Source organism: Bradyrhizobium sp. 23AC (assembly GCF_054863025.1).
Genome location: NZ_JAVAYN010000007.1, coordinates 221564 through 437453, shown reverse-complemented (window position 1 = coordinate 437453; position 215890 = coordinate 221564). Strand labels below are relative to the sequence as shown.

Below are 215890 nucleotides of genomic sequence, written 5' to 3'. Positions count from 1 at the left end.
CAGAAGGAATGGTCGGCTCCCGGGAGATCACGGCATAAGCCGTCCAGCCACTGCGCAGGGAAGGCCGAGTGATCGGCCACACCTGTATGCTGCTGTGCGGTTCTTCTGCGTGTGCCTATTGCGCAGCAGACCGCGGGTGCGAGCCAGCACCCGGCCTTCCCTGCGCCCTCTTGGCTTAAGAGGGTAGCGAGACGAAGCAAAGCTCGGGCGATTCAAGCCGCGAGGCTGCGAAGGCGTGTCTGTGAGCTGAGCTGCGTGCCACAAACTCGATATCGTAGGGTGGGCAAAGCGCAGCGTGCCCACGCCTTGTCGCTCATAGATGGAGATCGTGGGCACGGCGCTATGCGCCTTTGCCCACCCTACGGCACTGCAGCTGGGATACGCATTGGAGCATCGCGATGGTGCCTCCTGCTCCGTCGTTGCGAGGACCGCTTGCGACGGAGCAATCCAGAATCCCTCCGCGGAAAGACTCTGGATTGCTTCGCTTCGCTCGCAATGACGGTGTGGAGAGAGCGGGCGTCATAACTCCGCTGGTGCCCCGGACGCAGCGCAGCGCTCCTGCAGCGGCGCGCTGCAGAGCCGGGGCCCATCCATCCGCATCGCGCCCTGTCGCTTTCTGGGTCCCGGCTCTGCGCCGCAACGCCAAGAGGCGTTGCGGCTTGTCCGGGACACGAGGGAGGAATCGTTGATGAGCGGCGCACCCCGACTCACCCGCGCGCGGTCACCGCCTCGCGGAGCAAATTCGGAAGTGTTGTTGCCGATATAAAATCTGAAGTTGTGGATCATCCTCCCTGCGAGGGTATCGCAGTAGTCCACCCCGTGTCTTCCCGGTAACGATTGTGCTGTCTACGCAACACCCGGTTCCGATTTAACCGTCATCACTGGTGGTTCGCATCACCGCCGCTTTTTGGCCACACCCGAGCATGAATAAAATCGCTCTAATGTTTTAGGGGCAGCGGCGGTCTTCGAAGGCGACGAGAAATCCCAAGGTCGATTCAAATCTTGGCTCTGATTTTTCGGGTCTGAAAGGGTTGACCGAGGAAACTGGTTTGCGATGAACGCGAAGACCGACATCAAGCAGAGGCTGCCGAGCCGTCACGTGACGGAAGGCCCTGCGCGCGCGCCGCATCGGTCCTATTTCTATGCCATGGGTCTGACCACCGCGCAGATCCACCAGCCTTTCGTCGGCGTCGCATCCTGCTGGAATGAGGCCGCTCCCTGCAACATCGCCCTGATGCGCCAGGCGCAGGCGGTGAAGAAGGGCGTGGCGTCGGCTGGCGGCACCCCGCGCGAGTTCTGCACCATCACCGTGACCGACGGCATCGCCATGGGCCATGACGGCATGCGCTCCTCGCTGCCGTCGCGCGAATGCATCGCCGACTCCGTCGAGCTGACCGTCCGCGGCCATGCCTATGATGCCCTGGTCGGGCTTGCCGGCTGCGACAAGTCGCTGCCGGGCATGATGATGGCGATGGTCCGTCTCAACGTGCCCTCGATCTTCATCTATGGCGGCTCGATCCTGCCCGGCACTTTCCGCGGGCAGCAGGTCACCGTGCAGGACATGTTCGAGGCCGTCGGCAAGCACTCGGTCGGCGCCATGTCGGACGAGGATCTCGACGAGATCGAACGCGTGGCGTGCCCCTCGGCGGGCGCCTGCGGCGCGCAGTTCACCGCCAACACCATGGCGACCGTGTCCGAGGCGATCGGCCTCGCACTGCCTTACTCGGCCGGTGCTCCGGCACCCTATGAAATCCGCGACGCTTTCTGCATGACCGCGGGCGAGAAGGTGATGGACCTGATCGCCGAAAACATCCGGCCGCGCGACATCGTCACCCGCAAGGCGCTGGAGAATGCCGCCGCCGTGGTCGCCGCCTCCGGCGGCTCGACCAATGCTGCGCTGCACCTGCCGGCGATCGCGCATGAATGCGGCATCAAGTTCGACCTGTTCGACGTTGCCGAAATCTTCAAAAAGACACCATATGTCGCGGATTTGAAGCCGGGCGGCCGTTATGTCGCCAAAGACATGTTTGAAGTAGGTGGCATACCGCTTCTGATGAAGACGCTGCTCGACAACGGCTTCCTGCACGGTGATTGCCTTACCGTCACGGGCCGCACGATCGCCGAAAACCTCAAGAGCGTGAAGTGGAATCCGCACCAGGACGTGGTGCATCCGGCAGACAAGCCCATCACCGTCACTGGCGGTGTGGTCGGTCTGAAGGGGAATTTGGCGCCAGAAGGTGCGATCGTGAAAGTCGCGGGAATGTCCAACCTCAGGTTTACCGGTCCGGCCAGGTGCTTCGACCGCGAGGAGGATGCTTTCGAGGCGGTCCAGAAGCGCACCTACCGCGAAGGCGAAGTCATCGTGATCCGCTACGAGGGGCCGAAGGGCGGCCCCGGCATGCGGGAAATGCTCCAGACCACCGCGGCGCTGACCGGCCAGGGCATGGGCGGCAAGATCGCACTCATCACCGACGGCCGCTTCTCCGGCGCCACCCGCGGCTTCTGCATCGGCCATGTCGGGCCGGAAGCGGCCATTGGCGGCCCGATCGGGCTGCTCGAGGACGGCGACATCATCGAGATCGACGCGGTCAATGGGACCCTTAACGTAAAATTGAGCGACGCCGAGCTGGCCCAGCGCAAGACCAAATGGACCGCTCGCGCGACTAACCACACGTCGGGTGCGCTCTGGAAATATGCTCAACAGGTTGGACCAGCGGTCGGGGGGGCTGTGACCCATCCGGGCGGCGCGCACGAGAAACAGTGCTATGCGGACATCTAGGCGTGCCATAGTTGCGTTTGTGTTGGGGGTCGGTGCGCTGGCCGCGCCGGCGCTTGCCTTCGACGGGGCTCCGGTCAACCCGAAGGACGCGACCATCCCGGTCGTGACCACCTTGCCGGGGACCGCGGCGACCGCTCGCGGTAAAGTCGCGCCGGCGACTGTGCCTCAGGAGACCTCGCTCAGTGCGCTGCAATATGCCGCCGAGGGTGGCCACCCCATCGCACAGTGGAAGCTCGGCCGCATGTACGCCAATGGCGACGGCGTCGCCCAGGACGATCTGCGCGCCTTCGAATATTTCAGCCGGATCGCCAATGCGCATGCCGAGGACAGCCCGTCGGCACCGCAGGCGCAGATCGTGGCCAACGCCTTCGTCGCGCTCGGCCGCTACTATCTGAGCGGCATCCCGAACTCGAAGGTCAAGTCGGACCCGGAGCGGGCGCGGGAGATGTTCTCCTATGCTGCCTCCTATTTCGGCAATGCCGACGCGCAATACGATCTCGCCCGGCTCTATCTGAAGACGCCGGATGCCTCGCGCGAGGATTTCCGCTACGGCGCGCGCTGGCTCGGCCTTGCAGCGCAGAAGGGCCAGCACGAGGCACAGGCGCTGCTCGGCCAGATGCTGTTCAACGGCGACCGTCTGCCGCGACAGGCCGCGCGCGGCCTGATGTGGCTGACGCTGGCGCGTGACAGCGCCGGCGCAGATGAGACCTGGATCAAGGAAAGCTATAGCCGCGCCTTCGCCAAGGCCTCCGACGACGACCGCGCCATGTGCCTGCAAATGCTGGAACAGTGGGTGCAGGGCGGCCGCCGGGAGTAGCTCGGCAGCCTCGGTGCCGTAGGGCGGGTTCGCGACGACATTCTCGCTGATTCAACGCGGAACGTCGGAAGCGTAACCCATCACCTCCGGGCTCCGGCCTACGCCGCGTCCAGATCCAGATCCGCCCACACCGGCACGTGGTCCGAGGGCTTCTCCCAGCCACGCACATAGCTGTCGATCCCGACATTGGCGAGCCGGTCGCTGGCCTGCGGCGACAGCAGCAGATGGTCGATCCGCAGGCCCTGGTTCTTCTGCCAGGCCCCGGCCTGGTAATCCCAGAAAGTGTAAAGCCCGGGCTCATCCGTGACCGCTCGCAAGGCATCGGTCAGCCCGAGGCCGAGCAGGGACTGAAAGCTCTCCCGCGTCTCCGGCTTGAACAGGGCGTCCTCGGTCCAGGCAGCCGGATTGTGCACGTCGCGGGCGTGCGGGATGACGTTGAAATCGCCGGCGAGGATCAGCGGCTCCTCGGTCTTGAGGCGCTCCTTCGAATAGTCAAGAAGCCGGGACATCCATTTGAGCTTGTAGGGATATTTCTCCGTCCCGACCGGATTACCATTGGGCAGATAAAGGCAGGCGATGCGCATCACGCCCGACTTCAGCGTCACCACGCCCTCGAGGAAGCGCGCATGGGCGTCCTCGTCGTCGCCGGCGAGTCCCGATTTGGTCTCGTCGAACCGGAGCTTGGAGAGCAGCGCGACGCCGTTGAACGTCTTCTGCCCGTGGGTGACCACGTTGTAGCCGAGCGCCTCGATCTCCAGCCGCGGGAAGGCCTCGTCGACGCATTTGATCTCCTGGAGGCAGACGATGTCCGGCTGGCACTCCCTCAGCCAGGTCAGGAGAAGGTCGATCCGCTGCCGGACCGAGTTCACGTTCCAGGTGGCAACTCTGATGGTCATGTCGGCGGGCTCCGGGCAGGGGCCATGGTTAGAACAAACTGCAAACGCGCCCGTCAAGGACGCCGCAAAATCTCCCACAAAATTAACCCGGCTTAAGCAGGCGGCAGGCCATTGATCGTCAAAAGGTTCCGCGAATGGGATGGCCGGACAAATCGATGAAGCGAACCGAGCCGCGTGACGGCCTGATCGGCGCGTTCCTGTATTGGCTCGGCGGCTTCGAGATCGAGGACGGCCTGACCGCCGATCTCAGCGAGCGCGAGATCCGCCGCATCCGCGCCAAGCAGATCGACGCCGTGACGCGGCTGATTCCCGTGACGATGGCGGTGACGATGCTGAACGTCGCCATCGTGCTGATCCTGTTCTGGGGCAGGGGATGGAACGACTTCCTCGCGATCTGGGGCCTGACGCTCGCCGCCACCGCCTCGCTCGCTGTGCGCGCCTGGCGGCGGTCGCATCAGCACCCGCCGCAGGAGGCCTCGCCCCGCGCCGCGCGGCATTTGCTGCGGCAGGCGGTCTTGCTCGCCGCGATCTGGGGCGCGCTGCCGCTCGCTCTGTTCAGCCGCATCGAGCCGACCAGCCAGCTGATCCTGGCCTGCCTGATGGTCGGCATGATGTCGGGCGGTGCCTTCACGCTGTCGACGTTCCCGCGCGCCGGCCTCGTCTATCTCGCCACCATGACGACCGCCTGCGCCGGGGCGCTATTGCTCTGCGGCGCCGGGCCGTATCTGGTGACGGCGGTGTTCCTGCTGCTGTTCGCATTTTTCATGGCACGCAGCATCGTCTCGCAGGGCAATCTGTTCCTCGGCAATCTCAAGGCCCAGCTCGAACTCGAACGCCAGACCGAGATCATCTCGCTGCTGCTGAAAGACTTTCAGGAGAACGCCAGCGACTGGCTGTGGCAGACCGATGCCGAAGGGCATCTGGTCGATGTGCCCGAGCGCTTCGCGGACGTCGCCCAGTTGCCGCTGCCGCTGTTGAAGGGATCGCATTTCGCCGACGTGCTCGACATGCTGTGCCCGGAGGACAAGAGCGCGGCCTATAACGTCGTCGGCCTGATGGAGCAGAACGAGCCGCTGCACGAGATGAACCTCAAGGTCGTCGCCGGCGGCGAGGCGCGGCTGTGGTCGCTGACGGCCAAGCCGGCCTATGACCGTGAGGGCCAGTTCCTCGGCTATCGCGGCTTCGGGCGCGACGTGACCGAACGCTGGCGCGCGGAAAAGGCCGAGGCCGAGAGCCGCGCCAAGTCGAACTTCCTCGCGGTGATGAGCCACGAGATCCGCACGCCCATGAACGGCGTGCTCGGGCTTGCCAGCATGCTGCTCGAGACCAGGCTCGATCCGGAGCAGCGCGAGGCGGTCACCACGATCCGCGAGTCCGGCGACAATCTCCAGCGTATCCTCAACGACATCCTCGACCTGTCCAAGCTCGAGGCCGGGCGCTTCACCTTCGAGGTGATCGACTTCGCCCCGCAAACGCTGGTGGAGGCGGTCGCGACCGTCGTCCGCGCGAGCGCCAAGGCCAAGGGGCTGTCGGTCAAGCTGGAACTCGACCCGAACCTGCCGCCGACGCTACGCGGCGACGTCGCGCGCATCCGCCAGGTGCTGCTCAACCTCGCGTCCAATGCGGTGAAGTTCACCGATGAGGGCGAGGTGACGATTTCGGCAACCTGCCAGGCGCGCCGCGATTTGCTGGCGACCGTCGAATGGACGGTGACCGACAGCGGCATCGGTATCGCTCCCGAAAAGCTCGGCGAGCTCTTCAGCGACTTCGCGCAGGCGGACGCCTCGATCAGCCGCCGCTTCGGCGGCACTGGCCTCGGCCTTGCGATCTCTCGGCGCATCATCGAGCAGATGGGCGGCACCATCGGCGTCACCTCGACGCCGGGCGAGGGATCGACCTTCCGCTTCACGCTGGTGCTGCCCTGGAGCCAGGCGCAGGTCTCCGAGCAGACGGCCGGCCACGACGAGGCCGACGAGCTCAAGGCCCGTATCGCCGGCCTCGATCGGCCGCTGAAGGTGCTGGTCGCGGAGGACGATGCGGTCAACCGCATGGTCGTGAGCAAGATGTTGGGGGCCTTCGACGTCGAGCTGCGCGTCGTCACCGACGGCGCTGAGGCCGTCGCGGCAGCATCCGAAGGCAATTACGATGTGGTGCTGATGGACGTGCGCATGCCCGACATGGACGGGCTTGCCGCCACCCGCGCGATCCGCGCGCAAGGCGGGCGCTGCGAAGCTTTGCCGATCGTCGCGCTGACCGCCAATGCCTTCCCCGAGGACGTCAGGATCTGCCGCGAGGCGGGCATGTCGGACTTCCTCGCCAAGCCGCTGCGCAAGCCGGCGCTGGTCGCGGCCTTGCTGCGTGCGCTCGACGGCCACGTGATGTCCGAGGACGCGCCGCTGCAGCCGGAGCTGATGCCGGCCGAAATGGACTGGACGGACGAGGAGAAGCAGATAACAGGCGCGTAAGCGGTCGGTCAGACCGAGAAGCTGGTGCCGCAGCCGCAGGACGCTGTGGCGTTCGGATTGTTGACGCGGAACGAGGCGCCGATCAGATCGTCGACAAAATCGACCTGCGATCCCGCCAGGAACGGCTGCGAGGCGGAATCGACCAGCACCACCGCATTGTCCTGCTCGATCACGAGATCGTCGTCGGTCCGCGCACGGTCGATGTCGAACTTGTACTGGAAACCCGAGCAGCCGCCGCCCTCGACCGAGATGCGCAGCATCGCGCCAGAGCCTTCGCCCTTGAGGATCTCCCCAATCCGGCGTGCGGCGCGGTCACTGATGGTCACGTCGGTCGTCATGGCTGGTCTCCGATAGTCCCGCGGTCATACCAGGTTCACTTGCCCAATTCATTTGGTATCCCGCGTCCGGCATAGTTAAGTGCAAGGATACGCAGAATCAAATGGATAGGGACTAAATTCGTCGTGTCCGTCGGAATGGCTGCCCCCCATGCGCCCTATGCCTGTGATCCCGACCGCAGCCGCGGCCGGCTGGTCGCGGAGCCGCCGAGCCGGACCCGCAGCCCGTTCCGGCGGGATTGCGACCGGGTGATCCATTCCACCGCGTTCCGCCGCCTGAAGTACAAGACCCAGGTGTTCGTGTTCCACGAGGGCGACCACTACCGTACCCGGTTGACCCATTCGCTGGAGGTGGCGCAGATCGCCCGAGCGCTGGCCCGGCAGCTCGGGCTGGACGAGGATCTCACCGAAACCCTGGCGCTGGCCCATGATCTCGGTCATCCCCCGTTCGGCCATGCCGGCGAGCGGGCGCTGGACGCCTGCCTGAAGGATTTTGGCGGCTTCGACCACAACGCCCAGACGCTCCGCGTCGTCGCTTCGCTCGAGCATCGCTACCCTGATTTCGACGGGCTCAACCTGACCTGGGAGTCGCTCGAGGGCATCGTCAAGCATAACGGTCCGCTGACCGACCGCAGCGGCGCGCCGGTGGGGCGCTATCGCGAGCACGGCATTCCCGTCGGCATCGCCGACTATATCAAGACCTACGACCTCGAATTTTGGAGCTTCGCCTCGCTGGAGGCGCAGGTCGCCGCCATCGCCGACGACATCGCCTATGACGCCCACGATATCGACGACGGCCTGCGTGCCGGCCTGTTCCATCTCGACGATCTCAAGGTGATGCCGCTCACAGCTGAGATCATCGCCGAGACCTCAGCGCACTATCCCGATCTCGAAGACCTCAGGCGCGGTGCCGAGCTGGTGCGCGAGCTGATCTCGCACCTGATCGGTGCGGTGTTCGCGCAGGCGCAGAAGAACCTCGCGGCGGTGAAGCCCCAATCGGCCCAGGATGTCCGCCAGCAGAGCCGGGCGCTGGTCGCATTTCCGGCCGAGGTCGCCGAGGAGGAGGCCGCCATCAAGACCTTCCTCTATCAGCACATGTACCGTCACAAGCGGGTGATGCGGGTGATGGGGGAGGCGGAACAGATCCTGTTCGACCTGTTCGCGAAATACCTGAAATCCCCGGGCGAGCTGCCGCCGGAATGGCTGCTGGGGGCGGAGGCGGACAATGAGGGTGACCGGGCCCGCCGGATCGGCAATTTCATTGCCGGAATGACCGACCGTTTCGCCCTGACCGAGCACCAGCGGCTTTTTGACTCGACCCCGGATTTGCGTTAGGCGGCGGCCATGCCCGACACATCCTCAGCACTGCATTTGTTCGCCGACGTGCTTGCACGCGTGCACGCCGCCTGCCGTACGCTGGCGGCGGAAGCCAATTGGCCCGAGGGCATCGATTTCTCCCGCGTGGTGGTCGAGCCGCCGCGCGATCCCTCCCATGGCGACATGGCGACCAACGCCGCCATGGTGCTGGCGAAAGAGGCAAAGGCCAAGCCGCGCGACCTCGCCGAGCAGATCGCCGAGCGGCTGCGCGCGGACGCGCTGATCGCCAAGGTCGATGTCGCCGGTCCCGGCTTCATCAATCTGACGCTGCAGCCCGCTGCCTGGGCCGAGGCGCTGCGGACCGTGCTGCGCGAGGGCGCCGATTACGGCCGCGTCCGCGGTGGGTCCAAGGTCAATGTCGAATACGTCTCGGCCAATCCGACCGGGCCGATGCATGTCGGCCATTGCCGCGGCGCCGTGTTTGGTGACGCGCTGGCGAGCCTGCTCCAGTTCGCAGGCCACGACGTCGCGCGCGAATATTACATCAACGACGCCGGCGCCCAGGTCGACGTGCTCGCGCGCTCCGCGTTCCTGCGGTACCGCGAGGCGCTCGGCGAGGACGTCGGTGCGATCCCGGAAGGGCTCTATCCGGGCGACTATCTGAAGCCGGTCGGCGCGGCGCTGGCGAAAGAGCACGGCGACAAGCTCCTCGCGATGAGCGAGGTCGAATGGCTGCCGACGGTGCGCGCCAAGGCGATCGCGATGATGATGGACGAGATCAAGGACGATCTCGCCGCCCTCAACATCCGCCACGATGTATTTTTCTCCGAGCGCTCGCTGATCGAAACCGGCAACAACAAGGTTGCCGAGACCATCGATTTCCTGAAGGCCAAGGGCGACGTCTACGAAGGTCGCCTGCCGCCGCCGAAGGGTGCGCCGGTCGAGGATTGGGAAGACCGCGAGCAGCTGCTGTTCAAGGCGACAGCTTACGGCGACGACGTCGATCGTCCGCTGATCAAGTCGGACAATTCCTACACCTACTTCGCCGCCGACATCGCCTACCACAAGAACAAGTTCGACCGCGGTTTTGCGGAAATGATCGACGTCTGGGGCGCCGACCATGGCGGCTACATCAAGCGCATGCAGGCGGCGGTGAAGGCGACGACGTCAGGCAAGGGCTCGCTCGACGTCAAGATCGTCCAGCTCGTCAAGCTGCTGCGCAACGGCGAGCCGGTGAAAATGTCCAAGCGGAGCGGGGACTTCGTCACCTTGCGTGAGGTGGTGGATGAGGTCGGCCAGGACGCCGTCCGCTTCATGATGCTCTACAGGAAGAACGACGCCGTGCTCGACTTCGACCTCGCCAAGGTCATGGAACAGTCGCGCGACAACCCGGTGTTCTACGTCCAGTACGGTCACGCTCGTGGCCACTCGATCTTCCGCAACGCGAGGGCGGAAGTGTTCCCGGAACTGCCGGGGGATGCCGGCGAGCGGATCGCCTGGCTCGCTGAGTCGGCGGTGGAACGGCTGTCAGACCCCGTCGAGCTCGACCTGCTAAAGCGGCTTGCAATATTTCCGCGCATGCTGGAAGCCGCAGCCGCGGCCCACGAGCCGCACCGAATTGCCTTTTATCTCTATGATTTAGCCAGCGAATTTCATGCACTTTGGACGAAGGGGCGCGACTTGCCCTATTTACGCTTCATTATCAATAATGATGCAGAGCTTACAAAGGCGCGACTGGCCATGGTCCAGGGCGTCGTCTCGGTTCTGGCATCGGGCCTCGCCATCCTCGGCGTCCATGCTCCGAACGAGATGCGGTAGTTTGGGGCGAACTACTTAAGGGGAATATCGGGGGTAACCGGCAGAAGCCGGATCGCTTAGACTTGGTTGAAAGCCTTGTGGGTCGAAAGCCGTGCCTTGGTCGAGGGGCGCGCGGCTTTCCCGAAGGGACGCATCATCACGATGGCCGAACGATATCAGGACAGACCGTTTCCCTCCGATGACTATGGTCGCGGTGGCGCCCAGCATGGCAAGGCGGACAGCGATCCCTTGGCCGAGCTCGCCCGCCTGATCGGACAGACCGATCCGTTCGCAGCTCAGGGGCGGCCCGGCGCACATCCGCCGGCAGCCCCCGCGCCCGCACAGGGCTATCAGGACGACGACTATCGGCAAGAGGATCGGCAAGACGATTATCAACAGGACTATGCCGAGCAGGCCCGGCCGGCGCAGCCCGGGCCGCCCTCGTGGATGCGGCGCGCCAACGTGCAACCGCAGCCGGCGCCAGCTCCCGAGCCCGACTATCCCGTATCCGTAAACCCGGTTCATCCGTTGCACCGCTATTCAGCCCAGCCCGCAGCGTCCGAGCCTGAACTTCATCAGCCGCAGGCTTATCAGGATCACGCCTATCAGGTGCAGTCCCACCAGGGGCAAGCCTACCAGGATCAGGCCTACCAGCAGGATCAGGCTTACCAGCAACAGGCCTATCAGGAGCCACATCAGCAGCCCGATCCGGCGCGTTACGACGATGCGCTCTACGGCCGGCTGGAGGCAGGCGAGCAGGACTATCAGCGCGAGCCGGCCTATCCCGACGATCCCTACGCGTATCAGAGCGACTATCCCGATGCGGAGGTCGATGAGCCCAAGAAGCAGCGCGGCGGCATGATCACGGTCGCGGCGATCCTGGCGCTTGCCGTGGTCGGCACCGGCGCCGCCTTCGCTTACAAGACCTATGTCGGCTCGCCCCGCAGCGGTGAGCCGCCGATCATCAAGGCCGACAACACTCCGACCAAGATCGTGCCGGCGCCGACGGATTCCTCGGCCAAGGTGCCGGATCGCATGGTGAGCGGCGATGGCACCGAGAAGATCGTGCCGCGCGAAGAAGCGCCGGTCGACGTCAACGCCAAGGCGGGCGGTCCCCGCGTGGTGTTCCCGCCGTTGAACCAGAATGCGAACCCGCCGTCGGTGGCGAGCGTGTCGCCGTCTGCGGTGCCGCCGCCGAGCACGGGCGCGAGCAACGGCACCATGCCGAACAATTCGCCGCGCCCGATCAGGACTGTCGCCGTGAAGGGCGATCAGACCGATAGCGCCACGCCGCAATCGGCCGCTGCCGCCAAGCCCTCAGCCGGGCCGAAACCTGTTGCTGCGCCCGTTGCACCGGCGGCGCCGCGCAATCCGCCGACCTCGGCCAATGCCAGCGCCAACCAACCGATGTCGCTGGCACCGCAGTCGGTCCCGGCAGCCGAACCGCCGCAGCGGATGGCTGCGACCACCCCGACGCAGATCGCGCCCGCCAGCAGCGGCGGTGGCGGCTACATCGTGCAGGTCTCCTCGCAGCAGAGCGAGGATAGCGCGGCAGCGTCGTATCGCGTGCTTCAGAGCAAGTATGGCAGCGTGCTCGGCTCCCGTTCGCCGGTGATCAAGCGCGTCGACCTCAGCGACAAGGGCAAGGGCGTCGTCTACCGCGCCTTCGCTGGGCCCTATGGTTCGGCCGAGGAAGCGACGCACGCCTGCAACAGCCTGAAGTCCGCGGGCTTGTCCGCCTGCTTCGTCCAGAGGAATTAACGGCCGTTTCCTTGACCCCCTCGCGGGTCAGGGTTAATCGGCCGTTATGAGCACGCGGGCCTTCATTACCGGTGTATCCGGAACGGAACTGACCGCCGTCGAGCGGGAGTTTATCCGCGACCAGCGCCCATGGGGCTTCATCCTCTTCAAGCGCAATGTCGCAACGCCAGCTCAAGTCGCTGCACTGGTTGCGGAATTGCGGACGGCGGCGGGTACCGCCGACGCGCCTGTCCTGATCGATCAGGAAGGCGGACGGGTGCAGCGGCTGGGTCCGCCGCACTGGCCGGTCTACCCGCCGGGCGCCGTTTTCTCGATCTTGTACGACACTGATTCGGCCCTCGGGCTCACCGCGGCGCGCCTGTCCGCCCGTCTGATCGCAGCCGATCTTGCCGATCTCGGCATCACCGTGGATTGCCTGCCGCTGGCCGACGTGCCGGTCGAGGGCGCCGATGCCGTCATCGGGAACAGGGCTTATGGCACCGAGCCCGGCAAGGTCGCGGCGATTGCCCGCGCTGTCACCGAGGGCCTGGAGCTGGGCGGCGTGTTGCCGGTCCTCAAGCACATCCCCGGACATGGCCGGGCCACTGCCGACACCCATTTCAAGCTGCCGACGGTCGATACGCCCAGGGGCGAGCTGGAACAGACCGACTTCGCCGCGTTCAAGCCGCTGTCGGACCTGCCGATGGCCATGACTGCACATGTTGTGTTTAGCGCGGTCGACCCCGCCCATCCGGCGACGACATCTGCGACAATGATTGCTGACGTGATTCGCGGCGCAATCGGGTTCCAGGGTTTGTTAATGAGTGATGACGTGTCGATGAACGCGCTGTCGGGGAATATCGCCGAGCGGACCCGCGCCATCTTCGCGGCCGGCTGCGACATGGCCCTGCATTGCAACGGCAATATCGAGGAGATGCGCGAGGTCGCCGGCCAGACACCTGAGCTGTCGGGCCGGGCGCTGGAGCGGGCGAACGCCGCGCTCGCCGCGCGCAAGGCGCCGCAACCGCTCGACCGCGTCGCCGCACGCACTGAGCTGGACGCATTGATCGCACGGGCAAACACGGCATCCGCATGACCGCAGAAATTCTATCTTTCGAAACCGGGCGGCCCGCAGAGCTTGCCGAGGGTGAGCCGGCGTTGGTGGTGGACGTCGAGGGCTATGAGGGCCCGCTCGATCTGCTGCTCGCGCTGGCGCGGCAGCAGAAGGTCGACCTCGCCAAGATCTCGATCCTGGCGCTGGCCGACCAGTATCTCCACTTCATCGAAGCCGCGCGAAAGATCCGGCTCGAGCTCGCCGCCGACTATCTCGTCATGGCGGCATGGCTCGCCTTCCTGAAGTCGCGCCTGCTGCTGCCGGAGCCGCCGAGCGCGGAAGGCCCCAGCGCCGAGCAGATGGCGACAGCGCTCGCCAACCGCCTGCGCCGGCTGGAGGCCATCCGCGAAGCCGCCAACCGGCTGATGAACAGGCAGCAATTGCTGCGCGACATCTTCCCGCGCGGCGAGCCCGAGCAGATCGCCGAGATCAAGCATCCGAAATACACGGCGACGCTGTACGATTTGCTCACCGCCTATGCCTCGCAGCGCCAGTCGCGCGTGCTGGCGAGCGTGCATCTGGCCAAGCGCACGGTGTGGTCGCTCGCCGAGGCGCGCGCCACGCTGGAGCGGCTGGTCGGCAGCATCAGCGAGCAGGACGATTGGGGCGTGCTCGACGACTTCCTGGTCCGGCACGTCGCAGATCCGACCCAGCGCGCGACGGTGTTCGCCTCGAGCTTTGCTGCTGCGCTCGAATTGGTGCGCGAAGGTCAGCTGGAGCTGAACCAGAAAGAGGCGTTTGCGCCCATCTATTTCCGGAAGGGGCGCCCCAAACCGGTCCCGGACGCAGCTCCTGCGCCTGATGCGCCGGTCGGTTAAGTGCAAGAAGGAGAAGCTGCCATGGCAAGCCTGGCTGAAGTGCGGGTAGAAGAGGCCGAGCCGATGGAGAACGAATCCCAGGCACGTCCCGAGGAATTGCGGCTGCTGGAAGCGCTGCTGTTTGCTTCGAGTGAACCGCTGGATACCGCGACGCTGGCCAAGCGCATGCCCGAGGGCGTCGACGTCAAGGCCGCGCTTGAGCAATTGCAGGCCGACTACGCCTTGCGCGGGGTGAATCTCGTTCGCGTTGCCAACAAATGGACCTTCCGCACGGCCGGCGATCTCGCCTGGCTGATGACGCGGGAGAGCACCGAGACCCGCCGCCTGTCGCGCGCGGCGATCGAGGTGCTGGCGATCATCGCCTATCACCAGCCCGTGACGCGCGCCGAGATCGAAGAGATCCGTGGCGTCGTCACCTCGAAGGGCACCCTCGACGTGCTGCTGGAGACCGGCTGGATCAAGCCGCGTGGCCGTCGCAAGACGCCCGGCCGTCCGCTGACCTTCGGAACCACCGAGGACTTCCTGTCGCAGTTCACCCTGGAACAGCTCGGCGATCTGCCGGGCCTCGAGGAGCTGAAGGGCACGGGCCTCCTGGATTCGCGCCTGCCGACCGGATTCAGCGTGCCGACGCCGTCGGACGACCCGCAGCTTCGCGAGGACGAGGATCCCTTGGAACCGGGCGAGGACCTTGATCTGGCGCTGGCGCCTGCGGTCGAGCCCGAGAGCCCGGAAGAGACGCCGGAAGGCGGCAATGAGGGTGGTGGCGAAGGCAGCACCGAAGAGTGAGGCCCTTGCGTTTTACCGGTGCCCTGCGACCGGTTAACACTAGCAAGATTACGTAGTGCCAACAGCGAATTGGCGCTGCCTAGGTCCTTGTTTTTGAGACCTGCCAAGCCTAGGTTTCGGTGAAGATCGGCCGGGTCCCCGGCCATGCGCGTTTGGAGGGTTGCAGGATGGGTTCACTCAGCATTTGGCACTGGATCCTGGTGATCGCAGTGGTCCTGCTGCTGTTCGGCCGCGGCAAGATTTCGGATCTGATGGGCGACGTGGCGCAGGGCATCAAGGCGTTCAAGAAGGGCATGCAGGACGACGACAAGCCCGCCGAGAAGCCCGAGCCGGCCAAGTCCATCGAGCACAATAATGCGCCGACCGCGGCGCGGTCCGACGTCGGCAGCAAGGCCGTCTGAGCCGGAAGAAGCACGCGAGACGCGGGTAGCGGCCCGATCCTGCGCGCAAGGGATTGGGCCGGCTGCGGCTTCGCGTGAACGGAAGACCTCATGTTCGACATCGGGTGGAGTGAACTGGTCCTGATCGGGGTCGTGGCCCTGATCGCCATCGGCCCGAAAGAGCTGCCGGGCGTGCTGCGCATGGTCGGCCAGTGGATGGGCAAGGCCCGCAAGATGGCCGCCGAATTCCAGGGCCAGTTCCAGGAGGCGATGCGCGAGGCCGAAATGGCCGACCTCAAGAAGAGCTTCGACGAGGTCAAGGAAGCCGCGACCGGCTTCACTAGCAACAATCCGCTGACCTCGCTCCAGAAGGACGTCAGCGACGCACTGCGCGTCGATGCGCTGGACAAGCCGGCCGAGACGCCCGCGACCGCGGCTATCGAGTCGCCGACGACACCAACGACACCGGAAGCGCCGACGCCCGCGACCTTCATGGAAGCCGAGGCGCATGCGGCTGCGAACGAGCCGCTTGCGATCACCCGTGAGGTCGAGCAGGCGCAGGTTGCGCAGGACACCGCGCCATCCGAAGCGATCAAGGACGCCAAAGCGTCATGACCGACGCCGATATCGAGGCCAGCAAAGCCCCGCTGATGGACCATCTGATCGAGCTGCGTTCGCGGCTGATCAAGGCGCTGCTCGGCTTTGGCATTGCGTTCATCTTCTGCTTCTTCTTCGCCAAGCAGATATTCAACGTGTTGGTATGGCCATATGTCCTGGCCGTCGGCGATCCCGCAAACGCCAAGCTCATTTACACCGCGTTCCTGGAATATTTCCTGACCCAGCTGAAGCTGGCGATGTTTGGCGCGGCCTTCATCTCGTTCCCGATCGTGGCGGGGCAGGTCTACATGTTCGTGGCGCCTGGGCTCTACAAGCACGAGAAGCAGGCCTTCCTGCCGTATCTGGTCGCGACGCCGTTCTTTTTCGTGCTGGGTGCGGCGCTGGTCTATTTCGTTGTGTTCCCGATGCTGGCGCGCTTCTCGCTTGGCATGCAGCAACTCGGCAGCGACGAGACCGCAAAGATCGAGCTGTTGCCGAAGGTCGGCGAATATCTGTCGCTGATGATGTCGCTGATCTTTGCCTTCGGCATTGCCTTCCAGCTTCCGGTGATCCTGACGCTGCTTGGCCGCATCGGCATCATCACCTCGAAGATGTTGCGCGAGAAGCGGCGCTATTTCATCGTCATCGCCTTCGTCATCGCGGCGGTGCTGACGCCGCCCGACGTGATCAGCCAGTGCTCGCTGGCGATTCCGCTGATGGCGCTCTATGAGGGCTCGATCATCGCGGTGGCGATGGTGGAGAAGAAGGCCGCCGCCGCGGCGCAGGCCGCCACCGGCACCGACGTGTCGACGCCGGCCAATCCGGCGGAGTAGGGCGCCGCCCCACGCTCCGGTGTCATTCCCCGCGCATGCGGGGAATCCAGTACGCCGCGGCCCCTCGGAGAATCACCACCCTCTCTGGAATACTGGATCATCCGCCTTCGCGGATGATGACAGCTGTGCTAGGGGACGCGCTGACGTACAACGTTTGCCCTTGTATGTTTACGCGCTGATCCAGGACCACAGCCATGCACGACATCAAATCGATCCGCGACAATCCGCAAGCCTTCGACGCCGGCCTCGCCCGGCGCGGCCTGAAGCCGTTGTCGGCCTCGCTGCTCGCGATCGACGAGACGCGGCGCGCGGCGATCCTGGCCTCCGAGCAGGCGCAGGCTCGGCGCAACGCGGCCTCCAAGGAAATCGGCGACGCCAAGAAGGCCAAGGACGAGGCGCGCGCGGCCAAGCTGATGGCCGAGGTCGCCGAGCTCAAGACCACGATGCCGCAGCTCGAGGCCGCCGCGAAAGCCGCCGATGAGGAGCTGACCAAAGAGCTGGCCGCGATCCCGAACATTCCGTTCGACGAAGTGCCCGATGGTGTCGACGAGCACGGCAACGTGCAGCGCCACGTGTTCGGCGACAAGCGCAACTACGGCTTTGCGCCGAAGCTGCATGACGATCTCGGCACCGCGCTCGGTGACATGGATTTCGAGGCGGCGGCAAGACTCTCCGGCGCCCGCTTCGTCGTGCTGAAGAAGAGACTGGCGCGGCTCGAACGCGCGCTCGGCCAATTCATGCTGAATCTGCACGTCGACGAGCACGGCTATACCGAGATCAATCCGCCGCTGCTGGTGCGCAACGAGATCATGTTCGGCACCGGACAATTGCCGAAGTTCGAGGATGATCAGTTCTGGGCGATCAAGGGCGAGCTCCTTGCCTCGCCCGACCAGGAGCGGCTGAGGACAGAGCGCCTCGGCCTCATTCCGACCGCCGAAGTCTCGCTCACCAACCTCGCGCGCGAATCCATTCTCGACGAGAAGCAATTGCCGATGCGCCTCACCGCGCTGACGCCGTGCTTCCGCGCCGAGGCGGGTGCTGCCGGGCGTGACACGCGCGGCATGATCCGCCAGCACCAGTTCACCAAGGTCGAGCTGGTCTCGATCACGACGCCGGAGGTGAGCAAGGACGAGCTGGAGCGCATGCTGTCCTGCGCCGAGCAGGTGCTGCAGCGGCTCGGGCTGCATTATCGCGTGATGACGCTTTGCGCAGGAGACATGGGTTTCTCGTCGCAAAAAACCTATGACATCGAGGTCTGGATGCCGGGGCAGGGCGAGGGCGGGGCATTCCGCGAGATCTCGAGCTGCTCGGTCTGCGGCGACTTCCAGGCACGACGCATGGATGCGCGCTCGCGCGGTCCCGACGGCAAGCCACGTTTCGTCCACACGCTGAACGGTTCGGGCACCGCGCTCGGCCGCGCGCTGATCGCCGTGATGGAGACCTATCAGCAGGAGGACGGCTCGATCGCAGTCCCCGACGTGCTGCAGCCCTATATGGGCGGCGTGAAGGTGATCGGGCGCGACTAAAGCGTTTTCGGGCGAAGTGGGTACCGGTTCGCGTCAAGAAAGCGCGTCAAGACGAGAATCGCGGTGCCCGTCTGAAATGTTGGAAACGATCGGTTGCGAAGATCGGGCGGCCGGCTATCCTGCCGGCCACCCGACAACGCGAACCCACCGTTCATGGCCTTGCACCGCGACATCTTCTGGGTCGGCCGACAATGGGCGGTGACGGGGGCGGGCATCCAGGCCGTCGATCAGCGCCTGCGCGGCGTGCTCGACATCGAGATCGCCCGGCTCTGGGACGACGATCTCGTGCAGAGCCGGCGGGCCAAGCCCGGTGTGAATGCTGCCGACTTCGACAACGCGCTGACGGTGGCGCGCGAACGCTTTCCGCAGACGCCGGAGCCGGATGCGTTCGTTGCGCAATTGGAGGCGCTCGGCGTGATCGAGGCTGCCGTCGTCAGTCCGGCGGTACCTGCGATGAGTCTGCGTGCGGAGGGGCGGCTGGCGCGCTTCCTTCCGCAATGGCGCATCCGCCGGTAGGACGTGGCCGGGAACCTCCGATCAGCCGGTTTGCCTGATCGGCCGGAGCCGGATAAGACGGCTCAGACCCCGCTTTTTTGGAATCGACCCTTCGCATGCGCATTCTCTGCACCAATGACGACGGCATTCACGCCCCCGGCCTCAAGGTCGTGGAGGAGATCGCGCGCGCATTGTCCGACGACGTCTGGGTGGTGGCGCCCGAGCTCGACCAGTCCGGCGTGTCGCATTCGCTGTCGCTGAACGATCCCTTGCGCCTGCGCGAAGTCGGCCCGCGGCACTTTGCCGTGCGCGGCACGCCGACCGACTGCGTCATCATGGGCGCGCGCCATATCCTTGGGTCCAAGCTGCCCGACGTCGTGCTGTCCGGGGTCAACAAGGGCCGCAACGTCGCCGAGGACGTGGTCTATTCCGGCACCATCGCCGGCGCGCTGGAAGGCACCATCTTGGGGTTGCCGTCATTCGCGCTGTCGCAGGAGTTCAGCGTCGAGACCCGCGAGCGCCCGCCATGGGACACCGCACGCAAATTCGGGCCCGACATCCTGCGCAAGGTGATTGCCGCGGGCATTCCGAAGGACACCGTCATCAACGTCAACTTCCCGTCCTGCGCGCCCGAGGATGTGCTGGGCATCCGCGTCACGCGCCAGGGCAAGCGCAATCTCGGTTTCCTCAGGATCGACGAGCGCCAGGACGGCCGCGGCAATCCCTATTTCTGGATCGGCTTCGAGCGCGCCGCGATGATGGACACGCCGGCGGACGGCACCGATCTGGCGGCGCTTCGCGAGCGCTATGTTTCGGTCACGCCGCTCAGGCTCGATCGCACCAACGAAGCGTTTTCCGAAGAGCTCAGCGCGACGTTGAAGTAACGCTAGCCGCCGCGAAGTGCGGCTTCGATGGTCTTGCCGAGCGCGTCGAGCTGGAACGGCTTTTGAAGCGCGGGCCGGTCGCGGTACTGCTCGGGCAGGCCGGAGGAGCCGTAGCCGGTGGCGAAGATGAACGGGCAGCCTTTCGCCTTGATCACGTCGGCGACCGGCGAGATGACCTTGCCGTTGACGTTGACGTCGAGAATGGCGATGTCGAACTCGGTCGCCTGGGCGAGCCGCATGGCCTCGGTGATGTCGCCGGCCTCAGCTGCGACCTTGTAGCCGAGCTCTTCGAGCATGTCCGCGACCATCATCCTGATCATCACCTCGTCCTCGACGAGGAATACAGAGCGGCCGGAAAGCCCTGTCGCGGTCATAGTTGAGTCCCTTGCCCATTGCCAAAAACGTTCGCAGATAACACGAATTGACGCAATGCGCGTTTCGACGAACGGATACCTGAAAATGGTCATCGCGGCTCGCCCGTGGCAAGCCAATTTGTGGTCAAATGCTCCAGGCGAAGGTTATCATGGGTTCCTGAGCAGGAACACGATTCCTGCGCCCGGGATTAACGTCCACCGGCCCCGGCAAGACAGCACAAGCAGGCAATGACCCCCGATCAGCATCCGCCGGAAAAGATGATGTTTCAGCTCACGCTGAGGCGTCGGGGCATCAGCGATCAGGCGGTGCTGCGAACCATGGAGGAGGTGCCCCGCGAGCTTTTCGTCGACGAGGCCGATCGCGACGGCGCCTATCGTGACAGCGCGCTGCCGATCGCCTGCGGGCAGACCATCAGCCAGCCCTTCGTCGTGGCCTACATGACCGAGCAGCTCCAGCTTCAGAAGCGGCACCGCGTGCTCGAGATCGGGGCAGGTTCCGGCTATCAGGCCGCTGTGCTGTCGCGGCTCGCCGGCCAGGTCCTGACCGTCGAACGCTATCGCAAGCTTGCCGATACGGCACGCGCCCGGCTCGAAAAGCTCGGCTGTCACAATGTCGAGGTGATGCTCGGCGACGGGCTCAATCTGCCACCCAATATCGGCCCGTTCGACCGCATCATCGTCACCGCCGCAGTGGAGCAGCTTCCGGACAATTTGGTCGAGCGGCTCGAGGTCGGCGGCATCCTGATCGCGCCGGTCGGCCCGCATCAGGGCGTGCAGACGCTGATCCGCCTGACCCGCACCGAAGCCGGGATCGAGCGCAAGGAACTCGTCGAGGTCCGCTTCGTGCCGGCACTGCCCGGGGTGGCGCGGGAGCTGTAGATTTCCGGATCGGCTGCGCCGCCAACATCTTATTGGGAGGGTTAAGCCGTTATTTACTCGGCGCGTGTTTACTTAAAACACCAGTTCTGTTGCGTACGAGTGAGTAACCATGTCCGTCGTCGCCGAGTTGCTTTACTCGCGCCGCGTACCGCAGGTCGCGGTGCTGGCGCTGATTTCCTTCAGCTTCGCAGGGTGCAGCGCCGACATGTCGTCGCGGCTGTCCCAGTCGAACTTCTCCAACCCCTTCTCCTCTGAGCAGACCGGTTCGGTGCAGCAGGCCCCGCCGCCGCAGCAGCGCGAGCTGCCGCAATATTCGCGGCCGCAGACACAGCCGGGCTATTATCAGTCGCAGCCCTTGCCGCCGCCGGCGGTGTCCGCACCGCAATCCTATCCCGTCACGGGTGGTGGTGGCGTGTCCGGAGGCGGGCGCGGCGTCAGCTCCTACGCGCCCCCGGCGCAGCCGCATCTTGAGACCACGGCCACCGTGCCGCCGCGCTCCGTTGCCGCGGCTCAGCCGTCCGGAGGCACCAAGATCATCGTCGGCACCAGCGATACGCTCGACGTGCTCGCCAAGCGTTATCGTGTCACGCCGCAGGCGATCCTCGCGGCCAACGGCTACAAGGGGCCGCGTTCGCTCTCGCCTGGCCAGCAGCTGATCATCCCGCATCCGGCCACGGCCGCTGCGCCCGCGCCCGCGTTGGCTCCCGTCGCGGCGGCTCCCGCCATGGCGCCTGCAGCCAAGCCGGTTGCGGCCATTGCTGCGCCGCCGAGCACCCACTTCGTCAACCACGGCGACACGCTCGCCAGCATCGCCCGCAAGAACCATATTTCGTCGGCTGAGCTCGCCCGTGCCAACGGCCTCGATCCGTCGGCCAAGCTCAAGCTCGGCACCAAGTTGACCGTGCCCGGTGCCAGGACCGCTGCCCTCGCGGCGCCGGTTGCGGCGGCTCCCGTCGGGGCTGCTCCGGTTGTCGGGACGCTCCAGCCGGTTGCTGCCGCTCCCGCACCCGCCACCAAGATGGCGGCTGTCGCCGCGCCGGTGCAGAGCGCTCGCCTGGCCCAGGCCACGGCCAATGTCGAAGAGAAGCCCGCTGAAGCTCCGGCGAAAGCTGCGGAGACCACGAGCGCGCTGCCGACCTTCCGCTGGCCGGTGCGCGGCAAGGTGGTCACGAGCTACGGCGCCAAGACCAATGGCAAGTCCAATGACGGCATCAATCTCGCGGTGCCCGAGGGGACGCCGGTCAAGGCGGCCGAAGACGGCGTCGTGGCCTATTCCGGCAACGAGCTGAAGGGTTACGGCAATCTGGTCCTGGTTCGGCACTCCAACGGCTACGTCACCGCATATGCCCATGCGAGTGAGCTGATGGTGAAGCGCGGCGATACCATCAAGCGCGGTCAGGTCATTGCCAAGTCGGGTCAATCCGGGGAGGTGGCGTCGCCGCAGCTCCACTTCGAGATCCGCAAGGGATCGAGCCCGGTTGACCCGCTTCAATTCCTGAACGGGGCGTGAGGCGCCGCCAGCCCCTCATCACACGAACGGTGTCATCGCCCGCGAAAGCGGGCGATCCAGTATTCCAGAGACAGTTGTGGTTGAGCCGATAGGCCGCGGCGTACTGGATTCCCCGCTCCAGTGCGCAATTGCGCACAAGGCGGGGGAATGACAGTTGTGAGTGGGGTGAAAGCCAGCCTTACTTCGCCGTCAGCTTCACGCCCAGCCGGCCCGCCAGCTCCTGCACGAACTGCCAGGCGACGCGGCCCGAGCGGGAGCCGCGGGTGGTCGACCATTCCAGCGCCTCGCGCTCCAGCGCCTCATCGTCGACCTCAATGCCGAAATGGCTGCAATAGCCGCGCACCATCGCGAGGTATTCGTCCTGGCTGCAGCGGTGGAAGCCGAGCCAGAGGCCGAAGCGATCAGACAGTGACACCTTCTCTTCGACGGCTTCGCCGGGATTGATCGCGGTCGAGCGCTCGTTCTCGATCATGTCGCGCGCCAGCAGATGGCGGCGGTTGGAGGTGGCGTAGAGGATGACATTCTCGGGCCGGCCCTCGATGCCGCCTTCGAGCACGGCCTTCAGCGATTTGTAAGACGCGTCATTGCCGTCGAAGGAGAGGTCGTCGATGAACACGATGAAGTGGAAGCTGGCGTCCCGGAGCTTCTCCATCAGCATCGGCAGCGTTTCGATGTCCTCGCGGTGGATCTCGATCAGCTTCACCCTGTCTGCCGGCTTGCGCTCCGCATTGATGCTGGCGTGCGCTGCCTTGACCAGCGACGATTTGCCCATGCCGCGCGCGCCCCAGAGCAGCGCGTTGTTGGCGGGCAGGCCATTGGCGAAGCGCTCGGTGTTCTCCATCAGGATGTCGCGCATCCGATCGACGCCCTTGAGCAGGAACAGCTCGACGCGGCTGACCCGCGGCACTGCGGCGAGGCGACCGTCGGGGTGCCAGACATAGGCATCGGCCTGCTTGAACGATTCGCGTTCGAGGGCCGGCTTGCCCTGGGCGGACAGGTGCGCCGCAATGGTCTCCAGCGCGCGGACCATGCGCTCCTGGGAGAGGTCTGGGGCTGCCTTGACGGCCCCATTGGTCGTCCCCTTGGGGCGTTTTGCCGCGACGGGGGCGGACTTGCGGGCAGGGGTGCGGGGGCCTTTGCCGGCCGGGCTTTTGCTTGGGTTTTTGGGCATGTCCGAAGTTCCTGAGAACGCAGCCTTATCGGGCCTGAGGGCGCGCCGCAAGGTGGGTCAAAAGGGCAGTCTGGCAGCGTTGCAATTGGGGCAATGGCCGCTATAGTCCGCGCGAATTTGACCGAACCGGTCGCCTTTGAGGGCCTGACCGGCTTTCCCCCGTTCTCACGAGGATCGTCCGAATGCTGATTACCCCTGCGTATGCCCAGGCCGCGGGCGCCGGCGACACCAACAGCATGTTGATGTCGCTGCTGCCGTTCGCCCTGATCTTCGTGATCATGTACTTCCTGATTCTGCGTCCGCAGCAGAAGAAGGTCCGTGACCACGCCGACCTCGTGAAGAATATCCGCCGCGGCGACACCGTCGTGACCTCGGGCGGCCTCGTCGGCAAGGTCACCAAGGTCGTCGACGACGACCAGATCGAGTTCGAGATTTCCGACGGCGTGCGCGTGCGGCAGATGCGCCAGATGATCTCGGGCGTGCGCGCCAAGGGCGAGCCGGCGAAGGAATCGAAGGATAGCAAGGAAGCCGCCAAGGACGACGCCGCCTCGAAGTGAGCGCGTCCGCGAGCATCTCAAGTCTCCTGATCTGACAGGTCCAGTCGATGTTGTATTTCACGCGGTGGAAGGCGCTCGGGATCATCCTGACGGCGCTGATCGTGTGCCTCTGCGCGGTCCCGAACTTCTTCCCCGAGTCGCAGGTCAAGACCTGGCCCGCCTGGGCGCAGCGCCGGCTCGTGCTCGGCCTCGACCTCCAGGGCGGCTCCTACCTGCTGCTCGAGGTCGATTCCAACTACGTGAAGAAGGAAAGGCTCGACCAGGTCCGCGACGACGTTCGACGCACGCTGCGCGATGCCAAGATCGGCTTCACCGGCGGCGTGACCGTGCGCAACGACGCGGTCGAGGTTCGCATCACCAAGGAATCCGACGCTCAGGCTGCGCTCGCCAAGCTGCGCGAACTGTCTCAGCCGCTGGGCGGCCTGATGGGATCCAGCGGTCAGCGCGACCTCGAGGTGACCGATGCTGGCGGCGGGGTGATCCGCCTGAGCGTCCCGCAGGCCGCAATGCTCGATCGCCTGCGCAAAACCATCGAGCAGTCGATCCAGATCGTCGAACGCCGCGTCAACGAGCTCGGCACCGTCGAGCCCGTGATCCAGCGCCAGGGCAATGACCGCATCCTGGTGCAGGTCCCCGGCCTTCAGGACCCGACCCGCCTGAAGGAGCTGCTGGGCAAGACTGCGAAGATGGAATTCCGCATGGTCGACACCTCCGTGCCGCCGGATCAGGCGCAAGCGGGCAGGTTGCCGCCGGAATCCGAACTCCTGATGAGCGCATCGCCGCCGCCGACGCCCTATGTGGTCAAGAAGCAGGTGCTGGTCGCCGGTGGCGATCTGACCGACGCTCAGGCGAGCTTCGACCAGCGCACGGGCGAGCCGGTCGTCAGCTTCAAGTTCAACACCTCGGGTGCGCGCAAGTTCTCGCAGGCCACGCAGGAGAATGTGGGGCTGCCGTTCGCGATCGTCCTGGATAACAAGGTGATTTCGGCACCCGTCATCCGCGAGCCCATCACCGGCGGCCAGGGCCAGATCTCCGGCAGCTTCACCGTGCAGTCGGCCAACGATCTGGCGATCCTCTTGCGCGCCGGCGCGCTGCCGGCACCGCTCACGGTGGTCGAGGAGCGCACCGTCGGTCCGGGCCTCGGCCAGGACTCGATCGAGAAGGGCGAACTCGCGGCCTATGTCGGCTCGATCCTCGTCATCATCTTCATGCTGCTGACCTACCGGCTGTTCGGGGTGTTCGCGAACATCGCCGTGGCCATCAACGTCGCCATGATCTTCGGCCTGTTGTCGCTGCTCAACGCCACGCTGACGCTGCCCGGCATCGCCGGCATCGTGCTCACCGTCGGCATCGCCGTGGACTCCAACGTGCTGATTTACGAGCGCATCCGTGAGGAGCTGCGCGGCGGCCGCAACGCGATCTCGGCGATCGATGCCGGCTTCAAGCGGGCGCTCGCGACCATCCTCGATTCCAACATCACAACCTTCATTGCCGCCGCGGTGCTGTTCTACATCGGCACCGGCCCGGTGCGCGGCTTCGCCGTGACGCTCGGCATCGGCATCATCACCACGGTGTTCACCGCCTTCACGCTGACGCGGCTGATCGTCGCCTGGTGGGTGCGGTGGAAGCGGCCGCAGAGCGTGCCGATCTAGGAGCCTGATCGTGACTCACACCGTTCTCATCGGGCTCGGCGTCCTCATTGCCGTCCTCACCGTGGTTGCCGCGCTCGGCCTGCTGCCGTCGCTGCGTATCGTCCCTGACGATACGCATTTCGATTTCACGCGCTTCCGCCGCATCAGCTTCCCGATCTCGGCGGCGCTGTCGATCGTCGCGATCACGCTGTTCTTCACCCATGGCCTGAATTTCGGCATCGACTTCCGCGGCGGCACGCTGCTGGAGGTCAGGGCCAAGTCCGGCGCCGCCGACATTGCCGCGATGCGCACGACGTTGGATGGATTGCGTCTGGGCGAAGTGCAGTTGCAGCAGTTCGGCGATGCCGCGAACGTCCTGATCCGCGTCGCGGAGCAGCCGGGCGGCGATGCCGCGCAGCAGGAGGCGGTGCAGAAGGTTCGTTCCGCGCTCGGCGATTCCGTCGAGTATCGCCGCGTCGAAGTGGTCGGCCCGCGCGTCTCCGGCGAGCTGCTGGCATTCGGCATGCTCGGCCTGATGCTCGCGATCGTCTCGATCCTGATCTATCTCTGGTTCCGGTTCGAATGGCAGTTCGCGCTTGGCGCCATGATCGCCAACGTGCACGACATCGTGCTCACGATCGGCTTCATGTCGATCAGCCAGGTCGATTTCGACCTGACCAGCATCGCCGCGCTTCTGACCATCCTGGGCTATTCGCTCAACGACACCGTCGTCATCTACGACCGAATCCGTGAAATGCTGCGGCGCTACAAGAAGATGCCGATGCCGCAGCTGCTCAACGAGTCCATCAACTCGACGCTGTCGCGCTCGATCATCACCCACTTCACGGTGACGCTGGCGCTGCTGGCGCTGCTCCTGTTCGGCGGTCACGCGATCCACAGCTTCACGGCGGTGATGATGTTCGGCGTTGTGCTGGTCGGCACCTACACCTCGATCTTCATCGCGGCGCCGATCCTGATCTATCTCGGCGTTGGCGAGCATCGCGAGGATGCGCCCGATACCGCTACGCCGGCGAAGAAAAGCAAGGCATGATCCGAACCGCATGCCCTCGCAGGCGTTTGCGAGGGCAGTAAGCCCATTCGGACGAAGCTCATGGCCGGCGATCCCAACGCACCGCATTTCCCGCGCTCGGCGCCGATCGAGGCCTATGGCAAGGGCGGCTTCGCCTTTGCCGGCATGTCGCATCGGGGCTCGCTGCTGTGCCTGCCCGACGCGATCTGGGCCTGGGACGTGACGGATCCCCAGAAGATCGACCGCTATTCGCTGGACCGGGTCTTCACGGCCGCCAACAGCATCGACACGCTCCTGATCGGCACCGGAACCGGGGTCTGGCTGCCGCCGCCGGCGCTGCGGCAGGCGCTCAAGGCGGTGAGGGTGGTGCTGGACACGATGCAGACCGGTCCCGCCGTGCGCACCTACAACATCATGATCGGCGAACGGCGGCGGGTCGCCGCTGCGCTGATCGCGGTGCCATGAACAGCACATGAGCAGCGCCGCGCCGCCGCCCGATTCCGTCACTTTCTGCGCCGATCTCGTGCGCAGCCATGACTTTCCGCGCTATGCTGCGACGCTGTTCGCGCCCGCCGCCGAGCGCCGCGCGCTGCTGGCGCTCTATGCCTTCAATGTCGAGATCGTCCGCGTCCGCGATCAGGTGAGCCAGCCCTTGCCCGGCGAAATCCGCTTTCAATGGTGGACCGATCTGTTTTCCGGCCTGGTCCACGGCAGCGCCGAGGGCAATCCGGTCGCGGCGGAGCTGCTGCGTGCGATCCGCGATTTCGACCTGCCGGTCGAGCCGCTGTCGCTGCTCGTCGACGAGCACCAGTTCGACCTCTACAACGATCCGATGCCGACCATGGCGGCGCTGGAGGGCTATCTGGCCGCGACCTCATCGGCGCTGTTCGTTCTGGCGGCGCAGATTCTGGCGCCGCCCTCGGACGCCACCGAGCATCTCGCCCGTCATGCCGGGTTGGCGCAGGGCATCGTCCAGGTCATTGCAAATCTGCCGCGCGATGCCGCGCACCGGCAACTGTTCCTGCCGCAGCAGCTGCTGGCGAGCCACGATTGCAACATGGAGGATGTGTTCGCCGGCAAGGAGACGCCGAATTTGCGTGCCGTGCTGGAGCAGCTCGCGGGCGAAGCAAGGCAGCATCTGGCTACGGCCCTGTCGTTGCTGGCGGAGGTGCCGGCGGCGGCTCGGGCAGCATTTCTGCCGCTCGGGCAGGTGCGGGCCGATCTCAAGCTGCTGTCGCAACCCGGGCGCAACCCGTTTACGCCGAGGCAATCGTCCCGGCTGCGCACGCTGTGGACGCTGTGGCGGGCTTCGCGGTCGCGTGAGTTTACCAAATAGCGGCTGGCTTATCGCTTGGACCGGCCAAATGGCCTATGCTGTCCTATGGCTGACTTGTCCCCAATCTCGCCCTTCGATCTCAGCGGTCTGCCGGTCGCCCCAAGCGACATTGCTGCCGCCGCCGAGACGATCAGGGGCGCCGTCGTCGAGACGCCCTGCAGCTACAGCCGCACGCTGAGCAGCATCTGCGGCTGCGAGATCTGGCTCAAATTCGAGAACCTCCAGTTCACCTCCTCGTTCAAGGAGCGGGGCGCGCTCAACCGCCTCACCGCGCTGACGCCGGAGGAGCGCGCGCGGGGCGTGATCGCCATGTCGGCCGGAAACCACGCGCAGGGCGTGGCCTATCACGCCAAACGGCTCGGTATTCCCGCCACCATCGTCATGCCGGTCGGTACGCCCATGGTGAAGGTCGAGAACACCAGGCATCACGGCGCTGAAGTGGTCGTCACGGGCGCGACGCTGGAGGAGGCGGCCGCGTTCGCGCGCAGCCACGGCGAAGCCAGAAGCATGATCTTCGTCCACCCCTACGACGATCCGCTGGTGATCGCGGGGCAGGGCACGGTCGGGCTGGAGATGATGAGGGCCGTGCCGGAACTCGACACGCTGGTCGTGCCGATCGGCGGCGGCGGCCTCATCAGCGGAATCGGTATCGCCGCGAAATCGATCAAGCCGTCGCTGCGAATCCTCGGCGTCGAGGCCTGGCTCTATCCCTCGATGTACAACGCCATCCATGACGGCAATCTGCCGGCGCGGGGCGACACGCTGGCCGAAGGCATCGCGGTGAAATCGCCCGGCAAGATCTCCACGGAAATCGTCCGCCGCCTCGTCGACGACATTGCGCTCGTCAACGAAGCCGAGCTCGAGCGCGCGGTCGCGACCCTGATCTCGATCGAGAAGACGGTCGTCGAGGGCGCCGGCGCCGCCGGCCTTGCCGCGCTGATGTCCGATCCGACCCGCTTTGCCGGCCAGAAGGTCGGCCTCGTCCTGAGCGGCGGCAATATCGACACGCGGCTGATCGCATCCGTCCTCACCCGCGAGCTGGCGCGCGAGGGGCGGTTGACCCAGCTCTCGCTCGACATTCCTGACAGACCCGGGCAATTGGCCGCCGTGGCGGCCCTCCTGGCCGAAGCCGGCGCCAACATCATCGAGGTTTCGCACCAGCGGACCTTCTCCGACCTGCCGGCCAAGGCCACGCTCCTGCAACTCGTCATCGAGACCCGCGACAGCGCCCATCTCGACGAGGTGATGGCAAAGCTCAGCGCATCCGGATTGAGCGCGCGCTGCACGTAGGGCACGTTGAGACGCCAGGCCGGGGCTGGGCGCTACTCCGGAAGGCCCGCGACGCGGAGGGCATCTCCGAGCGAGGAAGCGAGCGCTGGCGCGCAGTTGACGCCCTGAAATTGACGGCCATAGCGGAACGTCGGGTGCAGCTCCAGCACCCGCGCGGCCGCCGCCTTCGCCTCCTGCAATCGTCCAAGCTTTGCCAGCGCCGCGGCCAATTGCACATGGGTAATGCTGTGGCGAGGATTGGCCTGAACCGAGCGGTAAGCGGCGCGGCACGCCTCCTCATATCGGCCGCGATGGAAGTGCCCCATCGCCTGCGCGTCGAATGTGGCGAAAGCCCAGGGATCGAACGGACTGAGCCGCAGGCCTCGTTCGCTCCATTCAATAGCCCGGTCGGCCTCTCCGCCCCAGCCGAGCATGACGCTGCCGAGGATGTAGGTCAGTGCCGATGATGGGCTGATAGCGAGCGCGGCCTCGAACGCGATGAAGGCTGCGGAGCGATCGTGCCCGTCCATGCCGATCGAAAAGCCCGCGAGCGTGAGAGCAAGCGCATCATCCTGGCCATGGGCGATGGCCGAGCGCGCATGGCAGATCGAGGCCTCGCGATTGGTCTCCTGCAAACCGGCTCTAAGGAACAGGAAGTGATGGCACATCGCCGCATTGCCGTGCGCGAGTGCGTACGCAGGCTCGAGCGCGATCGCACGTTCGAGCAGCACGAGCGCCTGGGCGACCTGGGCCGGCATGCCGGAATCGACGTCCGGCTGGGCGCGCAGGACGAGATCATAGGCATCCAGGCTGTCCGGCCGCTTGCGGCTGACCCTGTTGATTTCGGCGCGCCGCAGGCTGGGCGCGATCGCACCGACGGTCGACGATGCGATGTCGTCCTGGAGGGCGAAGACGTCTTCGGACCGGCGGTCAAATCGCTCGGCCCAGACGTGCATGCCAGTCGACGCATCGATCAACTGGCCGGTGATGCGGACCAGCGTGCCGGTCTTGCGGACACTGCCTTCCAGCACGTAGCGTACGCCAAGTTCGCGGCCGACCTGCTTCACGTCCACCGCGCGGCCCTTATAGGCGAATGTGGAATTCCGCGCGATCACGAACAGCCAGTTGATGCGCGAGAGGCCGGTGATGATGTCGTCAACCATCCCATCGGCAAAATAGTCCTGCTCCTCGTTGCCGCTCAAGTTCGTGAAAGGCAACACTGCGATCGACGGCCTGTCGGGCAATGACAGCAACGGCGCTTGCGGTGTTGCTCGTGCGGGATCCGGATCGGACTTCGTCACGATGGGGCCGACATAGCGATAGCCGCGGCGCGGCAGCGTTTCGATCCAATGCGCCTCGCCGGAGATGTCCGCCAGCATGCGCCGCACCGCCGCGATCTGGACGGTCAGATTGCTGTCCTCGACGGCCTGGGCGGGCCAGGCCGCCTCGATCAAGGCATCTTTTGAAACAGGCACACCAGCCTGCCGGACGAGGAGTGCCAGGAGCAGCACTGCGCGCTGGCCGAGTGCGGTCGGCTCAGCACCGTGGAACAGGATCCCCTCATCGCCATCGAGCCGAAAGGGACCAAATTCAAGGATCGTGGCCATCGCCGAAGAAGGCCACATTTCGCAGGTTTTTTGCAACGTTTTCCGAACGGCTTCGCGACTTTCCGGCTGGATGGGACCACCATCGCGCGAGCCGTGAGGAACGCTGCAACAGCGATGGAGGTGTACATGACCGCGAAACACGTCATCCGCAGGCCCGGCGAGACCGAGGGGGTCACGCTGCGCGGCCAACCAATGGCCTTCCTGGTGACGGGCGAGGACACTGGGCATACGAGCATGTTCGACTGGATAATTCCGGCAGGATTCGCCACCGGCCGGCGTTCATCGTGTTCAGGAAGAGACCTTCTACGTGCTCGAAGGCGAGTGTGAATGGTTTGTCGGGGATGAGATTGTCCGGGCAACCCCAGGGACCTTCCTCTTCATTCCTCCCGGTGTTCCCCACAACATCACCAACCCGAGCGAGAAGCCCGCGCGCGTGCTCATGACCGTATCCCCGCCGGGACACGAGCATTACTTCGAGGAGCTGGCCGAGCTGACGGCAAGAGGTCCCCCGGATGCGAAAGCCATCAGCGAGCTACGCGCCCGCTTCGATACCGACCAACTCTCGGCGCTGACGACAAGAGCTTGAAGCCCAGACGGCGCGACGGTGGACCGACTTCAAGGTCGGCTCGGCCGCGTCGGCCTTTTTGCTACCATGCCGCCAGATCCGCCAGATGAGCGATCAGCCGATCGATCTCCGCCTCCGTGTTGTAATAATGCGGCGATGCCCGCACGACATGCGGCAAGGAGCGAAGTTCGGCATCGATACGCGTGCTCGAAGGATCTGAAGCGCCGATGGTAATGCCGGCTGCCGCGGCACTGGCGACAACGGCGTCCGCCTCGTGCCCGTCCAGCGTGAAGCTGACGATGGCGCCCGGCGCGCGTCCGAGGTCGCGAATGGTGATGCCGGGAAGGGCGGCGAGGCCGCTGCGAAGACGGCCGGCAAGCATGCGGCAGCGTTGTTCGATCGGAGCGATGCCGATCTCGAGGGCGTAGTCGACGGCGGCGCCGAGGCCCAGCCGGGCCGCGTAATTGTTCTCCCAGGTCTCGAAGCGGCGTGCATCGTCGCGAAGCCGATATTCATCGCGCGAGACCCAGGGCGCGGCGAAGTGATCGATCATCGGCGGCTCGAGGCGTTGCAGCAGCGCGCGGCGAACGTAGAGAAAGCCGGTGCCGCGCGGGCCGCGCAGGAATTTGCGACCCGTGGCCGACAGCATGTCGCAGCCGATGGCTTCGACGTCGACCGTCATCTGGCCGACCGCCTGGCAGGCATCGAGCAGATAGGGAATGCCGCGTGCCCGCGCGATCTTGCCGACAGCTGCCGCCGGATTGACCAGCCCGCCATTGGTCGGGACCCAGGTGATCGCGATCAGCTTTACGCGCTCATCGATCATGCGCTCGAGCGCGTCGACGTCGAGCTCGCCGCTGGCATCGCTCGGCACGACGTCGATGATCGCGCCGGTCCTCTTGGCGACCTGTAAGAACGCGACATAATTGGCCGCGTATTCCGCCTCGGCAGTCAGGATGCGGTCGCCCTTGCGAAACGGAAGCGCGTAGAACGCCATCTGCCAGGCGACCGTCGCGTTCTCCACGAGCGTCGATCTCGTCGGGTGCGGCGTTGAGCAGACGCGCCACCGAGCCGTAGACCGCTTCGAGCCGGTCGGCCTCGCGATCGGCGGCCGCATAGCCTCCGATCTCGCTTTCCAGATCGATATGCTGCTTCATCGCCGCGACAACGGAAGTCGGCATGAGCGCCGCCCCGGCATTGTGGAGATATGTGAGCCGGCTGGCGGCCGGCGTGTCAGACCGTATTTGGTCGATGTCGATCACCAACGCCTCCACTTTCCGCGATCCGTGATGATGAATTAGATGCGCCGAAGGGGCCGAGCAAGACGTCAGGCCAGGGACGTCGGCTGGATCTCAGATGCAGAGGCCGAGCAGCTTGACGTGGCAGTTGCTCGATTTGGGTTTGCTCGCAGGCGCAGCCTCGCGTTTCACGGCAACGAGGGGCTCCTTGTCCTTGTTCTTCTTGCCCTTGCCCTTCGGCTCGTAATCGCCGGCGATCACCATGGCCCAATAGGTGCGCTTGCCGCTGGCATTCCTGGCGCTGGCGATGCCGACGCGGGAGGCGTTGTGCAGCAACAGGTTCTTGCGGTGCCCGGACGAGTCGATCCACTGTCCCAGGGTCTTCTCGAAATTGTCGTAGCCGTAGGCGATGTTCTCGGCGGCGCGGCCCGCGCCGGCGGGCGCGACGCGGCGATTGAAGGGGCCGAGCGCGTCGTGACTGAGGTCGTCCTTCGCCGCCATCGCGCGGGCCTGGTCCATGGCGATGCGGTCGAGGGTGGAATCGCGGAGGACGCGAACTTCACCGTGCTTGAGGCGGAAGCTGGAGATCAGCTCGGCCGGGGTCTCGGCCATTGCGGGCGCGGCCGCCAGCAGCAGAAGGCCGGCAATCAGGCCGCCAACCACGCGATCCATCATCGTCCCCCGAGTGCCCATGACCCCGCCGAGCCTGCCTTGTCCGACTGCTTCTCTATCGCCAATGTGGACGCTTCAAGGCGAGACCGCCCGTCAGCTCGCTGGCAGGTCCGCCTCGAAGTTGAAGCGATCGCGCAGGTTTTTGCGCTGTTCCAGGATGTCCTTGAGGAAAGCGCGATCCTGGTCGTTCTTCATCATCGGCTCGATCAGGTCGAGCTGATTCATGGCAACCAGCTGCAGAATCTCGGTGCGCGGCTTGCCGCTGGCATCGCGCGGCAGCGCGTGCACCACCTGGATGTGCTCCGGCGGTTTCGGCCCCTTGGCGGCCGAAAGCTCGTTCCGCAACTGGCCTTCGAGCGTGGCCTGGTCGGCTTCGACGAAGGCATAGAGCCCGACGCCGGAGCGGCGGTCCGCGAAAGCCACGATGGCGGTGTCGCGCACGGCTGGATTTTTGCGGATCAGCTCGGTCAGCACCGGCGCGTCGTTCACGAGCCTGCGGCCGCCGCCCTCGCGATCGGTGAAATTGAACAGGCCGCGCGTGATCGCGCGATAGACCTTCTTGCCGGTGACAAGCCACAGGCTGGCGGCGAATGACTTCTTCGCAAGGATCTTTCGCTCGCGCGGCGTCAGCGCATCCGGCGCGTAGGAGCGCTTGTGCTTGAGCAGATGCCGGAGGTCTTCATAGGCGAGGACGCGATAGAGCCGGCCGCGCCGGTTGAAGCAGGCGGCGAGCTGGAAGTCGGTGACATAGGCGAGGCCGCCGCGGCCGACCAGCCAGTTCTGTTCCTTGGCAAGATCGTTGTGGCAGATACCGGCGCGGCGCAGTCGGCGCAGGGCCCCCTTGGCCGAACGGAAATAGGCGAGGTCGCCATGCGGCTTTGCCAGATGCAAAGCGACGCCGTCGACGAAGCCGCGCACCAGCGCACGGCGTCCGGCCCACAGCAGCTCCGGACCAACGTTGAGGCCTTTGGCGAGCGCCAGAGCGTGCTTCTCGCGGGCGAACAGATGGCGCGCCAGCAGGAATGACCACCACGGCACCTCGTCGAGCCGGCGCAGCACGGCATCGACCTCGCCGCTCTCGCCGCGGAAGCGCCCGCGCTCGACGGTCGAGAATACGTCGCGCTTGAGCAGCACGCCCTCGGTCCAGCGCGCCGAGAGCGTCGCGGCGTCGTCTTTGGGGAGGCTCATTGCAAACTCACGCGGCTGCGGCAATGCGCAAATGATCGGCGATCCAGCGATCGAGATCGGCGAGTGCCAGTGCACTCATCGCCTGCTTCTTGGCCACCGTCTTTTCGTTGCCGCGCAGGCGCGTGCCGTCGGGCTTCTTTGTCGGCGCGGTCGCAAGCGGTGGGAATAGACCGAAATTGATGTTCATCGGCTGGAACGAGCGTGTGCCGGGCTCGATGGTCTCGATGTGGCCGCCGGTGATGTGGCCGAGCAGCGATCCGAGCGCGGTCGTGCCAGGCGGGCTGACAAGCGTCTCGCCGCGCGCGTCCGCCGCTGCATAGAGACCGGCGATCAGGCCGACGCTGGCCGATTCCACATAGCCCTCGCAACCCGTCATCTGGCCGGCGAAGCGCAGCCTCGGCTGTGCGCGCAGGCGCAGCTGACTGTCGAGCAGTTTTGGCGAGTTGAGGAAGGTGTTGCGATGCAGGCCGCCGAGGCGGGCGAATTCGGCCTTCTCCAGCCCGGGAATGGTGCGGAAGATGCGCTGCTGCTCGCCGTATTTCAGCTTCGTCTGGAAGCCGACGATGTTGTAGAGCGTGCCCAGCTTGTTGTCCTGGCGCAGCTGCACGATCGCGTAGGCTTTCGTCGTGGGATCGTGCGGATTGGTGAGGCCGACCGGCTTCATCGGACCGTGGCGCAAGGTCTCGGGGCCGCGCTCCGCCATCACTTCGATCGGCAGGCAGCCGTCGAAATAGGGCGTGTTGGTCTCCCACTCCTTGAACTCGGTCTTCTCGCCGGCGATGAGCGCGGCGACGAAGTCGTCGTACTGCTCCTTGGTCATCGGGCAGTTGATGTAGTCCGCGCCGGTGCCGCCGGGGCCGACCTTGTCGTAGCGTGACTGAAACCAGGCCACCGACATGTCGATGGATTCGCGGTGCACGATCGGCGCGATCGCGTCGAAGAAGGCGAGCGCGTTCTCGTCGGTCAGCTCGCGGATGGCATCGGCCAGTGGAGCGGAGGTGAGGGGGCCGGTGGCAACGATGACGTTGCTCCAATCGGCCGGGGGCAAGCCTGCAACCTCGCCACGGGCGATCTGGATCAGGGGATGGTCGTTCAGCGCTTTGGTGACGGCCGCGGAGAAGCCGTCGCGGTCGACGGCGAGCGCGCCGCCAGCAGGCACCTGGTTGGCGTCGGCTGCACGCATGACCAGCGAATCGAGCCGGCGCATTTCGGCATGCAGCAGGCCGACGGCGTTGTTGGCGGCGTCGTCCGAGCGGAACGAATTGGAGCAGACGAGCTCTGCGAGCCCGTCGGTGCGGTGCGCTTCGGTCATGCGGGTCGGCCGCATCTCGTGCAGCACCACGGGCACGCCGGCTTTGGCCACCTGCCAGGCGGCTTCGGAGCCGGCAAGGCCGGCGCCGATCACGTGCACGATGTTGGATTGAGGTCCTGTCATGGGGCGGACAGGTAGCGCTTTTCGGCGGGGAGTGGAATCGCCGAGATGGAGTTTTCTGCCGCTAGATACGACAACGCCCGCACGAGGCGGGCGCTATCGGTCCGTTCCGGTGGAAGGGCTGAAACGATATCAGCCCTGATACTGACCGGCGGCAACGCGCGGGATGTCCGAGCGATCGAGGCCGATATCGGCCAGTTCGCGATCGCTGAGCTGGGACAGCTCGGCAACATTGCGCTGATAGTCCCGGAAGGCCTGGATCATGCGGATGAGCGAGAGCAGCATTGGTAGTCTCCTGTAGTTCGATTCAGCCCTTGCCCGGGCTGCATCGTTGAAATGAATATAGGTGAGAGTGGTGCAGTGCGAAAGTTCCGATGTTGCGATGCAGCTAAGCGAGTAACGCATACCGCGAGTAAGGGACGCTTAACCTCTCGCCAGTCCCGCCCAAGGCTTGGGCTGTATGGGCCGAATCTGGCAATAAACTCCCGTGAAATCACGGATTTAAGGGAAGTCGATTGATTTCGATCATAGCCGAAATAGGTTGCTTGCCTGTCGCCGGCAAGTCGGTCGGACAGCTTCTACAGCCAAGTCCGGCATGCGTGATTCGCATGAGGCGAATATCGCAATTTTGAATTCTAATTCACTTTTTGGGAGATCGGCTGCAGGCTTGGGAAGGGTCCGAACGGCTTGGGTGGAGCGGATTTGGGCGCGGGATGCAGCGGAACGGCCAATTCGCACCCACGGTAGCGCAACGCACACACGCCGAGCGTGTGGCGATGATTACCGGGATGTAATGAAAATCAGAAATTTCGCATGCGGCTCTGCGTAGCGCGCAACATCACGCAATTCTCGCGGGGAATTTATTGCGGCAAGTTGCCGCGTCCGGGGGAAAGTCATGTCGCAGAATCCGGCAATGTCGCTGGTCCTGCTTCAAGAACAAGAGAAGGAAGTAACATCATGACGAAGTTACTCGGGGTTATCGCAATTGCCGCCGTCGCGTTCGCCGTCGCGCCGGCCCAGGCCGCCAAGCACGCCGCGGGCGGTTGTAGCTCGGCCAACCTGGAGAAGACGGAGACCGCGATCGAAAACATGGCCGATGGCGACAGCAAGCTCGTGGCGCAGAAGGAGATCGCGGCTGCCCAGGATTCGCTACTCAACGGCAAAATGGGTGCGTGCGGCGCGCATCTGAACAAGGCGATGCACGCCACCATGGGCAAGTAAACGGGTAGGTAGACGCACCAGAGAGGGCCGGTCGCCGGGCGATCGGCCCTACGCGTTTGGGCGACCCACTTAAGGGGCGCGCGCCAGCTGGGTGGCGAAATAGGCGACAGTCTTGGAATAGACCTCGCTCTTGTTCCACTGCTGCAGCACTGCGAAATTCGGACTGCCCGGCTGCCAATCCTTGCCCTTCTGCCAGCCATAGCCGGCAAGATAATTGGCGGTGGAGGCGAGCACGTCGGGCGCGTTGTGCAGGAGGTCGCGCTTGCCGTTGCCGTCGAAATCGACGGCGTATTTCATCCAGGACGACGGCATGAACTGGGTCTGGCCGAGCTCGCCGGCCCAGGCGCCCTTCATCTCGGCTGGCGCGAGATCGCCGCGCTGGACGATGCGCAGCGCGTCGAGCAGCTCGGCGCGGAACTGCTCCGCGCGCCGGCAGTCATAGGCCAGTGTGGCGAGCGACCGGATCGTGCCGAACTTGCCGGTGTTGACGCCGAAATCGGTCTCCAAGCCCCAGATCGCGACCAGGACCTCACCGGGAACGCCATAGGTCTGCTCGATCCGCGACAGCACCGAGCCGTACTGCTTCATCCTGTTGGAGCCGCGCTCCAGGCGCGGCGGCACCATGCGGCCGGAAAATTCCTCGAAGGTCTGGGCGAAGACCTTTTGCGAGCGGTCGCGGTTGAGCACGCTCTGATCGAGCGTCACGCCGGCGAGCCCCGATGCGATGGCCTGTTGTGAGATGCCCTTGGCCGCAGCGTCGGTCTTGAAGTCCGCAAGCCAGGCATCGAAATTGCCCGAGCCGCAGGCAACCGCGGCGAACGCTGGCTGGGCGGACAGGATTGACGCGGAGAGGGCGAAGGCTGCGAGAGCGAGACGAGAAATCGTCGAGGTCATTCGAGATAATGAATTCCGTGAAGCGATCTGACCGGGGCGCGCAATCTCGATCGGAACCGCGGCCAAAGCAAGGCGTGCGACAGGTCGCGATCCTGCCCGAACCAGGGCAGGATCGCATGTCACGATATCGTCAGGCGTCCGTCCTGTTGCGCCAGGGGAAGAGGTTGGCCGGGAAGTCGGCAGCTGGCTTGCGCGGACGATGCGGCGGGGGCGGCACCGGACGTGCACCGGGCTCCGAGACGATCACCTTGCGGTAAAGATGCCAGGTGGCATGGCCGAGCAGGGGGATCACCACGGCGAGGCCGACGAAGGCTGGAATGGTGCCGAGCGCGAGCAGCACCGCCACGATCAGGCCCCAGGCCGCCATCGGCACCGGGTTCCTCGCGACCACGCGCAGCGAGGTGCTCATCGCCTCGAACGCGCCGGCATGGCGATCCAGCATCAAGGGGAACGACACGGCGCTGATGCAGAGCGCGGCGAGCGCGAACAGGAAACCGACGCCGCAGCCGACCACGATCAGCCACCAGCCCTGCTGCGTCGTCAGCACGCGCGTTATGAAGTCCGAGATTCCGGTGACGCCCTCATAGCCGAACGCCGCAACATAGATCGCCTGCGCGGTCGCAACCCAGGTCACGAACAGCGCGAGCAGCAACGTACCGAGGCCGAGCATCGCTCCGAACGAAGGCGAACGCAGCACCTCCATCGCATCCCACGCGCTGGCTTCCTCATAGCGTTCGCGCCGGCTGGAAAGCTCGTAGAGACCGAGCGCTGCGAAGGGGCCGATCAGCGCGAAGCCGGCGGCGAGCGGAAACAGCAGTGGCAGCACCGAATAGCCCATCACCACGCGGGCGAGCACGAGGCCGAGCACCGGGTAGATCACGCAGAGGATGATGGCGTGGCTCGGCACGGCCTTGAAATCTTCCCAGCCGCGCCTGAGCGCATCGTGCAGATCGGACAGCTGGATGGTTCGGATCACCGGTCCAGCCGCATCAGTGGGCTGGGCCATCGTGGGGACATTGCCCTGGTAGAGTGTGGCCATGGTCGCTAGCTCCCTTGCCGAGCGGCCGAATTCGGCGCCGGCAAACGGCGCGAGCGGCCGCCATTCTCTTAAGTCCCGCGATCCCGACCAGAGAATTCCGGATGACATCGCGAGCTGAACTGGAAGCGTACGCCTAATTCCGAGTCCTGTCCCTCACGCTTGGGTGAAATTCGATGCCGCATCGCAACCTCGACGATGTCATTCGGCCGTCATTTCGCCGCAGATAAGCTGATGCTGCGTGGTGGTTCGCAGAACTTCGCGGGCGCCACGCAGTAACTTGGTCTATAAGTGCCACTCAAGGCCCTTCCAACGGATCCTTTTCGGGGAGCAGACATGAGCATTTTCGGGAAAATCATGAGCGCGATCTTCGGCGGCCAGCCGGCTTCTGCCGCGCCCGCCGGTGGCGCAGCGCCGGGCAGTGCGCCCGCAGGGGCCGCGCCGGGAGCGCCGGCTTCCGCACCGATGGCCGCGGTCGATGTGGCGGCGATCGTCGACAAGGCGGTGGCCGCGCACAAGGGCGAGAAGCTGGAATGGCGTACCTCGATCGTCGACCTCATGAAGGCGCTCGACATCGATTCCAGCCTCGCTGCGCGCAAGGATCTCGCCAAGGAGCTCGGCTACAGCGGCGACATGAACGACTCGGCCAGCATGAATGTCTGGCTGCACAAGCAGGTGATGTCCAAGCTCGCCGCCAATGGCGGCAAGCTGCCGCCTGAGATCAAGCACTGACCGCAAGCACTGACCGAATGCCGGTCGTGCCGCAGGGGCCCGCGATCTCGCGGGTCCCTTTGCTTTCAAGCGACCAGATCCGCATCCTCCGGATGCCTGTCGAGATAGTCGACCACGAAGCCGCAGCCGGCGATCACCTTGCGGCCGTCGCGCCGGATCAAATCGAGCGCGCCCTTGATCAGCTCGGAGGCGATGCCGCGGCCGCGTAGCGTGCGGGGCGTCTCGGTGTGGGTGATGATGACCGCCGTCGGGGTCAGCCGGTAATTGGCGAAGGCGACCTCGTTGCCGACATCGAGTTCGAAGCGGCTCCTGTCCTTGTTGTCCCGTACCGATGCCACCATGCAAGATCCTTCCGACGTGCGTCTGACGCGTTGATCTAGGAGCCCGTCCCCGTCCTTGGCAAGGCGCGGCCATGGGAGCTTGCCGCACGGCAGATATCTGCAAACGCGCGTGCCTGTAGCTGCAGTGCAGTATGAGAAACCATCCTTGGTGAACACCGCGCCGGCTCCAATAATTACCGGCGCCGCTCTTGCAAGTTCCACGGCGGCTCCCACGTCCTCTCAAGGACATACGCCCGAATGCGGCCGGCAGGGTCGCTAGACATTCGGAGTGTCATGATTGCCAGCCGCAGACGTATGCCTCTTTGCAGGAGGTTACGATGTCGGACTTTGGTTTCTTGAATACTCATCGAACATGGGAAGACTGGTGCGGGATGCTGCTCGGCGCGCTCATCGTGGCTTCGCCGTGGTTTCCCATCCAGGATCCGGCGATTGCCGGGCACCCGACGGCGATCCTGAATACGGTCGCAATCGGCCTGGTCGTATTTGGCATCAGCCAGCTCGAATATGTCGCCTTGCAGCGCTGGCAAGAGGTGACGACGATCCTCGTCGGACTGTGGCTCATCGCCTCGCCTTACGCCCTCGGCTATTCCGCTGATGGCTTTCTCCGCATCTACCACACGAGCCTCGGCGCGGCGGTGGTGCTGCTGGGCATCCTTCAGCTGTGGCAGGACTGGGATCTGAATGATCAGGACATGCTCAAGCACGGACGATAGGCCGTAGATGTCGGCAGGCCCGCTGGCTTCGGGCGGCGGGCCTGTGCTCTCACCTCGCCACGAGGTCGGAATAGTCCGGATGCTTTTCGATCCATGCCTTCACGAACGGGCATTGCGGGATCAGCTTCAATCCGGCGGCGCGGACCTGGTCGAGAGCGCCTTGCACCAGCTTCGAGCCGACGCCCTTGCCGCCGAGCTCCTTCGGCACCTCGGTGTGCTCGAACGTGATCACGTTGCCATCGAGCTTGTAATGCTCGGTCGCAAGATGGCCTTCCACCGCGAGCTCGTAGCGGCAGTGGTCCTTGTTGTTGATGACGTTGCTCATGTTGTCGACCCTCCAGCTGCCAGCCTCGCGCACCAAGTCATAACGCACGGTCGCGCTGAGCGGTTTCCGATGTTGAGGTCGTTCGATTCAATCGGCCGCTTTGGCGAGCCTGGAATCTTCGGGCTGCTGCGGCGGGCGCAGGCACCCCTGGCAGATGACCAGGGAACGGTTGACCCTCGCATCCTGCTCGGCCTCGCTGCCGTCCTCCGCTTGCAACCACTCCTTCGAATGGGGCTGAAGCCCGGCTTGCGAGCCGTTCCGCTCGGATCGGGCCGCGGTCCGCGCTGGCTGTGCGGCCGCCCGCGGCCGATTGGGGTCCTCGCCCGCGCCATCCCAGGCATAACGTGCAGGCTTGAACGCGGGATCGGAGGCCAGATGCGCCTGTGGCGCCACGGCACATCCGGCGAGCGCCAGCGACAACAGGAGGAAGGCGGGCGCTTTGACCATGATGCTGCACTCTGTACACGAGAACTGAGCGAGGGTGCGCCGATCATGTTTAAAATTCCCTGAACGATTGCGGCCGCGCCGGCGACAAACGCGCATGCGCAATTTGATGCTTCTGCTCGCTCTGTTCGCCTCCGCCGCGCGCGCCGAGGATGCAAAGCCGTTCAATCCCTCCGACTATCCGCCCGGCGTGCAGAAGGCACTGCGCGACGCCAACGAGGAGTGCACCAGCCAGGACGGTGGCGAGGTGATCTTCGCGCCCGATACGGTGCGCAAGATCGACCTGACCGGTGACGGCCGCGACGACTACATCGTCGATTTCCAGGACACCAAATGCGGCGATCGCGAGACGACCTATTGCGGAACTGGCGGCTGCGTCATCAACATCCTGGTGACGCTGCCGGACGGCAACGTTCGCCCGGTATTTGACGGCTATGTCCTCCGCTACAAGATCATGGCCCCGCCGATGAAGCGCGGCGCTGCGCGCACCGTCCGCTTCGATCTTCATGGCAGCTTCCGCGGCGGCTTTGGCCCGCAGAGCTGCGTCAAGCAGAAGGCGATCACGGCGACGCCGTTTGCGTTCAAGCAGCCGTAGGGGAGCCGTGCATCCGGCGGCCTTGCAGGGGCGCGGGCGATGGCGATAAATGGGCTGCAATGAGCCGGCGGCCAGCGCGCCGTCCGCCCTCGAAGAGGAATCCCCATGCAGCCCCTGCGCATGTCGCGCCGCGTCATGAATCTCGCTTACATGCTGACCCAGAATGCCCGGCGGCATGGCGCGCGTCCCGGTTTCGTCTGGGGCGACAAATCCTGGACCTGGCGCGAGATCGATGCGCAGGTCTCGGCGCTGGCCGCAGCGCTCGCCGCGCGTGGCATTGCCAAGGGCGACCGCATCCTCGTCCATTCCAAGAATGGCGACGAAATGTTCTTCTCGATGTTTGCCGCGTTCCGGCTCGGCGCGGTCTGGGTGCCCACCAATTTCCGCCTGATGCCGGATGAGGTCACCTACCTCGCAGAGGCCTCCGGCGCGAAGGCGTTTCTGTGCCATGTCGATTTTCCCGAGCATGCAGCGGCCGTGAAAGGCGGCGCGCTCGAGTTCACCTGGAGCGTCGACGGCAAGGGCGCGTTCGGCGAGCGCTCGGTTGCTGATGCCATTGCCGCTCATGCCGGCGCCAATGTCGCGAATGTCGCCGTCGAACACGACGATCCCTGCTGGTTCTTCTTCACCTCGGGCACCACCGGCCGCTCCAAGGCCGCGGTGCTGACCCACGGCCAGATGGGCTTTGTGATCACCAACCATCTCGCCGATCTGACGCCCGGCGTCACCGAGAACGACGCCTCGCTGGTGGTGGCGCCGCTGTCGCATGGCGCCGGCGTGCATCAGCTGGTGCAGACCGCCCGCGGCGTCTGCACCGTCTTGTTGCCGACCGAGAAATTCGACATCAACGAGGCGTTCCGCCTGATCGAGACTCATCGGGTCGCCAATCTCTTCACGGTGCCGACGATCCTGAAGATGATGGTCGAGAACCCCGCCGTCGATAAATACGATCATTCCTCGCTTCGTCACGTGATCTATGCGGGCGCGCCGATGTATCGCGAGGATCAGAAGACCGCGCTGAAGAAGCTCGGCAAGGTCATCGTGCAGTATTTCGGCCTCGGCGAGGTCACCGGCAACATCACGGTGCTGCCGGCAGCGCTGCACGATCCCGAGGACGGCCCGCACGCGAAGATCGGCACCTGCGGCTTCGAGCGCACCGGCATGCAGGTCTCGATCCAGGACGACGAGGGCCGCGAGCTCGCGGCCAACCAGAGCGGCGAGATCTGCGTGATCGGGCCGGCGGTGCTCGCAGGCTATTACGACAATCCTGATGCCAATGCGAAGGCATTCCGCAACGGCTGGTTTCGCACCGGCGACCTCGGCCACATGGACGAGGAGGGCTTCGTCTACATCACGGGCCGCGCCTCCGACATGTATATCTCCGGCGGCTCCAACATCTATCCGCGCGAGATCGAGGAGAAGATCTTGACCCATCCCGCGGTCGGCGAGGTCGCCGTGCTCGGCGTACCCGATGCGACCTGGGGCGAGGTCGGCGTCGCCGTCTGCGTGGCGCGTGCCGGCGCGAAGGCGGTGAGCGAAGCCGAAATGGCGGCGTTCCTCTCGCCGAAAGTGCCGCGCTACAAGATGCCGAAGCGGTTCTTCTTCTGGGAGGCCTTGCCGAAGTCGGGCTATGGTAAGGTGCCGAAGCGCATGGTGCGTGATGAGCTCGAGGCGCGCGGGCTGCTCGACCTCGACAAGACGAAGGCGGGCTGAGCGCAGGTGATGCGGAGTATCAAGCAGCCGGGCGCGCCCATCGCGGAACGCATTCAATGGGTGGAGGCGAGGGGGCGCGCCTTCTCATTCACGCTTCCGGCAGGTCTGCCGCTGCTGGAAGCCGCGCGGCGCGGCTTTGCGGCCGAAGGTTTTACCAGCGGCGTGCTGAACTTCAGGCAGGGCGCGCTCGGGCCGTTTGCCTATGTCATGCCGGCGCTGTCGAAGACCGTCGAGAACGCGGCGTTCTACAGCGACACGTACCGCCCCGGCGGCGTGACGCGCACGAAGCTCGGCTCCATGACGCTCGGCACGCGCGACGGGGCGCCGTTCTTTCACTGTCACGGGCTGTGGACGGAGGCGGGCGGCAAGGCGAGCGGTGGCCACATGCTGCCGGACGAGACTGTCGTCGCCGAATCGTTCGAGGTCGACGCCTTCGGCCTCGATGGCGCGATGTTCACCGCCGAGCCCGATTCCGAGACCAACTTCAAGCTGTTCGGGCCGGTGGCGGCCGCGAGCACCGGCGCGCGCACCACGAGCCGCGCCTTCGCGCTCCGGCTGCGCCCCAATCAGGATTTTGCCGGCGCGCTCGAAGAGTTCTGCCGCGCGCACGGCATCGCGCGCGCGAAGATCCATGGCGGCGTCGGCTCGACCATCGGCGCCCGCTTCAGCCATGGCGGGGTGACGGAGCCGTTCGCGACTGAGCTTGCGATCACCGCCGGGACGATTGCGCCCGGACCCTCTGGCGCGCTCGAAGCCGCGCTCGACGCCGCGCTGGTCGACTACACCGGCGGCTTGGCGGAGGGGCGCCTGGTCCGCGGCGACAACCCCGTGCTGATGACCATGGAGCTGGTGCTGGAGGCGCTGGACTAGGCTGCGACCGGCCCTGGCGCCGGGAGCCCCTGCCACTTGCGTGGCATCATTGTTCCCGTTACGTTCCGACTTGGAATGCCGGTGGCGGAACGGACGGAGAGACGGCTATGAGCCGGCGAGGTCATCGCACGATCAACCTGCCGGCGCCGTATCTGAAGCGGGTCTGGCTCGACCCGTCGAAAGTTCACGATCGCGAGGCTTATCCGTTTTGCCTGCCCATCTTCCCGGATGATTTCGAGCTCAGTTTCGACGCCGCCATCACGATTATCGTTGGAGAGAACGGCACCGGGAAGTCGACGATCCTCGAGGGCATCGCATCGCTCGCCGGCTACGACGATGCCGGGGGCGGCAAGGGCTATATGCCGGTCGACCATTCCGAGGCGCGCGAGAAGATGGGCGGCCAACTCGGCAAGGCGCTTCGCGCGAGCTGGCTGCCGAAGATCAGCAATGGCTGGTTCTTCCGTGCGGAGAGCTTTTTCTCGGTCGCGCGGTATCTGGACAAGGCCGCGCGTGATGCCGGCCAGGTCGGTCCCGATTTCCTGTCGCACTCCCACGGCGAAGGCTTCCTGCGCTTTTTCGAGGAGCGCTGTCAGCGCCAGGGCATCTTCATCTTCGACGAGCCGGAATCGGCACTTTCGCCGGCGCGCCAGATCGAGTTTTTGAAGCTGCTGCGGCGCATGGAGGATTCCCGGATCTGCCAGGTCATCATGGCGACCCATTCGCCGATGCTGATGGCTTACCCGAATGCGCGGCTGCTGCGGCTCGGGAAATACGGGCTGGAGCCGGTGACGGTCGAGGCGACGGATCACTACCAGCTGATGCGCGAGTTTTGTTCGGATCCGCACGGGTTCGTCGAGGCGACGCTGGGGGAATGATCGAAGACGCGACCTCCGCCCACACTCGTGTCCCGGATAAGCTGCAACGCGCATAGCGCGTCGAAGACGCGCGTGAACGCGCTTATGGCGTTGCGGCGCAGAGCCGGGACCCAGAAGCCGCGCACGTTGCCGCTGCATGGGCCCCGGCTCTGCAGCGCATCGCCGAAGAGGCGCTGCGCTGCGTCCGGGGCACGAGACTGTTGAATGGCGGGCACAGGATCTCATTCTCGCGGCGCATTCCGCCCGAGCTTTGCTCCAGTTATCGCCCTCAAAAGTGCCGAGGGCGCAGGGAAGGCCGGGTGCCCGCTGGCACCCGCGGTCCACTGTGCGAAAGCGTGTGCTTAAAAAGCTGCACAGCGGCATACAGGTGTAGCCAAACATCCGGCCTTCCCTGCGCAGTGGTTTTACGGCTTATGTCGTGCTCTCCCCGGGGAGCGATGCACTATTGCCCCCGTCGCCTTGCGGATGGCTGATGCGCGCGCCCGGTCGGGCCGCCACATCACCGCAACACTTGGCGCACAGACCCCGGGCGCCAGGACCACACGATTTTGCCGTACGCAGGCTGCACCGGTCGTGTGCGCGTTAGTCCTTGCTCACGGTGTGAACCGCCCTGCAAACCGACTTCGCGCCGACGCCGCCTGCGTCCACCACGTCCCATCCCGCGTGTCGTGACGATCGCGATGCGCCCCTCGGCCGGGTTGGGATGATTGTCTATACGATAATCCGAAGTTCTGATAAAGAGAAATATTTCGGTTCGGCGGCGTTGACCCTCCCATGGGTGTTTTGCCCGCCGGGAAGCGCAACAGCTTGTGGGGCGTGCCAAGCTCCGCCGCAACGGCGCCACGAACCGGTCTCCCCTCGGCCCCAAAATGCGCTAGGATGACCGCAGCGCGCATTCCAAGTCGCGCACGATCAACTGGACGTATGAGGAAACGAGATGAGGGTGACGATTGGACGGCGCACGGCCATGGCTGCGGCGCTGGCTGTGGTTGGGGCGGCAGGCTTGACGGCGACCTTGGGACCGGTTTTTTCACCTTCGGCCTGGGCACATGGGCCGACCCGGCAGAAGGTGCGGGAATCCATCGAGATCAACGCGCCGCAGGACAAGGTCTGGGCCGCGATCCGCAGCTTCCAGGACATGAGCTGGCTTCCGCCTGTCACCAAGACCACCGGCGAGAAGGGCAACGAGGTCGGCGCGACGCGCCAGCTGACGCTGACGGGCGGGGCGACGGTCGATGAGGAGCTCTACAAATACGAGCCCGACATGATGAGCTATTCGTACCGGATCACCAAGGTCGACGTGAAGGTGCTGCCCGTGACCAATTATTCCTCGACGTTGACGGTGTCGCCGGCTTCCGACGGCAAGTCCAAGCTGGAATGGACCGGGGCGTTCTACCGCGGCTTTCCCAACAACGATCCGCCGCCGGAGCTGAGCGACGAGGCCGCGGTGAAGGCGGTGAGCGGGCTCTACAAGACCGGCCTCGAAGCCCTGAAGAAGAAGATCGAGAGCGGTAGCTGATCGTGCGGATGCTGGTTCTGGCGGCGTTCGCCGCCAGCCTTTGCCATGCCAGCCTCGGCAGCGCCGCTGCCGAGGAGGCGTTCGTCACCAACCAGCTCAGCGACGATCTGATGGTCGTGGATCTCGCCACTTCGCGCAGCGTCGCGATCATCCCGATCGGCGGCAAGCCGGCCGGCGTTGCCGTCAGCGCCGACGGGCGGTTTGCCTATGTGACGAGCCCCGATGCCAAGGCGGTGACGGTGGTGGACGCGGCCGCGCGGCAGGTGACGGGGCGGATCGAAGTCGGCGGCGGACCGCTCGGCATTGCGGCGGCGCCCGATGGCAAGACCGTCTATGTCGCCGACTGGTATGCGGCGGCGGTACGGGTGATCGATACGGCCTCGCGCAGCGTCGCGGCCAGCATCGCGGTCGGGGCCTCGCCGTCGGGGCTTGCGGTGACGCCCGACGGCAAGCTGCTGCTCTCGGCGGACCGCGACGACGACAGCGTCTCCGTCGTTGACACCGCGACGCGCCAGCGCAAGGCGACGATCAAGGTCGGCACCCGACCATTCGGCGTCACCGTCGATGCCGAGGGCAAGCGCGCCTACACCGCCAACGTCGGCTCCGACGACGTCTCCGTGATCGATATTGCAGAGGGGCGCGAGATCGGCCGTGTGCCGGTCGGCATGCGCCCCTACGCGGTGGCGCTGACGCTAGGCCGCGGCTTCGTCACCGACCAATATGGCGGCACCGTCAGCGTGTTCGATCTGGCGAGTTTGAAGCCGATCAAGCGCATCAATGTCGGCGACTATCCCGAAGGCATCGCGGCGACCGCCGACGGCAAGCGCGTCATCGTGGCGTGCTGGGAGAGCAACACGCTAAGCATCATCGACGCGACTGATCTGAAGGTGATCGGCGAGATCAAGACCGGCGACGGCCCGCGCGCGTTCGGGGCGTTCTTGCGCAGGACGGAGTAGGGTGTGTAGGGCGGATTCGCGAAGCGTAATCCGCCATCTTGCATCGACGATCGATCGGCGGATTACGCTCCGCTAATCCGCCCTACGATGGCGGCACACCTCCTCCGCAATCTCGTCCATCCGCTCAAACACATGATCCGGGCCCAGCGCCCGCAGCGCCGCCGGCGCCGCATAGCCCCAGCACACCGCGCCGCAGGCAATCCCGACGCTGCGTGCCGCCTCGATGTCGCGCACCTCGTCGCCGATCGCGATGACCTGGCCGGGCTCCACGCCGGCGCGCCGGATGACGCGGCGGAATTTCGCGGGCTTGCCGAACAGCGAGGCCGAGCAGTCGAAATGCGAAAACAGCGCGGCGGCCTCGCCAAGCTTCTCGCGCGCATTGGCCTCGCTGTCGGACGTCACCAGCGCGAGCTGCACACCATTGACCGCCAGCGTCCGCAGCATCGCCTCGACGCCCGCAAACAGCGAGATCTCAGCTGCTGCTTCTCCCTTCAGCCGCCGCGCATGCCGAGCGATCGCCGGCAGCTTCCAAAGCGGCACCTCGAGCCGGGAGAGGATCTCCCGCGTCGAGGCATGCCGCAGCCCCTCGACGTCTTCATCCCGCACGCGGCGAAAGCCGAAGCGGTCGGCGATGTCGTTGACGGTGCGCAGGAACCACGGAAAGCTGTCGGCCAGCGTGCCGTCGAGATCGAAGATGGCGAGGGTGTAGGGCATGGAGAGGAGAGGGCTCGGCGACGCTCGCATTTGAGGCATGTTCGAAGAATCGAGCAACATTTCTGACAACGCTGTGGAAAAGTTCCTGCTTTGTTCTTGATTTTCGCGTGAGAGATAGTAAGGAGGAATGATTCACTCGATCCAAAGGCGGTGCCGACGTGTCGAAATTTCGAATGAAATTAAAGCTTCAAGGTTTCGAATTGGAAATTGAAGGTAACCGCGAAGATGCTTCCGTCATCGGCCGAAGCATCGGAGATCAGATTTCGGGAATGCTGTCGCCTAGCTTGAATATTCTAGATGGAGATATCGCGCCAAGTCGGTCCCCCGCATCATCTGCACCGCTGCTTGATGTGTCTCCTAAGCGAAGAACGTCTCGGAAACCAACGAGACCGGCATCAAGCGGCGGAGACGGTAATGGTACAACGTCTGTTGTTGACTTTCGCAACGATCCTTCAAAATTTGCTACGCCAACGCAACAGTGGAGCACGACGGAGAAGGCGATTTGGCTGTTATACGTATTGAAGGAAGTAAGTCAGGTATCTGAACTTAGCGCGGGACAGATCGCTAAGACCTTTAATACACACTTTCGCCAAGCGAAGACGATCAGTCATAGCAACGTATTGCGTGACTTCGGAAAGCTGAAGGTCTCATCACCTTCACTTGTGGGCGAAGATGCAACAAAATCTCCATCAATGTGGTTCTTAACCGATGAAGGCATTCGGAAGGCTCAATCCATAATCGCGGAAGCGCAAGCGCCAAAAGCGGCGTAGACTACGATGGGATTGATCGAGAAAGGGGTGATGTTGGGAGCGCTCAGCCCTCCGCTGGATCATTTGCTGGCTTCACAGTTGCTGGATGAATTTGTCTCGGCCGAGAGGAGGTTTATCCAGCGGGATTGGGAGCCAGCTGAATTGGACGGCGGGCAATTCGCGGAAATTGCAGCGCGAATTATCTATCATCAGGACTCTGGAAACCTCAATCACACTAGGGATTTTGGAGATTGCCTGCGCTACGTGGAGGATGAAAAACTAGCCCACCAGATCGCTCCACGGCACGACGCGCTGCACATCGCGCGCGTTCTGCGAAACATCTACAAATTTCGAAGCCAGCGCGGAGCTGTTCATATATCTCCGTCGTATCGCGCCAACCACATGGATTCGAAGTTTATCGTCGAATCCGTGCGTTGGGTTATGAACGAGATTCTCAGAATTTTTTGGAATGGTGATCGTGAGAGGGTAGCAAAAGCGATCAGGGAGTTACTTCAGTTTGACGTGCCGTGCGTAGGCGTATTTGACGATATCATTTTGGTCCAGAGGACAGATTTGACTGCCGAGGAAGAGATATTAGTTCTTCTCCACTTTGCCGGCGAACAAGGGTTTTCACGGGTTGATCTCGGTCGATTTGCGCAGCGGTCTGCTCCGGCCATCTCCAATTCGATCAAGAAGCTTCTTGCTCCAGACGTTAGGCAGATAGTTCTGCTCGCAAGTGACAGATATAGGCTCACAGACTTAGGCTCGCGACGTGTCAGAGAACAGCTTGCTGGAAAGCTGCTTCTCCAGTGAAACACTCCGCCGCCTCGCCCGTGCTCCTTCGGTTCGGGACTGGGTTGTCCTGCGCGGCCAACTCAGTCAGCACTTTCGGCAGCTTCTTGACTCCGTGGGGCAAGCTGGAACCGCGGAAGGCTGTTGCCAAGCGCCGTCGAGATCCAAGATGATGTTACACCGCTAGGACTTCCACACGGTCTCCTCGGTCCAGCCGAGCGCAGCGAACTCGGCGGCCCGGAGCGGGGCTTCTCCTTCGGCAAAGAACTCGTCGAGCTGAGGCGGGGCGACGGCTGTCTCGGACAGCATGGCGTGTGCCTGTCCGCGATGATGGATCTGATGCTGGAAGAGATGCATCAGGAGCCGGTCGCGGCGCTCGGTCTGCACCTGGGTGTCGCGATTGATCTTCACGATGTCATCGAGTCGTGCGGGCGTCAGCGTATCGCAGATGGCGATCAGCCGCTTGTCCATCGCAGCTTGAGCGGGCTTCAGCGCGGCAAGGGAAGGGTACGGCACCTCGTTTTTCCAGGCCGCCGGTCCGAGCCAGCCACCCTCCAGCGCATCGATATAGAAGAGATCGATGACATAGATGTGGTTCAGAGTGCGCTGCAGGCTCGGAAAGAAGCCGGTGCGGTGGGCTTCGAATTCAGCCTGGGACAGCGCGTCGCAAGCCGAGAGCAACCGATAGTTGGCCCAGGCATTGTTGTGGGCGAAGGCGCGGTAGGTCTGCACAAGGCCAGCGGACATGTCGGCTCTCCCTTGCAGCCGGTCGCCTGTAGCCCGCATCAGCGAAGCGATATGCGGGGCTGGTGATTGCCTCACGAGTGGTTCCGGATGTCGCTTCGCTCATCCGGGCTACGCTGAACCAACGCAGTCCAATGATTTACTCCGCCGCCTCGCTCGTGCTCCGCCGCTTCGGCTTCCGTGCCTTCTTCAGCACCGGCTCCAGGAATTTTCCGGTGTAGCTCCGCGGCGCCTTCGCGATGTCTTCCGGCGGGCCCCAGGCGACGATTTCGCCGCCGCCGTCGCCGCCTTCTGGGCCAAGGTCGATGACCCAGTCTGCCGTCTTGATGACTTCGAGATTGTGCTCGATGACGACGACCGTGTTGCCCTGCGCGACCAGCTCGTGCAGCACCTCCAGCAGCTTCTTGACGTCGTGAAAATGAAGGCCGGTGGTGGGCTCGTCCAGGATGTAGAGCGTGCGGCCGGTGGCGCGCTTGGACAGCTCTTTTGCCAATTTGACGCGTTGCGCTTCACCGCCCGAGAGGGTTGTCGCCTGTTGGCCCACGTGAATGTAATCGAGCCCGACGCGGTGCAAGGTTTGAAAAGTCTCGCGCACGCGCGGCACCGCCTTGAAGAAGTCGGCGGCTTCCTCGACGGTCATATCGAGCACGTCGGCGATGCTCTTGCCCTTGAACAGGACTTCGAGCGTCTCGCGGTTGTAGCGCTTACCCTTGCAGACGTCGCAGGTGACGTAGACGTCGGGGAGGAAGTGCATCTCGATCTTGATGACGCCGTCGCCCTGGCACGCTTCGCAGCGGCCGCCCTTGACGTTGAAGGAGAAGCGGCCGGGCTCGTAGCCACGCGCCTTGGACTCGGGCAGGCCGGCGAACCATTCGCGGATCGGCGTGAAGGCGCCGGTGTAGGTCGCGGGGTTGGAGCGCGGGGTGCGGCCGATCGGCGACTGATCGATGTCGATGATCTTGTCGATGTGCTCGAGGCCCTCGATGCGGTCGTGCGGGGCCGCGCCCTCGCTGGCATTGTTCAGCTTGCGGGCGATGGACTTGTAGAGCGTGTCGATCAACAGCGTCGACTTGCCGCCGCCGGACACGCCGGTGACGGCGGTGAACAGGCCGAGCGGAATTTCGGCGGTGACGTTCTTGAGATTGTTGCCGCGCGCGTTGACCACCTTGATGGTGCGGCGATGGTTCGGCGGGCGCCGCTCCGGCACCTCGACCTCGAGCTCGCCGGTCAGATACTTTCCGGTGAGCGATTTCGGGTTGCGCATGATCTCGGCGGGCGTGCCTTCGGCAATGATGTTGCCGCCATGCATGCCGGCGCCGGGGCCGATGTCGAGGACGTGGTCGGCGAGCAGGATGGCGTCCTCGTCATGCTCGACCACGATCACGGTGTTGCCGAGGTCGCGGAGCCGCTTGAGGGTGTCGAGCAGGCGCGCGTTGTCGCGCTGGTGCAGGCCGATCGAGGGCTCGTCCAGCACGTAGAGCACGCCCGTCAGGCCCGAGCCGATCTGCGAGGCCAGGCGAATGCGCTGGCTCTCGCCGCCGGACAGCGTGCCGGAGGAGCGGGACAGGGTGAGGTAGTTGAGGCCGACGTCGAGCAGGAACGTGAGCCGTTCGCGGATTTCCTTCAGGATGCGGCCGGCGATCTCGTTCTGCTGCGCGTTCAGCGCATCAGGCACGGTCTCGAACCATGCGCCGGCGCCCTTCACGGACAGCTCGGAAATCTCGCCGATATGCTTGCCGCCGATCTTGACGCAGAGCGCCTCGGGCTTGAGCCGAAAGCCCTTGCAGCCCTCGCAGGGCACGTCGTGGAAATACTTCGCCAGCTCCTCGCGCGCCCACTCGCTCTCGGTCTCGCGGTAGCGGCGGTTGATGTTGGTGATGACGCCTTCGAACGGCTTCTTGGTGTCGTAGGAGCGCACCCCGTCCTCGTAGGAGAACTTGATCTCGTCCTCGCCGGAGCCGTGGAGGATGGCGTTCTGCGTCTTCTTGGCCAGGTCCTTCCACTTGGTGGTCAGCGTGAACTTGTAGTGCTTGCCGAGCGCGGTCAGCGTCTGCACGTAATAGGGCGAGGAGGATTTTGCCCAGGGCGCGATCGCGCCCTTGCCGATGGTTAGCTCCTTGTCGGGGATGACGAGGTCCTCGTCGACATGCTGCTCGACGCCGAGGCCGCCGCAGGCCGGACACGCGCCGTAGGGGTTGTTGAACGAGAACAGACGCGGCTCGACCTCGGGAATGGTGAAGCCGGAGACCGGGCAGGCGAACTTTTCCGAGAACAGGATGCGCTCGGGTCCGCTCTTGTCGTGGATCTTGGCGGTCTTCTTCTTCTCTTCGGCGGGCGCTGCCGCCGGCGCGTCGGCGAACTCGACGACGGCGAGGCCCTCGGCGAGCTTCAGCGCGGTCTCAAAGCTCTCGGCGAGGCGCTGGCCGATGTCGGCGCGCACCACGATACGATCGACCACGACGTCGATGTCGTGCGGGAATTTTTTGTCGAGCGTCGGGGCTTCCGCAAGCTCGTGGAAGGTGCCGTCGATCTTGACGCGCTGAAAGCCCTTCTTGAGCCATTCGGCTAGCTCCTTGCGGTACTCGCCCTTGCGGCCGCGCACGACGGGCGCAAGCAGATACAGGCGGGTGCCCTCGGGCAGCGCCAGCACGCGGTCGACCATCTGCGAGACGGTCTGGCTCTCGATCGGCAGGCCCGTGGCCGGCGAATAGGGCACGCCGACGCGGGCCCACAACAGCCGCATGTAGTCGTAGATCTCGGTGACGGTGCCGACGGTGGAGCGCGGGTTCTTCGACGTCGTCTTCTGCTCGATCGAGATCGCCGGCGACAGGCCGTCGATCTGGTCGACATCAGGCTTCTGCATCATCTCGAGGAACTGGCGCGCATAGGCCGACAGCGATTCGACGTAGCGGCGCTGGCCCTCGGCATAGATCGTGTCGAAGGCGAGCGAGGATTTGCCGGAGCCGGAGAGGCCGGTGAACACCACCAGCTTGTCGCGGGGAATCTCGACGTCGATGTTCTTGAGGTTGTGCTCGCGCGCGCCACGGATCGTAATTGCGCGCAGGCTGGAGCCCGCGTTCTGTTGTTGGCGCTTCGCCTTGATCACTTCATCCATCCGAGTTGCCCTCAAGGAATCCCATGGGTGCGCGACCGCGCCAATAAAAAAGGCGCGCTCGCCCGGAACCGGGATCGGCGCCGATGGGGTTGTCAGCGAACGTAGGAAGAACGGAGGCGGATTTCCAGTGGGACTTGCGAATCGTCAACGGAATGTTGGCGCGCTGGCGGCATCTGGCAGCAGGAGCTTTGCGGAACTGCGAGGCAGGGTGCCGCGAAAACAAAAAGGCCGGCGCAAGGCCGGCCTTTCGTGACGATGGGACGTCGGTAGCGATCAGGACTTCAGATCAATACCGGGCGACCACGGGGCCGCCGAAGGTGTAGTTGAGGCGGACGGTGCCCATGTCGACGTCCTGCTTGATCCGGTCGATGCGGTCGTTGACGCCGAGGATCGTGAACGAGTTGTTGCGCTTGCCCATGAACAGATGGTCGTATTCGATCGCCACGGACCAGTTCGGTGCGAAGCCGAATTCGATGCCGGTGCCGACCGCGCCGCCCCAGCGGGTCTCGCTTGCGCTATCGAGGACCACGCCGCCCAGCAGACCGTTATATTTGGCGTGCGTGACGGCCGCGCCGCCCTTCACGTACCAGAGCACGTTGTTCCAGGCATAGCCGACCTGGCCGGTGAACAGGCCAAGCGCGTCGATCTTGGTCTGGTTGACCAACGCCGGCGGGCCAAGCACCAAGCTCGTATTCGAGCCCTTCAGGTTGGCCCAGTCGCCCTGAGCTTCGAGGCCGAACACCCAGTTGGCCGATTGCCAGCGATAACCGACCTGGCCACCGACGACGCCGCCGGTCGCATTGTGACAGCCTTCAGCCGTGTCCGGACCCGCAATACCGAAGATATTGTTGACGTCCCAGCAATTGCGGCTCGAGGCGCCGCCGCCGTTGATACCGATGTAGAAACCGCTCCAATTATACATCGCGATCGGCGCGATTGGAGCCTTGGTGTAGGGGCGGGCCGCCAAATCGGCCGCCGAGGCCGGTGCCAACGCGCTGAGTGCGAACAAGCTGGCCGAAGCCAGCAAAAGCTTCTTCATATCCATTCCCCAGTTCCCGTTCCTCGTTCTGACCTTCCGGAAAAGCGAAAGAGCCAGCGAACCTATGACCCGACTAATGTCATTGCTTTACACCATTGAAGCCAAAGGTTGTGTCACCCGGGCGCCACATCTCTGCGAAAACGCGAGCGAGCCGGTTGGCGCGCGAAAAACAAAAAGGCCGGCGCGAGGCCGGCCTTTCGTGACGATGTGACGTCGGTAGTGATCAGTACTTGGCGACCACCGGGGCGCCGAAGTGATAGTTCACGCCGACCTGCACGGTGTGGAAGTTAAGCGTGCCGGTGGTGACCGGAGCGCCGAGACCAGAGAAGTAGGTCTCGCCGCCGAGGCTGCGATAGAGGTACTCGCCCTTGACCGACCACTGCGGAGCGAAGAACGCTTCGACGCCGGCGCCGACGGTCCAGCCCGAGTGGAACTTGCTGTCGGAGACGGTCACGCCGAGCGCGCTGACGCTGACCTTGTTGTCGATCCAGGCGTAACCACCGGTGCCGTAGAACAGCACGTTGTTGACGGCCCAGCCGATGCGGCCACGGACGGTGCCGAGCGCGTCGGTCTTGGACGACACGGTGATGCCGAGGGCGGTCGCCGAGGCGCTGACGTCAGCCCAGGAACCATCGGCCTCGATGCCGAACACGACGTTGCCGGCCTGCCAGTTGTAGCCGGCGGTGCCGCCGACGAAGCCACCCTTCATCTTCGGGTCGCCGGAAGCGTTTTCCCAGGCGCCGCCACCGACGATACCAAGGTAGAAGCCGGTCCAGTTGTAGACGGCCGCTGCCGGAGCGATCGGAGCCTTGGTGTAGGGGCGGGCTGCGAGGTCGGCCGCCGAAGCGGGCGCAGCGAGAGCGAACAAACAGGCCGAAGCCAACAAAACCTTCTTCATTTTCAGCTAATCCCAGTCCCAGTTTCTGTTGTTGCCTTCCTGACCGGAAGGGCAGCGGACTCAACGGCCCAACTAACGCCGTGCTTACACCACTAAAGCCGCAAGTTGTGTCTCCGAAAAGCCACAGCGGTCGAAAAGGTGATGGTTACTGACTTATTGCCCCCCGTTCATGTCGCGCCAAACGAAAAAGGCCGGCGCGAGGCCGGCCTTAGACTTCAATGATGTCAGAGGGATATCAGTACCGCGCGACGCCGGCCGCACCCCAGTTGAAGTGATAGTTCACACCTGCCTTGACCGTGTGGACGGTATCGGTCCACTCGGACCGGTTGGTCACGACGGGGCTGTACTGAATCGTGCTCTTGCCGAAGTCGATATAGTTGTATTCGACCTTGGCCGACCAGTTCGGAGCGAACATGTATTCCGCGCCGGCGCCGACGGTCCAACCCCAGCGGGTGTTGTTCTGGATGAAGACGTTTCCGGGGATGCCATCGTAGCGATGCTGAATGTCGCCGACTGCAGCGCCGCCGCTGACGAAGAAGAGAGCGGGGCCGGTCGAGTAGCCGAGACGGCCCTTGATGTCGCCGAAGCCGCGGATTCTCGTGAAATAGGTGTCGCCGAGGCCGGCATTGATCTCGGCCGAACGACCGTTGATGTCAGCCCAATGATAGTCGCCCTCGATGCCGAACACCCAGTTGGCCGCCTGCCAGTTGTAGCCGACCACGCCACCGACAAAGCCGCCGGTGGTGTCGTAGTTCTGACTTCCAGCAAAGAGCGCCGTATTCGGACCGCCAAAGAAGGTTTCGTCGCTGCGGCCCCAGGCACCGCCGCCCTGCACACCGACGTAGAAGCCGGTCCAGGTATAGATCGGAGCGGGCGGCGCGATCGGCGCCTTTGTATAGGGACGGGCTGCAAGGTCGGCAGCACCGGCCGGAGCCGAGAGCGTCAGCGCAACCGCGCCGGCGAAGCCAATCAGAATCTTCTTCACTGTGATCTCCCCAGTCGTGTCCGCCTCTCTGAGTTCCCCAAGGCGGACGATCAGGCGCGAGGCCCATTGCATCAATTCCAGGCACGAAGATAGCTCGATTCTGCGGCAGAGTCCGTGCCCGAAGCGCAACAGTTGGGTGTAATCGACCTCTCTCTAACTTAATGAATGTTAAGTGGTTTTTGCCGTTCACGGGAACCCGATTTGGTTCCATCCCAATTGCCATCACAGCGCCATTTAGACGCCATCCCGTCTCCACATTTGGCAGCGATTTCTGCAGGAACAAATCTGGAACAGATCGCCGGTCGGTGCTATATGTGGGGATAACCTTGGGGGTGACGGGCTGAGCAGCCCCTGCAAGCGTATAGGGTCGCCTTTAACAGGGGCGCAGAGGAACGCGGGCAGCGCGCTCGGCCTTAGGAAATTCAGTGGCATTCGGAGTGGAGAGCGGCGATGGCGGGAAGCGTCAACAAGGTCATTCTGGTTGGAAATCTCGGCAAGGATCCTGAAATCCGCCGCACCCAGGACGGGCGGCCGATCGCGAATCTGAGCATCGCCACCTCCGAGACCTGGCGCGACAAGAACAGCGGCGAGCGCAAGGAAAAGACCGAGTGGCACCGCGTCGTGATCTTCAATGAAGGGCTCTGCAAGGTCGCCGAGCAATACCTGAAGAAGGGCGCGAAGGTTTACATCGAGGGCGCGCTCCAGACCCGCAAATGGACCGACCAGAGCGGCGTCGAGAAGTACTCGACCGAGGTCGTGCTCCAGGGCTTCAATTCGACGCTCACGATGCTCGATGGCCGTGGCGGCGGCGGAGGAGGCGGCAGCTTCGGCGACGAGCCGGGCGGCGATTTCGGCTCCTCGGGACCCGTCAGCAGCGCACCGCGCCGTCCCGTGGCCGCCGGCGGCGGTGGCCGCAACAGCGACATGGACGACGATATCCCGTTCTGAGCACGGACCGGACGATCAGGGGGGCGCTGGCCGGCTGAGCGGCGCCTTCCCATTTCGTGTCAGCAAACCTTACTAATCGGCAGGAAGGGCTCGGGATTTCCGGGCCCGCTTCATGTTTGGGTTGAACTCGGATTGCGCCGGGGCAAACACCTCGACTGGGCGCGCTGGCCGCGCGATTGACGAGGTCCCAGAGGCGATTTCGGAAGGCCTGTTCCGGGTCCCCCCGAGACGCTCCCATTAAGGCCGTAAGTTATTGGAAAAATAAGCGGAAAAAGCGCTTCCCTGAAGCCTGCAAGGGTGGTTATCAGGGGCTCGATGCGCTATATGATTCCCAGATAAAACCTCACCGGATTTCCCCTTGGCTGACGACGACGACAAGCCCGGCGACCAGCCGGGGCAACCCTCGGATATTCGCCCCGTCTCCATCTTCGAGGAGATGAAGAAGTCCTATCTCGACTACGCCATGAGCGTGATCGTGGCGCGGGCGCTGCCTGATGCCCGGGACGGTCTGAAGCCTGTGCACCGCCGCATCCTGTTCTCGATGAACGAGCAGGGGCACACGCCCGACAAGAAGTACGTCAAATCCGCCCGCGTGGTCGGTGACGTCATCGGTAAGTATCACCCGCACGGCGACCAGTCGATTTACGACGCCATGGTCCGCATGGCGCAGGACTTCTCGATGCGCGTGCCGCTGATCGACGGCCAGGGCAATTTCGGCTCGGTCGATGGCGATCCCCCGGCCGCCTATCGTTACACCGAAGCGCGCCTGACCAAGGCCGCGCTGGCTCTGCTGGCCGATATCGACAAGGACACCGTCGACTTCCAGCCGAACTACGACAACAACGAGACCGAGCCATCGGTCTTGCCGGCCAAGTTCCCGAACCTTCTCGTCAACGGCGCCGGCGGCATCGCGGTCGGCATGGCGACCAATATCCCGCCGCACAATCTCGGCGAGGTCATCGACGCCTGCGTTGCGCTGATCGACAACCCCGCGCTCACCATCGACGAACTCATCAACATCGTGCCGGGACCGGATTTCCCGACCGGCGGCGTCATTCTCGGGCGGCAGGGCATCCGCGCCGCCTATCACCTCGGCCGCGGCTCGGTCGTCATGCGCGGCAAGGTCGCGATCGAGACCATCCGCAAGGAGCGCGAGGCGATCATCATCACCGAGATTCCCTACCAGGTGAACAAGGCGACGATGGTCGAGCGCATCGCCGAACTGGTCAAGGAAAAGAAGATCGAGGGCATCGGCGACCTGCGCGATGAATCGGACCGCGACGGTTACCGCGTCGTCATCGAATTGAAACGCGACGCCGTGCCGGATGTGGTCCTGAATCAGCTTTACAGGTTCACGCCGCTGCAAACGAGCTTCGGCGTCAACATGGTGGCGCTCGACAGCGGCCGTCCGCGGATCATGCATCTGAAGGACCTGCTCGCGATCTTCGTCGACTTCCGTGAGCGGGTCGTCACGCGTCGCACCAAGTACCTGCTCGCCAAGGCGCGCGACCGCGCCCATATTTTGGTCGGTCTGGCGATCGCGGTGGCCAATATCGACGAGATGATCCGCGTGATCCGGACCTCGCCGGACCCGACCACTGCGCGCGACACGCTGATGTCGCGCGACTGGCCGGCCCGGGATGTCGAGGACATGCTGACCCTGATCGACGATCCCCGTCACCGCATCAGCGCGGACGGCACGATCCGGCTGTCGATGGAGCAGGCGAGGGCCATTCTCGATCTGCGCCTTCAGCGCCTCACCGCACTCGGCCGCGACGAAATCCGCGACGAGCTCGACAAGCTTGCCGGCGAGATCGCCGATTATCTCGACATTCTGCGCTCGCGCGAGCGCGTGCTGGGCATCATCAAGACCGAGCTTGCCGAGGTGAAGGCCGAGTTCGCCACCCCGCGGCGCACCGTCATCATCGAGCAGGAAGGCGAGGTCGAGGACGAGGACCTGATTCAGCGCGAGGACATGGTGGTCACGGTGTCCCATGCCGGCTACGTCAAGCGCGTGCCGCTGTCGGCCTATCGGGCGCAGCGCCGCGGCGGCAAGGGCCGCGCCGGCATGCAGACCCGCGACGAGGATTTCGTCTCGCGCCTGTTCGTGGCCTCCACGCACACGCCGGTCCTGTTCTTCTCCTCGCGCGGCCAGGTCTACAAGGAGAAGGTCTGGCGTCTGCCGATGGCCGCGCCGAACGCGCGCGGCAAGGCGCTGATCAACATCCTGCCGCTGGAGCAGGGCGAGCGCATCACCACCATCATGCCGCTGCCGGAGGACGAATCCACCTGGGGCGAGCTCGACGTGATGTTCGCCACGACAGGCGGCAATGTCCGCCGCAACAAGCTGTCAGACTTCGTCGACGTCCGCCGCTCCGGCATCATCGCCATGAAGCTGGACGACGGCGAGTCGATCGTCGACGTGCAGATCTGCACCGAGCGCGACGACGTGCTGCTGACCGCCGCCGGCGGCCAGTGCATCCGCTTCCCGGTTCCCGATGTGCGCGTGTTCACCGGGCGCACCTCGATGGGCGTGCGCGGAATCGCGCTCGGCGAAGGCGACAAGGTGATCTCGCTGGCGATCCTGCGCCATGTCGAGACCACCTCGGACGAGCGTTCGGCCTACCTGAAGATGCGCCGCGCCGTCGCCGGCGAAGCTGCGGCCGAAGACGCTGCCGTGGACGCCGAGGCCGAGGAGACCTCCGGCAGCTTCCAGCTCGCGCAGGAGCGTTACGCCGAGATGTCGGCGCAGGAGCAGGTCGTACTGACCGTGTCCGTCAACGGCTACGGCAAGCGAACCTTGTCCTACGAGTACCGCACCACCGGCCGCGGCGGCAAAGGCATCGTCGCCATGAGCGTCAACAACCGCAACGGCAATCTGGTCGCGTCCTTCCCGGTGGAGGATGCCGACCAGATCATGCTGGTCACGGACAAGGGCCAGCTAATCCGCTGCCCGGTCGAAGGCATCCGCATCGCCGGCCGCTCGACGCAAGGCGTCATCGTGTTCGATACTGCCGAGGACGAGCATGTCGTCTCGGTCGAGCACATCACGGAAGAGGCCGAGAGCGGGAATGGCGAGAACGGGAACGGGGCGTGATGCCCCGTTCTACACGCCGTTCGCAAGCTCGCTCGTGAGATCGGAAAGCGCCTCTCGCTTGCCGATCTGTGCCATCCAGCACCAGAGCTCCAGCGTGCAGTACAGCCGATAGAGATCGAGCGTCTCCTGCCAGTCGGGGCGCCCCATCTGACCACAGCCGGCGAGCAATCCGTCGCGCTTTGGCGCATCCTTCGGCGTGAAATAGTACAGCGCCTTCGCGATATCCATCAACGGATCGCCCGATGTCGCGTTCTCGAAGTCGACGATGCCCGTCAGGCGTGGTGCGCCCTGCGACGTCACCAGCACATTGCCAGCATGGAAATCGTAGTGGCACAATCGAGGGGTGATTGCTGCCTCGAACAGATGCTGTCGTGCCGTGACGCTGTCGCGAAGACGCGCGGCTAAAGCTGGATCGCCGCCGCGTGTGAGAAACTCCCTGAGCTTTCGGTCGAACTGCGCCGACATGTAGGCCTGGTTGCTCGGATGGGCCGTCCAGACCCCGTTGGGGCCGATATAGCCGAAGCTGTCGAGCATGACGTCGTTGATTCGGCGCAGCGTCGCGCCCATCTCGGCGTAGATCGCAAACAGCTCGGTCTCTGACAGCGTTGCCTCGCGTCGGCCAAGCACGACGCCCTCCAACTTGGTCATGAGCACATAGTTCAGCTCGATTACCGATCGCGTGTCATCGGCGAGCAGGATTTTTGGAATGGCCGGGCCAAGGTTTCGCAGGAGACCCAGCACGTAGACCTCCTTCGCCATCTTCCACTGCAGCGATTCAGGATAGACCTTGAGGATGCACGTTGCTGCATCCACCAGTGCGATCTCGATGACGGTGCTGATCTCCCCGCCATGCAGCTCGGTGACGCCGTTCACCGACGCGTGTGGAAAGATTTGGCGCACGATTGATTGCGCCTGATCGACCGAGATCTTCAGCCGGGGTTTCAGCTGCAACGGCGCATCGGGCATTGGTGCTCGCTTTCAGGTAGGTCGGCGGAGCGGCGGTTAAATCTCAAGCTCCGTGCCGAATTCCACCACTTGCTTGGTCGGCACGCCGAAGAACGCAGCCGAGCGTTCGGCATTGCGCTGGAGGAAGGCGAACACGCCTTCGCGCCAGACCCACATGCCCGGAATGTCCTCGCTGGGAATGATGGTCTCGCGGCCGACATAATAGGTGATGTCGGAGAGGTCGATGCCGGGCAGCTTGCTCTGGCGGCAGACGAGATTCAGGCCTTCATAGATCGTCGGGTTCTGCATGAAGCCGTAATGCAGGATCACGCGGGTGATGCCGGGAATGATCTCGATCACCTCGGCGCGTTCCTCGTCCGCGATGTGCGGAAGCTCCTCGATCAGCACGGTGACCAGCAGCACGCGTTCGTGCAGCACGCGGTTGTGCCTGACGAACTGGGTGAGCGCGAGCGGCACGCCGCGCGGCGCGGAGGCCAGGAATACGGCGGTCCCGGGCAGCCTTGCGCTGCACTTGTTCACGGCGGTCTCGATCAGGTCTTCCTCGGGCTGGCGGAGCCGGCCCCTCGCGGCCTCGACCAGCTTCACGCCGGCGCGCCAGGTCAGCATCAGGAAGGCGACGAGGCCGGCGAGCAGCAGCGGAAACCAGCCGCCCTCGAACAGCTTGATCGAGTTGGCCGAGAAGAAGATCACGTCGATGACGAAGAAGGCGCCGTTCACGGCCACCACCAGCCAGGGCGAATAGCCCCACTGGATCGCGACCAGCGCGGCGAGCAACGTCGTGATCGCCATCAGCAGCGACACCGCGATGCCGTAGGCGCCGGCAAGCGCATCGGACGTGCCGAAGCTCAGGACCGCCCCGAGCGTCGCAGCCGCAAGCAGCCAGTTCACCAGGGGCACGTAGATCTGGCCGATCGCGTCGCTCGTGGTGTGACGGATCAGCATGCGCGGCAGGAAGCCGAGCTGGATCGACTGCTGGGTCAGCGAGAACACGCCGGAGATGATCGCCTGCGAGGCGATCACGGTCGCGACCGTCGAGAATGCGACGAGCAGATAGTGCAGGGCGTCGGGGCAGAGCTGGAAGAAGGGGTTCTCGATCATCGTGGGATCGGTGATCAAGAGCGCGGCCTGGCCGAAATAGTTCAGCACCAGTGCGGGCAGGCAGATGGCGAACCAGGCGAGGCGGATCGGCAGGCGGCCGAAATGTCCCATGTCGGCATACATGGCCTCGCCGCCGGTCACCGCGAGAAAGGCCGCGCCGAGAATTCCGAACGAGATGTGGAAATCCTGGTGGATCAGGAAGTCGAAGGCGTAGAGCGGGCTGAGCGCCACCAGCACCGCCGGCGCCTTGACGATGCCGTGGATGCCGAGCGCCGCGAGCACGACGAACCAGGCCAGCATCACCGGTCCGAAGATGCGGCCGATGAAGCCGGTGCCCTGCTTCTGCATCATGAACAGGCCGATCAGGATGGCGACGGTCACGGGCACCACGACGGGCGCAAGCGAGGGGGCGTCGACCTTGAGGCCCTCGATGGCTGAGAGCACCGAGATGGCCGGCGTGATCGCGCCGTCGCCATAGAGCAGCGCAGCGCCGACAAGCCCGACCACCAGGAGGTGGGCGCGCCATGTGCCTGGCTGGGCGTGGCGGGCATGGAGCAGCGCCAGCAGGGCGACGATGCCGCCTTCGCCGCGATTGTCCGCGCGCAGGATCAACAGCGCATATTTCAGGGAGATGATCAGCAGCAGGGCCCAGAGGATCAGCGAGGCAATCCCCAGGACAGCGTCGTGACTGAGTGTGCCGCCATGGGCAGCCGCCTTGGCGGCTTCCTTCAGGGCATAGAGCGGGCTGGTACCGATATCGCCATAGACCACCCCGAGGGCGCCCATGGTCATGGCAAGCGGTAGCGGATCAGGATGGTGGCCGGAAACGACAGCGGGCGTACTGGACAATGGCAACCCCCCGATGGGATCGCGCCCGACGGGCCATTCCGGCGGGCGCGAGCAACGCAGTCTGCGACGAGACGTCGCAAAACTCCATCGGGATTATGTGACGTGAAGCTGACAGGCCTACGGGGTGCGGTTGGCGGTCACGAGGCGAGCCTCGCGGACATTCGCCTTGGTGCCGGCCTTGCGCAGGCAGGAGGCCTCGAAATTCGGCCAGGCCTGCTGCGAGCAGTCCTTGCCGATGGCGCGGATATCGAGCCGGTCGCTCTTGGCCAGCGGCTGCGGCACACTGGCCTCGACGCTCGGGGCAAAGCCGGGCAGGAGGGTAAGGGCGGCGGCGACACACGCAGACAGAGCGATCGCTGAAAGAGCCTTGATCATTTGACAGTCCCCTGTGATGCGGCCGCCTACGCCCAGTGTGCGGCCCGTCATTCGTTGGCCGGATTAGTAACCATGGCCAGTTTCCGGACGTCTTCGCCGGCACGGGAAATGGTTTCGTGTCCGCGCCGCTTTGTTTCGTGGTCGCTCTCAGGACGAAACAAACCGGCCATCGCCGACACGGCCCCCGGGATATTTCGCCGGAAAATGGCCGGGGAACCGGCCCGGCTTGCCGGGCCGGGCCGGGCGCGGTAGGACGGGGCCATGCCGCGCATTGCCTTCTATCCCGGTTCCTTCGACCCCATCACCAACGGCCATCTGGACGTGGTCCGGCACAGCGTTTCCCTGTGCGACCGGCTCGTGGTCGCGATCGGGGTCCACCCCGGCAAGAAGCCGCTGTTTTCGACGGAGGAGCGGCTGCAGATGCTCCACGACGTCTGCGGGCCGGTGGCGGCCCAGGCCGGCTGCGTGCTCGAAGCCGTGACGTTTGACGATCTGTCGGTGACCGCAGCGCGCAAGCACGGTGCGACGATCATGATTCGGGGCCTGCGTGACGGCAGCGATCTCGACTACGAGATGCAGCTCGCCGGCATGAACGAGGCGATGGCGCCGGAGGTACATACGGTCTTCCTGCCGGCCTCTCCCATGGTTCGCCCGATCACCGCCACTTTGGTGCGCCAGATCGCCGGCATGGGCGGGGACGTCTCGGCCTTCGTCCCGCCGCAGGTTGCGGCCCAGCTCAAGGCAAAATTCGCCGCATAACGGCGGGCTTCCTTTTCTCTCTGATCCGGAGTTGTCATGATCCGAATTTTCGCAGTTCTTGCCGCGCTTCTGTTCGCGGTGCCGGCGGTGGCGCAGCAATTGCCGGCCAACCTCGACAAGGCCAACGCCATCGTCATCGACACCACCAAGGGCCGCATCGTCATCAAGCTGCGCACCGATATCGCGCCCCAGCATGCCGAGCGCATCAAGCAGCTCGCGCGCGAGGGCTATTACAACAACGTGCCGTTCCATCGTGTCATGGACGGCTTCATGGCGCAGACCGGCGACGGCCAGAACTTCAACGGCACCGGCGGCTCGAAATATCCGAACCTGAAGCAGGAGTTCTCCAAGGTGCATTTCGCCCGCGGTATCGTCGGCATGGCCCGGCGCGGCGACAGCGTCGACAGTGCCAACTCGCAGTTCTTCATCATGTTCGCCGACGGCGGCAGCCTCGATAACCAATACACCGTGGTCGGCGAGGTCGTGCAGGGCATGGACGTCGTCGACAAGCTGAAGAAGGCTCCTCCCGGCTCGGCCGGCGGCGCCGTGACTGATCCCGACAAGATGGTGAAAGTGCAGGTCGCCTCCGACATCAAATAGGAGAAGACGATGGCGCGCTGTGGCGACAAGCTCCTGCTGGTTGCTGCGGTGCTGTTGCTCGGCGTGTCCAGTGCGGCCGCCGAGGATAGGCAGGTCAATACCATCCAGGATATCTTCCGGCATCTGCGCACCTGCTGGAAACCGCCGCCGGCCACCAAGGCTCGCCCACTCGACATCACCGTCGTCGTGAGCTTTAACCGGTCCGGCGACATTCTGGGCCATCCGAGGATCTCCTATGAATCCGCGGAGGCCTCCGACAATGACCGGCTGCAATACCGGATCGCGGTGATGGAGGCGTTGCAACGCTGCACGCCGATGCCATTTACCGAGGCAATGGCCGGCGCCGCCGCGGGACGTCCATTCGCGATCCAGTTCCGCAGCCGCAAAACGCCTGACAAGACTTCACCTCCAACTCAAGAGAGACGAGCATGAGCGCCACCGAAAACACCCTGATCCTCGAGACCACCCAGGGCCCGGTCACCATCGAGATGCGGCCCGACCTCGCGCCCGGTCATGTCGCGCGCATCAAGGAACTGGTCCGGGAGGGCTTCTACGACGGCATCGTGTTCCACCGCGTGATCGACGGCTTCATGGCGCAGACCGGCTGCCCGCAGGGCACCGGCACCGGCGGCTCGGGCAAGAAGCTGAAGGCCGAGTTCAACAAGGAGCCGCATGTGCGCGGCACCACCTCGATGGCGCGCGCCGCCAACCCGGATTCCGGTGATAGCCAGTTCTTCATCTGCTTCGACGACGCCCGCTTCCTCGACAACCAGTACACCGTGTGGGGCAAGGTCACCGAGGGCATGGAGAACGTCGACAAGATCAAGCGCGGCGAGCCGGTGCAGAACCCCGACAAGATCGTCAAGGCGCGGATGGCGGCGGACGCGGAGTAAGTCATTCGTCATTCCGGGGCGCGCCTTGGCGCGAACCCGGAATCTCGCCCTACAATCTCGGGATTCCGGATCGCCGCGCTGAAGGCGCGGCGTCCGGAATGACGGTGCTAGTGAGACATGCGCACCGATCTGTTCGATTTCGACCTGCCCGCCGAGCGCATCGCGTTGCGCCCGGCGAGCCCGCGCGACTCCGCGAAGATGCTGGTCGTGGAGAACGGCACGCTGCGCGACCAGACCATCGCCGACCTCGCACAATGGCTGAGGCCGGGCGACCAGCTCGTCGTCAACGACACCAAGGTGATCGCGGCGCAATTGAAGGGCCGCCGCATCGGCCGCGAGACCGAGCCGAAGATCGAGGCGACGCTGATCAAGCGGCTCGACGGCTCGCGCTGGCAGGCGCTGGTGAAGCCCGCGAAGAAGCTTGTCGCTGGCGACCGCATCCGCTTCGGCAATGAAGGCAAGGTCTGCCTGCTCGGCCATCTCGATGCCGAGGTCGAGGTCAAGGGCCTCGAGGGCGAGGTGACGTTGTCGTTCTCGTTCCACGGGCCTGCGCTGGATCAGGCCATCGCCGATCTCGGCAGCCCGCCGCTGCCGCCCTACATCGCCTCCAAGCGCACGCCCGACGACCAGGACCTTGCCGACTACCAGACCATGTTCGCCGTGAACGAAGGCGCAGTCGCAGCGCCGACCGCTGGACTGCATTTCACCCCGGCGCTGGAGCAGGCGCTGCGCGCGCGCGGCGTCGGCATCAACCAGGTCACGCTGCATGTCGGGGCAGGGACGTTCCTGCCGGTGAAGGTCGACGATACCGAAGGCCACAAGATGCATGCCGAGTGGGGCACGATCTCGGCCGAGACGGCGGAGCGGCTCAACAGCGCGCGGAAAAATGGTGGCCGCATCATCGCCGTCGGCACCACGTCATTGCGCTTGCTCGAGAGCGCCGCGAGGGAAGACGGCACCATCCAGCCCTTCGCGGCCGAGACCTCGATCTTCATCACGCCCGGCTATCGCTTTCGCGCGGTCGATATTTTGATGACGAATTTCCATTTGCCGAAGTCGACGCTGTTCATGCTGGTGTCGGCGTTTTCGGGGCTGGAGACGATGAAGCAGGCGTATGCTCATGCGGTTGCACGCGGGTATCGGTTCTATTCGTATGGCGATGCGTGCTTGTTGTTTCGGGCAGAGCCGTAGCCCGGATGAGCGCAGCGATATCCGGGATTCTTTCTTTGCGGCTTCCCGCATGTCGCTGCGCTCGTGCGGGCTACGGCAGCGTCGTAGGGTGGGCAAAGCGAAGCGTGCCCACGTCTTCTTTCTTGAATAACGGGTAAGAGTGGTGGGCACGGCGCTTGCGCGCCTTTGCCCACCCTACGAGACCTTCTACGCCATCACCCGCTGCGGCAACAACTCGGCGATCTGAACCGCATTCAGCGCAGCGCCCTTGAGAAGCTGATCCGCCGCCACGAACATCGAGATCGAATGCCCGGAGGGATCGCTGAGGTCCTTGCGGATGCGGCCGACCAGGACGTCGTCCTGGCCCGAGGCGTCGATCGGCATCGGGAAGTAGTTCTTGACGCGATCGTCGACGACCTTCACGCCGGGCGCCTGCGCCATGATGGCGCGGACCTGGTCCTCGGTGATCTCCTTCTCGCATTCGAAGGTGATGGCCTCGCAATGGGCGCGCAGCACCGGCACGCGCACGCAGGTGACGCCGATCGCGATCTTCTCGTCCTCGAAGATCTTGCGAGTTTCCTTGATGACCTTGGTCTCTTCGTCGTTGTAGCCGGTGTCAGGGTCGACGGCGGTGTTGTGGTTGAAGAGGTTGAAGGCGTAGGGGTGCGGCATCACCTTCGGCGTATAGACCTGCCCGTTGAGATTGGCGCGGGTGGATTCGACGAGCTCCTCCATCGCGGCGGCGCCGGCGCCGCTAGCGGCCTGGTAGGTCGAGATGATGACGCGCTTGATGCGGTTCTTCTGGTGGATCGGCCACAGCGGCACCAGCGCGGTGATCGCGGCGCAGTTCGGGTTGGCGATGATGCCCTTGTGGTCGCGGATCCGGTTCGCGTTGATCTCGGGGATCACCAGCGGCACGTTCGGGTCCATGCGGAAGGCGGAGGAATTGTCGACCACGACAGCGCCGGACTTCACCGCGATCGGCGCATACTTCTTGGAGATGCTGCCGCCGGCGGAGAACAGGGCGATATCGACGCCTTCGAAGGAGCGCTCATTGAGCTCCTCGATCACGACCGGCTGGCCGCGGAACGACACCGTCTTGCCGGCCGAGCGGGCGCTGGCCAGCGCCTTGAGCTTGCCGACGCGAAAGCCGCGCTTGTCCATGGTGGCGATGAATTCGGCGCCCACCGCACCGGTGACGCCGACAATCGCGACGACGGGATCGTTACTCACTTTGTCCTCCATTGCATTTCGGTTGAGCTGAGATTTAGGCAACAAAAAAGCCCCGGACCATCGAGGGCGGGGCTTCGGTAGAGCTGATGCGTTTTAGTCGACGACTACGCGCGCACGCCTCCCCGGGCCCCTGAGGCCGTGGTGGTTTTGGTCGTGCGTTTGGTGGTCGTGAACATGGCGGCGACTTATGCGGGAGAGTTTTGCGCCCGTCAATGGCTTTTCACCGCGGTCGATGCCCGGGGCCGGACTACCGCTATTTCGCCCTGGCGCCCGGCGGCTCGAGGGTGACCTCCTTGAGGTCGTCGCCGCTGACGACGACGATCGAAAAGTTGAGCCGGCCGCGTTCGCGCACCAGCCCGCCGCTGATCGCCTTGCCCGCGGCGGCGCGTTCGGCGACGCGCACGGCATCGGCGAGGCGGTGCCTGATCGCACCGAGCGCTGCGAGGTTGTCGCGGTCCTCGTGGTCGAGCTCAGTGAGGGGGAGGGCGGCTTCGCCGCCGACGAGCTCGCCGGTCGTAGCATTGATGGTGTGGCGCCAGATCCGGTCGTTGTGCAGGGTCTTCACCCGATACACCGGCACGCGGGCGGCCCCGTCGAAACTCACATCCGCCGTGGTGGCGCCGGCGTGCCGGGCTTCGGCGATCGACATGGCCTGACTGATCGAGATCGACGAGCTGCGGAAACGCTCGATCTCACGGCTGACGGCTTGGCGGTCGGCCTCGGCATCACCATCTGTGTCGCTGTGAAGGGCGGTCGGCGTACCCGCGGCCACGATCGCCCGCGCAGGCGCGGCGATGAGCAGCGCAGGCAAGGCGATCACAAGCAATCGCGAGGTCCATCGTTTGGCTGTCGTCATGCTCGAAACCCTCGGCCAGCGAGTGTGCCGGATGATCGTAAAGAATTCGCGGCCGGCCTTGGGCATCGGCCGGCCGCGGAGCGCCGCACCGGGCTGTACCCGGTACGGCGATCTCAGCGGTACGGGCCACTTTTGGGGCTGGTGAAAAAAGCGGTCCGTATCGCTTATAACTAAACCATACCGTATCGTTTTATTTTGGTCAAACGGCGCGGGCGGTTTCCATGGGGAAAGCGCGCAATCTCACGGAATTGTCAGCGCGGGGGGCGTCGCCGCGACGAGCCTTTGGTGGTGCTTTGGACACGGTCGGCAGGTCCTAGCGCACCGGCGAGGAACAGCTTGATGGCCGTGCGCATCCGCTTTTCGGCGACCTTCAATTCGAGCGCCATCCCGAACGTCGCCATGCGGTGGGTGTGACCGACGACGACGTCGAGGAACACTTCCGCCGCGATGTTGGTGTCCTCGACGTCGAGCGCGCCTTGCGCCACCAGACGGTCGAAGAAGCGCGCCGTGGTGGCGACGGCTTTCATCCAGCCTTCCTCCTTGCCGAGCTTGGCGACGTCGGGGAAGTTGATGGCCTGCGACGTCATCATGCGGCTGAAGGCGACGGCGTCGGGTCCGCAGGTGAATGTCAGCATCTCGCGCCCGATCTCGACCAGGCGCTGCTCGACCGAGATGTCGGAGGCGCTGGAGAGCTGCGTCTCGGCGGCGGCCGACAATGGCGCAAGCCAGCGCTCGATCTCGCGCCTCAGCACGGCGGCAAACAGGCCGCGCTTGTCGCCGTAGCGGGAATAGACGGTGGGCTTGCTGACCCGGGCCGCTTCGGCGACCGCGTCGAGCGAGGTGGCGTCGAAGCCGCGGTCCAGGAACAGGCGGGTGGCGACCTCGATCAGCCGCTGGTCGCGCTCGATGGCCGCGGTCTTCGTCGGCCGGCCGCCGCGGGATTTCGGCACCTCGCGCCGCGGCGCTGCTGGTCTCGTCCTGGTCGCAGTCAATCCCATGCCCAATGATTCCTGCGCGTTTCTGAAGGTCGTCATTCGCTCTATATCGCGCAGGAGCGGAGGCGTCATCGCGAATCTGGCCGAATTGGCCGTATCGTCAACGGTTTCGGCAGGGCCTCGTTCCGTCTCCGGAAGCTCACGGCACCGTCGAGCTCCAGGCCTGACCGGCAGCGGCCTTGTCATATCCGTATTGGTAGAGCGCCCGCATATAGGCGGTGTCGAACCCTTCCGACGGCGGCGCCGGATACTCGCGCGCGATGTAGGAGAGGTGGAAGCCGAGGCGGTTGCGCTTGGCGAAATCATAGGTCGAGAAGATGATCGAGCGCGTCTGCGACTGGGTGATCGCCGACAGGCTGCGCGAGGCGACATCGATGGTGCCGTTGGAGACCAGCTCGAAATTGCGTTCGATCTTCTTGTTGACGAGGATGTAGATGTCCATCTTCGCGTTGCCGGGCAGACGGTTGCCCTGGAAAAGCAGGGCCTCCGGCAGCGTCAGCACCGGCGCGGTCACGCCGCCGTCGACATGCATCTCCTGAAACTTGCGGCCCTGGCCCTCGGCGTCGATCATGATCGGCGGAAACACCAGGGGGATGCTGGCGGAGGCCGCCATCACGTCGCGAAACAGCTTGAGTGCCTCGGGTGTGCCGACCGCGGCGATCTTGCCCATGTCCCAGATCGCGGTGCGCTGGGTGTCGAGATCGGTCGTCACCACCAGGAGCTTTCGGCCCTTGGCATTCTCGCGCGCGACTTGCGCCATGATCTCCGGCCCGACATAGCGGGCGACGAGTTCGCGCAGCCTCGTGTTGCCGAACAGGCCGGATCCGAACAGCACGCGCATGATGCTGGGATCGTTCAACAGGGTCTCGGCGATGCCGCTGGTATAGACCTCCTTCAGCGTGTCGTCGTATTGCGAGCCCAGAAACGCAAACGGCGCGATCAGGCCGCCGGTGCTCACGCCCGAGACGACGGAGAAGGTGGGACGGGTTCTGGCCGCGGTCCAGCCGTTGAGCACGCCGACGCCGTAGGCGCCATCGGCGCCGCCGCCGGAGAGCGCCAGATAGGACTTCGTCGCGGTGCTGGTGTCCTTCTCGAAGCTGAATTTCGTGATGGGCTCGTCGGCGTAGCGCCTGAGGCCGTCGATCTCGAGCACGCGCGAGGTGCTGGCTTCTGCGGCCGTATAAGGCGTGCGGGGCAGCGAGGTACAGGCGCCGAGCACCAGGCTGCACGCCAGGAGCAGAAATCCGGCCAGGCGGCCGCCTGTCTGCCTGATCCAGTCATGCGAGCGGCCGGCGACACCAGTCGAATAGGAAGCGAAGGGCATTGTCGGTGGCTGGCGATCACGCATTTACCGCCGCCGGCAAATTTGCCGCGGCATCTCGTCCAGCCCCCAAGATAAAACTACACTGTATCGTTTTGTTTAACAAGAGTGGCGACGCCGATATTCGCGCCCATTTGTGTCCCAGTCCGAGGCAATAGCCGGCTGCGGGGTGCGGCGGGTGGGTTGATCGGTCTTCGCCGACACGCAATAAGCACGGCCATGAATCCGGACCATGATCTTCCCAATCACTTTGAATTGCTCGGCACTGATGGCGCCGCGCGGACCGGGCGCCTGACCACGCCTCATGGCGTGGTGCGCACGCCCGCCTTCATGCCGGTCGGCACCGCCGGTGCCATGAAGGGCATGCACTGGCGCGAGGTGCGCGATGCCGGCGCCGACATCGTGCTCGGCAACACCTATCACCTGATGCTGCGTCCGAGCGCCGAGCGGATCGCAGCCCTTGGCGGCTTGCAGAAGTTCACCGGCTGGAACGGGCCGATGCTGACGGATTCCGGCGGCTTCCAGGTGATGTCGCTGTCGGACCTGCGGAAGGTCACCGAGAACGCCGTCACCTTCCGCTCGCATATCGACGGTGCCAAGGTGGAGCTGTCGCCGGAGCGCTCGATCGAGGTGCAGCGCTTGCTCGGCTCCGACATCGCCATGCAGATGGACGAATGCGTGCGGCTGCCGGCCGAGCGCGCCGACATCGAGCGCGCGATGCAATTGTCGCTGCGCTGGGCCGAGCGAAGCAAGCGCGCCTTCGAGAGCGCCCCCGACGGCTATATGCTGTTCGGCATCGTGCAGGGTGGCGACATCCCGCAGCTTCGCCACGAGAGCGCGCAAGGTCTCGTCGCGACCGGTTTCCACGGCTATGCAATCGGCGGCCTTGCCGTCGGCGAGCCGCAGGCGGTGATGCTGGCGATGATCGACGAGACCGAACCATTGCTGCCGAAACAGCGCCCGCGCTATCTGATGGGCGTCGGCACGCCCGACGACATCCTCGAAGCCGTCAAGCGCGGCATCGACATGTTCGATTGCGTGATGCCGACGCGCAATGGCCGGCACGGCGTCGCCTTCACCCGCTTCGGCCAGGTGAATTTGCGCAATGCGCGCCACGCCGACGATCCGCGTCCGCTGGATGAGGAGAGCTCATGGCCGTCGGCGCGCAACTACGCGCGCGCCTATCTGCACCATCTCGTCAAGGCGGGCGAGACGCTGGGGGCGATGCTGCTGTCCGAAATCAATATCGCTTACTATCAGTTCCTGATGCAGGGCATCAGGGACGCGATCGCGCAGGGAAGGTTCGACGAGTTCTATCAGCGTACGCGCGCGGACTGGGCGAGGGGCGATATCGCCCCGCGCTAGATCAACGGTCCAAGCTCAATTGCACACGATCCGCTGCTTGACGGCGTGCTTGGTGACGAAGCCGTAGCCGCAATTGTCGCAGGTCCAGAGATAGCTGATGACGTGGTCCGAGATGTAGGCGGATGCTTCGGCGGCGACCATGGAATCGGCGCAGACGGGACAGGTCGGCAACTCGCTGCAACGCGGATCACGCCTTAGCGCTACGGTCGACATCACTTCAGCAGCTGCTGACATCATGGTGACCTCTCTGCTTTGAGACCTAAGTCTAACATGCGCAGAATCAGTTGACGAGGTCGCAACACAAATGCGTTGGTTTTCTGCTAATTAAAGCTCACGCGATTTTGCGATGCAGCGTATTTAACATGTGCCGCAATTGTCGCTTGCGTGTCGTCGCAGGCTATCCGTAACTGCGCATGAGCCGCGTAAGAAGCGCAAATGTCGTCACAGGGAGTTCATCATGGACGCATCGTCCACCACGGGTGCAGCGCACCAAGCCGGCCGCGGCCGGATCTATGACTCGATCGTCGACGCATTCGGCAATACACCGACTGTGCGCTTGCGCCGGCTGCCCGGCATGCACGATGTGAATGCCACGATTTTGGCAAAACTTGAATATTTCAATCCGGCCGCAAGCGTGAAGGACCGCATCGGCGCGGCCATGATCATCGCGATGGAGAAGGCGGGCATCGTCAAGTCCGACACCGTGCTGATCGAGCCGACCTCCGGCAATACCGGCATTGCGCTTGCCTTCGTGGCGGCTTCGCGCGGCTACCGCCTCAAGCTGGTGATGCCGGAATCGATGTCGATCGAGCGGCGCAAGATGCTGGCTTTTCTCGGTGCCGAGCTGGTGCTCACGCCGGCGGCGCAGGGCATGAAGGGCGCGATCGCCGCAGCCGAGGAGCTGTTGAAGACGACGCCGAACTCGGTGATGCCGCAGCAGTTCAAGAACCTCGCCAATCCCGAGGTGCACCGCCGCACCACCGCAGAGGAGATATGGAACGACACCGGCGGCAATATCGATTTCTTCGTGGCCGGCGTTGGCACCGGCGGCACGATCACCGGCGTCGGCCAGGTGCTCAAGCCGCGCAAGGCCTCACTTCGCGTGGTCGCGGTCGAGCCGGAGGAAAGCCCGGTGCTGTCGGGCGGACAGCATACGCCGCACAAGATCCAGGGCATCGGCGCCGGCTTCGTCCCTGACATCCTCGACCGCGCCGTGATCGACGAGATCGTGAAGATCAACTCGACGACGGCGATCGAGACCTCGCGCGCGCTGGCGCGGCACGAGGGGATTCCGGGCGGCATCTCCTCGGGCGCGGCGATCGCGGCCGCGCTCCAGATCGGCAAGCGGCCGGAAGCGGCGGGAAAGACCATCCTGGCGATCGTGCCGTCCTTCTCCGAGCGGTATCTTTCGACAGCGCTGTTTGAGGGAATCTAGGACATGGCGGATCAACCCCCGAGGCGGCCGCGCACACTCGGCGATGCCAGGACAGAGGCCGAGGCGGCGTTCAAGAAGGTGACGGCCAAGGTCGCCGCGGCGCCGCCGAAGCCGAACGTAGCACCGGGAATCAAGGAGCAGGTGACGCTGCGCATCGATCAGGACGTGCTGGAGTTCTTCCAGGAGGGCGGCCCCGGCTGGCAGGACCGCATCAACGAGGCGTTGCGCAAGGCCGCGGGGAAGTAGCCAACCTCGTCATTGCGAGCGCAGCGACTTGTCCGCCGAAGCCTTGGCGAAGGCGGAAGCAATCCAGAAATTCCGCGGAGAGATTCTGGATTGCTTCGTCGCAAGAGCTCCTCGCAATGACCGAGCATGCTGCGACACCGTCGCACCAAAGAAAAAGCCCGGCGCGAGCCGGGCTTTTGTGTTTTCAATCTCACCGCATCTCAGCGGCGGAACATGCCGCCCATCATGCCACCGACGACGCCACCCACGAACGCCGCGCCGGCGGCATCGCCGGGATTGCTGCGCTGGGGAGCCGGTGCCGGTGCCGGTGCGCTGCTGCCTGCGGGCGCGGCGGCACGGCGGGCCGCCTTCTGGCTGGTGTCGCTCGCGGTCGGCGGGGCGGCCTGGACCTCCGAGATCAGGGCCTTGTGCTGGTGCTTGTTGAGGTAACCCGAAGAGGGATAGCCGCGCGCGGCCTGCCAGCGCTTGAGCACGGTCCGGGTCTCATCGCTGAACACGCCGGTCTGCTTGGTGTCGAAGCCGAGCCCGGTGAGACGACGTTGCACGTCGCGGCGCTGGGTCTTGTCGAGGCCGATCTGATCCTCCGTGAGCTGGGTGGCCTCGTCGGTGAAGGTCGCGGGATCGACCCCGGCGTTGAGGGTGCGCGTCGCGGTCGAGGGGCCGCTCTTGATGGCCGCGAGGCGTGCCAGCGCCAGCGCCTTGAACTGACCGTTCGGATAAGCGGAGAGATAGGCGTTGAGCTCTTCCGGCTTGTTGGACTCTTTCACCGAGCGCCAATATTCGAGCTCGACGCCATCCGAGCTGCCGCTCGCCGCCGGCACGATGCCGGAAGCGGTCGGCGCCGCGTTGGCGACCTGGGTTGTCGGAGCCTGGTTGAGATAGACCGAGCCGGTCAGGTTGGTGTGGCCCCAGGGCAGCTGACCCTTGCGGGTCTCTTCATTGACCTGGGCGCGCACCGACGTCATCGCCTGCTGGATCTCGATGCCGGGCTTGGTGATATTGTCGATCAGCGCACGGGTGAACGGGCTGTTGTTGCCCTCCTGGCCGTCGAGCGCGGTCTGGCCGGGGCCGGTGGCGAACGCGATGAGAGTGCCTTCGCCGGATTTCATCTCGGCGAGACCGCTCTGCACGTTGACGCTGCGCGTCGCGGAGTTCGACTTGATCTTGGCGGCGAACGGATTGTCGCGGCAGGCGTCGAGGAAGACTAGCTTGACCTTGGCATCGCCCATGGTCTGCTCGAGCGTCAGGTCGATGTTGATGGCGGCGCCCAGCTTGACGTCCATCTCTGACTTGATGTCGGCGTCGACGGGCAGCAGGTAATTGGTGCCGCTGACGGCGATGCCGTGACCGGCATAATAGAACAGCGCGATGTCGGAGCCCTGCGCCTTGCGCCCGAAGTCGAGCAGCTTCTCCGTCATCTGGTCGCGGCTGAGATTGGATCCTTCGATCACCTCGAAGCCGACATTGCGCAGCGTCGACGCCATCGCATTGGCGTCGATCGGCGGGTTCGGCAATTGTGCGACGTTCTTGTAGGAGCCGTTGCCGACGACGAAGGCGACACGACGGTCGGCCTTCGCGGCACTGACCGACAGTGCCACGCACATGAGCGAAGCGAGGAGGGTGAGATAGCGCATTCTGAAATCCCCAGAATCGAATTGCAGGCAGCAACGAATTGGCAACGAACCTACACGAAGTGCCCGACTTCGCGCCACCGAAACGGCGGTCCGTTGCGTGCAACCCGCTGCTGTGTGGCCGAATGTGCACGATGGGAATGCTTCCCAACGTGATCCAAATCACACGGCCGCTTTGTTTTGTCGCGCGAGGCTGCGCGAGGTTCACCGCGCGCGGGCAGGAACCGCTGAGGCCGGCTTCAAATTCAGGAGATTGCCGCACAGGATCAGCACAGCGCCGAGCACGGTCCAGGCGTCGAGCCGCTCGGAATACAGCAGCCAGCCGGCCGTCGCAGTCAGTGGAACCCGGAGGAAGTCCATGGGAACCACGATCGTTGCGTCGGCATGTCGGAGCGCGCTGGCAAGGCAATAGTGCGAGAAAGTGCCGCAGACACCGATGACGAAGAGCCATCCCCAAAGGTAGGCTGACGGCCAGGTCCAGACGGCGAATGTCGGCAGCAGGCCTACGACCATCTGCACGATGATCATCCAGAACAGGATCGACAAGGCGCTCTCGGTCCGGGTCAGCGACTTCGCCAGGATCATCGAGATGCTGAAGCCGATCGCAGCCCCGAGCGCGATCATCTGGCCCGGATTGATCTCGCTGGTGGCGGGCCGCACGATCATGATGACGCCGACGATGCCGAGTACGACGGCGGCGATCTTCCAGACCGTCATGCGTTCAGACAGGAACGTTGCGGCCAGCACCGCGGTCCAGATCGGCATGGTGAACTCGATCGCCACGACCTGGCCGATTCCGATCAGCGTCAGTGCGTAGAACCAGCCGAGCTGCGCGAAATAATGGACCCCATTGCGTGCAAGGTGCTGCGGCAGGCGTCTGGTCGCGACCGCCTTGAAGCCGCCGGCGCGGTAGATGAGCGGCAGGAGCAGCGTGAGACCGATCACCGAACGCACTTCCATGATCTGGAAGACGTTGAGCTCGCGCGTGGTCTCGCGCCCGGCAACCGCCATGACCAGCATCAGCGACAGCCAGCCGGCCATCCACAATGCAGCCATCGTTTTGGACGGTGTCGCGCTCATTGGGCAGGGGTTTGGGGGCAGGGTGCTGGAGGATGGAATGTGAAAGGACGGCCGGTATCGACGACATCGCCGCCGTTTGCAACGGCCAAATCTGCGGATGCAGCGATGCAGCGCGATGTGCTAAGGCATCAGCGAACAACAAGAAAAGGGAGATCTTCGCTCATGCAAATCTTGCAGCCGGCCGACTGGAAGAAGCCGCGCGGTTTTTCTCATGGCGTCGTGACGGAAGGGCCGGGCCGCTGGGTGGTTCTGGCCGGCCAGACCGGCGGCGATGAGGCCGGCAATTACGCGCCCGATATGGCCGCGCAGGTCGCGACCGCGCTGAAGCGGATCATCAAGCTTCTGGCCGAGGCCGGTGCCGGCCCCGAGCACATCGTCCGCCTGACCTGGTACCTGACCAGCCGCAGCGAATATGAAGCAGCCGGTGCCGGCATCGGCGCCGCCTGGAAGGAAACGCTCGGACGCAATTTCCCGCCTTCGACGCTGCTCTATATCGGTGGACTCGTGGACGAGCGGGCCAAGGTCGAGATCGAGGTCACGGCGTTCGTGCCCGGCGCATAAAAAAGTCGACCCGGCGCGCTCGCCGGATCGACTGCCGTGTCACTTTCCGGTCTTACTTCGACAGCGAGATGTTGGCGCCGCGGAATTGGCTGTCCGCGCGGATCGAGACGTTCTGCTTGTTGCCGGACGTCTTCAGCGAGAGGTTGGCATTGAAGCCGGCGGTCGAAGCGACCAGCTCGTAGTTGCCGCCGGCACCGCGGCCCTGGAGCGCGCCGGAGATGTTGCGGCTGGCCTCTGACCAGCTGCCGGCGATCGCGCCGCCTTCAGCTTTGACGTTGGCTCCGAGGTTGAACTTGTAGGCGTCGCTGGCGCAGGTCAGCGACATCTCCATGGTCGGTCCGATCGGGGCGTATTTGGCCCGGCAGCGGATCCGCTCGGTCGAGCCGTCGTCCAGGGTGACGACGCCGCCGCCGCTCCAGGTACCTGCCAGCGCGGCGAAGGGGCCCGCCTGGGCCATGCTTTCGGTGTTGGCGATTGCTGCCGCAAACAAAACGGCGGCCGCGATCAGCAGCCGCCGGTTCCGGGCGCGAGCCTCAATTGGTTTATTGGCGCGATGCTTCCCACCGCCCGCTGCACGGTATGCCTGCAGATGCTCCATTCCACTTCCCCGATCCGGCGTTGCCGCTGAGTTGACCGTTGGCATATGCACCATTGATCGAAACTTTCACAAGTCCCCCGCTGCCGATGGTGCCGGAAACGTTAGCGCCGGGCGCGGTGATCCTGCCGTCGGCAACCGTCAGCATGGAGCTTGCGGTCGGCTCGCAGGTGCCGCTCTTGGTGACGATGACGACCTGCCAGTTGCCGTCATAGGGGCTCTGGGCGAAGGCGGGAGCGGCGAGGGTGCCGGTCAAAACTGAAGCGGCACAGAACGCCGCGATGCGACCAAAACGCATGAATTCCGTCCTTGAATTTGTCTGATATGCTGACGTTTATTCGGACGAAATGTGACGGAAATTTGTTGCAATGCCAAATCGAAAATTGTTCCTGTGGAAACAATGGTTTATTTGCGTTCCCGATTCCGATTTTCTAAGCGGAATCAAGGCCCCTTCACGTTAAGGGTAAACCTCAGGAGAGACTCGGTGCAGAGGTCGCGAACTGCTCGTCCTGAGTCTTGGACGGCAGCGCCTTGTGGACCTTGGCATAATCGATCACGTCGGCCAGCAATTTGAGGCCGAGCGGAGCGAGCGCGCGCTCCCAGAGTTCGCGGGCGGTCTCGCCCTTCTTCACGAAGCACCAGTCCTGGGCGGCGATGGCGCCGGCGTCCATGCGGTCGGCGAGATGATAGATCGTGCCGCCGGCGATCGGATCGCCTTCCTTGATAGTCCATTCCACGGCGGCCTTGCCGCGATGGCGTGGCAGCAGCGAGGGGTGATAGCCGATCCCGCCAAACTTGGCGGCGGCGAGCGCGTCCTTGCCGATCCGGGCGTGGCTGTGCGCCGTGATGATCAGGTCGGTATCGGGGGCAATCTCCGATGCCACCACCAGCTTCGGATTGGCCTGGACCGCGACCTCGATGCCGGCCGCCTTGGCGGTCGCGGCGAGCCGATCCTCGGCATCGGCGACGACGACCCGGACGACCGAGACGCTGTGCTCCCGGAGCATGTTCAGGGTGGTCACGCCGAAATGGCGGGAGCCGACGAGGGTAATGCGCATGGGTGTCCGATCCGGTCTCGCAACTGCGTCATCCCCCGATAACACGTCCGGACGCCGTGTCACCACCCGCGCAGCGTTTGCGCCGGTTATCAACAATCTGCCGACGTGGGGCGCGACGGATTTCGCGATTGCGCAGGCGGCCGTTCCGGTGCTCCATACGTGCATTGCACAGCTCGGAGCGAGTGCATGCGAGGCGCCTGGCTTTTCCTTTTCGCGACACTGATCGTAGCTCATCCGGCTCATGCCGGCGGGCCGTACCCTGCTGTGCCGCCGGAGACCGGGGTCGCGCCGTTCGTGGGGCCGACCTGGGACGCCTATCGTTGCGCCGGAGGGACGGTCACCAACTTCTATCACGGTGCCTATTACGGTGAGGAGCCGCCGGCGCTCTATCGCGGCTATGCGTACCGGCCGTATTATCGCTACGGCGCCTATCGCAGATATCCGCGCACCTATTTCTGCGTCACGGATTAAAGCGCGATGCGATTAGGATGAATCGTCATCGCGCTTTAGGTTGTTGTTTAAGCATGATCTTTTCGGAAAACCGCTGCGCACTTTTCCGGATCATGCTTTAGCGTTGCCGCGCGGCCACGATGGGCCTGCAAGCAGGCGATAAAAATCGGTTCCTGTGTTTGGTTTTTAACAGAGGTATTTCCGGCCGGCTGCTAGATATGCGCCTACCGGGGCTGGCGACATTTCAACCCGCATCCGTTTTCGAACCCGGCTTTGGCCGCTGGCGTAACCGCCAGCGGCCTTTTCGTGCCACGCATCACGAAATCATCGAATGGTAACACGATCTCAACCAGCCTGGCGTATCGACGAATCCGTCGCGGATTTGTATTGCGTACCGCGACACCGAAAATGTCCCGCCGGCCATTGTGCGCCGCGCGGGCCTTTTTCGCCGGGACAGATTTCATGCCGAGCGCAATAGAGCAGATCGTCGACAGCTATGTGCGGCTGAAGAACCGGCGTGGGCTCGACGAGCTGATGATGCACAGGCAGCGGCTTGCGGTCGATCTGAAGAGCAGGTCCGGCTATGATTTCAGCCTGCCGATTGGCCAGATCGACGAGGAGATCGCGATCATCGAGGCAGGACTCAGCCGGCTCAAGGCGGAAAATTCCAAAGCGGTCTAACGGGGGGCGAGGCGGGCTCTCGCGTGGGTTGGGGACGACGCATCGTCGCAGTCCGAGACCGGTTCATGCATGGTTCAGGCCGGCCATGTCTCAATCCCCGGGTCGTTTCGTGGGGCACGAATCCTGCTAGGCTTGTCCCCGTGATTTTGGAGGAGACCTCATGATCGAGCTTGCGCTGGCCGGCCTGCTGGCATTTGTAACCGTGCCTGCGGCATCGCCTGAGCCCATGGTGGAGCAAGTTCAGTTCAGGGCTGCTCCGGGCGGACGATGCCCGGACGGCTATGATTTCAACCACTCGAACGGCCGCTGCTACCCCAACGACTATCATGCGCCGGGTGTCTACACGCGGAATCCCGGGCCGCACGAATACTACGGACGCCAACGCGGCGGCGGCCTCTGTCCGCACGGCTACGACTACAATTACTCGAACGGCAGCTGCTATCCGAACGGGGCGCACGGGCCCGGCGCTTACGGACGTTCCGAAGCCTACGGACGACGCGGCGGGCTCTGTCCCGACGGCTACGATTACAACTATTCGCGCGGACAGTGCTTTCCGAACGGCGCACGCGCGCCCGGCATGTACGGGCGGTAATCGATCGCCGTGCTGAGGCCGGCGCGCTCAGTCGCGCCGGCCGCCGTCGATCACCGTGAACAGCGGCCGAGCCGGGGTCGGCTCGACCAGCAATTCCTCCACCAGCGCGGTGGCTGCATCGACATATTTGCGTGTCGGCTTGTCGAGGGGGCGCTTGGCCTCGTCGTCGAGCGCGATCTTTGCGGCTTCGACCAGCTTGCGCATGCGCGCCGCATGGTCGTCGCCCGCCGTCAGCGTCGCGCGCGCCAGCGAGCGCAGCACGAACAGCTCGCCCTCGAGGCGGAGCAGGCGGTCGTTGAGCTTGGTAAGGACGGCGTTGAGGTCGGCCATGTCTGCTGTTCGGCGCGGAGGATCCGTCCTGATCTAGCCGCGATCGGTGAACGGAGTCCAAACGGTACCGGTGCAATTCGGCCGATCCTCCGGTCCGTCCAGGATGACCGGCGCGGCGCAATCACAGGGCCGAGGACAGCCTACCACTCGACGTCGGCCCAGCGCCTGCCGAACACGGGCGGCCGTGTCTTCACCGCCTGCCAGCCGAAGAAATGATGCTTGCCGGACCAGGCGTGCACCACGCCGCTACAGATGCTGCATTTGAAGCTGCCGGTGTGGGCTTCGCTGTGCTCTTCCCTGGTCGCGGTGTAGTTCATGCCGCAACCCGCACAGCTGAATTCTTCGATCGTCCAGATGCTGTTGGCCATTTGACGGAATGCTTTTTGTTGACCTCGACCCACGGTAGTCACGGGCGTTTGCAGTGGCGTAAACCGGGGCAGGGAAATCCGGTTAACGGGCGTTAGCCACGCCCGGCCGCCATCGCGGGCCATGCGAGATCGGCGCGGCCTCGCAGCCGGATCAGCTGCCGCTTCGCATATCCCGGTCGATGCGCATCTGCACCCGCCTGACCGCGAGCTGCCGCAGCCTGCCTTGCACCCGTCCGGAGCGGACCCTGGCGCCGATCGCATAGGCATATTGCCAATAGCCCGGCGCGGCGTTCGGCCTCAGGGCATAGCGGATGCCGCGGTGCATTCCCGCGCGTGCATCGGATTCTCCAGGAGGGTCTGTCATCGTCTTTCGAATGCGGAATGGCCCGATGTGTTCCTAATCGTGGGCCCCGGCAGTTCCAGTCGCCTTGACGCCGGATGCGTTGCTGGCAATAACGGCTAGACCTCGCAAGCACCGGAAGTTGCGTTCATGCCGCAAGGAAAGCAGTGCCCGTGAAAAGTCTCCGTCAGCTCCTGACGGGAGAGGATGTCATCCAGCTCGTGATCCGGCTCGGCCTGCTCGCCCTGCTGATCATCTGGACCTTCCTGATCATCCGCCCGTTCGTGCCGATCCTGGCCTGGAGCGGCGTGCTCGCGGTCGCGTTCTATCCGGCCTTCAGCTGGGTCGCGAAAATCCTCGGCGGCCGGCCCAAGACCGCAGCAGTGATCCTGACCGTGATCACGCTCGGTATCGTCATTGGCCCGGCCACCTGGCTCGGCATCAGCGCGGTGGACGGCGTGCGTGAGCTGGCGCATCAGCTCGGCACCGGCGATCTGGCGCTTCAGTCCGCGCCCGAGCAGCTCAAATCGTGGCCGCTGGTCGGCCCCTTGCTCTACGAGCTCTGGGACCAGGCCTACACCAACGTCCGCGCGGTGGTACGCGAGGTAGCGCCGTATCTCCAGCCGCTGGCGGGCCCGCTGCTTTCGCTCGCGGGCGATGCCGGCGTCGGCACGCTCCAGTTCCTGGTGTCGGTGTTCGTGGCCGGCTTTTTGTTTCCACATGGGCCGCGGCTGGTCGCGGCCAGCCGCGGTTTCCTGTTTCGCATCGTGCCCGAGCAGACCGAGCATTTCCTGTCGCTCGCGGGCGCGACCATCCGCGCCGTGGCGCAGGGCGTGATCGGCGTCGCGATCGTGCAGGCGCTGCTCGCCGGCATCGGGTTCAAGCTCGCGGCGGTGCCGAGCGCCGGCCTTCTCGCCTTCATCGTGCTGCTGCTCTCGATCGTGCAGATCGGCGCGTTCCTCGTGCTGCTGCCTGTCATCATCTGGATCTGGACCGCCAAGGACGTCACCACGGCGCTGCTGCTCACCGTGTTTCTCGTCGTCGTCGGCTTCCTCGACACCATGTTGAAGCCGCTGGTGATGGGGCGTGGCCTGACCACGCCGACCATCGTGATCTTCGTCGGCGTGATCGGCGGCACGCTGGCCCACGGCATCGTCGGCCTGTTCATCGGGCCGATCATCCTGTCGGTGGCCTGGGAGATGATGATGGCCTGGATCAGGACTGAGGATCGGGCCGGGGCGGCCGAGGGCTGATCTCGCCTCGAACGGCGCGATCTTTCCGCCGTGTCGCGCCAGGACCCGGGGGATCGCGGCCTGTGATCAAAACGTGCCGGGAAACTTGTCTGTTCGACTAGACAAGTTACGATCGGGACGATTCTGGTTTCAATGACGGCAGCAATGGCGAAGTCTTCCAAACTGGTTGCCGCGCGGCGCGGCAAGGTCTTGTTGGTCAGACGCCGGTCGGACGGCCTGTGGATGTTCCCGGGCGGCCGCAAGCGCGCGCGCGAGTCCGACAAGGACTGCCTGCGGCGTGAGATCAGGGAGGAGCTGCCCAAGCTGAAGCTCGGCAGGATCAGCCTCTGGAAGGAAGTGACGGCGAGGAACAAGCGCTCCGGTCGCAAGATGAGCGACGCGATCTTCATTGCCAAGACGGCCAAAGGCAGGCTGGCGATCGGCGACAAGAAGGAGATCGACCGCGCCGCCTGGCAGAAGCCGCGCGGCATCCGTCTGACGCCGACCTCGCGCTATATCCGCGACCGCCTGTTTCCGAGGAAGCAGAGGCGGAAGGTGAGCTAGTCCTCGCGTCCCGCCGATCGTGTTCGTCCGGCGAACCTTCTCGACTGCTGCCCCTGCGGTTCGGGCGCCGCCAGCTTCGCGGCCTCGGCCTCGCGCATCTCCTTGCGGACCTTGCGCGCATCGCGCATCGCGCGCTTGACGAAGGGATGCTGGGAATCCTCGGCGAAGAACAGCACCACTTCGCAGCTCGGACATTGCCTGGAATAGCCGTCCTGCAACCGCCCGGCGCGATCGCGAAACACGTTCTTGCACCGCGTGCACTGAATCTGGACTGAACTCATGCGCGCACAACAATGATTTTGGGAAATGGATCGTCAGATGATCCCAAATGTCTGAAGAAAGCTTGAATGCCTTTGTGGCGAAATGCTCGCAGACCGCGCGGGCAAGCGTCATCTGCCGGCCGCGGCCGGCGGCGGAACAGGCCGGTTGGAAAACGGTCAGCCGCTATTCCTTGGCTGCCATCGTGTCCAGGCACTGGTTGAGAAAAGCGGTGCGATCCCTGGGCAGCACTTTCTCGAGATCCGCCTTCAGCGCGCATTCGCGCTGGCGCAACTGCTCGGCCCGGCGCTTCTCGGCCGCCTCGCGGAATTCGGGAGCAACCTTGTTGGGATCGACCAGCGGCTGTGAGCGGGCGGGAGCCGTCGCAAGCAGTGCAATGGCGGCGATGAAAAAGATTGGTTTCAAATGAGCCTCCGTAAAAGGAGGCATCCTAGCGTGCGACGGGTACGCGCTCAAACCGGGGAATGCGGTACCCCGTTCCGGCGTGATTGGCCGCTGGCGACTTTGGAACGACTTGGCACGACAAACGTCGAATCCTGGCTCCCGGCCCATCCCCAAGCCCCAAAACCCCCAGGCCGGGAGTAAACCTTCCCCACAAAGGTTGGCGACCTCGGTCTCACCGAGGTCGTTTGTTTGGCGTGTGTGAACCAGTTCACAAGCGCGCGGTGAAATCGCTGCTATGAAGACGTTATTGTTTGACCAGTTCATTTTGCTCGAAACGCCCCAGCGTGGCTCCAAGCGCTGGGGTTTTTCGTTTCTCTCCGGGCGCAGAATGTTTACAATCGCGCCAAGCGTCGCATCGACAGACGCAGATCTCGCGCCGCGCTAGTTCCGGCCCGAGCTCGATCAACAGCGAAATTGTCGGGATCGCGGCGCCGCGCCGAACGTTGCCGGCAGGCGTGCGTTCACCGGGCAAATCCCATATGCATGGCGAGAAGTCGCCGAATCGGAATGAGGGCGGCTGGCGTTCAGTTGACGACGGCTTACGACCAGAAACGGATTCAAGTGAGGCTTACCAAAAAGGCGCGGGTGGCCAAGACGCCGCCGAAGAAGGCGTCACCGCACAAGACGTCACCGAACAAGACAACGGCGAACAAGACGTCGCCACGCAAGGCGCTGCCAAACAAGACGTCGTCAAGGAAGAGCAAAGAGGCGCAGCGTACTGCGATCTCGTCCTCGTCGCCGCTCGGTGTGCTGGCACTCCATCTGCTTGCCCAATGGACGCAGTCCGGACGCAGCGGAATCGTTTTTCTCGCCGAGAGCGAGAACAGGGCGGAGCGGCTCGGCAGTGTCATTCACGCGCTCGACCCCTCCTGTGAGGTGCTGGTATTTCCGCGCTTGAACACTCTGCCGTTCGATCAGCTCGAGCCGTCGCACGAGCTCGCAGGGCGCAGAGCCTCCGTCCTGAGGCGCCTTGCGAAATCCAAGAAGCCGCTCTTTCTCGTCTCGACGGCGGAAGCGGTGATGGAGCGATTGCCGCCGCCGGCGAGCCTGTCGCGTCTGAGCGTGACCCTGAAGGTGGGCGGCACGTTCTCCGAACAGGATCTCGAGACGCACCTCGAAGCGCTCGGATACGATCTCGACGACGAGCCGGACTATCCGGGCGGAGCGCTATTCCACGGCCAGACCTTCGAGATATTTCCAGCCGGCGCGCTGGGGCCGTTCCGGATCGAGCATTCGGATCGCGCGATCAGGCGGATCGTGGCGTTCGATCCGAACGAGCACAGGATCATCTTCGAGACCAAGGAGCTTGTCGTCGATCCCATGTCGGAGCGGCTTGGCCTTGCCGGCAAACGCGGCAAGCGCGCGAGCCTGTTCGACTATTGCGGACGCGCCAAATGGATCGCCGATGCGGGCGTGCCGGTGCATGCCGACGGCTGGTTTGACACGATCGAGGAGGCCGCGCCGCGTGCGGAGCGCGAGCGCGAATATCTCGGACGGCGCGACTGGAAGCAGCTCTCTCGGGGCATGAAGGTGTTGCCGCGCGCCTCGTCCTTCCAGACCATCCCGGAGTTTTCGAAGCTGACAGCCTCCCGGAAGGCCCTGCGTGCCTTCGTCGAGGAGACGCGCCGGGCCGGATCGCGACTGATCCTCGCCGCAGCGCATGAGGACGATCTGCGCGTGATGGAGCGGATGAGCGGCCTCAAGGCGCAGCGTTGCGAAGATTGGGACGAGGCGGCGCGGGGGCGGAGCGGCGAGGCAGCGCTGCTGGCCGATCTCGATGCAGGCTTCGTCATGCCGGGGAAGAAGCCTCTCGTCGTCGTGACGGCGTCCGACGTGCTCGGCAGCCGGGCGCATCATCCGCAGCCGATGGCGCGCGCCTGGAGCGCGGCCTTCGACCATGCCGACGTGCCCGAGCAGGGTACGGTGGTCGTTCATCTCCAGCGCGGCCTCGGCGTGCTCGATGGCCTGCAGACCGTGAACACCGGCGGCGGCGCAATGCGGGAGATGATCCGCCTGAAGTTCGCCGGCGACAATGCGGTGCTGGTGCCGCCGCCCGATCTCGCCTTGATGTGGCCCTATGCAGCAGAGCTCGGCAAGCTTTCGCTCGACAAGGCGGACGGCAGCACGTGGTGGGCGCGCCGCGGTGAGGCCGAGCGCGAAATCCAGGTGGCAGGCAAGGCGCTGGCCAAGCACATCAGCCAGCGCCGCAAGCGGCGCGGCGACAAGCTGGTTCCGCCGGGGTCGGCCTACGAGAAGTTCGTCGCGCGTTTCCCTTACTTCACGACGACCGACCAGGCCAAGGCGATCGCCGACGTGCTGGACGATCTCGCGTCCGGCCACCCGATGGACCGGGTGATCTGCGGCGACGTCGGCTTTGGCAAGACCGAGGTGGCGCTGCGTGCGGCGGCCGCCGTCGTGCTGTCGGGCAAGCAGGTGGCGATCGCGGTGCCGACGACGGTGCTGGCACGGCAGCATGTCGCAACGTTCCAGAAGCGCTTTGCGCCATTCGACATCGAGGTGGGAAACCTGTCGCGGGCGACCTCGGGCGCGGAGCTGCGCGAGACCAAGGAGGGACTGCGCAGCGGCCGGATCAAGGTCGTGATCGGCACGCAGGCACTCGGTGGCAAGGACGTCAGGTTTGACGATCTCGGCCTCGTCATCATCGACGAGGAGCAGCATTTTGGCGCGGCCGAGAAGGCCAAGCTCTCCGGCCTCGCCAAGAATGTTCATGTGCTGATGATGAGCGCGACGCCGATCCCGCGCACGCTTGCCGCGGGGCTGGCCGGCTTCCGCGACCTCAGCGTGATCGCATCGCCCCCGGTGCACCGGCTGCCGGTTGCAACCAGGATCGCGCCGCTGTCGGATACGGCGATCGCCTCCGCGCTGCTGCGCGAGCAGCGCCGCCACGGCCAAAGTTTCCTGATCTGTCCGCGCATCCAGGATCTCGATCCGATGCTGGCGCGGGTGCAGGCAGTGGCGCCGGACCTGCGCATCGTCTGCCTGCACGGGAGACTAGCGGCCGACGAGATCGACGACCGCATGATGAGCTTCGTCGAGGGCAGGGCCGACGTCCTGCTCGCGACCAACATCGTCGAGAGCGGCCTCGACATCCCCCGTGCCAACACCATCGTGGTCTGCTGGCCGGAGAAGTTCGGCCTCGCCCAGCTGCATCAGCTGCGCGGACGGGTCGGCCGCGGCGGCATCCGCGCCTTCGCCCATCTCTTGACCGAGACGCAGTCCGGACAATCCGAGAAGCGGCTTGCGGTGCTCGAAGAGTTCAGCCGGCCCGGCGCCGGCTTTGCCATCAGCGAGCGCGACCTCGATCTGCGAGGCGCGGGCGATCTGTTCTCGGAGCAGCAATCCGGCCACGTCCAGGTGTTCGGGCCCGTGCTCTACAGCCATCTCCTGAAGATGGCTTCTGAGAAGCTCGATGAGGGGCAGGCGGTGTGGGTGCCTGACCTGAACCTGCCGGTCGCGGACATGCTGCCCGAGACCTATGTGCAGTCCGAGCCGGTGCGCCTCGAGCTCTATGCGCGCGCGGCAAGATGCACCGATGAGGACGATCTCGAAGACCTCGAGGAGGAAACCTCCCGCCGCTTCGGCCCGCAGCCGAAGGTCGCGCGCGACTTCTTCGCTGCAGCAAGGCTGAGGCTCGAATGCAAGCGCAGAGGTATCATCCGCCTCGACGTCGGCCCTGAGGCTGCGGCCGCGACGTTCCTGCCCGGACGCTTGCGGAAATCGAAGGGAAGGTCGTTGCAACGCGACGGCGATCGCGTGGTCCATCACGCCAAGATGCAGGACGCGCCGTTCGAGCGGGTCGAGGAGTTGTTCGAGCTGCTGGACGAGGGGTGAGGGCTCGCGCGTTCGTCAGCGCGAACAACTGCGAATTCGTAGCGGAGTCCCTGTTCCACCATTATAGTTAATCGGGGCGTGGCGAAGGAGATTGTCCGATGTCACATGCCATTCCTCCGATCATTGTCGCGATTGTCGCAAGCTCATGTCTGTTGGCCCTGGTGCAAGCAGGCGGCGCGAATGCCGGTTCGGCAGGAGCGGGCACGGGAACGGGGCCCGGTAGCGCTGGCGGCTCGGCGCCTTCTGGAATGGGGACGAGTGCGGGCAATGCAGGTCCTTCCGCACCCGCGGGGATGGGGACGAAGGACACCGCCCCCGGCGGAGATCTGGGCACCAACAGCCAACCGACCAATCCGAACGTTCAGCCCGCCACGCCCGCGAGGTCGCGGGCGGCAGCTCAGGCCGCGAGAAATGCCGGGGTTGGTCACGCTCAAAATGGCCTGCCGATCGGCGCGATTGGGAGCGGCACGAGCAATGAGGATCAAAAGGCCACTGGTTCGGCGTCCTCCCAAAACAGACTCCGGCCGGCAACACAGGCTCAGGGAAACACCGGAGTTGGCTCGGATGTTCAGTCAGGGAGAGGCTCGAGCCTTTCAGACCAGCGAGCCGCACGAGCCGGAGACAAGGTGCTGGATGCCAAGGCCCAGGTCGAGCGGCGAACGACTGTGTCGCGCAAACGCGCTACGAGCCCGATAGGACGAGGTTTGTAATCTGCGAGCGGATGGAGGAGCTGTTCGGAGTGCTGGACGAGGGGGAGGGCGCATCAAAATGCGAAAACAACCCCATGCACAGTAGCTAAGTGCTGCTGGCACAAGGTGTTTTGAAACCTGCGGCAAGGCTCGTTTGCTCCGTCGGGCAAAACAGAGGCATTCTGCCAAATTCGGAAAGGCCTTTGGTCAGATGCTGACCTAGGAACGGCTGCCGTAGGGTGGGCAAGGGCGCAGAGCGCCGTGCCCACGTCTTCTTTCATTGCAGCAGAAGTATGGTGGGCACGGCGTAAGAACGCCTTTGCCCACCCTACGGCAGCTGTCAGCGTAGCGCCTCTGGTCTTCGCACGTTCCCCGTAATCGGCCGGGGGCGGCGTGGTCGGCCGCTAACGTGGAATTAATCCAAAATGCTCACAATTTTAGACAGTTGTGTAAGGGTGCTGCGTACAAGGGGTCGTCGCGAGGACGGTCCAGGGGCGGTCTCCTGTTGCTCGCTCACTGGGGTCAATGCAGATGACCGCGACTTTCGAAACGACAAGCTTCGCTGAAGAGCTCGACGCTGCAGCCCTTGCAGCTGCCGCAGCGGAGCAGGAACCCGCGGTCCAGGAAACCCCAGTTCCGATCAAGCAGTCCAGCCGGAAATCGGTCCTGACCCTGTCGGTCTGTGCCTTGGCCATCAACGGCGCAGCGGCGATCTACACGTCGCCGTCCGATTTTCGGTCGCTGAACGTCGGCAGCCTGGTGGAACTGCTTCCGCGCCTGGAAGCATCCGTGCCGAAACCTGATCCGGTCGTCGCGGCCTTGAAGGACATTCAGTCGGCCCAGCAGCAACACACGGCTTCGCTGCAGGAGAACAATCAGGCCTTGCAGCAAAATGCGGCGTTGGCGCAGCAGGATTCAATGGTGCTGCTGTCGCTGCGACAGAGCATCACGGACGAACGGGTCGACGTGAAGAAGATATCGTCGCAGCTGTCCACGCTGATCGCGAAGATCGATACGCTGCAAAATGCGATGACGTCGGACGTCACCTCGTCCATTCGGAGGGCGCATGCGCGCTACGGACTGTCCGCCGCGATGCGCAAGCGGATGGTTCGCGAAGCACAGCCCCTGGGTCCCGTTTCGGTCGGAGGCGCGCCGCTGACTGTGCCGGCTGCGACGGCCGCTCCGGAAAGTTGACGACCGCAACTTCCGGATCGACCGAGGTCGCCCCGGGATTGGCCGTCAGGTCCGACAGTCCGTCATTTCGCGGCGTGGTCGATCTTGTGCTGCAGATGCCCGGTGTCGTGATCGCGACGCAACTGGCTCAGCGACGTCTCGTTCAGCTGAAGCAGGACCTCGCTGAGCTCAGTCGTATCGGGATAGCCGGCCGCAAAACCCCTTCCGTAAATCTTGCGCAACGTGCCGACCAGCGTGTTGCCGTGCTTCTTGCTAATCGCGCCATCCTTGTCGCGGTGGCGGCCATCCAGGCCGTGTTCCTTCATGGTTCGCTCCCTGTGCGGCGTCTTGAGCGCCTCCAGAGAGCCTGCTCCCAAACGAGTTGACTGGCAATGGTATCGCGCGCGGCAGTTGCGAGCTGCCTGCACCACCGCAAAGGCTCGCGCTTCTCTCCAGCTTGTGAAGCCGCGCTCGATTGTAGTGAGCCGATCGGCGCATCAGATAAGAGCGGGCGATTGCTCGATTGGAGTTGATGCGATGCGCGCTGTTCTTGCCATGGGTCTGTTGCTGGCGCTGTGCACCTCCGCAAACGCCGCGCCGGTGCATCACCCCCGCGCACGCCATCCTGCGGTGGACCGGCCCCGCGCGAATGCAATTCCGGCGGCGCGCTTTGCCGTCCCTGGCTGGAGCGACGATGCAACGCTGCGCTGGCTGAACAACGCCTCGTCAAACGTCGGCCGAGGCGGATAGCCGCGGAAACGGGCGCTGATGATGGTTCGAATGGCCCGGAAGGGCGGGGCGGCTAGGCGGCCTGCTCTTCGAAGGAAGTGTAGACCCGGCCGGCGGGATCAACGACCTGAACGTCCCAGCACCCGTCCTCTGTAAGCTCTTTGGCTTTCTTGAGGGCGGCGGCGAGTGACAGCCGCTTGAGACTGACGACGCCCGCCGTGTCGAAACCGTTGATTTCAAACATGCCGTTCCTCCGGTTTTGGTGAATCCTACACGTTTCCGGCGGGTTGTCAGCGAGTTTTTGAGAGTGACTCCCGGAGCGGCTGCAGATGCCAAGCACTAGCAGGGAGCGGCAGTTGAGGCACTGTCGCCGGCAGGCGTGGAGCGCGATCAGCAACTTCGGCCTCAAGTCAGTGGGATGGTGTGTCCACCCGCAGACAGGGACGGCACTGGCAGGCGTGTACTGCGGGAAGCGTGAAGACTGCAGGCAGCGTGGCCAAAAACGTCATCGGCCGTCTGCACTTGGAGCAGATCAGAACGGGCGGGCTGTCTTTCGCTACGCAGATCATCGTCAAAAATGCCTGGAGGGGTAGGGCACAATAGGCAGATGCTGCGTGGAGTTCATCTCGGGGCGACTACTGGGCTCTATCGGAATTTGGCGGTTTCTTTGCGATAAGAGTGCCGTTGGGGATTGCACCGGTCGCGGTGGCGCTGCTTGCAACGAACGATGGGATTCGAAAGTGCTCAACCCATTCTACGTGCTACATGGGCAAGGTCGCGAATGGGGGATTGAGACCACTTTGGCTTTGACGAGATCGCCATCGTGGTCGGACATTCGAGAAGCATGTCTTGCCGCTACGCCAACGAAACTTCGGCCGCACGTTCTCGCCTTCATTAACTTTTGGCTGAAGCAACATATGTTGGTGCCGGAACAGCGCCGGGAGATTTTAGTCCGATTGCATCATTGTCCCGATTGGTCCAGCGACGGGCCAATCCAAGTTTCTTCGAAGCTTGGTTGGGGGCTTGCACGACATGCGAGAACATCATGGTCAAGCGGTTGACGCCGCTGTGCTGCTGCGTGAACGCCAAGAACAGCTCACGTCTCAATTGTTCGAATTGGAAAGTCTTCGCGCCCGCGTGCTTGAGGCGAGGCGGCGCGCACAGATCACCGCCGATCTCGATACGGTGACAGCGCGGGGAACAGCGTTCCGTGATCCACGTCAACAACGGGCCCCAGTCAGCCCTCCGCAATCATCCCGGCCATGACTCCGAACGACGAACCATCGGCCCCGCCGAGACCAAAGCCCGCCCGCGACACGCGGCGCATGGACGAGGCCTTGGCTAACATCGAAGCGTATGCGGACGATCTGCGGGAGCTGATCAGGAAGCTCCGGAGGCGATTGCATTGACGGTCCGTTGCCCCGACGCTGCCGAACTTGGGCCCGGCCGGAGGCTCACAACGCACCTACGTGCTGCAGACCCCGAAAGCTGAAGACAAGTCGAGCAAATCAGTTGGACGATGTCCGCAAAAACTGGCCCGCGGCGGCGCGCCTTTTTAGGGCCGAGACGGGGCAGTCGCGGTCTTCCGCTCAAGCATGGCCATTTCAACTTGGTCAGCCAGGACCGTGAGGTGGCTTGCAAGCCGGTCGAACACTTCGCGCTTGCCTGGATCGGTTGCCAAATCGCGGATCAGGGCGCATTCGGCCGCATCTTTCCGAAGCTTCTCGATCTGAGCCAGATAATCCTTCATTGGGCAATTGCTCCGTTCCCCGCAAATGGAACGTACAGGCAATGTACGAAAGCGAACAGAAGTGATTGCCGCATTTTCCTAGTCTACGGTGGCTTTGGCCTTCCCCAAAAAAGGTCACAAGCACCTCCAGCGGCCCCGGCCTCCCCACCCCAGAAGCCCCCCACGGCCGGGGCCGTCCCCTGGCGATAGCCCGACCGATCGATCGCATCCCGTGAAGTTGATCTTCTCCGCGTTCGCGATATCGGGCGTTGAGCCATTTTGCGGCGCGCGCCGCTGCGACTACGGCGCGGCACTTTCAATAGGAACTGTCCTCTGGCCACCGCATTTCCGACTTGCATAGTTTTCCCGGTTGTCTCGGTCGGTCTTCAAGTGGCCCAGGGGGCGTACAATGGGCACTGGTGATCACACCGCTGTGCTGAAACAGCGTTTCGACGAGCTTGCTTCCGGGCTTTCCGAGTTGGAAAATTTGCGCTCCCGCGTGATCGCGGCCGAGCAAATGCAAAAGATGCGTAGCGCCGACCGCAAACCGGCCGCACCAATCCACCGGACTGTTAAACTCAAATCATCGTCGGCAAAACCCGATCGGCCAAAGAGGCGCCTGGCGCGGCCGCCCAGCGTCGGGCAATGACGTCGACGCCGGGCTTCCGGCAATGCCAATGCCGGCTAGATTTTGGCAACCGTCATCAGCATTCGAGCGTGGCCGAAATATTCAACTAGTGAACTACGCGAAGAAAATAGTAGCCGACGCCGCCGATGACGAGCACCGTGGGGACGGCCCAGAGTATGAATACCGGCATGTCTACCTCCTTCAGTTACCTCCGGTAGCGGGATAACTTGGCAGAGATGGTGCCGTTCCCGCCTTCTAAAGCCGGGCATAATCTTCGCGTTGCACGGCTTGAGCTTCGGGAGATTCAGATTAGCGCGTTGAGCACTTGCGAAACCCATCGCAGGCAAGTCGCTCGGTCACTTCGCGGGCTTTTGAAGATTGCTCCGATATCGCGGATCGCAGCGGTGCTGACCGCAACGAGTGATGGGTTTTGCAAGAGCTCAAACCGACTTACGCGCCGAGTGCTATTCTAGCGGAATGGTGTCGACGCGCAGACAGGGGCGGCACTGGAAAGCATGGACTGCAGGCAGATTGAGGATGGCGGGGAGCGTGGCCAAAAACGTCATCGGCCGTCCGCACTTGGAGCAGATCAGAACGGGCGGGCTGTCTTTCGCTACGCAAACCATCGCCAAAATGCCTGGAGGGGTAGGGCACAATAGGCGGATGCTGCGGGGAGTTCATCTCGGGGCGACTACTGGGGTTTATCGGAATTTGGCACGCTCGTTTGCGGCGACGAGCTACCAGAGCTCTATTGCGCATGAACTAGAGTGCGAACCATGCTCGGCGTCGAAATCGCGACCGGCCGTCACCGAATTGTACATTCCTCAGTCCGGAGACGTCGATTGCGTTTTTCGCCTTAGGCCACGCTACCTTCCGAAGTTCGCGCGACGAGGTCGCAGGGGGAGGTGCTTCTCGAGCTCTGCTCAAGCTCAATTGGCAGGTCAGAAGTCCCCGGTCGGGTGCGCTTCTACAGCGGCAAGTACGGACCAGCGACAGAAAAGGGCGATTTTCAGAACCCGCTGTCGCTAGACGTCAGCGCATGTCGAGATGGAACGACACTCCGCTTAGAGACCGTGTCCTCGGGCTTGTGGGACTGACGCGCCAAAGCGCCTCCGGAAGGGGATGGGGACTTTTCGCGTAGGCCTAGTGCAACACGCGGGCGGCCTCGGCGAGCCGAACCCTTTCTCTCAGCTCCTCGAGCTCCTGAAGCATTTTCAGGAGATCGGGCAGGACGTTTGCCCGCTTCAAAATTCGGGTCGTTTGTCCCATCGCTATACGCCTCCATGGCCTCCTGACGGCGAGCCACATCAAGGCGCACACAGGCAAATTTTCCCCTGCAAGGGAATGAACAATCTTAACCAGATCATGTTGGGATGATCGCGGAGCCTGGACAACGCGAAGCGATCCTTTGCCGGGGATTGCGCGTCATCCGCGATAGGCGGGCCATCGGCCTTGCCGGGCCTGATCGGCTCAGCGGTTGCCAAGCCAGCGGAGACAAAGCGCGGCTCGATATCAGACAGGCGGACATCATCAGGCCAGCGATCGGCGCTACGTGATGGCCGCAGGGCAGTAAACCACGGCGCCCTGCAAGCCCATCTCGCGCATCTTGCCGAACGTGATCTTCACCGGTCGGCCGTCCGCGTGCGTGGGCGTGTGGCGTCGAGCAGAGCCGGGCATGCCGCTATCGAAGCGCGGCGCAAGCCGGAGTCGAGTTATCAATTACTTGGGCTTCGGAACGCGCGAGCGCCCCGTAGGTGTGCAAAGATCACTGTGACGATCTACCGGGGGCTGGTCGCCTTTGGAAAATTTCACCCTGGCCTCCGTGATGATTGCGCCCACGCGATCGAGATAACGCGCAACCAGTTCCGTCGCAGGTATGTCCTTAAACTCCGCAGGAATGTTCTTCATGTTCACGCGCAATCGATTTGCCAACACGGTGCCCACACAGAGCTTTTTCGGTTCGGCTGGTCTTGTTGGCTAAGCTATTGATCCGGCTTTTGGTGAGCGCGCTGGGGCTCGAACCCAGGACCCCGTGATTAAAAGTCACGTGCTCTACCGGCTGAGCTACGCGCTCCCATGGCCGCTGATGGCACGCAGAGATCGCCATCGTGGTCGGACATTCGAGAAGCATGTCTTGCCGCTACGCTTAAGCTGTCGTCGCGGGGAAAAACCGGCTGTTTCCGGATCATGCTTTCGGCCCGCGCTGTGTAGGGGGATGGCGCGCTGAGGTCAATAGCGGGGGTGGTTGCTGAGAGTCTTGGCAGGAGCGGGGATTTGCTTGCTCCCTCCGCTGGTTAGGCGGGGAGTTTCAACCCGATTGGCGGGCCGTCATCCACGCCGAACTGTCAGGGGTCGCCGGACCGGCTCGGCCTGCATGCTTCGCCCGGCGATGCGGAGCATCGTCCGGAGACGCCCGCTTTGGCGGGCTCCTCACCATGAGGGTCTATCACTTCGCCTCCCGCCGCACCTCGTTTGGCACGGGCTGCGGCGTGCCGGGGGCCGGAAGCGCGACCGGGCGCAGGCCGATCAGCTCGGCGGTGCGGATCGCGCTGTCGCGCCAGAACTGGAACGAGTTGATGCGGCTGAGCTCGAGGATGGCGATGGCGACGGCGGCCAGGAACGGCAGGCTCTGCAGCACCAGCACCCCGGCGAAGATGTAGATCTCCGTGATCTGGCGGTAGCTGTTGGAGGCGATCAGCACGCCGGCGCCGATCAGCAGCAGGGCGCCGATCACGGCCTCCCAGAACGCCTGGAACTCGATCGACATCCTGGACAGGCCGCCCTTGGAGGTGCGGGCGAAGGCGATGTGCTCGGTGATGAGACCCTGCGCCACCGCGCGCGACACCGTCCACTGCACGCTCATCGCCGCGATCATGGCGCCCAGCATCTGGCCGGGCTTGATCGCGACGCGGGCGCGATACATCGACAGGAAGTGCGCCAGCGAGACGATGAAGGCGCCGATGATCGGCAGCGTCAGGATCTTGTCGGGGATGGCGATGTCGGCGAAGGCGACGATCGGCACCCAGACGAGGTTGAGCAGCGCCACGACCACGCCGAGGCTTTCCGCGCCCAGCCAGTTCAGCCAGCCCAGGCCATATTCGCGCTTCTGGTCGGGCGTCAGCCGGCTCTTGCCGGGCAGGAAGTAGCGCCAGTGCTTCTTCACGATCTGGAGGCCGCCATAGGCCCAGCGGTGACGCTGCTTCTTGAAGGCCTCGTAGGTGTCGGGGAGGAGGCCCTGGCCGTAGCGGTGGTTGGTGTAGTGGGTGGTCCAGCCGAGCTCCTGGATCGCAAGGCCGAGATCTGAATCCTCGCAGATCGTGTCGGACGACCAGCCGCCGGCCATGTCCATCGCCGCGCGGCGGATCAGGCACATCGTGCCGTGCACGATGATGGCGTTGGCCTCGTTGCGCTGGACCATGCCGATGTCGAAGAAGCCGGCATATTCGCCGTTCATGATGTAGTGCATGATCGACAAATCGCCGTCGCGATGCTCCTGCGGCGCCTGCACGAGGCCGACACGCGCATCGGCGAAGGCAGGCACGAGGTCCTTCAGCCAGTCGGGATCGACGGCATAGTCGGCATCGAGGATGCCGATGATCTCGGCATCCGCCGCGGTCCGGTCCATCGCAATCCGAAGAGCGCCGGCCTTAAAGCCCTGCACCTTCTCGGCGTTGATGAACTTGAAGCGTTCGCCGAGCGCGCGGCAATGGTCCTGGATCGGCTGCCAGAACGCGGGGTCCGGCGTGTTGTTGATGATGACCACGCATTCGTAGTTCGGATAGTTCAGCCGCGACAGCGCATCCAGCGTCTGCTTGAGCATCTCGACCGGCTCGAAATAGGCGGGGATGTGGATCGAGACCTTCGGGCAGTAATCTGCCGGAACGTTCTCGACCGGCTTGCCCTTGCTGAGCAGCCGCTGCGGCGACCGGCCGAAGGCGACTGCTGCGATCTCGTCGATGCGCGCCATCGCAATGAGGACGAGCGGAACAAGCAGGATCATGCCGAGCGTCAGCGCGAAGGCCGAGCCGAAGATGAAGTAATGGCTGTTCCAGAACGCGAAGACCGTCGCGGCCCAGGCGCCGACGCCGTTGGCGGTCGCCGACAGCAGGAAGGCCTGCTTCGCGGTCGGCTTTTCAATCCGCAGGATCGGCAGCGACAGCAGGATGCCGACCAGCAGCGCGATGCCCATCAGCTTCCAATAGTCGGGGTTCTCGACCGGACCGGTCCAGGCGAATTTCGGCTCGCGGCTGGCGTTGAGGATGCCCCAGTAGGGACCGACGCCGCCTTCGAAGAATTTCCAGGGCTGATCGATGGCTTCGACGATGTTGTATTCCATGCCGATGGCTTCGGCGCGGCTGACGAAGTTGCGCAGGATCAGGGCCTGCTGGAACGCACCCGGGTCGGCGTTGCGCAAATTGTAGCCCTGGCTCGGCCAGCCGAACTCGGCGATCACGATGCGCTTGCCGGGGAACAGGTTGCGCAAGAGATTGTAGCGGTCGACGGCCTGGTCGACTGCCTGGTCGGAGCGGAAGTTTTCCCAATAGGGCAGCACGTGGGCGGCGATGAAATCGACGCTGGAGCCGAGGTCGGGATTGTCGCGCCAGATGTTCCAGATCTCGCCGGTGGTGACGGGCACGCGGACCGAGCCCTTCACCTTCTTGATCATGTCGATGAGGTCTTCGACCTTCTGCTCGCCGCGGTAGATCACCTCGTTGCCGACGACGACGCCGACGACGTTGCTGTTCTTGCGGGCGAGCTCGATGGCGGCCTTGATCTCGCGCTCGTTGCGATCCTTGTCCTTGTCGATCCAGGCGCCGACGGTGACCTTGAGGCCGAACTCGGCCGCGATCGGCGGCACCAGTTCCACGCCGCCGGTCGACGAATAGAGGCGGATCGCGCGTGTCATGGTCGACAGCGTCTTCAGGTCGGCGCGGATTTTCTCGACCGTCGGGATGTTGTCGATGTCGGGGTGGGCCGAGCCTTCGAACGGCGCGTAGGACACGCTCGGCAACAGGCCCTTGAAATCGGGTGCGGGTTCCTTGTCGCGCAAGACTCCCCATAGTCCTGCGTGAAGCGCAGACACGAGCAACAGAACGGCGGCGACAACGCGCATCGCGGCTAAACCAAAAGGGGCTGAGGGGGCAGGGAAGCGGATCCGACCCCGAGATCCGACCAAGTCCGCGGCAAAGGGAGCATATCTCCGCCGCACGGTTTCACAACTGTCATGGCCTCATGTCCTTATGAGGGCATGGCCTTTTTCGAACGACGCGCGGCGGTGCCAACCGCGTCTATGGCCGATCGTTCCTGAACGACAGCTGAAACGATCGCGGCTATTTCTGGGGCGCCGGCGTCGGGCTTGCCGCGGGCGATGGGCTGGCGGCCGGCTGCGGCTGCGCGTTGTTGGCAGCGGGAGCGGCCGGCTGTGCCGCTGCGGCCGCCGCCTGCTGCGGCTGGGCCGCCGGGTTGATCCAGCAGGCGTGCACGCGGCTGTCCAGGGTCTCGGCGACCTTGGGATCGATCTGGCCGCCGAACCGGGTCAGGCAGCGGAAGGCGGCCTGGATGTGGCCGCCGGGGCAGCCGAAGCGGTCGTAGAGGTCGAGATGGCGGAACGCGGTATCGAGGTCATCCCGCCACATCAGGCGCACCACGCGGCGGCCGAGCCAGACGCATTCGGGGTTGCCGGCCGGGCCGCTGATGACCTGGGCTGCCTCGGCGAATTCATCGGTGCGGCGCTGGTTCTGGGCCGCATCCTTGGCGGCGTCGGCGGGCTGGGCGGCGGCCTTGCCCTGGTCCGGTGCGGGCGTGCCGCTCTGGGCGGAGGCGCCACCGAGACCGGCGAGAACGAGAAGGCAGGAGACGGCCAAGGTGGCGGCGAACTGCCGCAGGACCGCATTTCGTGACTCGAACACCCGTTGCCGCATGAATTCCCCAATGTATCCGCTGGCCGTCCGCGTCAGGATCCCGCGGACGCGCCGGTGATGGCGTCCAAATGGGTCTCCAATGCGGCGGAAAAGTCTTTCGGAGTCCATGACCTGTATTTGGAATTTTGTCCAGCAAAGTCACGATGCTAGGCCCCGGTCGAACGGCCGCAGCCCAATTCCTTTGGGGCAGGGTGGATCCTTAAGTGTGGATCGGCATTTGGACACCCGTTTGGACACCCTCTTTGGACACCCCCTTGGCAGACGGCGTGCAAGCAGGTAATCGACGGACCCTTCGCGGAGGACGGAACCGATTTCTCTTCGTACGCCACTGGCGCTTCTGCTCGTTTCACTGGGTGCGATTGCTGCCGTGTGGTGGTGGTTGGCGACGCCGATCACGCTCGCGCGCGCCCCGATCGATCCCGCCGAGAAGGTTCAATGCGTCTCCTACGCGCCGTTCCGCGGCGAGCAGACGCCGCTGAACGCGTGGACCCATATCGACGCCGAGCAGATCGAGCAGGATCTGCGCCAGCTCAAGGAAATCACCGACTGCGTCCGCACCTATTCGATGGAGAACGGGCTCGACCAGGTGCCGGCGATCGCCGCCAAGGTCGGCGGGCTGAAAGTGCTGCAGGGCATCTGGCTCTCCAGCAACCGCAGCAAGAATTTTGAGCAGGCCGCGCTCGCCATTCGTCTCACCAAGGAATTCCCCGCCATCATTACCGCCGTCATCGTCGGCAACGAGGTGCTGCTGCGCGGTGAGATGACGACGGCGGATCTCGTCGCGATCATCCGCCTGGTGAAGACGCAGGTCAGCGTGCCCGTCACCTATGCCGACGTCTGGGAATTCTGGCTGAAGAACCGCGAGGTCTATGACGCCGTCGACTTCGTCACCATTCACATCCTGCCTTATTGGGAGGATATGCCGGTGAAGGCGAAGTTCGCCGCCGCCCATGTCGAGGCGATCCGCGAGCGTATGGCGGTGGCGTTTCCGGGCAAGGAAATCCTGATCGGCGAGACGGGCTGGCCGAGCGAAGGGCGGATGCGCGACGGCGCGCTGCCCTCACGCACCAACCAGGCGCGGGTGGTCTCGGAAATCCTCAGCTTGGCGAAGGCGCAGAAGTTTCGCGTCAATCTGATCGAGTCCTACGACCAGCCGTGGAAGCGCAAGCTGGAAGGCACCGTCGGCGGCTATTGGGGCCTGTACGACTCGGTGCGCCGCAGCTTGAAATATCCGCCGGGCGAGCCGATCAGCAATTTCCCGTACTGGAAATGGTACATGGGCGCCGGCATGGGCCTTTCCGTGCTGGTGTTCGCGGTCGCCCTCATCACGCTGCGCCGGCGGCCGTGGACGCCGCGCTTCTCGGCCTGGCTCGGCGTCGCCATCTCGGCGACGACGGCGGGGAGCCTGCTCGGGATCGGCGCCGACAAGCTTTATTATGAGAGCTACGGCATCGGCGGCTGGCTGCTCTGGGGGGCGCTGCTCGCGGCCGGTATCCTGTCGCCGATCTTCTGCGCGCAGGCGATGGTGATCGGCCGCAGCCTTCCGACCTTCCTCGATCTGCTTGGCCCGCGCGAGGGCCGCAAATGGTCGAAGCTCACCGCCGTGCTCGGCCTGACGCTCGCGGTGACGGCCGTGATCGCGGCCGCCACGGCGCTCGGCTTCGTGTTCGACCCGCGCTACAAGGATTTCCCCTACGCCGCGCTGACGATGGCGGTGGTGCCGTTCGCGCTTTTGATGCTGAACCGGCCGCAGATCGGCCAGCGTCCGATCGCGGAATCGGTGTTCGCGGGCGTGCTGGCGCTGTCGGCGGTTTTCGTGCTGTTCAACGAGGGCCGCGACAATTGGCAGTCGCTGTGGACCTGCACGATCTATCTGTTGTTCGCGCTCACGCTGTGGCGGGCGCGGGCCGAGCAAACCCAAGAATGAACAGGCCGATCGCCAGGCCCGACAGCACGACATTGTAGAGCACGATGCCGAGGCCGGCGGCGATGATGCCGACGGTGAGCAGCACGATCGACGGCCGCATCAGGTTCAGCGTCGCAACCACCAGCGCGACGATGCCGAACACCGAATTCTTGAACAGCACCGTCGAGACCGACCGCGCCTTGCAGATCATCGTCTGCAGCCCGGCGTCGCAGGCGAGAGCGACCTGCGACAGCTCGATCGCAAGATAGCGCAGATAGAGCGCATAGCCGACGGACGCGAAGCCGACGACGATCAGGAACTGCACCTGGTAGGGCGAGAGGCGGAAGGGCTTTTTTGTCATGGCGGCAATATGGTCGTGATGGCGCGGGCAGGCAACAGGCCAGGCGATGTTTCTGTTGATCCGGCTCGCCCAAGGCGTGCGCGAGGGGCCGTCAAAGTCGGCCTTGTGTCGCCCGATTCTGGTCCGCGATCCGTCGCTCGTATTTCTCAGCCAATGCGAGCAGGCGTTTCCTGATATAGGGATCCGCCTGCTCGGCCAGCTCGCGGATCAACGCGAGTTGCTCCCGCAGAAAATTCGCGTCCGTCATCTCCGCTCCGAATCAAATTCGTCGCGGATACTGCCGCCTTACGCGGACCTCTTCCGTATCATTTGGTATGTTCGCTATTTCAATCCCAGCCGGCGTTCGACCCAGCCGAGAACGAACAGCACGAGCAGCGTGACGGCGATCGCTGCGGCGACCAGCAGCCAGGCTCCCAGCGCGCAGGCAATTCCAAGGCCCGCCGCAATCCAGACGGTTGCCGCGGTCGTGAGGCCGTGCACCGTCTTCGCCTTGGCGTCGTGCAGGATGACGCCGGCGCCGATGAAGCCGACGCCGGTCAGCACACCGGCAACGACGCCCTGAATGACCCGGGAGATCGCATCGGGGTGGTCGCGCAGATTCTGGAACTCGATCACGGAGATCGAGACCAGCGCGGAGCCGAGAGCCACCAGCGCCAGGGTGCGCATTCCGACCGGCTTGTCGTTCATGTCGCGGTCGATGCCGATCAGCAGCCCTGTTCCCGCCGCGACGAGAAGCCTCAGTACATCATCCAGTTCGTTCATCGAAGCTCGTGGGTTTCGGGAGATGGACGGCGCTTGGCGTGCGCCCGGCAGATCGGGACTAAACGTCCGCTTGGTGCGAAAGAGCCCCTGAGATCCGAGCGTCCGATGGTCGCATGCTCGCGCAACTCTGAGCGATCATCGACGATCAGGCAGCGCGAGCCGCCGTTCGACAAGGCGATGGCGCCGACCAGTCCGGTCGACGCCATCTGCCAGAGTAGAACGCGACCGCGCACCATCACTTCTTGCTGGTGTTCGACCCCGTGGTGTTCTGCATCTTCTGTCCCGGTGCGCTCTCCGAGTGGCCCGGTCCCTTGGTGGTATTGGTCTGGTGACCAGGGGCGTATTCGGACGCGCCGGGTCCCGTCGAAGGCTTCTTTGTGTTGTGCATTTGCTGACCCGGTGAGTTGCTCGAAGCGCCCGGCGATTTCGTCGTTTGCGAAAGCGCCGGAGATGCCGCCAAAAGCACGGCCGTTGCGATGATCAATGTCTTCACGTGGGTTTCTCCCGAGGTCATGGAGGCGGGCGCGCGTGATTTCTCACATCGGCCGCTCCGGTTCATGACCGGGACAACTTGGCAATTGGCGGGTGGTTTCTCTTCTCGGACCGAATTTAGGTTCATCGGCGCGCGTAAAAACACGCCGGCATTCACCGCCCGTTCAGGCGCAATGTTTACCGCCTGAAGAACGACGACAGCGTCGATCCCGCGGACGCAGACGCGGTCTCCGGCTTCGCCGGCGCCGGCTGTGCCGCAGGCGGGGGCGCGGGCTCTTCGCGCTTCGACGAGCGCTTGGAGGAGTAGCTGCGGCGACGCTGCGGCTTTTCGGGCTTTGCGCTCGGCGCGGGCGCGGTTTCGGCTTGCGGGACCGCGTCCTGGTTCTTCTCGGAGTTCTTCTCTTGAACTCTGTCCTGGGACTTCTCCTGTCCCTTCTCCGAACCGCCGCGCATCGAGAGGCGCTGGCCGTCGAAGACGGTGGTCTCGCAGTGACGATCGTTCTCCGCGAGGCTCGCGCAGAATTTTGCGGCGGCGGCGGCGTTGACCAGCGGGCCGGCACCCAGGCGAAGCTGCATGCCGAGGCCGGTGTTGCCTTCCTTGATCATGATGATCGGTCGCAGCGTTGCGATCTCCGGATTGGATTTGCTCAGGCCGCGCCAGAGCGCGCGCAGGCCGTCGATCGAATTGGCGCCGCCGAGGTCGATCGCAAAACGCGTCTGCTGGACCGCGATGGCGGGGGATTCGGTCTCGGCTGCCTCAGGCGCCTTCGCGGCTGTCGCGACCACTTCGGTCGGGGCGGGCGCCGGCTCGACTTTCTTTTCGGCGGCCTTCTCGTTTGTCTCGGGCTGAATCAATTTCGAGGCGGCTGGATCGGGCGGCGCCATGATCGACTTGGACGGCACCAGCGGTATGGTCGGCAGCGCCGAAGTCGTTGCCAGCGGCTGCTGCACGAGCGAGGCGGCGGCCGCGGTCTGCGGCGGCAGGCTAGACGACGGCTCCTTTGCAACTTCCTTGAGCGTATCCTTGACTGTTTCCTTGGGCGTGTCCTTGGCGGCCTCGGTGCGGGGCTTGTCGCCGGCGGAGGCGGGGGTCGAGGCAACCGGCGCGACGCTGGGCGCCGTGGGCGCGGCATCCTGCGGCTTCCCGGCCTGCGGCGGTGCGGTGGGCTGCTTGGCGATGGCGCCGGTGACGGAATCGAGCCCTTGCTCGACCACGGTGACACGCGAATAGAGCCGGTCGCGATCCGTATTCAGTGTCTCGATGGCGGCCGCGAGCCGGCGTGCCTCGTTCTGGCTCTCCTTGGCCAGCGCCTGGAGCCGCTCCGCCTGGCGCGCGAGATCTGCGGACGCGACCTGGTCGCGCCGCCATCCGAGCTGGGCCTGGTTGGCCATTACCGCGATGACGACGGCGCCTACCGCCGCAACGCCCCAAGAGCCCAGCCGCCACATCATGCGGCGGTCGAACGCGCTTTCCTCGGCCACAAGTCCGGAGAACAGCCCGCCGGTCTCCTTGGTGCCGAAGGCATCCGCCAGTGGGTCGGAATCCTTTGCCATGAACGTTAAGTGCCCAGCCCTGTCCGGCTTCCCCGAATCAATCAGGGAACATTAACAGGAAAAGCGTGTCGCACTTGAATTCCGGGCGTTTGCGGGGGTAGCAAGGCAAGAGCTTTTGAGGGTGGCTGCCCGCCCGTCGCGCCAATTGATTCGGCCGTATCTGACAGGATTTCGATGACCGCCCGTTCCAGCCTCACGATCGTGCTCGCCGCCGGCGAAGGCACGCGCATGCGATCGAGCCTGCCGAAAGTGCTGCATCCGGTAGCCCACCAGACCTTGCTCGCCCACGTGCTCGCCGCCGCACCCAAGGGAACCGGCACCTCGCTCGCGGTCGTGATTGGCCCCGATCACCAGGCCGTCGCGGATGAGGCAAAGCGCATCCGCCCCGACGCGCTCACCTTCGTGCAGGCCGAGCGGCTCGGCACGGCGCATGCGGTGCTGGCGGCGCGCGAGGCGATCGCGCGGGGCGTGGACGATCTCCTCATTGCCTTCGGCGATACGCCGCTGATCTCGGCCGAGACCTTTGCGCGGCTGCGCGCGCCGCTCGCCAGGGGCGCGGCGATTGCCGCGCTCGGCTTTCGCGCCGCCGATCCTACCGGCTATGGCCGCTTCATCGTCGAGGGCGAACGCCTGGTCGCGATCCGCGAGCAGGCCGATGCCAGCGCAGAGGAGCGCAAGATCGATTTGTGCAATGCCGGCGTGATGGCGATCGACGGTCGCCGGGCGCTCGCGATCCTGGACAAGATCGGCAATGCGAATTCCAAGGGTGAATATTATCTGACCGACGCCGTCGGCGTCGTCCGCGAACAGGGATGGGAGTCCGTGGTGATCGAGACCAGCGAGGATGAAGTGCGCGGCATCAACACCAAGGCACAGCTTGCGGAAGCCGAAGCCGTAATGCAGGCGCGTTTGCGGAAGGCGGCGATGGAGGCCGGCGTCACGCTGATCGCACCCGAGACCGTTTATCTCGCCGCCGACACGGCGTTCGGCAAGGACGTGACGATCGAGCCTTTCGTGGTGATCGGCCCCGGCGTGTCGATTGCCGACGGCACCGTGATCCATTCCTTTTCGCACATCGTGCAGACGACGCTCGGCAAGAACGTTTCGATCGGCCCCTATGCGCGCTTAAGGCCCGGCACCTCGCTCGGCGACGGCGCGCGCATCGGCAATTTCGTGGAGACCAAGGCGGCGACGCTGGAGGCCGGCGTCAAGGTCAATCATCTCTCTTACATTGGTGACGCCACCGTCGGCGCCAATTCCAACATCGGCGCTGGCACCATCACCTGCAACTACGATGGCTTCAAGAAACACAAGACGATCATCGGCCAGGGCGCCTTCGTCGGCACCAATTCCTCGCTGGTCGCCCCCGTGAAAATCGGCAATGGCGCCTATATCGGCTCCGGCTCGGTCATCACCCGCGACGTGCCCGACGACGCCATGGCACTGGAGCGCAACCAGCAGACCATCCGGGAAGGTGGCGCGGCACGCTATCGCGAGCTGAAGACGGGCGGCAAGAAACCGGAGAAATAGGCACTATTCTGTTGTGTCGCAGCACACTCCGCCCTCATCCTGAGGGCCCGCTGGAGGCGGGCGTCTCGAAGGAGGGCCGCGGGCGAGATGCGGGGGCTTCATGGTTCGAGACGCGCTTTGCGCTCCTCACCATGAGGGTCTTCGTCCGTAGGCGCTATTCGTCGTCGGCGAATTCGGAGAAGATCGCGCGGGTCAGGCGCCAGCCGCGCGGCTTGGCGCGTTTGGCCGGCTCGCCTTCAGCGTGCTTCACGAAGACCGGCTTGCTTTCCTTGCCGCGCTGGGGCGGCGGCCAATGCGCCAAATGCTTGCCCGTGGTCTCGCTGGCACGCAAGTACATCGATGACAGACCTTTGCGGTCGGACGAGCCTTTCATGGCTTTGCTCTCCTGCACCGGAATCGTTGGTCAAACATATTGACAACAAGTTAACGCACACGGTTTAAGGCCCGCCAGTTCGACGCAGGCGAAGCTCAGGTTGCGGTCCATGCTGTCTCAATCCGCAATAAATATTGAGTATATGGTTCCCTGGGATTTTCGCTAAAAACCGGGTGTGTCGTTTAGGCGATTTTTCGACGATTTGGGGGATAGTGATCCGCATGTGCGGGATTGTCGGCATTCTCGGGCGCGCGCCGGTTGCAGAGCAACTGGTGGATTCGCTCAAACGTCTTGAATATCGCGGCTATGACTCGGCGGGCGTCGCCACGCTCGAAGGCAAGCACCTCGAGCGCCGTCGCGCCGAGGGCAAGCTGAAGAACTTGGAGAAGCGGCTGGAAGCCGAGCCGCTCAAGGGCACCACCGGCATCGGCCACACCCGCTGGGCCACCCACGGCAAGCCCACCGTCAACAACGCCCATCCGCACGCGACCGAACGCGTCGCCGTGGTCCACAACGGCATCATCGAGAATTTCCGCGAGCTGCGCGAGGAGCTCGAGAAGAAGGGCACGGTGTTCCACACCGAGACCGACACCGAGATCGTGCTGCATCTCGTCGACGATTTGCTCACGCGCGGCAACAAGCCGGTCGAAGCCGTCAAGCTGGCGCTGGGGCGGCTGCGCGGCGCCTTCGCGCTCGGCTTCATCTTCGCCGGCGACGGCGATCTGATGATCGGCGCCCGCAACGGGCCGCCGCTTGCGATCGGCTATGGCGACGGCGAGATGTATCTCGGCTCCGACGCCATCGCGCTCGGCCCGTTCACCGACATGATCAGCTATCTCGAAGATGGCGACTGGGTCGTGCTGACGCGCAAGAGCGCGTCGATTTTCGACAAGGACGGCAATGCCGTCCAGCGCGACAAGATCAAGCACGCCGCCTCGACCTCGCTGGTCGACAAGGCCAATTACCGCCACTTCATGGCGAAGGAGATCCACGAGCAGCCGGAAGTGGTCGGCCATACGTTGGCGCGGTACGTCGACATGGCGACCGAGCGCGTTTCGCTGCCGGTCAAGCTTCCCTTCGACTTCAAGAACATCCAGCGCATCAACATCACGGCGTGCGGCACCGCGAGCTATGCCGGCTACGTCGCAAAATACTGGTTCGAACGCTTTGCGCGCGTGCCGGTCGAGGTCGATGTCGCCTCCGAATTCCGCTATCGCGAGGCACCCTTGCGCAAGGGCGATCTCGCCATCTTCATCTCGCAGTCGGGCGAGACCGCCGACACCCTGGCTGCACTACGCTATGCCAAGGCCGAGGGCGTGCATACGGTCGCCGTGGTCAACGTGCCGACCTCGACGATCGCGCGCGAGAGCGAGACCGTGCTGCAGACGCTCGCAGGCCCGGAGATCGGCGTCGCCTCGACCAAGGCCTTCACCTGTCAGCTCATGGTGCTGGCAAACCTTGCGATCGCGGCCGGCAAGGCGCGAGGCGAATTGTCCGACGAGGACGAGACCAAGCTGGTCCACGGCCTGGTCGAGGTGCCGCGCCTGATGGCAGATGCGCTCACTACCGAGCTGCAGATCGAAAAGCTCGCGCACCGGATCGCCAAGTCCCGCGACGTGCTCTATCTCGGCCGCGGCACCAGCTTCCCGCTTGCGCTCGAAGGCGCGCTGAAGCTGAAGGAGATCTCCTACATCCACGCCGAGGGCTATGCCGCCGGCGAGCTCAAGCACGGGCCGATCGCGCTGATCGACGAGACCATGCCTGTCGTCGTCATCGCGCCTTACGACCGCGTGTTCGAAAAGACGGTGTCCAACATGCAGGAGGTCGCCGCGCGTGGCGGCAACATCATCCTGATGACGGACGCGAAGGGCGCGGAGGAGGCGACCGTCGAGTCCCTCGTCACCATCGTCATGCCCGACATGGCGGCGGCCTTCACCCCGATGGTCTATGCCGTTCCCGTGCAGCTGCTCGCCTATCACACGGCTGTCGTCATGGGGACCGACGTCGACCAGCCTCGCAACCTCGCGAAATCGGTGACCGTGGAATAGGCAGAGGGGATATCAGGCGGTCGCGGTCTTCCAAAACCTGCTAGAAGACCCTAGCTTGTGTGCTGCGACCGACCTGGAACCCGAATGACCCCCCGCGACGACGCGCCCGCGCCTCTTGATCCCCTCCCGGAACCGCATACCGGCCTGATGGGCCGCTTCCGCAACTATTTTCTGACTGGCCTCGTGGTGACGGGGCCGATCGCCATCACCCTGTATCTGGTCTGGTGGTTCGTCACCTGGGTCGACGGTGTGGTGCGGCCGTTCGTGCCGCTGGCCTATCGGCCGGAAACCTATCTGCCGTATGTCGTTCCCGGCTGGGGCTTGGTTGTCGCATTCTTCACGCTGACGCTGGTCGGTTTCCTCGCAGCCAATCTGATCGGCCGCACGCTGGTCGATGTCGGCGAAACCTTCCTCGGCCGGATCCCGGCGGTGCGCGCCATCTATCGCGGCCTGAAGCAGGTGTTCGAGACGCTGTTCTCGGGCAAGGGCTCGAGCTTCCGCAAAGTCGGGCTGGTCGAGTTTCCCTCGCCGGGCATGTGGTCGATCGTGCTGATCTCGCAATCGCCGAACGAGGACATCGCGCGCAATCTGCCGGGGCAGGAGGAGCACGTCTCGGTGTTCCTGCCGTGCTCGCCGAACCCGACCACCGGCTTCTTCTTCTATGTCCCCAAGAGCAAGATCATCGAGGTCGATCTCACCGCCGAGGATGCGGCGACGCTGATCATGTCGGCCGGCGTGGTGCAGCCGGGCTCGGCACCCGACCCCAAAAAGGCCGCGGCACTCGCGGGCATGGCCAACGCTGCGCGCATCGCCAACGCGTCGGCGCTTCAGCCCGAGCCTGCGAAGGTGGAGTAGGGCCATTCCCTTGCGGGATGGCCGCCGGTCACGCGCGCGTTCGCATCCTCTGATAGTCTCCGGTTCGCCTGAGCGCCTCGCTCGGAATTCGATCTGGAGTACATGATGTCCAAAACCATTGCGATCCTCGCACCCGGCGCCATGGGCAGCGCCGTCGCCCGCCGCCTCAGTGAGCACGGCGCGCGCGTGCTGACGTCTTTGGAGGGGCGGAGCGAGGCGACGCGGAAACGCGCGGCGGATGCCGGCATGGTCGGCGCCGATGACAATCAAATTGCGGGCGCCGACATCATCCTCTCGATCGTGCCGCCGGGCGAAGCCGTCACGCTGGCTGAACGGCTGGCCGCGCTGATCGTCAGGCGCGAGACGAAGCCAATCGTGGTCGATTGCAACGCCGTCAACGTCGATACCGTGCAGAGAATTGAGGAGATCATCGGCTCGGCGCAGGCGCCGTTCGTCGATGGCGGCATCATCGGCTTTCCGCCACAGCCCGGCGGCAAGAGCCCGGCCTTCTACATGTCCGGCGAGCACGCGAAGGACATCGCGGTCCTGAAGGATTTCGGCCTCGACGTGCGCATCGTCGAAGGCCCGGTCGGCGCGGCGTCCGCTCTGAAAATGTCCTACGCCGGCATCGTCAAGGGCCTCGCCGGCATCGGCTCGGCCATGGTGGTCGCGGCGACGAAAGCGGGCGCTGCGGATGCGCTGCGCGACGAACTGGCGCTGAGCCAACCCGCGATCCTGGCACGGCTCGAGGTCGCGCTGCCTGACATGATCCCCAAGGCCTATCGCTGGGTCGCCGAGATGCGGGAGATTTCCGGCTTTCTCGGCCCCGATCATCCGGCCAGCCAGATCTACGAGGGCTTTGCGCGCTGGTTCGAGCATCTCGCCGAGGACGCGAAAGGCGAGGCGGTGGATGCCGAACTGATGAAGACGTTCGCCGCGGGGATCGCGCGGAAGAAGGCCTAGGCGCCTCGCGCATGCTGCCATTTGTTGGCAGCATGACGTAGTATGCCTCGTCCCGAGGCCCGCCCATGTCCCGCTCGCAACGACTGCTCGATCTGATTCAGGTGCTGCGCCGGCATCGACGACCGGTGGCGGGCGCCGTGCTCGCCGAGGAGGTCGGCGTGTCGCTCCGCACGCTCTACCGCGACGTCGAGACCTTGAAGGCGCAAGGCGCGCACATCGACGGCGAGGCCGGCGTCGGCTACGTGCTGCGGCCCGGCTTCATGCTGCCGCCGCTGATGTTCAGCGAGGCCGAGATCGAAGCATTGGTGCTGGGCTCACTATGGGTGGCGGAACGCGCGGATCAGCCACTCGGCGACGCCGCCCGTAACGCTCTTGCCAAGATCGGAGCGGTGCTTCCGGATGACTTGCGCGACAGCCTTGATGCGTCGAGCTTGCTGATCGGCCCGGGCGAACCGATCGCCGCCGGTGATGCCGAGCTCGCATCGATCCGCGACGCAATCCGTGCCGAGCGCAAGCTGCAGATCGCTTACGCCGACGGCAACGGGCGCCCATCGAGGCGCACGATCTGGCCGTTCGCTCTCGCCTTTTTCGATCGCGTACGCGTCATCGTGGCTTGGTGCGAACTTCGCAACGGCTATCGGCACTTCCGAACCGATCGCATCAGGGTGCTGAAGTCGACAGCGAAACGCTATCCGCGACGGCGCGCCGCGCTGTTGAAGGAATGGCGCGCTTTGGAGGGAGTGCCGGACCAGTGATTAACGCCGACGCTACTGACATAAACTGACAGCATGCCGAGCTATGGATTTCCGCATCGCGCCCACTTCAGCAAGCGCGAAACACGGAGACCTCCCATGCCAGACTTCAGCTTCCTGTTGCTCCATGTCGGAAGCCCGGCCGCAAGCGCCAAATTCTACAATGAGTTGCTGGGCATCCCCATCATCGAACAGTCGCCGACGTTCGCCATGCTGCCGTTGCGTGACGGCGTGATGCTCGGATTGTGGTCGCGTGCCGCCGTTGAACCCAAGACGGCCGGGCAGCCTGGCAGCAGCGAGGTGGCGTTTACGGTCACCGACGCGGCCGCCGTGAAGGAAACGCATACGGCCTGGAAAATGCGTGGGCTTGCTATCGCACAGGCGCCGACCCGAATGGACTTCGGCACGACCTTCGTTGCGCTCGATCCTGACGGTCATCGCTTGCGCGTGTTCGCGCCGGAGGCCGCATGAGCCCGAGGTGTTGGCTCGCCGTCGCCTCGGCCGAGCATGTGCGCATCGGCCGGGCTGGAGGCTTCATGCAGGTCTGCCACGGCAAAGCGGCGCCACTGCGCCGCCTCCCAGCCGGTGACCGCGTGGCGTATTACTCCCCGACCGAAACCTTCCACGGCAAGGACAAGCTGCAGGCGTTCACCGCGATCGGGGTCGTAACGGCAGGCGTGCCTTATCAAGCTGACATGGGCGGTGGGTTTCGCCCGTTTCGCCGGGACGTGCGGTGGGCCGAGGCGCGGCAAGCGTCGATCCGGCCGCTGCTCGGTCAGCTTGGCTTCGCACGCGAGGGCAAGTCCTGGGGATACCAGCTTCGGTTCGGCCTGTTCGAGGTCAGCAACGCAGACATGCAGGTCATCGCAGATGCGATGGAGGCCGTTCTATGATGGTGCTTGTTTGCTACGACAGGCTTGCCGCCAGCGACCTCGTCTTCACTCAATCAGGCTATGGCGGCGTCTTGGTGAGTCCTCGTCCTAGTCACCTTGCCTTGCTGGAATTGAATCCAGAAAGGCCTGGATGTCCCGGTCGCGTCTCAAGCGCACGACCGGGACATCGGCGCCATATCGCAGCCGCTCGGCCTCGATAACCGGCGCGCGCTCGGTGTCATAGCGCCACGCCTCCTGCATCAATTTCCAGTCGAACTGTTCCGGACAGCCTTCAGGCAGATCCGGCCGCGTGCTGTCGCGATCGAAGGCCGAGCGCCAGAGAATGCGCCATTGGCAGAGCCAGCGCGGGCGGTCGATGACGACGAGCGTATCGGCGCGCGCGAGCGTGAGATCGAAGGCCAGGCCTGAAAAGCTGCCGTCGACGACCCATGCGTCGCCCGCGACGGCGTCGACGACCCGCGCGCGAAAGCTCGGCGTGTCGGATGCCTTCCATTCCGGCCGCCAATAGAGCACGTCGAGATGCACCACCGGCAGAGCGAGCTTTCGCCCGAGACATCGGGCAAGGCTCGTCTTTCCACTTCCCTGGGAGCCAACGACGATGATCCGGCGCATGGACGCAAGGTTCCACGAAATCGGCGTCGGGAAAAGCTCACGCCTTCCGGGCCGGCCTTATTACCTCGCATGTAGTTGAGCCAATTCGCGGCCCGACTACCTTGCCGACAGTTCGCCGCTGGGAGCGCCCATAGCAGGTCCCCGCGAGCGCCAGTCACGCATGAGGAGAGAACGATGCAAGTCGTGTTTACGAAGAAGGCTCCGCCGCAATGGTTGCTCGACATGTGGAAGGAGATCGACGGCAAGACGTTTGGACGAGGTTTCGACTGTTTTGCGGAGGACGCCGTCTGCAATCTCGGCGTCGCCGACTGGAAGGGGCGGGAAGCGATCCGCGCCAATCTGAAGGCCTTCATCGACACGGGCTTCACGGCGCTGCATCATGTCACCGAATATTGGGACGCCGGCTCGTTGAAGGTGTTTCGCGGTGTCGTGGACATGACGCCCGACGATCCCTCGGCGAAGACGCTGCATCCGACGATGACGCACTTCTTCTACATGGACGAGCGGGACGACACCAAGGTGCGGCACTGGGTTGGCGCCGTCGGGCCGGTCGCCTTCGGTTGATTGTCCGCCATCGGCGACCCAAATGGTGCCTCGGGTGATCCGGGGCATCAACGCGGCCTGTCCTGAGGCACCATCGGCAGGGAGGATCGTTCGACAATGAAAGCTGTGGCCAGCGCCCTCAAGGTACGCGCGACGTCGGCGGGCGCGCTGCTGCGTCAGTGGCGAGACATTCGCGGCAAGACACAGCTCGATCTGTCGTTCGATGCCGGCGTCTCGCAGAAGCACATCAGCTTCGTCGAGAGCGGCCGCAGCGTTCCGAGCCGCCAGATGTTGCTCGATCTGGCGCAGGCGCTCGACGTGCCCAGGCGTGAACGGAACGAGCTGCTGCTGGCCGCCGGCTACGCGCCGTCTTATTCCGATCCTCCGCTGGACGCACCGGCCATGACGAGCATCAATCGAGCCCTGCAGCGCATGCTGCGCCAGCACGAGCCGTTTCCGGCCATCGTCATGGACCGATACTGGAACGTGCTGATGACCAACGAGGCTGCGCCGCTTCTGTTCAACTGCTTCATCGACATGTCGGCACGCCCGACCCCGCGGAACCTGCTGCACCTCATGTTCGATCCAGACGGGATGCGTCCGTTCATTGCGAACTGGCCGCAGACCGCTCGCGGGCTGCTTGCCCGGGTGTACCGCGAGGCCGTCGGTCATGTGGTCGATGCGAGGACGAGGGTCCTGCTGGAGGAGCTGTCGCAATATCCCGGCGTGAAGCCGGAATGGCGCGCGCCGTCGTCCGCCGATGGGATGCCAATGATCCCGCTGACCTTCGTCAAGGATGGTGTGAGGCTGGATTATTTCTCCATGATCACGACGGTCGGAACGCCGCAGACGGTGACCGCGGAAGAGCTGAGGCTCGAGTGCATGTTTCCGGTCGACGAGCAGACCGAAGCCGAGCACGGCAGGTTCGTGCGGGCTCATTCCAGGCCCTGATCGGGATCGGGCGGTGGTCGGCGTCAGCCCGCCCCGATCAGCGGGATTGCCTCGTCGCGCTCATACAGATACAGCAGGCACCGCAGCGCTTCGCCGCGCTCGCCCTTCAGCTTCGGATCGTCCTTGAGGATGCGCAGCGCCTCGTCGCGCGCCTGGGTGATGAGCTGGCCGTGCACCTCCGAGCGCGCGATGCGGTAGCCGGGCAGGCCGCTCTGGCGCACGCCGAGCACGTCGCCTTCGCCGCGCAGCTTCAAATCCTCCTCGGCGATACGAAAACCGTCGGTGGTCTCCCGGATCACCTTCAGCCGCGCCTTCGACATCTCGCCGAGCGGTTCGGAGTAGAGCAGCAGGCAGGTCGAGGCCTCCGAGCCGCGTCCGATCCGGCCGCGCAGCTGGTGCAGCTGGGCGAGGCCAAAACGCTCGGCATTCTCGATCACCATGATGGTCGCCGCCGGCACGTCGACACCGACCTCGACCACGGTGGTCGCGACCAGAAGGCCGATCTCGTGGGCGGCGAACTGGCCCATCACGCGGTCCTTCTCGGTGCCCTTCATCTGGCCGTGGACGAGGCCGACGCGGTCGCCGAACCGCTTCTGCAGGTTTTCGAAACGTTTGGTCGCGTTGGTGAGGTGCTCGGTGCCTTCGGCCTCGGATTCCTCGACCAGCGGGCAGATCCAGTAGACCAGCTTGCCCGCCTGCAGCGCGCGGCCGATGCTATCAGTGACTTCGGCGAGGCGGCTGATCGAGATGGTGCGGGTTTCGATCGGCTGGCGGCCGGCCGGCTTTTCGCGCAGCTCGGAAATGTCCATGTCGCCGAAATAGGTCAACACCAGCGTGCGCGGGATCGGCGTCGCGCTCAGCACCAGCACGTCGACGGCCTCGCCCTTGGACGTCAGCGCTAGCCGTTCACGCACGCCAAAGCGGTGCTGCTCGTCGACGATGGCGAGGGCGAGATCGTGGAAGATCACATCGTCCTGGATCAGCGCATGGGTGCCGACCAGGAGGTCGATCTCGCCGGCTTCGAGCTGCGCCAGCAGTTCGCGCCGCTCCTTGCCTTTTTCCCGGCCGGTGAGGATCGCGACCCGCATGCCGGCCCGTTCGGCGAGCGGGACGATGGTCTTGATGTGCTGGCGCGCCAGGATTTCGGTCGGCGCCATTAGCGCCGCCTGCTTGCCCACTTCGGCAACGGCGGCGGCCGCGAGCAGCGCGACCACGGTCTTGCCGGAGCCGACGTCGCCCTGGAGCAGGCGCAACATGCGTACGGGTTGTTGCAGATCGCTGGCGATCGCCGCGGCCGCGTCACGCTGGGACAGCGTCAATGCATAGGGCAGGGCGTCGATGATCTTGCTGCGCAGGTGCCCGTCGCCCGCGTTGCGCACGCCGGCTGGCCGGCGCAATTGCGCCCGGATCAGAGCGAGCGCGAGCTGGCCGGCCAGGAGCTCGTCAAAGGCGAGGCGCGACCAGAACGGCTGATCGGGCAGGATGTCCGTCAGCTCGACCGGCTGATGCACGCGGTTGAGCGCCTCAGTGATTGGCGGAAAATTGCAGCGGCGCATCACCTCCGGGCTGATCCATTCCGGCAAAGCCGGCAGCTTCTGCAGCGCCTGGGCGATCGCGCGGCGGAGCGAGCCGAGCGCCAGGCCTTCCGTCAGCGGATAGACCGGATCGATGCCGGAGAGCTTTGCGATTGCCTCCTCGTCCAGCACGCGGTCGGGATGCACGATCTGCGGGATGCCGTCGTACATCTGCAGCGTGCCGGAGACGTAGCGCTTCTCCCCCATTGGCAGCAGTTTTTCGACGTAGCCGGGCTTGGCGCGGAAGAAGGTCAGCACGACGTCGCCGGTGTCGTCGCTGGCATAGACGAGATAGGGCGCGCGCGCGTTGCGGGGCGGAGGCGGGCGGTGGCGGTCGACGGTGACCTCCAGCGTCACCATGGTTCCGACCGCGGCGTCGCGGATCTTCGGCCGGGCGCGGCGGTCGATGACCTGGCTCGGCAGATGCAGCAGCAGATCGACCAGCCGCGGCGTCTCGCTGCGGCTGAGCAGGTACTGCAGCAGCTTGTCCTGCTTCGGACCGACGCCGGGCAGGCTGGTCACGGGAGCAAACAGCGGATTGAGCAGGCTGGGGCGCATTCTCGCAACATTCGTCATGCGCGGGCTTGACCCGCGCATCCATCTTTTCAATGACGATGGATTGCCGGGTCAAGCCCGGCAATGACGGTCCCCAAACAATTGCAATAACAAAGGGCTGACATGACCGGTTCGAATGGCTATATCAGCCTCGCCCGGCACGTCCGGGCTTTCTGCGTTTGACTGGATTTGAGACATGACGGGAACGACACGATCGAGCAGCGGGCTGGATGACCGCCGCAAGCGGCTTTTGTTCCGCTGCTGGCACCGCGGCACGCGCGAGATGGACCTGATCCTCGGCCGCTTTGCGGATGCCGAGATCGGCAATTTGTCCGACGCCGAGCTCGATGAGCTCGAGGCCCTGCTCGAGGTCAACGATCCCGATCTCTATGCCGCCATCACCGGCGACAAGGTGCTGCCGGCCGATGTCACCGGCGCGCTGTTTGTCCGCATCAAGGCCTATCCGATCGCGGACCGCGACGCATGAAGCAGGGAATGAAATCTCCGGCCGAGCTGCTTGCGCCCGGCCGTGTACTGACGCTCGCCAATGTCGCGGAAGGCGCCGAAGGCCTCGTCGTCTCCGATCTCGCCCGCGCCATCGCGGCGCGGCCGAAGAAGCCGGCCGTCAGCCTTGCCGTGGTCTGTCGCGACGGTCCGCGCATGCAGCAGCTCGAACGCGCGCTGCAGTTCTTCGCTCCCGATCTGCCGGTGCTTCAGTTCCCGGCCTGGGACTGCCAGCCCTATGACCGCGTCTCGCCGCATGGTGGCATCCTGGCGCAACGCCTGACCACGCTGGCGCGGCTCGCCTCGCTCACCGGCAGCGACAAGCCGCTGATCGTGCTGACCACGGTGAATGCGATCGTGCAGCGCGTGCCCGCGCGCGAGCTCGTCGCGGCGCAGGCGCTGTCGGTTGCCCCGGGCAACGTGGTGCCGATGGACACCATCGTCGCTTGGCTCGAGCATAACGGCTACAACCGTTCCTCGACCGTGCGCGAGCCCGGCGAATACGCCGTGCGCGGCGGTATCCTGGATCTGTTTCCGGCCGGCCTGGACCAGCCCGTCCGCTTCGACTTCTTCGGCGACAGCCTGGAATCGATCCGCTCCTTCGACGCCGAGACCCAGCGCACGCTGCTCGACATGCGCTCGCTCGATCTGGTGCCGATCTCGGAATTCCAACTCGTCACCGACACGATCCGCCGTTTCCGCATGGGCTATGTCGCCGAGTTCGGCGCGCCCGAGCGCGATGATACGCTGTACGAGGCCGTCAGTGAAGGCCGCCGCCATCCCGGCATGGAGCACTGGCTGCCGCTGTTCCAGGACCGGATGGACACGCTGTTCGACTATCTGCAAGGCGCGCCGATTGCGATCGAGCCGCAGGCCGAGGACGCCGTCCGCGAGCGCTTCAAGCAGATCCAGGACTACTACGAGGCCCGGCGCGATGCCATGGAGCATCCGGCTGGCGGCGCGATCTACAAGCCGCTTCCGCCAGACCGGCTTTATCTGACCGACGAGGAATGGACGAAACGCGAAAGCGGGATGCCGCTGGTGCGGCTGACGCAGTTTTCGGTTCCTGCTGACGGGACGAGTGTCGTCGACGCCGGTGCGCGCAAGGGCCGCGATTTCGCGCCGGAACGCAACGACACCACAGTCAACGTGTTCGAATCCGTGGTCAGCCATGTCATGGCGCTGCACGCCCAGCGCAAGAAGGTCGTGATCGCGCTCTGGAGCGAGGGCTCGCGCGACCGCATGAATTCGATGCTGCGCGACCACAAGTTGGCCCACACCACCAGCGTCAACAGCTGGCGAACGGTGCAGGCCACCCCGCGCAACGAGACCATGCTCGCGGTGCTCGGCCTCGAAAGCGGTTTCGAGACCGATGAGATCGCGCTCATCAGCGAGCAGGACATTTTGGGCGACCGCCTGGTGCGGCCGCGCAAGGCCAGCCGCAAGCTCGACAATTTCATCTCGGAGGTGACGAGCCTTGCCGCGGGCGACATCGTCGTCCACGTCGACCACGGCATCGGCCGTTTCATCGGCTTGCAGACGCTGGACGTCGCCGGCGCGCCGCATGACTGTCTCGAGCTGCACTATGCCGCCGAAACAAAACTGTTCCTGCCGGTCGAGAACATCGAGCTGCTGTCACGCTACGGCTCGGACCAGACCACGGTCGAGCTCGATCGCCTCGGCGGCGGCGGCTGGCAGACCCGCAAGGCAAAACTCAAGAACCGCATCCGCGAGATCGCGGGCGAACTGATCAAGATCGCCGCCGCGCGCCATCTGCACGAGGCGCCCAAGCTGCCGGTGCAGCCCGGCCTTTACGACGAGTTCTGCGCGCGCTTCCCGTATGACGAGACTGAGGACCAGCTCGGCGCGATCGAATCCACCCTGAAGGATCTCGAACTCGGCCGTCCCATGGACCGGCTGATCTGTGGCGATGTGGGCTTCGGCAAGACCGAGGTGGCGTTGCGCGCGGCCTTTGCCGTCGCGCTCGAAGGCAAGCAGGTCGCCGTGGTGGTGCCGACCACGCTGCTCGCGCGCCAGCACGCAAAGACCTTCACCGAGCGCTTCAAGGGCTTTCTGGTCAACGTGGCGCAGGCCTCGCGCCTGGTCGCGACCAAGGAGCTCAATTTGGTCAAGAAGGGCATCGCCGACGGTTCGGTCGACATCGTCGTCGGCACCCACGCGCTGCTCGGCAAGGCCATTAAGTTCCGCGACCTCGGCCTCGTCATCGTCGACGAGGAGCAGCATTTTGGCGTCACTCACAAGGAGCGGCTGAAGGCGCTGCGCTCCGAGGTGCACGTGCTGACGCTGTCGGCGACGCCGATCCCGCGCACGCTGCAGCTGGCGCTGACGGGCGTCCGAGAGCTCTCGATCATTGCCTCGCCCCCGGTCGATCGCCTCGCGGTCCGCACCTTCGTCGCCCCGCATGATCCCTTAATGATCCGCGAGGCGCTGCTGCGCGAGCGTTATCGCGGCGGGCAGGCGTTCTACGTGGTGCCGCGCATCGACGACCTCGCCGAGGTCAAGGACTTCCTCGACAAGAACGTGCCGGAGATGAAGGTCGCGGTCGCGCACGGGCAGATGCCGCCAGCGGTGATCGAGGACATCATGACCGCGTTCTACGACGGCAAGTTCGATATCCTGCTATCGACCACGATCGTCGAGTCCGGCCTCGACATCCCCAACGCCAACACGCTGATCGTGCACCGCGCCGACATGTTCGGCCTGGCCCAGCTCTATCAGCTGCGCGGCCGCGTCGGCCGCTCCAAACTGCGGGCCTATGCGCTGTTCACGCTGCCGGCGCAGCAGAAGATTACCGCGCAGGCCGAGCGCCGGCTCACCGTGCTGCAATCGCTGGAGACGCTGGGCGCGGGCTTCCAGCTCGCCTCGCACGACCTTGACATCCGCGGCGCCGGCAATCTGCTCGGCGAGGAGCAGTCCGGCCATATTAAGGAGGTCGGCTTCGAGCTCTATCAGTCGATGCTGGAGGAGGCGATCGTCAACCTCAAGGCCGGCGTCTCCGAGCCCGCCGCCGACCGCTGGTCGCCGTCGATCACCATCGGCATGCCCGTGCTCATTCCGGAGGACTATGTCGGCGATCTCTCGGTGCGGCTGTCGCTGTACCGGCGTTTGGCCGATCTCGACACCGAGGAGGAGATCGAGAATTTTGGCGCGGAGATGCGCGATCGCTTCGGCGTGCTGCCGGACGAGGTGCGCTACCTCTTCAAGGTCGCCGCGATCAAGGCGTTCTGCCGCCGCGCCAATGTCGGCAAGATCGATGCCGGCCCGAAGGGCGCCGTCATCGCCTTCCGCGACAATTCCTTCGCCTATCCCGACCGCCTGGTGTCGTTCATCCGCAGCTACGGCCAGGCCGCCAAGGTGCGGCCCGACATGAAGGTGGTGTTCCTGCAGGATTGGGAGACGCCGGAAGAGCGTCTCGTTGGAACGACAGAGATCATGCGCCAGCTGGCGCAGCTCGCGGAGAGCAAGAAGGCGGCGTGAGGATGTCTACCTCGCCTCGCAGGTCGAAGCCGGCCGAAATTGCGTTTGCGAATCTTGCGGAGTCGCCACGGACCAAACATCGATCGAGATCGCGAACCGATAAGGGTGAGATCAATCTCTCACTGGGAAGCGTCGAAGCGGGGGAATAGCGCTGCTCAACCCTTTGATGACAGCCTCGCAATGGTTCAAGATCTCGTGGCACCGCCGAGAATGAATCGTCAAATAGGGCTCTCTCTGGCGGCCAAAATCCTGGCCGTTGATGACGAGGAACACCACCTGCCATTTTTGGTCGTGGAATTTGATCAACTCGGCTTCGATCGCTGGAAGCAGGCGGTGAAGGCCTTCTACCGAAGAAAGGAGGGCAGGCGGTATCAGGTAAATCTTGTCCCAAGCCTCATTGAGAACGGGTGGGTTGAGTACCGCGATTTCGTCAGCAGAGACCTCGAAACTTTCTCCGATGTCAGGCTGATAGGCATCGATCAAGGCGATGCAAGCGGATGCGTCCTGGTGGACCCGCTCTAGTGATGTTCTTAGCCGCAAATAAAGCCCGAGCTGCTCGGCATTTCGCTTGCGCTCCGCTTCCTCACGATCGAGCTTAACCTTTGCCATCGCTCCCTGGTAGGCGAGGCCGGCTGCGCTGACGGCGAGGCCTCCCGCCATCAATGTCTGCCATTCTTTCAGCCTGGCAAGGTCGATTGGTCCCCACAGGCCAAGCCACACCGCGGTGATCGCGGCGAGCATGAGGACTGGGACGATGGAGGCGTCGGGAAAGCGCAAATTCATTCATCTAGCTTCGTATCGTCTCGATATCCGCCGCGAGCAGCCGGGCGAATCCCTTAACCGTTTGCAGCAGGTCGTCGACCTCCGATTTGAAAAGGCCGACAACGAGCTGGTCGGCTTCATTTTTCGCCAGTCGCTTCAGCGTGAGGTCAACCCAAGGCGCCTTTTGTCGGATTTTGACAATGGCTGATATTTGCTCAGGCGTAAAAAGATCGAGCCTCTTCCAAGCACCGTCAATTTCTGGGGGAAGTGGAAAACCAGGTTCACCGCTTAGTAGTCGAACGTAAACTCCAAGCCCTACTGGGGTAGCCGCGTCCGCTCTGTATACGGTATCTAGTCGGCTCGTTGCGCCCTCAATGACGGATTGGAGCTGAAGAAACAGCGCGAGTTTTTCGCTTTTGCGCTTAGATGCAGCTTCATCCCTATCAAAACGGAGCTTCAGCATAGCGCCGCGGTAGGCGATGCAAGCAGCTGTGAGTGCCACGCCAGCAGAAATCAGCGTCTGGAAATCACGAACGGTTTCGTAGAGAGCGCTCATCTCTACAGCATGGCAGCACAATCACTGGTTGTCGAGGTGACATTGCCGAGGCGTCCGCGATTCATCTTCGCGCCGCTCCCGCACAATTGAAGAACCCGCAGCCAGGTGCGAAGAAAATTAAGACGCCGCCCGCGAGGCGTCCGCGGACAGCCGCCCCAGCAACGACCTTGCCGTATCCGACGGCGACAGTGAGTCCACGCTGACGACGGGCTCGCTGCGCATCTCGTGCTTGCCGTTGGAGGTGTGCCGCATCACCGCCGAGAGGCGGCGGGCGATCATGTGGGCGGTACGGAAGTCGGTTTCCGCGAACACGACGATGACCGAGCCGTCCTTCTGCGCCGCGCCGAAATCCATCTGCCGCATCAGCCGGCTGAGGATGCGGGCGGCATCGAGCTGGGCGCGGGAATTGCCGGGATCGAAAGCGAAGCGCGCGACCGACAGGCCGCCGCCGCGGGCCAGCGTCTGCTCGACCGCCTTGGAGAAATCGCGGGCGAAGGCTTCCACGGTGAGCAGGCCGCTGCGCGGATCGAGCCAGCCGCCGGCATCGATCGAGCGCAGCGTGCGGCTCAATTGTGCTTCCATCGCATGCTGGCGGATCAGGGGCAGCGCATTGGCCGCGACCTTCGCCGGCTCGCCCGGGATCAGCTCGAGATTGGGCAGGTCGTAAGTCTGCGTCAGCTGATGCGCGGTGACGACGACGGGCAGGCTGCGGAAACGGGTGTCCTCGGCGAGCACCGTGAGAAAGGCGTCGGTGACGCGCGCGGTAAAACCTTCGGCGAGCACGACGCCGTCGAGGTCGCGGGTGTTGAGGTGTTTCGCTGCGGCCTCGATCGAGAGCGCGCCGACGACGCCGGCGCGTTCGCCGAGCGCGACGGAAAGCGCGGGATAGGCCGAGCCCCGGCCGATCAGGAGCACGGTGGCATCGCGGGCGGGATCGCCCTCCGGCAGCGCGACCTTCACTTCCGGCAGCCGGCGCAGCACCGTGGCGTGCAGGGTGCGCACGCGCAAAGCGGCGCGAAGCCGCGCGATCAGGCGGTCGGAATTGCCGCCGCGCGAGGAGAAGGGCAGGGCGTTGTGGGGCAGCATGCCCATCGCATCGAGGGCCACGAAGGGAAGGTAGAGCGATTGGTCGGCGATCTTCCTTGCCAGCGGCGCGATATGCGGCTCGTGACCGCCGGACATCTGGGCGAGAACCGCGGCCGGCTGGACCTGCTCGACCGCCCGCGCTGCGCTGGCCCAGTCGGTGTCGACGACGGGAAAGAGCCGGGCCTCGTCCAGCGCCGCAATGAAGGGCGGCCGCTCGGCATTGGACACAAACAGGATCGGGCCCGCCTGGGACATTCGCAAAACTCTGATCACGCGACAGATACCGCGCAATCTAGTTTGGCCGCCTTAATGCAGCGTCAACGTACCAGGCGAAACTGCGCCTAGACCGGGCCGGAGCGGTCGCGAAAAGCCTCGACCATCAGGGGGTTAAGCCCGAGCTCGCTGAGCGCCTCGCGGGCCCGGGTATTGTCCTGGGCGCGTCCGGCCAGCCGGTGGCCGGAAAGCCGGTCGGGCAGCGCGGTGAGCAGGGCGCCCTGGCCGAGCCGGCGGGCCCATTCCTGGAGGTCGTTGGAGAGGAAGCGGTAGCCGCCGACGGCCATGATGCCGGAGGGGGGCGCGGTGATGCAGATCGCACCGCTCGGACGGTCGAGCCGGGCGGCATAGCCGGTGTCGACATAGTCTCGCGGCGGCTGCGCGATTAGCGTGTCGCCGACCGGCTGCGGCGGAGCATAAGCCGCGATCGGCACCATCGCGCCGCGCAGGCCGAGCGTGCCCTTCGGCGTCAGCAGGATCTCGCCGGCAATGGAGGAGCCGGATTGCTCGCGCGGGGCGCCATGCGGCCCGGGCATTACCGCAACGGGCATGCCGTCCTCGCCGCGGCGGGCGCCGAACAGCCCGGCCTCGCCGAACAGGTAGACGTCGGTCAGCGGGGCATGCGGCGCGATCCAGGCATCGCTCGCCGCCACCTGCTCGGGCGCGCGCCACAGGCCGACGACGTTGCGCAAGGTCGGCATCCGCGCCGCCAGATCGGCATCGCCGACCCGCAAGGCAAGCTGCGCCGGCGCGATCAGCACCTCGCATTCGTGCTCGTTGATCTGCTGCTCCAGCACATCGTTCTCGAACGGATGATGCAGCGCAAGCGCGCCGCCGGAGAGCAGCCACACCGCGAGCGAGGAGGCGAGCCCTGCGAACGACATCGGCGTGAATGCCGCCATCACGGTCGCGCCCTGCCGGATGTCGGCTTCCAGCGACATCGCAAGGCCACCGGCGATCACGCTGAAATGCGGTCTCGGCACCGGGCGGAAGCCTTCCGCGGTGACGTCGAAGGAGATCATCGCCGCCTTGCGGCCGTCCTGGATCACGGCGCGCGTGGTGCCGGGCGGGCGGGCCAGCACATCGTCGAGCGAAGCCATACCTTCGGGCAGGTCGCCTCCGAAGCCGCAGACGTGACGGATCGAGAAGGCCTCGGCGGCCGCATGCATCGCCAGATCGGCATAGCTGACGCCGTCGACCGTGCTCATGGTGACGATGGCGCGCGCCGCGGTGCGGTTCAGCGCCGCGGTCAGTTCCGCGTGCCGCCAGAGCAGCGGCAGCACCGCGACGACGAGGCCGGCGCGATGGGCGGCGAGCACGGTGAGCACGAACTCGACCGTGGCAGGCAATTGGATCGCGATGACGGAATTGGCCGGCAGGCCTGATTCGACGAAATAGGCCGACAACGCCTCGATGGCCGTGTCAGCCTCGGCATAGGTCATCCGCCGCGGCTGGTGCCCGGTCACGCGGGCCTTGTTGAGCGGGTCGAGCAGGGCGGGCGCGTGCGGCTGCCGCATCAGCGTGCGCTGAAACAACGTGTCGAGCGTCGGCGATACGGCTGGCTGGTTCACGGCGTCACTTTGCTTGATGAGCTTGCGGCTGCCCCTTCGACCACCAAGTCTCCGGCAGATAACCTGAGAGCGAGGTGGCCTTGGGCCGTTCTATCCGATTCCAGCGCGCGATCCATTGCTCGGATACGTTAAACAGGGGGATTGTGTAGAAGCCCGCGATCAGAGCGCGGTCGAGCGCCCGCACCGACAAGACGAAATCCGTATGTTCACGGGCCTCGAGCAGGGCGGCGATCATGGCATCGACCGCGCCATCCCTGGCGCCCATGTAGTTGCGGGTCCCCGGATTGTCCGCGGCGGCGCTGCCCCAGTAGAAATATTGCTCGTTGCCGGGCGACAGCGACTGGTCCCAGCGGTTCTGGATCATGTCGAATTCGTAAGCGAGCCGGCGCTGGTCGAACTGCACGGGGTCGACCGTTCGCACGCTCGGCTCGATGCCGGCGCGCTTGAGGTCGCGCTGGAAGGCGAGCGCGATGCGTTCCTGGTCGCGGGTCGTGACCAGTATCTCGAAGGTGAAGGGCGCCTTGGTCTTGCGGTTGCGCAGCACGGTGCCGTCAAGCTCGTAGCCGGCGTCCGATAACAGCTTCAGCGCCGCGCGCAGCGTGGTGCGGTCGCGTCCCGATCCGTCGGTCACCGGCAGACGGTAGCTGCCATCCATGATATCGGGCCGAATTTGCGCTGCGAAGGGTTTGAGCAGCTCGCGCTCGCGCGCGTCCGCAGGTCGGCCATAGGCCGACAGGTCGGAGCCGGCGAAATAGCCGGCAACGCGCGAATAAAGCCCGAAAAAGTAGTTGCGGTTGACCAGCTCGAAATCGAACAGAAGCGTCAGAGCCTGACGGACGCGGATGTCGGCGAAGATCGGTCGGCGGGTGTTGAACACCAGGAATTCGGAGGGTTGCGGCAGGCCCGGCTTGACGGTGTCGCGGATGACCTCGCCGCTTTTGGCGGCCGGAAAATCGTAACCGTCGTGCCAGCGCAGCGGCTCGTGCTCGACGCGGAAATCATAGAGGCCGCGCTTGAAGGCTTCGAACTGGCCATTGGCCTCGCGAAAATAGTCGAGCCGGATCTCGTCGAAATTGTAGAGCCCGCGGTTGATGGGCAGGTCGCGGCCCCAATAGTCGGGATTGCGGGTGAGCGTCACGCTGGCCCCGGGCTTCACGGCCGTGACGCGATAGGGCCCGGAGCCCATCGGGCTCGTCAGCGTCGTCTCCTCGAAGGTCGCGACGTCGATCGCTTGCTTCGACAGTATCGGCATCAGGCCGAGGATCAGCGGCAGCTCGCGGTCGTTGGCGCCTGCGAGGTCGAAGCGGACGGTGAGGGGATCGGTCGCCTCGGCCTTGGCAACTTTGGCGTAGTACTGCCGGTGGTTGGGGCGGCCGTGATCGCGCAGCAGCTGCCAGGAGAACAGCACGTCTTCGGCCGTGACGTGCTTGCCGTCGGAGAAACGGGCGCGCGGATCGAGGTGGAACGTGACGAAGCTTCGCTCGTCGTCGGTTTCGACGCTCCTGGCGAGCAGGCCATAGAGCGTGAACGGCTCGTCATTGCCGCGCGCGAGCAGGCTCTCGACCACGTAGCCCCGCATCTGCTGCACGGCCAATCCCTTGACGATGAAGGGATTGAGGCTGTCGAAGGTTCCGAGAACACCCCAGGTCAAGCGGCCGCCCTTGGGGGCATCGGGATTGGCGTAGGGCATGTGGGTGAAATCGGCCGGCATGGCCGGCTTGCCGTGCATGGCGATGGCATGGGCTTCCTCGGCCCGCGTGCTGCCCCCAGCGGACAGCCCGACCGCGAGCACAGAGGCAAGGACGCAAAGACGGAGACCGGGGCCCTCGAAAAGGCGCTGGAACTTGAACATCGGCACACGTTGATTCGAGGACCGGCTGGCCTTGAATCCTATCACAGGGAATTTCACCGGGGGCAGCTGCGGGTGTGGCCAAAGACGCTTGTCGGCATTGATCTTTTCGTCGGCCACGTTAAGAAGGCGGGCAATCGCGCAAGAGCGCCGAGCCCGTCACTTAACTGCCTCAATTGACGGGAAGAGAGCCGCGCCCGAGGCGGCCTGGTTCGGCGCTTCGGAGCGGTTCGGGCACTTCCCGTTCAGAAAGGGTTTTCCGCAATGAATTTCCGTTACTTGGCCGCGTCCGTCCGGCCGCGTGGGCGACTTCTCGCCCTGTTGACGGCGACGGCGTTGGCCGTTCCGTTTGCCGCCGAGGCCCAGACCCCGGCGCCGGCCCCGGGTGCGCCCAAGGCGGCTCCGGCCCCGAAAGCGGCTCCCAAGGCCGCCCCGAAGGCTCCGGCACCCGCCGCTCAGGCCCCCGCCCAGCAGGCTCCCGCTGCAGGCGCTCCGGCGCAGCAGGGCGCGGCTCAGCCGGCCGATCAGCAGATCCAGCTGATCTACGCCCCCTGGACCAAGTTCTGCCTGAAGGGCCAGGACGCCAACGCCAAGCAGGTCTGCTTCACCGGCAAGGACGGTCGCATCGAATCGGGCCAGCCGGTCATCGCCGCCGTGATCATCGAGCCGGAAGGCGAGCCCAAGAAGATCCTGCGCGTGACGCTGCCGCTCGGCATGCAGCTCGTGCACGGCACCCGCATCATCGTCGACAGCAACGCGCCGCTGCAGCAACCCTATGTGATCTGCTTCCAGAACGGCTGCATGTCCGATTACGAGGCGACGCCCGAGCTCATCAACAGCATGAAGAAGGGCCAGAATCTCGTTGTCCAGGCGATCAACGCCAACGGCGCGCCGCTGACCCTGCCGCTGCCGCTCGCCGGCGAATTCCAGAAGGCCTATGACGGTCCGCCGACCGATCCGAAGGTGTTCGAGGAAAACCAGAAGAAGCTCCAGGAAGAGCTTCAGAAGAAGGCTGACGAGCAGCGCAAGAAGCTCGAGCAGAGCGGTGCTGCCGCTGGCGCGGCTCCGGCCGGCCAGAAGTAATCGGACGCAAGACGTCCAAACATGAAGAAGGCGCTCATCTCGAGCGCCTTTTTTGTTGGCTGGGTGCTGGTGAAGAAAACCTAGTTCAGCGACGGATTGCGCGGGCGATAGCCGCCGGCCTTGTCCTTGATGAATATCTCGGCAACCTGGGAATGCCGGACCGGCTCGCCGGAATCGTCGGGCAAAAGGTTCTGTTCCGAGACATAGGCGACGTATTCCGATTCCGCGTTCTCAGCGAGCAGGTGGTAGAACGGCTGGTCCTTGTGGGGCCGCACCTCCTCGGGGATCGACAGCCACCACTCCTCGGTGTTGTTGAATTCCGGATCGATGTCGAAGATCACGCCCCGGAACGAGAAGATCCGGTGGCGCACGACCTGTCCGATCTGGAATTTGGCGGTCCGCGCTTTAATCATTCCCCGTCGATAGACCAGGATTGTGGCCGATGCTAGTGGCCTCATCTGGAATTAACGTTCACTTCAGGGGCAGATAGCCCCCAAGTCTTCAGAAAACACTTCATCAATGGTCGATATCCTCAATCTGGCGCTACCTTATTTCGGCTTGATCTTCGTCGGTTTTGCCTGCGGCAAGGTCAAGTCCCTGCCGGAATCGGGCCTCGCCTGGATGAACTTCTTCCTGCTCTACGTGTCGCTGCCGGCGTTGCTGTTCGCGATCATGTCGAAGACGCCGTTTGCAGAATTGAACAACCCGCCGTTCCTGATAGCGACCACGCTCTCCACCGTCGCCGCGTTCACCCTGGCGCTGGTGATCGGCAAGGTTCTGGGACGGTTGACATTGCGCGAGGCGACGCTCGCAGGTCTCTCCGGCGGCTACGGCAATATCGGCTACATGGGCCCCGGGCTTGCGCTCGCCGTGCTCGGGACCAAGGCTGCGGCGCCGACCGCGCTTATTTTCTGCTGCGACAGCATCTTCCTGTTCACGATCGTGCCGCTCTTGATCGAGCTCTCCGACCGCGACCATCCCTCGATCGTGCACGCTTTCGGCGTCGTGCTGAAGCAGATCGTGCTCAACCCGCTGATCATGTCGGCCTGCTTTGGCGCCGCGGTCGCGGCGCTCCATATCGAGATGCCGGTCGCGCTCGACCGCACCATCACCTTCCTCCAGAACGCCGCCGCGCCGACCGCGCTGTTCGTGCTCGGCGTGACCGTGGCGCTCCGTCCGTTCGACCGGGTGCCGTGGGAAGTGCCGGGTGTGATCGCGGTCAAGCTCCTGATCCATCCGCTGGCGGCATTCGGCCTGATGCTGGCGTTCGGCCCCTTCGCGCAGCCCTGGGCTGCGACCGCCGTGCTGATGGCCTCGCTGCCGCCAGCGCTGAACGTGTTCGTCATCGCCCGGCAGAACGATGCCTGGATCGAATCGGCCTCCGTCGCGGTGCTGCTCGGCACCTTCGCCTCCGTGGTCACGCTGACCAGCGTGATGTGGCTGCTTCAGAGCGGACGGCTGGTGTTTCCGTGAGGGACGTGGGGCTTCGCCGTTTCCGCAAAGACAGTGCGCTCCCTCCCCCGCAAGCGGGAGAGGTTACACCGAGCTCGCGGTGAATTCGTTCAGTCTAAGGTCAATCAGGCTACCGCCGCCAGGTCGGCGTCAGGCCCTCGCGCATCGCGAAACGCCGGAGCGGGCCGATGGCGCCGAGCAGGTGCATGCCGACGGCACGGACCGGCTGAAGCGGCAGGAAATCGTTGAGCAGCGAGCGGTTGGCGATGTCGATCGCAAAGGTGCGGCTCAAAACATCAGGACGCCGCGCGCGGTCGTAGCGCTTGAGCACGTCGGGCGCGCCGGGATCCTGGCCGGCTGAGATGACCTCGCCCGCCAGCCTGGCAACATCGGCGGCATCGCGCAGGCCGAGATTGAGGCCCTGGGCGCCGATCGGCGGAACCACATGGGCGGCTTCGCCCACGAGCGCGATGCGGTCGCGGCCGAAGGATTTCGGACGTTCAATCGCGAGCGGGAACAGGTTGCGGCCGGGCTCGACCGTCATGCGTCCGAGGATCGAATGCGACTGCTTCTCGATCGCGGCCGACAGCTCGGCATCGCTGAGGCCGCGGAGTCGCTCCGCCTCCGCAGGCGCCGAGACCCAGACGATGCTGGAGCGGTCGCCGGGCAGGGGCACGAACACGCAAGGGCCATGGGGCGTGTGGAACTCGGTCGAGACATTGCGATGCGGCCGCGTGTGACCGACGTTGAAGGTCAGCGCCGTCTGCGTCAGCTCGCGCCGCGTCACCGCGATGCCGGCAGCTTCGCGGCACAGCGAATGCCGGCCGTCGGCGCCGACCACGAGGCGGGCCGAGAGAAATTGCGCGGAGGCGGTGCGGACCGCGACGTCGTCGGCTTCGATGACGACGCTTTCAGCCTCGTCGTCGAAACGGACGAGATTGGGCAGCTCAGCCGCACGCTCTTCCAGAGCCAGCATCAGCGACCGGTTGTCGATGTTGTAGCCGAAGGCGTCGAGCGCGATTTCGTGACAGGAGAACCGGACCTCCGGCGCGCGGAACAGCCGGCCGGTGTCGTCGACGAGGCGCATGACCTCCAGCGCGGCGGCCTTGTCCTTGCAGCGGGACCAGACGTCGAGCGTCTCCAGCAGCTCGACGGAGGCGCCGAGCAGCGCGGTGGTGCGATTGTCGGCATAGGGAACGCGCCGCGCCACCAGCGCGGTCCGGGCACCCGCCTGTGCCAGCGCGATCGCCGCGGCAAGTCCGGCCGGTCCGCCGCCGATCACGGCGGCGTCATGGAGTGTCGATGCGTCTGTCATGGAACGACAAATGACACGCTGCGCGGCAAATTCAAGCCCGCTGATCGTGCCTGATTTTATGGCCGATTGTGCGACCGGGCGCCGCAATGGCGGATGTGCAAACCGGCCTCATTCTGATAGCAGAAGCCATGGATACCCAGCAGGAATCCCTGAAGCCGAAACCGGCGATCCGCGCCGCGGCCTTCTCGGTGCACATCTTCACCGCGTTCGGCGCGGCGATCGCGCTATTGGCGATGCTGGAGGCCGTGCGCGAGCACTGGGCGGCGATGTTTCAATGGCTGGGCCTCGCCCTGATCATCGACGCGATCGACGGGCCGATCGCGCGCCGGCTCGACGTCAAGAACGTGCAGCCGAACTGGTCGGGCGACGTGCTCGATCTCGTGGTCGACTTCGTCACCTATGTCTTTGTGCCGGCCTACGCGATCGTCGCCAGCGGCCTGCTGCTGCCGGTCGCGGCTCCCTTGCTCGGCGTCGCCATCATCGTCACCAGCGCACTATATTTCGCCGATCTGCGCATGAAGGCGGACGACAATCATTTCCGCGGCTTCCCGGCACTGTGGAATGCGGCGGCGTTCTATTTGTTCCTGCTGCATTGGCCGCCGCTGTGGTCGACGCTGCTGGTGGCCGCGCTCGTCGTGCTGACCTTCGTGCCATTCCACGTGCTGCATCCGGTCCGCGTCGTGCGGCTGCGCTGGCTGACGATGTCGCTGATCGCGATCTGGGCGCTGCTCGCCCTCTACGTGCTGGAGATGGATTTCCGCGTCGGCGCCGGCGTCACCGTCGCGCTCTGCGCGATCGCGCTCTGGATCAGCTTCAGCGATGCATTAATACGATTGGTAAGATCCTTCGCATGATGCATCTGTTGACCAGTCCCGAAGCCTGGGCCGCGCTGCTCACCCTGACCGCGCTCGAGATCGTGCTCGGCATCGACAACGTCATCTTCCTGTCGGTGATCGTCTCGCGCATCCCCCAGCAACAGGCGGATCGCGCCCGCAAGATCGGACTCGCTCTCGCGCTGGTCTTCCGCATCATGCTGCTCAGCGTCCTGGTCTGGCTGATCGGCCTGACCGCGCCGGTCTTTTCATTCAAGGGTTCGGACTTCTCCTGGCGCGACCTCATCCTGATCGGCGGCGGCCTGTTCCTGATCGCGAAGGCGACGCACGAGATCCACGCCGAGGTCGAGGCCGATGACGGCGAGGGCGATCAGAAATCCGGCGGCAGCGCCTTCTTCTGGGTGATCATCCAGATCATCGTCATCGACATCGTGTTCTCGCTGGATTCGATCATCACCGCGATCGGCATGGCGCAGGACATCGAGATCATGGTCGCGGCGGTCGTGATCGCCTGCCTGATCATGTACATTTCGTCGGGCCCGGTGTCGCGCTTCGTCGCGGAGCATCCGACCACGAAAATGCTGGCGCTGGCCTTCCTGGTGCTGATCGGCGTCGCCCTGGTCGCGGACGGATTCCAATTCCACATTCCGCGCGGCTACATCTATTTTGCAATTGCGTTCTCGGCGGCCGTCGAATTCTTCAACGTGCTGGCCAAGCGCAACCGCAGGAAGACCAGCAAGTCGTCGGTTTAGACGTTTCAGCTACATCGAGTTGACAAGGCGGGCGCGATGTCTTTCGCTGGCCTTTGAGAAGAGGAGGTCAGGTGATGACCAAAGCGGTCCGTGTGCACAAGGTCGGAGGCCCCGAAGCCCTGGTCTACGAGAGCGTCGATGTCCCGGCGCCCGGCCCCGGCGAGGTGCGCATCCGCCAGCATGCGGTCGGCCTGAACTTCATCGACGTCTATTACCGCACCGGTCTCTACAAGGCGCCGGGGCTGCCCTTCATTGCCGGCAACGAGGCCTCGGGCGAGGTCGTAGCCGTCGGGCCCGGCGTGACGCATTTCCATCCCGGCGATCGCGTCGCCTATTACCACAATCTCGGAGCCTATACCGGCGAGCGCAACATTCCCTGGGAGAAGCTGGTCAAGCTGCCCGATCACATCACCCACGAGCAGGGCGCCGTGCTGATGCTCAAGGGCCTGACGGTCTGGTATCTCCTGCACAAGACCTTCAAGGTCGAGCCGCATCACCGCGTGCTGGTCCATGCCGCCGCCGGCGGCATCGGCCTCTTGGCCTGCCAATGGGCGAGGGCGCTCGGAGCCCACGTCATCGGCACAGTCGGCTCACGCGAAAAGGCCGAGCTCGCCGAGGCCAATGGCTGCGATCACGTCATCCTCTACAACGAGGAGGACTTCGTCGCGCGCGTCAAGCAGATCAGCCGCAACGAGGGCTGCGACGTCGTCTATGACGGCGTCGGCAAGGCGACCTTCCCGGGCTCGCTGTCGTGCCTGAAGCCGCGCGGCATGTTCGTTTCCTTCGGCAACGCCTCCGGCCCGGTGCCGCCGTTCGCGATCGCCGAGCTCAACAATCACGGCTCGCTGTTTGCGACGCGGCCGAAGCTCAACGATTACGTCGGCACGCGCAAGGAATTGCTCGAAGGCGCCGACACGCTGTTCGCCGCCGTCATCAACGGCAAGCTGCACGTGCCGATCAACCACGCCTACGCGCTGAAGGACGCCGCGAAAGCGCATATCGACCTCGAGAGCCGCAAGACCACGGGGGCGTCGATCTTGAAGCCGTAGGCTCACTGATATTGCCGTAAGGGTCGACACGGCTCTCGTAGGGTGGGCAAAGGCGCACTTGCGCCGTGCCTACCATTTCTGAGTGGTGGGCACGCTCCGCTTTGCCCACCCTACGGCGCTGCCTCCGGAGGAACGAGACCGTCTCTACGCCACGCGCCGTGCCGCGCCAGCCTTGGTCAAGATACCGTCGAGACAATCGATCATCTCGGCGATCTCTGCCTTCGCGACGTTCAGCGCCGGCATGAAGCGCAGGGTGTCGAGCTGCGGCGCGTTGAGGAGCACGCCTTCCTCGAACGCCTGCGCGACGATGCCGGGTGCGATCGGCAGCTTGAGGTCGAGCGCGAGCAGCAGTCCGCGTCCCCGCACGCCGCCGAGCCCGTGCCGGGCCGAGACCTTCTGCAACTCGCTTTCGAGCAAGAGGCCGGTCTCGGCGACCTGTTTCAGGAAGTCGGGCTTGCTGACCTCCTCTAGCACTGCGAGCCCCGCCGCGCACATGATCGGGTTGCCGTTGAACGTGCCCCCCTGGTCGCCGTGCTCGAAGCAGGAGGCATGTTCGGTGGCAAGCAAGGCGGCGAGCGGCACGCCGCCGCCGATGCCCTTGCCGAGCGTCATGATGTCGGGCGCAATCCCGGTGTGCTCGTAGTGGAAGAGTTTTCCGGTCCGGCCCATGCCGGTCTGGATCTCGTCGAAGATCAGCAGCAGGCCATGCGCCTGGGTGAGCGCGCGCAACGCTTGCAAGAACTGATCGGTCGCTGGCCACACGCCTGATTCACCCTGGATCGGCTCGAGCATGACCGCGACGGTGTTGTCGTTGATCAGCTTCTCGACCGAGGCGATGTCGTTGAGCTTCGCCTTCTTGAAGCCTGCGACCTTCGGCTCGAACAGCGGCTCGAACGCCTTCTTGCCCGAGGCCGACATCGTCGCCAGCGTTCGGCCATGGAAGCCGCCTGCGAAGCTGATGATCTCGAACGCGCCGCCCTTGTGCAGGCTGCCATATTTGCGCGCGAGCTTGATCGCGCCCTCGTTGGCTTCCGCGCCGGAATTGGCAAAGAACACCTGGTCGAAGGCGCTGTTCGCGACCAGCGCCTCCGCAAGCTTCAGGCTCGGCTCGTTGTAGAAGGCCGGGCTCGGCGTCAGCAGCCGCCTGGCCTGTGCGGAAAGCGCGTCGGCGACCGCAGGCGGGGAGTGGCCGAGGCAGTTCACGGCCCAGCCCTGCACGAAATCAAGATAGCGCTTGCGGCCGTCGTCCCAGAGGTAGGAGCCCGCGCCGCGGACGAACACGGCCTTGGGCCGTGCGGTGATGTCCATCAGCGCGTCATACGGATGCGTGGTCATGTCGAACTCCTCTGGAGGCGGGTGGAAAACGGGCGCAAAAAGCAGAAAGGCCGCACCTTGCGGGTGCGGCCTTCTCGAAAACTTCAGCTGAATTCAGTGGTTCAGCGGCGTCGTCGGACATGGCGCACCCTCTCATCGTCGCGGGAGCGACGACGGAGCATTTCGGTGCGCAGGTTGGTCCGGGAATTGATCATGGGGCGGGTCCCTACAGCCGAATGGCAGGGCTTGTCAAGCGGCCGTTTTGCAAATCACCCGCCTGGCGTGCATCGATCAGGTCCATGTTCGTCGCCCCAAGAGGCCTACTCGACGCCGTAATGCGCGAACTCATCGGCGATCCCAGCGTTGATCGCTTTCGCTGCCGCGATGTCGCGCTCGGCGCCTTCGTTGTCGCCCTTCTTTCGCTTTGCGAGCCCACGGCCGTAGAGCGAGCTGTCGTACGCGGGCTTGGTGCTCAGTGCCGCGTCGTAGTCCGCAATCGCCGCGTCGAGATTGCCGAGCTTGAGGTAGGTGAGGGCGCGGCTGTCCAGCGTATAGGGATCGTTCGGGGCCATCTTCAGCGACTGATCGCAATCGGCCAGCGCCTCCTGCAGGCGGCCGAGGATCGCGCGGGTCATGCAGCGTGAATTGAATGTGCCGGGATAGCTCGCATTGGCCTTGATCGACCGATCGTAATCCTCCAGCGCCAGCGCATAATCGTGCGCATCGAAATACATGTTCGCGCGCGCATAGAAATCGCGGTCGTTGTTCGGGCTGAGCAGCAGCGACTTGGCGAAGTCCGCCAGCGCGCGAACCCGGTCACCGCGATCGCGGTAGACGCGTGCGCGGTTGCCGTAAGCCGGGCCGTAGTTGGGGTTGAACTTGATCGAGAGATCGAAATCTGCGAGCCCACGGTCATCCTCACCGTGGTTGCGATAAGCGGTGCCGCGGTTGAAATAGGCCAGTGCGAATTTCGGGTCGAGCTTGATGGCCCGATCATAGTCGGCGATTGCGCGCTCGTAGTCGTTCTTGTCGATGAGGGAGTTGCCGCGGTTGTTGTAGTAGAGCGGGTCGCGGGCGTTCAGCCGGATGGCGCGCGTGTAGTCGGCAATGGCGTGATCTTTCTCGCCGAGATCGTCATGGGCAATCCCCCTGTTGTACCAGAGGTCGGAATGCCCAGGATTGAGCTCGATCGCACGGTTGAAGTCCGCTAGCGCATGAGCGGCGTCACCCTTTCGCCGAAGCATCTCGCCGCGATTGGCGAGCGCATGCACATCGTTGGGATTGGCCTTGAGCACGGCCGAGCAGCCCTCGATGCGCCGCTCCTCGCGGCCCGCGTCGTCGTCCTCATAGCACCATTGGCGCAGCTGTGCGGCTGAGGGGGATCGCGCCGCAGCGGGGGCGGATAGCGTGAGCAGGGCCATCGTGAGGCCGATGGCCGACAGCTTGAACCAAATTGCTGATGTTTCGTCGTATTCCATTTGCGTACCGCGTCGAAACCATTGCGCCTCTAGCGCGTTTGTGATCGAAGGACGCGACTTGGTTCGAACCGGACGCAATTCGGCTGAGACCAAGAGGGACGGGACCAACCAGACAGTTTTCAGCCTTGTCCGATACGCCTTATCCCATCGACCTCGACAGCATTCGCGGCGCATTTCCGCCGGGTATCGAAGCGCCGCCGCTGCTTGTCGACTTTGCCACCTGGCTCAAGGGGCGTCCCTGGGGCAGCGTCGGCTGCTTCTCGCTGCAGGGGCAATTCTCGGATCACGCGCCGATCACCGACGGCAGTCCCTTGCGGGACAGGTTTTCGCTGTTCATGCGGCTGCCGGACGGCTCGGCCGTCGGCGGCTGGTACGGCGCCGGTCTCGACCGCGACAATCCGCCGATCGTGGGATTGGGATCGGAGGGCGACTACGAATTGCTGGCGCCGAGCCTTGACGGCCTGCTCGCCAAACTGACATCGCAACAATTCGACAATGCCTGGAGCGATCTCAAGCCGCATGACGAGGTCGAGCCGCAGACGGTCGAGCTCGCGCAATGGCTGGCCGGACGGCCGCTCGGCGAGCCGGCGACGCCCGACGACAATTCGTCGGAACTGCCCGATTTCCGCGGCTTCATGGAAAAATGGAGCCGGGATCGCGAAGATTACTGGGCCAATCACCGCCTGATGGCCGAGCTCGGCTGGCGGCTGGCCGCCCATCTGCCCAAGGGCAAGAAGCCCTGGGACCGGACGAGATTCGAGATCGCGATCGTCGGCAAGCAATACGAGGCGCGCGTGCTCTCGCACGGACCACAGCCGTTCGAGGAAGCCGGCTCGATCGAATCCCTGCTGCGCGACCTGCGCGAGGAGATGCGCCGCGCCCAGCCCGAGCTTGGCCTGTGGTACGCGATGAATTTTGGGCTCTATGCCGACGGCCGCGTCATGCCGAATTTCGAGTACGATGTGCGCCCGACCATCGACGGCGAACCGGCGACATTGTCCGAAGCGCAGGCCGATCTCGCCCGCGCCCCGCGCCCGGAGCGCTGGGTGCCGAAATGGCTGGCGGCCTCCTGAAGCCTCGGAATTCCGCGACGCTGCCGTGCAGCCGGCACGCCGAGACCTTCTGCTGTCGCACCATCGGTGCGTTCCAGCTCTTGCTTGACCTCGCGGGGACGGCACCCTTCGATCCCTCTTGACTTAGAGCGCGCTCGAAGGGGTATCTGTACGTGCGTCAGTACGAGAACGGGCACACATGAAGATCGGCGACCTTGCAAGACGAACCGGCTTGTCGACCCACACGCTGCGCTACTATGAACGCATCGGGCTGCTTCCATACGCTGACCGGGATCGCTCCGGTCAACGTGATTTTGACGCATCGATCCTCACATGGATCGAATTCCTCGGTCGCCTCAAGACCACCGGAATGCCAATCCGGGACATGTTGCGTTACGCGGCGCTTCGTGACGACGGCGACGCCACCGGGCCAGCCCGGCGGCAGATGCTGGAAATCCATCGCGAACAGGTTCGCACGCAGATTGCCGAACTCCAGGAATGCCTGCTCGTCCTTGATACCAAGATTGCCGGCTACGCCGGCGACGAACAGAGGACGAAGGAAAATGACGCACGCCCAAACACACGCCGAAAGCCGCTTCGATCGCGGCCAGCGGGCCCTGTCACGCATTGACGGCAAGGCCGGCGAAAAGGTCGTCGCCTCACTCGCCGACATCGCTCCGGATTTCGCACGCTATGTGATCGAGTTTCCCTTCGGCGACATTTACTGCCGCCCGGATCTCGGCCTGCGCGATCGAGAGATCGCGACGATCGCCGCGCTGACGGCGCTCGGAAATGCCGCGCCTCAGCTCAAAGTGCATATCGAGGCGGGGCTGAACGTCGGGCTTTCTCGCGACGAGATTGTGGAGATCATCATGCAGATGGCCGTCTATGCGGGCTTCCCGGCGGCAGTGAACGGGCTGTTCGCAGCCAAGGAGGTGTTCGCCGCGCAGAACGGACAGCAGGCGTCAGGCAACGCGACATGACGAACGTCGGCGCGGTGTATCGTGCATCGCCGTAGTTCAGCGCACGCAGCCTGAACGCGGGCTGGTGGAATGGCTGAGGCGCGCGCCGGTCTCGCCTGCGAACGCTGGGGACCGCAATGGCTGGCGGCGTCTTGGAGTCTCAGAACCCCGAGACGCTGCCGTGCAAATCGTATTGGTCGGCGCGCTCGATCTTCGCGGTGACGATTTCGCCGACGCGCAAGGGGCGCCGGCTCGTCAGATAAACCGCGCCGTCGATCTCCGGCGCATCGGCCTTGGAGCGGCCCTTGGCGACGGTCGGGCCGACCTCGTCGATGATGATCTGCTGGCGCGTGCCGACCTTGCGCTTCAGCCTGCGCGCGGAGATCTTCTGCTGCCGGGCCATCAGCGCGTTGTAGCGCTCCTGCTTGACCTCTTCCGGCACCGGGTTCTCGATCGCGTTCGACGTCGCGCCGGCAACCGGCTCGTATTTGAAGCAGCCGAGCCGATCGATCTCGGCTTCATCGAGCCAGTCGAGCAGATAGGCAAAATCGGCGTCGGTCTCGCCGGGGAAGCCGACGATGAAGGTCGAGCGCAAGGCAAGATCGGGACATTCCTCGCGCCAGCGCTTGATGCGCGCCAGCGTCTTGTCCTGCGCCGCCGGGCGCTTCATCGCCTTCAGCACCTCGGGGCTTGCATGCTGGAACGGGATGTCGAGATAGGGCAGCACTTTGCCCTCGTTCATCAGCGCGATGACCTCGTCGACATGCGGGTAGGGGTAGACGTATTGCAGCCGGACCCATGCGCCGAGCTCGCCGAGCTCGCGCGCGAGATCGAGGAATTTGGCGCGGACCTGGCGGTCCTTCCACGGGCTCTCGGCATATTTGAGATCGACGCCATAGGCCGAGGTGTCCTGCGAGATCACCAGCAGCTCTTTCACGCCGGCGCCGACCAGGCGCTCGGCCTCGCGCAGCACGTCATTGGCCGGGCGCGAGACGAGGTCGCCGCGCAGCTTCGGAATGATGCAGAACGTGCAGCGGTTGTTGCAGCCTTCGGAGATCTTCAAATAGGCGTAGTGGCGCGGCGTCAGCTTGATGCCCTGCGGCGGCACCAGGTCCACATGCGGATTGTGAGCGGGCGGCAGCGCGCGGTGCACGGCGTCCAGCACACTCTCGTATTGCTGCGGACCGGTTATGGAGAGCACGCCGGGATAGGCCTGCTCGATCTGCTCGGGTTCCGCGCCCATGCAACCCGTTACGATGACTTTGCCGTTTTCGGCCATGGCCTCGCCGATCGCCGAGAGCGATTCCTGCTTGGCGCTGTCGAGGAAGCCGCAGGTGTTGACGATGACGATATCGGCGCCATCGTGCTTGCGGGCGAGCTCATAGCCCTCGGCGCGCAGGCGCGTGATGATGCGCTCGGAATCCACCAATGCCTTGGGACACCCGAGCGACACGAAGCTGACCTTGGGCGCAGCCGTCTGATCCATATCCAAATCTGCCTGATTGACCGGCCTGAGCTAGTCCCAATTGCCCACAATTACAACCCTTTGCAGGGCGTTCCGGCGTGCTATGGATGAATCATCTGCCGTGAGTGAGCTATGAGCGCCGAACAGTCGCCCAAAATCGTGATCGTCGACGAAAGCCCGATCCGCGCTGCGATCCTGGAGGAAGGATTGCGGGAGGCCGGATTCACGCAAGTGGTCCATATCCGCGAGATGCAGAGCCTGCTTGCCCGTATTTATGCGGTCGACCCCGATATCATCCTGATCGATCTGGAGAACCCCAGCCGCGACGTGCTGGAGGCGATGTTCCAGGTCAGCCGCGCCGTGAAGCGGCCGATCGCGATGTTCGTCGACCAGAGCGATTCAGCCTCGATCCAGGCCTCGGTCGAGGCGGGGGTATCCGCCTACATCGTCGACGGGCTGAAGAAGGAACGCATCAAGCCGATCCTCGACCTCTGCGTGTCCCGCTTCAACGCCTTTGCCAAGCTCCAGGAGGAGCTCGAGCGCACCAAGTCGCAGCTCGAGGACCGTAAGATCATCGAACGCGCCAAGGGCATCCTGATGAAGGTGAAGGGCCTCACCGAGGACGAGGCCTACGTGCTGCTGCGCTCGACCGCCATGCGCGAGAAGAAGAAAATCGGCGAGATCGCGCAGTCGATCATCACCGCGTCGGAGATGCTGAAATGACTGCTCCCCTCCGCATCGGGTTCATCCCGTTGGTCGATGCCGCCGCGCTGATCGTCGCCGTCGACAAGGGATTTGCCGCCGCCGAAGGGCTCGAGGTCGAGCTCGTGCGCGAGGTCTCCTGGTCCAACGTCCGCGACAAGCTCAATATCGGCCTGTTCGACGCCGCTCACCTGCTCGCGCCCGTGGCGATCGCGTCCTCGCTCGGGCTCGGTCACGTCAAGGTGCCGATCGCCGCGCCCTTCAGTCTCGGCATCAACGGCAATGCGATTACGGTGTCGCCGGCGCTCCATGCTGCGCTGATGGAGGAAATCGACGGCGACCGCTTCGATCCGATGGCCACGGCGAAAGCGCTGGCGAAGGTGGTTGCCAAGCGGCGCAAGGCGGGCGCCGAGCCGCTGACCTTCGGCATGACCTTCCCGTTCTCGACCCACAATTACCAGCTGCGGTTCTGGATGGCCGCGGCTGGCGTCGATCCGGACGAGGATGTGCGCCTCGTGGTGCTGCCGCCGCCCTACATGGTCGACAGCCTCAAGAGCGGCCATGTCGATGCGTTCTGCGTCGGCGCGCCCTGGAATTCGATCGCCGTCGATCTCGGCATCGGTCACATCCTGCATTTCGTCTCCGACATTCTGGTGCGCGCGGCGGAGAAGGTGCTCGCCGTTCGCCAGACCTGGGCCGACAAGAATCCGGATGTGGTTGCTGCGCTGGTGCGGGCAGCGGTGAAGGCCGCCGCGTTCATCGAGAGCCCTGCGAACCTGACCGAGGCGGCGCAGATCCTGGCGCAGCCCGAGCGGATCGGCGTCGATGCCGAGGTGATCCAGCGCTCGCTCGTCGGCCGCTTGAAGATCTCGCCCGAGGGCGAGGTGCGCGAAAGCGGCCGCTACCTCCTGGTGGGGAGGGAAGAGGCGGGGCGGCCCGATCCGGTCCAGGCCGCCTGGCTCTATGCGCAGATGGTGCGCTGGGGGCAGACGGCGCTCGGTCCGGAGGGCGTCAAGACGGCGATGGCCGTGTTCAGGCCCGACCTCTACGATGCGGCCCTCGGCCGCCGGCCGCCCGAGCAGGCCCCCGCCGCGTTCGGGGCGTTCGCCGGGCCCCTCTTCGATCCCGACAACATCCGGGGGCATCTCGAGGCCTTCGAGGTCGGGCGTTGGAACGTCTGATTCGGGGTTGCACCTTTTTAGGGCAATCCATTTCATTGCCCAAAGTTTGATCGAGCTGCCCGAATTTCGTGAAAGCTCGCCACCCGGGAATTCTCGGGCTGGCACCTAATCATCTGAAATAGCGATATTTTTCATTTTGGCCAAGCTGGCACGCAACTTGAATGTTGCAGTGCGGCCAGCTTGTCACAGGTGCCTGCTGAGCCGAGTCCCGCAGCAACGAAGCTGATCGGACCGTCGGGTAACGAAGCCGGCTTTTAAGGGCCAGCCCAGTTCCTCGCGGGTCGCGCCAATGTCCGTCGATGCCACCCAGGTGGCCGCAGGAGCTTCGTTACCGACCATGAAAATCGATACGCTCGCAGTCGACTTTACCGACGAGCAGAAACGCTATCTCGAAGGTTTTACGACCGGTCTGCAGATCAGCCGGGTCGGTCGTGGTCTCGGCGGTGGAGGCGGCGCCGGCAAGCCGAACGCCGAGCCTGTTGGCCCCGATGCCGTGCACATCAAGGCGCAGGACAAGGTGATCGCGTCGGGCAAGAAGCTCGCCGACCAGGAGAAGTTCAAGCGCGACGAGCATCCCTTCGATGCCTATCCGCGGCTGCGCCAGCAGGCGCACGACAATACGCCGCCGAGCCCGGCGGACAATTTCCGCTGGCGCTATTACGGCATCTTCTATGTCGCGCCGACGCAGGACTCCTACATGAGCCGCCTGCGGATTCCGAACGGCATCATGAAGCACTGGCAGATGTCGGGTCTTGCCGATCTCGCCGACGAGCTCTGCGGTCCCTACAGCCACGTCACGACGCGCGCCAATCTCCAGCTTCGCGAGATTCCGCCGAAGAATGCCGTGAAGCTGATCGAGGGCATCCAGGACCTCGGCCTGTGTTCGCGCGGCTCCGGCGCCGACAACATCCGCAACGTCACGGGCACGCCGACGGCCGGCATCGATCCGCAGGAAATCATCGACACGCGGCCCTATGCGCGCGAATGGCACTACCACATCCTCAACGATCGCTCGCTCTACGGCTTGCCGCGCAAGTTCAACGTCGCCTTCGACGGCGCCGGCAGGATCGCGGTGCTCGAGGAGACCAACGACATCGCCTTCACGGCGTATGAGGTGAAGGAAGGCTTCGGCGTCGAGCCCGGAATCTGGTTCCGCCTCGGCCTCGGCGGCATCACCGGCCACAAGGACTTTGCAAAATATTCCGGCATCATCGTCAAGCCGGAGCAGGCGACGGCCGTCGCCGACGCCATCGTGCGCGTGTTCATCGACCATGGCGACCGCACCAACCGGAACAAGGCGCGGCTGAAATATGTGCTCGACGCCATGGGCCATGACGGCTTTCTCAAGCTCGTCGAGGAACGGCTGAAGACGCCGTTCACGCGCGTGCCGGAAGAGGCGTTCGCGCCTCGGCCCGCGGCGGACCGCATGGCGCATGTCGGCGTGCACAAGCAGAAACAGGACGGCCTCAACTGGATCGGAGTCTCGCTGCCGCTCGGCAAGCTCACCTGTGACCAGATGCGGGGCCTCGCCAAGATTTCGCGAGACCTCGGCGACGGCGAGATCCGCCTGACGGTCTGGCAGAACCTGCTGATATCGGGGGTGCGCGACGAGAACGTCGCGCTTGCCATCGCCGCCATCAAGCAGATCGGGCTCGCGGTCGAGGTCTCGCACATCCGTGCCGGCCTGATCGCCTGCACCGGCAATGCCGGCTGCCGTTTCGCGGCGTCCAACACCAAACGCAGCGCGGCCGAGATCGGTGATTGGTGCGAGCCGCGCGTCGCCATGGACAAGCCGGTCAACATCCATGTCACCGGCTGCCACCATTCCTGCGCACAGCATTACATCAGCGACATCGGCCTGATCGGGGCGCGCGTGCCGGTGAATGAGGACGACACGGTCGAGGGCTATCACCTCTTCACCGGGGGCGGGTTCGGCCCCGACGCCGACGTCGGGCAGGAGGTCTATCACGACCTCAAGGCCGAGGATGCGCCGAAGACGGTCGAAGGGCTGCTCAAGGCCTACATCGCCCATCGCTCGTCGCCCGATGAAACCTTCCTGTCCTTTGCGCGCCGCCACGACGGCGAGACGCTGCGCAAGCTTGCCGATGCACAGGTGTCCGCATGAACCAGATCACGCCTCCGCCGAAACTCGATATCATTCCCGCCAGCGCGCCGTTCTCCGATGCGCAGCGCTCCTGGCTGAACGGCTTCTTTGCCGGGTTGCTGTCGCCGGATGTCGCCGCGCCGCTGTCGGCGGAGCAGGGCACCGCCGTCATGCAAGGCGCAGCCGGCGACGGTGACGACGGCGAGGCGCCCTGGCACGACCAGACCATGCCGATCGCCGACCGGATGAAGCTTGCGGAGGGCCGTCCCGTCCGCCGCAAGATGATGGCGGCGATGGCGCAGCAGGATTGCGGGCAGTGCGGCTACAATTGCCACGACTATTCGGAAGCGATCGCGGGCCGCAGCGAAGCCCGGCTCAACCTCTGCGTTCCCGGCGGCAAGGAAACCGCGCGGATGCTCAAGTCGCTGTACGAGGAGCTGGACAAGGCTCCGGCGGCCAAGGCGTCTGACAAGACGGACGCGGTGGCCGCGCCGGCCGTGACCGTGACGATCGCAGAGCCGGGCCGCTCGCGCGACAATCCGGTTGCCGCGACTTTCCTGTCGCGCCGTCTGCTCAACAAGGGCAAGTCCGAAAAGGAAACCTATCACGTCGAGTTCGATCTCTCCGAGAGCAAGCTCGACTACGTCGTCGGCGATAGCTTTGGCGTGTTCGCGCGCAACGAGGTCGGCCTCGTCGACCAGATCATCGCGCTGCTCGGCGCCTCCCACACCACCAAAGTCAACGGCAAGACGCTGCGCGAGGTGCTGATCGACGACGTCTCGCTGTCGCCGGCGCCCGACACGCTATTCGAGCTGATCTCCTTCATCACCGGCGGCGCGCAGCGCGAGAAGGCGCGGGCGCTGGCGCAGGGCGAGGATCCCGACGGCGATGCCGCCACGCTCGACGTCATGGCGGCGTTGCAGAAGTTCTCCGGCACGCGGCCGCATCCGGAGGCCTTCGTCGAGGCGCTCGAGCCGCTCCAACCGCGGCTCTATTCGATCTCGTCCTCGCACAATGCGACGCCCGGAAAGCTGTCGCTGACCGTCGATTCCGTGCGCTACGTCGTCGGCAAGCGCAAGCGCCTCGGTGTCGCCTCGACCTTCCTCGGTGAGCGCATCGGCGAAGGCGAGAATCTCAAGGTCTATGTGCAGAAGGCGCACGGTTTCGGCCTGCCGCAGGACCCGAAGACGCCTGTGATCATGATCGGCCCCGGCACCGGCATCGCGCCGTTCCGCGCCTTCCTGCTCGACCGCAAGGCCACCGGTGCGCCCGGCAAGAACTGGCTGTTCTTCGGCCATCAGCGCAGCGATTGCGACTTCTTCTACCAGGAGGAGCTCAACGCGATGAAGACCTCGGGTCTGCTGACGCGCATGTCGCTGGCCTGGTCTCGCGACGGCGAGAAGAAGTTCTACGTGCAGGACCGCATGCGCGAGGTCGGCCGCGAGGTGTGGACCTGGCTCGCCGAAGGCGCGCATCTCTACATCTGCGGCGATGCGAAGCGCATGGCCAAGGACGTCGAGCGCGCGCTGGTCGACATCGTCGCCCAGTTCGGCGCGCGTTCGACCGACGAAGCCGTCAGTTTCGTCGCCGAGCTCAAGAAGACCGGCCGCTTCCAGGCCGACGTGTACTAAGTCTAGCGTCACTCTACCGTCGTCCGAGCTGGTTCCAACTGGCTCGGATTTGAACGAATAAGATTCTCGGAACCTGTACCTGGAGAGAATTTACCTCTGCGATGCGGCCCTTTCGAAGGAGGCGCATCGCTTTTTCCTCCGGCATCTTGCCTCCCGCCCAGGTTGATCCCTCATAATCCCGCAAATGGGGCCTTGGAGATCGACCATGCGCGAACTATCGGCGGAAGCCAGGCTGCATTTCTATGCGCGCTCGCTCTCGCGGCGGACCGGGGCGAGCATGCATCATTTCGCGCTCTACAGCGCGTTTGCCGTGATCGCGGCGATCGTGTTCGGCACGTTGTCGATACACCCGTTCTAAGATCTTGCTCGGTCTCGTAGGGTGGGCAAAGCGAAGCGTGCCCACCGCCTGTGTCATCATGCAGAGATCGTGGGCACGGCGTTATGCGCCTTTGCCCACCCTACGGCACCGATTGTGCCTCACCCGCGCTTGAACGGCGCGACCTCGATCCCGGCATCCTTCAAGGCCTGACGCAAGGTCCGCGCGATCTCGACGGCGCCGTGGGTGTCGCCGTGGATGCACACCGTGTCCGTGCGCATCTTGATCACCTTGCCCGTCACCGAGACCACCGCGCCGTCCTGCACCATGCGCACCACACGGTCGGCGATGGCCTTGGCGTCGTGCAGCACCGCGCCCGGCTTCTTGCGCGAGACGAGGTTGCCGTCGTCCTCATAGGCGCGGTCGGCGAACACCTCGTGCACCATCGGCAGATTGGCGTCTTCGCCGGCCTTCACCAGCTTCGAATTGGCGAGCACGACGAAGATCAGGCTGGGGTCGACCGCCCGGATGCCGGCGGCGATCGCCTTGGCGGTCATGTCGTCCTCGCAGGCGACGTTGGAGAGCGCGCCATGCGCCTTCACATGGGTGACCTTGTGGCCGGCCGCGGTCGCGATCGCCTGCAACGCGCCGATCTGGTAGGCGACGAGGTTCTCGATCTCGGACGCCTTCAGGCCCGCGATCGGATGGCGGCCGAAACCGTGCAGGTCGCGATATCCGGGATGGGCGCCGACCGAGACGCCGCGCGCCTTCGCCAATTCCACCGTCCGGCGCATGATGTCGGGGTCGCCGGCATGGAAGCCGCAGGCGACGTTGACCGAGCTTGCCAGCTCGATCATCGCGGGGTCGTTGCCCATCTCCCACGCGCCAAAACCTTCGCCGAGGTCGCAATTGAGATCGATCGTCTTCATGGGTTGCTCTCCGCCTCTGGTCGTCGTGTCGTTTATGGCTCCGCCGTCACCTGCCAGGTTCCGGCATCCATGGCGCTCACAGCATAGCCCGCGACGTTGGCATCGCTGAGCGCCTCGATGTTGAGCGCGACGGTGTCGGCAGAGCGCAGACGGTCGGGCAGGTTGCGGATCAGTTGCGCGAACTTCTTCGCCTCGTCCTGCGCCTCGGCCATGCTGACCGCCCTGAAGCGGAACGCGGTTCCCGCCGAGGTCTGGGCGAGGCGGCCGACATCGGCCGTGATCACGGTTGCGATCTTCGGATAGCCGCCGGAGGTGCCGCGGTCCATCATCAGCGCGATCGGCGAGCCGTTGCCGGGCACCTGGATGCTGCCGTTGACGGTGCCGTCGGAGACGATGTTGTGGCCGTGCAGATGCTTGATGGCGGGGCCCTCGAGGCGGTAGCCCATGCGATCTGACGTGGCCGAGATCTTCCACTCGCTGCCCAGGAACAGCGCCTTGTTGGCGTCGTCGAACTCGTCGTCCTGCGGACCCAGCACGACGCGGATCGGACCGCTCATGGGCTTGGGCAGTTCGATGCGCAATTCGCCCGCACCGCTTGCAGCATCGACCGAAAATTCGTCGCCGGCCTGGAGCGGGCGCGGGTAGGGGCTGCCGAGGCCGGCGCGGGCATTCACCGCGAGACTGCCGAACACCATCTCGCCTTTGATGGCGCCTTCGATGGCGAGATACGTAAACGCACCGCCGCGGGCAAAGCCCAGCGTCAGCGTCTCGCCGTCCTTCAGCGTCACCGACGTGTCCATCGCGACCGGGTTTCCAGCGACGTCCGCATTGCGCGGCGCGCCTGAAATTGCGACACGCACGGCGCCATCGCGCGCGGTGAAGGCGGCGCCGAACGGGCCGATCTCCACAGCGGCTGCGAACGGCTCGTTGCAGACCAGCGTATTCGCCGCCGCCAGCGACAGCCGATCCATCGCACCGCTCACCGTCAGACCATAGCGCTGTGCGCCGTGGCGTCCGCCGTCCTGAACGGAGCTTGCCGGGCCGATGCTGGCGACGACGAGCCGGCTCATGCAAGCACCTGCTCGGCGACGATCTCTCCGGCTTCCGCAGCGTGGTCCAACTCCTCGAAGGTCTTGTAGTCGATGGGGAAGAACGTCACGCGGTCACCGGGTTCGGTGAGGAAGGTCGGATTGCGGTGGAGCTGATAGGTTCTGACAGGCGTGCGGCCGAGCAGATGCCAGCCGCTCGGGGCCGCCAGGCACTGGATCCCGGCCTGGACGCCGCCGATCGAGATCGTGCCGGCGGGCGTGAGCAGCCGCGGATTTTGTCGGCGCGACATGTGCAGGGATTTGTCGAGGCCGCTGAGATAGGACCAGCCCGGCGTGAAGCCGATCATGGCGACCTTGTAGTCGCCGCCCGCATGCCGGGCGACGATGTCGTCGGGCGTGGTGCTCAGCGCCTTGGCGACATCCTCGAGGTCGATGCCATGCTCGCCGCCATAGGCGACGGGAATGCGCCAGCGCCGCGCCTTGGTCACCGGCGGCGGCGGCTGGATGGCGATCGGCAGCAGCTTTTCGCCGAGCGTGTCGAAACCGATCCTGCCGGGATCGTAGTGCACCAGCAGCGAGCGATAGGTCGGCACAGTCTCGGTGATGCCGTCGATAGGATTTGCTGCGAGCGCCTTGTCCAGCGCCAGAACGCGCTGGTTGGCGTCGTCGTCGATGGTGCGGCTGAACTCGACCGTGACGGCGCTGTCGCCACTGGGCAGAAGGCGGGGCGGGGGGAGCGTCGCGGCCATTGAGCTGTCGAAGAGCTGTCGAAATCGGGCTTTTGCAGGAGCGGGCTCGAAGTTCCGCCTCACCCCTGCTTCGCGTAAATGCGCCCGCAAGTCCAATAAATTAATGCAGGAGGCCACGATAAGGCTTTGTTATCGCGTCGCATAACAGCCCACCGGCCCTGCATTATTGATAGCCTCTTGGCCCTTGACGCAAAGCGCCCGGCTCGCAAGATGCGCCCGTTCTTTCCCGCCCATCCGGAGCTCGTCTGTTTCCATGTCGCTGTCCCCCGAAGCCCGCAAGATCCTCGCCGGCATCACCACTGCCACCATCACCACGGTCCTGCTGAAAAAGGGCCTGCGCAATGTGTGGATGCGGGGCGCGCGGCCGCTGCGCCCGGGCCTGCCGCGTCTGGTGGGCCCGGCCTTCACGCTGCGCTTCGTGCCGGCGCGCGAGGATCTGGCGACGCCGGAATCCTGGTCCTCGCCGATCTCGACCCGCACGGCGATCGAGGCGATGCCCGAGGGTTGCATCGCCGTGGTCGATGCCATGGGCATCACCGATGCCGGTATCTTCGGCGACATCCTTTGCGCCCGCATGATGAAGCGCGGCGTCACCGCGCTCGTCACCGACGGCGTCGTGCGTGACGTCGAGGGCGTGCTCGGCACCAACCTGCCGGTATGGTGCGACGGCTATGCCGCGCCGCCCTCCGTTGCCGGCCTCACCTTCGTCGGCTGGGGCGAGCCGATCGGCTGCGGCGGGGTTGCCGTTTTTCCGAACGACATCGTGGTCGCCGACCAGGACGGCTGCGTGCTGATCCCGCAGGCGATGCTCGAGCACGTGCTCAACGAGGGCGTCGAGCAGGAGCGGATGGAGGCCTGGATCGTCAACGAGGTGAACAACGGCGCCGTGCTGCCCGGCCTCTACCCCATGAACGCTGAGACCAAGGCGCGCTACGCCGCCAGCAAGAAGTAACGGAAGCGAGGACCCCCATGGAAATCACTGTTGCCGGCACGCGGCCGACCCGCCGCGCGCCCAAGGAAAACTTCACCGGCACCGTGTGGCAGGACCCCGTGATCATGGCGCCCGCGCCGGCACGGCTGAACTGCTCGCGCGTCGCGTTCGAGCCGGGGGCGCGCACCAACTGGCATCACCATCCGCTCGGGCAGACGCTCTACGTCATTTCCGGCGTCGGCCGCGTCCAGACCAAGGGCGGTCCTGTCAGGGAGATCCGTCCCGGCGACACCGTCTGGATCCCGCCGGGTGAGCTGCACTGGCACGGGGCCTCGCCGACCAACGGCATGTGCCACATCGCCATGCAGGAAGCGCTCGACGGCGTCTACTCGACATGGCTGGAGCCGGTGACCGACGCGGAGTATGGGGCGGCGGTCGGCTAAGGCATTCGTGTCCCGGACAAGACGCATCGCCCCAAGGCGATGCGTCGCCGATCCGGGACCCAGAACTGCCGAACGAGCAAGGAATCTGGGTCCCGGCTCGGCGCAGCAACGCTTCGCGCTGTTGCTTGTCCGGGACACAAGCCCTACATCCGTTCCGCCGTCCACGTGCCCCTGCACAGCGCACCGCGCCAGGTGCCGGAGCCCGAGGTGCCGCTGAGCCGGCCGAAGCCGACGGCGCGCTTGATGCCGGTGCTCAAGGTGACGTTGATGCTGCCGGCGTCCGCCACACGACCCGATGCCGTCACCGCGGCGCTGGTCGATCCGATCTGCCCATTGTTGATACCGATCGCGACGGTGGCGCCGTTGCCGCAGGTCTCGCTCGAGGACGAGATCCGCACGTTCCAGGCGCCGTCGAAGCTGGTCGATGCTGCACTTGCCTGTCCGCAGAGCAGGGCGATGGCCCAGATCGCGGCAAAGATACCCTTGCAAAGAAGTCGCATGACACGCCCCATTGGCTGAACCTGGGGGAGATCGTGTCACGAGACGGGACGGGCCGATGTGAGGGGTGTCACGGATGCGGTCGGACGGTCCAACGCGATCGTGTCCTAGCGTCGCCGCATCAGCCGGGCAGAGGCGTGAAAGCAGGCGTTCGCGCCATCACCTTGCTTTCGCGGTGCGATTGATCACGCGCGCCAGCGAGACGGCGGAGTTTGTATCGACCAGAGGGGCCTTGCCGACAGTCTTTCGCAAGGCGAACGCCTCGGACGCAAAGAGCTTGTCCGGATCATCAGGGGCGTCCTTGATGCCGGTGAGCAGGCGGATTTGCATCCCCTTCAGGAGCTCTGTCACGGCCGGTTTGGCGATTGTCTTGTCGTTGGGGTCGGTCAGGAGCGCGTCTTCCCAGCCGCGGTGAGCATTTTTCGGCGTCACGCGCTCCACGAGCTTGTCGTAGCTGGTCTGGTAGGCGCCGATGGCCACGAGCCGATCGTTTTCGGCGAGCTCAGGCGAAGTGATCACCTCGGAGCGCAGGGTCAGCATCTGTTCGTCCGCATGCTCCAGCTCCCGCTTCATGACGCTGCTTGCAACACCCAGCCAGTGTCGGTGAAATCCGAGCTGGGTGAGAGGATTGATCGTATCAGGCCCCTCAGGCAGCAGGCTGGCCGTGAACTCTATGGCCAGGAGGCAATAGTCCAAGCCGGACACGCGCTGGCCGTCCAGCAGCAATCTGTCGTCGGTCACCACCAGCCGCTTGGCAACCGCCTCGTCGAGATCGGAGCCGGCAACCAGGAGATAGCCGCTGCGGCCGAGCGCATTGCCGTCGGCATACGAGAACAAGGGGGTGACGATGTTGAGTCCGAACAGGCCGGAGACCCGGTCGTAGATCTTTTCAGCCACACGCAACCCGTCGGAAACACCCGGCGCGAGCCCGGTCTGTGTGGTCAGGTCGGCGGCCAATTGCAGGACCTGTTGCGCGACGTCGTGAAACGGAAGGCGGAACAGCCCGACGAACAGGGACAAATTGTCCTGCTTCATGGGCGCGCGCCTGACGGCGTAGATGTTCTTGAAGTCGACGTAACCTGGAGCGGCACCGGCCGCCTTCAGCTGAGCGGCGATCTCGTCATTGCTCAAGATCGTGGGTCGGCGCTGACGCCCGTCGCCGAAGCTGAACTCGGTGAGCACGACGCCGAGCGGAAGGAACGAGCTGAAGAACTTGCCGCCTTCTTGCAAGCCCATTTCGACCATACGCACACCGAAGTAGCTCGCTTCAGGCAGGAAGGTCTGTCCCGCTGTCATCGCATTGCCATCGCTCGACGCGACGTAACCGACATATGGGCGCCGCAACTCGCGGCTCGCCCAGTGCTCCACGACGTTCTTGAGTGTGGCCCAGACTGTCATGACATCCTTCCACTCCAAGCAGCTCACTGGCTGCTCACTGGCAGCGTGCTGCCCAATCGGTCGACTGCGCCAGCAAGATCGGCGAGAGCCAGATCGGGCTCTCTTCGTCGTAGTTCAGGCTTTCCCACGATGCGCGGCAGGCTTTGCGGAACGCGACGCAAACGGATCGCGTCTTGTGGAGCTCGTCATAGAACTCCCTGGCGAACTGCGGCGCGCGTTCGTCCTCGACATTCCAACGGAATCCCAAGGCGTAGGGGATTCCGTTCATCACCAGTTGCTGAACGCAGCCCTTCGAGATGCCACGGCAGGCCGAGAGGTAGACCAGCGTCGTCGCTGAAAGGCCGTCGGAGGCCGCCACCCTGTCGAGCTTCAAGCCGACCGCTTGCTCCGGTAGCAGTCCGGGAAGGACGAGCGTCGCGGTTTGCTGGCCATCGCTCCAAGCATGGCCGGCGTAGTGGAGAATGGTCGGCCGAAACGCGTCGAGCTGCTTCAGCAGGTAGGGGGCGGCCTCGCCCGGAGGGGCATCCGACAAGTTGACGATCTTCAAATCGAAACAGCCCGCGGCACCCAGCTGTTTCACATGCTCCAGTTCGATGTCGATATTGCCAAGCTTGTCGAACTTCTTGCCGGCGCAGATCGCGCTGTCGAGCTTCATATCCGGATGTTCGCCGATCTGTGAACGAACGAACATCAGTTTTGCGCCCGGTTTGATCCGCGCCCGCTCACTGGCCCTTCCGCGGACAAAGGATGGAATGCGCCGGACGATCGGCGCATAGAGCAGCACGAATGGCCCGTTTTCCTCCGAGAGATAACGTACACTCGCCTCGAAGGGCACCGAATAAAAGCCGGCATCGCTGATGACGAACCGGAACGACAGTCCCACCAGCCCGCCTGCCGACTTCTCGATCTGCGAGAACAGATGTTCGCCGATCGCTTTTACGACGAAGCTCTTGAACAAGCGGGTCCCGATGTCCCGCGTTTGGCCGAGCCAATTGTTCAGCGGCATCTCATCGCGCGCGTAGGTTTGAGCTGCAGATTTGAGGTCATCGAGATCGCTGATGGTGTTCCAGCGAAGCATCGGAGAGCCGTCTTCACCCGTTCCGAGCCGACATTCCACCTTGGCGCTATGGATTTCGATCTCGATCACGCGGAAGGCGCCCGGAATCGCATTCGTCTCGTCGGGATGCCCGGTAAGGATCGCAATGAACGGGCGCAAGATCCGATGCCGGTGCAGCTGCAGCGCGTCCATCGGCAGGATCAACGCATTGCCTGCTGCTCTGCACTCTTCCTCCAGGTCCGCGCAGGTCCCGAACGAGGGTGCGATGACCAGCACGGAGGTGTGGGGGTCCTGGGCCAAAACGACGGTGTTGAGGACGTGCTTCGCGCCGAGAGTCGTGCGTGTGTCGTATACGGCGCTGGGGTCGGTCGGCAGTCGGGCGTCGAGCACGAGCAATTCAGTCTCATTCGCGATGAGCCATTCGCTGGTCTGGTCCGGGGTCATCAGAGGCTTGTCGTACAGGTCCTCGAAGGCCACTCCTGCCGCGAGCAGATGTCCTCGCAGGGTTTCGAACATGCTTGGTTCGGCGGTGGCTATGGCAATCTTTGCTGTCATACCGGTGCCTCCTGCGCGCACAATGGCAGGTTGAACTCGAGTCCCGCGCCGTCCAACTCGACCAGAGTGCCGTCGTGCTGCTCGGCAGCCTTGCGTATCGCCTCGATCGCGATGCTGGCCATCTGCCGTGCCCGGTGCTGGCTCTGCTCGATCGGGTCCGCCGCCGACGGCGCCAGGGTGTCGACGCTCGTGGCAGGCAGGCGCATGGACACCGAGAGGTGATGCGGCGGCTGTTCCACGATCGTGACGGTCAATCTGTCGTTCGGCGTGATGCGCAACAGCAGGAGCGAGCTGAGGGCGGAGCGAAACGCAAAGCTCAACCTCTTCGTCCACCCCTTGACCCACAGAGGACGACGTGTCGCAATCTCGTCGATGAAGTGGATCGCGTCACGGTCTTCGACGGGGAGGCCCTCGACCTCGTGATAGAGCACGTCCACTACGTCTAATAGCTCGGGCACCTCCTGCGGCGTCTGCTGAACGGTAAGACGCTCGGACAGACGTTCGAAAGTCAGGTCGGCCCTCAGAAGGTGGTTGGCGGCCTGCTCAAGCAGGTCGGCGCAATTTCTCATGAGCTCTGGTTTGCTCAGGAGCGACTTGGCACCGCGCAGCAAGCCATCGGCCATCAACAGTGGGGCGCGGGTCTCGCGCGCAACGGCCGTGACAGTCTCCTCCAGATAGCCCCAGTCGCTCTCCCGGCTTTGGTCGGCAAGGCTGGTGAACAGCCAGAGTTGATGACCATAGTCGTCATTCAACGGCTCGCGATTCGCGAGAGTCGTCAGCTCGGTGCGAGGTGCGTCGCCGATCGTCAGGTGGATATGAAGACGGTGCTGGATCCCGCATTCCGACAGTTGCATGGAATCTTCGTTCCGGACGCCAAATGACGAGAGCTTCTTGTCACGCGCCTGGCCGAAGATGTTCTCCGCTGCACCATTCATGTGGCAGATCGTTCCAACGGCGTCGACGATGACGGCCGCCTGCTCGATTCTGTCCATGAGCGCGTGCTCGATCGCTTCGTGCCAGCGAGCCGCAAAGATCTGTTCGCAGTCGGCGGCGAGGCCACTCGCCGCGTCCCGATCAGGCCCGCGGAACGCGTTGAGCTCCGAAGATTCCATGTCCAGGATCAGTTCGATCTTGCCATTCACGAACAGGGGGACTGTCATGGCCGATCGTTGATCGGGTGCGGTCTTGATGAAGCCGTAGTTGTGCTCGGTATCGCTGATGTCAGGAACAACCAGAATGTCCCGCTCGGCCAGGCAACTGCCGAGCATGCCGCTGGACAGCTCCTGGGTGTATTCGGCCTTGCGGTCAGGTGCTTTCACGAGCAGGTTTCGGTCGTTCTTGACGTGCTCGGCGACCAGCACGAACTTGCTGCGGCGGCGATCGACCCGGAACACGCCGACATATTCCCAGCCCAGGCATTTCGTGGTGCCTGTAGCCAGCAGCTCAGCGATGGCGCGTGCGCTCGCGGCCTTGTTCAGATCGTCCTTGAGTTTGCGCAAGGCGCGTGCCTGGGCATGTTCCATGGCCGCGTCTGCGGCCTGCAATATCTCCTCGACGCCGAGATTTTGCAGCGTGCGCAGGTCCGAGGCGGTGTATTTGTGCTTGCGGGACAGCAGAGCCAGCGAGCTTCCAAACCGGCCTCCGGCTTTGCGGATCGGCAATACGATCATCGACTCGAATTCGTCGGCGATGATGGCCTTGCTCACCGGGTTGTCCATCTCCTCCGGATTGAGGCGCTCGACGAACGCGGCCAAATCGTTGTCCCACGTCTTGCCCTGCTCGAGCCAATCGATCACGCCGGGCGGCACCTTGAACCAACGCGTGCTCCACTCCCAGCTGGGTCTTGGAAAGACAGTGACCGCTCGCCAATAATCGCTGAGATCGTTGTAGACCCCGAACGTGCTCATTTCGAATGGGATGACCTTGCCGATGACCTGGAGCGTTGCCTCGATGATCTCTTGCGGATCATCGTGCTCGGCTAGAATTGTCTTGAGTTCGCGACGGGCGCGATCTTCGGCAAGAGGAGCGAACAGCACCAATAACCCGGCCGAGCTGTTCGGTGCTTCCATGTAGGGCGTTCCGCTAACCCTTGCCAGAACAGAACGACCGTCTTTCGGGCGGAGCCTGACGAAGCTCGAGAAGCCAGTCTGCTTGGTGATCCATTCGGCGAACGGGTTCGTCGCTCCCTCGTCCTCGGGTCCGAATACGAGGGAGAGGGACATCTCCTTGAGTTCTGATTCCGAGAAGCCCAGAACCTGCACCGCGCGCTCGTTCGCGAACCGGATCTTGCCTGTCAAGTCGGTGCGGAGCACGCCATCCTGCAAGGCATCGAGGCGGCTCTGTTCAGCGCTCTGGTCGAGAAGGAGTGCGTAATTGCCCGGCTTTCCATCTTCGTCGCGCAGCGGGCCGATCTCAACTCTGACCTGACGAACCGCTTCGTCGGTCTGGATGTCTGCGCGCAAACTCGTGTTGTGATTTGCCCGGAGGGCCATGCACACATCGGCTGCACGGGATCCGAACAACCCGGAGAAAGCCGCGCCGCGCCTGCCGGGAATGAGCTTGTCGAATGCCGCGTTCGAATAGACGATGCGGCCGTCGTTCGCCAGTTCGACGAAGGGAAGCTCGCTGTAATGTGCGGCTTCATCGAGCGCGTCATACCGATCCGACAATACGCTCAGCATGGTGTTTTGCGATTGCAGGATTTTGCCGACGGTGTGAGCGTCGAAACCAAACTCCGAAACCAGCATCCGCGCTTGCTCGTCGACCAGAGGCTGCAGCGCGGTCGTCAAGCTTGTCTGCCGACTTCGGAGCGCGCCGATCACATGGCGTCGTATGCTCTCCTCCGACATTAATAAGCCGGGGCCCCAGTCACCGGAGACCAGCGATGGCGTCGCACGGAGTTCCTCCATAACAACCTCGCTCGCTTACGCAACTAAAGGCGCCGAAAGGAGGTCGGGAATCGACTCGTTTCGGTCTACTCAATTTCGGCGAAATGGCGCCGACTGCGCGGTAAACAGGTCGCAAATAGTCTGGCTATCAATCCAGACTAGAAGCAACGACGGCGGGCAGAGTATGAAATGGTTCACAATGGGGGCATTTGAATCGAGCGGTCGTACGCACGAGGCCCCGGCTCTCATCGGCGGGGATAGCGACCACTATCCCCGCGATCGGATCATCGATTGCAGGTTGTGCAGCGAAAAAGCGTCAGCCTGGCTGCGCCATGTTGGCTCACGTGCAATCAGCGCCGCTCAATTCACCCGCGTCCAGGTCTGGCCGCCGCAGAACATGCCGCCGAAGGCGCAGCCCTGCACGCGCAGGCGGTCGGTGCCCTTCATCGCGATCGTGGAATCGTAGGTCGAGCCGGAGTTCGGATCGAGGATGCGGCCGGACCATTTCTGGTCCTTGCTGGGCTTCATGTTGATCAGAACCTGCTCGCCATTCTGGTTCGATTTGCCGTCGACCGAATAGCCGCAGAGATTGGTGCCGCATTGCTCGATGCGGACCTTGCCTTCCTTCTCCTCGGTGAGCCAGACGCCGAGCGGTGAATTGAGATCGCGCGTGGCCGCTGTTGCAGGAGCTGGTGGGGCGACGGCGGCGGCCTGAACGGGGGCAGGGGCCGGTGCGGGCGGCGGAGGCGGGGCCGCAGCCGGAGGTGCGGCAGCTACGGTCGGGGCCGGCGGCGGCGCGGCGGGCGCTGCCTGCTGCTGGACCGGTGCAGGGGCCGGAGGGGGCGCGGGCGGCGGCGACACGGCGGTCTCGGCCGGCGCATTGCTGGCGGTCGCGGCCGGAGGCGGAGCAGGCGGCGGGGGTGCTACGGCGGCGGGGGCAGGCGAAGGCGCCTGCGCGGCCGCTGGCGGCGGGGCGACCGGCGCAGGAGCGGGAGCTGGCTGAGCCGGCGTTTGCGGCTCGACGGTGGCTTGCTGCGGCGCCTGCTGGCCCGGACCCGTCTCGTTCTTCTTGGCCTTCTTGGCCTTGCCCTGGCCGGTGTTGTCGTACACGCCGGGAATCTGCACCGTGCCGCGGTCCGGATCGATGCGGATGGTGCGCCCGCCATATTCGAAAGTGTACTGGGCTTGAGCAGCTGTGCTCGCCAAAAGGAATGCGGCCGCGGCCAACAGCTTCCTCATTTCCATCTCCTGAGCAGATAGTCCCCGGACCGACGCTTACGCCCCGGTTCGATCTTCAAAAGTGATCTAGATCACTGTTCTCGGTATGAGTCGTGCGCGCGCCGACCTTGGTTCAATAACGCCGAACTCGGCCCGGAGTTGGGCGGGGCGGCCCCGCGCCAATGTGGCGCGCCCGACCGGCGAAAATTCAGCGCGCCGCGTCTACTTCCGCGGACAGCCCGCATTGGCGGCCTGGTGGGCGCGGGCAAGCGCTGCGTCGTTCGCCTTATCGGCATGAACATCGACCGAACCGACGAGGCAGGCCCTTGTGCCGCTGATCGCGAACACGGAGAGCTCCTGGAGCTCCTTCTCATCCTCGCCGACCTGTCGCCAGGTGCGGATCACCGCGGCCCTTGGCACGCCGGCTCGCATGATCCATTGCACCTTTTCGCCGAACGACTTGCCGGCGCCGCGCCATTGCGCGGTCGGCCCGGACACCTTCTCGATTGCGCTCCGAGGCGCAATCGTGACTGATACGATGTTGCCTTCGTCGGCAAAGCTCACCACGTAACCGGCCGGACCCGGGCAGGTCCACAGGCCGAGTTCATCTGTCGACTCGTCCTTGCAGGCCGGCCCTGTCGCGGGCATGAACTTCGTCTGCGCGAGCGCGCCGTGAGTCCCGCTGATCCCGAGCACGATTGCGACTGCCAATTCCCTTCGCATTGCTAGTCGAACCACGCTGCATAGATCTTCTTGTAGCTGCCGTCTTCCATGGAAATGTGCAGCCATTGGTCGACGAAGGCCTTCAGCGCCATGTCGCGCTGGAGCCAATAGGCCTTCTCGGAGAAGTCGAACGGTTTTTCGGGATGCACCGCGCAGAGCACGCCGGCGTGCTGCTTCTGCTGGTAGCGCGTCTCGGAGGCGTCCGTCATCATCAGATCGGCGTTGCCCTTGGCGATCTCGTCGAAGATCACGGTATTGTCGGAGAAGACGGTGATCTCGGCGTCCTTGATGTTGGCACGCGCAAAGCGCTCGTTGGTGCCGCCGGGATTGACGATCACGCGGGTGCCCTTCTTGTCGATGTCGGGAAGCGACTGGTACTTGCCGACGTCGGCGCAGCGCGTGATCGGCGTCTTGCCCTCGCGCATGATCGGCGTCGAGAAGAAGCCCTTTTTCTGCCGGTCGAACGTGACCGAGACGCCGCCCATGGCGACGTCGAACTGGTCGGCCTCGAAATCCTTCATCAGCTTCGGCCAGGCCGTCGGAACGAACTCGACCTTGACCCCGAGGGCCTTGCCGAGCGCCTCAGCCATGTCGACATCGAAGCCGCTGAACTGCTGCGTCGCCTTGTCCAGATAGGTGAAGGGCTTGTAGTCGCCGGTCATGCCGACGCGCAGGGTGCCGCGCTTGACGATCTCGTCGAGGCGCGAGGGCGCCTGCTGCGCTTGAGCCGAAAGGTTTGCCAGCAACGCCACGGCCGCAGCCGCCAAGATTCGAACAGCCATCCGAACGATCATCTCTTTTCCACCCCTGCGCGAGCTGTCATTGTGCAGCTCTTGAGGGGTGGATTTAGACCAGATGCCGGTCGCTGGCGAGATGGAATTGAAGGGAATTCTGACGTGACGATCTCGATGTACGAGGCCTCTGTCGGTCTCTTCGTCCCGCATTTGCGCAACCTGTCGGGACTGCTCGACAAGGGCGTGGCGTATGCGGAGGCCCGCAAGTTCAATCCGGCCGTTCTGCTCGGTATGCGGCTGGCCCCGAACATGTACGATCTGGCGCAGCAGGTCGGCGAGGCCTGCCGGCATGCGGTGGTCGCCCCGGCCTTGCTGGCGGAGCTCGAGCCGGTGGCGCTGCCGGCGCTGGAGCACGACATGGCCGGGCTCCAGGCGCGGATCGCAACCTCGATCGAGTTCATCGACAGCCTGCCGCGCGCGGAGATCGATGCCGCGGCGGAGCGGAATGTCTTCTTCAAGCTGAAGAACGGGACCGAGCTGCCCTTCACCGGGCGCGCGCTGCTGCTGACGTTCAGTGTCCCGCAGTTCTTCTTTCACGTCACGACCGCCTACGACCTGTTGCGGCACGCAGGTGTCGAGCTCGTGAAGAAGGATTTTTTGGGAAGGAAGTAGTTGGCGAGGCGCGATGTCACCTCTCCCCGTCGGGGAGAGGTGCACCGAGACCTGCGGCCGGAGCGTTAGGCTTCGCCCTTGCGCTCGTAATCGGCGAGCGAGCTGCGGCCGGCGATCTCGCTGCGCAGCTGCTCGAAGCGCCTGTTCGCCTCGTCCTGCTGGACGTCGACGAAATGTACCGCGGCCTCGCTGGTCATGGGGCCGCTGACCACGGGCGTGGATTGTTCGCCGATGGTCTCGTGGACGTAATACTGGCCGTCATCGCCGCGATGGACCGTCCATTTCAGGCGGATCGCCACCATGGGCCCGGGCCCGACCTTGCTGTAGCCGTCGGCATCGGTGTGCTCCGGCACCAGCGGCTGCTCTTCGACCATTGGATGCTCGTCGACTGACTGATGCTCGTCGACCGACGGATGCTCGTCGACAGCCGAATACTCATCGACGACCTGATGCTCGTCGGGGTCCACGTGCTCGCGCTCTCCGGCAACCACGATCTCCGTCTCGGTCTTGCGAATGACGAGGACGGGCTCGGGGTGCTCCAGGATGCTGGCGATGGTCGCCAGCGCGTGGTCGGTCGGGTCGATCTCTGACAAGGGTCCATCCTCCAGCTCGACGCGGCCGGCCAGTCTGTCCCACTGCCGCCGCGGCCGGACTTATTACGCGCGTTTGATTAAGGCTGAGTTGGGGCTCGATCTGCACCAAAATGGGACGCATTCTGGCCTTCCGAAGGCGGGTGGGCTAAGCATGATCCGGAAAAGTGCGCAGCGGTTTTCCGAAAAGATCATGCTCAAACAATAACTAAAGCGCGATGAGGATTCATCGCGCTTTGTCCGCCCGCCTTCGGCCTGTTCAGCCCAGCACGTCCTGATTGATGATGTTCTGCCGGATGGGATCGCCGTCCAGCACGCTCAGGATATTGCGCGCGGTCTGCTCGCTCATGCGGCTCACCGCCTCCACCGTGACGCCGGCGACGTGCGGGGCGATGATGACGTTGGGCAGCGCGAACAGCGCGTTGCTGACCGGCGGCGGCTCCACCTCGAACACGTCGATGCCGGCGCCGGCGAGCTTGCCGGAGACCAGGGCGTCGTACAGCGCGGCTTCCTTCACGATGCCGCCGCGCGCGGTGTTGATGAGATAGGATTTCGGCTTCATCCGGCGGATCCGCGCCGCATCGAACAGGCCGAAAGTTTCCGGCGTCTTCGGGCAGTGGATGGTGACGAAATCGGCGTGAGGCAGCGCGGCGTCGAGGTCAGCGACGGGTTCGCAGCCGGCAGCCTTGATCTCGGCGGCGGGCTTGTAGGGATCGTAGACCTGCACGGTCATTTCCATCGCCAGGCACCGCTTGGCGGTACGGCTGCCGATACGGCCGAAGCCGATGATCAGCACGGTCTTGCCGTAGAGATCGAACGGCAGCATGCCGAGCCGGTCGGCCCATTTGCCGTCCTTGACGCAGGCGTGCAACTCGTTCGCGCGCTTGGCCAGCGTCAGCATCATGAACAGCGCCTGCTCGGCGACCGAGGGCGAGTTGGCGCTGCCCGCGACCATCAGCGGTACCTTGCGGCGGGAGAGGGCGGGCACGTCGACGGCGTCGTAACCGACACCGATGCGGGTCACGACCTTCATGTCCTTGGACGCCTCGAGCTCGGTCTCGCCGAAGGCAGTCGCGCCGAGCGCCACGCCATGGACCGGCGCATGGCTCTTCAGCAAGGCCTCGAAATCCCTGGCCGAGATCAGGTTCGCAAACTCGACGAGCTCGATATCGTCCCGCTGGGTGAGGAGGGCGCGTGCTCCTTGCGACAAAGTTTGTGTAACGAAAATCTTCTTCTTGTTGGTCGCCATCGTCCCCTGCCTGCGCGAGTTTCTTGGACCGGCGTCACAACACGACGCCGGTCGCCTCGTTTAGCAGGTGCATGTTATTGAGGTCCATCGCCAAACGCATGGGTGCCCCGTCCTTGGCGCCGGCGTTGGGATCGACGCGGCCGCAGATCGGCGTGCCCTCGAGCCCGAAATAGACCAGGGTCTCCATTCCCATCGGCTCGGTGACGTCGAGCACGGTGTCGAAGCTCTCGACGCCCGGCCCCAGATGCGCATGCGACTCGGTGAGATGCTCGGGCCGCAGGCCGAGCAGCAGCTTGTCGGTGCGCGGCAGCGCGTTGTAGCGTGCCGCGCGGGCCGGCGGCAGCGCGAACGCGATGCGGTCGGTGAGCCGGATCTGGAGCGTGCCGCCGGCGTCCTCGAGCCGGCACGGGATGAAGTTCATGGCGGGCGAGCCGATGAAGCCGGCGACGAAGCGCGTGGCCGGCTTGTGGTAGAGCTCGTTCGGGGTGCCGATCTGCTCGATCTTGCCCTTGTTCATCACCACCACACGGTCGGCCAAGGTCATCGCCTCGACCTGGTCGTGGGTGACGTACACGGTCGTGGTGCGGACCTTCTGGTGCACCTTCTTGATCTCGATCCGCATCTGCACGCGCAGCTTGGCGTCGAGATTGGACAGCGGCTCGTCGAACAGAAAGACTTTCGGGTTGCGCACGATGGCCCGGCCCATCGCGACGCGCTGGCGCTGGCCGCCGGAGAGCTGCTTCGGCTTGCGGTCGATCAGGTCGGTGATGTCGAGGAGGCGGGCGGCTTCCGTCACCCGCGCCTTGATCTCGGCCTTGGGATAGTGCTTCAGGCGCAGCCCGAACGACATGTTCTCGGCGACCGTCATGTGCGGATAGAGCGCGTAGTTCTGGAACACCATCGCGATGTCGCGGTCCTTCGGCGGCACGTCGTTGACGACGTCGCCGTCGATCATAATGTCGCCGTCGCTGATGTCCTCGAGCCCCGCGATCATGCGCAGCGTCGTCGACTTGCCGCAGCCGGAAGGCCCGACCAGCACGATGAACTCATGGTCGGCGATATCGAGATCGATGCCGCGCACGGCTTCGACATCGTCGTAACGCTTAACTACCTTCCGCAAAGCAACGTCAGCCATGAGACATCAACCCTTTGTCGCGCCGGCGGTCAGGCCGGCAATGTAGTAGTCCATCAGGAAGGCATAGATGACCAGCGGCGGCGCAGCGCCGAGCAGCGCGCCGGTCATGATCTGTCCCCAGTTGAACACGTCGCCCTTGATCAGCGTGGTGGTGATGCCGACCGGCAGCACCAGTTGATCCACCGACGTCGTGAACACCAGGGGATAGAGGAACTGCGCCCAGGACACCGTGAAGGCGAAGATGGTGGCGGCGATCAGGCCGGGCAGCGCGACGGGAATGAAGATCCGCGTCAGCGTCTGGAGCCAGGAGGCGCCATCGATGAGGGCCGCCTCATCCAGCTCCTTCGGGATCGAGGCGAAATAGCCGATCATGATCCAGGTGCAGAATGGCACGGTCAGCGTCGGATAGATGAACACCAGCACGTACCATCTGTTGAGCAGCGTGATGCCGGTCAACTCCTGGACGCCCCCGAGCACCTTGAACAAGGGGATGAACAGAAGGCTGTCCGGAATCAGGTAGGTGAGGAAGACGCCGGTGGCCAGCGTCGCCGAGCCCCAGAACTTCATCCGGGCCAGCGCGAAGGCCGCGGGAATGCTGATCATCATGGTCACGATCACCACGATGATCGAAATTATCGACGAATTCCAGAAGAAGCGCAGAAACTGGTTCGAGCTCAACAGCTCGACATAGTTCGATAGCGTCGGGTGAAACACCCACCACGGGTTGGTCGCCGCCGAGATCTCCGCGCTGCTCTTGAGCGAGGTGATCAGCATGTAGACCGGCGGCGTCAGGAAGAAGATGGCGAACAGCACCAGAAAGAAATAGGACCAGCGCAGCGCCCAGACGCGGTCGCGGCTCATGCTGCCGTATTTGACCTTGCGGGACGGTCCGGCCTTGTCGATTGCGAGCGTGCTCATCAGGCTTCGTTTCCGCGTTTGTTGACATCGCGCAGGATGAAGATCGCAGCGACCGCCAGGATCGGCACCATGAACAGCGAGACGCAGGCGCCGAGCGGAATATCGCTGCTCTGGATGCCGACCTGGAACGCCCAGGTGGCGAACAGATGCGTCGTATCCAGCGGGCCGCCCGACGTCAGGATGCGCACGATGTCGAAATTGGCGAAGGTGACGATCAGCGAGAACAGGGTGGTGATGGCGATGATGTTGCGCATCATCGGCAAGGTGATGTGCCAGATCTTCTGCCACCAATTGGCGCCGTCGATCTCCGCGGCCTCGTACAACTGATCAGGCACGGATTTCAGCGCCGCCAGATACATGATGAGGAAGAACGGCGCGCCGTACCAAACGTTGACCAGGATGACGGAGAAGCGCGCCCAGAAGGTGTCCCCGAGCCAGGGAATCGGACCGACGCCGAAGAAGGACAGGGTGTAGTTGAAGGCGCTGTAGGAGGGATCGAACAGCCACAGCCAGGCCAGCGTGCTCATCGCCGGCGGAATCACCCAGGGCACCAGCAGCATGCCGCGCCATTTGCGCTGCTTCTTGCCCGGAATGTTGTGGACGAAATGCGCGACGATGAAACCGATCAGTGCCTTGAAGACCACCGCGGTGATGGCGAAGATGCAGGACTGCCGCACCACCATCCAGAACGTCTCGCGCTTGAACAGGAAGGTGAAGTTGCTGAGGCCGACGAACTTGGTCATCGCCTTGTTCAGCGTCGCGAGGTAAACCGAGTAGAAGGCGGGGTAGAGCACGAGCAGGGCGATCAGAAGGATCAGCGGCAGCGTCAGGAAGAACGCCACCGTCGATTTCCGCCCGAGCGCGTTGCGAAGGCTTGATCCCTTCCGCGCGCCCCTTGTACGGACGACGCGACCCTGCTCGACGATGACATCGGCCATCTCAGCTTCCTTAAGTCAGCGCTGTTGAGCCAGCTTCTTTGCAAACTGTCCAACCGCGAAGCCGGCCATTGGGGTCGGCTTCCCGGTCATGCGAATCCGATGACGGGATGCAGGCGGCTCACGCAGATGGCGTGAACCGCCCGGCGCACCCCGGCTAGCTCCGCATGAAGCCTTCGCACTCGCCCTCGGCCCAGGCGAGGGCCTGATCCATGGTCTCGCCGCGCGCAAAACGCAGCGCCATCTTGGTCAGCGTCGCCTGGAAATAGATCTGCTGCGCGATCTTGGGCGGTGCCGGGGAGGCCGCGATCGACAGCGTCTGATGCTTGTAGGGGTCGGGATAGTGAAACAGCGTTCCCTGCGGCGGTCCTTCCTCGGCCCATGTCTTGAGCTTGGTCATGTTGGCGTAGGCCGGCAGGTCGTAGCCGCCGCTGACCGCGACGAACTTCTCGATCGACGACGGCGAGGACATGTGAACGAGCAGGCTCTTGGCCGCCTCCTTGTTCTTGCCGAAGCTCCAGACACCCCAGAAGTAGGGCAGGTACGGTGCAAACCGGCCCTTCGGACCGGACGGGAAGCCGTGCGTCCAGCACTGCTCCGCAACCTGCGGCGCATCGCGCTTGGCGACGGCCCAGGCGCTCGGCGGATTGAGGATCATCGCGCCGCGGCCGGAGATCAGCCATTTGTTGTTCGACGCGTCGTCCCAGGACGGCGCATCCGGCGGCAGGAAGGCGATCAGCTTCTTGTAGAACTCCATGGCCTGGCGAACCTGATCGGTCTTCACCGTGATGTCGCCCTTGGCGTTGACGAGCTCGGCGCCGAACGACTGGAAGATCGCGCCGGCGGTGTCCACGCTGTCGGTGGTCTCGCCGAGACCGATGCCGAACGGAACGCCGGCCTTGTGGCAAGCCTCGGCTGCCTTCAGGAAGGTCTCCATGGTCCAGTTCTCGACCTTGGGCGGGCCGCCGGCCGGATACATCTCCTGCACGTCGATGCCGGCATGCTTCTTCATCAGGTCGATGCGGGAGCAGGGGCCCTTGATCTGGCTGCCGGGTGTCGCGGGCACTGCGAGCCATTTGCCGCCCGACTGACCGAGATATTTGACGGTGCCGTTCACCTCACCGTTCTGCTTGAGGAGCGGCTCCATGACGTCGTTGAGCGGCTCGAGATTCTCGGAATAGGCCTGCGGCCACCAGCTTGGCATCTGCAGGATGTCATGACCAGACTTGGCCTGGGCTTCGGCCGCAGCGGTCAGCTCGATCTTCTTGTTGTTGCTGGTGATGTAGTCGATGGAGACTTCGACCTTCTCCTTCGCGGCCCATTCATTGACGAGATCGGTCGAGGCCTTGTTAGCGCCCGGCACCCAATGGTCCCAGAAGCCGATCGAGAGCTTGCCGGCGGCGTAAGCGCCCCGGACATAGGGCGCTGTGATCAGCGCCGCGGAGGACATTGCAGTGGCAGCCACAAATTGACGTCGCGTCAGTGTCTTGCGTGACATCTCGTTTCCTCGCCTGGGTGTTTGTTGTTGGAGTTTCCTCTAAGACTTCTTTTCCGCGTTCTTGTTGTTGGATTTTCTTATTGATGCCGTCGGCCCAAGTTGAACAATTCACGCAGGCCGCAGCAAATTGGTAGCGCGATCAGATCATGATTGACCGCGTCTGTCGAGAAAGCCGAACGGCTCGCGCCTAGAACTAACGTTGCGTCCTCGAACGCGGCAGCGCTGTGCTGGTGGTGAGCTGCGATCGCTTGTTTTGCGACGCACACTTCGCGAGAACCGGCCTGGAACGATCCGTGCGCAATTACGCCGCAGTTTCGAATAAGCCTGCATAACCGCTTCGCGCGAAAGACTTTTCGGGCGTGGACAGCATTCGGCTGTGTCTGGACCGCGACGCGGCGGAAACGATAGAGTTGCAGCTGGCGGGTGACTCCGCCCCAACAGGCCAGTCAGATCGACGATGGAGACGAGAATGATCAACCGGGCGCCGTCTGTGCGGCTTCACATGCGGCGATGGCTCGCGCTGGGGGCCGTGCTTACGCTGCTGCTCGGTGCGGCCGCAGTGGCCCAAGCTCAAGGCTTGGTCAAAGGCGTTCAGGACGGCGCGGCGGCCGGAAACAAGGCGGCAGGTCCGGTTGGTGGCGTGCTCGGCGGTGCAATCGGCGGCGTGGTCGGCGTTTTCACCGGCGTGCTCGGAGTCGGCAACAACAATGGCAATCAGGCCCCGGCCGCCAAGGATACAGGCAAGGACGCCAAGCAACAGGGCGCGGCCAAGGACAAGGATGCCAAGGATAAGGATGCAAAGGGCGCCAAAGCAGGCAAGGGCGCCAAGGCGAGCAAGGAGGCCAAGAACGCACCGCAGGGCAAGGACAATAAGGATGTCACCGTCCTCACCCAGACCGGCGCGCCGCAGCAGACTGCCGAGCAGATCGTCGCCAACAGCGATTCCTATATCGAGCGGATCAAGACTCAGCTGAACCTTACGGCCGATCAGGAGAAGCACTGGTACGGCTTCTCGAGCGCAATGCACTACCTTGGGCATAATGGTGCAGAGCGGCTCAACTTGCGGGTTGCGCGCGCCAAGCGGGATCCGCCCGACGACATTATCGAGCAGATGCGCAACGAGGCGCAGTTCCTGATCGACCGCGCCGCCGACCAGCGCAATGTCGCCGACGCCGCCGAGCCGCTGTTTTCGAGCCTCGATGACAAGCAGAGGCAGGTCTTTATTCAGGAGATGGTGCGGCTGAGCCACGAGCGAGGATTGGATTGATCAAGTTGAATCGGATCGGGCGCGTGTGAATTAACGGCGCCCGCCACGAATTCGTGAATCTTCTCCGCAATTGAGTTATGATTAGTTTGGCAAGCTGACTGCGGGGTTGATATGGCGGACGGACTCTCCGTTTTCCTGGTCGAAGACGAGGCGTTGATCCGGATGATGATCGCCGACATGGTGGTGGAACTCGGCCACCACGTCGTCGCGGAAGCGGACAATGTCCGGGACGCGAGCGCGTTCGCCATGACCGCGCAATACGATATGGCTATCCTCGACATCAATCTGATGGGCGTTTACGTCGATCCCGTCGCCGATCTGATCGAACGTCGCGGAAAGCCGTTTATGTTCGCCACGGGGTACGGTCCGGAACTGCTGCCGTCCTTGCTCCGGCGCAGGCCGATCCTGCGCAAGCCGATCGCAATGGATCAGCTCAAGGCGATGATCGATTCCATGTTTCCGGGAGTCCCGGTCAAAGCGCCGCACTGAGTGACGGCAAGGCGCCGCACTGGTGACGGCGAAGACGCCGCACTGAGTGACGGCGAAGACGCCGCACTGAGATAGCCCAACGAAAATGGCCGCCCGTCAGGGGCGGCCATTTGGCGGTAGAATTTGTCGCGGTCTCACATCAGGCCGGCGCCGAGGTCGATGCCGTACGCCATCAGGCCGAACGAGGCGACCAGGCCCGTGCAGCAGAACAGCAAGATGGTCTTGAAGGACGAATCGGCGAAACGCGTTTCGACGACGGCCGGCATCGCGGCGATCGAAATCATGCTCATGTTCATTGCCCCCTTGTTGACCCTGAATTGCATCAGGTGAGGGAACCCTAGAGCAAAAAGTTTGACGTCGGATTGCGAGGCATCGTTAACGGAATCGCAAACAAATCTCGCGTTCGCAGCCGCCGTGATGGATTGCAAGTCTCAGTTGCGGCCGTTCTTCAGCACCCTGGCAATGGTGTGGGCCGTCATGGCCGCGCGGTCGGAAGCGCGCTGGGCAGCCAGCCGGTCTCGTGCCTTTTCCTCGATCAGAAGGTCGATCAGCGCCAGCCGCTTGTCTTCATCATCCGCCTCGCTCAGCAGGCGATGATAGCGGTGGTAGTCGAAACCCAAATCCTGCTTACGCATGTCACGCCCCCGCAACTACGCCACACACAAACACACGGCAGGATTGTTTCTCATCCGGAACACGCAGGCAAGCACGTTCCTTCGTGGAACCGCGCGTGCGCGGCAATCAGCTGTGTATTAATGGAACCATGAGCAGGGAGGACGACCGATTTCAGTTTGGATTGGAGTCGGCGAACATCTTCAGGCCGACGAAGCTCGCGTCTGGCTTGGTCACGAGCTTGGTCGGGATGTTGCGCAGATAGTCCTGGAAGCGTCCCTTGGCTTCAAAGCGCGCCCGGAACGCAGAGGCGAGCAGGAACTCGGGGAAGCGCGGCACGATTCCGCCGGCGACATAGACACCGCCGCGGGCACCGAACGTCACCGCGAGATTGCCGGCGACCGAGCCAAGGATGGCGCAAAACATCTCCAGCGTCGCGCGGCTGACGGGACAGGTGCCTTCCAGCGCGGCCTTGGTGATGGCGGCAGCGTCGCGGTGCGGCACCTGGGCGCCGTCAACATCAGCCAAGGCTTCGTAGAGGTTTTGCAGCCCGGAACCCGAGAGCGCGCCACGCTCGATGGAGACGTGGCCAAGGCGTCGGCGCAAGCACGCAATCACACGTTCCTCGCGCTCGTTCTCCGCCGGCAGGGTCGCATGTCCTGCTTCGGTGACGACGGCGAGGCGCGCGCCATGGCGTTCGACCAGACAGGAGACGCCAAAGCCGGTTCCGGGGCCGACCACCAGCCACGGCTCTCCGGGCAGGCCATCCTGTCCGCCGAGCGGGATCAGATCGGCAGGCCGTAAGGCGGGCAGGGACCAGGCCACCACCTCGAAATCGTTGAGCACATGGACGCTGTCGAAGCCGAGAGCCGGCTGCAGCTCGTTGCCGTCGATGACCCAGGGACTGTTGGTCATGACGCAGCGGTTGTTGGTGACGGGACCCGCCACGGCCAGCACGGCTCGTTGCGGCTGCTCGCCGCCGGACCGGCGCGCCAGCACGTCCGCGATGGCTTCCCGAACGGTCGGGAAGTCGGCGACCTTCACATAATCGATCGGTCCGGTCTGGTCGCCGTTGCCCAACTCGCCGCCCAGCTCGCCGTGGCCCAATTCGCTCCGGATCAGCGCGAAGCGCGCATTGGTGCCGCCGATATCGGCGAGAAGTATCTGTCCTGTCTTGCCGATATTCATGACTTCGTGGCCGCCGCCGCCTTGCGGCACGACAACCCTGTCCTCCAGTCCTTCGACCCGATCCGCGCAGTCACGGGCAGTGCGAGAATCCGCCCTTGGGTGCGCCTAGTCAACACGGACGAGGCCAAACCGTTGCATCATGGCGGTCTTCCCATGACCAATTCGCGCGGGGCTTCGCACGGCGCGGGCGGTTGCGAAGCTGTGCAGGAAGGCCGACACTCAGGGGACTTGCCCGGCGCCGGCGCGTCGGGCACATCGAATGAGACCAGCGATGAAGATTTCCGACCGCGACGTCCTGCTGGTGATCGACGTGCAGAACGATTTCTGCACCGGCGGGGCGCTTGCCGTTCCCGGCGGCGAGAAGGTCGTCCCTGCCATCAACCGAATCGCCCAAAAATTCGCCAATGTGGTGCTGACCCAGGACTGGCATCCGCGCGACCACGTCTCGTTCGCGCCGAACCATGCGGGCAAGCAGCCGTTCCAGGCCATCGAGCTCGACTACGGCACCCAAGTGCTCTGGCCGGCGCACTGCGTGCAGGGTACCTCGGGTGCGGAGTTCCATCGCGATCTCGACGTGGTCAGGGCGAGCCTCGTGGTGCGCAAGGGCTTTCGCCGTGGCATCGATTCCTATTCGGCGCTGTTCGAGAACGACAAGCGGACGCCGACGGGCCTGCTTGGATATTTGCGCGAACGCGAGCTGAAGACCGTGTTCGTCGCCGGCCTCGCACTGGATTTCTGCGTTCGCTTCTCGGCGGAGGATGCCCGCAAGGCAGGGTTCGAGGTCGCTGTCATCGAGGACGCCTGCCGCGGCATCGATCTCGACGGCTCGGTCGCCGCGGCCCATCGGAGTTTTCGCGACCTCGGCATCTCCATCGTGAGCCTCGAGGCGTTCCTGTGACAATCGTGAGATAGCCATGGTGAAGCAGGCCGGCAACCAGAGCGGCGCGCAGGGGCCCGTCCCGGACGACCCGCTGATGTGGTCGTTTGCAGCGGCGCGCCTTGCCATGGACAGCTGCTTCTGGTGGCTGGAGCGCGGTCCGGCGGAGCAGGGCGATAGCACTCTGCCCTGGACGACGCCGAGCACCGTCGCGCTGGAGCTCGCGACCATGCGCCTGCGCGATTGCTCGCAGACGCGATCCGGCCAGCCGGCGCTGGTCTGCGCGCCCTATGCGCTGCATCGGGCCCTTGTCGCCGATTTCGCCCCCGGCCACAGCGTGGTGCAGTCCCTGCAGACCGGCGGCATCGACCGGGTCTATCTCACCGACTGGCGGTCGGCGACGCCGGATATGCGCTATCTCTCGATCGACAGCTATCTCGGCGATCTCAACGTCGCTATCGACGAGATCGGCGCGCCGGTCGATCTGGTTGGCTTGTGCCAGGGCGGCTGGCTGTCACTGCTCTATGCGGCGCGCTTTCCGGCCAAGGTGCGGCGACTGGTGCTGGTCGGCGCTCCCGTGGATCTGTCGATTGAATCCTCGTTGTGCCGGCTCACCCGCAACGCGCCCGAGATGGTCTACGACCAGCTCGTCGCACGCGGCGGCGGCAATGTCCGCGGCGAGGAGATGCTGCGCTTCTGGTCCAAGGCGCCGGACCGCGACGACATCGTAACGGCGTTGCAGAGAGACCTGTCGGACGAGGAGGGCGCGGCGCTGCTCGCGCGGTTCGACCGCTGGAACGCCGAGACGCTCGATCTGCCGGGCAAATATTATCTGGAGATCGTCAACCGGATTTTCCGGGAGAACCAGATTGCTAGCAGCAGTTTCGTCGCTCTTGGCCGCACGATCGATCCAAAGGACGTCAAGGCGCCCGTCTTCCTGCTGGCCGGGCTCGACGACGAGGTCGTGCCGGCTGCGCAAGCGCTCGCCACCGCCGGTCTCCTCGGCACGCCGCCGGCCTTCATTGCGGCGGCGTCCGAGCCGAGCAATCACCTCGGCCTGTTCATGGGCGCGCGCACCCACGCGCACGCCTGGCCGCGGATCGCCACGTGGCTGCGCGACGATCTGTCCGGCGTGCTGGCCCGCAGCGCCTGAGCTAGCCAAGGTACCGGGCAGACCAAGGCGCTGGGCAGATGGCGCTGGGCAGACCACGACGCAAATCCGTTATGCATGACGGCGGATGGCCTGCACGGGACCGGGTCGATGGGCTACATAGGGTCTGGAGCTGACGGCTTCGGCAGCGAAGAGATTAAGGGTACTGCGCTCGATGACTTTCCACTCGATCTACGCCCACGGATTTGCGCGCGTGGCGGCCTGTGTCACCACGTCCCATGTCGCCGATCCCTCGGCCAACGCGAAGGCCGTGCTGGCGGCGGCCAAAGCCTGCCATGAGCAGTCAGTGGCGGTCGCGGTGTTTCCCGAGCTGTGCCTGTCCGGCTATGCGATCGAAGACCTGGTCAAGCAGGATCCGCTGCTCGATGCGGTCGAGCGCGGCCTCGTAGGCCTCGTCGAGGCCTCCGCGGGACTGATGACGGTCCTGATCGTCGGAGCGCCGCTGCGCTTTGGTCATCGCATCTGCAATTGTGCCGTCGTCATTCACCGCGGCAACATCCTCGGCGTGGTGCCGAAGACGTACCTGCCGACCTACCGCGAATTCTACGAAGGGCGGCATTTCGCCTCCGGCGCCGGCATGGTCGGAGAGACGATCGCGTTCGGCGGGCTGCATGCGCCGTTCGGCGTTGACCTCTTGTTTGCGGCCGAGGACGTTCCGGGCCTCACCATCGGCGTCGAGATCTGCGAGGACATGTGGATTCCGGTGACGCCGGCCTCGGAGCTGGCGCTTGCGGGCGCGAGCGTGCTGATCAATCTCTCGGGCAGCCCGATCACGATCGGCCGGGCGCGCTCGCGCGCGCTTCTGTGCCAATCGACATCGGCGCGCTGCCTCGCGGCGTACGTCTATTCGGCCGCTGGGGCCGGGGAATCGACCACGGATCTTTCCTGGGACGGCCAGACCTCGATCTATGAGAACGGCGTGCTGCTGGCCGCGGGCGAGCGGTTCCGCCAGGGCGGCCAGATCACGCTGGCCGACGTCGATCTCGATCTTCTCAGGCAGGAACGTGCCTCGATGGGGACGTTCGACGACAACCGCCGGCAGCGCGAGGCATTTTTCCGCAAGGTGACATTTGCCCTGAAGCCGCCGGCCGCCGACATCGGCTTCCTGCGCAAGGTCGAGCGCTTTCCGTTCGTGCCGAGCGACGAAAGCCTGCTCGAGCAGGATTGCTACGAGGCCTACAACATCCAGGTCGCCGGCCTCGTGCAGCGCATGCGCGCCACCGGCACCAAGCGCGTCGTGATCGGCGTCTCGGGCGGACTTGATTCCACCCATGCACTGATCGTCGCCGCCAAGGCGGTCGACCTGCTCGGCCTGCCGCGCGAGAACATCCTGGCCTACACCATGCCCGGCTTTGCCACCGGCAGTGAAAGCAAGAGCCATGCATTGGCGCTGATGCAGGCGTTGCAGACGAGTTGGCAGGAGCTCGATATCCGCACCACCGCGACGCAGATGCTGAAGGATATCGGCCATCCCTTCGGCAACGGCCAGAAGGTCTACGATGTCACCTTCGAGAACGTGCAGGCGGGCCTGCGTACGGATTACCTGTTCCGGCTCGCCAACCATCACGGCGGCATCGTCATCGGAACCGGCGATCTCTCCGAGCTCGCGCTCGGCTGGTGCACCTATGGCGTCGGCGACCAGATGGCACATTACAACGTCAATGCCGGCGTGCCGAAGACACTGATCCAGCACCTGATCCGCTGGGTGATCTCATCGAAGCAGTTCAGCGACGACGTCAACCGGACGCTTGGCTCGATCCTGGCCGCCGAAATCTCGCCCGAGCTGGTGCCGGTCGAGCCCGGCCAGAAGCCGCAGAGCACCGAAGCATCCGTCGGCCCTTACGAGCTGCAGGATTTCAACCTGTTCTACACGCTGCGGTTCGGCATGCGTCCGTCCAAGATCGCCTTCATGGCGCAGCACGCGTGGAAGGATGTCGCCAAGGGCGAATGGCCGCCGGCGTTCCCGAGCGACCGGCGCAAGGCCTATGATCTCAAGGACATCCGCCGCTGGCTCGAGGTGTTCCTGCGCCGCTTCTTCGCCTTCAGCCAGTTCAAGCGCTCGGCGATGCCGAACGGCCCGAAGGTCTCGGCGGGCGGCTCGTTGTCGCCCCGCGGCGATTGGCGCGCGCCGTCGGATTCGAGCGCGGCGGCCTGGCTCGAGGATCTCGAGCGGAACGTGCCGAACTGATCGAGGCGGCGGATCGTTGGGGAGATGATCTGATGTCGGCAGGGGATGGAGCGGAAGCGGAAGAGGCCAGGGTCGTCAACGGCCTCTACATCTTCGACATCGAGATGCGCGACGGCAAGCGCGGGCAGGCGAGGGGCGTCGTCGTGCTGTGTGACGGACGCATCATGGGCGGCGACAGCTATTTCTACTACACCGGCACCTACACCTTCCGGAACGGCAAGTGGCGGGGCGACATGATCGTCAATCAGCACACCGAAGCGGTCGGCAGGACGCTTGCGTTCGGCGGCAGGGAGGTCACCTGCGGCTTCTCGGGCGACTACTCCGCCGGCGGCGCGGAGGTCGAAGGCATGGCGCTGGTCGGCAAGACCACCGTGACATTCACGGCCCGCCTCACATTGAAGGACGCGATGTAAATCCGCGTGATCGGCCCTCGTTCCTGCTCAGGAACCTTCGCACCCACAGAGCGTTCGCGTCTGTTATTGCGAATTGTCGAGGAGAGGGACCATGCGTCAACACCTGATGTTATCGACCGCGGCCGTCGGGCTCATGCTCGCGTCCGGCATCGCCTACGCCCAGGCGCCCGGTGAGCGCAGAGACGAGCCAAAACGGACCGAGGAACCGGCGAAGGGCGCCGCGCCGCAGCGCGGTGGTGCAGCTCAAGAACGCGTCCAAGAGCGCGCGCAGGGCGCCCAGGAGCGACTGCAGGGCGCCGGCCGCGAGGAGAAGGGCGGCGGCCGCCGTGCGGAGGAAGAGAAGGGACGACCGGGCACCGCCGCTGAACGCGGCCAGCCCAATGCGAAGGAGCAGGCCCAGGAGTCCCGCGAGCCATCGCGAGATCGCAACCGTGAAGCCGACACGGCGAAACAAGGTCGCGAGACCGGCAAGAGCAGCGCCGAGACGAAGCAGGACAAGTCTGCGCCGCAGAAATCAACGGCCGAGTCCGAAAAATCCAAGACCGGTCCGGCTGGCCAGCAGAACGAGCGCACGGGAGCTGCGGCCAACCAGAAAGAGCAGAACCAGCCTCCGCGCAATGCCGCCGAGCAACAGCCGGCGCAACAGAACAACCGGCCGGCCACCGCGACGGACACGAACCGCGCAGCTCCGACCAACAACGCGCAAACCGCGCCTTCCGGCACGCAAACCAATCAAGCCAATCAGACCACCCAGACCAACACGCAGGTTGGTCAGCAGACCAGCGTGACCACCGAGAAGCAGGTGCGGATGTCTGAAACGGTGAGCCGTGCGCGGTTGGCGCAGCCCGAGCGCAACCTGAACATCTCGATCCGGGTGGGCGAGACGATCCCGCCGCGCGTGCGTCTCTACCGGCTGCCGCCCGAGATCGTCACGATCGAGCCCCAATATCGGGATTACGAGTATTTCGCGACCGATGACGACGTCGTCATCGTCGAGCCGCGGACGCATCGCATCGTCAGCCAGGTGCCGCGCGATCCGTCGCGAGCCCGCGCGCAGATGGGCGGCACGGCCTCGTCGAACGTGGCAGCCGCTGGCAGCGCAACGAGCAATAGCGTGAATTGTCAGATCATGCGGCGCGATGCGTCGGGCAATGTCGCCCAGGCAGAGCCGTCAACTGTCGGCTCGACCGCGCGCACGGATTCGCTGAGCGTGACGGTTCAGATGCCGGATGGCAGCTCGTCCACACCGGTCGCCCTTGGGGCGGCCGCCGGCAATATCGTGGTCGCGACGCAAGGGCAGGGCGACTGCACGGTGACGATCGAGCCGCAGACTCGCTGATCGAAAGACGACGCTGAAACGACAACGCGCCGCCCGGATGCCCCAAGGACGGCGCGTTGCTGCGTTCAATCTGAAAGTTTCGAGGTCCGGAGTGCCTAGGAGTCCGGACCTCGTCACCTTGCCCCAGCCTTCAATCCCCCGCCCCATGTGGTCCCCCAACCCCATGTAGCGCGATCAGAGGGTGATGCCCGTGGAAATGGCCGCCGATCGATGCACGCGATGTACGTGACATCGCGATAGGATTCCATTCCGGATCACTACGGACATAGATACCGCTTGCCATGTGCCCGTTCTGCATCGGTGGTCTGATGGCTGTTGCCTGTCCGCGGCACGCGATCGGCAGGATGTCCACATCTCCTCGGCGCCGCGCAACCTCGATTTCACGGGCCTGTCATTGAACTGGTCTAGCGCTGCTCCCGTCATCGCTGACGGCGAAGGAGCAAGCCATGTCGAAGCCGGTGCTGGGCGCCGCATTGTCCATCAAATCGATCCCCGCGCATCGCGACTGGCTTCTCGATCGGCAGCGCGATCTCGAAATCCAGGATTTCTTCCGCGCCGATCTTCTCGACAGCGATTGGCGCAGCACGGCGGGCGAGATCAAGCAGATGCTGTCGGGCCATACCGGCCGGCTCGGCATCCACGGTCCGTTCTGGGGCTTCAAGATCGACAGCCATGATCCCATGATCCGCCAGGCCGTGACCAAGCGCCTGCTCCAGGGCCTCGATGCCGCCGAGTTCCTCGGCGCGACGCAGATGGTGATCCATTCGCCGTTCACGACCTGGGATCACAACAATCTCGATCTCTATCCTGACAATCGCGGCAATCTCGTCGAACGCGTCAAGGCGACGCTCGCCGAGGTGATCGCCCGCGCCGAGACCATCGGCTGCGAGATCGTCATCGAGAACATCGAGGACAAGGATCCGCGCGACCGCGTCCGTCTCGCCAGGGCGCTCGAAAGTGCCAAGGTCCGCGTCTCGCTCGACACCGGGCATGCCAACTACGCCCACATCTCCACCGGTGCGCCGCCGGTCGACTATTACGTCGAGACCGCCGGCGACATGCTGACCCATGTGCATCTCCAGGACACCGACGGCTTTGCCGACCGGCACTGGGCGCCGGGCGAAGGCAACATCCCCTGGGTCGCCGTGTTCCGCGCCCTGGGGCGGCTGAATTCCAACCCGCGGCTGATCCTCGAACTTCGCAACCACGACGACGTCCGCGCCGGCGCAGCCCATCTCGCCGCGCTCGGTCTCGCCGAATAACCGCATCATCTGGGGCTAGCGCCATGAGCAAATTCTCCCGTCGCACCATCCTGAAAACCGGCGGCGCCGCCGCAGGCACATTGCTGCTGCCGCGTTTTGCCATCGCGCAGGGCGACAACCGTCCGTCGGTGACGATCGCCGTGCAGAAGGTGACGAATGCGAACGTGCTCGATGTGCTGCGCGAGCAGTCCAATGTCGGCGAGCGCGTGTTCTTCTCCTCGATCTGGGAAGGCCTGATCTCCAAGAACTGGCGCGGCAACCTCGAGGCCGTGCCCGGCCTTGCCACCGAATGGCGCCGCATCGACGACCAGACCGTCGAGGTGAAGCTGCGCCAGGGCGTCAAGTTCCACAATGGCGACGAGCTCACCGCCGAAGACGTCGTCTTCACCTTCAGCCGCGAGCGCATGTTCGGCGAGACCGAAGCGAAGAGCCGCTCGACCATCCAGGCCTTCGAGAAGATCCCGACGCCGCGTCCGGGCAAGGAATTGCCGCCGGACGTGCCGGCCGTCGCCCGCCGCATCTGGCCGGACCTCGTGCGCGTCGATGCCGTCGATAAATACACCGTGCGCTTCTACAACGCGACGCCCGACGTCACGATCGAGGGCCGGCTGTCGCGCTACGGCTCCGACATCATGAACCGCCGCGCCTGGGACGAATCCGCGAGCTATCTCGACTGGGCGCGCAAGCCCGTGACGACCGGCCCCTATAGGGTCGTCGAGCTCAAGCCGGACGTGTCGCTGACGCTGGAAGCGCACGACGAATATTGGCGCGGCCGTCCGCCGCTCAAGCGCATCCGCTTCCTGGAAGTGCCGGAGGTTGCCAGCCGCATCAACGGACTCTTGTCGGGCGAATATCAGTTCGCCTGCGATATCCCGCCGGACCAGATCGCCGGCATCGAGAAGAATGCCGCGTTCGAAGTGCAGGGCGGCACCATCCTCAACCACCGCCTGACCGTATTCGACAAGAACCACGCCCAGCTCGCCAATCCCTTGGTGCGCCGCGCCTTCACCCACGCGATCGACCGCCAGGCCATCGTCGACAGCCTGTGGGCCGGCCGCACCCGCGTGCCGAAGGGCCTGCAATGGGAATTCTACGGCGACATGTTCAACGCCGACTGGAGCGTGCCGGCCTACGATCCGAAGCTGGCGCAGGATCTGCTTAAGCAGGCCAATTACAAGGGCGATCCGGTTCCCTATCGCCTGCTCAACAATTACTACACCAACCAGGTCGCGACCGCGCAGGTGCTGGTGGAAATGTGGAAGTCGGTCGGCCTCAACGTCCAGATCGAGACCAAGGAGAACTGGTCGCAGATCATGGAGCGCGCGCCCACACGCGCCGTGCGCGATTGGTCGAACTCCGCCGCCTTCAACGATCCGGTCTCCTCGCTGGTCGCCCAGCACGGCCCGAACGGTCAGCAGCAGCAGATCGGCGAGTGGACCAATGTCGAGCTGAACAAGCTCTCGGAGTTCCTGGAGACCTCGACCGACCGTGCCGCCCGCAAGAAGGCGTTCCGCCGCATGCTGGAGATCGCCGAGCGCGAAGACCCCGCCTACACGGTGCTGCACCAGAACGCGACCTTCACGGCCAAGCCGAAGTCGATCAAGTGGAAGGCGTCACCGGCGTTCGCGATGGATTTCCGCGCCGGCAATTTCGAGGCGTGAGGTGTCGCCGCTGGTCAGCATTGCAGGCCTGAGCGTCGCCTTCAACGGCGTGCCGGTCCTGCGCGGTGTCGATCTCGCTCTTGGCAAGGGCGAGGCTCTCGGCCTCGTCGGCGAGTCCGGATCGGGCAAGTCGGTGACGTGGCTTGCCGCGCTCGGGCTGTTGCCGCGGCATGCCAAGGTCTCGGGCTCGGTGCGGCTCGACGGACGCGAGATCCTCGGCGCGCCGGCCGCCCAGCTCGACCAGGTCAGGGGCGGGCGCGTCGCCATGATCTTCCAGGATCCGGCGAGCGCGCTCAACCCGGTCTTGACCATCCGCAGGCAGCTCTGCGAAGCGCTGGCGCTGCATCGCGATCTCCAAGGCAACGCCGTGAAGGCGGAAGCGCGACGGCTGCTCGATCTCGTCGGCATTCCCGACGCGAGCCGGCGGCTGGAGGCCTATCCGCACGAATTCTCCGGCGGCCAGGTCCAGCGCATCATGATCGCGATGGCGCTCGCCGGAAATCCGGACCTCCTCGTCGCGGACGAGCCGACCACGGCGCTCGATGCCACCATCCAGGCCCAGATCCTGGAGCTGCTCTCGACGGTTCGCCGCGAGATGGGCATGGCGATGGTGCTGATCAGCCACGATCTCGGCGTCGTCGCGGAAAACTGCGATCGCGTCGCGGTGATGTATGCCGGCCGTATCGTCGAGCAGGCCCCCGCCAATCAGCTTTTTGCCGATCCCGTGCATCCCTATGCCCAGGGCCTGATCGGCGCATTGCCGCCGCTCGACGGACCACGCCGCCGTCTCACCGCCATTCCCGGCACCGTGCCCGATCCCGCGATGATGCCTGATGGCTGCGCCTTCGCGCCGCGCTGTACGCTGGCGTCCGAGCCGTGTAGCCGTGCCGCGCCGACCTTGGCGCCGATCGCGGACGGCCGCGCTGTTGCCTGCATCCGCGCCGAAGCTTCGCGCCGCGCGCTGCTCGGGATCGCGGCCGAATGAGCCCGCCGCTCGTCGAGGTGTCCGAAATCTCCCGCAGTTATTCGATGCGCTCCGGCATGTTCGGCCGCAGCACGGCGGTCCGTGCCGTCGACGGTGTGTCACTGACGATCCCTAAAGGCGAGACGCTCGGCCTCGTCGGCGAGTCCGGCTCGGGCAAGTCCACCACCGGGCGTATCGTGCTCGGCCTCGAGCCGCCCGATAGCGGCGAGGTGAGGTTCGATGGCAAGCCGATGGCGACGCCGGGCACGGCGGCCTGGCGCGCGCAGCGGGCACGCATGCAGATGATCTTCCAGGACCCGCTGGGCGCACTGGACCGGCGTTTGCCGGTCGCGGCGCAAATCCGAGAGCCCCTCGACATTCACGGCCTCGGCTCGCCCGACGCGCGCGAGGAGCGCGTCCGCGAATTGCTGCGCGCCGTCGAGCTGACGCCTGCGCATGGCGCGCGTTATCCGGGCGCACTGTCCGGAGGCCAGCGTCAGCGCATCGTGCTGGCGCGGGCGCTCGCCACAAAGCCCGATTTCCTGGTCTGCGACGAGCCGGTCAGCGCGCTCGACGTCTCGATCCAGGCGCAGGTGGTGAACCTGCTTTGCGATCTCCAGGCGCAGCTCTCGCTCACCTTGCTGTTCATCAGCCACGATCTGCGCGTCGTCAGGCAGATCAGCAATGTCGTCGCCGTGATGTATCTCGGCCGCATCGTCGAGATCGGCAGCGCGGACGATCTGTTCGCGGGCCCCGAGCATCCCTACACCCAGGCACTGGTTTCGGCCTCGCCGGCGCCGGGCCGCCGCAGCGCCGGCCGCATCGTGCTGGCAGGCGATCCGCCGAACCCAGCCGCGCGACCGCAAGGCTGCGCCTTCCATCCGCGCTGCCCGCGCGCGATCGCGCGCTGTGCGCGCGAGGCGCCGGCGCTCGCGGCCGTCGGCGGCAACAGGCAGGTCGCCTGTCATCTCGTCACCGGCGCCGAGACTCGGGACGCCGCGTGATGGGACGCTATTTCGCCATCCGCATCGGACGCGCGGCGCTGACGATCGTGCTCGTCGTCACCTTCGCCTTCGTGGTGCTGCGTCTCTCCGGCGATCCCGCGCTGATGATCCTGGGACCGGAAGCGCCGCCCGAGGTGCTCGCGGCGTTCCGCAAGGCCTGGGGTCTCGATGATCCCATCTGGTTTCAGTATCTCGATTATTTCGGCGCCATCGCGCGAGGAGAGCTCGGCCGCTCCATGCGCGACGGACGGCCCGCGATCGAGCTGGTGCTGGAGCGGATTCCGGCGACGCTGGCGCTGACCTTGCCGGCCTTCGCCTTCAAGGTCGCGCTCGGCGTTCCCGCCGGCATCTACGCCGCGCTGCATCGGGGCTCCGCAATCGACCGCGCCGTGATGATGACGGCGGTCGCCGGCTTCACCGTGCCGAGTTTTGTCCTTGCGCTGCTGCTGGTACTGGTTTTCGCCGTGCAGCTCGGCTGGCTGCCCTCGGGCGGGCAGGACAGTTGGCGCCACGCGATCCTTCCCATTGCGACGCTGAGCCTCGGCGGCGCCGCCGTGCTGGCGCGCTTCACCCGCAGCGCGATGCTGGAGGTGCTGGGCCAGCCCTATATCCGCACCGCCTCTGCCAAGGGCGTGCCGTGGCGCAGGGTGGTGACGTCGCATGCGCTGCCGAATGCGGCGATCCCGACCGTCACTATTTTGGGCTTCATGGTGGGCACGCTGATCGCGGGCGCCGTCGTGGTCGAGAGCGTGTTTGCCTGGCCGGGAGTAGGGCGGCTTCTCGTTGTTGCGGTTGCCAATCGCGACCTCGCCGTCGTGCAATGCATCCTGCTGCTGGTCGCGATGACCATGGTGACGTCCAACCTCATAGTCGACTTCCTCTACGGCTTCCTCGATCCGCGGCTGCGCGCGAAAGGGGCCCACGCATGACCGACGCGACGCTGAAGGACGCGGCCGTCCGCCGCATCGGCCTTCCGGCGATCCCGGTCTCGGTCGCGCTCGCGGTGACCTGGATCGTCGCGATGCTGGTCATTGCAGCCTTCGCCGAGAAGATCGCGCCCTACGGCTATACCCAGCTTGATCTGCGCAATCGGCTGGCCGCGCCCGGCAACGCCGCGCACTGGCTCGGCACCGACGAGCTCGGCCGGGACGTGCTGTCGCGGCTGCTCGTCTCCATCCGGATCTCGCTGCTGATCGCCTTCGGCGCGACCGCCATCTCGGCGGTGGTCGGCACCACGCTCGGCTTCCTTGCCGCGCATTTCCGCGGGGTGGTCGAGCAGCTCGTGCTGATGCTGACCGACTTCCAGGCCAGCATGCCCTTCCTGATCATGGCGCTCGCGGTGCTCGCCTTCTTCGGCAATTCGCTGCCGCTGCTGATAGGCCTGATGGGACTATTCGGCTGGGAGCGCTATGCCCGCATCGCCCGCGGCCTTGCCATCTCCGCCAATGCGCAAGGCTACGCCGCCGCGGTCCGCCAGTTAGGCGCAACGCCGCCCCGGATTTACCTCCGGCACATCCTGCCCAACATCGCCTCGACCCTGATCGTCTCGACCACCCTGGTCTTCCCCGAGGTGATCCTGATGGAGTCGGGCCTGTCCTTCCTTGGCCTGGGCGTGCAGCCGCCGATGACCAGCCTCGGCAACATGGTCGGCTACGGCCGCGAATATCTGACCCGGGCGCCCTGGATCATGCTGGCCCCGGCCACCACAATCGTCGTGACCACGCTGGCGGTGTCCGCCATCGGCGACTGGCTGCGCGACCGGCTCGATCCGACGCTGCAGTAGGACGTTCTCGTGTCCCGGACGCGCGAAGCGCGAGCCGGGACCCAGAAGGCCGAGCACTCGCTGCCACATGGGCCCCGGCTCTGCAGCGCACCGTCGAAGAGACGCTGCGCTGCGTCCGGGGCATGTGAGAGACCCCGCGCCGGGAGCAGGGGAGCCCTGTCCGCCCCAAGTTCCCGTTGCGCGCGTTCCCCGCGTGCGCTATCCGGCCACAAAGGCCTGAGGCGGCACCAGATTTTCCCGCCCGGCCGGTCAAACCGAGGACGGAAACCGCCATGCCAGCCTATCGCTCCCGCACCACCACCCACGGCCGCAACATGGCGGGTGCCCGCGGCCTCTGGCGCGCGACAGGCATGAAGGACGCCGATTTCGGCAAGCCGATCATCGCGGTCGTCAATTCCTTCACCCAATTCGTGCCCGGCCACGTCCATCTCAAGGACCTCGGCCAGCTCGTGGCCCGCGAGATCGAGCAGGCCGGCGGCGTCGCCAAGGAGTTCAACACCATCGCGGTCGACGACGGCATCGCGATGGGCCATGACGGCATGCTCTACAGCTTGCCGTCGCGCGAATTGATCGCCGACAGCGTCGAGTACATGGCCAACGCGCACTGCGCCGACGGCCTCGTCTGCATCTCCAACTGCGACAAGATCACGCCCGGCATGCTGATGGCCGCGCTGCGGCTCAACATTCCCGCCGTGTTCGTCTCGGGCGGCCCGATGGAGGCCGGCAAGGTCAAGCTGCAGGGCAAGACCAAGGCCGTCGACCTCATCGACGCCATGGTGGCCGCAGCCGATTCCAAGGTCAGCGACGACGACGTCAAGGTAATCGAGCGCTCGGCGTGCCCGACCTGTGGCTCCTGCTCGGGCATGTTCACCGCCAACTCGATGAACTGCCTGACCGAGGCACTGGGCCTGGCGCTGCCCGGCAACGGCACGGTCGTGGCAACCCATGCCGATCGCAAGCGCCTGTTCGTCGAGGCCGGCCACACCATCGTCGATCTCGTCCGTCGCTATTACGAGCAGGACGATGCTTCGGTGCTGCCGCGCAACGTCGCCAACTTCAAGGCGTTCGAGAACGCGATGACGCTCGACATCGCCATGGGCGGCTCGACCAACACCGTGCTGCATCTGCTCGCCGCCGCCCATGAAGGGCAGGTGGAATTCACCATGAAGGACATCGACCGGCTTTCTCGTCGTGTGCCCGTGCTGTGCAAGGTCGCGCCGTCGGTCGCCGACGTGCATGTCGAGGACGTGCATCGTGCCGGCGGCATCATGGGCATTCTGGGCGAGCTCGACCGCGCCGGCCTGATCGACACCTCGGTCTCGACGGTGCATGCGCCGACCATGAACGACGCGCTGGAACGCTGGGACATCAAGCGCTCCAAGAGCGAAGCGGTCCGCACCTTCTTCCGCGCTTCGCCCGGCGGCATCCCGACCCAGGTCGCCTTCAGCCAGGAGCGCCGCTACGACGAGCTCGATGCCGACCGCGAGAAGGGCGTGGTGCGCGACCTCGAGCACGCCTTCAGCAAGGATGGCGGCCTCGCCGTGCTCTACGGCAATCTCGCGCAGGATGGCTGCATCGTGAAGACCGCGGGTGTCGACGCCTCGATCCTGAAATTCTCCGGCCCCGCGCGCGTGTTCGAAAGTCAGGATGCGGCCGTCGAAGGCATCCTTGGCGGCAAGGTCGTCGCCGGCGAGATCGTGGTCATCATCTACGAAGGCCCGCGCGGCGGCCCCGGCATGCAGGAGATGCTCTATCCCACGAGCTACCTGAAATCGATGGGCCTCGGCAAAGCCTGCGCGCTCGTCACCGACGGCCGCTTCTCCGGCGGCTCGTCGGGCCTGTCGATCGGCCATCTGTCTCCGGAAGCCGCCGAGGGCGGCAACATCGGCCTGGTGCGCACCGGCGACCGCATCGCGATCGACATCCCGAACCGCAGCATCAGCCTAGAGGTCTCCGACGAGGAGCTCGCAAAGCGCCGCGCCGCGGAAGAGGCGAAGGGCGATGCCGCCTGGCAGCCGGCTGCGCGCAAGCGCAACGTCTCGACCGCGCTGCAGGCCTACGCCGCGCTCACCACCAGCGCCGCGCGCGGCGCCGTGCGCGAAGTGAAGCGGCGTCCGAAATAACGCCTCGCCCCGCTACAGACGGGAATCGAATCCTCCGGAGCGCTCGCGGTCCCCCGCGAGCGCGCAGATGCGCCGTTGCAGGACAGAGATGTGAAGCCGGGACGGGGGTCGCAAAGAAACGGCCCCCGCCTCCTGGGGTGTGGGCTATTGGGGGTGGAGGCGGGAGCCGCTTTGCGAAGTGGGCACCCGACGTGCGGGCTCGCCCGCCAGGCCCTGTGAATTTAGTGTATTTGTGCTCACTTTGCTATTTAATTTTTATTTATTTTCGTTGTTTTTTTATTTAATCGTGCAATCCTAAGAAAAATAGCCGAAATCCATTTTTCCGAATCCGGCCAGGCGGTCGCCGTATCCTCCGCAACAGTCCGGATGCCATTAGCGGAGTAAGCCATGAGTCAATCTCCATCGCTCGTGCCGCACATGACGACAGACCGGGACGTCTATCTCGTGCTCGATGATTTCGGCCGGCGGCTCGGCCGCGCCTGGTGTGAAACTGCCGAGGAGGACGCCAATCGGGCGACCCTGCTCAGACATCTCGTCGAGGGGCAATATCTCCATCCGGCACGTGTCGTGGCCTTCAATACCGCGGAAGGATGGTCACGAGATGCCACCGCAGAAATAGCGGACGAGCTGCGCCGCCGCTTTGTCGAATTCGAGGAGACAGATCCCTCGCTGCTGGAGTTTTTGGAAAGAGCGGCGAGGCGCTGAAGCTCGAGCTTGACGGAGGCGAATGAGCGCCTTTCGCGTTAATGCGCGTGGTCAATGAGTTCTTACCGGTCGACCGCGATTGGCCGTTCGCATTAAGGATGCCCCGACGAAGTTCGGCAGCCCTGGATTTTGCGGCGTATACTGCCTGCGACCTTCGCAAATCCATTTTTGGGCAACTGGGGCGCCACCGCAATGTCTCGTACTTTCGCTGTTGTTTTCTCCACCGCCGTCGCCGCGATTTCCATGACGGGCGCAGCCTCCGCCGGCTGCTACAATTGCTACGCACCGCCGCCGTGCCAGACCTGCTATCAGCAGCAATACGTCGCGCCGCAGTACCGCACCGTCGACGAGACGGTGATGGTCTCCCCGGGCTCCGTCGTCGCGCATCGCACGCCCGCGCAGTACCGCACCGTGATGGTCCCGCAGACCGTGATGGTCGCGCCGCCGAGCGTTCAGTACGAGCGCATCCCCCCGCAATACGCCACGCGCCAGCGCGTCCAGATGGTCTCGCCAGGGTATTCCTATTACGCCCCGGTGCAGATGGGATGCGCGTCCTGCGGGTACTGAGCTGACGCAGTCACGAAGAACATTCGCGCGGCGCTCCTCACGGGGCGCCGCTTTCTTTTGCGCGGTGTAAAGGGAGCGGATCTTTGAACCGGTAAGCCCATGTTGCCGAGCTACATGTATCAGAAGGCGGCAGTATTTTGCGCGAGCTTGAGGCGTCGTCCGAGAGCTTCTATCAGGTCAGCGTCAGTACCATATGGACCGTATCAGGTTCGCGGCGTTCTGCGCGTTCGAACCCAAATCTGCCAAGAACCCTGAGCATCGCGGCGTTGTCCGGCAGCACCTCCGCGGTCAGTTCCTTCAGCCTGGCTTCGCGGGCAAGGCTGATCAGGTGACGCAGCAGCAGTCCGCCGATGCCGCGTCCTTGCCAGGCGTCGATCACCATGAAGGCCGTCTCGGCGCAGCCCGGGCCGGCTGCGACATATCGCGCGCCGCCCACGATGGTGCTCCGACCTGCATTCGCCACACACGCGACCAGCGCCACATGGTTCTTGAAGTCGACTTCGACGAAATAGGCGCGCTCCTTCTCGGAGAAATGACGTTTTAGCATGAAGAAGCGGCGCTGGAGGGACTGTGTGCCCACCTCGCCAAGCGCGGCCAGCATGGCGGCCTCGTCATCTGGCCGGAGAGCACGGATCTCCACGGCCGTACCGTCGCGGAGCTGTTCGTTTCGCGCGTAATTTGCTGCATTCGACATGCGTTCGCGCCGCAATTGTTGAGCCGCTACGTGACCACGGCACCCGTCCCATCAGGCCGCCTTCAGTCCTTTGCCGGTTGATTTGGATCAAGCCTGCAGTCCCGGTCCGGCCGCTAGGCTTTCCGCATGGAGCCAATCAGCCGGGCGCAGGCCTCAGACCTTGAAGACACTTCGCCAACTTTTTTCCACCAGCGACGTCGTTCAGCTCGTGATCCGGCTCGGCTTGCTTGCACTGCTGATCCTGTGGACGCTCCTCATCATCCGTCCCTTCGTGCCGATCCTGACCTGGAGCGCGGTGCTTGCCGTGGCGTTCTATCCGGTCTTCAACTGGCTCGCGAAATGTCTGGGCGGCCGCCCGCGGACAGCGGCGGTGCTCCTCACCTTCACCATGCTCGGCATCGTCATCGGTCCGGCGGCCTGGCTCGGCCTCAGTGCGGTTGAGGGGGTCAGGGAGCTCGCAGGGCAACTCGGCAGCGGCGATCTCGTGCTGCAGGCGGCGCCGGAGCGGATCAAGGACTGGCCGCTGGTCGGGCCGCAGCTCTACGATCTCTGGAATCAGGCCTACACCAACATCCGCGCGGCCGTGCGCGAGGTTGCGCCATATCTGAAGCCGATTGCGGGCATGATGCTGTCATTCGCAGGCAGCGCCGGCCTCGGCACGCTGAAATTCCTGATGTCGGTGCTGGTCGCCGGATTTCTCTTTCCATATGGCCCGCAGCTCGTCAGTGCGATCCGCGGCTTCCTGTTCCGAATCGTGCCGGAACAGGGCGAACATTTCCTCGAGCTGGCGGCTGGGACCATCCGGGCGGTGTCGCAAGGCGTCATCGGCGTCGCCATTATTCAGGCGCTGCTCGCCGGCATCGGATTCAAGCTGGCGGTCATCCCGAGCGCGGGGCTGCTCGCCGTCATTGTTCTGCTGCTGTCGATCGTGCAGCTCGGTGCGGGGATAGTCCTCATTCCGGTCGTCATCTGGATCTGGATGGACAAGGACGTCACCACGGCGCTGCTCCTGACCGTATTCCTCGTCATAGTCGGTCTTCTCGACAACATCCTGAAGCCGCTGGTCATGGGACGGGGCCTCTCCACGCCGGCGCTGGTCATCCTGATCGGAGTGATCGGTGGCACGCTCGCGCATGGGATCATCGGTCTGTTCATCGGACCGATCATTCTCTCTGTCGCCTGGGAACTCACAGCGGCCTGGATCCGCATCGACTGGGCCGTACCGCCTGCGCAGCTTGTCCCTGACCGTTGACTTAAATCAACGTCTCGGCGATGGCGGCGCCGCTTGAATGCATTGCGCGACGACGAGGTCGAACATGGCGATTGAAAATTTGAAGCTCCCCGATGGCCCGCTGTCTGGGTTGGTCGCTTCGGCCGTGGAATACATGGTCGATGCAGGACAGCGCAGCGTCCTCTTTTTGGACATCATGCGCCAGCGCGGCGATCAGTATCGCGAGCATGTCGCGCAAACCGCGCCGCATGTCCTGCAGTATGCCGCTGAATTGATGACGGACGGCCGGAAGCTTGATGAGCCGGTCAACTATGCGCTGGTGCGCATCGTTCCGCCCAAGGACGTCGAAATCGACATGAGCCGGCGGCCATTCGTCGTGGTCGATCCGCGCGCCGGCCACGGTCCCGGAATCGGCGGCTTCAAGGCGGACAGCGAGATCGGCGTCGCGATGAGAGCGGGACATCCCTGCTACTTCATCGGGTTCCTGCCTGAGCCCATGCCCGGCCAGACCATCGAGCGCATCGCGCGGGCGGAAGCGAAATTCATCGAGACCGTCATCGACCGCCATCCGGAAGCGGACGGCAAGCCCTGCGTGATCGGCAATTGCCAGGCCGGCTGGGCCGTCATGATTTTGGCATCGTTGCGACCTGAGCTATTTGGCCCTCTTATCATCGCCGGCGCGCCGCTTGCCTATTGGGCAGGCGTGCACGGCAAATATCCGATGCGATATTCTGGCGGCCTGTTGGGCGGAAGCTGGCTCACCGCGCTGACGAGTGATCTCGGCGCTGGCAAGTTCGACGGTGCCTGGCTGGTACAGAATTTCGAGAACCAGAACCCCTCGAATACGCTCTGGACCAAGCAGTACAACGTCTATTCCAAGGTCGATTCCGAGGCGGAACGTTACCTCGACTTCGAGCGCTGGTGGGGTGGGCACGTCAACCTCAATGCCGAGGAGATCCAGTTCATCGTCGATGAGCTGTTCATCGGCAACAATCTTGCCGCAGGCCGGATCGAGATGTCAGACGGGCAGAAAGTCGATCTGCGCAACATTCGCTCGCCGATCGTCGTTTTCTGCTCCCAGGGTGACAACGTCACCCCGCCGCAGCAGGCGTTGGGCTGGATCCTGGATTGCTATTCCAGTGTCGACGAGATCAGGGCCTACGGCCAAACCATCGTGTATACCGTTCATGAGAGCATCGGTCATCTCGGCATCTTCGTGTCCGGAGGGGTGGCCAAGAAGGAGCACGCGGAATTCTCCAGCAATATTGACCTTATCGACGTGCTGCCGCCTGGGCTCTATGAGGCCACTTTCGAGGCCCGCGGTAACGAGACACTCAACGCCGATCTTGCGGCAGGGCAGTGGGTGATGCGTTGCGAAGCACGGACGCTGGACGACATCCGAGCGATGGGCGGCAATTCTCCAGAGGATGAGCGGCGATTTGCTGCTGCCAAGCGCGTCTCGGAGCTCAATCTCGCGGCTTATCAGAAGTTCTTGCGGCCCTTCGTGAAGGGCATGGTGACGCCGCAGCTAGCGGAATCGGCGCGCAATATGCACCCGCTCCGACTGCAATATGAGCTCTTCAGCAGCCAAAATCCCTGGATGTCCACGATCAAGGCGGCTGCCGATCGGGTCGAGGATAAGCGCAAGCCGGTATCGAAAGACAATCCGTTCTTGGTGCTCCAGGAGCAGATGTCCAAGCAGATCGTCCATGCGCTGGATAGCTGGCGTGATGCGCAGGAAGCGCTCAGCGAGACCGTCTTCCTGAACGTCTATGGCTCGCCGCTGCTTCAGGCCGCCGTAGGCATTGACCCCAACTCGGTACCGTCCCGCCGCCGCGAGATGTCCGCCGAGCATCAGGCGATGCTCGCCAAGCGAATTGCCGAGCTGAAGTCACACATCGAGGAGGGCGGCCTGCGCGAGGCGGCGATCCGCGCGCTGCTCTATGTCGGCTCGGCGCGTGGCATGGTCGACGAACGCAGCATCGAGGCGCTGCGGCGGGTCCGGCGTGATCAAGCCGGCCCGCGGATGACGCTCGCCGAGTTCAAGATGCTGGTGCGCGAGCAGTTCTTCATGCTGCTGCTCGATCGCGGTGGCTCGCTCGCGGCCATCCCCAAGCTGTTGCCTGACGACATGAACCAGCGTCGCGCGGCCTTCGTCGCGATGCGCGAGGTGCTATCGGCAAGCGAAGACCTTACCGGCGAGCGCGCCAACCGCCTGAGGCAAGTTGCCGAGTTGTTTGGGCTGGAAGGGGAAAAAGAGTGGACGTCAAACGTCGCCCCTTTCGACCCCAAGGCCAAAGCGTCGTGACGCGCATTGGCGGAAGCGGGAGTGACAGGATGTTGACTGAGGCAACGGACGTTCAATCCGGCAGCAAGTATGATCGCTTGATAGCGGCGGCCAGGGCCGCGCCGCCGACGCCGACCGTGGTCGTGCACCCCTGTGACGAAACCTCGCTGCGCGGCGCCGTCGATAGCGCGAGTGCCGGCATCATTCGGCCAATCCTGGTTGGACCGGAGCGGAAGATCAAGGATATCGCCGCCAGATTCGATCTCGACGTATCCGGCTTCGAGATCGTCGATGCCGCTCATAGCGATGATGCCGCGGCCAAGGGCGTCGAGCTAATCCACGCCGCGCGGGGCGAGCTGCTGATGAAAGGCAGCCTGCATACCGACGAGCTGATGCGAGCGGTGACGGCCAAGGTTGGCGGCCTGCGGACCGACCGGCGCATCAGCCATGTCTTCGTCATGGACGTACCCGCCTATGCCGAGACCATCTTTGTGACGGATGCCGCCATCAACATCTTCCCCGATCTCGACGCCAAGCGTGACATCATCCAGAACGCGATCGATCTCTTCAACGAAGCCGGCTTCGGCCACACCCCGCGGGTTGCAATCCTGTCGGCGGTCGAGACGGTGACGTCGAAAATCCCCTCGACGATCGAGGCCGCAGCGCTCTGCAAGATGGCCGATCGCGGCCAGATTGCCGGCGGCTTGCTCGATGGTCCGTTGGCCTTCGACAATGCCATTGACCCCGAGGCTGCGCGGATCAAGGGCATCACGTCCGAAGTTGCCGGCAGGGCCCAGATCCTCATGGTTCCGGATCTGGAGTCGGGCAACATGCTGGCGAAGAACCTCGCGTATTTCGCCAAGGCGGACGGTGCCGGCATCGTGCTCGGCGCCCGGGTGCCCGTCGTCCTGACCTCGCGCGCGGATTCTCCGCGGGCACGGATGGCCTCCTGTGCGGTGGCTGCGCTCTACGCTTACGCGCGGCGCCAAAAGGCGCCGACAGTTGCGGCTTGACGGCTATGGACACCATCCTCGTCGTCAACGCCGGCTCATCAAGCGTCAAGTTCCAGGTCTTTGTCGTCGAGGGCGAAGGCCGGCTTCTTCGGATGATCAAGGGCCAGGTGGAGGGTATCGGTAGCCGCCCGCGTCTGCGCGCGAACGGCGCTGGCGGCGATCCCATGGCCGACCGGGCCTATCCGATCGAGGCGATTCCTGACGTTCCGGCGGCAATGAGCGTGGCAGGCGAGTGGCTGCGGAGTGAGGTTCGTGTCAATCCTCTCGCCGTTGGGCACCGCGTGGTCCACGGTGGGCCGGACTATGAGCGGCCGGTTCTGGTCGATCATGGTGTGGTGTCGCGGCTAGAGCGGTTCGTTGCGCTAGCCCCATTGCACCAGCCGCACAATCTGGCCCCGATCCGTTCGATCCTCGCCAATTTCCCGACGGTGCCACAGGTCGCATGTTTCGACACTGCATTTCATCGCACGCATGGTCCATTGGCCGATCATTACGCGATCCCGCACCGGCTCCACGCCGAAGGCGTGCGGCGTTACGGTTTCCACGGTCTCTCTTATGAATACATCTCCAGGAGCCTGCCGCAGATCGCGCCTGATATCGCAAAGCGCCGGGTGATCGTCGCCCATCTCGGCAGCGGTGCCTCGATGTGCGCCATGAAGGACGGGCTGAGCGTCGAGAGCACGATGGGCTTCACGGCGCTCGACGGGCTGCCGATGGGCACACGCCCAGGCCAGCTCGATCCGGGCGTCGTGTTGTACCTGATCTCGGAAAAGGGAATGACTGCCCCCGAGGCGCAGGGGTTCCTCTATCGCGACTGCGGCTTGAAAGGTCTCTCCGGCGTCAGCAACGACATGCGCGAGCTTGAGGCGAGCACCGATCCGCAAGCAAGGCTCGCTGTCGACTACTTCACCTATCGCATCGGCCTCAATGCCGGCATGCTTGCCGCCGCGCTTCAGGGCCTTGATGCCTTCGTCTTCACAGCCGGCATCGGCGAAAACTCGAGCGGCATCCGCGCGCGTGTGGCAGAGCAGCTCCGCTGGCTCGGCGTGACACTCGATGAGGCCGAGAACGCGCGCCATTCGAGCCTCATCTCGGCGAAGAACAGTCTCATTCCTGTCTATGTCATCCCGACGGACGAGGAGTTGATGATCGCGCAGCACACGTTGTCGCTGCTGATGAAACGGCCATTCGCGTAACACCAGACATAAGAGGGTGTCATGATTCCAATATTTCCGGACAGCAAGGTCGCCCTTAAAGGCAAGAAGGGCCTAGTGGTCGGTATCGCCAACGATCAGTCAATCGCATGGGGTTGCGCCAGGGCTTTTCGGGCGCTCGGGGCTGATCTCGCCGTCACCTATCTGAATGACCGCGCCAAGAAGCATGTCGAGCCGCTGGCGCAGGCGCTGGAAGCGCCGATCTTCATGCCGCTCGACGTTATGGTCGAAGGCCAGACTGAAGCCGTGTTCGAGCGCATCAAGTCGGAGTGGGGACAGCTCGATTTCCTGCTGCATTCCATCGCCTTTTCACCCAAGGAGGCACTGCACGGCCGCGTCGTCGACGTTGGCCGCGACGGCTTTCTGAAGACCATGGACGTCTCCTGCTGGTCGTTCCTCCGGATGGCGCATCTTGCCGAGCCCCTGATGAAGAACGGCGGCACGATGTTCACAATGACCTATTACGGCAGCCAGATGGTGGTGGAGAACTACAACATCATGGGCGTGGCGAAGGCAGCGCTCGAAGCCTCGGTTCGCTATGCTGCCGCTGAATTGGGTCCGAAAGGCATCCGTGTGCACGCGATCTCGCCGGGACCGCTTGCGACCCGCGCCGCGTCAGGCATTCCCGAATTCGATGAACTCATGGACAAGGCGCAGTCCAAGGCACCGTCGCGCAGTCTGGTCAGCATCGATGATGTCGGCAACGCGACCGCCTTTCTCGCACTCGACGGCGCCAAGCTGATCACCGGTGGTGTGCTATATATCGATGGCGGGTATCACATCATCGACTGATCAGGCATGCGCGCTGCATGAGGCTGTTTCCGACATGTCGTTTTCAGCGATAGTGCAGGGCGATGAGCTCGGCGACGCAGGCGGGCTTCTTGCCGCCCTCGAGCTCGATCACGAGGTGATAGTTCACGCGCAGTCCGTCCGGCGGCACGTCCTCGGCTTCGGCGACCGTGACCCGGCCGCGCAGTCTTGAGCCCGCCGGCACCGGGGCGAGGTACCTGATCCGGTCAGCGCCGTAGTTCAGCGTGTTGCGAAGGCCCTTCAGGCCGATGACAGAGCGGATGAACAGCGGCGCCAGGGCGAGTGACAGCAGGCCATGAGCGATGGTTTTGCCGCCGGGCATCTCCTTGCTGGCACGTTCCTGGTCCACATGGATCCATTGTTCGTCGCAGGTCGCCTCGGCGAACTGGTTGATGCGTGCCTGGGTGATCTCGATCCAGTCGCTGGCGCCGATCTCGGTGCCGATAGCGGATTTGATCTCGTCGAAGTCGCTGAATATGCGCATGATCGCTCTGCTCAAAGTCTCATTTCCGGGACGGTGTCTTGAACGACCAGCTCGGCCTCGGTGACAGCCATGACCTCTCCGACACTGATGCCGGGCGCCGTTTCCAGGAGGGTCGCCCTGCCACCAGGGAAGCCGATCACGGCCATGTCGGTCACGACAAGGTGGACGGGCCGCGCCGAGGTCAACGGCAGCGAGCATTTTGCCACGATCTTCGACTTGCCCTTGGCCGCGTGCTGCATGGCGACGATGACGCGCTTGGCGCCGCTGACGAGATCCATGGCGCCGCCCATGCCCGGCACCATCTTGCCGGGGATCATCCAGTTGGCGAGATGGCCATGCGCGTCGACCTGAAGCCCGCCGAGCACCGTGACATCGACATGACCGCCGCGGATCAGGCCGAAGGACATCGCACTGTCGAAGGTCGAGGCACCCGGCAACGCGCTGATGGGACGCCCGCCGGCGTCGGTGAGCGTCGGATGAGCCATGCCCTGCTCAGGAATCGGCCCTGTGCCGATCAGCCCGTTCTCCGACTGGAAGAACACCTTCAGATCTGACGGCACGTAGTTTGCGACCAGGGTCGGAATGCCGATACCGAGATTGACGAGATTGCCGGTCTTCAGCTCCTTGGCGACTCGTCGGGCGATGATGATCTGGGGATCCATGATGTCACCCGTTGGTGATGAGATAGTCGACGAGCGGCGCGGGGGTGACGACGTGATCGGGCGCAATCACGCCAACGGGCACGATATGCTCGGCTGTCACGATGACGGTGTCGGCCGCCATCGCCATGACCGGGTTGAAATTGCGCGAGGTGAGCGCGTAGGAGAGGTTGCCGAGATAATCGGCGAGGAAGGCGTGGACGAGCGCGAACTGGGCGCGCAGCGCCGTTTCCAGCAGGAATGGCTTGCCGTCGATCTCGATCTGACGCTTGCCTTCGGCGACCAGTGTCCCGACGCCCGTGGGCGTCAGCACGCCGCCGAGACCGCATCCGCCGGCGCGGATGCGCTCGACGAAGGTGCCTTGCGGAACGAGATCGACGGCGATCAGGTTCGCCAGCATCTGCTGCTGCGCCTTCGGATTGAGACCGATATGCGTTGCGATCAGCCTCGACACGAGAGCCTGATCGAACAGCTTGCCGACGCCCTTGCCGGGCGTTGCAGCGTCGTTGGAGATCAAGGTCAGCCCTGTCTTCTTCTGACGCACGATTTCGTCGAGCAGGCGCTCCGGTGTCCCGACGCCCATGAAGCCGCCGACCATAACGCTTGCGCCCGCCGGAATCATCGCAACGGCGTCTTCGACGGAAACGGCCTTCATGCTTGAAACTCCGGGGTCGGCCGACGATGTCAGAAGGCGGATGTTGGCGCCGGGCGGCTCTCTTCCTTTGATCTGCGTCAAGACTCCCGGTCATTCCGATCAGGATGCCTCGATACCGATGTTCGCTAGTGTTTCGCGCCAGAGCTTGCGAACGCTGGCATGACGTTGCTCGAGGATAGCACTCACCGCATCCCGATGCGGCGCAAGGTCCGTGCCCTTGAGGAACAGAATCTGGGCCTGGAGCAGCCGGCCGCTCTCGAATTCGATTCGCCGCAGCGCCATGACAAAGGGATCCTGCGCATTGGCCTCGGTCGGGAGCAGCGCGGCCGGCCGGATACCGGCGTGCACGGCATGGGCAAGCGTCGCAAGGTGAACCGCCTGGGCGAGGCGACGGTCCGGGATTTCGTCGATCGGGGCGGGCAACCAGGCGGTCTCCCAGGACGCAACCATGTACCCCAGGGCCAAATCCGGCACCCAGCTTGTGGCGCGCATCAGCAGCGAAACAATCTCGGTCTCGCGATAGAACTGCGCATTCAATTCCGTCTGCCACGCCGCGTCGAGACTTACAGGCAGCGTGAAGGCGAATTGCCGGGCGAGGGCGCCATGCGCCGAGATCAGGAATGCCGCGATCCGCGTCTGCTGCGCCGGTGGGACACGTGCGTCTGAGTCCAGCGGGCCGAGGAATCCGCTCATGCCAGCGCTCGCTTGACCGGGATAGCGCGCAGGTGATCGTAACCGTCAGGGAACGGTGTCAGCTCGCCGCCGGGCTCCTCGGGCGCGACCCATACCGCTTGATTGCCTTGCCAGCGGCCGGCCAGCACATCGTCGGCAAAGCGCGCGAGAAGATCGGCCGTCAGGGCGCCTTTCTCCAGTGTGAAAGCGTGATACGCCTTGGGAATGATCACTAGCGAGCTGTTCGGGATCTCAACCCGCAGGGTCTCGTGCAGATGACGCGGGGTCAGAAAATCGAACTCACCATTGAGGATCATGGTCGGAGCCGAGATCGCTGACAGGCGCGGCGTTAGCGGTTGGAAGTCGAGAAAGGACTCCATCAGATTTTGAAGCGCGTAGACATCGTTCACCAGCCAGCCCTGGCGCTTGACGCTGTCGAGCTTGTCCAACAATGGCTTCAACCACTGGTCGGACAGGTTCATAGGCAGCAGCAAATCCTGGAGATAGGCTGTTCCTCCGAGGATCAGGCCGGTCCGTAGGGCGTTGCCGAGAAGCAAAAGCTGCGGCGTCAGCTCGGCGAAGCAGCTCATCGGCACCAGTCCGGACAGCCGCTGCCCATGCTCGATCGCATAGCGGAGCGCGATCAGGCCGCCGAAACTGATGCCGCTCAGGAAGACCGGCCCCTCGCCAAGCGCTTCGATCAGAAGCCTCAGAACGGCAACCTGGTCGTCCTGACTGATAAATAGCGTCGGTTTGTCGGAGACCCCTTGACCAAGGAGATCGAAGGTTGCCACGCGAAAGCCTCGTGTCAGCAGCGCCTCGCGGTAGGCGCCCCATAGCTCGGAATATTGTGTCAGTCCATTGACGAAAACATAGGCCGGCGCTCTCGCCGGCCCATCGAGCTCATAGCGTACTCGATACGAGCCGTGACTGAGAAAGGGCATCGCATAAGACTACCGACATCGCTGGCTACGATGCTCAACTGTCGCGAGCGGATTCCGTTGAGCTAGATCAAAGATCCCCGTTGCGACCTTCCTAGCGTTTCAAAAACTGTCCAGGGAGGAATCCGTCATGTCCACGACCGGTTTCGTGAAACGTTGCTCCGTCAGCCTGATTGTACTACTGGTCGGCACCGCTCTGGCAGTTGCACAACCCTTCACGCGCCGCTCGTCGCAGGTGCAGCATGACGGGCTGAAGAAGACCTACGAGATCGCCAACTTCCGCCTTGGCGGCAAGTACGACCTTTCCAATCCCTCCAAGTGGGAGAATGGCGGCGAGGGTGGTGTCACGCTCGAGTCCCTCGGCGCTGGTAAGTTGCGAACGGCCTACATCGCCATCGGCAACGCGCGACGCAACGCCGCAGGCGAGATTATCAATGCCGTCGTGATCAACTCCTATTATTCCGGTGACTCCACCGACATGTACGAGCAGTGGGTCAAGGGCGCTGCCTTGTCGGGGGGCGTCCCGATCATCGGTTCGGGACGGCCGATCGATACAGACCGCTATTATGTCATCATGGTCGATCCGCTCGGCACCTGGGGCGCCAGCAAGCCGTCCGATGGGCTCGGCATCAAGTTTCCGCAATACAGCTACTACGACATGGTGCAGGCGAATTATCGTCTGCTGCGCGACGAACTGAAGGTCGCGCGTGTTGCATTGGTCACGGGCGTGTCCATGGGCGGTACGCAGACCTATGTCTGGGGCGTCATGCATCCCGAATATGTGAGCGCCTTGATGCCGATCGGCGGCACGACGCAGTCGGATGGAGAGGATCCCGTCGGCAATTGGACGTTCCAGATGATGACGGCCGCGATCCAGGGCGATCCGGTCTGGCAAGAGACCAAGGGCGATTATTACAAGCTGCCCAAGGAAAAGCATCCGGTGCCGGGTGTCGCGTTCGGCTGGTCGATCCTTGGCATGACTGGTTATGACTTCGCATTCCGCACAACCCAGAACTGGGGCGCCGTGCAGCCCGAAATCTTCTACTGGGATCCGCCGAACGAGAAGGCCGGTTTGAACGTCATCAATCGCGCCAAGCTCTATGACGCGGTCGATCTCGTCTGGCGCAACCGGGTTGGCGAGACGCACAACGTTAATCCCTATCTCGGCCGCATCCAGGCGCGCACGCTGGTGATGCACATCACCAACGATCTCTGGCTCAACTTCAAGCTGGCGCAGCAGGCGGTCGATCGCGTGCCCGGCGCGGACCTGATCGCGCAGGAAAGCCCGGTCGCGCATTACGGCGTGTTCCCGATCATCAACCAGCGCAAGAACGATCCGAAATTCGTCGCTTTCATGGACGACGTTGCAAGCCTCGATCGAGCGCAGAAGTTTGCCGACAAGAACTATCGCGTGCCCGGTGTTGCCGAGAAGATCGATCCGGAAAAATCCTTCTGGAAGGATTTTGTGACATATCCCTATCCGGTCAAATTCTCCAACGCCAAGGACAAGAGCGGCAAATCCTGGCAGATCGGCTACATGGATGAATACAACGGCACCGACAGAGACCCGAAGGTGCTGGTCATCATCCACGGCAAGGGCGCCTTCGGCGGCCACTACGGCAACATCATGCAATACGCGCTGCGGAGCGGGGTACGCGTGATCGTGCCCGACCTGCCGCATTATGGGATGTCCGGGCCCGGCAATCTCGACAAGAGTCCGGCGCGCACCATGCAGGACATGCGCGAGGTGATCTACGACCTCGTCGTCAACCAGCTCGGCGTGAAGAAGGCGGTGTATCTTGGCCACTCGCTTGGCGGTCAGTTCGTGATGGGCTATGCCCTGACCTGGCCCGACGCCGTGCAGGCGCTTGCGCTCGAAGCACCATCGGGCCTCGAGGAATATCCGCGCGACATCACGATCGCCAAGGACAAGAAGGCAAAACTGTTCGACCCGGATTTCGGCCGCGATTTCGACAAGTGGAAGTCGGTCTGGGATCAGACTGGCATTCTCGCCGCTGAAAAGGCGCGCGACGAGCAGGGCGTCCGCGATTTCTTCTACTTCAAGAAGCGTGACCCGAACACCGGCGCAGTGTCGGCGGCGAAGAGCGGGTATTTCTACAGTGACAGTGAATATGCCCGCTTCCACACCGAGCAGCGCGTTGGCCTCATCAGGGGCAACCCGAAGGAGCTTGATCAATGGTGCAACGTCTTCATTTTCGACATCTATACCATCGGGGCTGAGCTCCAGCAGGACGACCCGAAAAACCTCTACGAGCGGCTCACGCAGATCAAGGCGCCGATCTTCCTGGCCTTCGGCGACAAGGAGCCGTTCATCCCGACGCCCGCCTTCAACGGGCTGACCGATCTCGGTCGCGATGTGATCTCGCCGTTCATGACGCGGATGACCAATGCCGGCAACCGACCAATCCTCAAGATCTACCCGGAAACAGGGCACTTTATTCACACCGATAATCCGGTGGAGTTCTCGGTGGACGTCGTGGATTTCGTAACCAAGGGCAGCATCGACACGTCTTCGCCGGCGAGCATCGACCGGATGATCAAGGGAGCTGTGGTGTCTGCTCTGCCGGTGGCGCCGACTCCTCCCGGAGCCGCGCCCACCGCCGGCCTGAACAAGTAGAGCCGCACATGGCAAGGGTGCAGGCAGGTGAGGTCCAGCTCGGCTGGCGGGAGTGGGGGCGGGGCGACGTCGCCGTCGTCTTCATCCACGGCAATCTCGCCAGCAAGGATTGGATCGAGCTCGCCGCACCCCTGTTTCCGACGGGCCTGCGCGTCGTCGCCATCGACTGGCGCGGTTGCGGCGACAGCGATCGGCCGAAGCCGACCGCGGGCTATGCCAACTATTCCATGCAGCAGCATGCCGAGGACATGCTGGCGGCCCTCGATACGCTCGAGATCAGCTATTGCCATCTTGCGACGCATTCGACCGGCGGCATCATCGCCGCGCGCATGCTCTTGATGCAGCCGGAACGCTTCGGCCGCGTGTTCTCGCTCGATCCGGTGACGCCGCTCGGCATGACCTTCAATGCCGATCAGATCGGCCTTTTCCGCGCGATGATGGCGAACAAGGAGTTGACGCGGACGATCATGGCGACGGCGGCGTCCTCGCTGTTCGTGCCCGAGAGCATGGCGCCGAACGCGGTCCCGCGTTTTCGCGAAGGACTGCCTGAGATCCAGGCCCTGTTCGATCGCATCATCGACCAGACCTTTGGCGTCTCCGAAGGAATTTGGATCGGCACTCCCGTCAATCTCACGCGGGAGAAGGAAAGCCGTGAGCTGGAGCGCCGGATGCAGCAGCTACGGCATCCGCATCTGGTGCTGTGGGGCGAATGGGACGGCTGGATTCTTCCGGCCGACCTGCGTGTCATGGCTGAGGCGATGCCGGATTGCCGCCTCGTCATCGTGCCCGGCATCGGGCACTCGATGAATCTCGAACGGCCGGCACTCTATGCCGGCTATTTCGGTGCCTGGTTCGGAGGACTTCCCGCATGAGCGAAACCGACTGAAAGGAGCGACATCATGGTCGAAATCAATGTGTCCGCCGAGAGCATGCGTGCGTCACTGAGCGAGGCGCTCGGTCGCCTGCGCAAGGCCAATTCGGACTATTTCGAATTGCTGGAGCGTGCTCTCGGCTCGTCGCCGCTGCCGGTCGCGAACCAGGCGAAGGAGTTCTGTGCCTTCATGCAGCACAATGTCACCGCAACTTTCGATCTCGGCGACAAGTTGATCAACGCAAAGGACATGCAGGATGCGCTCAAGCTTCAAGCCGATTTCTTCGAGGACCAGATGCGCTCGCTGACCGACCAGGGCCGGGCCATGAGCGAGTCTGCGATGAAGGCGGCGGGAGGCATGTTCAGTCCGAAGGCCTGACGCGCTGTCGTTGTCTGCAGGGCGGGGGATCCACGTTCTTAGAAGGAGGACGGATCATGCTCAAATATTTGCTGGCGGCGTTCGCTATTCTCATTCTTGTCGGCGCCACGCTCGTGCCCGATGACGCCTATGCTCGCAGGGGTGGCGGCGGTCGTGGCGGTGGGTTTCATGGCGGCGGCGGGCGCGCGCATTTTGCCGGCGGCGGTCATGCCGGGCGCTTCCATGGCGGCGGCGGACATCGCTACGCTGGCCGGCCCCGGCCGAGCCACCCAATTGCGGGCCGTCCCGGCGGTCGACCCATTGCAGGTCGGCCGGGACGTCCGACCCACCCAATCGCGGGCCGTCCGGGCCGTCCAGGCTATCCGATTGCGGGTCGGCCCGGTTATCCCGGCTATGGCGGACGCTATCCCTACTATCCCGGCCGCGGCCTCGCTTACGGTGCGGCAGCCGGAGCTCTTGCGGCAGGCGCCTACTACGGAAGCGGCTCCTATAGTCAGGGCTGCTATTACGACACTTATGGCAACTGGACCTGCCCGCAGGGTAATCCGTACTATCCTTATTGATGAACGCAGAAGCGCAAGTGAGGTCGGTTATGGCCGGAACGAACAAGCTCTCGGTCGAGAAAGCTCTCGAAAAGTTGCGTCAAGATGATCAGATCAAATCGAGCGGAGAGCAGCGTGACGAAAAAAGTGAAGAGCTGCGTCGAGAGATCAAGCGCATGAGGGCGCAGCGATCGCGGCTTGATCGCGCGCCCTCCAAGTAAGGCGGGGATGGCGGCGGTAGCCTGCTTAGGTGTGTCCAGGCGCGAGCGCACACGGATCGAGCCGGCCAATGCTGGAGTAAAAGCGATGTGGGTGCTGATGTATGTCTTTTCCTACTCGATCAGTCCTGCCGCGACGAACGACAAGGCGGAATGGCGGCTCCTTCCGACGGTTGTCTTCCAGGAGTTTTCCAACGAAGAGCGGTGCCGGAAGGCCAAAGTCACGCTTGAAGGAAGCTTGAGCGAGGCGGGCACCAAGCTCCGAAGCGGCTTGGAGGATCTCAAGAGCCTGGGTAAAGCGGATCCAGCTCAGATCATCATCGCCTACAACGTGGAATGCCTGCCGAAATAGGCCTCATGCCGCGATTTAGCCCGGGTGCCCCCATCTGGGGACGCGAATCGGGTATCGGTATGAGACCCCCCGGCATCGTACCGATGGGTCCAAATTGGATCCAAGTTCGCGTTGCGCTCGGTCCGAAGCTAAGCTAACTCCCTGGCATTGTTACGAGGGAAGGGTGGCCGAGTGGTTTAAGGCACCGGTCTTGAAAACCGGCGTGCCCGCAAGGGTACCGTGGGTTCGAATCCCACCCCTTCCGCCAGTCTATCCGAACGGGGGATCTCTCGGTCGGGCTTTCCCGAGTAGGTGATCGGTGGACCAGGCGTTAAATCCGGACGGGCTCGACAAGCTCAAGCTCCGCATTCAGGCGTTGCGCGCCAAGACCATCGCCAATGGCTGCACCGAGGACGAGGCGCTGTCTGCCGCCGCCAAGGTTGCCGAGCTGCTGGATCGCCACGATCTGTCGCTCTCCGACGTCGAACTGCGTGCCTCGCCGTGCGAGCGGAGGGTCTTTGAGACCCATCGCAAGAAGCGAATTCCCCTGGACGACTGCATCGGCGCGATCGCTCATTTCTGCGATTGCCGGGTCTGGCGCGAGAAGAGCGCAGCCGGCGACAACATCTATGTGTTCTTCGGTCTCGGCGCGGACGTCGAGGTCGCGCATTACCTGGCCGAATTGATCGACGGCGCCGTGCGCGCCGAGCTTGGCCGCTTCAAGACCTCGGTCGACTACAGCAGGTTCCGGCACCAGGAGCGGCATCTGGCCAATGCCTCCTTCGCACTCGGGATGGTGGGGTCCATCGCGGACAGGCTGGTGGCGATCAAGGCGAGTCGCGATCAGGTCAACGAAGGCACCGGCCGCGGGCTGGTGGTCCTCAAGACCTCGGTGGTCGACGCAGAATTCGACAAGCTCGACCTCAATCTCCGGAACCAGCGCAGCTCCGGCCGGATGGTGTCGATGACGGCCTATGAAGCCGGTGGCGCCGCCGGAGCGTCGCTGGCCATCAATCCCGGGCTTGGCGGAGCGCGGTCAGGGACCACTGCCAAAGCAAGCTGAGCGCATCGGGGCGCGTGAGCTACGCCGTGCCACACGCGCCCTACGCCCATCTTTTTCGAGTGGGCAGCCTTGGCAAATCAAAAACCTCAGCTCTTCGGACCGCCACCTTTCAACGCGTTCCACGCGGCCTGGTTCGCCTGATCGAACGCCTTCCGAGACTCTGCGAGCGCGGCGCTCAGGACCGACCAGGATTCGCTGCCGGCCTGCTTCAGCTTCTGCAGACGCGCTTCGGCTTCGGACGCATCGGATTTCATCTGCTTGAGCGCGGCATCGACATCGACCGTGCGGGCTGCGGTCACTTTGCCCGCGGCGTCGCGAAATTTGTCCGCAGCTTCGCGCCAGGCCTTGGCCTGTGCCGCTGCGACGTCCTTGAAAGTGGCTTGCTGCTGCTCCAACTGTTTGCCGGCGCCTTCGAAGTAGGTTTTCACCTGGGCTTCGAATCCAGCCCACTGCTTTTCCAAATCGGCCTTGGCGTCCGTCCAGGCGGCTTCACCTGCTTCCGCCTGGGTCTTGAGCATCGCCCGAAACGCGTCACGGCGCGTCGTCAGATCGGACAGAAGTTGATCCGTCTTCACCTTGGACTCGGCCTTGGCCTGACCGGCCTTGACCTCGAACGAGGCCAATGCGGCATCCATCTCGTCGATCCGCTCCTTGGCCCAATTGAGGTAAAAATGCATGCTGCTCTGCTGTGACATGGCCGTCTCCATCTGCTTGACGACGTGAGATTCCCAGAGCTTCGGCCTGCTCGTATTGACCTGTCTCAATCATGCCGTGGTCTCGCGAAATTGCGCCGGCGGCAGCGCGGACTCAGCGCCTGGCAACCTCTACCTCCTGGATTCGTGGAACCCCTTGAGCGTTCAGCGCGTTTAGACGCGAATGCGAATTGCGAGGTCCACCTGCTTCAGAGCTCATCCACCCTGATCCCCGGCGACACCGTCTGGCGGCGGTGCAAGGCGCGGCACGTGGCGGTTCTGAACGATGCTGCCGCTTATTTCGCGGCCCTGCGCGATACGCTGCTCGAGGCGGAAGATATCGTCTACATCATCGGGTGGGACATCCACAGCGAGACCAGGCTGGTCGGATCGTCGGGGCGGGCGGATGACGGCTTGCCGGAACAGCTCGGCCCATTTCTGCGCGCCCTCGTTCACCGCCGGCCGGACCTGCGGATCAACATTCTCGTCTGGGACTTCGTCTCGTTCTACGCCTCCGAACGGGAATGGAATTCCGCGGCCAAATTCACCGCCGACACGGACGGCCGCGTCCGATTTCATCTGGACCCCACGCTTCCGTTCGGTTCGGCCCAGCACCAGAAGATCGTCTGTATCGATGGTTCACTGGCGTTCGTCGGCGGGCTCGATCTGACGATCAGGCGCTGGGACACCAGCGATCATCGCGCCGATCACGAACTGCGCTGCGACCCCCAGGGCAAGCCATACCCGCCGTTTCATGATGTTCAATGCGTGGTCGACGGGGATGCTGCCGCCTCACTGTTCGAACTGGCCGAGGAGCGCTGGCGTGCGGCAGGCCAACAGATGCAGGATCGGCGTGCGCAAAAGAGTATGCGCTGGCCGGCGGATGTGCCGGTCGAGGCTGAGCTCATGCCGGTTGGGATCGCCCGGACCGAAGTGGTCTGTCCTGCAGGTTCGACCATCAGGGAGGTCGAACGCTCCTTGATTGCGGCGATCCGGTCCGCGACGAGCTTCATCTACATCGAGAACCAGTTCACCAGCGCGATCAAGATCGCGCGCGAGTTGGCGGAGCAGATGCAGCGCGTGCCGTCGCTCCGGGTTCTGGTCGTCGCTCCAAAACTGCATTCCTCGTGGCTGGAATCCCAGGCCATGCAGAACGGCCGTGGCGCGTTCATCGACTGCTTCAGCGAGGCTGGCCTGGCAGATCGCATCCGCTTCGTCTACCCGGTCTCACGAGAGGGAGACACGGAAGCGGCCGTGATGGTGCACAGCAAGCTCATGATTGTCGATGACAGGATCTTGAGGATCGGCTCGGCCAATCTGAACAACCGGTCGATGGGCGCCGACAGCGAATGTGATCTGATCTTTGAAGCCGCATCCGACGAACATCGGGAGTCCGTCGCTTCAGTTCGGCATCGCCTGATAGCCCATTTTTGTGGCCTCGACGAACAGAGCGTCAGGCAAAACGACGATCGTCTTCTTGCTCTTATGGACGAGGTGTCGAAAGCCGATGGCCCGAAGACGCTGCGGGCAGTGGAAGCCTCAGTCCTGACCAGCACCCTTGCCACGATGGTTCAGCCGGTGGCGGACCCTGAGCGGCCCCTTCATCTCGAGCGGGCGGCATCGCGCATGTGGAGCACGAAGACCGTCATCGGGATCGTATCGATCGCCGTGGCGCTTTTTGGCTTGGCGATAGCCTGGTCGTACACCTCCTTAGGCGATTTCGCCGACACGGGCCGCATCTCGAATTTGCTGTCGACTTACTCCCAATCCGTCTGGGGGCCGCCACTCGCAATCGTGGCTTTTGTCGTCGGCGGGCTGGTGGTGTTTCCGGTGCTCGTGCTCATTGCAGCAACGGCTGCCGCGCTTGGGCCATGGCTGGGTTTCGCCACGGCGATCGCCGGTGTCTTGCTCAGCGCCTTCATTCTTTTCGTGATCGGGCGTGCCCTCGGACGGCAGCGGCTTCAGCAGTTGCTCGGACGACGCGCCGCACGGATCCAGGACCGCGTTGTCGGCAAGGGCGTCCTGGCTGTCGTCGTCATCCGGATGATTCCCATCGCACCGTTCTCGGTCGTGAATGTCGTGGCTGGCGCGAGCACGCTGCCTTTACGCGACTTCCTGCTCGGAACCCTGCTTGGCATGACGCCCGGTATTCTTGCCATGGCCGTGTTGGGGGCTCAGATCGCGGATTTGGCCCGCAATGCATCCTGGAGCAGCATGTTGCTGTTGGTGCTGGCGTTCCTGGGGTGGCTCGGCGTCTGCGCGGGCGCGCAATTCCTCGCGACCTGGCTCGCCGGGAGGCGCTGATGGCGCCGGTGCGTTTCATGACGTGGAATGTGCACGGCACGTTCAATCTCAATCCGAAGTTCGATCTGGAGGGGGTCTGCTCCATCCTTCGCAAATGGGCCCCTGATGTCGTCGCGCTTCAGGAGGTGGATTCGCGATCGAGGTCCGACGATCCGTTCGCGAAGCTGGCGAGTGTCGTCGGCGATCACCGCGTTCACGCCAAGTCGATCGTCACTGCGGATGGCGACTACGGTCAGATGCTCCTGAGCCGCTTTCCGTTCTCCGGGGTGCCCGAAATCGTCGACGTGTCGTATCGGGAGCGCGAGCCGCGCAGGGCCATTGCCACTGGCCTCCTGACGCCGGTCGGTGACGTGCGCGTGGTTGCCACGCATCTCGGCCTGAGCATCCACGAGCGGTATGCCCAGGCACAAACCCTGATGAGCCTGGTGAAACCCGGAAGGACCGTCGTCCTCGGCGATTTCAACGATTGGTTTTGGGTCAAGTCGGTGCGGCGGGTGCTCGCGCAGGCCTGCCCCAACCGTACGCGGCTGCGCACCTTCCCATCGCGCTTACCCCTTATGCGGCTTGACCGGATTTATGCGACGTCTGATAGCCGGATCGAGAAGGTTTGGACCGACGTGGAGGCGAGAGCCTTCTCGGACCATCTGCCCGTCATTGCCGATGTTGAGATCCAGGGGCCTTCGAGAACCTAGAAAATCTTTGTTGTCCAATAGTATAGCTACTGTGCATGGGGTTGTTTTTCGATATTTGTTGGGCGGGCGGTCAACTCGAGTTCCAATTTGCGGGACCGCCGGGTCCGTCTTATGGAACCCTTTCGCCGCGTCTGCGTTGTCTCCGCATGACTGAAGACCTTTCCTTCCGACGCAAACCCCTGACCCCCGAGCAGCGCCAGGCGCGCGATGCGGCACGCCGGATCGAGGCCGAAAAGGCCATGCGCGACCATGAAGAGGCGCAGAAGGCGTTTTACGCCAACAAGGAGCGGCTGAAGGCCGAACGGCTGGCGCGCGAAGCGGCGGCACCAAAGGCCTGATCCAACGCGGGTCCCGCCGGCAATCTTCTGACGCGATCGGTCCGGGCGATGCCGCCGGCTAATGCCGGTTCGACATCCGTGTCGCGCTCCAAGCCAGCCTCAGCGCCTGGACGGCCCCTGTGAACGCGCCACCGGGCGATTGCGCCTCGATGGCTTCGGCTGCGATGCGGCAATCGTCGGCGACCTTGAGCAACCCGCTTCGCGCGAGGTCCATGGTGGAGAGGGCGGCCTGCTCCAGGCAGACCCGTTCAAGCCGTCGAAACTCCCGCAGCTCTTTGTTCATGCGTCAGCTCTCGGTATGCCCCAAGCCATGCGGCGCTGAGTCTGCTTAACGATCAGTAAACGACCTCAACCTAGCCAAGTCGGCTGGCGCTGGGCTTGTGCGGGTCATGCACGCGCCCGGCGCGGGGGCCATCGGCGGGCTTGACGGCGTTTGGCTTCCGCCGGAAGCTTCAGCTGATCCGAACTGACGTGAAGCACGGAGACGTTCGCCCCCAACCAGTCCGACACCCATCAGCGCAAGTGCAAATGGAGCTGACCATGACCACGTTCGACAAGCGCGAGCAGGGCTTTGAGGCCAAATTCGTCCACGACGAGGAGTTCATGTTCAAGGCCACCGCCCGGTCCAACAAGCTGCTTGGGCTCTGGGCTGCAGGCCAGCTCGGGCTCAGCGGCGATGCTGCGGCAAGCTACGCAACCACGCTGGTGACGGACCATCTGGAGAGCCGGGCGATCGCCGATGTCGTGGACAAGGTGTCAGGCGATCTCGCCGCCAAGGGCATCGCGCGTGAGCAGGTCGCGCTGAAGCTTCAGGAGTGCCTGCACCAGGCGCTGGCGCAGCTCGAAGTGGACAAGCAATAAGGCCGACGTTGGTAACCTCACTCGGCATGCTTGCGCGTGCCGGAGTCACCGAGCTTGTCGACATAGGCAATGCCGATCGCCGAGGCGATGAAGGTGAGGTGGATCAGCACCTGCCACATCACGCCGGTCTCGGTGAAGCCGGCGCGATTCGAGCCGAGATTGCCGGCCTCGATGAAGGTGCGCAGCAGCGCGATCGAGGAGATGCCGATGATGGCCATGGCGAGCTTGATCTTGAGCACGCTCGCATTGACGTGGCCGAGCCATTCCGGCTCGTCGGGATGGCCCTGCAGGTCGAGCCGCGAGACAAACGTCTCGTAGCCGCCGACGATCACCATCACCAGCAGATTGGAGATCATCACGACGTCGATCAGCGCCAGCACGCTCATCATGATCTGCTGCTCGGTGAGATCGATCGCGTGCCAGGAGAGGTGCCAGAGCTCCTTGAGGAACAGCACGATATAGACGCATTGCGCCACGATCAGTCCGAGATACAGCGGCAGTTGCAGCCAGCGCGAGCCGAAGATGATCATCGGCAGCAGGCCCAGGCGCGGCGAGGGCGAACGGGGTTCGGTGCGGGGCTCGGATTGGGGTGAAAGCTCAACCGACATTCAGGCTGCGTCCTCGCAATCGAAGCGATCTCGCTTTCATCTAGCCCGATAACATGGCCGGCGGAAGACGCGCCGCGCGTCCCGCCGTCGGCGGATCGCGCCATTTCGTGCTAGCGTGCCGAGCGGCCATCGCGCGACGGCGTGGATCGGGAGGCGGGGAGTGACGAGCAGCGGCTTTCGCAGATGGTCCGGCGGCATCGCGCTCGCCGGCGCGATCATGATTGGCGCGAGCACCGCGGAGGTCTCGGCGACACCGCTGACGCCGTTTCGCTACGAGGCGCAGGCGCAGCGTCATTGCCCGCACGACAAGGTGGTCTGGCTCGACTTCAGGAAGGGCATCTACTACCGCAAGGGTCAGAAGCGGTACGGCCAGGGGTTCGACGGCAGCTTCGTCTGCCTGAACGAGGCCCGCGACGGCCGCTATCGCCGCTCCGTGCTGGGCCTGCGCTGAGCGGCGCCTGACGCCGGCTATTTCTGCGCCGGCAGCCTGACCGGCACGTGCGGGGAGGTGCTGATGACCCGGGGGCTGCCGTCAGGATAGGAGCGGTCGCCGCGGATCAGGGATTCCAGGACCAGGAAGAATTTCTCGGCAAGCATTCGCGTCACCCTCGTTGGTGATGGCCTCTGGAAATGAGTCGAGGCACCGAACGCGGGAATTCAATCAACAGATTGGGAGCGGGACATCGGCGCATGATGCGCCGCGATGGAGCTGTGCTGGAAGCGGGGCTCAGGCGAACGCCAGTGCCACGAGGCTCGAGCAGAGCAGGACCAAGCCGCCGGCGGTCAATGCCAGGAAGCCGTCAGATACCAGGTCATGGTTACGCATGTGACACCTGCCGCTCTCGTTTTCGATGCTCGGTCGGATCGATCAAAACTGTCCGAACGCGCCGCTTGAAAGAGGTGATGCTTGCCGATCGCGCGAGCGCCCTTAGGCCCTCGTGCGGTAACCTTCAAACGCATGGGCCAGGAAGATCCCCGCGCTTACCAGACCCATCAGTGCCGAAACCGTCTCGATCATCGTTAAATTCCAAATCCCGCCCTTGCATCCGAGAGAACGCGTACGGCCTTGCACAGTCAAAAGAATTCCAGTGAAGGCAGCGACAATGGGGGTGGAGTGAGGATTTGGCGCAACAGAATGTCCAGCCGTGGCACAGAGTTGGTGCCATCGCTCCGTAGAACAACGGAAAAATGCGAACGTCTCGTTTACCATCCCGGCGGGATCGCTGTGGGCTCCCCATTTCCGCCGTGTTCGGGTTGCGTTATCGTTACCGGATCCGACGCGGTGGTGGGCCGCCTCGGATTAAAGGACCGGATAGCGCTCCCCCGTCGCCAAAGCGGGTTGGGTACGCCTCCGGCAAAGTGGTATTTGGGGCGCATGGGGATCCGACGGTCAGATTCGGTTTTGCGGGCCGCGCGTGGTGCTGCGGCGGTCGCGGCCTGCGTTGCGCTTGCCAATTGCGCCTCCTCCAACAAATTCGCCAGCCGCGTCGATCCGAAATACGGCGTGTCCTCGAGTCCCCGGGTCGTGGCGTTCGGAGACCCGGTCCCGAAGGGCGGCGGCACCTATCGCGTCGGCAAGCCCTATGTCGTGGCCGGCCGGACCTATGTGCCGGAGGAGGACGTCAACTACCGCGCCGAGGGCATGGCGTCCTGGTACGGCGATGATTTCCACGGCCGCCTGACCGCGAATGGCGAAGTGTTCGACATGACCTCGCTGACCGCGGCGCATCCGACCCTGCCGATGCCGTCCTATGCGCGGGTGACCAATGTTTCGAACGGAAAGTCGCTGATCGTGCGCGTCAATGACCGCGGGCCCTATCACGGCAACCGCCTCATCGACGTCTCGAACAAGGCGGCCGAACTGCTTGAATTCAAAGGCAATGGCGTCGCCAAGGTCCGCGTCGAATATGTCGGCCGGGCGCCGCTCGAAGGCTCCGATGACCGCCAGCTTCTGGCGACCCTGCGTACCGGCGTTCCAGCGCCGTCGCCATCGATGGTCCGGGTCGCCTCGGCCAAGCCTTTCGTGCCGGAATTGCCGGGATCGAGCCGCGGTGCCATTCGCGGCGACGTGCCGATGCCGGAGGGGCGGCCCTATAATCTCGGCACCACCTCCGCCGACATGGCTTCGCTCAATGCGACCTCGGAAATGTCGGCCTCGAGCCGCAACCGGGGCCGGGCGGTCCACAACGCCCGCGCCGTGTCCTATGACGAGGACGGCCGCTACGCCGCCGAGAATGCGCCGTCATCGGCCGACGGGGCCGCCGAGGCCCGCAGCATCCTGAGCGGCCGCGGGCTCTACTAGACTGCGCTTTCGTTCAGGAATTGCACCAGCGCCCCGTTCACCTCGTCGGGCCGTTCCTGCTGCACCCAATGGCCGGCGCCCTCGATGATCAGCTTTTGCTTCAGGTTGGGCAGCACGCGCTCGAGCTCGTTGACGCGCTTGGCGCCGATCAGGCCGGTGATAACGGCGTCCCGGGAGCCGGCGATGAACAGCGAGGGCTGATGGATCTGCGCATCCTGCCAGGGCGCCGTCAGCTCCCAATTGCGGTCGATGTTGCGGTACCAGTTCAGCCCGCCCCGGAAGCCCGACTTGCGGAAGCTCTCGGTGAAATAGGCCAGATCAGCCTCGCCGAGCCAGGCGGGCAGCGGCTCCTCGGCGGTGGCGTGGCTGAGAAAGCCCTTGCCCTCCTGCACGAACATGGCGGCGGTGGGATCGGCGAGGCCGCGTCCCCCGAGCACGATACGCATGGTGCGGGCGACATCGCGCTCCAGCTCGGCCTCGGCGACGCCGGGCGCCTGGAAGTACTGCCAGTAGAAATTGGTGACGCCGCCCTGGCGCAACAGGTCGAGCGGCTTGCCGCGGCCGCGGAACGGTGGTGGCACGCTCAGGCCGGCGACCGCCGTGAAGATGTCCGGCCGGAACAGCGCCGCATGCCAGGCGACCGGCGCGCCCCAATCGTGGCCGACCACCATCGCCTTGGTCTCGCCGAGCGCCTGCACCAGGCCAACCACGTCGCCGACCGTGTCGAAGATCGAGTAGGCCGCAACGTCAGGCGGCGCGGCGCTCTGGCCGTAGCCGCGCATGTCGGGGGCGACGACGTGAAACCCGGCCGCGGCGAGCGCGGGGATCTGGTGGCGCCAGGAATAGGACAGCTCCGGCCAGCCATGGCACAGCACCACCAGCGGACCCTGGCCGGCTTCGCGGATGAAGAGGTCGATGCCGTTGGCCTTGATCACGCGGGTGGAAGACATCGCTTTTCCGCCTTGTTTCAGGGGTTTGGTCGAGAAACATAAGGCGCCACGATAGGGGCGCGGCGAGAATCGTGCAATCTCAGGGACAGGCGTCGAACCGCGTGTTGTTCGCATCTGTTCCAACTGTTAGAACGCCTCTCTCAGGGCTTCGCCATGGCATTTCGTCTTCCTTTGCTTCGTCGTAACTGGCCCACAGCCGGAACACTGGCGCGCGGGCTGGTCGCCGCGATTCTGGTGGCAAGCATCGGCTGGAGCGGGGCGCTTCTGGCCGCCAACCAGAGCATCCAGGGGGCCAAGAAGCCTGATGATGCCGGCTTCGACGGCGATGCCCCGACTGCGATCCTGATTGAGGCCTCCTCAGGCAGCGTGCTGTTCGAGAAGAACGCCGACGAGCTGCGCGCGCCCTCCAGCATGATGAAGCTGATGACGGCGGAAGTCGTCTTCAATGCCATCAAGAAGGGCGACATCAAGCTCACCGACGAGTACCGGATCAGCGAGAATGCCTGGCGCCGGGGCGGCGCGCCCTCGGGCGGCTCGACCATGTTTGCCGCCATCAACAGCAAGGTCTCTGTCGACGATCTCCTGCACGGCGCGATCATCCAGAGCGGCAACGATGCCTGCATCGCGCTCGCCGAAGCCATGGCGGGCAACGAGAAGATCTTCGCGGCCGACTTCATGACCAAGCGCGCCCGCGAGCTCGGCATGACCAGGTCGACCTTCGGCAACTCCAACGGCTTGCCCGACCCCGCCAACAAGATGACGGTGCGCGAGCTCGGAATGCTCGCCCGGCACATCATCCTGGACTTCCCCGAATTCTACAAACTGTTCGGCGAGAAGGAGTACACCTGGAACAAGATCCGCCAGCCCAACCGCAATCCGCTGCTCAATTCGATGGAAGGCGCCGACGGCCTGAAGACCGGCTATACGAAGGAGGGCGGCTACGGCATGGTCGGCTCGGCCGTGCAGAACGGCACGCGGCTGATCGTCGTCGTCAACGGCCTGGACGACCCCGAGGATCGCGCGACGGAAGCCAAGAAAATGCTGGAATGGGGTTTCCGCAATTTCGAGACCCGCACGTTGATCGCGGCCGAGCAGCCCGTCGGCTACGCCAAGGTGTTCGGCGGCGAGAGCCGCTCGGTCAGGCTCGTCGCCAAGACTCCGGTGAAGGTGATGGTGCACAAGAACGGCAGCGACAAGCTGATTGCGCGCGTCGTCTATAGCGGTCCGGTGCGGGCGCCGGTCGAGGCGGGCCAACGGGTCGGCGTGGTCAAGGTCTGGCGCAGCGGCAACATCGCGGTGGAGACGCCGGTCTATGCGGCCGAAGCGATCGGCACCGGCTCAACCGTGCGACGCGCGATCGACGGCGCCAGCGAGCTCGTGATCGGCATGTTCCGCGCAGGCGCCGAGAAGCTCTGATCATGAGTGAGAGCGCGCTACAGCGGCCGTCCGGACGCGGACGTTTCGTCACCTTTGAAGGCGGCGAGGGCACCGGCAAATCGACCCAGATCAAGAAGCTTGCCGACCGCCTCAAGGCGGCAAAGCTGCGCATCCGCGTCACGCGCGAGCCGGGCGGCTCGCCGGGCGCGGAGATCATGCGTCATCTGGTGCTGTCGGGCATGGGCAAGCTGCTCGGCCCCGAGGCGGAAACGCTGCTGTTCGCCGCCGCGCGCGATGACCATGTCCGCACCGTGATCCTGCCTGCGCTCAACCAGGGCACCTGGGTGCTGTGCGACCGCTTCGCCGACTCGACGCGGGCCTATCAGGGTAGCCTCGGCCAAGTGCCTGAGGGCCTGATCAACGCGATGCAGCGGGTCACGATCGGCGATCTCAAGCCGGACCTTACCATCATCCTCGACTTGCCGGTCGAGATCGGCCTGCAACGCGCCGCCGCGCGCCGCGGCAACAGCACGCCGGACCGGTTCGAGGGCGAGAAGCTCGGTTTCCACCAGGGCCTGCGCGAGGCCTATCGCAAGATTGCCGCGGACGATCCCGCACGCTGCGTGCTGATCGACGCCAATTCCGACCCTGACACGGTCGCAGGCCGTGTCTGGACGGCGCTCCGCGATCGTCTCCTTCCCACACCAGCCTCGGTGGTTTCCGTATGAGCCCGCGTCAGACCGAGCGCGAAACCGCCATTCCGCATCCGCGCGAGACATCGAAACTGTTCGGTCATCGCGAGGCGGAGACCGCGCTGTTGACGGCCTATCGCAGCGGCCGCATCCCTCACGCCTGGCTGATCGGCGGGCCGCAGGGCATCGGCAAGGCGACCCTGGCCTATCGCGTGGCGCGCTTCGTGCTAGCCCATGGTCAACCGCTCGCGCCTTCCGTGCAGCGCGCCGAAGACCTCGCGATCGATCCCGATGACGCCGTGGCGCGGCAGGTGGCGGCCGGCTCGCATGGCGGCCTGCTGACGCTGGAGCGTACCGCCAACGATCGCGGCGTGATGCGCACCGTGATCACCGTGGACGAGACGCGCGAGACGATCGGCTTCTTCGGCTCGACCGCCGCGGCCGAAGGCTGGCGCGTCTGCATCGTCGACACCGTCGACGAGCTCAATCCGAATGCAGCCAACGCGCTACTGAAAATTCTCGAGGAACCGCCGCAGCGATCGCTGTTCCTCTTGGTGAGCCACGCGCCCGCGCGCGTGCTCGCCACGATCCAGTCGCGCTGTCGCAAGCTGCGCCTGCGATCGCTCGCCACGAATGATGTGATCGGGGCGGCGGCGTCGGCGGCCGAGCTCGATCCGAACGATCCTGCGCTGCGCGAGGCGGCGGAGGCCTCCGAGGGCAGCGTTGCACGGGCGCTGACGCTGCTCGGCGGCGATGCGCTCAAGCTCCAGCAGCGCACGGCGGCGCTGCTCGCGCGCCTGCCGCAGGTCGATCCGCGCGAATTGCACACGCTCGGCGATTCGCTCGGCACCAGCGACCGCGTCGCGCTCGCGGCCTTCATCGACGGCATCGATCGCTGGATCGCGGAACGCCTGCATGCGGACGAGGCCAATGCCAACCAGAACCTGCCGCGCCTTGCGCGCCTAGCCGAGGTATGGGAAAAGATCGTCCGCGCCGCGCGCGACACCGAAACCTACAATCTGGAACGAAAGCCCTTGGTTTTCTCGGTGTTCGGCTGGCTGGCGGACGCAACGCGCTAAAGCATGATCCGGAACAGTGCGCAGCGGTTTTCCGAAAGATCATGCGCAAATCAATAATCGAACCCAGGTTCGTTTCCAGATTTCGAGAAGCCGGTAAAGGAATTCGTCGTGGCAACGCGAGCTAAGAAAACTGCTAAAGGCAAGGGCCGCAACAAGGCTGCGAAGAAAGCCGCAAAGAAGGCCGTGAAGGCGCGTGCGTCCAAGGCCAACGCCAAGGCGGCCAAGAAAGTCAAGAAGACCAAGAAGGCCACGGCCAAGAAGGGCGCGAAGAAGAGCGCCGTGAAGACGGCAAAGAAGGCGGTCAAGAAGGCTGCGAAGAAGCCGGCTGTCGCCAAGAAGGCTGTGAAGAAGGCCGCTAAGAAGCCAGCCAACAAATCAGCCAAGAACCCCGCCAAGTCGCCTGCGAAGACGGTGGCCAAGAAGGCGAGGGTGGTTGCGCCTGTGATCGCTGCGCCGGCCCCCGCCGCCACGCCGCCGAAGGTTGCCAAGCCGAAGGCACCCCGCGCGCCGAAGCCCGCTGCAGCTCCGCAAGCCGCAGCGCCCGCAGCCACACCAAGGGCTGCCGCGCCCGTTGCCGCCCCCGCGCGCGACAATGTCTTCTACATCACGACCGCCATCGCCTATCCCAACGGCAGTCCGCATATTGGCCACGCCTATGAGGCGATCGCGACCGACGTGCTGGCGCGCTTTGCGCGGCTCGACGGCAAGGACGTGTTCTTCCTGACCGGCACCGACGAGCACGGCCAGAAGATGGTGCAGACGGCGGCAGGCGAGAACATGGCCGTCTCCGCGCTCGCTGCCCGCAATGCCGGTCGCTTCAAGGAGATGGACGAGCGTCTGGACGTGTCGTTCGACCGCTTCATCCGCACCACCGAGGAGCAGCATCATCGCTCCAGCCAGGAGATCTGGCGGCGCATGGAAGCGAACGGCGATATCTATGCCGACATCTATGCCGGCTGGTATTCCGTGCGGGACGAGGCGTATTACGCCGAGGATGAGACGCGCTTGAACGATGACGGCGTCCGGCTCGGCCCGCAGGGCACGCCGGTCGAATGGGTCGAGGAGAAAAGCTATTTCTTCCGCCTGTCGGCATACCAGGACAAGCTGTTGAAGCTCTATGCGGATCAGCCTGACTTCATCGGGCCGGACTCCCGCAAGAACGAGGTGGTGAGCTTCGTCAGAGGCGGCCTGCGTGATCTCTCGATCTCGCGCACCACCTTCGATTGGGGCGTCAAGGTGCCTGGCGACGAAGAGCACGTGATGTATGTCTGGGTCGACGCGCTGACCAACTACATCACCGGCGTCGGCTTCCCCGATGAGAACGACGGAAACTGGCGTTATTGGCCGGCCGACGTGCATATCATCGGCAAGGACATCATCCGATTCCACGCGGTGTATTGGCCGGCGTTCCTGCTGTCGGCCGGGATTCCGCTGCCGAAGCGGGTCTATGCCCACGGCTTCCTGTTCAGCAGGGGCGAGAAGATGTCGAAGTCGGTCGGCAACGTCGTCGATCCCTTCAACCTTGCCGACCAGTACGGCGTCGACCAGGTGCGCTATTT

212 protein-coding genes, 2 tRNA genes and 3 pseudogenes (1 of these 217 only partly in view) are annotated in these 215890 nt (G+C 64.4%); 123 read left to right on the top strand and 94 right to left on the bottom strand.

Annotated features, from left to right (window positions below):
- The first annotated feature begins 1054 nt into the window (after nt 1-1054).
- On the top strand, nt 1055-2779 hold the full coding sequence (gene ilvD, locus RAD10_RS20160; protein ID WP_461618911.1) for a dihydroxy-acid dehydratase: 1725 nt from the start codon (nt 1055-1057) through the stop codon (nt 2777-2779).
- The gene (locus RAD10_RS20155; protein ID WP_461618910.1) at nt 2766-3596 is read left to right on the top strand and encodes a tetratricopeptide repeat protein; all 831 of its coding nucleotides are present in this window, start codon (nt 2766-2768) and stop codon (nt 3594-3596) included. Before ilvD (RAD10_RS20160) ends, RAD10_RS20155 begins: the two co-directional genes overlap by 14 nt.
- A 98-nt stretch (nt 3597-3694) precedes the next feature.
- Here the strand turns inward: RAD10_RS20155 and xth are convergent, their stop codons facing one another.
- Nucleotides 3695-4492, bottom strand: a complete 798-nt coding sequence (xth, locus tag RAD10_RS20150) for an exodeoxyribonuclease III (RefSeq protein ID WP_461618909.1) — start codon at nt 4490-4492, stop codon at nt 3695-3697.
- Nucleotides 4493-4626: 134 nt separating this feature from the next.
- Here xth and RAD10_RS20145 point away from each other — a divergent pair, with 134 nt between their 5' ends.
- Complete coding sequence (locus RAD10_RS20145) at nt 4627-6957, top strand: hybrid sensor histidine kinase/response regulator (RefSeq protein WP_461618908.1); 2331 nt, start codon at nt 4627-4629, stop codon at nt 6955-6957.
- Nucleotides 6958-6965: 8 nt separating this feature from the next.
- Here RAD10_RS20145 and erpA read toward each other — a convergent pair whose 3' ends face one another.
- Nucleotides 6966-7295, bottom strand: coding sequence for an iron-sulfur cluster insertion protein ErpA (gene erpA, locus RAD10_RS20140; protein ID WP_038949166.1), 330 nt, complete (start codon nt 7293-7295; stop codon nt 6966-6968).
- 123 nt (nt 7296-7418) lie between these two features.
- Between erpA and RAD10_RS20135 the strand changes: the two genes are divergently transcribed.
- The 12 genes from RAD10_RS20135 (at nt 7419) to surE (ending at nt 19579) form a co-directional block, all read left to right on the top strand.
- Nucleotides 7419-8627 (top strand): deoxyguanosinetriphosphate triphosphohydrolase, encoded by a 1209-nt coding sequence (locus tag RAD10_RS20135; protein ID WP_461618907.1) that lies wholly within the window; start codon nt 7419-7421, stop codon nt 8625-8627.
- A 9-nt stretch (nt 8628-8636) separates the two neighbouring features.
- A complete protein-coding gene (argS, locus tag RAD10_RS20130; protein WP_461618906.1) occupies nt 8637-10427 on the top strand; it encodes an arginine--tRNA ligase in 1791 nt (596 codons plus the stop codon).
- Nucleotides 10428-10568: 141 nt separating this feature from the next.
- Nucleotides 10569-12167 carry an SPOR domain-containing protein gene (locus RAD10_RS20125; protein ID WP_461618905.1) on the top strand — a complete coding sequence of 533 codons (1599 nt, stop codon included), beginning with the start codon at nt 10569-10571 and terminating at the stop codon, nt 12165-12167.
- 46 nt (nt 12168-12213) lie between these two features.
- On the top strand, nt 12214-13242 hold the full coding sequence (nagZ, locus tag RAD10_RS20120; RefSeq protein WP_461618904.1) for a beta-N-acetylhexosaminidase: 1029 nt from the start codon (nt 12214-12216) through the stop codon (nt 13240-13242).
- Nucleotides 13239-14078 (top strand): segregation and condensation protein A, encoded by an 840-nt coding sequence (locus tag RAD10_RS20115; RefSeq protein ID WP_018317872.1) that lies wholly within the window; start codon nt 13239-13241, stop codon nt 14076-14078. The genes nagZ and RAD10_RS20115 overlap by 4 nt, the downstream gene beginning before the upstream one ends.
- Nucleotides 14079-14099: 21 nt before the next feature.
- Nucleotides 14100-14864: an SMC-Scp complex subunit ScpB gene (scpB, locus tag RAD10_RS20110; RefSeq protein WP_461618903.1), complete on the top strand. Its 765-nt coding sequence runs from the start codon at nt 14100-14102 to the stop codon at nt 14862-14864.
- A 167-nt stretch (nt 14865-15031) separates the two neighbouring features.
- Nucleotides 15032-15265, top strand: coding sequence for a twin-arginine translocase TatA/TatE family subunit (locus tag RAD10_RS20105; protein ID WP_028145381.1), 234 nt, complete (start codon nt 15032-15034; stop codon nt 15263-15265).
- 90 nt (nt 15266-15355) lie between these two features.
- Nucleotides 15356-15859, top strand: a complete 504-nt coding sequence (tatB, locus tag RAD10_RS20100) for a Sec-independent protein translocase protein TatB (RefSeq protein WP_461618902.1) — start codon at nt 15356-15358, stop codon at nt 15857-15859.
- Entirely contained in the window at nt 15856-16674 is an 819-nt protein-coding gene (tatC, locus tag RAD10_RS20095; protein ID WP_018317876.1) for a twin-arginine translocase subunit TatC, read from the top strand. The genes tatB and tatC overlap by 4 nt, the downstream gene beginning before the upstream one ends.
- Before the next feature lie 194 nt (nt 16675-16868).
- Nucleotides 16869-18200, top strand: a complete 1332-nt coding sequence (gene serS, locus RAD10_RS20090; protein WP_461618901.1) for a serine--tRNA ligase — start codon at nt 16869-16871, stop codon at nt 18198-18200.
- A 153-nt stretch (nt 18201-18353) separates the two neighbouring features.
- Nucleotides 18354-18716, top strand: a complete 363-nt coding sequence (locus RAD10_RS20085; protein ID WP_461618900.1) for a hypothetical protein — start codon at nt 18354-18356, stop codon at nt 18714-18716.
- Between the two features lie 95 nt (nt 18717-18811).
- Nucleotides 18812-19579: a 5'/3'-nucleotidase SurE gene (surE, locus tag RAD10_RS20080; RefSeq protein ID WP_461618899.1), complete on the top strand. Its 768-nt coding sequence runs from the start codon at nt 18812-18814 to the stop codon at nt 19577-19579.
- Between the two features lie 2 nt (nt 19580-19581).
- Here surE and RAD10_RS20075 read toward each other — a convergent pair whose 3' ends face one another.
- Nucleotides 19582-19953: a response regulator gene (locus RAD10_RS20075; protein WP_008547195.1), complete on the bottom strand. Its 372-nt coding sequence runs from the start codon at nt 19951-19953 to the stop codon at nt 19582-19584.
- A gap of 228 nt (nt 19954-20181) precedes the next feature.
- Here RAD10_RS20075 and RAD10_RS20070 point away from each other — a divergent pair, with 228 nt between their 5' ends.
- Nucleotides 20182-20832, top strand: a complete 651-nt coding sequence (locus RAD10_RS20070) for a protein-L-isoaspartate(D-aspartate) O-methyltransferase (protein WP_461618898.1) — start codon at nt 20182-20184, stop codon at nt 20830-20832.
- A gap of 109 nt (nt 20833-20941) precedes the next feature.
- Nucleotides 20942-22342 (top strand): peptidoglycan DD-metalloendopeptidase family protein, encoded by a 1401-nt coding sequence (locus RAD10_RS20065; RefSeq protein ID WP_461618897.1) that lies wholly within the window; start codon nt 20942-20944, stop codon nt 22340-22342.
- A 178-nt stretch (nt 22343-22520) separates the two neighbouring features.
- On the opposite strand, the gene RAD10_RS20060 is transcribed toward RAD10_RS20065, so the two are convergent.
- On the bottom strand, nt 22521-23513 hold the full coding sequence (locus tag RAD10_RS20060) for an ATP-binding protein (RefSeq protein WP_461618896.1): 993 nt from the start codon (nt 23511-23513) through the stop codon (nt 22521-22523).
- Nucleotides 23514-23695: 182 nt separating this feature from the next.
- Here RAD10_RS20060 and yajC point away from each other — a divergent pair, with 182 nt between their 5' ends.
- From yajC to RAD10_RS20030, 6 genes are read left to right on the top strand one after another with little or no spacing between them, the layout of a single operon-like run.
- Nucleotides 23696-24070 carry a preprotein translocase subunit YajC gene (gene yajC, locus RAD10_RS20055; protein ID WP_014495068.1) on the top strand — a complete coding sequence of 125 codons (375 nt, stop codon included), beginning with the start codon at nt 23696-23698 and terminating at the stop codon, nt 24068-24070.
- Nucleotides 24071-24117: 47 nt separating this feature from the next.
- Nucleotides 24118-25722 (top strand): protein translocase subunit SecD, encoded by a 1605-nt coding sequence (gene secD / locus RAD10_RS20050; RefSeq protein WP_104464795.1) that lies wholly within the window; start codon nt 24118-24120, stop codon nt 25720-25722.
- Nucleotides 25723-25732: 10 nt separating this feature from the next.
- Complete coding sequence (secF, locus tag RAD10_RS20045; protein WP_461618895.1) at nt 25733-26752, top strand: protein translocase subunit SecF; 1020 nt, start codon at nt 25733-25735, stop codon at nt 26750-26752.
- Nucleotides 26753-26812: 60 nt separating this feature from the next.
- Nucleotides 26813-27196 (top strand): Mth938-like domain-containing protein, encoded by a 384-nt coding sequence (locus RAD10_RS20040; RefSeq protein ID WP_028144478.1) that lies wholly within the window; start codon nt 26813-26815, stop codon nt 27194-27196.
- Between the two features lie 7 nt (nt 27197-27203).
- Complete coding sequence (locus tag RAD10_RS20035; protein ID WP_461618894.1) at nt 27204-28067, top strand: phytoene/squalene synthase family protein; 864 nt, start codon at nt 27204-27206, stop codon at nt 28065-28067.
- A gap of 45 nt (nt 28068-28112) precedes the next feature.
- Nucleotides 28113-29357, top strand: a complete 1245-nt coding sequence (locus tag RAD10_RS20030; RefSeq protein ID WP_461618893.1) for a threonine ammonia-lyase — start codon at nt 28113-28115, stop codon at nt 29355-29357.
- Between the two features lie 32 nt (nt 29358-29389).
- On the opposite strand, the gene RAD10_RS20025 is transcribed toward RAD10_RS20030, so the two are convergent.
- Nucleotides 29390-30943 (bottom strand): winged helix-turn-helix domain-containing protein, encoded by a 1554-nt coding sequence (locus RAD10_RS20025; RefSeq protein WP_461618892.1) that lies wholly within the window; start codon nt 30941-30943, stop codon nt 29390-29392.
- 126 nt (nt 30944-31069) lie between these two features.
- Between RAD10_RS20025 and RAD10_RS20020 the strand changes: the two are divergent.
- Nucleotides 31070-31529, top strand: a pseudogene (locus RAD10_RS20020) (cupin domain-containing protein).
- A gap of 61 nt (nt 31530-31590) precedes the next feature.
- On the opposite strand, the pseudogene RAD10_RS20015 reads toward RAD10_RS20020, so the two are convergent.
- The 5 genes and pseudogenes from RAD10_RS20015 to RAD10_RS19995 form a co-directional block, all read right to left on the bottom strand.
- Nucleotides 31591-32770 (bottom strand): annotated as a pseudogene (locus RAD10_RS20015) (aminotransferase class V-fold PLP-dependent enzyme).
- A gap of 90 nt (nt 32771-32860) precedes the next feature.
- On the bottom strand, nt 32861-33418 hold the full coding sequence (locus RAD10_RS20010) for a CAP domain-containing protein (RefSeq protein ID WP_461618891.1): 558 nt from the start codon (nt 33416-33418) through the stop codon (nt 32861-32863).
- A 93-nt stretch (nt 33419-33511) separates the two neighbouring features.
- A complete protein-coding gene (locus tag RAD10_RS20005; RefSeq protein WP_461618890.1) occupies nt 33512-34606 on the bottom strand; it encodes a serine/threonine protein kinase in 1095 nt (364 codons plus the stop codon).
- Between the two features lie 7 nt (nt 34607-34613).
- Nucleotides 34614-36041: a methylenetetrahydrofolate--tRNA-(uracil(54)-C(5))-methyltransferase (FADH(2)-oxidizing) TrmFO gene (gene trmFO / locus RAD10_RS20000; RefSeq protein ID WP_461618889.1), complete on the bottom strand. Its 1428-nt coding sequence runs from the start codon at nt 36039-36041 to the stop codon at nt 34614-34616.
- A 129-nt stretch (nt 36042-36170) separates the two neighbouring features.
- Complete coding sequence (locus RAD10_RS19995; RefSeq protein ID WP_007590701.1) at nt 36171-36323, bottom strand: DUF1127 domain-containing protein; 153 nt, start codon at nt 36321-36323, stop codon at nt 36171-36173.
- Between the two features lie 672 nt (nt 36324-36995).
- Between RAD10_RS19995 and RAD10_RS19990 the strand changes: the two genes are divergently transcribed.
- A complete protein-coding gene (locus RAD10_RS19990; RefSeq protein WP_461618888.1) occupies nt 36996-37259 on the top strand; it encodes a hypothetical protein in 264 nt (87 codons plus the stop codon).
- 69 nt (nt 37260-37328) lie between these two features.
- On the opposite strand, the gene RAD10_RS19985 is transcribed toward RAD10_RS19990, so the two are convergent.
- Both RAD10_RS19985 and RAD10_RS19980 read right to left on the bottom strand, forming a co-directional pair.
- Nucleotides 37329-38153: a lytic murein transglycosylase gene (locus tag RAD10_RS19985; RefSeq protein ID WP_461618887.1), complete on the bottom strand. Its 825-nt coding sequence runs from the start codon at nt 38151-38153 to the stop codon at nt 37329-37331.
- A gap of 130 nt (nt 38154-38283) precedes the next feature.
- Nucleotides 38284-39192: a DUF2189 domain-containing protein gene (locus RAD10_RS19980; protein ID WP_461618886.1), complete on the bottom strand. Its 909-nt coding sequence runs from the start codon at nt 39190-39192 to the stop codon at nt 38284-38286.
- A gap of 333 nt (nt 39193-39525) precedes the next feature.
- On the opposite strand from RAD10_RS19980, the gene RAD10_RS19975 reads away from it, so the two are divergent.
- The gene (locus RAD10_RS19975) at nt 39526-39921 is read left to right on the top strand and encodes a DUF3597 domain-containing protein (protein WP_165637606.1); all 396 of its coding nucleotides are present in this window, start codon (nt 39526-39528) and stop codon (nt 39919-39921) included.
- Between the two features lie 65 nt (nt 39922-39986).
- Here the strand turns inward: RAD10_RS19975 and RAD10_RS19970 are convergent, their stop codons facing one another.
- A complete protein-coding gene (locus RAD10_RS19970; protein WP_461618885.1) occupies nt 39987-40262 on the bottom strand; it encodes a GNAT family N-acetyltransferase in 276 nt (91 codons plus the stop codon).
- Between the two features lie 317 nt (nt 40263-40579).
- Here RAD10_RS19970 and RAD10_RS19965 point away from each other — a divergent pair, with 317 nt between their 5' ends.
- A complete protein-coding gene (locus tag RAD10_RS19965) occupies nt 40580-40975 on the top strand; it encodes an SPW repeat protein (protein ID WP_028144492.1) in 396 nt (131 codons plus the stop codon).
- 49 nt (nt 40976-41024) lie between these two features.
- Here RAD10_RS19965 and RAD10_RS19960 read toward each other — a convergent pair whose 3' ends face one another.
- Nucleotides 41025-41300, bottom strand: a complete 276-nt coding sequence (locus RAD10_RS19960; RefSeq protein ID WP_461618884.1) for a GNAT family N-acetyltransferase — start codon at nt 41298-41300, stop codon at nt 41025-41027.
- A gap of 87 nt (nt 41301-41387) precedes the next feature.
- Nucleotides 41388-41747, bottom strand: coding sequence for a hypothetical protein (locus RAD10_RS19955; protein WP_461618883.1), 360 nt, complete (start codon nt 41745-41747; stop codon nt 41388-41390).
- A 94-nt stretch (nt 41748-41841) separates the two neighbouring features.
- On the opposite strand from RAD10_RS19955, the gene RAD10_RS19950 reads away from it, so the two are divergent.
- The 6 genes from RAD10_RS19950 (at nt 41842) to RAD10_RS19925 (ending at nt 48272) form a co-directional block, all read left to right on the top strand.
- A complete protein-coding gene (locus RAD10_RS19950; RefSeq protein WP_461618882.1) occupies nt 41842-42339 on the top strand; it encodes a hypothetical protein in 498 nt (165 codons plus the stop codon).
- Between the two features lie 105 nt (nt 42340-42444).
- A complete protein-coding gene (locus RAD10_RS19945) occupies nt 42445-44052 on the top strand; it encodes an acyl-CoA synthetase (RefSeq protein WP_461618881.1) in 1608 nt (535 codons plus the stop codon).
- 9 nt (nt 44053-44061) lie between these two features.
- Nucleotides 44062-44922, top strand: a complete 861-nt coding sequence (locus tag RAD10_RS19940) for a PCC domain-containing protein (protein ID WP_461618880.1) — start codon at nt 44062-44064, stop codon at nt 44920-44922.
- 107 nt (nt 44923-45029) lie between these two features.
- A complete protein-coding gene (locus tag RAD10_RS19935) occupies nt 45030-45797 on the top strand; it encodes an AAA family ATPase (RefSeq protein WP_461618879.1) in 768 nt (255 codons plus the stop codon).
- Nucleotides 45798-46734: 937 nt separating this feature from the next.
- Nucleotides 46735-47316 carry an SRPBCC family protein gene (locus tag RAD10_RS19930; RefSeq protein ID WP_461618878.1) on the top strand — a complete coding sequence of 194 codons (582 nt, stop codon included), beginning with the start codon at nt 46735-46737 and terminating at the stop codon, nt 47314-47316.
- Between the two features lie 2 nt (nt 47317-47318).
- A complete protein-coding gene (locus RAD10_RS19925; protein WP_461618877.1) occupies nt 47319-48272 on the top strand; it encodes a YVTN family beta-propeller repeat protein in 954 nt (317 codons plus the stop codon).
- A 72-nt stretch (nt 48273-48344) separates the two neighbouring features.
- Here the strand turns inward: RAD10_RS19925 and RAD10_RS19920 are convergent, their stop codons facing one another.
- The gene (locus tag RAD10_RS19920) at nt 48345-48986 is read right to left on the bottom strand and encodes an HAD family hydrolase (RefSeq protein ID WP_461618876.1); all 642 of its coding nucleotides are present in this window, start codon (nt 48984-48986) and stop codon (nt 48345-48347) included.
- 173 nt (nt 48987-49159) lie between these two features.
- Between RAD10_RS19920 and RAD10_RS19915 the strand changes: the two genes are divergently transcribed.
- Nucleotides 49160-49756: a hypothetical protein gene (locus RAD10_RS19915; RefSeq protein WP_461618875.1), complete on the top strand. Its 597-nt coding sequence runs from the start codon at nt 49160-49162 to the stop codon at nt 49754-49756.
- 6 nt (nt 49757-49762) lie between these two features.
- Nucleotides 49763-50548, top strand: coding sequence for a hypothetical protein (locus RAD10_RS19910; RefSeq protein ID WP_461618874.1), 786 nt, complete (start codon nt 49763-49765; stop codon nt 50546-50548).
- Nucleotides 50549-50710: 162 nt separating this feature from the next.
- Here RAD10_RS19910 and RAD10_RS19905 read toward each other — a convergent pair whose 3' ends face one another.
- The 5 genes from RAD10_RS19905 to RAD10_RS19885 form a co-directional block, all read right to left on the bottom strand.
- Entirely contained in the window at nt 50711-51274 is a 564-nt protein-coding gene (locus RAD10_RS19905) for a DinB family protein (protein ID WP_461618873.1), read from the bottom strand.
- A 136-nt stretch (nt 51275-51410) separates the two neighbouring features.
- Nucleotides 51411-54386, bottom strand: coding sequence for an excinuclease ABC subunit UvrA (uvrA, locus tag RAD10_RS19900; RefSeq protein ID WP_461618872.1), 2976 nt, complete (start codon nt 54384-54386; stop codon nt 51411-51413).
- A 286-nt stretch (nt 54387-54672) separates the two neighbouring features.
- Nucleotides 54673-55425, bottom strand: a complete 753-nt coding sequence (locus RAD10_RS19895) for an outer membrane protein (protein ID WP_461618926.1) — start codon at nt 55423-55425, stop codon at nt 54673-54675.
- A gap of 223 nt (nt 55426-55648) precedes the next feature.
- Nucleotides 55649-56323, bottom strand: coding sequence for an outer membrane protein (locus RAD10_RS19890; RefSeq protein ID WP_018317911.1), 675 nt, complete (start codon nt 56321-56323; stop codon nt 55649-55651).
- A 235-nt stretch (nt 56324-56558) separates the two neighbouring features.
- Nucleotides 56559-57308 carry an outer membrane protein gene (locus tag RAD10_RS19885; RefSeq protein ID WP_461618871.1) on the bottom strand — a complete coding sequence of 250 codons (750 nt, stop codon included), beginning with the start codon at nt 57306-57308 and terminating at the stop codon, nt 56559-56561.
- Between the two features lie 450 nt (nt 57309-57758).
- On the opposite strand from RAD10_RS19885, the gene RAD10_RS19880 reads away from it, so the two are divergent.
- A complete protein-coding gene (locus RAD10_RS19880; RefSeq protein ID WP_018317913.1) occupies nt 57759-58256 on the top strand; it encodes a single-stranded DNA-binding protein in 498 nt (165 codons plus the stop codon).
- A 358-nt stretch (nt 58257-58614) separates the two neighbouring features.
- Nucleotides 58615-61353 (top strand): DNA gyrase subunit A, encoded by a 2739-nt coding sequence (gene gyrA, locus RAD10_RS19875; protein WP_461618870.1) that lies wholly within the window; start codon nt 58615-58617, stop codon nt 61351-61353.
- Between the two features lie 9 nt (nt 61354-61362).
- Here gyrA and RAD10_RS19870 read toward each other — a convergent pair whose 3' ends face one another.
- The 3 genes from RAD10_RS19870 to RAD10_RS19860 all read right to left on the bottom strand — a co-directional run bounded on the left by RAD10_RS19870 (nt 61363) and on the right by RAD10_RS19860 (nt 64641).
- Nucleotides 61363-62319 carry a phosphotransferase family protein gene (locus RAD10_RS19870; protein WP_461618869.1) on the bottom strand — a complete coding sequence of 319 codons (957 nt, stop codon included), beginning with the start codon at nt 62317-62319 and terminating at the stop codon, nt 61363-61365.
- Nucleotides 62320-62355: 36 nt separating this feature from the next.
- A complete protein-coding gene (locus tag RAD10_RS19865; RefSeq protein WP_461618925.1) occupies nt 62356-64209 on the bottom strand; it encodes a potassium transporter Kup in 1854 nt (617 codons plus the stop codon).
- 174 nt (nt 64210-64383) lie between these two features.
- Nucleotides 64384-64641 (bottom strand): hypothetical protein, encoded by a 258-nt coding sequence (locus RAD10_RS19860; RefSeq protein ID WP_018317917.1) that lies wholly within the window; start codon nt 64639-64641, stop codon nt 64384-64386.
- A 261-nt stretch (nt 64642-64902) separates the two neighbouring features.
- Here RAD10_RS19860 and coaD point away from each other — a divergent pair, with 261 nt between their 5' ends.
- The 5 genes from coaD (at nt 64903) to queA (ending at nt 68084) form a co-directional block, all read left to right on the top strand.
- Nucleotides 64903-65400: a pantetheine-phosphate adenylyltransferase gene (gene coaD, locus RAD10_RS19855; protein WP_461618868.1), complete on the top strand. Its 498-nt coding sequence runs from the start codon at nt 64903-64905 to the stop codon at nt 65398-65400.
- Between the two features lie 36 nt (nt 65401-65436).
- Entirely contained in the window at nt 65437-66000 is a 564-nt protein-coding gene (locus RAD10_RS19850) for a peptidylprolyl isomerase (protein ID WP_461618867.1), read from the top strand.
- A gap of 9 nt (nt 66001-66009) precedes the next feature.
- Complete coding sequence (locus RAD10_RS19845) at nt 66010-66432, top strand: hypothetical protein (protein ID WP_461618866.1); 423 nt, start codon at nt 66010-66012, stop codon at nt 66430-66432.
- Nucleotides 66429-66893 (top strand): peptidylprolyl isomerase, encoded by a 465-nt coding sequence (locus RAD10_RS19840; RefSeq protein ID WP_018317921.1) that lies wholly within the window; start codon nt 66429-66431, stop codon nt 66891-66893. The genes RAD10_RS19845 and RAD10_RS19840 overlap by 4 nt, the downstream gene beginning before the upstream one ends.
- 117 nt (nt 66894-67010) lie before the next feature.
- Nucleotides 67011-68084, top strand: coding sequence for a tRNA preQ1(34) S-adenosylmethionine ribosyltransferase-isomerase QueA (gene queA, locus RAD10_RS19835; protein WP_461618865.1), 1074 nt, complete (start codon nt 67011-67013; stop codon nt 68082-68084).
- Between the two features lie 186 nt (nt 68085-68270).
- Here the strand turns inward: queA and RAD10_RS19830 are convergent, their stop codons facing one another.
- From RAD10_RS19830 to RAD10_RS19815, 4 genes are all read right to left on the bottom strand, one after another.
- Nucleotides 68271-69308, bottom strand: coding sequence for an aspartate-semialdehyde dehydrogenase (locus RAD10_RS19830; RefSeq protein WP_461618864.1), 1038 nt, complete (start codon nt 69306-69308; stop codon nt 68271-68273).
- 241 nt (nt 69309-69549) lie between these two features.
- On the bottom strand, nt 69550-70152 hold the full coding sequence (locus RAD10_RS19825) for a PepSY domain-containing protein (protein WP_461618924.1): 603 nt from the start codon (nt 70150-70152) through the stop codon (nt 69550-69552).
- Nucleotides 70153-70403: 251 nt separating this feature from the next.
- Nucleotides 70404-71150 carry a TetR/AcrR family transcriptional regulator gene (locus RAD10_RS19820; RefSeq protein ID WP_461618863.1) on the bottom strand — a complete coding sequence of 249 codons (747 nt, stop codon included), beginning with the start codon at nt 71148-71150 and terminating at the stop codon, nt 70404-70406.
- 136 nt (nt 71151-71286) lie between these two features.
- Nucleotides 71287-72495, bottom strand: a complete 1209-nt coding sequence (locus tag RAD10_RS19815; protein WP_461618862.1) for a patatin-like phospholipase family protein — start codon at nt 72493-72495, stop codon at nt 71287-71289.
- A 192-nt stretch (nt 72496-72687) separates the two neighbouring features.
- Here RAD10_RS19815 and tgt point away from each other — a divergent pair, with 192 nt between their 5' ends.
- A complete protein-coding gene (tgt, locus tag RAD10_RS19810) occupies nt 72688-73833 on the top strand; it encodes a tRNA guanosine(34) transglycosylase Tgt (protein ID WP_461618861.1) in 1146 nt (381 codons plus the stop codon).
- Nucleotides 73834-73848: 15 nt separating this feature from the next.
- Here the strand turns inward: tgt and RAD10_RS19805 are convergent, their stop codons facing one another.
- The gene (locus tag RAD10_RS19805; RefSeq protein WP_461618923.1) at nt 73849-74067 is read right to left on the bottom strand and encodes a hypothetical protein; all 219 of its coding nucleotides are present in this window, start codon (nt 74065-74067) and stop codon (nt 73849-73851) included.
- 223 nt (nt 74068-74290) lie between these two features.
- Between RAD10_RS19805 and cysK the strand changes: the two genes are divergently transcribed.
- Together cysK and RAD10_RS19795 are read left to right on the top strand one after the other, a co-directional pair.
- On the top strand, nt 74291-75268 hold the full coding sequence (cysK, locus tag RAD10_RS19800; RefSeq protein WP_461618860.1) for a cysteine synthase A: 978 nt from the start codon (nt 74291-74293) through the stop codon (nt 75266-75268).
- 3 nt (nt 75269-75271) lie between these two features.
- The gene (locus RAD10_RS19795) at nt 75272-75514 is read left to right on the top strand and encodes a BrnA antitoxin family protein (protein WP_028144522.1); all 243 of its coding nucleotides are present in this window, start codon (nt 75272-75274) and stop codon (nt 75512-75514) included.
- Nucleotides 75515-75714: 200 nt separating this feature from the next.
- Here the strand turns inward: RAD10_RS19795 and RAD10_RS19790 are convergent, their stop codons facing one another.
- Nucleotides 75715-77148 carry a caspase family protein gene (locus RAD10_RS19790; RefSeq protein ID WP_461618859.1) on the bottom strand — a complete coding sequence of 478 codons (1434 nt, stop codon included), beginning with the start codon at nt 77146-77148 and terminating at the stop codon, nt 75715-75717.
- A gap of 201 nt (nt 77149-77349) precedes the next feature.
- Nucleotides 77350-78225: a DMT family transporter gene (locus RAD10_RS19785; RefSeq protein ID WP_461618858.1), complete on the bottom strand. Its 876-nt coding sequence runs from the start codon at nt 78223-78225 to the stop codon at nt 77350-77352.
- A gap of 162 nt (nt 78226-78387) precedes the next feature.
- On the opposite strand from RAD10_RS19785, the gene RAD10_RS19780 reads away from it, so the two are divergent.
- Nucleotides 78388-78786, top strand: coding sequence for a RidA family protein (locus RAD10_RS19780; protein WP_461618857.1), 399 nt, complete (start codon nt 78388-78390; stop codon nt 78784-78786).
- Between the two features lie 52 nt (nt 78787-78838).
- On the opposite strand, the gene RAD10_RS19775 is transcribed toward RAD10_RS19780, so the two are convergent.
- The 3 genes from RAD10_RS19775 to RAD10_RS19765 all read right to left on the bottom strand — a co-directional run bounded on the left by RAD10_RS19775 (nt 78839) and on the right by RAD10_RS19765 (nt 80439).
- On the bottom strand, nt 78839-79384 hold the full coding sequence (locus RAD10_RS19775; protein ID WP_461618856.1) for a hypothetical protein: 546 nt from the start codon (nt 79382-79384) through the stop codon (nt 78839-78841).
- Nucleotides 79329-79679 carry a hypothetical protein gene (locus tag RAD10_RS19770; protein WP_461618855.1) on the bottom strand — a complete coding sequence of 117 codons (351 nt, stop codon included), beginning with the start codon at nt 79677-79679 and terminating at the stop codon, nt 79329-79331. The genes RAD10_RS19775 and RAD10_RS19770 overlap by 56 nt, the downstream gene beginning before the upstream one ends.
- Nucleotides 79680-79851: 172 nt before the next feature.
- The gene (locus RAD10_RS19765; RefSeq protein ID WP_461618854.1) at nt 79852-80439 is read right to left on the bottom strand and encodes a formyltransferase family protein; all 588 of its coding nucleotides are present in this window, start codon (nt 80437-80439) and stop codon (nt 79852-79854) included.
- 186 nt (nt 80440-80625) lie between these two features.
- Between RAD10_RS19765 and RAD10_RS19760 the strand changes: the two genes are divergently transcribed.
- From RAD10_RS19760 to RAD10_RS19750, 3 genes are all read left to right on the top strand, one after another.
- On the top strand, nt 80626-80910 hold the full coding sequence (locus tag RAD10_RS19760; protein ID WP_091963402.1) for a hypothetical protein: 285 nt from the start codon (nt 80626-80628) through the stop codon (nt 80908-80910).
- 441 nt (nt 80911-81351) lie between these two features.
- Complete coding sequence (locus RAD10_RS19755) at nt 81352-81570, top strand: hypothetical protein (RefSeq protein WP_461618853.1); 219 nt, start codon at nt 81352-81354, stop codon at nt 81568-81570.
- A gap of 160 nt (nt 81571-81730) precedes the next feature.
- Nucleotides 81731-82162, top strand: coding sequence for a hypothetical protein (locus RAD10_RS19750; RefSeq protein WP_461618852.1), 432 nt, complete (start codon nt 81731-81733; stop codon nt 82160-82162).
- A gap of 27 nt (nt 82163-82189) precedes the next feature.
- On the opposite strand, the gene RAD10_RS19745 is transcribed toward RAD10_RS19750, so the two are convergent.
- From RAD10_RS19745 to RAD10_RS19735, 3 genes are all read right to left on the bottom strand, one after another.
- Nucleotides 82190-82492 (bottom strand): hypothetical protein, encoded by a 303-nt coding sequence (locus tag RAD10_RS19745; protein ID WP_461618851.1) that lies wholly within the window; start codon nt 82490-82492, stop codon nt 82190-82192.
- Nucleotides 82493-82632: 140 nt separating this feature from the next.
- The gene (locus tag RAD10_RS19740) at nt 82633-82860 is read right to left on the bottom strand and encodes a hypothetical protein (protein WP_461618850.1); all 228 of its coding nucleotides are present in this window, start codon (nt 82858-82860) and stop codon (nt 82633-82635) included.
- A 151-nt stretch (nt 82861-83011) separates the two neighbouring features.
- Nucleotides 83012-83224, bottom strand: a complete 213-nt coding sequence (locus tag RAD10_RS19735) for a hypothetical protein (RefSeq protein WP_461618849.1) — start codon at nt 83222-83224, stop codon at nt 83012-83014.
- A 149-nt stretch (nt 83225-83373) separates the two neighbouring features.
- Between RAD10_RS19735 and RAD10_RS19730 the strand changes: the two genes are divergently transcribed.
- Nucleotides 83374-84453, top strand: a complete 1080-nt coding sequence (locus tag RAD10_RS19730) for an AI-2E family transporter (protein WP_461618848.1) — start codon at nt 83374-83376, stop codon at nt 84451-84453.
- Between the two features lie 144 nt (nt 84454-84597).
- Entirely contained in the window at nt 84598-84996 is a 399-nt protein-coding gene (locus RAD10_RS19725; RefSeq protein ID WP_165637610.1) for an NUDIX hydrolase, read from the top strand.
- On the opposite strand, the gene RAD10_RS19720 is transcribed toward RAD10_RS19725, so the two are convergent.
- Nucleotides 84993-85277 (bottom strand): hypothetical protein, encoded by a 285-nt coding sequence (locus RAD10_RS19720; RefSeq protein ID WP_028144533.1) that lies wholly within the window; start codon nt 85275-85277, stop codon nt 84993-84995. The genes RAD10_RS19725 and RAD10_RS19720 overlap by 4 nt on opposite strands.
- 163 nt (nt 85278-85440) lie before the next feature.
- The gene (locus RAD10_RS19715) at nt 85441-85680 is read right to left on the bottom strand and encodes a hypothetical protein (RefSeq protein ID WP_461618847.1); all 240 of its coding nucleotides are present in this window, start codon (nt 85678-85680) and stop codon (nt 85441-85443) included.
- A gap of 786 nt (nt 85681-86466) precedes the next feature.
- On the opposite strand from RAD10_RS19715, the gene RAD10_RS19710 reads away from it, so the two are divergent.
- Nucleotides 86467-89571: a DEAD/DEAH box helicase gene (locus RAD10_RS19710; RefSeq protein ID WP_461618922.1), complete on the top strand. Its 3105-nt coding sequence runs from the start codon at nt 86467-86469 to the stop codon at nt 89569-89571.
- A 1214-nt stretch (nt 89572-90785) separates the two neighbouring features.
- Nucleotides 90786-91454, top strand: a complete 669-nt coding sequence (locus RAD10_RS19705) for a hypothetical protein (RefSeq protein WP_461618846.1) — start codon at nt 90786-90788, stop codon at nt 91452-91454.
- A gap of 62 nt (nt 91455-91516) precedes the next feature.
- On the opposite strand, the gene RAD10_RS19700 is transcribed toward RAD10_RS19705, so the two are convergent.
- Complete coding sequence (locus RAD10_RS19700; RefSeq protein ID WP_461618845.1) at nt 91517-91759, bottom strand: hypothetical protein; 243 nt, start codon at nt 91757-91759, stop codon at nt 91517-91519.
- Nucleotides 91760-91970: 211 nt separating this feature from the next.
- Here RAD10_RS19700 and RAD10_RS19695 point away from each other — a divergent pair, with 211 nt between their 5' ends.
- Entirely contained in the window at nt 91971-92183 is a 213-nt protein-coding gene (locus tag RAD10_RS19695) for a hypothetical protein (protein ID WP_461618844.1), read from the top strand.
- Nucleotides 92184-92235: 52 nt separating this feature from the next.
- Here the strand turns inward: RAD10_RS19695 and RAD10_RS19690 are convergent, their stop codons facing one another.
- The 3 genes from RAD10_RS19690 to RAD10_RS19680 form a co-directional block, all read right to left on the bottom strand.
- Nucleotides 92236-92406, bottom strand: coding sequence for a hypothetical protein (locus RAD10_RS19690; RefSeq protein ID WP_018317950.1), 171 nt, complete (start codon nt 92404-92406; stop codon nt 92236-92238).
- Between the two features lie 650 nt (nt 92407-93056).
- Entirely contained in the window at nt 93057-93386 is a 330-nt protein-coding gene (locus RAD10_RS19685; protein ID WP_461618843.1) for a hypothetical protein, read from the bottom strand.
- Nucleotides 93387-93717: 331 nt separating this feature from the next.
- Nucleotides 93718-93912, bottom strand: a complete 195-nt coding sequence (locus RAD10_RS19680) for a hypothetical protein (RefSeq protein ID WP_201760139.1) — start codon at nt 93910-93912, stop codon at nt 93718-93720.
- 388 nt (nt 93913-94300) lie between these two features.
- On the opposite strand from RAD10_RS19680, the gene RAD10_RS19675 reads away from it, so the two are divergent.
- Nucleotides 94301-94540 carry a hypothetical protein gene (locus RAD10_RS19675; protein ID WP_461618842.1) on the top strand — a complete coding sequence of 80 codons (240 nt, stop codon included), beginning with the start codon at nt 94301-94303 and terminating at the stop codon, nt 94538-94540.
- A 1977-nt stretch (nt 94541-96517) separates the two neighbouring features.
- On the opposite strand, the gene RAD10_RS19670 is transcribed toward RAD10_RS19675, so the two are convergent.
- The 3 genes from RAD10_RS19670 to RAD10_RS19660 form a co-directional block, all read right to left on the bottom strand.
- Nucleotides 96518-96593: transfer RNA gene (locus RAD10_RS19670), tRNA-Lys, on the bottom strand.
- A gap of 372 nt (nt 96594-96965) precedes the next feature.
- Nucleotides 96966-99632: a glycosyltransferase gene (locus RAD10_RS19665; protein WP_461618841.1), complete on the bottom strand. Its 2667-nt coding sequence runs from the start codon at nt 99630-99632 to the stop codon at nt 96966-96968.
- A gap of 217 nt (nt 99633-99849) precedes the next feature.
- Nucleotides 99850-100440, bottom strand: a complete 591-nt coding sequence (locus RAD10_RS19660) for a hypothetical protein (protein ID WP_028144541.1) — start codon at nt 100438-100440, stop codon at nt 99850-99852.
- Between the two features lie 367 nt (nt 100441-100807).
- Here RAD10_RS19660 and RAD10_RS19655 point away from each other — a divergent pair, with 367 nt between their 5' ends.
- Entirely contained in the window at nt 100808-102367 is a 1560-nt protein-coding gene (locus tag RAD10_RS19655) for a glycoside hydrolase family 17 protein (RefSeq protein WP_461618840.1), read from the top strand.
- Here RAD10_RS19655 and RAD10_RS19650 read toward each other — a convergent pair.
- The 4 genes from RAD10_RS19650 to RAD10_RS19635 all read right to left on the bottom strand — a co-directional run bounded on the left by RAD10_RS19650 (nt 102327) and on the right by RAD10_RS19635 (nt 103857).
- Nucleotides 102327-102707 (bottom strand): hypothetical protein, encoded by a 381-nt coding sequence (locus RAD10_RS19650; RefSeq protein WP_018317956.1) that lies wholly within the window; start codon nt 102705-102707, stop codon nt 102327-102329. The two genes, RAD10_RS19655 and RAD10_RS19650, sit on opposite strands and share 41 nt — an antisense overlap.
- Before the next feature lie 91 nt (nt 102708-102798).
- Nucleotides 102799-102954: a hypothetical protein gene (locus RAD10_RS19645; RefSeq protein ID WP_461618839.1), complete on the bottom strand. Its 156-nt coding sequence runs from the start codon at nt 102952-102954 to the stop codon at nt 102799-102801.
- 74 nt (nt 102955-103028) lie between these two features.
- The gene (locus RAD10_RS19640) at nt 103029-103469 is read right to left on the bottom strand and encodes an MgtC/SapB family protein (protein ID WP_018317958.1); all 441 of its coding nucleotides are present in this window, start codon (nt 103467-103469) and stop codon (nt 103029-103031) included.
- A gap of 235 nt (nt 103470-103704) precedes the next feature.
- Nucleotides 103705-103857: a hypothetical protein gene (locus RAD10_RS19635; protein WP_461618838.1), complete on the bottom strand. Its 153-nt coding sequence runs from the start codon at nt 103855-103857 to the stop codon at nt 103705-103707.
- Nucleotides 103858-103873: 16 nt separating this feature from the next.
- On the opposite strand from RAD10_RS19635, the gene RAD10_RS19630 reads away from it, so the two are divergent.
- The gene (locus RAD10_RS19630; RefSeq protein WP_461618837.1) at nt 103874-104149 is read left to right on the top strand and encodes a hypothetical protein; all 276 of its coding nucleotides are present in this window, start codon (nt 103874-103876) and stop codon (nt 104147-104149) included.
- Here the strand turns inward: RAD10_RS19630 and RAD10_RS19625 are convergent.
- A complete protein-coding gene (locus RAD10_RS19625) occupies nt 104139-105515 on the bottom strand; it encodes a hypothetical protein (protein WP_461618836.1) in 1377 nt (458 codons plus the stop codon). The genes RAD10_RS19630 and RAD10_RS19625 overlap by 11 nt on opposite strands.
- A 174-nt stretch (nt 105516-105689) precedes the next feature.
- Here RAD10_RS19625 and glmU point away from each other — a divergent pair, with 174 nt between their 5' ends.
- Complete coding sequence (gene glmU / locus RAD10_RS19620; protein ID WP_461618835.1) at nt 105690-107045, top strand: bifunctional UDP-N-acetylglucosamine diphosphorylase/glucosamine-1-phosphate N-acetyltransferase GlmU; 1356 nt, start codon at nt 105690-105692, stop codon at nt 107043-107045.
- 154 nt (nt 107046-107199) lie between these two features.
- On the opposite strand, the gene RAD10_RS19615 is transcribed toward glmU, so the two are convergent.
- Entirely contained in the window at nt 107200-107418 is a 219-nt protein-coding gene (locus RAD10_RS19615) for a hypothetical protein (protein ID WP_461618834.1), read from the bottom strand.
- A gap of 221 nt (nt 107419-107639) precedes the next feature.
- Between RAD10_RS19615 and glmS the strand changes: the two genes are divergently transcribed.
- From glmS to RAD10_RS19585, 6 genes are all read left to right on the top strand, one after another.
- A complete protein-coding gene (glmS, locus tag RAD10_RS19610) occupies nt 107640-109466 on the top strand; it encodes a glutamine--fructose-6-phosphate transaminase (isomerizing) (protein ID WP_461618833.1) in 1827 nt (608 codons plus the stop codon).
- A gap of 84 nt (nt 109467-109550) precedes the next feature.
- Entirely contained in the window at nt 109551-110321 is a 771-nt protein-coding gene (locus RAD10_RS19605) for a DUF502 domain-containing protein (RefSeq protein ID WP_018317964.1), read from the top strand.
- A gap of 105 nt (nt 110322-110426) precedes the next feature.
- Complete coding sequence (locus RAD10_RS19600; RefSeq protein WP_461618832.1) at nt 110427-111284, top strand: NAD(P)-dependent oxidoreductase; 858 nt, start codon at nt 110427-110429, stop codon at nt 111282-111284.
- A 65-nt stretch (nt 111285-111349) separates the two neighbouring features.
- Nucleotides 111350-112039 (top strand): helix-turn-helix transcriptional regulator, encoded by a 690-nt coding sequence (locus RAD10_RS19595; protein WP_461618831.1) that lies wholly within the window; start codon nt 111350-111352, stop codon nt 112037-112039.
- Nucleotides 112040-112135: 96 nt separating this feature from the next.
- Nucleotides 112136-112507 (top strand): VOC family protein, encoded by a 372-nt coding sequence (locus RAD10_RS19590; RefSeq protein WP_461618830.1) that lies wholly within the window; start codon nt 112136-112138, stop codon nt 112505-112507.
- Nucleotides 112504-112929: an EVE domain-containing protein gene (locus RAD10_RS19585; protein WP_461618829.1), complete on the top strand. Its 426-nt coding sequence runs from the start codon at nt 112504-112506 to the stop codon at nt 112927-112929. Before RAD10_RS19590 ends, RAD10_RS19585 begins: the two co-directional genes overlap by 4 nt.
- Nucleotides 112930-113016: 87 nt before the next feature.
- On the opposite strand, the gene RAD10_RS19580 is transcribed toward RAD10_RS19585, so the two are convergent.
- Nucleotides 113017-113541 carry a P-loop NTPase family protein gene (locus RAD10_RS19580; RefSeq protein ID WP_461618828.1) on the bottom strand — a complete coding sequence of 175 codons (525 nt, stop codon included), beginning with the start codon at nt 113539-113541 and terminating at the stop codon, nt 113017-113019.
- A gap of 174 nt (nt 113542-113715) precedes the next feature.
- Between RAD10_RS19580 and RAD10_RS19575 the strand changes: the two genes are divergently transcribed.
- Together RAD10_RS19575 and RAD10_RS19570 are read left to right on the top strand one after the other, a co-directional pair.
- Nucleotides 113716-114105, top strand: a complete 390-nt coding sequence (locus RAD10_RS19575) for a nuclear transport factor 2 family protein (RefSeq protein ID WP_461618827.1) — start codon at nt 113716-113718, stop codon at nt 114103-114105.
- A gap of 96 nt (nt 114106-114201) precedes the next feature.
- Nucleotides 114202-115035, top strand: a complete 834-nt coding sequence (locus RAD10_RS19570; protein WP_461618826.1) for a helix-turn-helix domain-containing protein — start codon at nt 114202-114204, stop codon at nt 115033-115035.
- A gap of 23 nt (nt 115036-115058) precedes the next feature.
- Here RAD10_RS19570 and recG read toward each other — a convergent pair whose 3' ends face one another.
- Nucleotides 115059-117167 carry an ATP-dependent DNA helicase RecG gene (gene recG / locus RAD10_RS19565; RefSeq protein ID WP_461618825.1) on the bottom strand — a complete coding sequence of 703 codons (2109 nt, stop codon included), beginning with the start codon at nt 117165-117167 and terminating at the stop codon, nt 115059-115061.
- Nucleotides 117168-117360: 193 nt separating this feature from the next.
- On the opposite strand from recG, the gene RAD10_RS19560 reads away from it, so the two are divergent.
- A complete protein-coding gene (locus tag RAD10_RS19560; protein ID WP_461618824.1) occupies nt 117361-117651 on the top strand; it encodes an FAD assembly factor SdhE in 291 nt (96 codons plus the stop codon).
- A complete protein-coding gene (gene mfd / locus RAD10_RS19555; RefSeq protein WP_461618823.1) occupies nt 117648-121166 on the top strand; it encodes a transcription-repair coupling factor in 3519 nt (1172 codons plus the stop codon). Before RAD10_RS19560 ends, mfd begins: the two co-directional genes overlap by 4 nt.
- A gap of 111 nt (nt 121167-121277) precedes the next feature.
- Here the strand turns inward: mfd and RAD10_RS19550 are convergent, their stop codons facing one another.
- The 5 genes from RAD10_RS19550 to RAD10_RS19530 form a co-directional block, all read right to left on the bottom strand.
- A complete protein-coding gene (locus RAD10_RS19550) occupies nt 121278-121949 on the bottom strand; it encodes a hypothetical protein (RefSeq protein ID WP_461618822.1) in 672 nt (223 codons plus the stop codon).
- 4 nt (nt 121950-121953) lie between these two features.
- Nucleotides 121954-122484, bottom strand: a complete 531-nt coding sequence (locus RAD10_RS19545) for a hypothetical protein (RefSeq protein WP_461618821.1) — start codon at nt 122482-122484, stop codon at nt 121954-121956.
- Between the two features lie 117 nt (nt 122485-122601).
- Nucleotides 122602-123825, bottom strand: a complete 1224-nt coding sequence (locus tag RAD10_RS19540; protein WP_461618820.1) for a GGDEF domain-containing protein — start codon at nt 123823-123825, stop codon at nt 122602-122604.
- Nucleotides 123826-123911: 86 nt separating this feature from the next.
- Nucleotides 123912-125414: an AMP-binding protein gene (locus RAD10_RS19535; protein ID WP_461618819.1), complete on the bottom strand. Its 1503-nt coding sequence runs from the start codon at nt 125412-125414 to the stop codon at nt 123912-123914.
- Nucleotides 125415-125418: 4 nt separating this feature from the next.
- Nucleotides 125419-127266, bottom strand: a complete 1848-nt coding sequence (locus tag RAD10_RS19530; protein ID WP_461618921.1) for an extracellular solute-binding protein — start codon at nt 127264-127266, stop codon at nt 125419-125421.
- A 261-nt stretch (nt 127267-127527) separates the two neighbouring features.
- Between RAD10_RS19530 and RAD10_RS19525 the strand changes: the two genes are divergently transcribed.
- A complete protein-coding gene (locus tag RAD10_RS19525; protein WP_461618818.1) occupies nt 127528-128346 on the top strand; it encodes an invasion associated locus B family protein in 819 nt (272 codons plus the stop codon).
- An 80-nt stretch (nt 128347-128426) separates the two neighbouring features.
- Here the strand turns inward: RAD10_RS19525 and hspQ are convergent, their stop codons facing one another.
- A complete protein-coding gene (gene hspQ, locus RAD10_RS19520) occupies nt 128427-128759 on the bottom strand; it encodes a heat shock protein HspQ (RefSeq protein WP_008564941.1) in 333 nt (110 codons plus the stop codon).
- 106 nt (nt 128760-128865) lie between these two features.
- Between hspQ and RAD10_RS19515 the strand changes: the two genes are divergently transcribed.
- Nucleotides 128866-129819, top strand: a complete 954-nt coding sequence (locus RAD10_RS19515; protein ID WP_461618817.1) for an AEC family transporter — start codon at nt 128866-128868, stop codon at nt 129817-129819.
- A 109-nt stretch (nt 129820-129928) separates the two neighbouring features.
- On the opposite strand, the gene RAD10_RS19510 is transcribed toward RAD10_RS19515, so the two are convergent.
- Nucleotides 129929-131113: a UbiH/UbiF family hydroxylase gene (locus RAD10_RS19510; RefSeq protein ID WP_461618816.1), complete on the bottom strand. Its 1185-nt coding sequence runs from the start codon at nt 131111-131113 to the stop codon at nt 129929-129931.
- Between the two features lie 86 nt (nt 131114-131199).
- Here RAD10_RS19510 and pcsA point away from each other — a divergent pair, with 86 nt between their 5' ends.
- The 3 genes from pcsA to RAD10_RS19495 all read left to right on the top strand — a co-directional run bounded on the left by pcsA (nt 131200) and on the right by RAD10_RS19495 (nt 133747).
- Nucleotides 131200-131967, top strand: coding sequence for a phosphatidylcholine synthase (pcsA, locus tag RAD10_RS19505; RefSeq protein ID WP_461618815.1), 768 nt, complete (start codon nt 131200-131202; stop codon nt 131965-131967).
- The gene (locus RAD10_RS19500) at nt 131964-132698 is read left to right on the top strand and encodes a TerC family protein (protein WP_091963521.1); all 735 of its coding nucleotides are present in this window, start codon (nt 131964-131966) and stop codon (nt 132696-132698) included. The genes pcsA and RAD10_RS19500 overlap by 4 nt, the downstream gene beginning before the upstream one ends.
- A gap of 74 nt (nt 132699-132772) precedes the next feature.
- Entirely contained in the window at nt 132773-133747 is a 975-nt protein-coding gene (locus tag RAD10_RS19495) for a quinone oxidoreductase family protein (protein ID WP_247329829.1), read from the top strand.
- Nucleotides 133748-133891: 144 nt separating this feature from the next.
- Here RAD10_RS19495 and RAD10_RS19490 read toward each other — a convergent pair whose 3' ends face one another.
- Nucleotides 133892-135082 carry an acetylornithine transaminase gene (locus RAD10_RS19490; RefSeq protein WP_461618814.1) on the bottom strand — a complete coding sequence of 397 codons (1191 nt, stop codon included), beginning with the start codon at nt 135080-135082 and terminating at the stop codon, nt 133892-133894.
- Nucleotides 135083-135381: 299 nt separating this feature from the next.
- The gene (locus tag RAD10_RS19485) at nt 135382-136539 is read right to left on the bottom strand and encodes a tetratricopeptide repeat protein (RefSeq protein WP_461618813.1); all 1158 of its coding nucleotides are present in this window, start codon (nt 136537-136539) and stop codon (nt 135382-135384) included.
- A 125-nt stretch (nt 136540-136664) separates the two neighbouring features.
- On the opposite strand from RAD10_RS19485, the gene RAD10_RS19480 reads away from it, so the two are divergent.
- From RAD10_RS19480 to RAD10_RS19470, 3 genes are all read left to right on the top strand, one after another.
- Entirely contained in the window at nt 136665-137612 is a 948-nt protein-coding gene (locus RAD10_RS19480) for a hypothetical protein (protein ID WP_461618812.1), read from the top strand.
- Nucleotides 137613-137790: 178 nt separating this feature from the next.
- A complete protein-coding gene (locus RAD10_RS19475; RefSeq protein WP_091963536.1) occupies nt 137791-138222 on the top strand; it encodes a MerR family transcriptional regulator in 432 nt (143 codons plus the stop codon).
- The gene (locus RAD10_RS19470; protein WP_461618811.1) at nt 138155-138574 is read left to right on the top strand and encodes a carboxymuconolactone decarboxylase family protein; all 420 of its coding nucleotides are present in this window, start codon (nt 138155-138157) and stop codon (nt 138572-138574) included. The genes RAD10_RS19475 and RAD10_RS19470 overlap by 68 nt, the downstream gene beginning before the upstream one ends.
- 139 nt (nt 138575-138713) lie before the next feature.
- Here RAD10_RS19470 and rimO read toward each other — a convergent pair whose 3' ends face one another.
- A complete protein-coding gene (rimO, locus tag RAD10_RS19465) occupies nt 138714-140039 on the bottom strand; it encodes a 30S ribosomal protein S12 methylthiotransferase RimO (protein WP_461618810.1) in 1326 nt (441 codons plus the stop codon).
- A 111-nt stretch (nt 140040-140150) separates the two neighbouring features.
- Between rimO and RAD10_RS19460 the strand changes: the two genes are divergently transcribed.
- The 5 genes from RAD10_RS19460 to RAD10_RS19440 all read left to right on the top strand — a co-directional run bounded on the left by RAD10_RS19460 (nt 140151) and on the right by RAD10_RS19440 (nt 145994).
- A complete protein-coding gene (locus tag RAD10_RS19460; RefSeq protein ID WP_008564898.1) occupies nt 140151-140741 on the top strand; it encodes an ANTAR domain-containing response regulator in 591 nt (196 codons plus the stop codon).
- Nucleotides 140738-141901 carry a CmpA/NrtA family ABC transporter substrate-binding protein gene (locus RAD10_RS19455; protein WP_461618809.1) on the top strand — a complete coding sequence of 388 codons (1164 nt, stop codon included), beginning with the start codon at nt 140738-140740 and terminating at the stop codon, nt 141899-141901. The genes RAD10_RS19460 and RAD10_RS19455 overlap by 4 nt, the downstream gene beginning before the upstream one ends.
- 337 nt (nt 141902-142238) lie before the next feature.
- Complete coding sequence (locus tag RAD10_RS19450) at nt 142239-144026, top strand: NirA family protein (protein ID WP_461618808.1); 1788 nt, start codon at nt 142239-142241, stop codon at nt 144024-144026.
- A complete protein-coding gene (locus RAD10_RS19445; RefSeq protein ID WP_461618807.1) occupies nt 144023-145636 on the top strand; it encodes a sulfite reductase subunit alpha in 1614 nt (537 codons plus the stop codon). Before RAD10_RS19450 ends, RAD10_RS19445 begins: the two co-directional genes overlap by 4 nt.
- A 205-nt stretch (nt 145637-145841) precedes the next feature.
- Entirely contained in the window at nt 145842-145994 is a 153-nt protein-coding gene (locus RAD10_RS19440) for a hypothetical protein (protein WP_165637618.1), read from the top strand.
- A gap of 119 nt (nt 145995-146113) precedes the next feature.
- On the opposite strand, the gene RAD10_RS19435 is transcribed toward RAD10_RS19440, so the two are convergent.
- The 3 genes from RAD10_RS19435 to pxpB are packed head-to-tail and all read right to left on the bottom strand — an operon-like array spanning nt 146114 to nt 148679.
- Nucleotides 146114-146881, bottom strand: a complete 768-nt coding sequence (locus tag RAD10_RS19435; protein WP_028144574.1) for a LamB/YcsF family protein — start codon at nt 146879-146881, stop codon at nt 146114-146116.
- Nucleotides 146882-146913: 32 nt separating this feature from the next.
- Nucleotides 146914-147951: a 5-oxoprolinase subunit C family protein gene (locus tag RAD10_RS19430; RefSeq protein ID WP_461618806.1), complete on the bottom strand. Its 1038-nt coding sequence runs from the start codon at nt 147949-147951 to the stop codon at nt 146914-146916.
- On the bottom strand, nt 147948-148679 hold the full coding sequence (gene pxpB / locus RAD10_RS19425; protein WP_461618805.1) for a 5-oxoprolinase subunit PxpB: 732 nt from the start codon (nt 148677-148679) through the stop codon (nt 147948-147950). Before pxpB ends, RAD10_RS19430 begins: the two co-directional genes overlap by 4 nt.
- Nucleotides 148680-148932: 253 nt before the next feature.
- On the opposite strand from pxpB, the gene RAD10_RS19420 reads away from it, so the two are divergent.
- Both RAD10_RS19420 and RAD10_RS19415 read left to right on the top strand, forming a co-directional pair.
- Nucleotides 148933-149631: a ribonuclease activity regulator RraA gene (locus RAD10_RS19420; protein WP_018317993.1), complete on the top strand. Its 699-nt coding sequence runs from the start codon at nt 148933-148935 to the stop codon at nt 149629-149631.
- A gap of 17 nt (nt 149632-149648) precedes the next feature.
- Nucleotides 149649-150053 (top strand): (R)-mandelonitrile lyase, encoded by a 405-nt coding sequence (locus RAD10_RS19415; protein WP_027542853.1) that lies wholly within the window; start codon nt 149649-149651, stop codon nt 150051-150053.
- Between the two features lie 143 nt (nt 150054-150196).
- On the opposite strand, the gene RAD10_RS19410 is transcribed toward RAD10_RS19415, so the two are convergent.
- The 7 genes from RAD10_RS19410 to RAD10_RS19380 form a co-directional block, all read right to left on the bottom strand.
- Nucleotides 150197-150553 carry a hypothetical protein gene (locus tag RAD10_RS19410; RefSeq protein WP_461618804.1) on the bottom strand — a complete coding sequence of 119 codons (357 nt, stop codon included), beginning with the start codon at nt 150551-150553 and terminating at the stop codon, nt 150197-150199.
- Nucleotides 150554-150710: 157 nt separating this feature from the next.
- Nucleotides 150711-151949, bottom strand: a complete 1239-nt coding sequence (locus RAD10_RS19405; RefSeq protein ID WP_461618803.1) for a hypothetical protein — start codon at nt 151947-151949, stop codon at nt 150711-150713.
- Between the two features lie 34 nt (nt 151950-151983).
- On the bottom strand, nt 151984-153561 hold the full coding sequence (locus RAD10_RS19400; protein WP_461618802.1) for a CHAT domain-containing protein: 1578 nt from the start codon (nt 153559-153561) through the stop codon (nt 151984-151986).
- Nucleotides 153558-156350, bottom strand: coding sequence for a PAS domain-containing protein (locus RAD10_RS19395; RefSeq protein WP_461618801.1), 2793 nt, complete (start codon nt 156348-156350; stop codon nt 153558-153560). The genes RAD10_RS19400 and RAD10_RS19395 overlap by 4 nt, the downstream gene beginning before the upstream one ends.
- Before the next feature lie 459 nt (nt 156351-156809).
- Entirely contained in the window at nt 156810-157688 is an 879-nt protein-coding gene (locus RAD10_RS19390; protein WP_461618800.1) for a DUF2147 domain-containing protein, read from the bottom strand.
- 201 nt (nt 157689-157889) lie between these two features.
- A complete protein-coding gene (locus tag RAD10_RS19385) occupies nt 157890-158378 on the bottom strand; it encodes a hypothetical protein (RefSeq protein ID WP_461618799.1) in 489 nt (162 codons plus the stop codon).
- A gap of 14 nt (nt 158379-158392) precedes the next feature.
- Nucleotides 158393-159172 carry a transporter substrate-binding domain-containing protein gene (locus tag RAD10_RS19380; protein ID WP_461618798.1) on the bottom strand — a complete coding sequence of 260 codons (780 nt, stop codon included), beginning with the start codon at nt 159170-159172 and terminating at the stop codon, nt 158393-158395.
- A 126-nt stretch (nt 159173-159298) separates the two neighbouring features.
- Between RAD10_RS19380 and RAD10_RS19375 the strand changes: the two genes are divergently transcribed.
- Nucleotides 159299-159796 (top strand): DUF1993 domain-containing protein, encoded by a 498-nt coding sequence (locus RAD10_RS19375; protein WP_461618920.1) that lies wholly within the window; start codon nt 159299-159301, stop codon nt 159794-159796.
- A 65-nt stretch (nt 159797-159861) separates the two neighbouring features.
- Here RAD10_RS19375 and RAD10_RS19370 read toward each other — a convergent pair whose 3' ends face one another.
- The 6 genes from RAD10_RS19370 to RAD10_RS19345 form a co-directional block, all read right to left on the bottom strand.
- A complete protein-coding gene (locus RAD10_RS19370; protein WP_183707129.1) occupies nt 159862-160389 on the bottom strand; it encodes a hypothetical protein in 528 nt (175 codons plus the stop codon).
- A 256-nt stretch (nt 160390-160645) separates the two neighbouring features.
- On the bottom strand, nt 160646-161635 hold the full coding sequence (locus tag RAD10_RS19365) for a hydroxyacid dehydrogenase (RefSeq protein ID WP_461618797.1): 990 nt from the start codon (nt 161633-161635) through the stop codon (nt 160646-160648).
- Nucleotides 161636-161669: 34 nt separating this feature from the next.
- Entirely contained in the window at nt 161670-162770 is a 1101-nt protein-coding gene (locus tag RAD10_RS19360) for an ABC transporter ATP-binding protein (protein ID WP_461618796.1), read from the bottom strand.
- A 6-nt stretch (nt 162771-162776) separates the two neighbouring features.
- Nucleotides 162777-163688, bottom strand: a complete 912-nt coding sequence (locus tag RAD10_RS19355) for a carbohydrate ABC transporter permease (RefSeq protein ID WP_091963585.1) — start codon at nt 163686-163688, stop codon at nt 162777-162779.
- Nucleotides 163688-164626, bottom strand: a complete 939-nt coding sequence (locus RAD10_RS19350; protein WP_461618795.1) for a carbohydrate ABC transporter permease — start codon at nt 164624-164626, stop codon at nt 163688-163690. Before RAD10_RS19350 ends, RAD10_RS19355 begins: the two co-directional genes overlap by 1 nt.
- A gap of 154 nt (nt 164627-164780) precedes the next feature.
- A complete protein-coding gene (locus tag RAD10_RS19345; RefSeq protein ID WP_091963592.1) occupies nt 164781-166121 on the bottom strand; it encodes an ABC transporter substrate-binding protein in 1341 nt (446 codons plus the stop codon).
- Between the two features lie 469 nt (nt 166122-166590).
- Between RAD10_RS19345 and RAD10_RS19340 the strand changes: the two genes are divergently transcribed.
- Nucleotides 166591-167388 (top strand): Spy/CpxP family protein refolding chaperone, encoded by a 798-nt coding sequence (locus tag RAD10_RS19340; protein WP_461618794.1) that lies wholly within the window; start codon nt 166591-166593, stop codon nt 167386-167388.
- Nucleotides 167389-167499: 111 nt separating this feature from the next.
- Entirely contained in the window at nt 167500-167877 is a 378-nt protein-coding gene (locus RAD10_RS19335; RefSeq protein WP_461618793.1) for a response regulator, read from the top strand.
- Between the two features lie 134 nt (nt 167878-168011).
- Here the strand turns inward: RAD10_RS19335 and RAD10_RS19330 are convergent, their stop codons facing one another.
- The 3 genes from RAD10_RS19330 to glk form a co-directional block, all read right to left on the bottom strand.
- Complete coding sequence (locus RAD10_RS19330) at nt 168012-168167, bottom strand: hypothetical protein (protein ID WP_461618792.1); 156 nt, start codon at nt 168165-168167, stop codon at nt 168012-168014.
- 141 nt (nt 168168-168308) lie between these two features.
- On the bottom strand, nt 168309-168512 hold the full coding sequence (locus RAD10_RS19325; RefSeq protein WP_028136378.1) for a hypothetical protein: 204 nt from the start codon (nt 168510-168512) through the stop codon (nt 168309-168311).
- Nucleotides 168513-168663: 151 nt separating this feature from the next.
- Nucleotides 168664-169677, bottom strand: coding sequence for a glucokinase (glk, locus tag RAD10_RS19320; RefSeq protein ID WP_461618919.1), 1014 nt, complete (start codon nt 169675-169677; stop codon nt 168664-168666).
- Nucleotides 169678-169936: 259 nt separating this feature from the next.
- Here glk and pncA point away from each other — a divergent pair, with 259 nt between their 5' ends.
- From pncA to RAD10_RS19250, 14 genes are all read left to right on the top strand, one after another.
- Nucleotides 169937-170575 carry a bifunctional nicotinamidase/pyrazinamidase gene (gene pncA / locus RAD10_RS19315; RefSeq protein WP_461618791.1) on the top strand — a complete coding sequence of 213 codons (639 nt, stop codon included), beginning with the start codon at nt 169937-169939 and terminating at the stop codon, nt 170573-170575.
- A 16-nt stretch (nt 170576-170591) separates the two neighbouring features.
- On the top strand, nt 170592-171707 hold the full coding sequence (locus tag RAD10_RS19310) for an alpha/beta fold hydrolase (protein WP_461618790.1): 1116 nt from the start codon (nt 170592-170594) through the stop codon (nt 171705-171707).
- 172 nt (nt 171708-171879) lie between these two features.
- Complete coding sequence (locus RAD10_RS19305) at nt 171880-173913, top strand: NAD(+) synthase (protein WP_461618789.1); 2034 nt, start codon at nt 171880-171882, stop codon at nt 173911-173913.
- Nucleotides 173914-173945: 32 nt separating this feature from the next.
- The gene (locus tag RAD10_RS19300; RefSeq protein WP_244550681.1) at nt 173946-174326 is read left to right on the top strand and encodes a GrlR family regulatory protein; all 381 of its coding nucleotides are present in this window, start codon (nt 173946-173948) and stop codon (nt 174324-174326) included.
- A gap of 133 nt (nt 174327-174459) precedes the next feature.
- Nucleotides 174460-175665 (top strand): DUF1236 domain-containing protein, encoded by a 1206-nt coding sequence (locus RAD10_RS19295; protein WP_461618788.1) that lies wholly within the window; start codon nt 174460-174462, stop codon nt 175663-175665.
- 446 nt (nt 175666-176111) lie between these two features.
- Nucleotides 176112-176927 carry a sugar phosphate isomerase/epimerase family protein gene (locus tag RAD10_RS19290; protein WP_461618787.1) on the top strand — a complete coding sequence of 272 codons (816 nt, stop codon included), beginning with the start codon at nt 176112-176114 and terminating at the stop codon, nt 176925-176927.
- Between the two features lie 23 nt (nt 176928-176950).
- Complete coding sequence (locus tag RAD10_RS19285) at nt 176951-178588, top strand: ABC transporter substrate-binding protein (protein WP_461618786.1); 1638 nt, start codon at nt 176951-176953, stop codon at nt 178586-178588.
- Between the two features lies 1 nt (nt 178589).
- Nucleotides 178590-179573: an ABC transporter ATP-binding protein gene (locus tag RAD10_RS19280; RefSeq protein ID WP_461618785.1), complete on the top strand. Its 984-nt coding sequence runs from the start codon at nt 178590-178592 to the stop codon at nt 179571-179573.
- Complete coding sequence (locus RAD10_RS19275; RefSeq protein ID WP_461618784.1) at nt 179570-180556, top strand: ABC transporter ATP-binding protein; 987 nt, start codon at nt 179570-179572, stop codon at nt 180554-180556. Before RAD10_RS19280 ends, RAD10_RS19275 begins: the two co-directional genes overlap by 4 nt.
- Nucleotides 180556-181485, top strand: coding sequence for an ABC transporter permease (locus RAD10_RS19270; protein ID WP_461618783.1), 930 nt, complete (start codon nt 180556-180558; stop codon nt 181483-181485). The genes RAD10_RS19275 and RAD10_RS19270 overlap by 1 nt, the downstream gene beginning before the upstream one ends.
- Nucleotides 181482-182339 carry an ABC transporter permease gene (locus RAD10_RS19265; protein ID WP_461618782.1) on the top strand — a complete coding sequence of 286 codons (858 nt, stop codon included), beginning with the start codon at nt 181482-181484 and terminating at the stop codon, nt 182337-182339. Before RAD10_RS19270 ends, RAD10_RS19265 begins: the two co-directional genes overlap by 4 nt.
- Nucleotides 182340-182611: 272 nt before the next feature.
- The gene (gene ilvD / locus RAD10_RS19260; protein ID WP_461618781.1) at nt 182612-184462 is read left to right on the top strand and encodes a dihydroxy-acid dehydratase; all 1851 of its coding nucleotides are present in this window, start codon (nt 182612-182614) and stop codon (nt 184460-184462) included.
- Between the two features lie 387 nt (nt 184463-184849).
- Nucleotides 184850-185167 (top strand): hypothetical protein, encoded by a 318-nt coding sequence (locus RAD10_RS19255; protein ID WP_028144607.1) that lies wholly within the window; start codon nt 184850-184852, stop codon nt 185165-185167.
- A 243-nt stretch (nt 185168-185410) separates the two neighbouring features.
- Nucleotides 185411-185734, top strand: coding sequence for a hypothetical protein (locus RAD10_RS19250; RefSeq protein WP_091963737.1), 324 nt, complete (start codon nt 185411-185413; stop codon nt 185732-185734).
- 172 nt (nt 185735-185906) lie between these two features.
- Here RAD10_RS19250 and RAD10_RS19245 read toward each other — a convergent pair whose 3' ends face one another.
- The gene (locus tag RAD10_RS19245; RefSeq protein WP_461618780.1) at nt 185907-186428 is read right to left on the bottom strand and encodes a GNAT family N-acetyltransferase; all 522 of its coding nucleotides are present in this window, start codon (nt 186426-186428) and stop codon (nt 185907-185909) included.
- 160 nt (nt 186429-186588) lie between these two features.
- Between RAD10_RS19245 and RAD10_RS19240 the strand changes: the two genes are divergently transcribed.
- The 5 genes and pseudogenes from RAD10_RS19240 (at nt 186589) to fabI (ending at nt 192965) form a co-directional block, all read left to right on the top strand.
- Nucleotides 186589-187680 carry an AI-2E family transporter gene (locus RAD10_RS19240; protein ID WP_461618779.1) on the top strand — a complete coding sequence of 364 codons (1092 nt, stop codon included), beginning with the start codon at nt 186589-186591 and terminating at the stop codon, nt 187678-187680.
- A 64-nt stretch (nt 187681-187744) separates the two neighbouring features.
- Nucleotides 187745-189967 carry a DUF3141 domain-containing protein gene (locus RAD10_RS19235; RefSeq protein ID WP_461618778.1) on the top strand — a complete coding sequence of 741 codons (2223 nt, stop codon included), beginning with the start codon at nt 187745-187747 and terminating at the stop codon, nt 189965-189967.
- A gap of 29 nt (nt 189968-189996) precedes the next feature.
- Nucleotides 189997-190959 (top strand): phosphate acetyltransferase, encoded by a 963-nt coding sequence (locus RAD10_RS19230; RefSeq protein ID WP_461618777.1) that lies wholly within the window; start codon nt 189997-189999, stop codon nt 190957-190959.
- A 5-nt stretch (nt 190960-190964) separates the two neighbouring features.
- Nucleotides 190965-192180: pseudogene (locus RAD10_RS19225) on the top strand (acetate/propionate family kinase).
- Nucleotides 192177-192965, top strand: coding sequence for an enoyl-ACP reductase FabI (gene fabI / locus RAD10_RS19220; protein ID WP_461618776.1), 789 nt, complete (start codon nt 192177-192179; stop codon nt 192963-192965). The pseudogene RAD10_RS19225 and the gene fabI overlap by 4 nt, the downstream one beginning before the upstream one ends.
- Before the next feature lie 43 nt (nt 192966-193008).
- Here fabI and RAD10_RS19215 read toward each other — a convergent pair whose 3' ends face one another.
- The 5 genes from RAD10_RS19215 to RAD10_RS19195 form a co-directional block, all read right to left on the bottom strand.
- Nucleotides 193009-193467: a MaoC family dehydratase gene (locus RAD10_RS19215; protein WP_461618775.1), complete on the bottom strand. Its 459-nt coding sequence runs from the start codon at nt 193465-193467 to the stop codon at nt 193009-193011.
- A gap of 11 nt (nt 193468-193478) precedes the next feature.
- Nucleotides 193479-194129: a 3-oxoacid CoA-transferase subunit B gene (locus tag RAD10_RS19210; protein ID WP_461618774.1), complete on the bottom strand. Its 651-nt coding sequence runs from the start codon at nt 194127-194129 to the stop codon at nt 193479-193481.
- Between the two features lie 4 nt (nt 194130-194133).
- The gene (locus RAD10_RS19205) at nt 194134-194781 is read right to left on the bottom strand and encodes a CoA transferase subunit A (RefSeq protein WP_461618773.1); all 648 of its coding nucleotides are present in this window, start codon (nt 194779-194781) and stop codon (nt 194134-194136) included.
- Nucleotides 194782-194880: 99 nt separating this feature from the next.
- Entirely contained in the window at nt 194881-195474 is a 594-nt protein-coding gene (locus RAD10_RS19200) for a hypothetical protein (protein WP_104462683.1), read from the bottom strand.
- On the bottom strand, nt 195471-196397 hold the full coding sequence (locus RAD10_RS19195; protein WP_461618772.1) for an alpha/beta fold hydrolase: 927 nt from the start codon (nt 196395-196397) through the stop codon (nt 195471-195473). Before RAD10_RS19195 ends, RAD10_RS19200 begins: the two co-directional genes overlap by 4 nt.
- A gap of 127 nt (nt 196398-196524) precedes the next feature.
- On the opposite strand from RAD10_RS19195, the gene RAD10_RS19190 reads away from it, so the two are divergent.
- From RAD10_RS19190 to RAD10_RS19155, 8 genes are all read left to right on the top strand, one after another.
- Nucleotides 196525-199032, top strand: a complete 2508-nt coding sequence (locus RAD10_RS19190; RefSeq protein ID WP_461618771.1) for an alpha/beta hydrolase — start codon at nt 196525-196527, stop codon at nt 199030-199032.
- Nucleotides 199033-199040: 8 nt separating this feature from the next.
- Nucleotides 199041-199904: an alpha/beta fold hydrolase gene (locus tag RAD10_RS19185; RefSeq protein ID WP_461618770.1), complete on the top strand. Its 864-nt coding sequence runs from the start codon at nt 199041-199043 to the stop codon at nt 199902-199904.
- Nucleotides 199905-199931: 27 nt separating this feature from the next.
- Nucleotides 199932-200282: a phasin gene (locus tag RAD10_RS19180; RefSeq protein ID WP_461618769.1), complete on the top strand. Its 351-nt coding sequence runs from the start codon at nt 199932-199934 to the stop codon at nt 200280-200282.
- Nucleotides 200283-200338: 56 nt separating this feature from the next.
- A complete protein-coding gene (locus tag RAD10_RS19175) occupies nt 200339-200845 on the top strand; it encodes a hypothetical protein (RefSeq protein WP_461618768.1) in 507 nt (168 codons plus the stop codon).
- A 29-nt stretch (nt 200846-200874) separates the two neighbouring features.
- Nucleotides 200875-201045, top strand: coding sequence for a hypothetical protein (locus RAD10_RS19170; protein WP_461618767.1), 171 nt, complete (start codon nt 200875-200877; stop codon nt 201043-201045).
- 85 nt (nt 201046-201130) lie between these two features.
- Nucleotides 201131-201394 (top strand): hypothetical protein, encoded by a 264-nt coding sequence (locus RAD10_RS19165; RefSeq protein ID WP_461618766.1) that lies wholly within the window; start codon nt 201131-201133, stop codon nt 201392-201394.
- A 157-nt stretch (nt 201395-201551) separates the two neighbouring features.
- A tRNA-Ser gene (locus RAD10_RS19160) sits at nt 201552-201641 on the top strand.
- A gap of 51 nt (nt 201642-201692) precedes the next feature.
- Entirely contained in the window at nt 201693-202436 is a 744-nt protein-coding gene (locus RAD10_RS19155) for a DUF7168 domain-containing protein (RefSeq protein ID WP_461618765.1), read from the top strand.
- 86 nt (nt 202437-202522) lie between these two features.
- Here the strand turns inward: RAD10_RS19155 and RAD10_RS19150 are convergent, their stop codons facing one another.
- Nucleotides 202523-203131 carry a sll1863 family stress response protein gene (locus RAD10_RS19150; RefSeq protein WP_461618764.1) on the bottom strand — a complete coding sequence of 203 codons (609 nt, stop codon included), beginning with the start codon at nt 203129-203131 and terminating at the stop codon, nt 202523-202525.
- Between the two features lie 267 nt (nt 203132-203398).
- Here RAD10_RS19150 and RAD10_RS19145 point away from each other — a divergent pair, with 267 nt between their 5' ends.
- From RAD10_RS19145 to RAD10_RS19135, 3 genes are all read left to right on the top strand, one after another.
- Nucleotides 203399-205432 carry a VTT domain-containing protein gene (locus RAD10_RS19145; protein ID WP_461618763.1) on the top strand — a complete coding sequence of 678 codons (2034 nt, stop codon included), beginning with the start codon at nt 203399-203401 and terminating at the stop codon, nt 205430-205432.
- Entirely contained in the window at nt 205432-206124 is a 693-nt protein-coding gene (locus RAD10_RS19140; protein WP_461618762.1) for an endonuclease/exonuclease/phosphatase family protein, read from the top strand. Before RAD10_RS19145 ends, RAD10_RS19140 begins: the two co-directional genes overlap by 1 nt.
- Nucleotides 206125-206270: 146 nt before the next feature.
- A complete protein-coding gene (locus RAD10_RS19135; RefSeq protein WP_461618761.1) occupies nt 206271-206462 on the top strand; it encodes a hypothetical protein in 192 nt (63 codons plus the stop codon).
- A 58-nt stretch (nt 206463-206520) separates the two neighbouring features.
- On the opposite strand, the gene RAD10_RS19130 is transcribed toward RAD10_RS19135, so the two are convergent.
- Complete coding sequence (locus RAD10_RS19130; protein WP_461618760.1) at nt 206521-206745, bottom strand: hypothetical protein; 225 nt, start codon at nt 206743-206745, stop codon at nt 206521-206523.
- A 257-nt stretch (nt 206746-207002) separates the two neighbouring features.
- Here RAD10_RS19130 and RAD10_RS19125 point away from each other — a divergent pair, with 257 nt between their 5' ends.
- The gene (locus RAD10_RS19125; RefSeq protein ID WP_038970337.1) at nt 207003-207323 is read left to right on the top strand and encodes a DUF1476 domain-containing protein; all 321 of its coding nucleotides are present in this window, start codon (nt 207003-207005) and stop codon (nt 207321-207323) included.
- A gap of 17 nt (nt 207324-207340) precedes the next feature.
- On the opposite strand, the gene RAD10_RS19120 is transcribed toward RAD10_RS19125, so the two are convergent.
- Nucleotides 207341-207931, bottom strand: a complete 591-nt coding sequence (locus RAD10_RS19120) for a TIGR00645 family protein (RefSeq protein ID WP_461618759.1) — start codon at nt 207929-207931, stop codon at nt 207341-207343.
- A 160-nt stretch (nt 207932-208091) separates the two neighbouring features.
- Here RAD10_RS19120 and RAD10_RS19115 point away from each other — a divergent pair, with 160 nt between their 5' ends.
- Nucleotides 208092-208382, top strand: coding sequence for a hypothetical protein (locus RAD10_RS19115; protein WP_461618758.1), 291 nt, complete (start codon nt 208092-208094; stop codon nt 208380-208382).
- 17 nt (nt 208383-208399) lie between these two features.
- On the opposite strand, the gene RAD10_RS19110 is transcribed toward RAD10_RS19115, so the two are convergent.
- On the bottom strand, nt 208400-208528 hold the full coding sequence (locus RAD10_RS19110; RefSeq protein ID WP_256379428.1) for a hypothetical protein: 129 nt from the start codon (nt 208526-208528) through the stop codon (nt 208400-208402).
- A gap of 778 nt (nt 208529-209306) precedes the next feature.
- Between RAD10_RS19110 and RAD10_RS19105 the strand changes: the two genes are divergently transcribed.
- On the top strand, nt 209307-210233 hold the full coding sequence (locus RAD10_RS19105) for a septal ring lytic transglycosylase RlpA family protein (RefSeq protein ID WP_461618757.1): 927 nt from the start codon (nt 209307-209309) through the stop codon (nt 210231-210233).
- On the opposite strand, the gene RAD10_RS19100 is transcribed toward RAD10_RS19105, so the two are convergent.
- The gene (locus tag RAD10_RS19100; protein WP_461618756.1) at nt 210230-211183 is read right to left on the bottom strand and encodes an alpha/beta fold hydrolase; all 954 of its coding nucleotides are present in this window, start codon (nt 211181-211183) and stop codon (nt 210230-210232) included. The two genes, RAD10_RS19105 and RAD10_RS19100, sit on opposite strands and share 4 nt — an antisense overlap.
- Before the next feature lie 153 nt (nt 211184-211336).
- Between RAD10_RS19100 and RAD10_RS19095 the strand changes: the two genes are divergently transcribed.
- The 4 genes from RAD10_RS19095 to metG all read left to right on the top strand — a co-directional run.
- Nucleotides 211337-212599, top strand: a complete 1263-nt coding sequence (locus RAD10_RS19095; RefSeq protein WP_461618755.1) for a D-alanyl-D-alanine carboxypeptidase family protein — start codon at nt 211337-211339, stop codon at nt 212597-212599.
- Between the two features lie 2 nt (nt 212600-212601).
- Nucleotides 212602-213288, top strand: coding sequence for a dTMP kinase (gene tmk, locus RAD10_RS19090; RefSeq protein WP_461618754.1), 687 nt, complete (start codon nt 212602-212604; stop codon nt 213286-213288).
- Nucleotides 213285-214331: a DNA polymerase III subunit delta' gene (locus RAD10_RS19085; protein ID WP_461618753.1), complete on the top strand. Its 1047-nt coding sequence runs from the start codon at nt 213285-213287 to the stop codon at nt 214329-214331. The genes tmk and RAD10_RS19085 overlap by 4 nt, the downstream gene beginning before the upstream one ends.
- A gap of 108 nt (nt 214332-214439) precedes the next feature.
- Nucleotides 214440-215890 carry the 5' portion of a methionine--tRNA ligase gene (gene metG / locus RAD10_RS19080; RefSeq protein WP_461618752.1) on the top strand. The gene runs 568 nt beyond the window's last position, so only the first 1451 of its 2019 coding nucleotides appear in the window; the start codon lies at nt 214440-214442; its stop codon lies off the right edge, out of view.

What these genes read in the sequence shown, in the direction of transcription:
- RAD10_RS19795 (WP_028144522.1), top strand. Translation starts at nt 75,272, where the DNA reads ATGGCGGATCAACCCCCGAGGCGGCCGCGCACACTCGGCGATGCCAGG.
- RAD10_RS20010 (WP_461618891.1), bottom strand. Translation starts at nt 33,418, where the DNA reads ATGGATCGCGTGGTTGGCGGCCTGATTGCCGGCCTTCTGCTGCTGGCG.
- RAD10_RS19790 (WP_461618859.1), bottom strand. Translation starts at nt 77,148, where the DNA reads ATGCGCTATCTCACCCTCCTCGCTTCGCTCATGTGCGTGGCACTGTCG.
- RAD10_RS19985 (WP_461618887.1), bottom strand. Translation starts at nt 38,153, where the DNA reads ATGACCTCGACGATTTCTCGTCTCGCTCTCGCAGCCTTCGCCCTCTCC.
- tatC (WP_018317876.1), top strand. Translation starts at nt 15,856, where the DNA reads ATGACCGACGCCGATATCGAGGCCAGCAAAGCCCCGCTGATGGACCAT.
- RAD10_RS19500 (WP_091963521.1), top strand. Translation starts at nt 131,964, where the DNA reads ATGATGCATCTGTTGACCAGTCCCGAAGCCTGGGCCGCGCTGCTCACC.
- RAD10_RS19775 (WP_461618856.1), bottom strand. Translation starts at nt 79,384, where the DNA reads ATGGAGCATCTGCAGGCATACCGTGCAGCGGGCGGTGGGAAGCATCGC.
- RAD10_RS19680 (WP_201760139.1), bottom strand. Translation starts at nt 93,912, where the DNA reads ATGAAGGATTATCTGGCTCAGATCGAGAAGCTTCGGAAAGATGCGGCC.
- RAD10_RS19085 (WP_461618753.1), top strand. Translation starts at nt 213,285, where the DNA reads ATGAGCCCGCGTCAGACCGAGCGCGAAACCGCCATTCCGCATCCGCGC.
- RAD10_RS19755 (WP_461618853.1), top strand. Translation starts at nt 81,352, where the DNA reads ATGCCGAGCGCAATAGAGCAGATCGTCGACAGCTATGTGCGGCTGAAG.
- RAD10_RS19600 (WP_461618832.1), top strand. Translation starts at nt 110,427, where the DNA reads ATGTCCAAAACCATTGCGATCCTCGCACCCGGCGCCATGGGCAGCGCC.
- RAD10_RS19805 (WP_461618923.1), bottom strand. Translation starts at nt 74,067, where the DNA reads ATGTCAGCAGCTGCTGAAGTGATGTCGACCGTAGCGCTAAGGCGTGAT.
- RAD10_RS19820 (WP_461618863.1), bottom strand. Translation starts at nt 71,150, where the DNA reads ATGGGATTGACTGCGACCAGGACGAGACCAGCAGCGCCGCGGCGCGAG.
- RAD10_RS20060 (WP_461618896.1), bottom strand. Translation starts at nt 23,513, where the DNA reads ATGCCCAAAAACCCAAGCAAAAGCCCGGCCGGCAAAGGCCCCCGCACC.
- RAD10_RS19430 (WP_461618806.1), bottom strand. Translation starts at nt 147,951, where the DNA reads ATGAGCCGGCTCGTCGTCGCCAGCATCGGCCCGGCAAGCTCCGTTCAG.
- yajC (WP_014495068.1), top strand. Translation starts at nt 23,696, where the DNA reads ATGCTGATTACCCCTGCGTATGCCCAGGCCGCGGGCGCCGGCGACACC.
- RAD10_RS19625 (WP_461618836.1), bottom strand. Translation starts at nt 105,515, where the DNA reads ATGGCAAAGGATTCCGACCCACTGGCGGATGCCTTCGGCACCAAGGAG.
- RAD10_RS19960 (WP_461618884.1), bottom strand. Translation starts at nt 41,300, where the DNA reads ATGAGCAACGTCATCAACAACAAGGACCACTGCCGCTACGAGCTCGCG.
- RAD10_RS19210 (WP_461618774.1), bottom strand. Translation starts at nt 194,129, where the DNA reads ATGGATCCCCAGATCATCATCGCCCGACGAGTCGCCAAGGAGCTGAAG.
- RAD10_RS19515 (WP_461618817.1), top strand. Translation starts at nt 128,866, where the DNA reads ATGGTCGATATCCTCAATCTGGCGCTACCTTATTTCGGCTTGATCTTC.
- RAD10_RS19270 (WP_461618783.1), top strand. Translation starts at nt 180,556, where the DNA reads ATGGGACGCTATTTCGCCATCCGCATCGGACGCGCGGCGCTGACGATC.
- RAD10_RS20115 (WP_018317872.1), top strand. Translation starts at nt 13,239, where the DNA reads ATGACCGCAGAAATTCTATCTTTCGAAACCGGGCGGCCCGCAGAGCTT.
- ilvD (WP_461618781.1), top strand. Translation starts at nt 182,612, where the DNA reads ATGCCAGCCTATCGCTCCCGCACCACCACCCACGGCCGCAACATGGCG.
- RAD10_RS19615 (WP_461618834.1), bottom strand. Translation starts at nt 107,418, where the DNA reads ATGAAAGGCTCGTCCGACCGCAAAGGTCTGTCATCGATGTACTTGCGT.
- RAD10_RS19705 (WP_461618846.1), top strand. Translation starts at nt 90,786, where the DNA reads ATGCAGATGACCGCGACTTTCGAAACGACAAGCTTCGCTGAAGAGCTC.
- RAD10_RS19955 (WP_461618883.1), bottom strand. Translation starts at nt 41,747, where the DNA reads ATGGTCAAAGCGCCCGCCTTCCTCCTGTTGTCGCTGGCGCTCGCCGGA.
- RAD10_RS19570 (WP_461618826.1), top strand. Translation starts at nt 114,202, where the DNA reads ATGAAAGCTGTGGCCAGCGCCCTCAAGGTACGCGCGACGTCGGCGGGC.
- RAD10_RS19665 (WP_461618841.1), bottom strand. Translation starts at nt 99,632, where the DNA reads ATGCGCGTTGTCGCCGCCGTTCTGTTGCTCGTGTCTGCGCTTCACGCA.
- xth (WP_461618909.1), bottom strand. Translation starts at nt 4,492, where the DNA reads ATGACCATCAGAGTTGCCACCTGGAACGTGAACTCGGTCCGGCAGCGG.
- trmFO (WP_461618889.1), bottom strand. Translation starts at nt 36,041, where the DNA reads ATGACAGGACCTCAATCCAACATCGTGCACGTGATCGGCGCCGGCCTT.
- RAD10_RS19745 (WP_461618851.1), bottom strand. Translation starts at nt 82,492, where the DNA reads ATGGCCGACCTCAACGCCGTCCTTACCAAGCTCAACGACCGCCTGCTC.
- RAD10_RS19100 (WP_461618756.1), bottom strand. Translation starts at nt 211,183, where the DNA reads ATGTCTTCCACCCGCGTGATCAAGGCCAACGGCATCGACCTCTTCATC.
- RAD10_RS20075 (WP_008547195.1), bottom strand. Translation starts at nt 19,953, where the DNA reads ATGACCGCGACAGGGCTTTCCGGCCGCTCTGTATTCCTCGTCGAGGAC.
- RAD10_RS19495 (WP_247329829.1), top strand. Translation starts at nt 132,773, where the DNA reads ATGACCAAAGCGGTCCGTGTGCACAAGGTCGGAGGCCCCGAAGCCCTG.
- hspQ (WP_008564941.1), bottom strand. Translation starts at nt 128,759, where the DNA reads ATGATTAAAGCGCGGACCGCCAAATTCCAGATCGGACAGGTCGTGCGC.
- RAD10_RS20125 (WP_461618905.1), top strand. Translation starts at nt 10,569, where the DNA reads ATGGCCGAACGATATCAGGACAGACCGTTTCCCTCCGATGACTATGGT.
- queA (WP_461618865.1), top strand. Translation starts at nt 67,011, where the DNA reads ATGCGCACCGATCTGTTCGATTTCGACCTGCCCGCCGAGCGCATCGCG.
- RAD10_RS19420 (WP_018317993.1), top strand. Translation starts at nt 148,933, where the DNA reads ATGTCGCTGTCCCCCGAAGCCCGCAAGATCCTCGCCGGCATCACCACT.
- RAD10_RS19970 (WP_461618885.1), bottom strand. Translation starts at nt 40,262, where the DNA reads ATGGTGGCATCGGTACGGGACAACAAGGACAGGAGCCGCTTCGAACTC.
- RAD10_RS19110 (WP_256379428.1), bottom strand. Translation starts at nt 208,528, where the DNA reads ATGCTTGCCGAGAAATTCTTCCTGGTCCTGGAATCCCTGATCCGCGGC.
- RAD10_RS19440 (WP_165637618.1), top strand. Translation starts at nt 145,842, where the DNA reads ATGCGCGAACTATCGGCGGAAGCCAGGCTGCATTTCTATGCGCGCTCG.
- RAD10_RS19720 (WP_028144533.1), bottom strand. Translation starts at nt 85,277, where the DNA reads ATGAGTTCAGTCCAGATTCAGTGCACGCGGTGCAAGAACGTGTTTCGC.
- RAD10_RS19170 (WP_461618767.1), top strand. Translation starts at nt 200,875, where the DNA reads ATGGCCGGAACGAACAAGCTCTCGGTCGAGAAAGCTCTCGAAAAGTTG.
- RAD10_RS19920 (WP_461618876.1), bottom strand. Translation starts at nt 48,986, where the DNA reads ATGCCCTACACCCTCGCCATCTTCGATCTCGACGGCACGCTGGCCGAC.
- argS (WP_461618906.1), top strand. Translation starts at nt 8,637, where the DNA reads ATGCCCGACACATCCTCAGCACTGCATTTGTTCGCCGACGTGCTTGCA.
- RAD10_RS19915 (WP_461618875.1), top strand. Translation starts at nt 49,160, where the DNA reads ATGAAATTAAAGCTTCAAGGTTTCGAATTGGAAATTGAAGGTAACCGC.
- RAD10_RS19185 (WP_461618770.1), top strand. Translation starts at nt 199,041, where the DNA reads ATGGCAAGGGTGCAGGCAGGTGAGGTCCAGCTCGGCTGGCGGGAGTGG.
- RAD10_RS19980 (WP_461618886.1), bottom strand. Translation starts at nt 39,192, where the DNA reads ATGGCCACACTCTACCAGGGCAATGTCCCCACGATGGCCCAGCCCACT.
- RAD10_RS19285 (WP_461618786.1), top strand. Translation starts at nt 176,951, where the DNA reads ATGAGCAAATTCTCCCGTCGCACCATCCTGAAAACCGGCGGCGCCGCC.
- RAD10_RS20145 (WP_461618908.1), top strand. Translation starts at nt 4,627, where the DNA reads ATGGGATGGCCGGACAAATCGATGAAGCGAACCGAGCCGCGTGACGGC.
- erpA (WP_038949166.1), bottom strand. Translation starts at nt 7,295, where the DNA reads ATGACGACCGACGTGACCATCAGTGACCGCGCCGCACGCCGGATTGGG.
- RAD10_RS20005 (WP_461618890.1), bottom strand. Translation starts at nt 34,606, where the DNA reads ATGAGCCTCCCCAAAGACGACGCCGCGACGCTCTCGGCGCGCTGGACC.
- RAD10_RS20035 (WP_461618894.1), top strand. Translation starts at nt 27,204, where the DNA reads ATGAGCAGCGCCGCGCCGCCGCCCGATTCCGTCACTTTCTGCGCCGAT.
- RAD10_RS19410 (WP_461618804.1), bottom strand. Translation starts at nt 150,553, where the DNA reads ATGCGACTTCTTTGCAAGGGTATCTTTGCCGCGATCTGGGCCATCGCC.
- RAD10_RS19255 (WP_028144607.1), top strand. Translation starts at nt 184,850, where the DNA reads ATGAGTCAATCTCCATCGCTCGTGCCGCACATGACGACAGACCGGGAC.
- pcsA (WP_461618815.1), top strand. Translation starts at nt 131,200, where the DNA reads ATGGCGGATGTGCAAACCGGCCTCATTCTGATAGCAGAAGCCATGGAT.
- RAD10_RS19895 (WP_461618926.1), bottom strand. Translation starts at nt 55,425, where the DNA reads ATGAAGAAGCTTTTGCTGGCTTCGGCCAGCTTGTTCGCACTCAGCGCG.
- RAD10_RS19770 (WP_461618855.1), bottom strand. Translation starts at nt 79,679, where the DNA reads ATGCGTTTTGGTCGCATCGCGGCGTTCTGTGCCGCTTCAGTTTTGACC.
- RAD10_RS19905 (WP_461618873.1), bottom strand. Translation starts at nt 51,274, where the DNA reads ATGTCCGCTGGCCTTGTGCAGACCTACCGCGCCTTCGCCCACAACAAT.
- RAD10_RS19120 (WP_461618759.1), bottom strand. Translation starts at nt 207,931, where the DNA reads ATGTCGGTTGAGCTTTCACCCCAATCCGAGCCCCGCACCGAACCCCGT.
- secD (WP_104464795.1), top strand. Translation starts at nt 24,118, where the DNA reads ATGTTGTATTTCACGCGGTGGAAGGCGCTCGGGATCATCCTGACGGCG.
- scpB (WP_461618903.1), top strand. Translation starts at nt 14,100, where the DNA reads ATGGCAAGCCTGGCTGAAGTGCGGGTAGAAGAGGCCGAGCCGATGGAG.
- RAD10_RS19485 (WP_461618813.1), bottom strand. Translation starts at nt 136,539, where the DNA reads ATGGAATACGACGAAACATCAGCAATTTGGTTCAAGCTGTCGGCCATC.
- RAD10_RS19275 (WP_461618784.1), top strand. Translation starts at nt 179,570, where the DNA reads ATGAGCCCGCCGCTCGTCGAGGTGTCCGAAATCTCCCGCAGTTATTCG.
- RAD10_RS19345 (WP_091963592.1), bottom strand. Translation starts at nt 166,121, where the DNA reads ATGTCACGCAAGACACTGACGCGACGTCAATTTGTGGCTGCCACTGCA.
- RAD10_RS19150 (WP_461618764.1), bottom strand. Translation starts at nt 203,131, where the DNA reads ATGTCACAGCAGAGCAGCATGCATTTTTACCTCAATTGGGCCAAGGAG.
- RAD10_RS19590 (WP_461618830.1), top strand. Translation starts at nt 112,136, where the DNA reads ATGCCAGACTTCAGCTTCCTGTTGCTCCATGTCGGAAGCCCGGCCGCA.
- RAD10_RS19845 (WP_461618866.1), top strand. Translation starts at nt 66,010, where the DNA reads ATGGCGCGCTGTGGCGACAAGCTCCTGCTGGTTGCTGCGGTGCTGTTG.
- RAD10_RS19690 (WP_018317950.1), bottom strand. Translation starts at nt 92,406, where the DNA reads ATGTTTGAAATCAACGGTTTCGACACGGCGGGCGTCGTCAGTCTCAAG.
- RAD10_RS19355 (WP_091963585.1), bottom strand. Translation starts at nt 163,688, where the DNA reads ATGAGCACGCTCGCAATCGACAAGGCCGGACCGTCCCGCAAGGTCAAA.
- RAD10_RS19245 (WP_461618780.1), bottom strand. Translation starts at nt 186,428, where the DNA reads ATGTCGAATGCAGCAAATTACGCGCGAAACGAACAGCTCCGCGACGGT.
- RAD10_RS19180 (WP_461618769.1), top strand. Translation starts at nt 199,932, where the DNA reads ATGGTCGAAATCAATGTGTCCGCCGAGAGCATGCGTGCGTCACTGAGC.
- RAD10_RS19785 (WP_461618858.1), bottom strand. Translation starts at nt 78,225, where the DNA reads ATGAGCGCGACACCGTCCAAAACGATGGCTGCATTGTGGATGGCCGGC.
- RAD10_RS19605 (WP_018317964.1), top strand. Translation starts at nt 109,551, where the DNA reads ATGACCCCCCGCGACGACGCGCCCGCGCCTCTTGATCCCCTCCCGGAA.
- RAD10_RS19165 (WP_461618766.1), top strand. Translation starts at nt 201,131, where the DNA reads ATGTGGGTGCTGATGTATGTCTTTTCCTACTCGATCAGTCCTGCCGCG.
- RAD10_RS20065 (WP_461618897.1), top strand. Translation starts at nt 20,942, where the DNA reads ATGTCCGTCGTCGCCGAGTTGCTTTACTCGCGCCGCGTACCGCAGGTC.
- RAD10_RS19335 (WP_461618793.1), top strand. Translation starts at nt 167,500, where the DNA reads ATGGCGGACGGACTCTCCGTTTTCCTGGTCGAAGACGAGGCGTTGATC.
- RAD10_RS19095 (WP_461618755.1), top strand. Translation starts at nt 211,337, where the DNA reads ATGGCATTTCGTCTTCCTTTGCTTCGTCGTAACTGGCCCACAGCCGGA.
- RAD10_RS19990 (WP_461618888.1), top strand. Translation starts at nt 36,996, where the DNA reads ATGACGAAGTTACTCGGGGTTATCGCAATTGCCGCCGTCGCGTTCGCC.
- RAD10_RS19760 (WP_091963402.1), top strand. Translation starts at nt 80,626, where the DNA reads ATGCGAGGCGCCTGGCTTTTCCTTTTCGCGACACTGATCGTAGCTCAT.
- RAD10_RS19700 (WP_461618845.1), bottom strand. Translation starts at nt 91,759, where the DNA reads ATGAAGGAACACGGCCTGGATGGCCGCCACCGCGACAAGGATGGCGCG.
- RAD10_RS19585 (WP_461618829.1), top strand. Translation starts at nt 112,504, where the DNA reads ATGAGCCCGAGGTGTTGGCTCGCCGTCGCCTCGGCCGAGCATGTGCGC.
- RAD10_RS19390 (WP_461618800.1), bottom strand. Translation starts at nt 157,688, where the DNA reads ATGAGGAAGCTGTTGGCCGCGGCCGCATTCCTTTTGGCGAGCACAGCT.
- RAD10_RS20030 (WP_461618893.1), top strand. Translation starts at nt 28,113, where the DNA reads ATGGCTGACTTGTCCCCAATCTCGCCCTTCGATCTCAGCGGTCTGCCG.
- RAD10_RS19910 (WP_461618874.1), top strand. Translation starts at nt 49,763, where the DNA reads ATGGGATTGATCGAGAAAGGGGTGATGTTGGGAGCGCTCAGCCCTCCG.
- RAD10_RS19415 (WP_027542853.1), top strand. Translation starts at nt 149,649, where the DNA reads ATGGAAATCACTGTTGCCGGCACGCGGCCGACCCGCCGCGCGCCCAAG.
- RAD10_RS19975 (WP_165637606.1), top strand. Translation starts at nt 39,526, where the DNA reads ATGAGCATTTTCGGGAAAATCATGAGCGCGATCTTCGGCGGCCAGCCG.
- RAD10_RS19250 (WP_091963737.1), top strand. Translation starts at nt 185,411, where the DNA reads ATGACGGGCGCAGCCTCCGCCGGCTGCTACAATTGCTACGCACCGCCG.
- RAD10_RS19950 (WP_461618882.1), top strand. Translation starts at nt 41,842, where the DNA reads ATGCGCAATTTGATGCTTCTGCTCGCTCTGTTCGCCTCCGCCGCGCGC.
- RAD10_RS19560 (WP_461618824.1), top strand. Translation starts at nt 117,361, where the DNA reads ATGACGGGAACGACACGATCGAGCAGCGGGCTGGATGACCGCCGCAAG.
- RAD10_RS19200 (WP_104462683.1), bottom strand. Translation starts at nt 195,474, where the DNA reads ATGAGCGGATTCCTCGGCCCGCTGGACTCAGACGCACGTGTCCCACCG.
- RAD10_RS19530 (WP_461618921.1), bottom strand. Translation starts at nt 127,266, where the DNA reads ATGTTCAAGTTCCAGCGCCTTTTCGAGGGCCCCGGTCTCCGTCTTTGC.
- RAD10_RS19945 (WP_461618881.1), top strand. Translation starts at nt 42,445, where the DNA reads ATGCAGCCCCTGCGCATGTCGCGCCGCGTCATGAATCTCGCTTACATG.
- RAD10_RS20105 (WP_028145381.1), top strand. Translation starts at nt 15,032, where the DNA reads ATGGGTTCACTCAGCATTTGGCACTGGATCCTGGTGATCGCAGTGGTC.
- RAD10_RS20070 (WP_461618898.1), top strand. Translation starts at nt 20,182, where the DNA reads ATGACCCCCGATCAGCATCCGCCGGAAAAGATGATGTTTCAGCTCACG.
- RAD10_RS20025 (WP_461618892.1), bottom strand. Translation starts at nt 30,943, where the DNA reads ATGGCCACGATCCTTGAATTTGGTCCCTTTCGGCTCGATGGCGATGAG.
- RAD10_RS19405 (WP_461618803.1), bottom strand. Translation starts at nt 151,949, where the DNA reads ATGACAGTCTGGGCCACACTCAAGAACGTCGTGGAGCACTGGGCGAGC.
- RAD10_RS19215 (WP_461618775.1), bottom strand. Translation starts at nt 193,467, where the DNA reads ATGCGCATATTCAGCGACTTCGACGAGATCAAATCCGCTATCGGCACC.
- RAD10_RS19195 (WP_461618772.1), bottom strand. Translation starts at nt 196,397, where the DNA reads ATGCCCTTTCTCAGTCACGGCTCGTATCGAGTACGCTATGAGCTCGAT.
- RAD10_RS19640 (WP_018317958.1), bottom strand. Translation starts at nt 103,469, where the DNA reads ATGAACGAACTGGATGATGTACTGAGGCTTCTCGTCGCGGCGGGAACA.
- RAD10_RS19290 (WP_461618787.1), top strand. Translation starts at nt 176,112, where the DNA reads ATGTCGAAGCCGGTGCTGGGCGCCGCATTGTCCATCAAATCGATCCCC.
- glmU (WP_461618835.1), top strand. Translation starts at nt 105,690, where the DNA reads ATGACCGCCCGTTCCAGCCTCACGATCGTGCTCGCCGCCGGCGAAGGC.
- RAD10_RS19965 (WP_028144492.1), top strand. Translation starts at nt 40,580, where the DNA reads ATGTCGGACTTTGGTTTCTTGAATACTCATCGAACATGGGAAGACTGG.
- RAD10_RS19305 (WP_461618789.1), top strand. Translation starts at nt 171,880, where the DNA reads ATGACTTTCCACTCGATCTACGCCCACGGATTTGCGCGCGTGGCGGCC.
- RAD10_RS19930 (WP_461618878.1), top strand. Translation starts at nt 46,735, where the DNA reads ATGAGGGTGACGATTGGACGGCGCACGGCCATGGCTGCGGCGCTGGCT.
- RAD10_RS19450 (WP_461618808.1), top strand. Translation starts at nt 142,239, where the DNA reads ATGAAAATCGATACGCTCGCAGTCGACTTTACCGACGAGCAGAAACGC.
- RAD10_RS19445 (WP_461618807.1), top strand. Translation starts at nt 144,023, where the DNA reads ATGAACCAGATCACGCCTCCGCCGAAACTCGATATCATTCCCGCCAGC.
- nagZ (WP_461618904.1), top strand. Translation starts at nt 12,214, where the DNA reads ATGAGCACGCGGGCCTTCATTACCGGTGTATCCGGAACGGAACTGACC.
- RAD10_RS19850 (WP_461618867.1), top strand. Translation starts at nt 65,437, where the DNA reads ATGATCCGAATTTTCGCAGTTCTTGCCGCGCTTCTGTTCGCGGTGCCG.
- RAD10_RS19840 (WP_018317921.1), top strand. Translation starts at nt 66,429, where the DNA reads ATGAGCGCCACCGAAAACACCCTGATCCTCGAGACCACCCAGGGCCCG.
- RAD10_RS19360 (WP_461618796.1), bottom strand. Translation starts at nt 162,770, where the DNA reads ATGGCTGACGTTGCTTTGCGGAAGGTAGTTAAGCGTTACGACGATGTC.
- RAD10_RS19340 (WP_461618794.1), top strand. Translation starts at nt 166,591, where the DNA reads ATGATCAACCGGGCGCCGTCTGTGCGGCTTCACATGCGGCGATGGCTC.
- recG (WP_461618825.1), bottom strand. Translation starts at nt 117,167, where the DNA reads ATGCGCCCCAGCCTGCTCAATCCGCTGTTTGCTCCCGTGACCAGCCTG.
- coaD (WP_461618868.1), top strand. Translation starts at nt 64,903, where the DNA reads ATGCCGCGCATTGCCTTCTATCCCGGTTCCTTCGACCCCATCACCAAC.
- RAD10_RS19475 (WP_091963536.1), top strand. Translation starts at nt 137,791, where the DNA reads ATGAAGATCGGCGACCTTGCAAGACGAACCGGCTTGTCGACCCACACG.
- RAD10_RS19870 (WP_461618869.1), bottom strand. Translation starts at nt 62,319, where the DNA reads ATGCCCGATGCGCCGTTGCAGCTGAAACCCCGGCTGAAGATCTCGGTC.
- RAD10_RS19510 (WP_461618816.1), bottom strand. Translation starts at nt 131,113, where the DNA reads ATGACAGACGCATCGACACTCCATGACGCCGCCGTGATCGGCGGCGGA.
- RAD10_RS19660 (WP_028144541.1), bottom strand. Translation starts at nt 100,440, where the DNA reads ATGCGGCAACGGGTGTTCGAGTCACGAAATGCGGTCCTGCGGCAGTTC.
- RAD10_RS19380 (WP_461618798.1), bottom strand. Translation starts at nt 159,172, where the DNA reads ATGGCTGTTCGAATCTTGGCGGCTGCGGCCGTGGCGTTGCTGGCAAAC.
- RAD10_RS19190 (WP_461618771.1), top strand. Translation starts at nt 196,525, where the DNA reads ATGTCCACGACCGGTTTCGTGAAACGTTGCTCCGTCAGCCTGATTGTA.
- RAD10_RS19310 (WP_461618790.1), top strand. Translation starts at nt 170,592, where the DNA reads ATGGTGAAGCAGGCCGGCAACCAGAGCGGCGCGCAGGGGCCCGTCCCG.
- RAD10_RS19470 (WP_461618811.1), top strand. Translation starts at nt 138,155, where the DNA reads ATGACGCACGCCCAAACACACGCCGAAAGCCGCTTCGATCGCGGCCAG.
- RAD10_RS20155 (WP_461618910.1), top strand. Translation starts at nt 2,766, where the DNA reads ATGCGGACATCTAGGCGTGCCATAGTTGCGTTTGTGTTGGGGGTCGGT.
- RAD10_RS19365 (WP_461618797.1), bottom strand. Translation starts at nt 161,635, where the DNA reads ATGGCGACCAACAAGAAGAAGATTTTCGTTACACAAACTTTGTCGCAA.
- glk (WP_461618919.1), bottom strand. Translation starts at nt 169,677, where the DNA reads ATGAATATCGGCAAGACAGGACAGATACTTCTCGCCGATATCGGCGGC.
- cysK (WP_461618860.1), top strand. Translation starts at nt 74,291, where the DNA reads ATGGACGCATCGTCCACCACGGGTGCAGCGCACCAAGCCGGCCGCGGC.
- mfd (WP_461618823.1), top strand. Translation starts at nt 117,648, where the DNA reads ATGAAGCAGGGAATGAAATCTCCGGCCGAGCTGCTTGCGCCCGGCCGT.
- RAD10_RS19780 (WP_461618857.1), top strand. Translation starts at nt 78,388, where the DNA reads ATGCAAATCTTGCAGCCGGCCGACTGGAAGAAGCCGCGCGGTTTTTCT.
- RAD10_RS19880 (WP_018317913.1), top strand. Translation starts at nt 57,759, where the DNA reads ATGGCGGGAAGCGTCAACAAGGTCATTCTGGTTGGAAATCTCGGCAAG.
- tmk (WP_461618754.1), top strand. Translation starts at nt 212,602, where the DNA reads ATGAGTGAGAGCGCGCTACAGCGGCCGTCCGGACGCGGACGTTTCGTC.
- RAD10_RS19135 (WP_461618761.1), top strand. Translation starts at nt 206,271, where the DNA reads ATGACTGAAGACCTTTCCTTCCGACGCAAACCCCTGACCCCCGAGCAG.
- tgt (WP_461618861.1), top strand. Translation starts at nt 72,688, where the DNA reads ATGAATCCGGACCATGATCTTCCCAATCACTTTGAATTGCTCGGCACT.
- RAD10_RS19175 (WP_461618768.1), top strand. Translation starts at nt 200,339, where the DNA reads ATGCTCAAATATTTGCTGGCGGCGTTCGCTATTCTCATTCTTGTCGGC.
- RAD10_RS19455 (WP_461618809.1), top strand. Translation starts at nt 140,738, where the DNA reads ATGACTGCTCCCCTCCGCATCGGGTTCATCCCGTTGGTCGATGCCGCC.
- fabI (WP_461618776.1), top strand. Translation starts at nt 192,177, where the DNA reads ATGATTCCAATATTTCCGGACAGCAAGGTCGCCCTTAAAGGCAAGAAG.
- RAD10_RS20085 (WP_461618900.1), top strand. Translation starts at nt 18,354, where the DNA reads ATGGCCTTGCACCGCGACATCTTCTGGGTCGGCCGACAATGGGCGGTG.
- RAD10_RS19750 (WP_461618852.1), top strand. Translation starts at nt 81,731, where the DNA reads ATGATCGAGCTTGCGCTGGCCGGCCTGCTGGCATTTGTAACCGTGCCT.
- RAD10_RS19130 (WP_461618760.1), bottom strand. Translation starts at nt 206,745, where the DNA reads ATGAACAAAGAGCTGCGGGAGTTTCGACGGCTTGAACGGGTCTGCCTG.
- RAD10_RS19230 (WP_461618777.1), top strand. Translation starts at nt 189,997, where the DNA reads ATGTTGACTGAGGCAACGGACGTTCAATCCGGCAGCAAGTATGATCGC.
- RAD10_RS19545 (WP_461618821.1), bottom strand. Translation starts at nt 122,484, where the DNA reads ATGAGCGCTCTCTACGAAACCGTTCGTGATTTCCAGACGCTGATTTCT.
- RAD10_RS19525 (WP_461618818.1), top strand. Translation starts at nt 127,528, where the DNA reads ATGAATTTCCGTTACTTGGCCGCGTCCGTCCGGCCGCGTGGGCGACTT.
- RAD10_RS19375 (WP_461618920.1), top strand. Translation starts at nt 159,299, where the DNA reads ATGTACGAGGCCTCTGTCGGTCTCTTCGTCCCGCATTTGCGCAACCTG.
- RAD10_RS19575 (WP_461618827.1), top strand. Translation starts at nt 113,716, where the DNA reads ATGCAAGTCGTGTTTACGAAGAAGGCTCCGCCGCAATGGTTGCTCGAC.
- RAD10_RS19550 (WP_461618822.1), bottom strand. Translation starts at nt 121,949, where the DNA reads ATGAATTTGCGCTTTCCCGACGCCTCCATCGTCCCAGTCCTCATGCTC.
- RAD10_RS19675 (WP_461618842.1), top strand. Translation starts at nt 94,301, where the DNA reads ATGGGCACTGGTGATCACACCGCTGTGCTGAAACAGCGTTTCGACGAG.
- RAD10_RS19635 (WP_461618838.1), bottom strand. Translation starts at nt 103,857, where the DNA reads ATGCACAACACAAAGAAGCCTTCGACGGGACCCGGCGCGTCCGAATAC.
- RAD10_RS19235 (WP_461618778.1), top strand. Translation starts at nt 187,745, where the DNA reads ATGGCGATTGAAAATTTGAAGCTCCCCGATGGCCCGCTGTCTGGGTTG.
- RAD10_RS19490 (WP_461618814.1), bottom strand. Translation starts at nt 135,082, where the DNA reads ATGACCACGCATCCGTATGACGCGCTGATGGACATCACCGCACGGCCC.
- glmS (WP_461618833.1), top strand. Translation starts at nt 107,640, where the DNA reads ATGTGCGGGATTGTCGGCATTCTCGGGCGCGCGCCGGTTGCAGAGCAA.
- RAD10_RS19765 (WP_461618854.1), bottom strand. Translation starts at nt 80,439, where the DNA reads ATGCGCATTACCCTCGTCGGCTCCCGCCATTTCGGCGTGACCACCCTG.
- RAD10_RS19935 (WP_461618879.1), top strand. Translation starts at nt 45,030, where the DNA reads ATGAGCCGGCGAGGTCATCGCACGATCAACCTGCCGGCGCCGTATCTG.
- RAD10_RS19300 (WP_244550681.1), top strand. Translation starts at nt 173,946, where the DNA reads ATGTCGGCAGGGGATGGAGCGGAAGCGGAAGAGGCCAGGGTCGTCAAC.
- RAD10_RS19725 (WP_165637610.1), top strand. Translation starts at nt 84,598, where the DNA reads ATGGCGAAGTCTTCCAAACTGGTTGCCGCGCGGCGCGGCAAGGTCTTG.
- RAD10_RS20040 (WP_028144478.1), top strand. Translation starts at nt 26,813, where the DNA reads ATGGCCGGCGATCCCAACGCACCGCATTTCCCGCGCTCGGCGCCGATC.
- RAD10_RS19815 (WP_461618862.1), bottom strand. Translation starts at nt 72,495, where the DNA reads ATGCGTGATCGCCAGCCACCGACAATGCCCTTCGCTTCCTATTCGACT.
- RAD10_RS19595 (WP_461618831.1), top strand. Translation starts at nt 111,350, where the DNA reads ATGTCCCGCTCGCAACGACTGCTCGATCTGATTCAGGTGCTGCGCCGG.
- rimO (WP_461618810.1), bottom strand. Translation starts at nt 140,039, where the DNA reads ATGGATCAGACGGCTGCGCCCAAGGTCAGCTTCGTGTCGCTCGGGTGT.
- RAD10_RS19860 (WP_018317917.1), bottom strand. Translation starts at nt 64,641, where the DNA reads ATGATCAAGGCTCTTTCAGCGATCGCTCTGTCTGCGTGTGTCGCCGCC.
- RAD10_RS19435 (WP_028144574.1), bottom strand. Translation starts at nt 146,881, where the DNA reads ATGAAGACGATCGATCTCAATTGCGACCTCGGCGAAGGTTTTGGCGCG.
- RAD10_RS19265 (WP_461618782.1), top strand. Translation starts at nt 181,482, where the DNA reads ATGACCGACGCGACGCTGAAGGACGCGGCCGTCCGCCGCATCGGCCTT.
- RAD10_RS19350 (WP_461618795.1), bottom strand. Translation starts at nt 164,626, where the DNA reads ATGGCCGATGTCATCGTCGAGCAGGGTCGCGTCGTCCGTACAAGGGGC.
- RAD10_RS19735 (WP_461618849.1), bottom strand. Translation starts at nt 83,224, where the DNA reads ATGACAGACCCTCCTGGAGAATCCGATGCACGCGCGGGAATGCACCGC.
- RAD10_RS19205 (WP_461618773.1), bottom strand. Translation starts at nt 194,781, where the DNA reads ATGAAGGCCGTTTCCGTCGAAGACGCCGTTGCGATGATTCCGGCGGGC.
- pxpB (WP_461618805.1), bottom strand. Translation starts at nt 148,679, where the DNA reads ATGGCCGCGACGCTCCCCCCGCCCCGCCTTCTGCCCAGTGGCGACAGC.
- RAD10_RS19140 (WP_461618762.1), top strand. Translation starts at nt 205,432, where the DNA reads ATGGCGCCGGTGCGTTTCATGACGTGGAATGTGCACGGCACGTTCAAT.
- RAD10_RS19645 (WP_461618839.1), bottom strand. Translation starts at nt 102,954, where the DNA reads ATGACGGACGCGAATTTTCTGCGGGAGCAACTCGCGTTGATCCGCGAG.
- RAD10_RS19400 (WP_461618802.1), bottom strand. Translation starts at nt 153,561, where the DNA reads ATGACAGCAAAGATTGCCATAGCCACCGCCGAACCAAGCATGTTCGAA.
- uvrA (WP_461618872.1), bottom strand. Translation starts at nt 54,386, where the DNA reads ATGGATGAAGTGATCAAGGCGAAGCGCCAACAACAGAACGCGGGCTCC.
- RAD10_RS19995 (WP_007590701.1), bottom strand. Translation starts at nt 36,323, where the DNA reads ATGCTGCTCTCGCTCATCCGCATGATCCAGGCCTTCCGGGACTATCAG.
- RAD10_RS19540 (WP_461618820.1), bottom strand. Translation starts at nt 123,825, where the DNA reads ATGTCCCAGGCGGGCCCGATCCTGTTTGTGTCCAATGCCGAGCGGCCG.
- RAD10_RS19105 (WP_461618757.1), top strand. Translation starts at nt 209,307, where the DNA reads ATGGGGATCCGACGGTCAGATTCGGTTTTGCGGGCCGCGCGTGGTGCT.
- RAD10_RS19830 (WP_461618864.1), bottom strand. Translation starts at nt 69,308, where the DNA reads ATGGAGGACAAAGTGAGTAACGATCCCGTCGTCGCGATTGTCGGCGTC.
- RAD10_RS19460 (WP_008564898.1), top strand. Translation starts at nt 140,151, where the DNA reads ATGAGCGCCGAACAGTCGCCCAAAATCGTGATCGTCGACGAAAGCCCG.
- surE (WP_461618899.1), top strand. Translation starts at nt 18,812, where the DNA reads ATGCGCATTCTCTGCACCAATGACGACGGCATTCACGCCCCCGGCCTC.
- pncA (WP_461618791.1), top strand. Translation starts at nt 169,937, where the DNA reads ATGAGACCAGCGATGAAGATTTCCGACCGCGACGTCCTGCTGGTGATC.
- RAD10_RS19330 (WP_461618792.1), bottom strand. Translation starts at nt 168,167, where the DNA reads ATGAGCATGATTTCGATCGCCGCGATGCCGGCCGTCGTCGAAACGCGT.
- RAD10_RS19295 (WP_461618788.1), top strand. Translation starts at nt 174,460, where the DNA reads ATGCTCGCGTCCGGCATCGCCTACGCCCAGGCGCCCGGTGAGCGCAGA.
- RAD10_RS19825 (WP_461618924.1), bottom strand. Translation starts at nt 70,152, where the DNA reads ATGACGACAGCCAAACGATGGACCTCGCGATTGCTTGTGATCGCCTTG.
- RAD10_RS19740 (WP_461618850.1), bottom strand. Translation starts at nt 82,860, where the DNA reads ATGGCCAACAGCATCTGGACGATCGAAGAATTCAGCTGTGCGGGTTGC.
- RAD10_RS19325 (WP_028136378.1), bottom strand. Translation starts at nt 168,512, where the DNA reads ATGCGTAAGCAGGATTTGGGTTTCGACTACCACCGCTATCATCGCCTG.
- serS (WP_461618901.1), top strand. Translation starts at nt 16,869, where the DNA reads ATGCACGACATCAAATCGATCCGCGACAATCCGCAAGCCTTCGACGCC.
- RAD10_RS19125 (WP_038970337.1), top strand. Translation starts at nt 207,003, where the DNA reads ATGACCACGTTCGACAAGCGCGAGCAGGGCTTTGAGGCCAAATTCGTC.
- ilvD (WP_461618911.1), top strand. Translation starts at nt 1,055, where the DNA reads ATGAACGCGAAGACCGACATCAAGCAGAGGCTGCCGAGCCGTCACGTG.
- RAD10_RS19865 (WP_461618925.1), bottom strand. Translation starts at nt 64,209, where the DNA reads ATGACCATGGGCGCCCTCGGGGTGGTCTATGGCGATATCGGTACCAGC.
- RAD10_RS19940 (WP_461618880.1), top strand. Translation starts at nt 44,062, where the DNA reads ATGCGGAGTATCAAGCAGCCGGGCGCGCCCATCGCGGAACGCATTCAA.
- RAD10_RS19580 (WP_461618828.1), bottom strand. Translation starts at nt 113,541, where the DNA reads ATGCGCCGGATCATCGTCGTTGGCTCCCAGGGAAGTGGAAAGACGAGC.
- RAD10_RS19650 (WP_018317956.1), bottom strand. Translation starts at nt 102,707, where the DNA reads ATGACAAAAAAGCCCTTCCGCCTCTCGCCCTACCAGGTGCAGTTCCTG.
- tatB (WP_461618902.1), top strand. Translation starts at nt 15,356, where the DNA reads ATGTTCGACATCGGGTGGAGTGAACTGGTCCTGATCGGGGTCGTGGCC.
- RAD10_RS19695 (WP_461618844.1), top strand. Translation starts at nt 91,971, where the DNA reads ATGCGCGCTGTTCTTGCCATGGGTCTGTTGCTGGCGCTGTGCACCTCC.
- RAD10_RS19890 (WP_018317911.1), bottom strand. Translation starts at nt 56,323, where the DNA reads ATGAAGAAGGTTTTGTTGGCTTCGGCCTGTTTGTTCGCTCTCGCTGCG.